The sequence below is a fragment of the Chloroflexus sp. MS-CIW-1 genome (assembly GCF_030444705.1).
In the GTDB taxonomy this organism is placed as follows: domain Bacteria; phylum Chloroflexota; class Chloroflexia; order Chloroflexales; family Chloroflexaceae; genus Chloroflexus.
The window spans coordinates 697,058-927,743 of the sequence record NZ_JAUBWR010000001.1 but is presented as its reverse complement, the minus strand read 5'-3'; the positions used below and the strand labels follow the sequence as shown (position 1 = coordinate 927,743).

Below are 230,686 nucleotides of genomic sequence, written 5' to 3'. Positions count from 1 at the left end.
TACCCAATCTTCAATGTGGAACGTCCAGGCAACCACTTCATAACCAAAAAGGAGTGTATCGAAACGTGAACCATAAGACTGACCACCATACGGCGGTCGAAACAAGCGTACACGATAGGGCAACAGTACCTGCTGCGTCTGCCACAATTCCTGCCAGCGCCGCCAGCGTTGGGTTTGTGGCATGCGGATGTGGGTGAACGTGTGATTGCCAATCGCGTGCCCCTCAGCTCCGATCCGCCTAACGATGTCGCGGTGCGCAACCGCATGTTTCCCAATCACGAAGAAGGTTGCCCGGGCTTGAGCAACGTTACATAGTTCAAGAATCTGCGATGTATAAACAGGGTGTGGCCCATCGTCAAAAGTCAGGGCAACCAGAGGTTCTGTCGTCTCAACTCGTACCAGTGTTCCGAACAACCGTCGTCCTATCGATGCCAGCAAGCGTCGGAATGACCAAATGCCGGGTGATATGTCCATTTGTGATCGAGATGTCAATGCTTCCTCTTTATCAACGTGGATCGGCAAGATTAAATGGCCAGCGGTGGGCAACGGTATTGCAGACTGCCCTGAAGTAATCCGATCAGCCATGCATTCATTCGTAACCATTCGGCAAACTGCTCACGCTGCCGTATCTTTGTCAGGCGTCCCAACTGACGCAGCCAGCGCCGTGCATATGAGAGCCAGGGCGAGAGTGAACGTTTGCTCTCACCCTGTTGTTGGCTGTAACGACGGGCTAACGCTACGTTGGCAATTGCCCGTTCACGAGTCTGCCGTAACATCCCACGCAGGGTATCGCGATAACGAACGTACACGAGCGCTTCAGGCACGAACGTCAGTGGTACCTGACATTGCAACTGAACACGGAAGCAGTAATCGGTATCCTCCAATCGCGGCAATGTCTCATCGAAACCACCAATCTGCTCGTGTAGCTTGCGTTCAATAGCCAACCCTGAACCACCAGCGTGGGGCAGGTACGGCGGATAACTCACGCGCTGTAAACTATCAGCCTGCGGATTGCGTCGCGTCCGGCTCAGCCATGAATGCTGGTTGAGCCGTTCAATATCGAACCGTGAAGCGACAAACGGGTACTGATCGAGGGCACGACCAATTGCGGCTACCCATCCGGGTGCAACCACATCATCCGCATCGACGAACGCCAGTGCTGTTCCACGGGCCTGCCGAGATCCCTCGTTGCGGGCAAATGCACTTCCTCGGCGAGCACCGGCATCGACGAGGCGCAGGTTGGGCATACGTGCCAGGAAATTGGCTGCTACTCGTCGTGAGTCATCACGAGAACCGTTATCGGCAACAATAACTTCCCAGGATCGCTCCCATGTTTGGTTCGCAAGTGCTGTCAACTGCTCTCCCAGGGTTGCCGCTGCATTATAGCAGGGAATGATAATACTAAGCCGAACCTCTCGCTGCACAGTCTCCTCCCCATCACTCATCGTTTGTTATCTGTTATGCCAACCCTGGGTGAATCTATGATGATTGGTCATACGGAATACAGGCTACAATACTGTAATCTTTGCTCGCAATTCACCCTGAATGTGGCGGGTTGCATTGCGAGTATCAACCACTGCCGGAGCCAGGGTTACAATTCGCTCGTAATCAAAAGTGCTGTGATTGGTGATAATGACTGCACAATCGCACTGTTGCAGCAACTCATCGCTCAGGGGTATTGTTTGCATCCGACGACCATCGTGCAATTCGAACTCTGTGATATGGGGATCGCAGGGAATGACCGTCGCGCCATCGGCTGTCAGCAGGTCATAGACTTTGAAAGCCGGAGACTCGCGGTAATCATTTACATCGGGCTTGTACGCAATCCCTAACAACAGGATTGTGCTGCCGTTCAGCGGTTTGCGGGCACGGTTGAGTGTCCGCACGACCAGATCGTGAACGTGACGGGGCATCTGGCTGTTAATCTCACCGGCCAGCTCGATAAATCGGGTCGTCAAATCATACGCACGTGCTTTCCAGGTCAGATAAAAAGGATCAATCGGAATGCAGTGCCCACCCAAGCCAGGGCCTGGAGTAAACTTCATAAAGCCGTAGGGTTTGGTTGCTGCGGCGTCGATGACCTCCCAAACGTTGATCCCCATTCGATCACAGAGCAGTGCTAATTCATTGACCAACGCAATATTCACGGCCCGAAAGATGTTCTCGAACAGTTTTGTCAACTCGGCTACATCGGGTGAACTTACCGGCACCACACGAGTCGTAATGTAGCCGTAGAAGGCACTGGCTAATTCAGTGCAGGCGGGTGTCACGCCACCCACAACTTTGGGGGTATTTTCGACACTATATCCTTTACTACTCGTCTGACCGGGATCAATCCGTTCTGGTGAAAAGGCCAGGAAAATTTGCTCACCGACGCGCAGTCCAGATCGCTCGATACGGGGCATGACCAGTTCGCGAGTCGTACCAGGATAGGTAGTACTCTCCAGAATGACCAGTTGACCAGGACGAATGCTGGCAGCAATATTCTCACTTGCCGCTTCGACATAACGTATATCCGGATCACGAGTCGCGTTGAGGGGCGTTGGTACGCAGATCACCAGCAGATCACACTCTTCCATGCGCTTGACATCGGTTGTTGCTTCGATACGACCCGACTGACGCAACGCCGCCAGGGCTGCGCTGGAAACATCGCCAATGTAGCTTTCGCCTCGGTTGACCTGTGCAACCCGCTCGGTGCTGACATCGAATCCCAAGACTCGAAAACCAACCCGACCGGCACGTTCAGCCAGCGGCAATCCAACATAGCCAAGCCCGATCACGCCGATGACTGCGGTGCGGTCATGGATGCGATTCATCAATTCGTGAAACATAACGTGTTATCTCCATCTCCGTGCTGCATCCAAAAACGTTGTTCGGTGGGCATTATACCCGAGCGCGACGCTTCCAGAGCCACCTACCTATCCCGGCCACCGCAATCCCTCCAATCAGACCAACACCAAAGGAAAGCCAGGCCAGTCGTGAACGTAACACCGTGTTTATGCGGTTGATCCATCCGCTATCAGCAGGAGGTGCCAATAGATAGTCAGCGACAATCGCTGCCTCTGCTGGTGTTACCCCGAGGTTCGGCATCTGCGATCCGCGATTATCCCAACGCGGTTCGACAATCTGGTTAATAATCCACTGCCGTACTGCTGCTTCACCTTCCAGGGCAAGTACTGCCGCTCGCGCCGAGCGAGTAGAAACCCATGGCTCTTCCTCAAGTTGATCCAAATCGGCCAGAAGCTGGCGGTACTGTTGATTGTTCAGCCGAGCCTGGACATTGGCGATCAGCAATTCTCGATTGAGTGGCGGGCCGGCTGCACCACCGAAACCGCCATCTCCTCTAATTTGATGACACCCGAGACAACCTCGTTCGCGAATAATCTGGCGGGGGTCTTCGACTTGCAGCGGACGGTAGGGATAGCTGTTGGTTGGGTCGGGAACAATCTTATACACCGATGTTTGATCGGCCTGATTCGCGTACAAGGGTGCAAAGTAAAGCCCATCAGGACCTATAGCCACCGCAACCACCATCTGCTCTTGTTTGCCGCGGAAGCGCAATGTTTGCCGCGGAAGCGCAAGAAGTAGTCGGGTACCGCCATCACCCGACTCTGCTCCATATCATAAGTAATTCGCACGATACCTGGCATTTTGCCACGTCGCACCGATCCGGCCATGCCGAGAAAGAACTTACCGGCGTTATCCGCACCAAGCAGCATGTTGTCAGGTGGAAGATATTGTAACGTCGTTGGCGCTAGGCTGGGTACCCATACATACGCTGCCCGTAAGTGAATGCTGTTTTCTTGACCATTCCAACCGTAATCCTCACCCCGCTGCACTTCGACAAAGCGATCGGTACCTACACCGTTGTCACCGACGAAGACCCGCCCATTTACGATTTGCATCGCGTAGGGATTACGGAAACCGCTAGCCCAAACGTAATTGCGTGCTTTCGTGACATCATCATCAATGTAAAAGGGATTATCAGGAAGCGGTTTGCCATCAAGGCTCATACGGTAGATTTTGCCAACCATTTGCTCAATATCACGCGCCAGATGCGGTTGCCAGGCTTCTCCTATACCGACAAATAGCTGATCATCAACGACCTGACAGGCGCCTATATGGTGCGCTAGTCCTGATTCGTAACCGGCGAAGACCTCGGTGAACGCGACGAAGCCTTCTGGTTGGAGGCTGAACGTGCCCGGTTTCGATTGATAGCGCACGATATTGTTGCGCATCCGACCATTTGCGTCGGTGTAGAGGAAGGTGACAAAGATGTAACCACGCGCTGGATCAAGACAGATGCCTCCCATGCCACCTTGTCCCTGACCCGACGGTAACTCCTCTGTCGGTTTGAATTGAAAAACGTTTTCGGCAAAGGTGAAGATGCTGCGATCATTGGTGACGACCTTGAGCGTTCCACGTAGTTCGGTCACAAAATAGAGCGGATCCTTCGGATCAGGACCGGGTTCCGGCACGAACGCTATCGCACTTGGAAAGTGGTAGCCCGTCGTATCCTCCACAATCGTGAACCCATCGGCAACCGCCCAGTCACTGCGCCAGTCAAACGTGGTTTGCGCCGAGACTACTGCTCCCAAGGAAAGAAACAGTACAGTACCGGTTAACAACATCTTTAGCCAGAGCTTCATTGTTACCTCTTTCTAGCCAGTGGTTGAGTGAGCCAGAAAAGCAGGAGAGTGCCTATCACAATACCGATCAGGTTTGTTATCAAGATACTGCTGGCGAGAGCGGAGGCTACCATGGATGCCGCCAGACTGACCCATACGCTGACCACGATCAACATCAACAACGGTCGGTACGTCCCCTGCCAGGGTACTCCAATCAGTCCAAATGGCAGGCTTAACATGAATGTCAACACAATGCTCCAGCCACCGATCTGATGTGTTTCCACCGGTAGCCAGCGGTTAAACAGTGCTTCGCCTGGGCCAAATGTGTATTGTTGCCGGTGTTGCTGTCCATCTACAAATAGACGGGCAACGGCGCCATCGTAACTGAGGATCAGGACCCGTGGTTGTGAGCTGGTGAAAACGTTGCTGAACCGTAATGGCGGTCGGTCATTGGCTGCCCGCGTTAGCGGTAAGCGCATGCGTACCAGAAGATCGGCGCCGGCCTGGATGAGACTCACATTGTGACCATCGATCCCGCGGCCATAGTTGATGATAAAGCCTTCCGTATGTCTGGTTGGTTCTCCCACTGCCACTCGTGCCACTAGCGTAAAAGCACCGGTCTGCGCAATTGCAGCAGCAACTCCTCGTAATGGCTCACGGCTCATCAACCAGCGCTCATAGCCTACTCGCATGCCTTCCTGAGTTAAAACTGGTTTCCCGTGAGCTACTAACGGTCGGCTAAATGGCCCATTCGGCATTGGTGGGAACTGATTGAGATCGTAAGCTAGCAACGGCTGTAGGGCGACTGCCTCTTGAAATGTGTTGACCTTATGCGCCTCACGTTCAGTAAATGCTTGATCATACAGCGCAACAAAGCTCACATATCCCGGCCAAAACCGCCGTCCATCATCAGCCGCCCCGATGTGTAACGTGTAGCGATCCGACCAGTTTGTCGGCAAGGTTGCTCGCTGCCAGTGCTGCAATAGCCATCCGGCACTACCGAGCCAGATGGTCAGTCCAATGACCACCACTGTGGCTGGTGTTTGTCGGATAAGATGCACCACCCGGCGCGCAATTTGGTCAACAATCGGTATCAATAGAGGTGCCAGCCACCGACTACCCAGCCCGGCACCGGCCGTATTCGCCATCACATCGAGGATGGCAGCAGTACGACCAGGGATGATAAGCTGAGCGATTTCAATGCCGAGTGCCAGCAGACCAGCTAGTATCATTGACCCAACAATTTGACCGCGTTGACGTATCCCATACCCTGCCAGGAACCAACGTAACGTCACCCCCAGCGGTATGAAGAGAATCACGTTCTGCATCAGATCAGTGCCGTGGCTGAGACCAGTCAGTAGCCGAAACCAGGGGTTCGTCGGCCAGGTCGGGATAAACGCAAAAGGGTATAACGTCAACACGCCGATCCAGCTCAGTATCGGTAGCGCCAATACGACGCCGTACCTTCGTACTGCATACGGCGATAAGCGACGATCAACCAATCGGCTCATAGACCGTTGACCAGGGCAGCAAGGGGCGGACAACGCCAGAAAGGTTGCCAGCCCAATCACCACGGGCCGTATCACCTTCCAGGCTATCAATGACTTGAAACGCTACTGCATCACGCTCGGCAAACTGCCCAATCGGCGGATTGAGTGTGGTCAGTGCTGCTTCTACGTACAACGAACCCTCGGCCAGAAAATTGCCGGGAATCGTCACCCGTGCAGTGTACCGTCCGGGCGGTCGCGGGCGTCCACGCCATTCCGGATCGAGGTCGAGTGTCGTGAATACGGCCACATTATCTTCGTTGTAGAGACGAAAATGTGGCATTAACACATAACCACCTTTGCTAACAACGAACTCCATTTCAAGCGTTACCGGTGTCCGAATATCAATCGTATCGGACACATCACCATCAACATCGCGAACCCGCACTGCTCGCAGATGCGCAACATCTTTACCGGGCGCCTTTTCGCGATCCGGCCAAACCCGTTCTGCAATCGAATGCGCGCCCTTGCCCAGGTAGACCCCTACCACCTGTTGAGCTGGGCCATCGGCAATCACCTGTCCCTGGTGTAGCAGAATTGCCCGCTGACACATTCGCAAAATCGACTGCATACTGTGCGAAACAAACAGTACTGTTCGTCCCTGTTGACCAACGTCTTGCATCTTATTGAGGCATTTCTTCTGGAAGCGAGCGTCGCCTACAGCCAGTACCTCATCGACGATCAAGATTTCTGGTTCCAGGTGTGCAGCAACAGCGAAAGCCAGACGGACATACATGCCCGACGAATAAAATTTCACCGGTGTATCAATAAATTTCTCAACCTCGGCAAAGTGCACAATGGCATCGAAATTACGGTCAATTTCGCGCTTACGCATACCGAGGATAGCGCCGTTGAGATAAATATTTTCGCGTCCGGTCAGCTCAGGATGAAAACCGGTACCAACTTCGAGTAATGATGCAACTCGTCCATACAGCTCGGCCCGTCCGCGCGTTGGCTCAGTAATTCGGGAGAGAACCTTCAGCAGGGTACTCTTCCCGGCGCCATTACGACCGATAATTCCGACGACCTCCCCTTGCTGGATGTCAAATGAAACCCCATTGAGCGCCCACAATTCGGTTGTCTCCGCCGACGGTTGACCACGAAACCGCTCGACAATTGCATCGCGCAAGGTGGCATATCCTGGACTGCGCTGCTTGATCGCTCCAATCCGGTACTGTTTTGCTAAATCACGGGCACGAATTGCGTATGGCATAGGCTAAATAATGTCGGCAAACTTACGTTCCACCGCCTGAAAGTAGAGCAAACCAGAACTAAACAGGGCTATTGCCGTTGTGACCGAAATGAACATCAGCAGGCTGGGCGGTTGGGTGCCCAGTAATGCCCAGCGAAACCCTTCGACAACACTGACCATCGGGTTAAGGGCATAAACAATCTGCCAGTGCCCTTCGATTAGGTTACTTGGATATACCACCGGTGTCGCGAAGAGCCAGAGCTGGATCAGGAATGGAGTGGCATGGCGCACATCACGGTAACGGGCGTTGATTGCCGAAAGCCAGAAGCCGACACCCAGCGCCGTGATCATTCCTAGGAGCATAAATAGCGGTAAGAGAAATACTGCCGGCGTGGGTGCCCATTGATACCAGAACATCAACGCTAGCAAGATCAAAAACGACAGGCCGAAATCTACTGTTCCGGCCAACACGCTGGCTGTTGGGATGGCAAGCCGCGGAAAGTAGACTTTACGGACAATACTGGCACTCCCAACTAGGCTGTTGGCCGCCTGGGCGACGGTGTTGGCAAAAAACTGCCACGGTAAGAGTCCGGCCAGATTGAAAAGCGGATACGGAATACCGTTGGTATTCACTCCGGCTAATCGCCCAAAGATGATCGTAAAGACAACCAGTTGCAGCGTCGGTTGGATAAGCGCCCAACTTGCACCAAGCAGTGTTTGCTTGTAGCGCACCTTAATGTCACGCCAAACCAGGAAGAAGAGTAACTCGCGATAGTCCCATAAGTCGCGCCAGTTGAAATGCCACCATCCCTTACGCGCCTCGATAATGATTGGTTCGTGTATGCTGTCTGGGACAGATGACACTGCACTGGCGTCGTTCACCGAGGTTGAAGGTTCAAGTATCGCCATAATGCTGGTGTTGTCCTTACATTCGGAAACGGTAACGTCTGTTGATACGTCAAATCAGTTAGTCTGACAAAGATCTCCCTTATGTAGCATAGTCGGTTCACGGCTATCGTGCAATTACAATTTCTTCAATTGCACGCCTAGCGACAACACCACCGTTGCCGATCAGATGTTTCAGCTACTCACGAACGGCGCAACGAATTCTGGTATCATATTCATAGTACGAGTGTTATCACACAGGGTTGACAAAAAAGAAAGGTAGTCGAACGATGGCTTATGCAGCCCTGATGGGTGCCGAAATTAAGCGCCGCGAGGATCCGCGTCTCGTGCGAGGGCAGGGCACGTATGTGAGCGATCTGCGTCTACCAGGCATGCTATACGTGGCAATAGCTCGCAGTCCCTATGCTCATGCCCAGATCGTTGCTATCGACAAAGCTGCGGCACTGGCTCATCCCGACGTGGTTGCAGTGTATACCGGCGCTGATCTGGTCGATTTCTGTCGGCCACTTCCCCTCGCGAGTTCTGGTGAAGGCGGCAGTGGTGCTCAACGTTATACGGGCCGCACGCGCTATGTCCTGGCCGTTGAGCGGGTTCGGCATGTCGGTGAAGCAGTTGCTGCAATTGTTGCCCGTACCCCAGAGGCAGCCCTCGATGCTGCACTTTCGCTTCCTATCGAATGGGAACCATTACCTGCTGTCATTGATCCATTGGCGGCTATCGCACCTGACGCACCGGTCATCTTCGATGGTCTGCCTGACAATATCGACCATCGCCGCCGCCGCCAAAAGGGGGATGTCGAAGCGGCGTTCGCTTCCGCTTATCGTATTATTCGCCAGCGTATGGTCAACCAACGTCTGCTCGGCTTCCCTATGGAAGGACGTGCGGTAGTGGCTGCACCTGATCCGGCCAGCGAAGGTATCACGCTTTGGACGAGCACCCAAACACCGCATCAGGTGCGTAGTGAAGTTGCCAACGTTGTTGGGCTGAACGAGAATCAGGTGCGCGTGATTGCTCCCGATGTCGGTGGTGGTTTTGGGGTTAAGATCGGTATCTATCCCGAAGAAGCTCTGCTCGCCGCCCTTGCCCGTCAGCTCAATGTCCCGCTGCGCTGGGTTGAGCATCGGCTTGAGCATGTTCAGGCTACTACCCATGGCCGTGGTCAGGTCTGCGATATTGAAGCTGCGGTAACCGCCGATGGTGAAGTGACTGCGTTGCGTATGCGAATTGTCGCCGATCTCGGTGCTTACCCGCTCGCTCCAGGTCTGCCCGATCTCACCACCGCGATGGCGGTTGGCGTGTATAAGATTCCGGCTGTCGATTTAGAGGCGATTTGTGTCTATACCAATACCACACCGGTCGCCGCCTATCGTGGCGCAGGTCGGCCCGAAGCTGCCTACTATATCGAACGACTGATGGATCTGGTCGCTGCTGAGTTGAACCTTGATCCGGCAGAAGTACGACGGCGCAATTTTATTCCGCCCGATGCTTTTCCGTACAAAACACCGACCGGTCTTACCTACGATAGTGGTGAGTATGATAAGGCGTTGAGCAAGGCGTTAACTCTGGCCAATTACGAGCAGCTCCGCACCGAGCAGGCGGCGCGTCGGGCTGCGGGTGATCGTATGTTACTCGGTATCGGGATTGCCTGTTATGTCGAGATGTGTGGGTTTGGCCCTTATGAAAGTGCGCAGATTAAAGTAGAGCCGAGTGGTAGCGTCACGGTCACAACCGGTATTTCACCTCACGGCCAGGGTACGGCAACAACTTTTGCCCAGATTGTGGCCGATCAGATCGGGGCAGATTTCGAGCGTATTGTTGTGAAGCATGGCGATACAGCTATTACCCCAATGGGCATCGGTACCATGGGGTCACGTTCGCTTGCCGTCGGTGGTGCGGCCCTGATGCGCGCCGCCACGAAGGTGCGTGAGAAGGTACGTCAGATTGCGGCTGCTATGCTTGAAGCGAACGTGGCCGATATAGAGCTGCATGAAGGTCGTTATCAGGTGCGTGGTGTGCCTGATCGAGCGCTGACCCTGGCCGAGATTGCTCGGCGGGCGTACAGCAATAAACTTCCTCCCGACATCGATCCTGGCCTCGAAGCAGTTGACTATTTCCGTCCTGCTGACCTAATTTATCCCTTCGGCACACATATTGCCGTGGTCGAGGTAGATAGCGAAACCGGCCAGGTATACATTCGCGCTTACTACTCAGTTGATGATTGTGGGCCACGAATAAGCCCACTGATTGTCACCGGTCAGATTCACGGCGGCTTAGCTCAGGGAATCGCTCAGGCGCTCCTCGAAGAGGTGGTATACGATGCTAATGGTCAGTTGCTCAGTGGGACGTTGATGGATTACGCCTTGCCACGCGCTGATCTCTTTCCACCTTTTACAGTTGACAAGACTGAAACTCCTACGCCGCTCAATCCACTCGGTGTAAAGGGCGTGGGAGAGGCGGCTACCATCGGCTCAACGCCAGCCATTGCAAATGCTGTCATCGATGCACTTCAACCGTTTGGGGTGCGACATATCGATATTCCGCTACGCCCAGAAAAGGTCTGGCGTGCGCTCAGCAACATACACTCTGCTAAAGGAGCATAATGTATGACTGATATGCTGCGCGAGTCTCCATACCCGATGGTTAGTATCGCTGAAGCAACAGCAGCGATTATGGCTCATGTTCAACCGTTGGGAAGTGAAGAGATTGATGCGTTGACTGCTCTCGGCCGTGTCCTGGCTAGTAATATTACGTCGCCTGAAGATATTCCCGACGTGCCAAAATCGGCGATGGATGGGTATGCTCTGCGCGCTGCCGATGGCCTCTCTCCTCGTCGTGTTGTTGGTGAATTGACGGCAGGTGGTAGGGCAGCAGTTACTCTTGCCCCCGGTGAGGCGACGCGCATTATGACCGGAGCGCCATTGCCAGACGGTGCCGATGCGATGATCCCGGTTGAGCTAACCGAAGAGCGCGACGGCATGCTCTATATTCAGCGCGAATTGAAGCCCGGTGACTATGTGCATGCGGTCGGTCAAGATGTTCGTCGTGGTCAGATGGTCTTGGCCGCCGGCACAACGCTTGGCGCTGCCGAGATCGGACTCCTGGCTACACTCGGTATTACTCGCATTTCAGCGTATCGCCAGCCACGAGTAGCGGTCCTGGCTACTGGTGATGAAGTGGTCGAACCGGGAAGTGAGCGACCTGGTGGGGCTGTGCGCGATAGCAATCGTTATGCGCTGATGGCGGCTATCCGCGAGGCCGGCTGCATTCCCATTTCGCTCGGTATCGCCCGTGATGATCTTGATGTCCAGCGTCAGGCCATCTTGCAAGGTCTTGATCAGGCTGATGTTCTGATCACGAGCGGCGGCGTGAGCATGGGGACGCGCGACCTGATCAAGCCGCTGTTAGCCGAGCTTGGCACGGTGCATTTCGGTAGGATTGCCTTTAAGCCAGGTAAACCAACCACCTTCGCTACCATTGGCGACAAGCTGGTCTTCGGTTTGCCGGGTTATCCGGTTTCCTCATTGGTCTCGTTTGAAGTCTTTGTTCGTCCGGCGCTACGTGCTTTGCAGGGTGATGCAACACCGTTCCGACCTCAGATCGATGTAACGCTGGACGAACCGGTTCGCCCTTCACCTGACCGGCCTGAATATCAGCGGATTATCGTGCGTTATCGAGAAGGTCGCCTGTTAGCGGTTACTACCGGCAGTCAGAGTAGCTCACGCTTGCTCTCGCTGCGCGGGGCAAATGGTCTCCTGCTGGTGCCGGCTGGCGAAACGGTTTATCCGGCCGGCAGTACCTTGCCGGCGCTACTTACCGGTCAATTGCTTTCGTGAAGGGTACTAGTTTGTGGAATCGCTCATACTGTTGCGTACCCTGCTCCAGGAACCTGAACCATGGCCCGGCCCATTAACGTACCTGGGTCTGGCCCTCTTGCTAGCTGCTGTGCTGATGACAATTATTAACCGCCGTCGTAAACCATAACCGAAGCTTATCATGACAACGACGCTCACCGTAACAACCAGCACAACCTCTTACCCCGTTATCGTTGGGGCTGGTGTGCTATCAACGCTCGCCGGGCATCTGGCTGCCCTCGAATTGCGCGGAACGCTCTGGCTGATTGCCGATGAGCATCTGATTGCTGTGGCTGAACACATTGCAGGGATGCTTAGTACAGCTGGCTTTCGGGTCCGTATTACAACCATCCCATCAGGTGAACAGAGTAAATCGTTTAACGAACTGCATCGTCTTTACGATTGGATGATCGAGAATGGTATCGAGCGGCGTGATGCAGTGTTGGCCCTAGGTGGGGGAGTGGTTGGTGATCTGGCCGGTTTTGCGGCTGCCACCATCTTACGTGGCGTAGCACTCGTGCAATTGCCGAGTACTCTCCTGGCAATGGTTGATGCTGCGGTTGGTGGTAAGACCGGTATTAACCATCCGCTGGGCAAAAATTTGATCGGTGCTTTTCACCAACCACGCCTGGTATTGGCTGATACCCACTTGCTGGCAACCCTACCGCCGCGCGAACTGCGTGCTGGTTGGGCTGAAGTGATCAAACATGGTATCATTCGTGATGCCGAACTCTTTTTTGCCCTGGAAGAGCTTGCGTCAAGTCAGGGCTGGCATGCAACTAATGCGGCGTACTGGGATGCGCAGAATATTGAACTTACGACAAAACTCACCGCCATCATCGCTCGTGCAGTCGCAGTGAAAGTTGAGGTTGTCTCACGCGATGAATTTGAACGTGGCGAACGAATAACGCTCAACTACGGTCATACCATTGGTCATGCAATCGAGCAATTGCTCGGCTATCGCCTGCTCCATGGTGAATGTGTTGCAATTGGCATGGATGCCGCTGCTCGGATTGCTGTTGCCCTCGGCTTGTGTCCACCCGCACTTGTTGAACGTCAGCGTAAGCTGCTTGCAGCGTATGGACTATCGACCGCCTTACCAACAGACCTCGACCGCGATGCCGTGCTGGCGCTCATTGGGCGCGACAAGAAAGTACAGGCCGGCAAAGTACGCTGGATTTTGCCAACAGCTATCGGTCAGGTCGTTGTGCGATCTGACGTGCCGTTCGATGTTGTTGAGGCAGTGCTAGCCAGCGATCAGGTTTGAACGATGGCATCTTGGTCATAATCTGTTTCACCACCGAAAGCACAGAGTACCAGGGCTTTTCAACGTTCGTTCCCTATTTTTAGGTTCGATCCGAAAAAATTCCTTTGCAGGAGATATTGGAACGTAGTGGTATGCCAATATGGCGTCCATTGCCCTCGTTGGTGGTCGCTGGCGGGAAGGGGCAATGTATAGCATGCCGACAATCATCGAAGCACATTCGTAGGGGCGCGGTGCCCCGCGCCCGCGCTCCCCTCCCAGAAAAACACCTACCGGCAATCCGGCTACCGTTCAATGAGTGGCAACATCACCTGGTATACCGTTACACGACTATCCACGCGAAAACGCATCCCGACGATCTCTGACTCATTCCCGTTACTGTCGATTGCCTGATAGCGCAAATGATACTCGCCATCAATCAGTGATCCAACTTCGATAACCGGTTCGGTTGTGCTCACCCACGTCTCACCGTCCCATGAATAGCGCAAGATAGTATGACCACCACCCAAATCTGCGGCACTCAGGCGTAATCCGCGTAGTGAACGGAAAAGCGGACCAATCATCTCACCCTGGGCCAGCCCCTCACGGACCAGCGTAAAATCGCTTGCTCCCGGTTCCTTCACCCGATACCCTACCGCTGCACTCCCGTCAAGTTCAAAATACTTGATTGCCAGCGTGTGGAGACCAGCCGGGAGCGTGATGGTACCGGTGACGGTTTGGAGAGGATGCACGCCAGCATTCGCGACGACCAGTTGATCGTTCACCCACAGCCATGCGCCGTCGTCACTCTGTAACTCGAAGGTATACTCGCCACTCACCGGTGCGATAAAAGTACGAACCTGTTCAATCAAAAAGTAGTCGTTACGGTTGACTATCGGGCCATCAGCCCCCCAATCACGCAGTTCACCGTACCAGACAAAGCTCCCCAGAAGCGAACCACGGCGTATCGAGAGCGGGTTTTGCGTTCGTGATAGGAGCCGTGCAGGGGTGTTCGCCAATTCGTAAACCATTGCCAATGGCTGAAGCAGCTCGTTGTAGCGGGTTACCTGCGGCGGTTGCCGTTCAGGTGTGATCGTAATCTGCTGCTCGGCCTGGTTGAGCGACACATATGCCACGTATTCGTGAATGGCGCCCGCTCGTACCGTTACTACCCCTGGCGAACGAAACCGCACGTAGCCGACAATCGTCTGGGTTTGTCCGGGATCAAGCCGACCACTGATACCCCAACGCCACGGATACCCACCGGTTTCACCGGCACAGGGAACCGTTCGGCCCTGCATTCCCAGCATCACCCGAAAACGACCTGCCTCTTTCGGAAAAGTCGGATAGTTCTGATCCGTTGCGCCGAGAAAACATTCACCTTCATCGTAAACATAACCCTCGCGCTCGAATTCGCTGCTACTCAGATCGAAGACACTGCCACCTAATGGGTCTTGGCCGTAAATCGGTTCGGCGCCTACATTCCGCACTGTAAAGCGGATCGGTAAAACCTCACCTGCTGCCAGTGTCGTTGTACCGTACTCGACAGCCACTAATTCCAGACGCTGACGGCTGCTATCCAATGCCTGCCATTGCACTGCATCGAAGAGCACCGCCCGTCGTTGGCTCAGCGGCTCGCCGGTGAGATCCGATAGGGATAGACTAGCGGTGTTGGGGGCAAAGTTGTAGGTACCAAGATCAACCCAACCGGCTTGCGTTGCCTGATTCACCACGCGCTCGACAATGCCGGTAGCCGTCGTAATCCGGTAACGGGCCTGTTGACTCGGATTGAGGCCAGGGCAGTTGTTGGGAACATACACTAACACACGGTACACGCCAGCAGCCGGGAGATTGGGACGCCATGTAGCCGCGTTCGTACTTTCGGCTGGTTTGTCGGTGGCAAAGGTGTAGAGGGCTGTGCCACCGTATCCACAGGTAGCCAGATACCAGTTGGCATTGCTGCGCGTAAATCCACTCTCATGTTCCTCAATGATCAGATCACCGTTATCGGGTTGACTCTCACCTGCCAGTCGGGCCTGCACACGCTGGCGAATGCTGGGTAGCAGATTGAAGAGGGCATCACCCGGACATGTCGTATGGCCAGGCGTTATTTGGCGATGACCACTGATATGGTCGATGACCGATCCGGGGTTAAACGGGGCACAAAAGCGTGAAATCGAACAGCCGTAGTAGAAGCTACGACCAAGTGGATCAATCCGTTTCTGATCAGCTTTCCATGCCAATAACGCAACCAACGAATCGAGTGCAGCCGTGGTGGGTGCAGCACTACTGTAGGTGCCAATCAGTGCTACACCCATCGAGCCGTAATTGGCAGTATCGTGAAAACCAACCGCATCATCACCACCGGCCCGCCCTTCGTAAATAACACCGTTCGGATCGATCAGGTAGTTATAGCCAATATCACCCCAGCCTCGTGAATAGGTGTGGAACGACCAGATAGCGCGCACCCGATCTGCCCAGGTTTGCCCTTCGGCCAGTGTATTGGCGTCAGCCGTGTGATGGATTACGAGGTGACGCACCGGATAATAGGCTGGTGGCGCCAGCGGACTTTGTTGACCATGCGGATTGCCCCAGGCTGTACGACTAACTACCGGTGGTCGGGCAATGGCTGCCGGAATTCCTGAGAGGGTTGCCGTCGGTGCAGCCGGACCAAACCGACTATCAACGGTGCTGACCTGGAGCGAGCGAAATCCGGTTGGATCGCCGGGCAACTCGACCCACACCTGATACCAGCGCTGGTCAGATCCGACATAGATCACGTCACTCCAGTGCAGATCGGGACCATCAGTCGGCTGCCACAGCTCCTCATCTTCATGGATAACAACCCACTCACTCCAAGCAATCCCATCACGACTGACCCGCAGCGATAGGAGTGGATCACGATCAGCCACAACCGACCAGCGTAAAAGCATGTGCGTAAATGGACGTGGTGCTGGCATCGGTGGTGTCAGGAAACCGTTGGCAGCAGTCAGGAGTGGGAATGCTCCTTCGGTGATAACCTGCTCGTTCACAAAAAGCTGTTCGTCAGGGCGACCATCAGCGGTGCGCTTCACATTCGCCGATGCTGACGTGAATGGCATGATGAGTGTCAAGAGGATGCTGAGACACGTGATAAGACGAAACCGGTAAGTCATTGCACACCTCGGCCAATAGTTCACTTCTCTGTCAGCAATTCTAACGATAGTGCGTCGTAAAACCGAGAGCAGCAGGTGACGAAATGATGACATCGCAACGATGACACCTCTGTAAGCCATCCGTCATCTGGTGTTGATTGCGATCTACGGCGACTTCTGCTACCATACATAAAGATTTCATTAACAAACGGCTGTGCCGTAAGCTGCTGATATATCTACCGGCGTCTATGAACGCAATTCGCTCAAGCATCCAGCTCAAAATTCTGCTACTGCTGCTCGGTCTAGCCCTACCACCGTTGATCGTCGTTGGATGGCTTGGACTGAGCAGTTTAGCTATTGCTCGCGAAACAACGGTTCAGGAAGGGGCGAATGCGCTGCGGCAACAGGCTACTGCCAGTCTACGCCAACGTGCTGCCGATAAAGCTCAGTTCTACGATGCTGCCTTAGTGGGAGTGCAACAACAGGTCGAAACAGTGGCCGGATATGCCCTGCAACAGTACAATGCACCGGTTGTCGCTTTCAGCAACGAGCGTGTGTGGATCGCACCACGACCTAATGAAGCACTCTTGAAGGCATACGCGGCGGAAGTGGCGTATGCGCGTCGCATTATTCCCCTCTTGCGGGAGATGGTCGCACATAACCCGCTGGTGAACATTGGCTATATTGCCTTAGAATCCGGCGGCGTCATCGCATTTGATAATGAAGCCGTTGTTGATCAGTTACTGACCCTTGATTCGTTTGATCCGCGAGTACGTCCCTGGTACGTCAAGGCCCGCAAAGCCGGTACAACTGTATGGACTGAACCGTATGTCGATGCAAATACCGGCTTACTGGCGACAACCTGTGCCCGACCGATCTATGATGCGCAGGGCGTATTTATTGGTGTTGTGGCCTTTGATCTCTTGCTTGACACTATCCAACAAGACCTGTTGACCGTCGATATAGGTTCAAGCGGCTATGCGCTGCTCATTAATGAGAGCGGTGATGTGGTGGTACGGCCGAATATGCAGGTCAACGGGCGTTGGGATCAACCGTACCGTACCGAAAATCTGCTGAATTCAGCCAATGCTGATCTACGGGCAGTGGCCGAACAAATGGTGGCCCGGCAGTCGGGTGTGCAACTGATTCAAGAAGGTGAGCAGGTAAGTTACGTTGCGTATGCCCCGATCACCACTGCTGGCTGGAGTATCGCGCTGGTGATTCCCGCCGACGAAATTGATGCTCCGGCCATCGCTACTGGTCAGCGTCTGAGCGAGAGCCAGAGCCAGTTGTGGAATCAGTTGGTGTCAGTCTTGTTAGTTATCATCGTTGTTATCAGTCTGCTAGGTCTCTTACTCTCGCTATCGTTCACGAATCGGATCAGTGTGATTCGGGAAGGCGTGCAGGCGGTTGCCAGCGGTGATCTTTCGCAGCGCTTGCCCGCGGCTGGTGTTGATGAAATCGGTCAACTGGTTGCGGCCTTTAATCACATGACTGATACGCTGCAGAGCAAGATTGCCGAACTGGAAGAAAACGCTCGTCAACTGGCAACGCTCAATGCCGTCTCGAATGAACTGAAGAGCATTCTATCGTGGCCCGTCTTGCTCGACACCATTCCCAAATTAGTTTGCGAGCGATTTGGCTTTGATCGATCAGTTCTCTATCTCGTTGATGGTGATGTGTTGCGTGCCGTCAGTGCATCGTTTGGGCCTGAAAATGAAGCCGAGACCCAACGGTTTCTCGCTGTGGCGAATGCGCATCCGTTGCGTATTAATGGGAGTAGCGTTGAAGCCGATGTTATTCGGAGCCGGAAGGCTATCATTGTCGATAATCCTGAACAGAATCCTTTCGTCAGTAAAGCTAAGCAAGCGGTCGCAGCCAGTCAATCGTATGTGCAGGTGCCAATCTTTGGCCGCAATGACGTCGTGATCGGGATTATCTCTGCTGACTACAAGTATAAGCAGCGTTCTGTTCAGGCACGCGATGCAGCTCAGTTGCTCACCTTTGCCAGTATGGTCGGGTTGACGATTGAGAATGTTCAACTCTACAATGACCTTGAACAACAAGTTGCGCGTCGCACTGAAGAGCTACGAGCGGCGCTCGAACGGGCGCAACTTGCCGACCGTCGTAAGAGCGATTTCCTTGCCAGTATCAGCCACGAACTGCGTACACCGCTGAATGCAATTATCGGCTTCTCAACTGTTTTGCTTGATGATGCCGAGCAACCACTAACACCAACGCAACGCGAGGATATTCAGAGTATTAATCGCAATGGTCGCTTCTTGCTCCATCTGATTAATGAGTTGCTCGATCTCGCCCGTATCGAAGCCGGCCATCTTAACCTCGATGTTGGGAGTGTTGATCTGTATCACATTGTTAGTGAGGTCTGTGACACAGTACAAACCCTCTTGCGTAACCGACCTGTATTGCTACGGAATGCTGTTCCGGCAACTTTGCCGGAGGTCTCTGCCGATAGTGACCGGTTGCGCCAGATTCTCTTTAATCTGCTCTCAAATGCAATCAAGTTCACTGAACGTGGTACTATTACCGTAAGCGCCCAGGTGTATGATGAGGTTAATGAAGAGGGTAAGGTTGGTCGCTTTGTGGCGGTGAGTGTTTCGGATACCGGTATCGGTATCCCTCTTGAGCGACAACACGAGATCTTTAGCGAATTTGTTCAAATTCACGGTCGGCGGTCGCGTCTTGGTGGAACCGGCCTTGGTCTGGCAATTACCCGTAAATTAGTCTTGGCCCAGGGTGGGCGTATCTGGGTCGATAGTACACCCGGTATCGGCTCAACCTTTACCTTTACTATACCGATAGCGCAACCCGTCTTGCTGGCAGCCCAGGTTGATACCAACGTTAGTACATCATGAACCAGTTGCCACAAATCCTGTATATCGAAGATAACCCTGATAATCAGCGTCTGGTACAACGGGTGCTGAGTGCGCGTGGTTATCAGGTTATGATCGCAGAGGATGGCCCAAACGGTTTAGCGTTGGCTCGTACCAGTCATCCGGCGCTGGTATTGGTTGATCTCGGTATCCCCGGCCTCGATGGCTACGAGACGACTACCCGTTTACGTTCACTGCCTCATATGCGCGATGTGCCAATTATTGCGCTGACCGCCGATGCTTCGCCAGGAGCACGTGAACGGGCATTAGTCGCCGGGTGTGATGGGTATCTGAGTAAACCAATCGATGCCCGTGCGTTGCCAGCACAGATCGCCGAGTTCATTGAAGGCCGACGTGAACGTCTGCCAGAGGTCATGGAGACGGAGTTACTGCGTTCATACAATCAAAAGTTGGTCGAACGGCTCGAAGCACGGGTTCGCGAACTGACACAAGCCAACGCCCAACTACAAGACCTCGACCGGATGAAGGATCAGTTCCTGGCTACCCTCTCGCACGAATTACGCACGCCGCTGACTTCGCTGCTTGGCTATCTCGAACTCTTCGAGCGTGGTATGCTTGGCCCACTAAGCCCGCAACAAGAAGAAGCGATACGGGTTATGCGGCGTAGCAGCGAAGTATTGGCGCGCCAGTTGAACAATCTGCTCTATTTTCAGGAGATACGGAGCCGTTCTCTTCATTTTGTACAACTTCAACCACTCGACATCCTGCGTCCACTGGTTGCTGCTGCCCGCGAACGTGCTGCTCAGGCTCAGTTGCAGTTTGAGGCCATCTTTTCAGAGATGCGACCGATCGAAGTCGATCGCTCCGCTTTTGAGCATCTCATCCGTAACTTGCTCGAAAATGCGTTCCAATACACCGAGCCAGGGGGACGAGTACGCCTGATTGTCCGTGATGAACCGACGCGCCTGATTATTCGGGTCGAAGATACCGGGATCGGAATTGCGCCGAGCGAGCACGAAAAGATATTCCTTCCTTTCTATCAAGTTGATCACTCGTTGGCGCGTGGTCATCCCGGCAGTGGGCTTGGCCTGGCAATCGTGCGCCATATCGTCGAATCACACGGCGGGCAAATTGCTCTACGCAGCGTTCCCGGCGAGGGGAGTGCGTTCACGGTTGCCCTGCCCCGTCGTTTGTAACCTCTGTGTAGAAATGAGTTTCTCTACCTTACCCTGTAGCGCGGGCCTGTAGCCCGCGACCTGACATCAGTCACGGACCTAGGTAGCGCGGGCCTGTAGCCCGCGTCTCCTGACATCAGCCGCGGCCCTAGGTAGCGCGGGCCTTGTAGCGCGGGCCTGTAGCCCGCGTCTCCTGACATCAGCCGCGGCCCTAGGTAGCGCGGGCCTTGTAGCGCGGGCCTGTAGCCCGCGTCTCCTGACATCAGCCGCGGCCCTAGGTAGCGCGGGCCTTGTAGCGCGGGCCTGTAGCCCGCGTCTCCTGACATCAGCCGCGGCCCTGGGGAGCGCGGGCCTTGTAGCGCGGGCCTGTAGCCCGCGTCTCCTGACATCAGCCGCGGCCCTGGGGAGCGCGGGCCCTGTAGCGCGGGCTTTCAGCCCGCGACCTGACAACAGCCGCGGCCCTAGGTAGCGCGGGCCTTGTAGCGCGGGCTTTCAGCCCGCGACCTGACAACAGCCGCGGCCCCTGGGAGCGCGGGCCTTGTAGCGCGGGCTTTCAGCCCGCGACCTGACAACAGCCGCGGCCCTGGGGAGCGCGGGCCTTGTAGCGCGGGCTTTCAGCCCGCGACCTGACAACAGCCGCGGCCCTGGGGAGCGCGGGCCTTGTAGCGCGGGCTTTCAGCCCGCGACCTGACAACAGCCGCGGCCCTGGGGAGCGCGGGCCTTGTAGCGCGGGCTTTCAGCCCGCGACCTGACAACAGCCGCGGCCCTAGGTAGCGCGGGCTTTCAGCCCGCGACCTGACAACAGCCGCGGCCCTGGGGAGCGCGGGCCTTGTAGCGCGGGCTTTCAGCCCGCGACCTGACAACAGCCGCGGCCCTAGGTAGCGCGGGCCTTGTAGCGCGGGCTTTCAGCCCGCGACCTGACAACAGCCGCGGCCCTGGGGAGCGCGGGCCTTGTAGCGCGGGCTTTCAGCCCGCGACCTGACAACAGCCGCGGCCCTAGGTAGCGCGGGCCTTGTAGCGCGGGCTTTCAGCCCGCGACCTGACAACAGCCGCGGCCCTAGGTAGCGCGGGCCTGTAGCCCGCGACCTGAGATCAGCCGCGGCCCTAGGTAGCGCGGGCTTTAGCCCGCGACCTGAGATCAGCCGCGGCCCTAGGTAGCGCGGGCCTGTAGCCCGCGACCTGAGATCAGCCGCGGCCCTAGGTAGCGCGGGCTTTCAGCCCGCGACCTGACAACAGCCGCGGCCCTAGGTAGCGCCGGCCTGTAGCCCGCGTCCTGAGAAAGTGTCTGAACATTCTATGAATAGACGTTGGCATAGATGTGGGCCAAACGTCTCACCATCATGTGAATCATGGCGGCATCCATGAGCGCTTCGCTCGTATCGGTGCGTGCGTCGTCGTCCTTACGCAAGCGACGATACGTTCCCAGCCAGGCAACCGTCCGTTCCACCACCTAGCGTCTCGGCAACACGTGGAAGCGCGATACCCCATCGGGACGCTTGCTGCTGGCCAGGGTCCAGCCACCAACGCGCTGCGCCCATTCCACCACCTGGCCGGCATCGCCCCCATCGGCTCACATCATCCGCAGGCGCGACTGCTTCCTATGGAGGTTGCCCACCACCAACCGTGCCCTGTCCCGGTCTTGGATATCGGCGGCATGCACCACCGTCACCACCACGCCCACGGGACCCACCAGTAGATGGCGTGTGCGTCCGTAGACGTTGTTGCCAGCATCAGCCCCGCGCGGCCCCCGTTTTCGGTCGTTGTGACCGACTGGCGGTCCAGAATCGCAGCGCTCGGTTCTGCCGCTCGCCCTGCGGCAACGCGCACGTCCGTGCGGAGGGCAGCATGGATACGCACCCAGGTTCCATCCCGTCGCTAGAGCCGAACGGAATGATACACGCTCTCCCAGAGGGGCACGTCGTGGGGACGCATCCGCCAGGCGCACCCACTGCGCAAGATAGAGAAGATAGCGTTCAGAATCTCCCGGTACGCATGGACGCGGTGTCGCCCTCGGGGTGACGTCCGTTCCGGCAGAGCGGGGGCAATCCGTTGCCATTCGGCATCCGTAAGGTCGGTAGGATAGGGTTTTCGTGTGTTTTGTTCGTTCATACCATCTAAGGATACATCAAAACCCTCGACCAGATACATTTCAGACACTCTCTCAGCGCACAAAGCACTGCTCCGTGCTCGCTGTGCTCTCGGTGGCGATCCCGACCGGTTACTGTACTGTTGGATGCCCACTGCTTCTCAACGAAACTCAGCACACAAAGCACTGCTCTACGCTCGCTGTGGTGTTCAACCCTAAACCATCGCTTACCCGGTCATCCCCGCAAACTGCAATTGATACAACCGGTAGTAGTAACCATGCCGCGCCAGCAACTCATCGTGCGTGCCATCTTCAACCACACGACCTTTGTGCAGTACGACAATTCGATCCACATGCCGGATGGTGCTTAACCGATGGGCAATAATGATGCTGGTACGACCACGCATCAGGCGTGTCAAAGCTGTTTGAATCAGAGCTTCGGTCTCGGTATCAACACTGCTGGTAGCTTCATCGAGGATGAGTAATACTTCGGGATTAAAGGCAATCACTCTGGCAAACGCCAACAACTGGCGTTGACCAATTGAGAGATTGGCGCCGCGCTCGCGCACTTCGTGATTGTACCCGCCTGGCAAGCGTTCGATAAATCGGTTGGCCCCTACCATTTCGGCAGCAGCACGTACCTGTTCATCACTGATCGCATCGTTATGCAGGCGAATGTTGCTGGCAATCGTACCGCTGAAACACACTGGGTCTTGTGGTACGGCGGCAATGTGACGGCGCAACTCGGCCTGTCTTAGCTCACGAATGTCGATCCCGTCGAGGGTGATACTCCCTTCCTGAACGTCGTAAAATCGGGCTAAGAGACCGACCAGTGAACTTTTCCCGGCGCCGGTTGCTCCTACGATTGCAACCGATTGTCCGGCTGGGATATGGAGGTTGATCCCACGCAATACCGGCTCATTTGGATGGTAGCCAAACACCACGTTACGCAGTTCGATCTCGCCACGTACCGGCGTCGGCAATGAGCGGGGGTGTACAGGATCGCGCACTTCAGCTTCGGTATCAAGCACAGCAAAAATCCGTTCTGCCGAGGCCATTGCCGATTGCAAGACTGTGTACCGCTCGGCCAGATTGCGGATCGGCTGAAAGGCACGTTCCAGATATTGGATGAACGCGACCAGCATACCAAGCGATGCCCAGTTGGCTAATACGCCATTGCCGCCACCCCAGAGTAGTGCCGCCGTACCAATTGCGGCCAGGAGATTAACCGACGGTATGAAGATCGCAAAGATGAGCACCGACCGAATATTGGCCTGCATATAATCATCGCTCAAACGCGCAAATGCCATTCGACTGCGTTGCTCAGCGTTGAAGAGTTGGGTGACCAGTATTCCACTGATCTGTTCGCTGAGAAATGCATTGATCCGAGCCAATCGCTGCCGTACCAACCGATAGGTAGATCGCATGAAGCGTTGGTAGATTGATACAATCAGTGCCAGCACGGGCAGCGTTGCCAGACTGATCAAGGCCAGTTGCCAGTTGAGCACGAACATTACTACGATAATCCCAACCAGGGTCAGCAGGTCGGCTACAATCATTACCACACCCTGGGTCAGAAATTCATTGAGTGCGTCAACATCATTCGTAATCCGTGTGATTAAACGTCCTACCGGATTGCGATTGAAGAAAGAGAGACTCAGGTACTGAATATGACGAAAGATCGCAACCCGTAAATCCTTCATCACCTGCTGACCAACACTGTTGATGAAATAAGAATGACTGTAGCGAAATCCAAAATTGATCAGCAGTGTACCAACGAAGGCAACAAAATAGGGCCAGATACCATCAATTGCACCAGCCCGAATCGGGCCATCAATGGCACGCTGGAACAACAATGGTGGGAGCAGATCAGACAGAATCGCCCCGAACAACAGTAAAATCGCCACACTGAATTGCCGCCAGTAAGGCATAACATATGTAGCCAACCGACGTACTAAGCGTCCATCGTAGGCTTTGCCGAGAATGGCGTCGTCATCAGCATGATGTACCACGTGAAACTCCTTATGTTCTGTAACACAGAGTTATACTTCGTCGTCGTTATTCTTCGCGCTCAAGCTCAGCCGCAAGCAGCTCTCGGCGATACATCGCCGCATAACGTCCGTTGCGTGCCAACAGCTCTTGATGCGAACCGCGTTCAACAATCTGACCATCTTCAAGCACGATGATCTGATCGGCATCACGTACCGTTGCGATCCGCTGCGCGATAATGATTGTTGTCCGTTCGTTCATTTCGGCCCGCAGACCGGCCAGGATTTGAGCGGCAGTGTGTGTGTCAACACTACTTAACGCATCGTCGAGGATCAAGATGCGAGGGTCGCGCATCAACGCACGGGCAATTGCTACTCGCTGTTTCTGACCGCCAGACAGTGTAACCCCGCGTTCGCCGACCATTGTCTCGATACCACCTGGAAATTGATCGAGGTCGTTGCTCAGTCGTGATACCTCGATGACACGCTCGAGGCGTACCGGATCAATTGTCTCTACTCCAAAACCGATATTTTCACGCAGCGGCATGCTGAACAGAAAACTCTCCTGGGGCACATACCCGATCATCCGACGCAGAGCTGCCAGGTCGAGTTCACGTACATCAATCCCATCCACCAGAACCTGACCTTCATCAGGATCACGCACTCTACCAAGCAAGTTAACCAGGGTCGTCTTGCCTGCGCCAGTAGCACCGACAATTGCCAGCACCTTCCCTGCTGGTACCTGAAACGACAAATTACGGAGCAACCACTGATCGCTATGATTGGTACGTACTCCAACCTTACGAAACTCGATTGATCCACGACCAGGCGGCAATCGTGGAGTTGATGGTGAAATGATTGCCGGTTGAAGACGCAAAATGTCATTCAAACGTTCGAGTGATGCAGTTGCTTGCTGAAATAAATTAACCATCCATCCCAAAATAATCATTGGAAATGCTAGCAGAGCCAGGTAGGCATTGAACTGTACCAGTTCACCGATAGTAAGGGTACCGGCAGCAACCCGCTGACCACCAACCAACAAAATCAGGGCGGCAATGAAGCCCAGACAGAAAGTCATTGCTGGCCATAACGCACCGGAAAGCAACACATAGTGTAGATTGAGTTTACGATAGCGCTCATTATCAGCGGCAAAGACGGCAATCTCGGCCTCTTCTTGCGCAAATGCCTTCACAGTCCGGATTCCGGCAAAGTTCTCTTGAGCGCGTGTCGAGAGGATACCAAACTGATCCTGCACGCGATGAAAGGCCTGTCGCATACGCCCACCGATTGCAACAAACACTATTGTCGCCATCGGTAACAGCAACACCACAATCAATGCCAGCACAGGATCGACCAGCATCATCAACACCGTCGCCGCCAGAAATGTGAGCACTGCCGTGGCTGCACCGTTTAGGCCAGGCCCGAGAAATTGCCGTACTGCGCTCAAATCGTTGGTAAGACGGGCCATTAGATCACCGGTATAGTGCTGTTTGTAAAACATTTGATCAAAGCTCAGCAGTCGGTCGAACAGATCGGCGCGCAGATCATTCTCGATCCGGTATGAGGTGACGGCAATCAACATCCGCTGGACAAACTTCATAGCACCGTCGATGATCGCCAAACCGATTAACGCACCACCAAACCAGAGCAGTTGGTGCGGATCAATAGCCCTATTCGCTAGGCTGTCAATGGCCAGTCGCAATACGAGCGGACTAAACGAACTGACTGCTGCGCCAAGTGCTGCCACCACAAGGCCGGCGATCAACCGATAACGGTAGCGGTAGATGTAAGGAAATAAGAGACGCAGGTGGTACATACCAACTCCTGACAAAGCAAATATCGCTAAAGCAGTATAAACCAAGTCGCACGAGATTGTTGTCAGTCGTAGGATGGAAAGAGGGCTTTTCAAGGTTTTTTTCCTGCCCGAAGGAGAGAGGTGAAGGAATAAGAGAGGCGCCCAAACCGTCCCCACTGTGTGCGGAGGCTCGTATTGTCCTGTTCTGACAATAGTCTGTGACCACGCTTCCGTGGTCTCGCCAACGATGCCTTGTCATTGCAGTGGGAGGAATGAATTCTAAACCCGACCGGAGCATCCCCTTCCTTGCTCAGTTTGGGAGAGGAAGGAAAATGGGGGAGAGGCATTTAACGCTTTCCCAGTCAGGCAGTAGCGATACGATAGAAAAGAGAATAAGCAATAAAAAACGCACTCGCGATAACTGCGAGTGCTGGTGGCGGGGAGAGAGGGATTCGAACCCTCGAGGGGGTTGCCCCCCTAGCGGTTTAGCAAACCGCCGCACTCAGCCACTATGCGACCTCCCCGTATCAGATTATGGAGGGGGCGGTGGGATTCGAACCCACGGGACGCATTGCTACGTCCTTCGGTTTTCAAGACCGACGCATTAAACCGGACTCTGCCACGCCCCCGACTGGCTGGCCGGCATAAAAATTGGCAGGCGGGACAGGACTTGAACCTGCAACCGGTGGATTTGGAGGCCACTGCTCTGCCAATTGAGCTACCCGCCTTCGCGCCTTATATACTACCATATCGGAGTAATTTTGGCAAGAGCGTTCAAGCATAGCAAAGCCTGGTAGCTTTACCCCTTTTTTCTACCTGACAGGGCGGCTCATCCGCAGGAATGAGGCGGTGACTTTCTTTTAGCGCCACCTTGCCCCGCCATACAACTCTGTCGTATCGTGATGTATGACGACGAGTTTTTCAGACAAGCACTTAGAATCCTTCCGGTGCTTTATAGCGTTCAAGATTTTGAAAGCGGGTCGTGCGCGACTCAAACCGCAATGGGATGACCCCAAGTGGGCCATTGCGATGTTTCGCGATATGAATCTCAGCGATCCCTTTCTTATCCGTGTCTTTGTCGTACAGTTCTTCACGGTAAATAAACATCACAATATCAGCGTCTTGCTCAATGGATCCCGACTCGCGCAAGTCGCTGAGCATTGGCACATGGTTTTGCCGTCCCTCAACCGCACGTGAGAGCTGAGAAAGGGCAATCACCGGTACGTTCAGTTCGCGGGCCAGTGCTTTCAGCCCACGACTGATGTCGCTAACCTCTTGCACTCGATTGTCGGTGCGTCGTCCCGACATCAATTGCAGGTAGTCGATCATCACTAGGGTAATGCCCACTTCACTGTGCAACCGACGGGCGCGAGCACGAACATCGGTGATACTCAGCCCTGGCGTGTCTTCAATGTAGATAGGGAGTTCGGAGAGGACACCAAGTCCTTCGATTGCTAAACTCAGCTCTTCACCGCGTAGATTACCGGTGCGTAAGCGTTGCATGTCAATACCGGTATGCATTGCCAGCATACGCTGAACCAGTTGTTCACGGCTCATCTCCAAGCTGAAGATAGCGACCGTGCCATTGGTCTGAAACGCCACATTGTAGGCCAGCGAGAGAGCGAGCGAGGTTTTCCCAACGCTAGGCCGAGCCGCGAGAATGATCAGGTCACTGGGTTGCAACCCACCGGTCAGTGCATCGAGGTCATGGTAACCGGTCGGCACCCCTATAACCTCACCACGCCGCTCCTGCATCGACTCGATCTGAGCGAAGAGCGTATTGACCACCCGACCAATATGGACAAAGTCTTGATTGTTGCGCCGCTGCGAGACCGCAAAGAGTTCTGCTTCCGCTCGATCAAGGGTCTCTTCGAGATCACTTGATTCGTCGTAGCCCATCGCTGCGATTCGACCGCCAGCCTCGATCAGGCGACGCAAGAGAGCCGTTCGTTCAACAATCCGAGCATAATATTCAATGTGCACTGCGGTTGGTACTTCGGTGACCAGCTCACTCAGCATGGTCAGGCCGCCAACCAATTCAAGCTGACCACGTCGGCGAAGTTCGGCGGCAACGGTAGCTAGATCCGCCGGTTCCCGCCGGTTGTAGCAGGCCAGCATCGCCTCGTAAATCAGGGCATGCTTTTCCAGGTAAAAGTATTCGGCAGGGAGCCAACCGGCGACAGCGATGATGGCGTCACGTTCAAGCAAGATTGAGCCAAGCGTTGCCCGCTCTGCCTGTAAATCAAAGGGAACACTACGTTCAATCCGATCTTCCCGCTTTTCCACCGTTTTTCCCCTGTTGCCCACCAGTTATCCACATCACTTCTATAAAACGCCAATGTGCCGCATATTGCGGCACATTGACGAAACCTAGTGGATATGACAATTGCGAATTATTCGCCCACGACCACTACCTTGAGGGTTGCAGTAATACCGCTGGCCAGTTCTACCGGTACCTCATATTCACCGGTACGCTTGATCGGATCTTCCAACATAATTTTACGCCGGTCAATCTCAATCCCGACCTCTTCACGCAGCTTGGCAGCGATGTCGGCATTGGTGACCGAACCGTAGAGCCGATCTTGTTCGCCAACTTTCGCCGTAAATGTTAACGTCAGCGCTGACAGTTTGGCTGCCAGTGCTTCAGCTTCTCTACGGGCCGCTTCCGCTCGCCGACGCTGAGCAGCTAGCCGTTCCTCGGCTTGCTTAATGTGGCTCTTGGTTGCCAAAACTGCAAACCCTTTTGGTAGCAGATAATTACGGCCAAAACCGCCGCTTACATCTTTGATTTCACCTGCTTTCCCCAGGTGCTCAACATCCCGGAGGAGCAATACTTTCATTTTCTTTGCGCTCACAGCGCTCTCCTTTACCTGTTCCGTTTACCGAGCAACGGCCCTTATCTTACCATAAACCCGTCCTGATCGTCAACGTTGCCAGGCCTGCGCGAGAGGTTTTTGCTTTGGGATACATTGGGGTACATTCGATGAGGTCTGTTCGACGATGGAGTGATAGCGACGAACCGCACGCATCTGCTACCGATCACCTGGGTACGCGGGCCTCCGGCCCGTATGTTAAAGCGGCACGCCGTTTGGGTCTTCGGCTGGTACCTGGGTACGCGGGCCTCCGGCCCGTATGTGGAAGCGGCGCGCCGTCTGGAGCTTCGGCTGGTACCTGGGTACGTGGGCCTCCGGCCCGCATGTTAAAGCGGCACGCCGTCTATGTCTCCGGCTGGTACCTGGGTACGCGGGCCTCCGGCCCGTATGTTAAAGCGGCACGCCGTCTGGGTCTTCGGCTGGTACCTGGGTACGTGGGCCTCCGGCCCGCATGTTGAATCGGCAAGCTGTCTAGGTCTTCGGCTGGTACCTGGGTACGCGGGCCTCCGGCCCGTATGCTAAAGCGGCACGCCGTTTGGGTCTGCGGCACGCCGTTTGGGTCTTCGGCTGGTACCTGGGTACGCGGGCCTCCGGCCCGTATGTTAAAGCGGCACGCCGTCTGGGTCTTCGGCTGGTACCTGGGTACGTGGGCCTCCGGCCCGCATGTGCGGTGTACGGAGGGGACTTCCTCCACCCTTTAGGGGCGGCAGGGGCGAGGGAATGAGGATGGAAGCGCACTGATGACGTGGGCTAGCTGCCACATGATCATCGAGATGCGTGACCAGAACCCATCGGTTGGCGTATCAGCACACTATTGACCCAAGCCCTAGCAGGCGGTCAGTAAGCGGTAGAACCCATTCCTCCCGACGTAGCAACAGGCATGATCGGCGAGTCGGCGGAAGCGTACCGTTGTTCCGTACATACCTTTCAGGATGCGGGCCGCTGGCCCACGTCGTGCGGTGTACGACTAGCAGCCATTGGCTAGCGTAATAGCACACCATCCCCCAGACCCTCCGCTTTCGTTGTCCCCCTCACTTGCGGGGGCCTGGGAGATGTTGAATCCACATCTACAATACGGTGATAGGTACAATCGGTGATACTACGTGTGTTGACCGCAAACGTTCCTCGGTTATGGGAATCTACACACCGCATGCGCACAGCGGATAGGCTGAGTCTCTCCATTCTCTCTTACTGCCAGGCAGGGTGAAAACGTTGAAAACCTCATAGCGTTCTGCCGACTGTCAAACATGCATAGCAAGACACGCAGCACATCCTATTCGTTTCGCCCCACTATCGGTACATAGAGACGGTATACCGTTGTCACTATTCGCAATGTGATCGGGATGCTCTTGCTTCCAGCGCTACCGGCATTTACATTGATTACGGTCGTGTAGTTGCCTGTTGATAAGCTGGTTGGATTGATACGATAACGTAGTTCGCTACGATACCCGTTCCCGCTGGTCGTTTCGAGCGTCAACCAGCTCGCACCACCGCTGGCGCTCCAGGCAATGTTAGCTGAACCGAGGTTCTGTACCATAAGCGTATACGTTGCTTCGGGATCGGTTGGCAGTGCGATCAGGGTCACTTCGCTTGGTGTTACCACGAGTTGGGCAGGTGTGTCCTGTCGGAGATAGACTGGTGTCTCGCTTAACGGAATCTGGACCTGGCCGTTCTGAATATTTAACGGGAGGGTATTCCCATCACGACTAATCAGTTGGGCAGTACGACCTGCCTCAAGCGGCACCGCACGTATCTCGGCAACACCGGTCGTCCATAGGAGATCAACAAGCGCGCCAGTACTGGTCTGAAAGCGCAGATGGTAACGTGCTGGTGGTGTTAAGGCATTGGGTTGAAATGAGTAATTGTGTAGTGGACCGAATCCGATAAACGTGGCTACTCCGAGTTGAGCTGTAAGTGTCGCGTAGGCATTGGCAGCCAATTTACGGCTATACCCCTGATTACGGTTCCGCAAGATCGCCGCATTGCCCCACAAATCACTGGTGGGGCTATCGAATTTATCTTCGAGTTGGAACCAGTTGATGTGCTGTACGCCTAGGGCCAGGGCAATCCCATGGCTACGTACCAGATAATTCGCCTGCTCATGCTCGGTCCGGCAAATCGGTGAGGACAGAGTACAGGTTGACCACCCTAGCTCGCTAATCCAGATCGGTACGTTTGGCCCACGCTTGGCATCGAGCCAGCCACGGGTATTGGCAATCCGCCCCCATAACGAGACCAGGCCATATAATCCAGCGCGATCAGGGGCAGTGTCAGGCATATATGGATGAATGGCTAACGCATCAAAGCTTGTCTGTGCTGCGGGAACGGTAGAAAAGGCTGCACCAAGAAATTCTAATCCGTCGCGGTTTCCGCCGATACGAGTGCCCCCATCGAAGACGTAGACGCCACCGGTGGCAACCAATGCCGTTGGATCGGCTGCTTTGGCAGCAGTGTAACCAGCAGCCAGTATCGCACCGTATTCATGCGCCTCACCTGGCCAGGTAGCCCAGTTGTTTGGTTCATTCCAGATTTGCCAGGCTGCTACTCGTGGCGAACCCGGTGCATCATTGATCCCATCACCATCGTAACGCTCGACCGCAGCCGCTACAAAATCGGCAAAGTCCTGCGGGTTGGCTGGTGGACACCAGTAGTTCAGGGAACCGCCATGGCGGGTGATTCGACTACTGCAATCGCTCACCCGTGCCCAGCCTGGTGTTGTCAGCAGCATCCCGATAATCCCAAAACCGGCCTGCGCTGCCTGAGTCAGTGCTGCGTCCATTAGTCCCCAGTTGAATACCCCTTTACCTGGTTCCAGATTGGCCCAACTGATCTCTTCACGGACCCAGCGTGCACCGAGATCGCGTGTCGCGTTGATTAATGCCCCAAGATCATCGTTCCGATTTTGCGGTAATCGTTCCAGACCACTGAAATAGGTGTTGAGGCCAAATGCACTCAGGCGAGTAGGCTGATTCGGCACTGCGCCAAGGGTTGTTGGCTGTACCAACAGGACGAGCGAAGTAACGATCCAGAGCACAAGCAGACTGTACGTATATCTCATAGCAGTTTCCGTAGTCGATTGTTAGTGGTCTTCCTGTATGCAACGTATTCGGAATATCGTTCAAGCGGTATCAGTATGCACGCTATGGTGGTCCGGTTGGGAAACTGCCTTTGTTGATGCGATGTGTGGCGGATTGCACACTGTGGGACCAGAAATTGTACTGTTGCTTGAACATGTTGTCTATCTCTCAATTCAATGACAAGCGAAATACTGAAGGTAGTTGTTGTCAGTCCTTTTCATCGATACACGCTTCAAGAACATAAACGTTAGCGATACTCTCAGCGTACCATACGGTGCGCTTACAAACGGAAAAAGATTCGACAGAAAATTGAGCCTCTTGTGTCATGTATACAGAGTTTCACCTGCTATCACCTCTTTTTCATCGAACGTACATCTCCGCTCGTTACGATAACAGCGTCCCGATCAACGACACCTGGAGACGACTATGTATCGCCGTTATGGAAAACGTCTGCTCGATCTCGTGATTGTTATACCAGCTCTTGTTGTTTTGGCTCCGGTGATGGCAGTGATCGCGTTGCTCGTTCGGATCAAGTTAGGTCCTGGTGTGATCTTCCGCCAACAGCGTCCTGGCCTTCATGGTCGTCCGTTTACGATGTTAAAGTTTCGGACGATGACCGATGCCCGTGATGAGCAGGGGCGTCTCTTACCCGATGCAGAGCGGTTGACACCATTTGGTCGCTTTTTGCGCAGCACCAGCCTCGATGAACTACCCGAACTCTTCTGCGTTCTTCGCGGTGAGATGAGTCTAGTGGGGCCACGCCCGCTGCTGATGCAGTACCTCGAGCGCTATACCCCTGAACAGCGGCGTCGTCATGAGGTGTTACCGGGCATTACCGGCCTAGCTCAGATCAACGGACGTAATGCTCTTTCGTGGGAGCAGAAATTTGCCTACGATGTGCAATACGTTGATCAGCTCTCGCTCTGGCTCGATCTGAAGATACTGCTGCTGACCCTGTGGAAAGTGGTGAAGCGCGAAGGTATTAGTCAGCCGGGTAGTGCGACCGCTGAAGAATTTTTAGGTTCACCACCATCTGCACCTGTGCCACCGCTGCAACCCGGCTCGGTTGGTACTGACTAGCCGAGCAGGAGGTGGATTCTCGTTTCTGTAACGGTGCAGAACCATATATACCAATTCACCGCATCGGTAAAGAGAGAACTCAGTATGACCCAACGAATTCTGATCATCGGTGCAGGTGGTCACGGACAGGTTGTAGCCGATATTCTGACGTGTGCTGCTGCAAGCGGTCAACCGTACCAGCCTATCGGCTATCTCGACGATGATCCACGCCGTCATGGGCAGCGGCTGGTAGGCGTACCGGTGTTAGGCGCCATCACTGCTCTGTCAACTATCCCGCACGATGGCGTCATTGTGGCAATTGGCGATAATCGGATTCGGTCACGTTTGTTTACCGAACTACAAGCGCGGGGCGAACGCTTGGTCCAGGCTATTCATCCTACGGCTATTATCGCCGCTGATGTGCCGATTGGTCCTGGAACCATGATCTGCGCTGGTGTGATTGTCAATCCTGGTAGTGTCATTGGCGCTAATGTCATTCTTAATACTGCCTGCACGGTCGATCATCACAATCACATTGGTGATCATGCCCATATCGCACCTGGTGTTCATACCGGCGGCGAAGTAGAGATTGGTAGTGGTGCCCTGATCGGCATTGGCGCCACTGTGATGCCACGGCGGCGCGTCGGGGCATGGAGCATTGTCGGAGCCGGTGCCCTCGTTCAACGCGATGTGCCATCTGAGACGGTTGTCGTCGGTGTCCCCGCACAACCACTCTACGTGCGGGCAGTTGGTGAATAAGAACGACGAAAACCTCTTGATCCATAAACTATTGTAGGGGGCGCTTGTGTCAATTCCAATGTCATCACCCGATATTACCGAAGCCGAGATTCAGGCTGTTCAGCAAGTATTACGTACCAATTATCTCAGCATCGGGCCGCAGATCAACGCTTTTGAACAGGCAATGGCCCGCTATGTTGGCTTACCAAACGCCATAGGCGTCAATTCAGGTACTAGTGGGTTACACCTCTGCTGTATTGCTACTACCGCTCGCGATGGTGATCTGGTCATTACAACGCCATTCTCGTTCATCGCTTCAGCCAACAGTATCCTGTACGAACGGGCTGTTCCAGTCTTCGTTGATGTCGATCCGATTACCGGGAATATCAATCCGCAGCTTGTAGCCGAGGCTGTAACCGATCTGATGCGCGGTGGTGTATCAGCGCGGCGATGGTTACCGCGTCAATACAACGCACGTGGTGCACTCAAGGCCATTATGCCGGTTTATGCCTTCGGTCAACCGGCTGATATGGATCCCATTAATGCTATAGCAGCCGAATATGGGTTATATGTGATCGAAGATGCGTGTGAAGCGATTGGATCTACCTACAAAGGGAAAATGGCAGGTACCCTGAGCGATGCAGCCGTTTTCGCCTTTTATCCCAATAAACAGATGACCACAGGTGAAGGTGGAATGATCGTCACACGCCACGACGATTGGGCACAGTTGTTTCGCTCCCTCCGTAATCAAGGGCGTGATGTTTTTGATGCCTGGCTCAACCATACTCGGCTCGGCTACAACTATCGGCTGGATGAAATGAGTGCAGCACTTGGTGTTGTTCAATTGCAGCGTATAGAAGAGTTGATTGCCCGCCGGGCACAAGTGGCTGCCTGGTATAACGAACAATTAGCCGATCTCGAGCTGGTTGAGCGCCCGCAACTTAGCCCATACACCACTCGCATGAGTTGGTTTGTTTATGTGGTACGCATTTTGCCGCCTGCCGACCGCAATACAGTGATGCATCGGCTGGCTGCTGCCGGTATTCCCAGTCGCCCGTACTTCACACCGATTCACTTGCAACCTTTTTACCGCAGACTGTTTGGGTATGAACCGGGTGATTTTCCGATCACCGAACGGCTTGGTGATCGCTCACTGGCGCTACCCTTCTCGAGTGTGATGCGCGAGGAGCAGGTTACTGAAGTTGTTCATCATCTGCGACTGGCTCTGTCTTGAAGCTCTTCATGTTAGAGCGCAGCGCTGCTGCACCCGTCTATCCATCAACGTGAGACGATTATTCGGATAAGCGTATCTGACAGTATTTTCATCGTTTATGGGTGCATACCACATTGATTGTTCACCTACCGTTCGTAGCATTGGTAGCAGAACCGGACACACATATCAGCAGCGTTATCTCTGCCAGCTTCTCTACCGCTTACGCTGCAAACAACTGTAGCATTCGGAAAGGAGCCTGGCTTGAAGCTTGCACCATTTCCCACCCGCAATCGTTATTTCTTTTTTCTCGATACTGTGCTCTTGCCGCTCATGGCGTTCCTGAGTTTCCTGGTACGGCTCGATGATTTACCCCAGGGGAATGCACTGCTCGGTTGGTTTATTCTAACGACCATTGCTACCCCAGTACATTTGATCGTCTTTCGTTGTTTTGGTATTTACTCGCGCTACTGGCGATATGCTTCTATCGACGAGTTGCTGTTGCTGATCTCGGCCATTTCGCTGGCGATGATTATCTCGACGCCGGTGGCGTTCATCGTTGCCGGTATGACGCCAATGGCTCTCTTACCAAGGTCGGTACCTGTTATCTTCTTCTGCTTTGGGCTGGCGGCTACGATCGCTCCTCGCCTACTTGCCCGCATTCGCTGGCATCAGGTCATCCGCAAACGGAAATTGCTGGCCGGGCAGAATGGTAAGGTGCAACGGGTGTTAATTATGGGTGCTGGTTCGGCCGGTACGATGATCGCCCGCGAACTGCGTGATAACCCGCAGCTTGGGATCGTTGCCGTCGGTTTTCTTGATGATGATCCGCTCAAGCAGGGAATGCAAATCTATGGCGTTCTAGTATTGGGAAACCGCTACGATATTCCACGTCTTGCCCGTGAACATAGAGTAGATTATGTGATAATCGCGATGCCTTCGGCATCTGGCAAAGACATTCGTAGCATTGTTGAACTGTGCGAACGCACTGGCGTGAAGACCAAGATTATCCCCGGTCTTTACGAGATGCTCGACGGCAAAGTCAGTGTGAGCCAGTTACGTAATGTCCAGATCGAAGATTTGCTCCGCCGTCCACCCGTACAAACTGACATTAGAGCCGTCCACAATCTCCTCCAGGGGAAGCGGGTCATGGTTACCGGCGGCGGTGGCTCCATTGGTTCGGAACTCTGTCGCCAGATTCTGCGCGCCCATCCGGCCGAGCTGATCATTCTTGGCCACGGCGAGAACTCGGTCTTCACTATCGAACAAGAACTCCGTCGGCTGCTTCCATCAGCAACCAAACTCTTAGTGGTGATTGCCGATATTCGCTTTGTAGAGCGGATCATGCATGTTTTTGAGCAATACCGACCGGAGATCGTTTTTCACGCCGCCGCACACAAGCATGTGCCACTGATGGAACTCCATCCTTCTGAAGCGGTTACCAACAATGTGTTAGGCACCCGTAACCTGTTAAGTGCAGCAATGCGAGTGGGCGTTCATCATTTCGTGATGATTTCGAGCGATAAAGCTGTTAATCCGACCAGTGTCATGGGTGCCACAAAACGGGTGGCCGAGCTCCTGGTACACGAGGCAGCGCGTCAGAGTGGTCGTGCCTACGTGGCTGTGCGCTTCGGGAACGTTCTGGGTTCACGCGGTTCGGTGGTGCTGACGTTTAAGCAACAGATCGCTATGGGTGGCCCCGTCACAGTGACCCATCCAGAGATGCGGCGCTTCTTTATGACTATTCCCGAAGCAGTGCAGTTGACGCTGCAAGCGGCAGTGCTGGGGAAGGGTGGCGAGGTATTTGTTCTCGATATGGGAGAACCGATCCGGATTGTTGACCTCGCCCGCGATATGATTGAATTATCCGGCTTGAAAGTCGGTCGTGACATCGATATTGTCTTTACCGGTTTACGTCCAGGCGAGAAACTCTACGAAGAGCTATTCGTTGAGGGCGAGGAATACGAACGCACCGATCATGCAAAGATCTTTATCGCTCGTAATGCCTCGCGCTTCGTGCCACGTGCGCTGGCCGAACAGATTCGTGTCCTCGAAACGGCGGCAATCAATGATAACAAAGAGGTCATACTCCACGTTCTGCATCGATTGGTACCCACCTTCAAACAGCCCATACCGGTTCCGATGGCTGAACCGAAACCACAAGAACAGGCGGTGGGCGAACCGTTGTGGCGTAGACAACTGGCCAGTGATTGATAGAACGTTCCTGACGAGGTAGTAGATACCGAAAAATTAAGGGTTGATCGTATGCCAGTTATCCGTCGTTTGTTGCTGATCGCGTTCGTGGTAACGATGGTCTGGGGCGGAATCGTTCGAGCTGAGTGGCCCCCGGTTGCCGCACAGTCGTCTCATACCGGCTTGATCGCGCACACAACAATCAGTGGTGACGTGAACATCACAATGCCCGGACGCTTTGCACTCACATTTACCCAAACCGGTATCACGACATGGCACGATCTACGCCGCGATCCGTCCGGCAATCGTAATCTGATCGCCGATGCCACACCGCTGGTTACGGCACGTCTCGCCAATAATCGCCTGTTGACAGCGCGGCCAGAGTTGGTACGTGCCTCTTCGTTGCGTGCCCTGGTCGTCTATGCCGATGCTGACCACACGATTAGCTACGAGGTTTGGGCCGGTGGACAAATTGCAATAACTGTTAATGGTGAACAGGTAAATCTCTCTGGTCCCTATCTGGCAGCTAATACCGGAACCGGTGCCGCACTCCAATTGGTGAAGCGCGTGCCGACACAGCAATACTGGCTGCTCTATCTCGATGCCTGGGCAGTCGATGAGTTGCCGAAAATGGTGACCGATCCTGGTCTGGCCGGTGTGACCACTACGAGCAGTGCAGGGTTAGCATCCACTAACGCGGTTGCCGTAAACCCGCCCGATGGCGTCGTTCGGGCGCCGCGCTTACGCATCAGCAACTGGTCAGGTGGAGCAAAAGTGACGGTTGAACGGGCTGGTGTTGTTCTCGCCCCGGGTATTGACTATCTCAGTGAGTACGATGATGAGAGCGGGGAACTGATTGTGCAGTATCTCCATCTGTTACCACCCGGCTCTGTGGCTGAACGTACTTTTTTAATCCGACCAGCCCAGGCCGAACCGGTGCTGACCCTGGCAATTCTTGATGCCAACGGTTCCCCACGCCCCCTTGATCCGGTAAGCGGTATGCTGATCGTTGATGCCGATTTGCCGGCCGGTCAATCGCCGGCTCCGGGGCCGTTAACAACGAAAGATGTCTTCCAAATTCCGTATATTCAAACCGAGCCAACCCTCCGTCTTCAGGCAACCGTTACCGATCCTCCGTCTGGGTTAAGTGGAGTGCGTTTCACGATCAACGGTCCCGGTTTTTCTCAGACTATTGATGATACAACAATCGATGATGGTTTCCGTGCGAGCGTTACTCTACCGCGTCGGGCGGAATATACCGTCACGGCAACCATTCTGATCGATGGTATACCAGGAACGGTTAGTCGTACTATCAACCCGGTGGGCTACGGACGAGTTTTGATCAGCATTGGCGACTCGATCACTGCCGGGAAATGGGCTTTCTACCGTTTGCCACCAGGATCAACACTTACCGGATCGAGTGATGGGTATCCGTTTACCAGTCCTCCTCCCTCCGACAGCGGTTATCCGCGTAGTAATGACGGCCGCAACTACCCGCAATCAGATAATACCCAGACCGATAGCGCCGGTTACCAGAATATTTATTATGCCGGTTATCAGATCGAGCTGAATGATCTCCTGACTACTTGCCTCAACAGCCCGGTCTTTATTCTCAACGACGGGTTGAGCGGTATTCGTACCGCACGCGATTTGTACGGGAACACCACTGGGTCAGACCGTATCGGAACGAGCGGCTACCTCAATGTGCTAGGTAAAGCGAACGTGTATCGTCAGCATGTTACCGATCTGGGTGCCGAACAGATTCTCTTGCAAGTGGGAACGAACGATGCAACTGCAACCTCCACGACGAATATATACAATAACTTGATGCCGGCCAGTGTCTACAAAGAGGACTTGCGGGCAGTGATCAATGCGCTCCGCCAGGATAAACCCAACCTTGCGCTATGGGTGGCCCGTCTGCCGTGGCGAAACGATGGTAGTGCTATCCAAGCTGCAACACGTCGTGCCACAACTCAGGCGTTTAACGCCAGTATCGTTGAACTGGTTGATGAACTCGATGATAGTGCACCTGTTCGATTAGGACCTGACTTCTACGCTCATTTTGAAACCAATCAAAGCCAGATTATTACGACAAATCCAACCAATGGTAATGCAGATAATATCCACCCCAACGCCGATGGTTTCAGTGCTATGGCGACGTTATGGGCTAACGTTCTCTGCGCCGATCTCCCGCGCGAGCCTGATCCACCTCTCACCCCAACCACCACTATCTATATTCCAACGGTCATCAGTACCTCAACACCTTCAACAACCAGTGTAACTACCAGCCCAACGGCGACAACCAGCCCAACGGCGACGGCCAGCCCAACGGCGACGGCCAGCCCAACGGCGACGATGACGCCAAGCCCAACCCAGAGGAATGCTCCTGAACAATCAACAAACTTTCCGATCTACATTCCGCTCGTCAATCGATAATTGAACACACACACCATATCAGGGCGCACCGCAACGCGCTCCGATACGGTGTGCAACAGTTTCAATTTCTCACTGCCAGACCGAGATTTACCAGAGTCATCACCGTTACCGCTGCAATCCTGGTATAATCTGCATACCACGCTCACCACCTTCCGGTGAAGCCTCTGTCAAGGGCAACGTTACCGCGAACATAACAGCATATGCAATTGTACGTCTCACAACTCAGTGCCGGGTATAATGCCCGCCTCATCCTACGCGGAATCAGCTTTGAACTCCACCGTGGTGAAGTATTGGTCGTCAGTGGGCCAAACGGCAGTGGTAAGAGTACTCTGTTACGCATCCTGGCTGGACTCCAGGTACCTGCTGGAGGTACCGTTTATTATACCGTTGGTCAACAGCAATTCGCGCCACGGAACGCCCGTCATCTTGTCGGATGGGTGGCTCCCGATCTATCGCTCTACCGCGAGCTAAGCGGGATCGAAAATTTACGCTTTTTCGCGCAAGTTCGCGGACTATCTGTGTCAGACACAGCGCTGTACGAGTTGCTTGATCTGGTTGGTTTGGGGCAGCGTGGTAACGACCGACTTGCCGCATATTCATCTGGCATGACGCAGCGCCTGCGTTACGCCTTTGCCCTGCTCCATCGGCCAGCAGTGCTTTTGCTGGATGAGCCGACGGTAACTCTCGACGAACGCGGAACGGCGTTTGTTGATCGAATCATTACGGCCCAGCGTCAGCGTGGCTTGACGGTGATTGCTACCAATGATCCACGTGAATTACGGTATGCAGATTTGCTGCTAAAACTGGCGATTGAATAGAGAACACAGGCCTATATGACGCAATCTGTTGATATAGACTCACCCGATACTGATATTCCGGCGTTACCGGCCAACGGTATTGCCACTACCTTGCGTGCTGCATGGGCAATCTTCCGCAAAGACATTGCCTGCGAATTGCGCACACGCTACGCGATCAACACGCTTTTACTCTTTGCCGTGAGTGCCACGACCGCGATCAGTCTTGGTGTTGGCTTTCTTGGCCTTCGTCGCACTCAAGAAGCTCTGCTTATCCAGTCGGCCCTCTTGTGGATTGCCCTGCTGTTTGCCGCACTCAATGGTCTGTCACGCAGTTTCGTCTACGAAGAAGAGACCAGAACGCTTACCGCGCTGCGATTGACGGCCTCACCGACTGCTGTCTTTTTAGGGAAATTTTGCTTCAACCTCACGCTGGTACTTACCCTCAATCTGGTGACGAGTCTACTCTTCATCGTCTTGCTGCGCGTTCGTGTGGTTAGTCCGTTCGCCTTTGGGGCTATGTTAACGATGGGTGGCTTAGCCCTGACCTCAGCGACCACCATTATCGCCGCTATCATATCTCGTGCCAGTTTCAAAGGTGCGTTGTTCGCCGTGCTTGCATTTCCTTTGCTGGTTGCGCCACTGATTGTTGCTATTCAGGGCACTGCCCAAACGCTGGAAAATGTCACCTTTGATGTTGTCTTTGGTTCGCTACGCTTCTTGTTTGCTTATGTGGTAGCGACCTTCACCGCGTCACTACTGCTGTTCCCATTTGTATGGGAGTCATAACTACCGGTCTACGACGCAACGTGTTTGAACATTCTCTTTCTCTTTCCGGCATCCGCACGTTCTAAGGCAGTCAAATAGCTCTGTTGTACGACTTATCAGCACACGCCAGGGAGCAGGTTGGGCACTCGCCCATACCCGTTCCTCTCTGATAATGAAGGGTATACCGGTGCGATCTCATTTTTCGCGTCGATTGTGCCATCACAATTCACAGTAGTCATGATACAATAGATTAGGCTTCCTTTAAGCCGATACGCGGTACACCCGTTAAATGATAGCAATATGCGCAATTGACACATATGACAAACGTCTCTTGTTTTTTTATACAATTCTGTTGTATGATGAGAATAGCAGAAAACCACTCCGCAGGCTAGAAAGTGAGTTGTCATGGTGCAGCGATTGGCACAGACGGCAAAAATTGGCATCGGGTTGTGGATGGCTGGCGTAGCAATTGCAACCTTTTTAGTTGTACCGCAGTATGAAGGCTTAGGTGATGCCGGTCGCATTGTTATCGTCCACGTTCCCACGGCCTGGGTCAGTGTTGTTGCCTTTACCATTTCGGCTATCTTTAGCGGTTTGTACTTGTGGCGACGCCGTGAACGCGATGACCACATTGCGGTAGCTGCGGCTGAGGCTGGCTTGCTCTTTACGCTACTAGCTACTATCACCGGAATGATCTTTTCACAGGTAGCGTGGGGCATTTTCTGGAATTGGGATCCGCGCCAGACCTCAATCTTTGTCCTCCTCCTCATTTATGCCGCGTTGTTCGCGCTGCGTGCTGCTATCGACGATATTGATCGGCGCCGCCAATTGAGTGCCGTCTACTCGTTGTTCGCGTTTGTCACGATGCCTTTCCTCTTCTTTATTGCTCCCCGTATCGCTGACAGTACCCTGCACCCAAATTGTGCTTTTATTCAAGGTAGTAATTGCGATGGTGTTGTCCTCGAAGTGGGCAAAGTCGGTCTGATCGGTGACCAAAAAGTGCAATTACTCGGTCTCGAGCGTAAAGGGAATCTGTTGGTTGCCGAAGTTAAGGTGAGTACACCGGGCCTGCAACAGGAGGCAATTCTCTATCCAAGCCTTGATCTGGTAGACGGCGGCATGGCTGATCGACCAGAGTTTCCCGGCTCACGCTTCCGATTGGGACTGGAAGAATACGATGAAGCGACCGGAGCAGTGCGGTTGAACATGGAAGCACCAGGCACAAATCTGTTAGAAAATCGGCGAACGCTCTATGTCTTCCTGGCTGCGAATATTGGCTTTACCGCACTCTTTTTCTGGATGTTGCAGGTTCGTTCGCTGGTACTTGACTTGCAGTGGGCAATTGCACAACGCGGGAGAGTAATGTATGGATAGCGCCGCAATTTTTGTCGCAACCGCCGCAGTGTTGTCGGTCTGGATCGCTATTTTTGTCTATCTCTGGCGGATCGACACAACAGCACGTATGTTGCAGCGCGAGCTGCAACGTGAGCGTGAGCAAGCAGAAACGGCTTTGCCGAAAGCCGAAGTGAATCGTGTGCGATCAACCGATGTGGCCGATGAGCCGGTTGAGCGCCGTTCATAATGTGAGGATAGGTATGGCAGTTGCAACTACTCCTGTTCGTCGTGGTCTGGCGATTAAGCCAATCCATGTTGCCGGCCTGGGCATTATTTTGCTGGCAATCGTGTACGGTTTGTTCGGTTTTCAAGAAGGGTTTCGAGCTTACACGACGAGCGTCGATGAGGCCATGCAAAGTACCCGCAGCGTGCAGTTGGCTGGCTTTCTGGGTAGTACTGGCGAGATCGATGAGCAAGGTCGGTTTACCTTTATGCTGCAAGATGAAAATGGTAAACTGATCAAGGTGATCTCTGATGATCCACGTCCGGCGAACTTCGAGCAGGCGATCAGTATTGTTGCGATTGGTCGTTATGACCCGAAGGAGCAGGCATTTATGGCCGATGACTTGCTGGTGAAATGCCCATCGAAGTACCAGGAACTTAATCAGGCTAAACCTTGAAATGGTTTCTAGATGCCCTGTCAGGCGTTGCTGAACTGGGCTAACGCCTGATAGGCACCGTGGCGTTCTGAGAAAATTGGGATCAAGTCATTCGCTGTAACAATCTAGCGACTGAACCTTTTTCACTCACTGGTACTTGTGCGTTTTGAGCGATTGACGTTCTGTACCGTATCAAGAGGGTGGGTTTGCGACCTGCCTTACTGTGGCATTGGTTCCTGAAGAAGTAAACGGCAGTACGGTATGAAAACGTTGTAATCACTAGAAAGTGTGACATATGTATCTTTTCGGTACATTCCTTCTTATGGCGAGCCTCGGCATGACTCTGCTGGCACTCATTAGTTATGGATTGGTGCTACGTGGTCAGCGAGTAGCACTCAGCTACGCCAGGTTTGGGGTCTATGCGGCGCTAGCTGGTGTTATCATGTCGTGGACATTGCTGATTACCGTTTTCCTGGCTCGTCGTTTTGATTTGGATTACGTGTACAACTACAGCTCACGTGATCTGGAGTTCTTCTTCACCATTGCTGCGACCTGGGCGGGTCAGCCGGGCAGCTTTATGATCTGGCTCCTCTGGGGTGCCATCGCCAGTGTGCTATTGGTTCGTCGTACAAAGCACTTTGAGCCGTATGTGCTGATGGTTGTGATGGCGATTCAGGCCGCAATTATTGGGTTCACGCTGGTGCTCAATCCCTTTCAGCCACTGGTTGATCCCAATACCGGCGTGGCTCTGAACCCTGGTGATGGGCGTGGCCTGAATCCCTTGCTGCATAACTTCTGGATGATCATTCACCCACCGATCCTCTTCGTCGGCTATGCACTATCAATGATTCCCTTTGCGTTCGCACTGGCAGCACTCTGGCGCCGCGATTACGATACGTGGGTTAAACGGGCACTGCCGTGGACACTGGCAGCCTGGGCATTTCTGGGGCTTGCGCTCTTGCTCGGCGGCTACTGGGCTTACGAGACCCTGGGCTGGGGTGGTTATTGGGGCTGGGATCCGGTAGAAAACTCCTCCCTGGTGCCCTGGCTCATTCTTACTGCTCTGATCCACGGTATGTTGGTGCAACGAACCCATGGCAGCCTCCGCAAGACAAACTTAGTGTTAGGTTTAGCAACCTATGTTACCGTCTTTTATGCCACCTTCATGACGCGCAGTGGCGTGTATGCCAACTTCTCCGTTCATTCGTTCGTTGCTGAAGGTATCTTCGAGGGGCTAGTCGGCTTTCAGATTTTCTTGCTGGCGGTTGCCGTCGTCTCGTTAGTCGTTCGCTGGAACGATATTCCCTCACGTCCGCTTAGTGATAAGTTCTTCTCGCGCGATAGTTTCTTCGTCTTGGGAATTATAACCATTGTGATGACGGCATTGGTGGTCGGTATCGGTACCTCTATGCCGGTCATTTCGGCTATCCCTGGCGTAGGCCATACGTTGCAAGAGTGGATGGGACGCTATTTTGAACTAGACGACGGCACCTTGATGAATCCGCAAGCCCAACCCTTCGCGGATGGTCGCTTCTCGTTAGCACCAACCTTCTATCAACGCACCGTACCGCCGCTCGGTGTGGTCGCAATTGTGTTGTTGATAGTGGGGCCACTGCTCGGTTGGCGCGACTCTAACCTGAGCCATCTGCTCCGTGCCCTCCGTTGGCCAGCAGTACTGGCAGTCGTGGCTGCGATCGTCGCAATCTTCATTAATGTACGCGATGTGCTGTCGTTACTCTACGTTGCGGGTGGTGCTTTTGCATTCGGAACCAATCTACTCATGATTATTCGCACATTGCGTGGTGGTTGGCTGCGGATTGGTGGCTATCTTGCTCACTTAGGCTTTACGGTAATGGCTATCGGGATGGTGGCCTCATCAGCCTATGCTACCCCTGATACCCGTTTGACACTTTCGCCTGGCGAATCTGCTCGTCTGTTTGGCTACGAATTCATCTTCAATGGCTATCAACTCGATGATCAGCAGCGCGGTGTGCTCGATGTAACGGTGAGCGATGGCTCGCGCACCTTTTCGGCCCGACCATACCTCTATTACAACCAACGAATGGGGGCGACGATGCAAACGCCCTCGATCCATAGCTATTTCTGGCACGATCTTTATATCTCGCCAGCCGGCTATGATCCCGAACGCGATCCGTCACGACCGGTCTTAGGTGTCGATCAAAGTGTCCAGATGGGGCCGTATACATTGACCTTCCGTGGCTTTAATATCGACCGCGAGGCAATGGTGCGCGGTGAGGCAAAAGTCGGCGCCCGAGTAGAGGTGATATACGAGGGACAGACGTTTGAGGTGGAGCCACGAGTTGAAATCGTGCCGAATCCGACCACTAATGAAGGAGAATTGCAGTTTATTCCAGTAACGCTTCCGGGTGGTCATACGTTACGTTTAGCCGAACTCGATCCAACGAATCGGATGGTACTCCTCGAGGGCAGAGGTCCTGGTCTTGATGAGTTACCGGTTGTACCGGCCAAGGCAGTGATTGCGGTCAGTGTTAAACCGCTGGTTGTTTTGGTCTGGACGGGTGTGATTATCATGGTAATCGGAGGCGCCATTGCCCTAATCCGGCGCTACCTTGAAGGTAATCTGGCGCTGGCCGGTGTCCGTGTTCGCTTGCCCAAGGCTCTGCCGGAACTGGTGGCACAAATGGGTTGGCGAGCTGCCGGGCGCTGAACGCCGTCCTCACCGGTTATCAGGTTCGTGAATACTCGATTCGGTCGGCGAGTGTCTGCATACGGTGCATAAACGTATTGCGCAAGTGAGGTAATAAGCCGTCATGTTGGTATGCTGACGGGATGTGGTGACAGATGAGGATGGAATAGTCGCGGTTGGTGGGTCGGCCCGATGGCCGCCAATCGCGACTATTGTTGTGAGCACTATGACTGACTACTACGAAATTTTACAAGTTCACCCAAAAGCTGATGCTGAGGCGATTCGCGCAGCCTATGAGCGGTTGCGGGAACGATATGCTCCGGAGCGACTTGAGGGAGCGGCTGAAGAGTTGGTTGATCTGGCGCGTCAGCGACGCGAAGCTATCGAGCGGGCATATGCTGTCTTGAGTGATCCGCAGCGGCGGGCTGAGTATGATCGGCAACTGCAAACGATCCTTCAACCAGCACCACCGCCGGTATCGGCGACCGCTCCAGCGGTTCCTGTCAGCGAGGATGATGACGATCTGATCGATTACCGGCCACTGCCACCCGCGCGGCGCCAGGAGCGCCCACCGGGCTTTAATCCACAGCCATACCTGAGTCGTAGCTCACGAACTGCATCGGTTCGGGGGCGCACTGTCCAGCGCCAGCAACCTGTGTGGCTGCTACCTTCACTGGTGGTGGCCGCAGCGACGTTTAGCATCGTGCTCGGCACACTGATCAGTACTGCGCTGGTTGCACAACCCGCAACTTCTGGTACCAATCCGGCAGCAACGGTTGTACCGCCAACGCCGACGTTCCGCGAGATTCTCGATCAGTTTGAAGGCCAGGTTATTGAAGCTCAACAGGTCACTCGGCAAGTCCCGGAAAACCCGAATGCCTGGATCAACCTTGGCAATGCCTTGTTCGATAGTGTGGTGTACGTGCGTGAACAGCTTACCAACAGTAATGCCGAGGCGCAGCAGATCTATCAAGAACGCCTGCCGCGCTGGTTAGAGGCTGTTGAAGCTTATCGTAAAGCACTTGAGCTACAGCCCGACAATAATGCTGTTCGGGCCGACATTGCTGCCAGTCTTTGTTACTATGGTATCGATACCAAGAATCCGCAGCGTGCCCAGGAAGGATTGGCAGAAGCAGAAAAAGCCCTTCAGGCTGCGCCACAAGATGCGCGAGTGTTGCTTTCGCATGGCATTTGCCTCGTTGCTGTCGATCCGCCACAAACCGAACGCGCCATTCAGCAGTGGCAGCTCGTGTTGTCTATTCCCGGCGTAAATCAGGGATTGCAATTGCAGGCGCAGATTCTGATCAATGAATATAGTCAATAAAAAGCGTTAGCTTTTGGTTAAAGGTATGCTACAATTGCATCTATGACTAGACAAAATTATTACAGCCTATTAGGTGTGACGCCAGAGGCCGATCAGGCAGACATTGATGCTGCCTACGAACAACAACGGCAACGATATGCACCGGAACGGCTCGGCGATCTCGCCGATGACCTGCGGGCAGTCGCTCAAGAGCGGTTGGCCGAGATTGAGCGAGCATATGCCGTACTCCGTGATCCAGAACGACGGCGCCAGTACGACATCAGTCAGGGTTTCATCCCGTCAACTCCTCGACCGGTGCGCCGTGAACCGGGTCGTCGTGAATTGTTGAGTGCTTTCGCCTTCGCCTTTGTTGCCGTAGCAATTGTTGTGGCAGTCTGGATGTTTACAAACCGTGAAACATTGAGCGGTCAGGCGATGGGTGAAGTGAATCGGCCGGCACCCTCGTTTACGGCTCCAGCATTACGTGGCGGCACTATCGATCTGACGCAGTACCGTGGCAATGTCGTTGTACTCAACTTCTGGGGAACGTGGTGCGAACCATGTAAACGAGAATTGCCAGCTTTACAGCGGGCATACGACGAGTTCGCCGGTCAGGGTCTGATGATCATTGGCGTGAACCTTACGGATGACGAACGGGTGCAAGGGCGAACCGTTGAAGATGTGGCAACATTCCTGAATCAGTATAACGTGACATATCCAATCGCGCTTGATGTTGACGGTACCATCACCGAGGCCTATCGAGTGTTTCCGCTTCCTACCAGTTTCTTCATTACACCTGACGGGCAGATTCGCTATGTTCACATCGGTGAACTCACCTTTGACGACATCGCCGTTCGATTCACCGAGTTACGAGCGAGTGGCGGTAGTCAATCACGGTGAGGCGAGGAAAGTCAGTCACAGCAAATGGAGAACTTTATGGAACAGACCAAGACCATTCTGGTTGTCGATGACGATAATCATTTGCAAGAGCTGGTGCGTGTGCGGCTTGAACAGGAAGGCTACACCGTTCTACAGACGAGTAGCGGCATAGAGGCAATGAAAATCATCCGTCAACAGCGGCCCGATCTGGTGATTCTTGATATTATGCTGCCTGATCTTGATGGCATGATGGTCTGCCAGAAAGTTCGAGAATTTGCTTCGCTACCGATCTTAATGCTTACTGCTAAGACTGAACCGCATGATGTAATCACGGGTCTTGATTACGGCGCTGATGATTATCTTGTCAAGCCCTTTAATTATGATGAATTACTGGCTCGGATTCGTGCTCTGCTCAGACGAGTACCGGCGGTAAATCGTCCGCTCGTCGTCGGCCAGAACTTGATTAGCATCGATCAGCGCAAGCATGAGGTGCGTGTGCGCGGTGAGCTGGTTGACCTGACGCCGACTGAGTATCAACTGCTGCTGGTACTGGCTGAACACGCTGGTGAGGTAGTTACCCACGAACAACTGTTACGTGCGGTTTGGGGGAGCGATCAGGTACGCGATAATGATTACCTGAAGGTTTATATCTGGCATCTGCGACGCAAAATCGAGCATGATCCGCGCCAGCCCCAGATTTTACTGACCGAATGGGGAGTTGGATATCGGCTTGAACCATGATTGACAGGTAATGCTGAGCGTGCTATACTTATATGCGCTAGCAAATGCGGGAGTAACTCAGTTGGTAGAGTGTGTGCTTCCCAAGCACAATGTCGCGGGTTCGAGTCCCGTCTCCCGCTCCAGTATCCTCTAACCGATCTGGTTAGAGGATTTTTTATTGCTCTTTCGCATTCATTCGCAATGATAGTCGTGTGCTGCCCGTTGTTCAGTCTGTAGCAATACCCCATGTCGGGCAAGATTGGCCTTTCTTCTCCGTTGATGACAGGAAAAGTGATCGAAGTACGGTGATAGTCTTACTACTCGTGTTTCACGCTCGTCCCAAACGAGCATGACGTTGATCGGTCAACGATGCGATTGGTCTGATAGCGCGTCCTACATAACGCAAGGCCAGCTCTATGCCGCTCTGAAGGGTTGCTCCAACTGTCATCTTGCTCAAATCAACCCCAAGCTGAACGATTGTCTGCGCAATTTCTGGGCCAATCCCAACCATAATGATGCGCGCACCGAGCAACTGAGCGGCCCGTACCGTCTGTAAAAGATAATTGGCGACTGCAGTATCGATCACAGGCACACCAGTGATGTCGATAATGACGATGTCGGATTGACGCTCAGCAATTGTGGTCAGTAGCTTTTCCATCATCTGACCAGCACGAAAACTGTCGATAGCGCCGACCAGTGGCATGACCAGAATCCCTTCGTACAGAGGGAGGATTGGCGTACCCAGCTCACGAATCGTCTGTTGCTGAGCGATAAGCTGCTCAGTCTGGTCACGCCATTGAAAGTGCAATTGATGGTAGGTCGTGTTAAAGCTGGTGACAAGGGCCTGCCGAAATTGCATCAGCATATCTTCAACTGTTCGTACTGTCTCAACGTTACAGTCTGGATGTTCAGCGGCAAACTCCTCGAGAGCTTTCCAGACCAGTACGCGAAAGACCTCCATAGCGGTTAGCACATCATCGAGAGCGAAACCGGTATGAACGCGCATTTCACCCAGCGCCTCGGCGTAAGCTAACAGGGGTAGCATGTCTCGTGTGCCAATTGCTTCGGCTAGTGTTTCAACCGTCATCCTCATCGACGGCAGTAATTCTGCGGTGTCAAGCCGGGCGTAGCTGGTGCTCTGTTGTTGCACCTGTTGACCCAATTTGAATACGATTTCGTCACATCGGGCAAGGAGAAAATCTTGCAGTTGAGTAAAAATGTCTGCTGCCATCGTGCGACCTCCTTGTCGCCAGTACGCTTTGTCAATGCGTCGGGTATTCTGGTATGCGAATATAAAAAGACCTTTCGCCTGCGCACGCCATTGTTAGCAGTACACCGTTTGCAGCGCAGCAGGTTAGACTATGATATTGGTCTGATAGCACGTCCTATCCGACTGAGAGCCAGCTCGATTCCGCTCTGCAAGGTAGACCCGACCTCAATACTGCTCACATCAACACCGAGCTGCACCATAGTCTGAGCGATTTCAGGTCCAATTCCGACCAGAATCACGTGTGCACCAATCAACTGAGCTGCGCGTGCGGTCTGTAAGAGGTAGTTAGCGACCGCGGTATCAATAACGGGCACGCCGGTGATGTCAAGGATGATAATATCCGCCTGCCGCTCGGCAATTGCAGTTAGCAGCCGTTCCATAATCTGACCGGCGCGAAAACTATCAATTGCCCCGACCAATGGCAAGACAAGGATGCCTTCGTAAAGTGGCAGAATCGGGGTACTCAGCTCGCGGATTGTTTGTTGCTGCGATTCGATTTGCAGGGCTTGATCACGAATCTGGAACTGCATCTGACGGTAAGCAATACTAAAGCTGGCTAATAGCTCTTGCCCAAAGGCATGGATCGCGTCTTCAAACCGCTTCGCATGAGCTACCGTGATCGTATGGTACTCGCGATCAAACGCTTCTATCAGCTCCCAGGCTACGTGCCGCAGCTCATTGAGCGCGGTAAACATATCGGCAGCGATAAAACCACTACTTGCTCGCGCTTGACCCACCGACCGGGCATGACGAAGGAATGGTTCCAGATCACCAGTTCCAATCGCTTGAATAAGCGTTTTCAAAGAAGTGGTAACTGCCTGCAGCAGAGCTGCGCGATCCATTGCCGCATAATTTGGCTGTTGGGCACGAAGGCTATCAGTAAACCGTTCAGCAGTATCAGACAGGTGTGCTTCACAGAAGGCAACGATGTTCGCGATGACCTGGGACATTACGACCTCGCCGGACGACAACTAGCGAATTGCATATCCTTGTTGCCGCAATGCCAGCTCGATACCAGCCTGGAGATTAGCGCCGATTTGAATCCCGTGCAGTTCTACGCCGAGCTGAACGATGGTCTGGGCAATTTCTGCACCGATACCGACCAGAATGACCTGAGCGCCAATCAACTGAGCCGCACGTGCGGTCTGTAAGAGGTAGTTAGCGACCGCGGTATCAATAACGGGTACGCCAGTGATGTCAAGAATCACAATATCTGCCTGCCGCTCGGCAATTGCGGTCAGCAGCCGTTCCATAATCTGACTGGCGCGAAAGCTGTCAATGGCACCGACCAGCGGTAAGATAAGGATACCCTCATAAAGCGGTAAAATTGGGGTACTCAGCTCACGGATCGTTTGTTGTTGAGCAGCAATCTGTTCAGCCTGATCGCGCAACTCTTGCTGGAGCGCAATCATCGCCTGACTGTAGCCAAGTAACAACAAACGACTGAATTCGCTGATCGCGTCTTCAAACCGCCGCACGTCACCAATCGCCAACCGATCACTCCCGAATTCGGTGAGTTCTTGCCAGCAAAACTCGCGAATCTTGGTAACTACCACCATCATATCATCAAGCGAAAGTCCCATTTCGGCCCGTCGCTTGCCGATCTGAGGAGCCCATTCGCTGATCGGTCCGTTGTCATTGTCACCGAAGAGCGTGCAAATAGTCGTCACTGAACGTTCCAGCGCCGGACGGAGCTCGGCAGGTGGAATACTGGCATAGCCACTACTATGTTCCTGAACAGAACGCAGTAATCGCTCGCTTGTTTGGGGCAACCGCTCGCGAATAAACGTGGCCAGATTCTTTAGTATGGTATCGATGCTCATATCTTCATCTTTCCTAGCCGAACGGGGCCAGCCACTAATAAGCTCGTGCAAAGATTACCTGGCGATCAGTTTCGCGACCAGTGTAGACACAACGTCCCACAACGCCCGGCTGTTCAAGTGGAATACAGCGGATCGTTGCCCGTGTTTCTTCCTGGATCCGTTTTTCATCCGCAGTATCACCAGCCCAGAATGCGCGGGCAAAACCACGTTCAACCTGCGCTTTCAGTTCATCGTAGGTGGAAACGTCAGCCGTATGCGCTTCTCGGAACGCGAGCGCACGTTGGAAGAGAGCCGTCTGCATTTCTGCCAGTAATGCCTCGATCCGTTCTGTCAAACCGGCCTGTGGTACAAAACTCTTCCCGGCTTTACCGGGCAGATCGCGACGTGCGAGCGCTACCGTCTCTTTAGCGACATCTTTTGGCCCAACCTCAATGCGAACCGGTACCCCTTTCAACTCCCATTCGTTAAACTTGTAGCCCGGACTGTAGTTATCGCGGTCATCAACCTTAAAGCGCAGGCGCCCTTTCCAGGGAGCGGTCATGCGTTCAATCGCCGCCATTACTGTACTGCGCTCTTCGTCGTTCTTGTAAATCGGCACCACGACTACCTGAATGGGAGCTAATTTCGGCGGTAACACCAGCCCTTCATCATCAGAGTGAGTCATGATCAACGCTCCGATCAGTCGAGTGCTCACTCCCCAGCTAGTTGTCCAGGCATATTGAATGGTGTTGTTTTGATCGGTGAACGTGATATTGAAGGCACGGGCAAAATTCTGACCGAGATTATGTGACGTACCGGCCTGTAAAGCTCGCCCATCCTGCATCATCGCCTCGATACAGTACGACCGCAGCGCACCGGGGAACTTCTCTTTTTCGGTTTTGAGACCACGGATCACCGGTACTGCCATCTCTTTCTCAACAAAATCGGCGTAGACTTCGTGCAGGATGCGCAACGTCTCTTCTTCTGCCTCAGCCTCGGTTGCGTGCGCCGTGTGCCCTTCTTGCCACCAAAACTCTGCCGTGCGCAGGAACGGACGAGTGCGCATTTCCCAGCGCATCACATTGGCCCACTGGTTGTAGAGCAACGGCAGATCGCGGTACGAGCGGATCCACTTGCTGTAGAAGTAGCCGATAATCGTCTCACTGGTTGGTCGAATAACATACGGTTCGGCCAGCTCTTCGCCGCCGGCACGGGTCACTTCAGCTACTTCTGGCGCAAATCCCTCGACATGCTCTGCTTCTTTCATAATGAAGCTTTTTGGAATGAGCAATGGGAATTGGACATTGGAGTGGCCGGTTGCCTTGATCCGCTCATCAAGCTCACGCTGCATAAGTTCCCAGATCGCCCAGCCGTGAGCTTTGACGACGATACAACCACGTACCACTTCTGCCACTTCAGCCAGATCGGCTTCACGGACAATATCGAGGTACCACTGGTTATAGTCTACACTGCGTGGAGTAATAACATCTTTTGGCATGCCGTTTCCTCGGGCTGATGGTCACATTTCCTTGGCAGGATACGCCACTGATTCTTCTTCGCTTATTATAGCTTACTTGCCGGAACTAGTTGCAAGCGACCGATTCCTTATTCAGAGAGGGCTGAAGCGTCTTTTTTTTGCCTAACAGTGGGATTGCGTGAAAAGGGAGAGGGATGGATGGGTTCTCAACCCATCCACATCAATGCGTAATGTGCGGTGACTACAAGGTGCGGGCCATCGTCCGGTATGCCCGATCAACATAAGACAGGTGAAGGATTTGCCTTCACCTGCCCGAACAAGCACAGTATCTTTGTGCAATTCCCGAACTCAGTAGGACACCTCTCGTATCCCGCTACTACTTCTTCAACTCCTGCTGAATAGTAGCCATGATACGATCAACGTCGAGACCTGCTTCCTTAGCCAACCGAATCTGCTCAAGTAAACGGGCCTGTGCTTCAGCCAATCGGCGTTGCTGATCAACCTTCTCTTGCTCACGGTCGGCTTTGGCCTGCTCTTCTGCCCATTGCCAGACCTGTTCCCAAAAGAAGCCTACTTCGCGGAACATCATCTCAAAGATGCCGCCACTGTCTTTCACAGCCATTGATCGCTCCTTCCCGCCGCTAGCCTGGCTGCGGACTGTCATCGCGGTTCTGAGAACATTTTATTACGCAAGAAGCAAAACGTCAATCCTGGTTCTACTTGCAGAAAGCGCTTGGAGATGCTATACTGACGGCAATTAATGTCATATATGAAAAGCGTGTTTGTCCGAATGTTCGGATGAACGCTGAGGAGCGTCTATGTCGGCGCCCTATTCACCCTCTGTAACCAATGAAGAGCATCGCCGGGCAGTCGATCTCAGCGGTGCCGCCGTTCATCTGTTTCGTTTCAATGGGCCGCTCGATCTGGCTTACGAGTATTTCTGTGACATACCTGCGGTCTTCAGTCTGCTACCCGATGTGATTGAAGTCTTTGCGTATGCCCCCAACCGCTACCGGCTGGTTGTAGGGGCAACTGATGGCCATGGTCACGCGATGGCCGGTTACTTTGATATTGCAGCGGTCTTTGAACCACACCGCCTGATTCGCATTGTACCGGTTGATGATGGACCACCGATTGACCTCTCTGGTTTTGTGTTTCCCGGTCAGCTCTTCGCGGAAGCGGTATTCTATCCTCATGCGCACATAACCGAGGTTGAATATGCTGTGGAATTGGCAATGACGATCCCGGTGCCGAGAGTTCTCTGGTTTATGCCCGGTCATGTCTTGCAGTCAATCGGTGAGCGGGCAATGGAACATAAGATGAACCATATGATCAGCGGTTTCTCACGAGCCATTGACGCTGACTTCCATTCCTGGATTAGAGGTGAAGGCTAGGAACGCGAATTGGATGCACCGGTGGTTTCCGATGCGGGGTAGGGTAAAGCAGTGCCCTAACATACGTACCGGGGGTATGGGCAGATACTGGCCCAGCCCTATTCCTGAGACCCGCACCTGATCTCAAAATCGTACTCGATGCCCTGCATCTTTCGCAACAGAATCTTTTGGATAGGCCTGCGGTGCCTGATCAAAACTCAGCTTTCTCCTTGGGCACGTCCCGTACCCGTGTGGCCATTGCGTGAGGAGGTGCCAACATGCTTTCCCGCCAGCAACGCTCCGTCTTCCCTTCCTTGCCTCGTGTGGAAGAGGAAAGGGGCTAAGGGGGAAGGTGAGGGGCACCAGGTGTGCGCCGCAGCACCAGCGCTGAACCCGGTGCTATCCATTTCTATCGCGGCGAAGAGACGCCTGCGTTGCTCGCCACCGTTCCCCGCACCAGGCTGGAGATGCTATGGTCGCGTCTCGGCAAAAGCCCAGATTGTTGCTGAGGCGCGTCGTTTCTCGCTCCTTCAGCCGACGCCCCACAGCACAACAGATGAAAAGTGACAATCAGCCTGATGCCGATGGAGTCGCCTGATGAGATAAGACGACGCCCTATCCTGCTGAGTGAACCGTGATGGATGGGTGCAGCGCCCTGCGCCTTGACACATGCATCCTGGCAGGCGAGGAACGGTACCGCCGTGCGCCGATGATCACCACAGCGTCATCAACATTGTGCTATACTATGCGCAAATCGTTTCGCTGCTAACTAACTCCAGGTGAAGACTATGAGACTCGCTGTCTTGCCCCGGCGCACCGTATCGGCAATCACGGTCATCTGGTTGCTCTGCTGGTTATTCATTCAGACTCCGGTGTTAGCGCAAACCACGCCTGATCCTAAAACCGTCACAATACCCGGTACCATCCAGAGTGTTCTGGGATGCCCTGGTGATTGGCAACCGTCGTGTAGTGTGACGTATTTGGCTTACGATCCGGCAACCGATGTGTGGAGTGCCCGCTTTGAGTTGCCTGCTGGCTCCTACGAATACAAGGTTGCTCTCAACGATAGTTGGGCCGAAAATTACGGCTTGAACGCCCGCCGTGATGGGCCTAACATTCCGTTACAGGTGCCGGCACCGACGACGGTACGCTTCATTTATGATCACAAGACGCATTGGGTTACCGACAGCATTAATACTCCAATCATCGTTGCGGTAGGTGATTTTCAGACTGCACTAGGGTGTCCGGTCGCCAACGATCCGACGTGTCTTGGGGCATGGCTGCAAGACCCCGACGGCGATGGTCTATTTACGTTTACAACCAATCGCATTCCGGCTGGTGAGTATCAATTGCGGCTGGCAATTGGTGAAACACTAACCGGCGCAATTGGTGAAGGGGGGCCTGATGGAGCGCCCTTTACGATCACTGTCGCCGAGGGTGGTGAGGTATACATTGGTTACAATGTTGGGAGTGGTGAAGTGACGATTTCAACGGCTGGCGCACCTAAAGGCGATATTTCCCGCGCCCGTGCATACTGGGTGAACGCCGACACTATCGTTTGGAATGTCATCGGTACGCCACGTTACCGCTATGCGTTGTTTAGTGACCCAACTGGTGCAATAAAACTGACCCCCGAAGGTGTAGTGGGCGGGCAGCGGATCGATCTCACATTTTCGCCAGCGGGGCCTGGGTCGGCGCTGAAACAATTCCCCCATCTAGCCGGATTCAGCGCGTTCAAGTTGCCTCCGCTCGACCGTGCTCGCTTGATTGGTCTGACGCGCGGTCAATTGGTGGTGGCAATGTATGACGAAAATGGTCAACCGCTCGATGCAACACGGGTGCAAATTCCCGGTGCACTCGATGCTCTCTTCCCTTACGATGGCCCGTTGGGGGTGACCTTTGAAGATGGTCTGCCAACCATTCGGGTTTGGGCGCCAACTGCTCGTCAGGTGCGTTTACACCGTTTTGCTGATGCCAATCCCGAAACTCGTGCGGTTGTCCTGCCGATGACACTCGATGCAGCGACCGGAGTCTGGAGTATTCGCGGTGAGGCAAGTTGGATTGGGCAATACTATCTGTTTGAAGTTGATGTCTATGTACCGAATGTTGGGCGCGTTGTGACAAATCTGGTGACCGATCCTTATTCGGTGGCCTTAAGCGCCAATAGTACGCGCAGCCAGATTATCGATCTGAATGATCCGGCTCTACAACCGCCCGGTTGGGACACGCTGCGTAAGCCACCACTTGCTGCACCGGAAGATGTTGTGCTCTACGAATTACATGTGCGCGACTTTAGTATTCTCGACGAGACTGTGCCGCCTGAACTGCGCGGAACGTTCCGGGCATTTACGGTTCGCGACAGCATTGGGATGCGCCATCTAGCCGATCTTGCCGAAGCTGGCGTGACGCACGTGCATCTCTTACCGGTATTTGATATTGCGACGATTGAAGAGATTCGTGAACGGCAAGTACCGCTCCCCTACGATCAGTTACGGGCACTTCCGCCCGACTCACCTGAACAACAAGCTATCATCGAACCGATCCGCGACCTCGATGGTTTCAATTGGGGGTATGATCCTTTCCATTACTCGGTGCCAGAGGGTAGCTACAGTACCAACCCCGATGGGCCACAACGCACTTTGGAATTTCGCGAGATGGTGCAAGCGCTCAACGAAACTGGCTTGCGCGTTGTCATGGATGTCGTCTACAACCATACCAACGCCAGCGGCCAACATCCGCGTTCGGTCCTGGATCGGATTGTACCGGGTTACTACCATCGGCTCGATGCTGATGGCAATGTCACTACCTCGACGTGCTGTCCCAATACTGCTACCGAGCACCGTATGATGGAGAAGTTAATGATCGACTCGGTCGTGCTCTGGGCAAAGTATTACAAGGTCGATGGTTTCCGCTTCGACTTGATGGGCCATCATATGAAAGACAATATGCTGGCCGTTCGGGCAGCTCTCGATGCACTGACTCTTGAGCACGATGGTGTAGACGGCAAATCTATCATCTTGTACGGTGAAGGTTGGAACTTCGGTGAAGTTGCGAACAATGCTCGTGGTATCAATGCGACCCAATTCAATATGGCCGGTACCGGCATCGGTACCTTCTCTGATCGGCTGCGTGATGCGGCCCGTGGTGGTGGCCCGTTCGATGATCCACGCTTACAGGGTTTCATTTCTGGTCTGGCGACCGATCCGAGCGATTTTCCGCAGGGTTCCCCTGATGTCCAACGGATCAAACTGCTGGCCGAAACCGATCTGATTAAGCTAGGGTTGGCTGGTAATCTCAAAACGTACCGCATGATCAACTACGAGGGACGCCTTGTAACGGGTGAGCAGATCAAGTACCGTGGTGCTGCTGGCGGTTACACCCTTGATCCGCAAGAGCAGATTGTTTACGTTTCAGCTCACGACAACGAGACTCTGTTCGATGCCGTGCAGCTCAAGGCTGCCGCTACGACCTCGATTACCGAGCGAGTGCGGATGGCCCAACTCGGCCTTTCGCTCACAGCACTGGCGCAGGGTATTCCCTTCTTCCACGCCGGAGATGAGTTCCTGCGCTCGAAATCGCTCGACCGCAATAGCTACAACTCCTCCGACTGGTTTAACCGAATTGACTGGAGCGGCCAGGAAAATACCTTCGGTTCAGGGTTGCCACCTGCCGGTGATAATCAGAGTAACTGGCCCATCATGGCACCGTTGCTAGCTAATCCTGAGTTAAAACCCGATGCTCGGCTGATGCAAGCTACCTACGAGCACTTCCGCGAGATGCTTCGCATCCGGCGCAGTACCCCTCTCTTCCGCCTACGCACGGCTGCTGAGGTCGAGCGTATGGTGTCGTTCTTCAATAACGGCCCTGATCAGATTCCCGGTCTAATTGTTATGAGTATTAGCGACAACGGCCCAAATCGGCTTGATCCGAATATTGGTCAGGTGGTTGTCTTGTTCAATGCACGGCCAGAAACGGTAACCATCACCATCCCCGAACTGGCTAACGGCGATCTGCGTCTGCACGATGTCCAGATCGCATCGAGCGATGAACGAGTCGCCCTATCACGCTACAATGCTGACGGGAGCTTCAGTGTGCCCGGACGGACAACAGCCGTCTTTGTCGGGCCACGGCCACTAGTAGCGGCTCCCCTGGTACCACCTACGGCGACGCCAACTGTCGCACCCGAGGCACCTGCTGTAACGCCTGAACCACAGCCGACGCCGAGTGGGAACACGGCTCCGGGTTGGCTGTGGATTGTTCTACTTGTCATTGCCCTGGTTGGCGCAGGATTGTTTGTTGCTCGCCGGAATAGGAGTAGATCGCAATGATCAAGGATGGGGCGTAGATCTGCTACGCCCTATTCCTGGTGTTACGCCATCGATTGCCCGATGCAGAAACGTGATCCCGGCCAGGTATCGTTCGCAGGAGAGAGCGTTCTCCGACAATTTGGGGTGATTCACTGCTTTGCCCTTACGAATGAACCCCAACGTGCAGGATTCGGTACTGCTTTACCCACTGATTACTGAATGGCCCGCGTTGATCGGTGTCCGAACGTGGTTCGGGATCGTAGGAGATGACGCTTGATAAAGGGTCAACATTTGATGACCTTCATCTCCCGCAACAGGATATTTCGGATAGGTTCTCATACTAGTCAAGCAGAACGGTGGATCAGCGAGGGGGCAGCACTCTCTGCTGTGGTTTACCGATGCACCAGCCTGGGTACGCGGGCCTCTGGCCCGCCGGTGCGGCGAATGGTTGGAACCGATTGGGAAGCGATCAGCGCCGTAATGGTTAGGGAAACGTTGGCGGGTAAGGTATGCGTCTCCGTGATGAGCTGGAAGAGGGTTGCACCGGTGTCAGCGTTGGTGCTGCGGCGCACGGCTGGCACGCCCTCACCTTCCCCCTGGCCCCCTTCCGCTCCCACACGGGGAGCGGAAGGGGGGACGTGGGGGGCTGGTGCGAACGCATGGTGGCCCGCGCACGCAATGGTCGGATATGCCCGGTACGAGCCTCATGCAACATCCGGGTTTTTGATCAGGCTCTTAGGTCTCCTACATACGGGGGATGGGGTGAACAAGTCTTATCGGCAAGCTAGCGGAACGTGCCTTCGTTCTTTCACTCAGGGTAGGATATGGGCCACAGGCCCGAGCACCAGGATATACGGTTTTCATGAATAAAGAAGTATGTCTGAAAAACTCTTGTGTTCCTAATCGTTCTCCCCTTTCCTCGCAATGTGGAAGGGGGAAGGAAATGGGGGCTGTGCCGTGAGCCGACCTGCACGATTACATCAGACAACCGTTTAGTTGGGGGGCTTAGCCTGTTCACATTAGGACGCGAGCCAGAGGCCCGTTCGCCCAGGTTACGAGGTCATAGGAGTGTTTTCAGACACTCTCTAAGCACTCTCATCAACCACAAACTGTACCAAATCACCGGGTCGTAATAAGGTTGGTGGATCTGCTGACGGATCAAACAAACGCACGTTGGTACGTCCAATGAGATGCCAGCCGCCCGGTAATGTTGTTGGATAGATACCGGTCATACCGGCGGCAATAGCTACTGAACCTGCCGGTACTGCCGGGCGAGGCGTTGCCCGTCGTGGCAGGTGAAGCACCGGCGGTAACCAGCCTAAATACGGATAGCCGGGAGCAAAGCCAATCATCAAGACCTGTTGTACAGTCGTCGTATGTAGTTCAATCACTTCAGACGGTGTCAGCCCTATTTGTTTCGCCACATCATTCAGATCCGGGCCATCATCACCACCGTAGCGCACTGGAATAGTTATCTTGCGCCCAGAGGATGTGATGCGTGGGGCAGGATTACGCACCAATTCTTCCAAACGGGCGAGCAGTTGGTTGCGATCAGTAACGAGTGGGTCAAAACAGACCAGCAGTGAATCAATTGCTGGGATCAGATCAAGCACGCCGAGCGGTGGATCGTGTTCTAAAGCAGCCATAGCCGCCAGCGGTGCACTACTAGCAGCCGATGATGATGACCATCGGATCAAAAACGCTGCTTCGCCAAAGGGATCAACTCGCCCGCTCATCGTTGTGGTGACCGTACTGCGATTCCGGCGGCTTCCAACCCACGGCGTAATGCCGCTGCTCGCGCTGCTGCCCCTGGAGTATCGCCGTGCAAACAAATGGTGTCGGCTTGTAATGGTACCGCTGTACCATCGACAGCGACCACCATCCGGTCACGAACGATCTGTAACGTCTGTGCCAGACACTGGGCTGGATCAATGATCAGCGCATCGGCATGACGCCGGTCGCGCAATCGTCCGTTAGCCTCGTAAGTTCGGTCGGCAAACGCTTCGGCCAGTACCGGTAGACCAAGCTCGTGACCAGCAGCGATCAGGGCTGAGCCGGCTAACCCAACCAGCGCTAACTCACGACTGAATGCAGCAACTGCCCGCGCAATTGCCATTGCTACCACCATATCCTGGGCAGCCACATTGTAGAGCGCGCCATGGGGTTTAACATGACATAACTCAACCTTTTCGGCGCATGTGATAGCAGCGAGAGCGCCAATTTGTGTCAGAACCCAGTTTTCAATCTCGTCGGAGGTCAGCGGCAAGACCCGCCGCCCAAAGCCGTGCAGATCAGGGTACGAAGGGTGAGCGCCGACTGCTACCCCCAATTCGCGACAACGCCGTACTGTCTGGCGCATAACCATCGGATCGCCAGCATGACCACCGCAGGCGACATTGGCTGAGCTAACGAATGGCAAAATGCCTTCGTCATCACCTACTCGAAAAGCACCGTAACTCTCACCACAATCGCAATTGAGATCAATAGTGAGCATTGTCTGCTATCCCACTGACATCTCAGCAACCGCTGGGTCGCGCTTCATCCCATAGCGGGCAACCAACAGCAGTAACAGCATACATCCAGCATCTACCACCACCATTATGGCCCCACTCACCGGACCAAACCATCCGATTAATTGACCAAACAAGGCTGGGAGAAATAGTCCCCCGCCGGTGCCAATAGTTAAGGCCACACTCAGGGCTGCTGGGCTACGTCCGGCAGCCTGCGTAATCAAGAGAATAGTTGTAGGAAAGATCGGACCACACGATAACCCCATGAATGCCACTGCTGCTAGTGCCAAACTGGCCTCGGTTGTACCTATCACCAACAAGAGACCTCCGAGACCAAGCCCGCTGACGCATAGCAACAACAGGCGGATCGGCCCTAACCGATCACCCCAAAAGACTGCTGCCATTCGACCAGCAGTCAACATACCCCAGAAGAGACTGCTCCCCAGTGCGGCAAGCGGGGCGATCATACCAACCCCTCGTTCGAGGATCAATGCAATCCAGCCACCGATCCCGATCTCGGTACCGATGTAGGTAAACATCAGAATGCCCAACGTGACGGCTGCCAACCAGCGCGGAGCCCCCGACATCTGCGCTGACGGTGCCTGTGTCGGTTCTTGCAGGCGCGATGCCGGCCAGACCAACCCTAGCATCAGCACTGCCCCCATCCAGATCGCAGCCTGTGGTTGATCAATCACGGCCAGCATCAATGCAACGAGGAGTGGTCCACCGATTGAGCCGACACTAAAGAACAGATTAAGCGCATTCAGAGCGCCAGCGGCACCGTGATACAGACGCGCAATCAGGAGATTGCCACCGGCCAACATCCCGCCATAGCCAAAGCCAGCCATACCGGCACCGATCAACATCCCGGCCAGCAGTGGGCTAAGCCCAAGTGCCAGCATACCGGCTCCCATACATGCTGAGCCGGCTGCAATTACAGTACGCAAACCCCAGCGCTGAATGGCAGCGCCGACACCTACTGATGCTAACACACCACCCAGCGAAAATGCGGTAAAAATGGCACCCAGATCGGTTACTTCATGACCTGCTTGCCTGGCGAGAGCGGGCAGACTCGGCCCGATGGCTGACAGCATCCAGCCCACACCCAGATACAGTGTGCCAACAATCAATAATGCCAGTGAAGGTTTCACGATACACGCACCAATCGTCGTGCCGACCAGAATGCCGCATTCGCTGTCGTTACATCTTCGTAGAGTGCAATGATCCGTCGGGCAATGGTCGGCCAGCTATATTCGGCTGCACGCTGTACCGCTGCCGAACGCAGGCGGGCAGCCAAGTCTTCGTCGGTCAGAACTCGTTCGATGTGTGCGGCCAGCGCAGCGTCGTTATCAGGTGGAAAGAGCAATCCGCTCCGTCGGTCTTCAATGGTCAGTGCCAGACCACCCACATTAGAAGCTACCACCACTGCACCACATGCCAAAGCTTCGAGCGCGGCTAGTCCAAATGATTCATAGTGTGACGGTGCGGCCACCACATCAGCAGCGACATAGTAGAGCGGTAACCGTTCTTGCGGTTGTGTGCCGACAAACTGTACCTGGGCCTGTACGCCGAGCGTCCGTCGTAGCTGATCAAGCCGACGCTGTTCACTATTCCATTGTGCAGGTTGCGTTTCGTCCTCGCCGCCCACCAAAACCACCTGTAATCGATCGCGCCATTCAGGATGGTGGTCAATGAGACGTGCCGCTGCCCGGATCAAGGCGTCCATACCTTTCAGCGGTTCCATGCGACCGACACAGACCAGCACGATCGCGTCATCTGCGATACTGAGTGCTGTGCGGGCAGCGTTGCGATCACCTGGTTGAAACCGTTGGAGATCAACTCCGCACGGAATAACCCGGATCCGTCCAGGATCAGCACCATAGTGCCAGACCATCTGGGCACGGTCAAGGGGTGTCGCGGCCACCACTGCATCTACTTCGTGCAGCAGCCGACGTTCAATTGCAATGCGGTGACTCGTCTCGACCTCCTCTGCTGAACGGGCAACACTATTTTTCATTGCACCGAGGGTGTGAAACATATGTACGACCGGCGCCTGCCACACCCGCCGCAAGGCCAGGGCAGCTTTACCCGACAACCAGTAATGGCTGTGGATAAGATCGTAACTCACATCTTCACCATCGGCAAAACAGCGCACCCGACTCACGAATTCGGGCAAATAGGTCAGAAGCTGATACTTATCGTAAGGCGCTGTCGGGCCAGCATGCAGATTGATCAGACGAACACCACGACTTAACGGAACAATGGTGGGCGCATCACGTTCTTGACTACGGGTAAAAATGTCAACCAGTATCCCGCGTTGCCCTAATTCACGGGCCAACTCACGCACATAGACATTCATTCCACCAGCTTCTTTACTTCCTAACCGGGCCAGTGGACTACTATGGACACTCAACATTGCGACGCGCATGGATGCCTCGTAGCGAACGAAAGGCGAGCGTATCGGTTCCCCGTTCACTCGCCTCTCAGCGAAATAGGTAGCAGGTACACAACCCGCCTTTCTTGAGTGTTGTATCACAAATTACTTGATTGCACAAGTATAGGTGACCTGCGGTTACCTCTGTGTGGGGGATTGCTTTTCACTCCTGTTCACCACCAGAATCGATACTTGAAGAGGGCAAAGATGGCGTAGATGCCTTGAATTGGTTTCATTTTCTTCCCCTCTTCATACGTGCGGCCAAGATAACTTACCGGCACTTCGTAAATCCGTTGACCGCGCCGTAATACCTTTGCGGCGATTTCTGGTTCGATCCGAAAATCGTTACTTTCAAGCTGCAAATCGCGCAGAATGTCAGTTCGTACCACTTTATAGCACGTCTCCATGTCTGAGATCCAGCAATTGAACAAAAAGTTGGTCAGGAATGTCAGAAACTTATTTCCAACGGCGTTCCAGAAATACATACCGGTATGTCGGCCGAGAAACCGGCTACCGAACACCACGTTCACCCGTCCTTCGACGATAGGTTTCACCAACTCATAATAATCCTGCGGATCATATTCCAGATCAGCATCTTGCACAATCGTAATTTCGCCACGGGCGTGAGCCAAACCACTGCGCACGGCTGCCCCCTTCCCCCGATTGTGCGGGTGCCGAATTACGGTAAGGTGCGGACGAGAGCAAGACAGTTCGGCCAACAGTGTCGGTGTCTCATCGGTCGAGTGATCATCGACAATGATGATTTCTTTATCGAGATCAACTGCTTCAACCTTGTTGAGAATGATGGGCAACGTTGCCGCTTCGTTGTAACAGGGTATGATAACCGAGAGCAGTGGGCGTTTTAATGATTCATCAAAGTTCATATGTTTGTCTAGTTCGAGGTGTCAATATCCGTTCGGGTACCGGGAAAACCGTTCAGCTCACGATTACCGGGCGTCTCCTATATGTATGCAAAGGGCAAATGTGACCAAATGCCATTATAGCATCAATGTATCGTCTCCTAGATGGGTGAACGATGTGCGTGGCGTCCATGATCCAGCCACCTTCCGCGCCTGCGAGAGCTACCGGAAGAGAAATGCAGACAGCGAGACATGAAAAGGGTGCTGTCTGGCGTACTCGCGAGTGTACACTGGGAGGCATCGGTCGCAACGGCATCCGTTGCATCGCTATCCACCGAGATGACGACCACGGGATGCGTCTGATTGATGGCGCGCTGCGGGGTGAGTAGCGTGAGCACGGTCGCTGCGCCGCCTCGCCCTTTTCCTCCGTCTTGGACGTGACGATATATTCGGATAGGCTCTACGTGATTGCGTGAGTCGGAGGCCATCGACAGCGGATGCCTCCGTTTCGTCGGTGTATCTTCACTATTTTATTGAAGATGCTGAACACCTCTCTAATCGTTTGGACTACTAACGTCATCCTTCATCAAGATGCGCAGGGAGTTCCTGGAAATGCTCATCTAGACAAACGAATACAGCCGTATGGAAGATGGTGAACGGAGGGGAACTGCTCACGACATTCACATTTTGCTTAACATTGGGATGAGATGTTGCAGGATTGAAACAAAAATCGCCCATCAATGGCGTCGAGACCTCTTGATTTGGTGTCAGGGATGTTCTAGCATACATAAGAAATAGCTCGTCAACCAACAGCGTGCCGCGTAAGCCTGAAGTGTATCTGTGGTAAGATACACGTTATTCACCGCTATCTAAAGTACGCGGCAAAATTATCAGCACGCACTCTGAGTCCTGAGCGAGGCAACGATGCCAGTTACGGTAGAACACGTCACGCACTTCCTAACTGCGGCGGCGGTAATTATCCATGAGCACCGCGATGAGCTTACCGCACTTGACGCTGCTATTGGCGACGCCGACCATGGAGCAAATCTTGATCGCGGGTTTTCGGCTGTACTTAACCGTCTGCCAACGGTTGCTGACAAAGATATCGGTACAGTTCTTAAAACAACTGGAATGACCATTGTCTCGACAGTTGGTGGTGCATCGGGACCGCTGTACGGTACTGCTTTTGTGCGGGCTGGTATGGCACTCGCTGATCGCCACGAAATGAGCGATGAAGATGTTGTTCTCGCGCTAGAAGCGGCGTTGGAGGGGATTATCGCACGTGGCAAAGCTCAACGTGGCGAAAAGACCATGGTTGACGCACTGGCCCCTGCAATTGAAGCCCTGCGCACAGCTCTGGCGGAAGGTCGATCATTAGGGCGTGCTTTGCAGCAGGCTGCGGCGGCAGCCGAAGCCGGTGCCAGAGCCACTATTCCAATGCTGGCGATGAAGGGACGCGCATCGTACCTTGGTGAGCGCAGCATCGGTCACCAGGACCCTGGCGCAACCTCGACGGCGTACCTGCTGCGAGCGCTGGCGATGACGTGTAGCCGAAATGAGGAGGTGGCATGATAGGTCTCTTAATCGTCTCGCATAGCGCACGACTGGCAGAAGGCGTACAAGAATTTGTCGGTCAGATCAGCGGTGGTCAGATACCGATTATCGCTGCTGGTGGCGCCAGCGATGGTTCTCTTGGTACCAGTGTTGAACGTATTTTGGCCGGCCTGGAGCAATTGCGTTCCACTGATGGCATTCTGGCCCTCGTAGATTTGGGGAGCGCTGTGATGAGTGTGGAAACCGCCTTGGAGCAATTTTCTGGTCCACCGGTGCACATCAGTAATGCTCCACTGGTAGAAGGGGCTTATCTGGCTGCGATTGAAGCGTCAAGCAGTACCGCAACTCTTGAACATGTCGCTGCCGCAGCATTGCAGGCCCGTGAGTTGATCAAAGTGTATGAGTAACAGTATGACAGAAGTAATATTGACAGTGACAAATCCGGTTGGTCTGCATGCACGTCCGGCTAAGCTCTTTGTTGAAACCGTTCGTGCGTACAAGAGTACGGTGACTATTCAGAATCTGAGTCGACCGCAAACGAAAGAGTTACCAGTGACTGCGTTCAATTTGTTGCAGATTGGTGTTCGCCAGGGTCATCAAATTCGCTTGCGGGCTAGTGGTGAAGATGAGGCTGAAGTGATTGCCGCCCTCACCAAACTGGTTGAAGAGAACTTTGGCGAGTAGCACGTGGAGTATGTATGAGCATGGTACTTCGTGGGACAGGTGGCGCTTCCGGTTTGGCTTTGGGTCCTGCCCACCACTGGAAACGGGCAGTGACAGTTGCCGATCCGCCTGACGAATCGGTAGAAGCAGCTCTGGCTCGTTTCCACGCTGCTCAACATGCAGCAGCCCACCGGTTACGATCATTGGCTGAACGACAACGCGCTGCCGGTTTGCGTGAAGCTGACCTGTTTGATGCCCAGGCCATGCTGGTTGAAGATGAGACATTAACCGAGGGCGTGACTACGCTGGTTTTGGAAGGACAGCCATTAACATCGGCGATCCAGGCTGTGGTGGCGCAAATGCAGGCTGCGATTGCCAATCTCGATGACGACTACCTGCGCGAACGTGCTGCTGATATTGCCGCCGTTGGTGTGGAACTCCTGCGCGCACTCACCGGTGAACAGACTCCGCTGTTTATTCCGCCTGGTGCCATTGTGATTGCCGATGATTTGACACCGGCAGAAACGGTTGATCTGCCGCTGCATGTTGCCGGATTCGCTACTGCCGGTGGTGGCCCAACCAGTCATACCGTTATTCTTGCTCGCTCGCGCGGGGTACCTGCTGTCGTCGGAATCGGTGATGCGATCTTGCGCATCCCCGCCGGTGTGAATGTGCTGCTTGATGGCGACGCTGCCACTGTTATGATTGATCCCGATGAAGATGCTCTACAGGCCGCACAAGACCGTATGGCAGCGTTACAGGCAATACGTCGCCGTCAGATGGCGCTGCGCGACCAACCCGGACGATTGCGTGATGGCCGTCATATCGCTTTGTGGGCGAACATTGGTCGTCCGGCTGAAGCGCGACTGGCACGCGAATACGGCGCCGAAGGGATTGGCCTGTTTCGTACCGAGTTTCTCTTTCTTGATCGAGAGACCCCGCCCGATGAAGAAGAACAGTATGTGGCCTATCGTGCGGTTATAACCGAATTCCCTGATCGCCCAATTGTGATTCGGACACTCGATGTTGGTGGTGATAAACCGCTGCCGTATCTTCCTATAGCTGCCGAGGCTAACCCGTTTCTTGGCATTCGAGGTATACGTCTCTCGATGCAACGACCTGATCTTTTTCAGGTACAAGTGCGAGCACTACTCCGAGCTGCTTTTCACGGCGACATCTGGATTATGTTACCGATGATCGCGACACCCTCTGAACTGGCCTGGGCGCGTGCTCAGATGCTGGATGCCGCCGCAGCATTGGCTGCTGCCGGTATTGATCATCGGCCAGATCCGCCGCTCGGGATAATGATCGAAACACCGGCAGCAGTCGTTATGGCCGATCAACTCGCCCGTGAAGCCGCATTTTTCAGCATCGGCAGTAATGATCTGGCGCAGTATACTCTGGCAGTTGATCGCGGCCATCCTACGTTAACTACTCACTACCGGACTGACGATCCGGCAGTCTGGCGTATGATTGACTTGGCTGCTCGCGCCGCTCGCCAGGCTAGTATCCCGATCGGTATCTGTGGCGAACTCGGTGGTGAACCAGAAGCGGCTGTTGCGCTGGCAGGGCTGGGCCTTGATGAGTTGAGTATGGCACCGGCACGTATTCCGGTCGTGAAAGAGCACCTGGCCCAAACCTCATGGGCCGAAGCTCAGGCTGCTGCCGCCCGCATGCTTGGGGAGAGTCAGCGTTCTTCGCAATGATGATGAGGAAACCGTAGAGGCGGGTGTCCAACCTGCCTCTCTTCCAGGCTTGCGAGGGCATCGCTCTTCGCAGCGTAGCACTGAAAACATCGAAAACTCCGACCGCATACTTTCACAATGCGCGACTTTAGATGTAGCTTCCAGTATAATATTTCGCAGACGTGCTCTTCCCGTAACAACAGACTCAGATGAAAGTCGAGAAAGAGTATGACCGATCGACCATGGATTGATCTGTTCCCCGGTGTTCAGCGTCGGCGGATCGCCTTGACCGAACGCATATACCAGATGGAAGTTCGTCTGGCGGCGGGGAGTCATGTGCCGTTACACAGCCATCCCGAAGATCAGGTGGCGTACATAGTGCGTGGTCGGTTACGTTTTCAGCTCGGTGACGAAATCATTGAAGCATCTGCAGGGAGTTCAGTCGCTATTCCCGGTGGTACCCTCCACGCAGTATGGACTCTCGAGGATACGCTCGCTATTGATACCTTTAGCCCACCGCGAGCTGATTATCTGCGCGTTGATGGTGATGTGTAGAGATGTTGCCGAGTGTGCCGGCAACATCTCTTCTCTCGTCACATCCCTGTTGACGGTGATCCCCGATCTGTGCGGTTTCCCTAAATACGTGGGTCGCTGGCTCACGTTGGGTAGTGGGTGACGGGAAGGTATTGGCTGAAGCATCAGTATCTCCTACGCGGAAAGAGAAGCGAGAAGAATAGATTCATTTTCCCCTTCCTCTCCCCTGCTGAGGAAGGAAAGTAGCTGGTCGGGAAGGTGCGGGTCATCCTTTCCTCTTCGCGCTCTGTGCGCAGCGCTACTTTGAGCCGACCGATGCCTCTTGATGTATGGGCGCAGCGCCGCTGCGTACCTCCCTCCTGCGATGTTGCTGATTTGGACAGGCCTTAACAGACCACTTGCCAGTCTGCCCGCAATCTGGTATAGTCCGCCCGACTATGGAAAAGAATGAATACACAACAATGGCAGCCGTTGAGCTGCAACACTGGTGGTATGGCGGTATGCGCGCCATCAACGCCGCGCTGCTGAAGCGAGTCGTTGCTGATAGGCGTCATCTGCGCATTCTCGATGCTGGCTGTGGTACTGGCGGTGATGCGCTTTTTTTACAGCGCTACGGGACGGTCGTTGGGCTTGATATAGCAACCGAAGCGCTGGCATTCGCCAGACAACGGATTCCGGGCTATCTGGTGCGCGGTTCAGTTGTACAGTTACCGTTTGCTGATCAGAGTTTTGATCTCGTGACATCATTTGACGTACTATACCATCGTGCGGTGATTGATGAACAACAGGCGTTGGTTGAAGTGCGTCGTGTCTTACGTCACGATGGCTGGCTGCTGATCCGCCTGCCGGCATACGAATGGCTACGCTCGCAGCACGACCGGCAGGTGCATACTCGTCACCGTTACACCGCCGAAGAAGTGCGTCGTCTCCTTGAAACAAACGGCTTTGTCATCGAACATCTGACTTACGCCCTCACCATTCTCTTTCCGCTATCGGCGACGGTACGCTTGCTCGAACGGGTTCTGCCGACGAAGCAACATGATTCGGCGATGACATTACCTTCCAGGCCGATAAACGCTTTGTTGCGTCTACCGATGATGGCTGAAGCAGCGTATCTTGCCCGTGGTGGTCATTTGCCGTTTGGTCTGTCAGTAGTGTGTCTCGCCCGATTATAATTCTGCTTATCAGTGACGGGTTTGGTTATGTTTAATATTCTGCTGAATCAACTAAGCGCTACACCTGAACTCTGGAATCGATTACGCTGGCTGGTCGAAGCCGGTTTCACCGGTGAACATCTGGCGATTGCCCGTGAGTTAAGACCGTGGTATGGCGATCATCGCCGTTTTCTTGATGTTGGCTGTGGTACTGGCGAGTTTGCCGTGAATTTTCCGCCTCACCGTTATGTAGGGGTTGATCCGTCGCTTACCTATCTTCGGTTTGCCGTGCGACGACGCCCGGGAACCTACATTGCTGCCGGTGGTGAAGCTTTGCCCTTTGCCGATCGAACGTTTGATGCCGGTCTGATTTTGGGTGTCTTGCACCACTTGCCCGATGCCAAAGCGGGTGCGGTGATGCAAGAGGTCTATCGGGTTATGCGGCCGGGAGCAACGATTTTAGTGATGGAAGATACTCCCCCACCGCCCGGTCAGAATCCGCTCGGTCATGTGATGCACGCCCTTGATCGAGGTGGGTATATCCGTCACGATGCCGATTACCGGGTAATGTTTGAGCAGGGCTTCGATATTGCCCGCAATTATCACATGCGTTCGGGTATTTGCGATTACGCCGTGTATGTTTTACGCCGACGACCATGAAACCGTTATCCGTCTATTCACCCAAATTACGCCCTATGTTGCTGGTTTTATCCCTCTTACTCACTGCCAGTGCGCTGACCGTTACCGGTGAAGTTTTATTGAAAATCGGTATCAATCACGTTACAACCCATGTGGGCGCTTTTACCCTCGATCCAAAGGTGCTGTGGGCTACTTTTACCGACTGGCGCGTCATTCTCGGGTTTGCGCTGGTCTTTGGAGGAGCTATCTTTTGGTTGGGGGTTATTTCGCGCGTCGATCTCTCGTTTGCCTATCCGCTCCTGGCCCTCAACTATGTGATCATTCTGATCCCCTCACGGATTCTGCTAAACGAATCGATCTCGCTCATGCGCCTGATCGGGGCGTTGATCATCGTTATCGGCGTGATCGTGATTACGTGGGGCAGCGGTAAATCGTAAGGTTATGCCAGCGCATGCCGTTTCTCTGGCAAATAGCTTGTGCCGTCAACTGCCAACGTTGGCGGTGTCAGTCATGCTGATATGGCTGGGTTGTGCGCTGGCGTATCAGGTGCCATTCTCCCTCCATCTGGCTGTGGGTGGCGATCCGCATACCTATCGCCGTGAAGACGATGCCCCGTTTTTACAGATGGTACATGCCGCTGAACCGGCATCGCCGATGGTTTCTGAGTGGTGGCAATTGCCCGGTGCCGATGATCCGTATCGCTGGACACAGCCAGAAAGTGTGTTGTACCTGCCCGGCATTGGTGGCGGTCGTTGGTTGGTGGCAGTGCGTGCACAGGGAGGGCGTCCTGATGGTGGTACGACGGTAACCGAATGGCAGTTCGGCCATCAACCGCCGATAACCATTGCCTTACCGGCTGCGCCGGCTCGTCGTTATACCCTGCTGGTTCCTGCCGATGGAACGGTGCATGTGCGCTTTCGGAGCGAACCGTTGCAAGCCGAAGGCGATCCACGGCTGCTGGGATTTGTCTTGCGTGACGTGCAGGTCTCCTCGACGTTCGATCTGCGTTCTCCTGATTGGGGCCAACTGGGCTGGATCGGGGTGACAATTGTGGCCCTGTGGCTGTGGGGCCAAAGTGTTGCCTTGCCCACACGATGGATAATTGGCCTGATTAGCATGGGGAGTGGTGTAGCTCTTGCTGCCCTGATTGTGGCACGTCTCGCCGTAACGCTGCTTATGCCGTTTCTAGCTGGAATGACCTTGGTAGCGGCTATCGTCAGTATCGGGTTGGTACTGCGCTGGCCGCAACACCTGGTCTGGTGGCAAGCAATGGCGCTGACCAAGCTGGCATTGATTGTGCGATTGGCCGGTTTGCTCCATCCACACGCCATCAGCAGTGATGTCGGGTTTCATGCCAACAATCTCTTGCGGCTCGGTTTGGGACAAGTCTTGCTTACCGCCGGTTTGCCTGCCGATTCTGGTGGTGGAATGGCACCGTATCCAGCCGGTTTTTACCTTGTTGTCTTACCATTTCAGCTCTTACTCAGTGATGATTTCGCGACCCGTCGTCTACTAGTTACGGTAATGGCGGCTGCGCTTGATAGTCTCTTTTGTCTGGCAATCTGGTGGTGGGTCAAACAGGCTGGTTTCAGTACACGGGCAGCGCTCCTGAGTGCTGCTTGCTACATTGGCTCAACCCAGGCCCTCGAAGCATTATCCATAGGCGAACTGGCGAATGTCGGTGGTCAGGCTCTCATACTACCAGCTCTGATAGGTTTGAGTCTCGGTGCAACCGGTCGGCAGAGCAGTTGGTTGTCCATATTCGTTATGGTGCTTGCGATTGCGGCTGGCTTGCTGGCCCATTCTGGAGTGACGCTGGGATTTGGGTTGCTGATTGCCTGGGCGTGGATTCTGGCGTGGCGACAGCCATCAGTACTGACCAGCCCACAGCGGTTGTTGATTGCTGCCGGTGGTGCGTTGCTGTTCGTGCTGATCATTGTTTACAGTGCGCCACCCTATCTCGAATTGATCGGTCAGCGTGGGGAACAGGGTGTAGCGGGTGGTCAATCGCCAGGCCAGATTCTGTTTGATACGTTACTAGCGCTCGCGGGCTTGCAACCGCCACAACGACGCAGCCTGCCTATTCCGTTTGCACTACTGCCCGCAACGCTGTGTGGGGTATGGCTGATCTGGCGTGCATCGCGAACCGATACCGCTGGTTTGCGCTGGTTACTTGGGATGTGGTGGGGGGGTGCCTTGAGCGGGCTAGCTCTGCTCCTGGTAGCTGATCAGGGCTTACGTTGGGCACTATTTCTCTACCCGGCACTCTGCATTCCGGTCGGTGTTGTGTTCGATCATCTTGCCACTCGTTCCACCTGGCAACGTTGGCTCGCGATAAGTTGGTTGGCCCTTATCCTTGGTCAGTCCATGAGTTTGTGGATCGGCCAAATCCGCGACTACTTACACTGATGTCTGGATGACGAACAAGAGGTTTCCAGCGCTGCTATTCAGATGCATGGACACCCATCGTTTGTAGCGAGATCAATGAACATAGCAGGGCGGATGCAAGGTCCGCCCTGTGCACGCATCATAGTCAATCGATAACGGGAGACGTTGCCTCAATCAGATCAAAACCCGATGAAAGATATGCGTCCCGATCAAACAAGGGTATACGCTGGTCGCTATCCTACTCATTAGCAATATCACGTACCACGTCTGTTACTGACAGCACACCAATTGGCCGCAACCCCTTCTCACCAGGCTCAACGACTATAACCCGATGGATACGACGTTCCATCATCAACCGGCTGGCATGTTGCAGAGTATCCTGCGGTGTGACCGATACAACGTCGGTGACCATAATGTGACCGGCTGTTAATCCACGCCAGTGTTTCCAGTACTGCTCGTAAAGCCGTGCATTGACCAGGTCAGTACGGGAAACTAATCCAACCATATATCCATCATCATCAACGACCACTAATGCACTCACATCTTGTTCTGACATCTGACGGGCAACATCCTGAATTGGGGTTTCACGCTTGCACGTGAGCACGCCGACGTGCATCACCTCACCAACTGTTCGCTCCATGACTCCTCCCTTCCTCGATCTGCGAAGTGTCAAATATCGATAGTTGTTTTAGTGTAATCAATCTAACACGGTGCGTCAATATCAGTTTTGGTCACTCTTGGTGTATTTTGTATCATAGCAACTGCGGTCACAATGAATGCAGTATCGGTTTGCACAGGGCACTTATTCATGCTAGAATCGTAGTACCTTCGATCAGCAGCGAATTGCTACCTTGTCGAGTGAATATATGTCTGAACCGACGACCAATCAACGTCAGCCGGCAATACCCGGTCTTGAAGTGGAAGCAACTGCCGTTGTAGGGATTGGCCTGGGCTTAACCGGGCTTGCCCTGGGTTTGCGACCACGATTGGCGCCGGTAGCATTGGCTCTCACAGCACTGACTGCCGCTCTCTTTCGTAATCCGCGCCGTGTTCCTCCCGACGAGCCGCGTACCATCTTCGCGGTAGCCGATGGTCAGGTGCAGGGAGTGCGCGAAGTGTACGAGCATCGCTTCGTCCACAGCGACTGTTTGCGTCTGACCACAGTCGTGGGTCCACTCGACGTACCGATTTGCCGCGCACCGACCGCGGGTCGTGTGGTGTACCTTGAACAACTGATGGGTGATCATCGTCCGTTACGTGATCCGCATGCTCCTGAACGTAATCAGCGTCTATACATCGGTCTCGAGACGGCATGGGGGCCGATCCTTCTCGCCATTATTGCTTCACCTTTAGGCCGCTGGCTGCGTTGTGAAACAACTCAGGGTGCGACGCTCAACGCTGGTGCGCGTATTGCCAGTATTCGCTTTGGCGGCCAGGTTGATCTCTATATTCAGCGCGATGTTCTCGATCCACTGGTAGCGCCTGGTGCGCGAACATTAGCCGGTCGTAGTCGGTTGGGTGCGGTGGTAGCCTAATCCTGCTCCATGATCGCTCCCTTTACGCTCTTGTTTGAAGAAGAGATAAACTCCGGCGCTGGTTTACCGGTAGAACTCCGCTCGATCTACAATGGTGACTGGCGTCTACCCGCTATCCCGACGCATCGCCCCGCAGTCTGGACGAACTTCGTGGTTTCGCACGATGGTCGGATTGCTTTCAATCAGCCTGGTTGGAATGGTGGGAATGCGATTAGTCGGCACAATCGGCATGATCATTGGCTCATGGAGCTAGTACGGGCCCGTGCCGATGCGATCCTGGTGGGCAATGGTACGCTGCGGGTTGCCCGGCGCCATCACTGGGTGCCGGGTGAAGTTTTCGCCTCACCGTCGTTCGCTGCGCTGCGTGCGGCTGAAGGGCGTCCTGCAATACCGGCACTGGTGATCCTCTCGGCCAGTGGTGAGTTGCCGCCTGCTGCTGCGCTGGATACGCCACGATCCCTCTTTTTGATCACCACTGCCCATGGTGCTGAGCGCGCTCGTGCACGCTATCCACAACTTGTCCCGCTAATCGGTACTGACGGTCAAATCGATCTCGCGTCTGCACTGAGGATCCTCCGCCAGCAATACAGTGTTCAGACATTGCTGAGTGAGGGTGGTGGGCGAACGTATGGCGCATTGCTGGGCGATCACCTGATCGATGAAGTCTTCCTCACGATCAGCCCAATTATTGTCGGGAATCCGGCGCCACCGCAGGCGTCACGTCCTGGTCTGGTCGAAGGGATTGCGTTCGCACCGCATCATCCGCCTCGTCTGCACCTGATCAGCTTGCGGCGAGTGACAGATTTTCTCTTTCAACGTGCCCGCATCGTTCCTGCTACTGGCGCAGAAACTGTATAATGTTTCCCAGGCCGGCCAAGAGAGACGGGCGATGGTATGGTGAATGAAGAGCAGCGACTGATCAGTGCAGCCCAGGCAGGAGATCTCGATTCGTTTAACCAGATCGTTCGGCTATACGAAACGCGGGTTTACAACCTCTGTTATCGGATGCTCGGCGATCCTGATGCCGCCGCTGATGCAACCCAGGATACATTTATCGCCGCTTTTCGTAGTTTAGCGAGCTTTCGGGGTGGTGTGCTGAAGTCGTGGCTCCTACGTATTGCCACCAATGCCTGCTACGATGTCCTACGCACGCGGAAGCGACGTCCATCAGTGTCGCTCGACATAATGGATCATGAAGAGGAGGGGCGTCGATCTGAACTGCCCGACCAGGGGGCAACGCTCGATGAAATGGTACTGCAACATGAACTAAGTGCTGCAATTCAACGTGGTCTGGCCGAATTACCAGAAGATCAGCGCATTGTCCTTATCCTTAGCGATATTCAAGGATTGGCCTACGAAGAAATTGCGCAAATTACCGGCATCCAGTTAGGAACAGTCAAATCGCGTTTGAGTCGGGCACGGGCCAAATTGCGCGATATTCTCCGCGCAGGGGAACTGTTACCGTTAAAATATCGTCTAGATGATGAGTCAAAGACATCGTGAAACACGCCAGATGGTCGTGCGAGTACGCAGATGATCCATTCGTCTTCTTCACCAACTGAATTACCTGAGCGTGACCGCGAGTTGCTCTCGGCGTATATCGATAATGAGCTGTCGCCAGACGAGCGTACTGCACTTGAACAGCGATTAGCAGTTGATCCGTTGTTGCGTCGTGAATTAGCCGAGCTGCGTGCAGTGCGCGACATCCTCCGTGAACAGCCATGGGTAACACCACCGCGCTCGTTTACACTCACACCTGAGATGGTTGGTGTGCGTCCTCGTCGCTTTGCGTTCTCGCGTTGGTGGCAGCCGTTCGGTGCGCTAGGCGCGCTGGTTCTGGTGATGTTGATCGGTTGGCAATTGCTCAATCTCAACCGTATGCCACTCCAGACGGCGGCGCCTGTGGCTGCAACGGCTGTTCCTGAAAACGTACCGGCACTCGCTGCCCAACCAGAGGCTCTTGCTCGACAGGAGCCAACTTCCGAACCGGAGATAAGTGCAATGGCCGAACAAGTGTCACCAGCAGCAGGGATCGCTGCGATCCAATCGGAGCCAACGAATGGCGCTGCTCGTGAACCTGCCGATGGCGGGCATGCCGGGTTGCCCGCTTCGCCCCAGCCAGCCCGCCCCAATCCGCCCCCGTTGCTAGTGGTTGTTGGTTTGGCCATCATTCTGTTCATCCTTGCCGGTATCTGGTTTTTGCGTCGGCGGGCAGAATAGATTCTTTGTTGAACCTGTAGTCGTTGAGTTGAGCCGATTCTGGTCAAACAATACCTCAGCCGAGGTGCAATGTGTTCAACCAACGCACGTTTGGTGTTCAGAGTGGCAAATTAGCCGTAACATCGACATCCCAGCCGTGCTGCACACCAGCATGAAAACGATAAAAGGCAGCCGCCGCTACCATAGCTGCGTTGTCGGTACAAAGGTCAAGTGCTGGCAAATGAACCGGCACATGGGCCCGTCGGATCAGCTCTTCGCGCAGACGGCGGTTGGCGGCGACACCGCCGGCCAACAGAATGGCCTGAGCTTTGTAACGCCGTGCGGCATCAACTGTCTTGGTGACCAGCACATCTACGACCGACTCTTGAAAAGCGTAAGCCATCTGAGCAACAAACGGTGCATCGAGTTGGGAAGGCTCCGCGACACCCTTACGCCCACTCAAACGAGAGATTTGCGCTAACCGATCCTGCACTCGATGCAAGACAGCCGTTTTCAGTCCGCTAAATGAGAAATCGTAACTGTCACGGAGCCAGGCTCGTGGTAGTACACCGCCAGGAGTAGCCTGCGCTGCCGCAGCCTGAATTGCCGGTCCACCTGGATAACCGAGTCCCAAAATGCGGGCTACCTTATCGAAGGCTTCACCGGCCGCATCATCGCGTGTCTGACCGAGCAGTTCGTACTGACCATGGTCACGCAGCAAGGCCAGCAACGTGTGTCCACCACTCACTAGCAAAGCGACAAGCGGAAACGGTGGTGGTGGCGTATCTCCTAACCAGCCGGCGTATAGGTGGGCTTCGAGATGATTAACCGCCACAAAAGGCAGACCGCGCTGCCAAGCCATTGCCTTAGCCGCATTAAGACCGGTAAGGAGCGCACCACTCAGACCCGGCCCGTGGGTTGCAGCTACGGCGTGCACATCAGCCCAGCCGTTGGGAAGAGCAGCGAGTGCTGCTCGCACCACCGGCACGAGACTAAGAATATGTTGGCGTGATGCGATCTCTGGCACGACCCCACCGTAACGCTCGTGAGTTGCCATCTGAGAAGCAACAATGTTGCTGATGACCGTCCGTCCACCACGAACAACGGCAGCGGCTGTCTCATCGCACGATGTTTCAAGAGCCAGAATCGTAAAATCGGCAGGAAGTTGACTCATTGCACAGTACCTTCTTATCCCTGGTCATAATGGCGCTCGCCGAAAATGGCCCGTCCGATCCGCACCATTGTCGCCCCTTCAGCAATCGCTGCGGTCAGATCATCACTCATCCCCATCGACAGTTCGCGCCAATCGGTGTTTGGATAGCGGCGGGCCAGATCGTCACGTAGCTCACGGAGTGCTGCAAAGTAGGGCCGTGCCTGATCGGGATGATCGACGATTGGCGCAATGGTCATCAGTCCACGCACTTCAAGCGCAGGCAGTTGCAAGATCGCCTCTACGTCGTGCAAAAATACCCGGTATGCTGGCTCGTTGTTGATCCCGCCGGTCAACGCGAACCCCTCTTTGCTCGTCTCACCACTGACATTCACTTGCAACAAAATCGGCAGCCGACGGTCGCGTTCACGCGCATAACGATCAAGCGTTTCGGCCAGTCGTAAGCTGTCAACTGAATGGATCAGATCGAAAAGTTCCACTGCAAGGCGCGCCTTATTGCGCTGGAGATGGCCAATCAGGTGCCAGCGTGGACGCGGGTGAAGATGGTGTAATGCGGCAATCTTTCGCTGCGCCTCCTGAACCCGATTCTCGCCAAAATCGCTGATACCCGCAGATGCTGCCTCAGCGATCACTTCTGGCGGATGGGTCTTACTAACCGCGATCAGTTGTATCTCGTGTACCTGACGACCCGCAGCGGCTGCCGCAGTAGCAATTTGGGCCTGTACCAATGCCAGACGTTCACGTAGCGTTTCGCTCATGGTTGCGTTTCCTGAATATCAATCAGCAGGCGTTGCTCGATTGGCGGATCAGGCGGGAGGTGCGTGATGAGTAAAAGCCCCCGTCCGTTCGGTAACGGTACACTCAGTTCAAGCGGTGTTGATCCACCAGGTGGTAGGTTGGCAATTGTTGTTCCCGGCGCTCGATAGCTCTCGCCACTACTGTCACGCAGTTCAAAAGCGCTAATCGGGACTGATAATTCAGTATTAGTAAGATTCGTAACCGTTCCCCTTATCCGTATTCCATTTGCGGTTGGTTCCAGCGCATCAATAATAACTCGTAGCCGTTGACTACTACCAACAGGATCAATCGGCTGTGAACGATTCCCGGCGCCGATCTGTCGCCAAAGGTTACGAGCCATTTCTTGTATCTCTGGTGACAGATTCTGTACTTCCAACTGCGGTAACGCAGGGAGTGGTAGTATTGGGGTTGGCTGACGCGCAAACTGATCGCTGAGAGCAACGGTACGAGTTTGTTGCATAAAGATACTGATCCCGATCAAAACAAATGCCCCCAATAAGCCGATCATCCAGAATGGTATGGGTGGTGCATCATCGTGCATACAATTTTATCCCTCATTTATCTCAAGAATACCTGGTGTTGTGTGTCCTATATTCTTCCTAAGCTCTGTGTGTATCTAATGACCCAGACTGCATCGGATGTAAGCGATCTGTGCGAAAGACAACCCTACTTTCACCGTGCACGGCTTCGCAGCATGCCCGATGCCCTTTATCTCTATTCTAGCCAGGGCTGGTCTGCTTGACAAACTGGCGTGAATAGCTTATATTCGACTACTGTCATCCACTGTGGTTAACCGTTCGCAACGCAATGATGCGCAGCGCTCGCTCAAAGCGCTTAGTCATGCATTGTGTTGCCTATGGCAACCCTTTGGAGACAGCAGATTGCCTGTTTGAGGAGGTAAGGAGAAGATGGTCATGAAACGTTCGATCAGTTTCTTGTTGCTGGTCGGTATGCTGGCCTCGCTGCTGGCAGCTTGTGGAGCGCCACAGGCCCAGCCGACGGCCACACCGCAACCGGCAACCCAGGCTACAGCGGCGCCTCAGCCAACTGCGGCTGCCGCACAAGTTATTAAGATTGCTACCCAAAGCCCATTGTCAGGTGGGCAGGCCGCGCTCGGTACCGGTATGAAGAATGCCGCCGAGTTGGCAGTTAAACAACTGTCTGGACCGCTTGCTGAATTGGGCTTCCGCGTCGAGCTTGCTCCGTTCGACGATCAGGCTCGGCCAGAGGTGGGGTCGGCGAACGCAAAGAATATCGTGTCGGATCAGGATATTCTCTGCGTGGTCGGGCACCTGAATTCAGGAGTGGCGCTAGCTGCTTTGCCGGATTACAAGAATGCCAGTCTGGCGATGGTCTCACCGGCGAACACGAACCCAAAGATTACCGAGGGTGGCTACGAAGTGGCCTTCCGCGTGGTGGGACGCGACGATGTGCAGGGTGCGGTGGCCGAGAAGTTTGCCCGCGAAGAGCTGAAGGTGAAGTCGGTCTACATCATTCACGACACGACGGCCTACGGGCAGGGGGTGGCCGAGTTCTTCCGTCGCAACGCTGAGGCCAACGGCCTGAAAGTGCTGGGCTTCGAGGGCACGGAAGAGCGCAGTGACTTTTCAGCGATCTTGACCCCAATCCTGGCTGCAAACCCCGACCTGATCTTCTTTGGTGGTATCTACGACCAGGCCGGGCCGTTCTTCCGCCAGGCGCGTGACCGGGGGATCACGGCCCAGTTTATGGGGCCTGACGGTCTTGAGTCGGAGGAACTGGTAACCCTTGCTGGTGATGCAGTCGATAAGATGTATTACACCACCGTCGCTGCACCGGTAAGCCAGTTCCCTGATGCGGCGAAGTATGCACAGGACTATCAAGCAGCCTACGGCGACTCCGCACCCGCGTTCTCGGCACAGGCCTATGACGCGACCGGTATCTGTCTTACTGCCATTACCAATGCGGCAAAGGCTGCTGGTGGGAAGCCGACGCGGGCTCAGGTTTTGGCCGAAATTAAGGCGCTCAAGTCGTACAAAGGTATCACCGGTACTTACACCTTCAACGCGAAGGGTGATCCTAATCCGGCAACCTACTTCGTGCTTCAGGTCAATGCTGCCAACTGGAATGAGAACAAGCTCGTAACCCGACTTGAGATTGCACCGCCTGGTGAGGCGGCAAGTGGTGGTACAACCGGAGGTGCCACTGGTGGTACTGGTGAGTTTGATCTGACTGCACTAGCAGCACAGCTTGGCAATGTTGCTGCCAAGATTGGCAAGATTAAGATCGCTACCCAGGGTCCGCTTTCGGGTGGGCAAGCCGCGCTCGGTACCGGTATGAAGAATGCTGCTGAACTGGCGGTCGAGCAACTTAATGCCCAGTTGGGAGCACTTGGGATTACTTTCGAGCTGGTGCCTTTCGACGATCAGGCTCGGCCAGAGGTGGGGTCGGCGAACGCAAAGAATATCGTGTCGGATCAGGATATTCTCTGCGTGGTCGGGCACCTGAATTCAGGAGTGGCGCTAGCTGCTTTGCCGGATTACAAGAATGCCAGTCTGGCGATGGTCTCACCGGCGAACACGAACCCAAAGATTACCGAGGGTGGCTACGAAGTGGCCTTCCGCGTGGTGGGACGCGACGATGTGCAGGGTGCGGTGGCCGAGAAGTTTGCCCGCGAAGAGCTGAAGGTGAAGTCGGTCTACATCATTCACGACACGACGGCCTACGGGCAGGGGGTGGCCGAGTTCTTCCGTCGCAACGCTGAGGCCAACGGCCTGAAAGTGCTGGGCTTCGAGGGCACGGAAGAGCGCAGTGACTTTTCAGCGATCTTGACCCCAATCCTGGCTGCAAACCCCGACCTGATCTTCTTTGGTGGTATCTACGACCAGGCCGGGCCGTTCTTCCGCCAGGCGCGTGACCGGGGGATCACGGCCCAGTTTATGGGGCCTGACGGTCTTGAGTCATCTGAGCTGGTTGATCTGGCTGGGAATGCGGTTGATGGTATGCACTATACGACTGTCGCCGCACCGGTAAGCCAGTTCCCGAAGGCGGCGAAGTACGCACAGGATTACCAGGCTGCGTATGGCGACGCTGCACCTGCGTTCTCGGCACAGGCCTACGATGCGACCAACATTTGTGCTGCCGGTATTCTGTCGGCGGCTATTGCAGCGGGTGGCAAGCCGACACGTGCGCAGGTGGTGCAGGCCATTCGTGGTTTGCCGCCCTTCCCAGGTATTACCGGTACCTATGACTTCAACGAGAAGGGTGATCCAACGGTTGCTACCTACTTTGTGTTGAAGGTCAATGCGGCGGATTGGAACAAGAACGAGCTGATTAGCCGTCTCGAGATCGCACCGCCAAAGTAAAGTGAGGATGTAAGGGAATGTGCAGTGCGCGGGAAACGCTATCCCGCGCACTTGCCTAATGATTAGTTCGGGAGTATTCATGGCTGTCGATGCAACGGTTGCATCCACGACTGCACGTCGGTCGCTGGGAGAAGTGGTAGGGGTTGTTCTGGGTCCGGTCGGTCAACTTCTGGCATTCATCGTTGGGAGTGCGGTTAGTCTGTCGTTGATCGTAGTGGTGCTTGCTCTCGTACTCTCACCCGGCCAACCCGATATTATGCAGCGGGTAGTGATTATTCTGCCCCAGGTTATTATCGACGGATTAGTCCGTGGGTTTCTCTTCGCTACCATCGCTCTCGGTTACACGATGGTTTATGGCGTTCTTGAATTCATCAATTTTGCCCACGGCGAGATTTTCATGATCGGCGGAGTGGTGGGGGCAACGGTGAGTTTGCTGCTGGTGAACTCCGGCACACTGGCAAGTATTCCGCCACTGGTCTTCGTTCTGTTGGTTGTGTTGATTGCAATGGCCTTCTGTGGGATGCTGGCTGTCACAGTTGAGCGAATCGCTTATCGACCGCTTCGTAATGCCCCACGTCTGGTACCACTTATCTCGGCAATTGGGATGTCACTGATCTTGCAAGACTTGGCTCGCCTGGTGATGACCAACAGTCCGCTGGGATTCAACGCACGGTACCAGACCCCTGATTTTGGTCAACCGCTTCGCTTATTTGAGATGCAGGTTGGCGAACGTAGCGTACCGGTCATTCTCAGTCCGCGTGATCTTATCTTTATCGTCGCGGCAACTATTATGTTGATTGTGCTGAATTACATCGTAAATGTGACAAAGCTCGGTAAAGCGATTCGAGCGACAGCACAAGATATGCCGACGGCGAGCTTAATGGGTGTTGATGTAAATCGGATCATTGCGCTAACCTTTTTGATCGGTGGAGCACTCGGTGGCGCCGCTGGTGCATTGTTCGGCTTGCGCATTGGTACCGTGAATCCATACATGGGGCTGATCCCTGGCCTGAAAGCGTTTACTGCTGCTGTGTTAGGTGGTATCGGCAATATTACCGGTGCCATGGTTGGTGGTATTGTACTGGGCTTTCTTGAAGCCTTTGTCGCTGCTTACCTGGCTATCTTCACGGGTGGTAATTTCTCAGGTGCAGCTTATGCCGATATTGCAGCGTTTAGTATCTTGATCTTGCTGTTGATCTTCCGGCCTTCCGGTCTGCTCGGTGAGGCGACAACGCAGAAGGTGTGAGCGATATGACCACAGGCACTTCTTCGCAGAGTCTATGGCAACGTGTAACAGCGCCTCTCAGTAGTGGACCTACCGCGTATGCGTTTCTAACGTTCTATGTGGTGGTTTGTTCTGTTCTTCTCTTGACCAACCCACGTACCGAACTGAGCACCGATATAGTGTTTGTGCTCTTTATGTTGTCGATGCTCGTAGCTTATCGGTCGCGGGTGTCAGCGTGGTTTAAGGTTGCGCTCGGAGCGATTGCGCTGGGCATTGTTTTACCCTACTTTGGGACGCTTAATCCTTTCTACATCGATGTGGCGACCCAGGCCGGTATCTTCACAGCATTAGCCCTCGGTTTGAATGTCGTTGTTGGGTTTGCCGGTCTGCTTGACCTTGGCTATGTGGCGTTTTTTGCTGTCGGTGCGTATGCCTGGGCAATCTTTAGCACTCCACAGATTACTGAGATCAATCCGGCCTGGAGTCCGGTTGACCCGATTATGTTCTATCCATTTCTGGTCATCGGTCTGATCCTGGGCCTGATCACTGGTGTGCTGTTAGGTTTGCCGGTATTGCGCTTGCGTGGTGATTATCTGGCAATCGTGACGCTAGGCTTTGGTGAAGTGATCCGGGTGGTTGCCAATAACCTTGATCGTCCGATTAACGTTACGAATGGTTCTCAGGGTATTCGGGATATTGAACGCCCGCCATTGATATTGGTCGATCTGGTGCGTAATCTGGGTGTGCAGGCTGATGACAATCGGCTTTACCAGCTCTTCTTTTACTACCTGGTGCTAATCATTTTGCTCCTGACCGTGATTGTTGTGGCCCGGCTGAAGAATTCGCGTATCGGTCGGGCATGGGAAGCGATTCGCGAAGATGAGGTGGCCGCGATTGCTCAGGGCATCCCGCGTGTGCGCATGAAGCTATTGGCCTTCGCGATTGGGGCCTCTTTTGCAGGTGTGATGGGCGTGGTGTTTGCCTCGAAACAGCTCTTCATCAACCCGCCGACGTTTGATCTATTACGCTCGATCAATATTCTGGTCATGGTGATTCTCGGTGGTATGGGTTCGATCCCCGGCGCGATGCTTGGCGCTATCATTGTCACGATGCTTGACTTGCAAATCCTACCTCGTATCGCAGCGGTGATCCGTGAAGCGCAAGCGGCTGGCTTACCCATTCCTCGCCAGTTCGATCCAACCCAGTATCAGCGGCTCTTTTTTGGGCTGTTGTTGGTCGTTATGATGATCTTCCGCCCCGAGGGACTCTGGCCTGACGAACGACGTCGTGAAGAGCAGCATGAGGTAGAAATTGGTGAAGAAGAGTTAGCGTCCGATAAGGCCGTTGCCCCAACCGGCGCCGATACGGGGAGATAGCTATGGCGCTTTTAGAAGCTGCACATATTACGAAAATCTTCGGTGGTCTAGTTGCAGTCAACGATGTGACCTTCACCGTTGAACCGGGAAGTATTGTCAGCGTGATCGGGCCGAACGGTGCCGGAAAGACCACGTTTTTCAATGTTTTGACCGGCATCTATAAGCCTGATAAAGGTCAGGTGATCTTTGCCGGTCAGGATATTACCGGCTGGCGACCCGACCAGATTGCTGCGCTGGGAATGCGGCGCACATTTCAGAATATCCGCCTATTTGGCAACATGACCGTGCTAGAGAATGTTCTGATCGGCATGCACGTGCATCTGAAAGCCTCGATCTGGAGCGTGATCTTCCGTGCGCGCAATATGGTGCGGGAAGAGGCGAAAGCTCGCAACAAGGCTATCGAATTGCTCGATTTCGTCGGTATTGCTGACAAGCGCAACGAGTTGGCGAAGAATTTACCTTACGGCGACCAGCGTCGGCTTGAGATCGCTCGTGCCCTGGCAGGCGATCCGAAGATCATTCTGCTTGATGAGCCAACCGCCGGTATGAACCCGCACGAGACGACAGAGGCTACCCAGTTGATTCGTCGTTTGCGCGATGAACGTGGGATCACTGTTATTTTGATCGAGCATGATATGCGGCTGGTGATGTCGATTTCTGAACGCATTACAGTGCTTGATTACGGTAGTAAGATTGCCGAAGGCGATGTGCAGGCTATCCGTACCAATCCGCGGGTGATTGAAGCCTACCTCGGTAGAGGCGCCGCTGGTCACGCTGCTTGATCTTTCATTGTGAATGTGTAGCCATGGCAACCAGATCAGTCGTTCAGAAGCTAGAGAAGATGGTTGAAACCTTTCTCCGCTCAGGACAGACAAATGTGATCGCGCACCAATGACTCCCCCTTGTGCCGTTTATAGGCTCGAATCGGGTTCTGGGTGACCATGGCTTAGGACAGAGGAAATTATGGCGCTGCTGGAATTGCAGAATGTACATACCTACTACGGAAAAATCCATGCCCTCAAAGGTATCTCGATGCGGGTTGAAGCCGGGGAGATCGTGACCCTGATCGGCTCGAACGGTGCTGGTAAGAGCACAACGCTACGTACTATTTCAGGGTTGTTGAAACCTCGCCATGGTCAGATTTTGTTTAAGGGGCAGCGGATTGATACCTTACCACCGCATGAGATTGTGAAGCTAGGGATTGCTCAGGCGCCCGAAGGCCGACGGATCTTTCCACGCCTGACCGTGCTGGAAAATCTTGAAATGGGTGCCTTCCTCTACAATACCCGCAGCCCTGAATATCAGGCCGACCTTGATCGGGTGTTGACCCTCTTCCCGCGTCTGCGCGAACGGGTGAGCCAGAAAGGGGGGACGCTGTCGGGTGGTGAACAGCAGATGCTCGCTATCGGTCGTGCATTGATGACCCGTCCCCAGGTGTTGTTGCTCGATGAACCATCGATGGGGCTAGCTCCAGTATTAGTCGAGCAGATTTTCGAGATTATTCAGACGATTAATCAGCAAGGTACAACCGTTCTGTTGGTGGAGCAGAACGCCTTGCAGGCTCTCTCAATTGCCCATCGTGGGTATGTGTTGCAGAGTGGTGAGATTGTGCTGGAAGATACTGCCACCAATCTGCGTAACAATGCGATGGTGCAGAAGGCATATTTGGGTTTGGAGTAGCGGGTAGCGGAACAGTTTTGGGAGGAACGGGGGGATGAGGGTACGATCCCGAAAAGCACCATCGCCGCAGTATCCGCCTGAAGGGATACGATTACAGCCAGCCGGGGGCCTATTTCATTACTCTCGTCGCGCAGGGGCGGGTGTGTATATTCAGCGATGTTGTCGATGGCGCGATATGCCGGAACGATACAAGACGTATCGTTGCCGAGGCGTGACAGTGGTTGGCCACACAGTACGCTTACGTGATGCTGGATGCCTGGGTCGTCATGCCCAACCACCTGCACGGGATTATGGTGATCACCGACCCCGGTGGGGATGCCGATCAGGGTAAGGGCGTTCACGAACCGCCCTCACCCGGCGCAAATCGGTCGGGCGGCTGGTGGGGGCATTTAGAACGGTGTCCACCAAACGCATCAACGAACAACGCGGTACGCCGGGCGCGGTGGTCTGGCAGCGATTATTATGAACATATCATCCGTGGTGTGGCGTTGCTGGTGTGGATTCGTCGGTATATCGCCACCAATCCAAATCCATCGTGTTGGTCTATGGATCGGGAGAATCGCAGTTACTAAGAGCCTATCCGAATAATTGTCTCACCGTACAGCGGATGAAACCTGATAGATGTACGGGCGCAGCGTCGCTGCACCCCAACCGATCTTCGTTTTGCGACAGGGTATTCCGGATAGGCTCTAAGCACAGGTAACATGTGCGATTTGCATAAATTCGCCATCCCTGACTGGCCGACGTCTGCCGCACTGCTGCCCAAACTCATCTCCGGCGCACTGCGGGTGAAATGCGGAACGGTTTTTGGCGGAGCGGGGAAGATGAGTAGCACCGTCACCCATGTCGGGCTTGCAGCCCATGTTGTGCATGCACAATCTTCGCACCACTTCTGCCCAACACTCCCTTTGTGCCGCCCGTTGCAATCGTAACTCGACTATGCTAGAATAATTCACGTCTACAAGCGGGGGATTTTCCACTGTTACCAGCGCTTCGCGCGAGCCTTGAGTCGCACGCCGCGCCGGCAAGTTCATCGGTTCGTGCATTCGTGCAACGAAGGAGTTGGGATCATGCAAGATCTGAATGCCGTCCAAAGTCTCGCAGTCTGGGTCGTTCTCGTTATCTCGCTGCTCGGTATCGGTTACGCCTTCTTCATTCGCAGTCAAATCCTTGCTCAGGATACGGGTACCCCAAAAATGCGTGAGGTCTGGGGCTTCATCAAGACCGGAGCGAACGCATATCTAAGCCAGCAATTCCGCACCATTTCTATCTTGATCGTTATCTTAACGTTTGTTCTAGCGGCAAGTGTGTTTATCATTCCCCCAACAACCGAAGCGGTTGAGCGCTTTGGCAGCAAAGAAGCGGCCACGCTTTGGGTCGCCATTGGGCGGGCCGTTGCCTTCCTGATGGGGTCACTCTTCAGCTATGCCGTTGGTTTTGTGGGCATGAATGTGGCCGTTGAGGGGAATGTTCGCGTGGCAGCGGCTGCACGCAAAGGGTATAACCCGGCGTTACAGGTGGCGTATAAGTCCGGTTCGGTAACCGGTATGCTGACCGTCGGCCTGGGGTTGCTGGGTGGAACCTTGATCTTTATGGTGTTTGGTATTGCTGCTCCTGATGCCTTGCTCGGTTTTGGCTTTGGCGGCTCGCTGATCGCACTCTTTATGCGTGTAGGCGGTGGTATCTACACCAAGGCGGCTGACGTAGGCGCCGATCTGGTCGGGAAAGTAGAAGCCGGTATCCCTGAAGACGATCCCCGCAACGCGGCAGTGATTGCCGACCTGGTTGGTGATAATGTTGGCGACTGTGCCGGTATGGCTGCCGACGTGTTTGAGAGCTTTGAAGTCACGCTCGTTTCAGCGTTGATTTTGGGTCTGGTGTTGGGCGATGCGGTCGTCGGTACAATCGGCGATGGTGACTATGATCTGCGCTTTATCATCTTCCCCCTGGTGTTGCGGGCCATTGGGGTTGTAGCGTCGGTTATCGGGAACCTGTTTGTAACTACCGATGAGCGCAAGCGTAACGCAATGGCGGCGATGAACCGCGGCTTCTACATTGCCGCTGGCCTGGCTATTGCCGCTAGCGCTGCGGCAACACCTGTCTTTATGGTGAGTGAGGCCACCGGCGTAGTGGACTGGCGGCCTTTCTTTGCGACGCTGTCGGGTGTGGTTCTGGCTATTGTGCTCGATAAGCTGACCGAGTATTTTACCAGTACCCACTATAGCCCGGTAAAAGAGACCTCCAAGGCTTCGCAGACCGGATCGGCGACGAATATCCTCTCTGGCCTGGCACTGGGTATGGAGAGTAGTGTCTGGGCGATTCTGGTGATCTCTGCCTCGATCTTTACCTCGGTGTTGATTTATTCAGGGGAACCGGCAGCAACTCAGTTTACCGCTATCCTGTACGGTGTGTCATTGACCGGTATCGGGATGTTACTACTCACCGGTAACACCATCTCGATGGATAGCTTCGGGCCGATCTCCGATAATGCCAATGGTATTGGTGAGATGGCCGGCCTCGATAAGAATGCCCGCAATGTAATGGATGATCTTGATGCAGTTGGTAATACAACCAAGGCCGTTACCAAGGGTATTGCGATCGGTTCGGCGGTCATTGCAGCAGTAGCGCTCTATGGTTCGTATTTCACGGATGTGAATAAGGTGTTGTTGCAGATGATCAACGAGGGTAAGGAAGGTATTGAACTACTCGCTTCGATTAACGTGGCGGCTCCACCGGTATTTATCGGTCTGTTGATCGGCGGTGCAGTACCGTTCCTCTTCTCGGCCCTGACTATTCGTGCAGTGTCACGGGCGGCTGCCCAGATCGTCAATGAGGTGCGGCGACAGTTCCGTATCCCTGGCTTGATGGAAGGTAAAGTACAGCCCGATTACGCTCGTGCGGTTCAAATTTCGACGACGGCAGCTCAGAAAGAGCTGATCAGTTTGGGTTTGATCGCGGTGATGGTGCCGATTATTGTTGGCTTTACATTAGGTGTCGAAGCGCTGGGTGGTTTCCTTGCCGGTATTATCCTTACTGGTCAATTGATGGCGGTGTTCCAGGCTAATGCCGGTGGCGCCTGGGATAACGCCAAGAAGTATATCGAAGAAGGCAACTTCGGCGGTAAGCATAGCGAGCCGCATAAGGCGGCAGTGGTTGGCGATACCGTTGGTGATCCGTTGAAGGATACAGCCGGGCCAGCGTTGAACCCAATGATCAAGGTCATTAACCTGGTAGCGCTCATTATTGCGCCTATTGTGGTGACGGTTGAACCAGGTAGCCCCGGCGTGATTATCGCCATGATCATCTGTGTTGCAGCGTTGATTTGGGCGATCTGGCAGAGCAAGCGCGAGAGTGAAGCGCTGAAGGAGATTGCTCAGGCGCCAGCTTCCGCTGATTAAATGTTTCTTGAAGGTGATACGTAGGGGTGGGTGATGAACCTACCCCTGAATTTGTTTCTGGCTATTTCCTCTCGACGATACCTCTTCCGCTATGGGAGAGAAAAGGGGTTATGGGAAAGGTAAACGGGAGTGCTATGCTTCTATGACGTGCACTAACTTCCAGGTGAACCTATCAGTTGGCACATCAGCACCCTATCATCCTCATTAGGTTCCTCACAGGCGGGGTCCGTACAGCGGTTGCGGGGATTACTGTCTGCAAGCATGCGATGTTCGTCAATGTCGCTCCGTGGTTGTGCAGTTCGGTGATCACATGCAACCCGAAGCTGAAATCATTAATAGCTCACTCATACCTCATTTTCGTTATCAGAACTTTACCCATCCTGACTGTTAACGGTTGGTAGTGAATTTTTTCCACAAAAACTGTTACTAGCAGGATAGGATCAAAGTAGCATTCGCTCATCAGTCTGGGAGAAGTGTGATGACGACACCCACGACCGATATTGCTACCGACCGCAATGTTCGCCCTGTTAGTGACAATCGCCGTAAGATTCTCGAAGCGACGATGAAACGCTTCCAGTATCAAGGCGATGCACTGATCGAGGTTCTCCACAAAGCCCAAGAGTTGTACGGCTTTCTGTCACCGGAGTTGTTGAGCGAAGTAGCTCAGCGGCTCAGGTTGCCGCCGAGCCGAGTCTACGGTGTGGCGACCTTTTACCACTTCTTTTCTCTCGTACCGCAGGGTGAACATAGTTGCACGGTCTGTCTGGGTACGGCCTGCTACGTGCGTGGTGCAGCACACCTATTGCACGATCTTGAAACACTTAGCGGTGTCAAGGCTGGTCACACCAGCAGCGATGGACGGTTTTCCCTACTCACAGCGCGCTGTCTAGGTGCCTGCGGCATTGCGCCAGCAGTCGTGCTTGATGGTGAGGTCATTGGTCACGCCGATTGCTCTGATCTGACAGCCCGTATTCAGAAACTGCTTGGCCGCGAGGAGTAGCGTATGGATCTCCACGAACTTGAGGCAATTGCTGAACGCGAGCAGGCTCAACGTCCTCATTTACGTATCCTCTGCTGTGCTGCGGCCGGTTGTCAGGCTTCAGGCGCATTAGAGATTAAGCGTCGGTTAGAGTTAGTCCTCTCCGCCGCCGGTAAGCTGGCTGAGGTCGAAGTGACGCCGGTTGGGTGCATGGGGCTGTGTGGTCATGGGCCACTGGTGCGCATTGAACCCGAGGGGACAGTGTTCGAGCGGGTGACTCCGGCAGATGCCGAAGAGATTGTAAGTGCGCTTGAGCAAGGCCCTTGTAATGTCTTGCACTGCGACCTGAACCATCCCTTCTTTACCCGCCAGCAACCGATTGTACTGCGGCACTGCGGTCGGATTAATCCTGAACGAATTGAGGATTATATTGCAGTCGGTGGCTATCGCACCCTCTACCATGTGATTCACGACCTGACTCCGGCTGAGGTCATCCAGATTATTGCGCGCAGTGGTCTGCGGGGACGGGGCGGTGCCGGGTATCCGACCGGATTAAAGTGGGCTACTGTTGCCAAAAGTCCCGGTGAACGGAAGTTTGTGATCTGTAATGCCGACGAGGGTGATCCAGGGGCATTTATGGATCGCAGCGTGCTCGAGAGCGATCCGCACCTGGTGCTCGAGGGTATGGCGATTGCAGCGTATGCAGTGGGCGCCGAACAAGGGTTTATTTACGTGCGCGGTGAATATCCGCTGGCAATTGAACGGTTACAGAAAGCGATTGTGCAGGCTCGTCGGCTGGGTTTGCTCGGTGCCCAGATTTTTGAGAGCGGTTTTAACTTTCGGGTTGATATTCGGGTTGGCGCCGGCGCTTTTGTCTGTGGTGAAGAGACAGCTCTGATCGCGTCAATTGAAGGACGGCGCGGTCAACCACGTCCGCGTCCGCCATATCCGGCAGAAAAGGGTCTCTGGGGCATGCCCACTCTGATCAACAATGTCGAGACCTTTGCCAACGTTACTGCCATTATTGAACATGGCCCAGAGTGGTTCCGTCAGATTGGAACTGAGAAGAGTAAAGGGACAAAGGTCTTTGCGTTGACCGGCAAGATTCGCAATACCGGTTTAATCGAAGTGCCGATGGGGATCACGCTACGCGAGATTGTCTACGAGATTGGAGATGGTACACCCGATGGCACGCCGGTAAAAGCCGTTCAAACAGGTGGCCCTTCAGGTGGGTGTATTCCGGCTGAGCTGTTTGATACGCCGGTTGATTACGAATCACTGGCTGCCGTCGGTTCAATTATGGGTTCCGGTGGGATGGTGGTCATGGACGAGCACACCAACATGGTTGATGTTGCTCGCTTTTATATCGAGTTCTGTAAAGACGAGTCTTGCGGCAAATGTATTCCCTGTCGGGTTGGTACAGTACAGCTCTTCAATCTGCTGACCAAATTACGGAACGGGCAGGCACAACCACGCGATCTCGATACTATAGAAGAGTTGTGCGAGTTAATGCGCGAAACAAGTCTTTGCGGGTTAGGGCAATCAGCACCAAATCCGGTGCTGAGTACGTTGCAATACTTCCGGCACGAGTATGAGCAACTGATTGGCGTGGAGGTTGATCATGGCAGCTAAAACACTCACAATTGATGATCACCTGGTTTCAGCCCGACCCGGCGAGACGCTGCTAGAGGCTATTCGCGAAGCGGGGATTGTTATTCCTACTCTTTGCCATCTCGACGGCCTATCGGATGTAGGCGCCTGTCGGCTCTGTCTGGTCGAGATCGAAGGTCAACGGCGGTTACAGCCGGCCTGTATGACTATGGTGAGTGAAGGGATGGTTGTGCGCACCTCTACACCAAGGTTACAAGCCTATCGACGTCAAATTGTTGAATTGCTTTTTGCTGAGCGCAACCATGTATGTGCCGTCTGTGTTGCCAGTGGCAACTGTGAATTGCAACGGCTGGCCGCAATGGTAGGTATGGATCACGTGCGCTACGACTATCTTTCACCTGATTGTTCGGTTGACATCTCGCATCCCCGGTTTGGCATTGATCACAACCGTTGCGTCCTCTGTACCCGTTGTGTTCGTGCCTGTGATGAAATTGAGGGTGTACATACCTGGGATGTTGCCGGTCGTGGCGTGCAGGCACGGGTGATTACCGATATGAACCAGCCGTGGGGAACATCAACCACGTGTACCAGTTGCGGCAAATGTCAACTGGCCTGTCCGACGGGGGCTATTTTCCCGCGTGGTGTAACGGTAGGTGAACGGCCACATGCCAGCGAGCGGATTGCGCTGATTATTGAGGCACGGAAGCAACGCTGGTAAGCAGAACATAATTGCCGTGTGAGATAGTGCTGGCGCAATGGTGAGCCACAGGTGAGAGGAAGCAACTTATGAGCCGCTTGCGTATTGCGACGATCTGGCTGGGTGGATGTTCGGGATGCCACATGTCGTTCCTCGATCTCGATGAGTGGCTAATCGAGCTGGCCGCTCGTGCCGATCTCGTTTATAGTCCTATTGCCGATGCGAAACATTTTCCAGCAGAGGTTGATCTGACCCTCATCGAAGGTGCGATTGCTAGCGACGAACATCGTGAGCTGGCAAAGACGGCACGCCGTCAGAGCAAATGTATCGTTTCCTTCGGTGATTGTGCGGTAACCGGTAATGTAACAGCGCTGCGCAACCCACTTGGCCCGGCCAGGAATGTGCTACAGCAGGTGTATGTCGAGCACAGTGACCCACGAGGGGTTATTCCTCACGAACCGGGAATTATCCCGCTTCTGCTCGATAAAGTCGTGCCGGTACACCAGGTCATTCCCGTAGATTATTACTTGTCGGGCTGTCCGCCCTCGGCGTCACGCATCCGGGCACTGCTAGAGGCGCTGCTGGAAGGGCGCGAACCACTGGTCGATATTCGCTACGGATAAGCAAGCGCTGGTGCTACAACTACGTTGAGCGAGGGAGTGAACAATGGGCCAACGTATTCTCATTGATCCGGTCACGCGCATTGAGGGTCATGCCAAGATCAGTATTCATCTTGATGAGGCCGGTAATGTCGCGGAAACACGGTTTCATGTCACCGAGTTTCGTGGCTTCGAGCGCTTTTGTGTTGGCAGACCCTTTTGGGAGATGCCTGGTATTACGGCACGCATCTGCGGTATCTGTCCGGTAAGCCACTTGCTTGCTTCGGCACGTGCCGGTGACGGCATTCTCGCTGTGATAATTCCTCCTGCTGCCGAGAAATTGCGTCGATTGATGAATCTGGGGCAGATCATTCAATCTCACGCGCTGAGTTTCTTTCACCTGAGTGGCCCTGATCTGATGCTTGGTTTTGATAGTGATCCGGCTCAGCGCAACATCTTTGGTCTGATTGCAGCCGATCCAGAGCTGGCACGCAATGGCATTCGGCTCCGTCAGTTTGGACAAGAGGTGATTGAACTGCTAGGCGGACGCAAGATTCATCCGGCCTGGGCTGTGCCAGGCGGTGTGCGCAGTGGCCTTAGCGAGCGGAGTCGCGATCACATCCGGGCAAAACTACCAGACATGCTGACCATTGCCTGTCAGGCCCTTGGTAGACTTAAGCAGCTCGGTGAAACGTATCAACGTGAAATTGAAACATTCGGTGTCTTCCCCAGTCTCTACCTAGGTATGGTTGGCCCTGGTGGACGATGGATGCACTATGGCGGGAAGCTCCGTGTGATCGATCACCGTGGCAACATTCTCGTTGATGAACTCGATCCCATCGACTATTGTGATGTTATTGGTGAGGCGGCTGAACCGTGGAGTTATCTGAAATTCCCGTACATTCGGGCTTTAGGCTATCCGCAAGGGATGTACCGGGTCGGGCCGCTGGCGCGGATCAACATCTGTACAACAATGGGTGCGCCGCGAGCCGACGCCGAATTACAGGAGCTACGTCAGGCAGTTGGGCCGGTCATTGAAGGGAGTTTCTACTACCACCACGCACGCCTCATCGAGATTATTGCTGCACTCGAGCGGATGGAAGTTTTGCTTGAAGATGACGACTTACTCTCGTCAGATTTACGTGCTGACGCTGGTGTCAATCGTCACGAGGCGGTAGGGGTAAGTGAAGCGCCACGGGGCACCCTCTTCCATCATTATCGAGTCGATGAAAAGGGGTTGATTACGCACGTCAATCTAATCATCGCTACTGGTCAAAACAATCTCGCTATAAACCGTACTGTTGCTCAGATTGCGCAGAGCTATATTCAGAACGGTCGGTTTGATGAAGGAATTCTCAACCGGATTGAAGCCGGTGTGCGTGCTTATGATCCATGTCTCAGTTGCTCAACCCATGCCGTTGGTCAAATGGCAATGGAGGTGGAGTTGTACGATGCTCGTGGTGAGCTGGTAGGTCGACTTTGTCGTTAGACGGCGAAGCATACCGTGCCTGGCAAACGGTCAGGCGAGCGAATATTTGAATGTCTATGCCTGAATCAAGTTGCCCATCGTGCAGAGAGCTAATCCGAACATTCGGCCTGGTGTCGGAGGAGGTGCGGTTCGCAAACCGCACCTCCAATACTGCGGGGTGGTGATTATCAGCGCACGGCGTACCGTCTCTTCCCGTCAGCGTGCATCTGTCGGGAGGTAGAATTACTGCGTCCGTCCGTCTCCGCCTTCGTCCGTCAGACTACCCCACCGTGCGCCACTAATCGGCATCAGGATGATTGCGCGTCGTGTTCTGAACATCACCTGGGTTCATCTGTTGTATCTTTTTGCGGTATAATTGTCTTACCGGTATCAGGGAACATCGTAGAAAGAGTTGGCTATGGGAAGCATTTGCCAGCGTCGATGTCCGGCAGTAGCGCCACGAGGAGTTGTCATCGGCTACGGCAGCCCACTGCGTGGGGATGATTATGCGGGACAGGCTGCGGCCGAGCGATTACGACAATGGCGCATCGTCGGGGCACATGTGATCACAAAGGCTCAACTCTCGCCTGAGTTAGCGTCCGTGATTGCGCAGGCTCGTCGCGTTATCTTTCTTGATGCAGTGGTAGATCGAACCGATGTTGACGTGCGTGTGGTAGAACCCGCGCCGTTACGGAATGTCAGCCATCAGAGTGAGCCGGCAGGGTTATTAGCTCTGGCACGTCTCCTTTATGGTCGTGTTCCTCGTGCTGTTCTAATAACCATTCCGGCCTATGACACGACGCTCAATCTGGCGCTCAGCCCGGCTACCGAACGAGCAGTTGCCCATGCAGCCCGGCTGGCACGGGCGTACCTGGGGCGACGCTACTGGGCGTTACAGGCTCGTGCCTGGGGTGAGTAAACTATTAAAAATATCCCCCGTAACGTAACCACCCCCAACCGTGAGGTTGGGGGTGGGCACCTGAACAGGCAAGCGTGATCACATCACGCCTCGTAGAAGAAGGAATGATGGGAGTGACTCCCTAGAAAGGAGGTGATCCAGCCGCACCTTCCGGTACGGCTACCTTGTTACGACTTCGTCCCAGTCGCGGCCCCTGCCCTCGGCCGCTGCCTCCCCGTTGGGGGGTTAGCACACGGACTTCAAGCATTGGCCACTCCCATGACGTGACGGGCGGTGTGTACAAGGCCCGGGAACGTATTCACCGCGCCATGGCTGATACGCGGTTACTAGCAACTCCGCCTTCACGGGGGCGAGTTGCAGCCCCCGATCTGCACTGAGACCACGTTTAAGCGATTAGCTCCGCCTTGCGGCTTGGCAACGCATTGTCGTGGCCATTGTAGCGTGTGTGTCGCCCTGGACGTAAGGGCCATGCTGACTTGACGTCATCCGCGCCTTCCTCCGCCGGTCACGGCGGCAGTCTCGGTAGACACGGGTAACTACCGACGCGGGTTGCGCTCGTTGCGGGACTGAACCCAACATCTCACGACACGAGCTGACGACAGCCATGCAGCACCTGTGACGCACCCTCGCAGGCGGCCGTCTTTCGACGGCGTGCAGCGTCATGTCAAGCCCAGGTAAGGTTCTTCGTGTTGCGTCGAATTAAACCACACGCTCCGCTGCTTGTGCGGGCCCCCGTCAATTCCTTTGAGTTTTAAGCTTGCGCTCGTAGTCCCCAGGCGGCCAGCTTATCGCGTGAGCTAAGGCACGCAGCGCACAACCGTGCGCCACACGCCGAGCTGGCATCGTTTACGGCGTGGACTACCCGGGTATCTAATCCGGTTTGCTCCCCACGCTGTCGCGCCGCAGCGTCAGGACGAGCCCAGGTGGCCGGCTTCCCCACTGGCGTTCCTCCGGATCTCTACGCATTTCACCGCTCCACCCGGAATTCCACCACCCTCTGCTCGCCTCAAGTCTGCGCGTATCGGCACGCCTCGCCCCGTTAAGCGGGGCGCTTTCAGCGCCGACGCCGCAGACCGCCTCCGCGCCCTTTACGCCCAGTAACTCCGGACAACGCTTGCCCCCTCTGTCTTACCGCGGCTGCTGGCACAGAGTTAGCCGGGGCTGCTTCTGGTGGTACCGTCGTGGTCGTCCCACCCGAAAGGAGTTTACAACCCGAAGGCCGTCGTCCTCCACGCGGCGTTGCTCCCTCAGGCTTCCGCCCATTGGGGAAAATTCCTTGCTGCTGCCTCCCGTAGGAGTCTGGGCCGTGTCGCAGTCCCAGTCTGCCCGGCCGTCCTCTCAGACCGGGTACCCGTCAGTGGCTTGGTGCGCCGTTACCACACCAACAACCTGATGGGCCGCAGGCCCCTCCCAGAGCGCCCGTAGGGGCTTTCCTCCGTAGAGCGTATGCGGGATTATCCCGTCTTTCGACGGGGTATCCCCCACTCTGGGGTAGGTTACCCACGTGTTCCTCAGCCGTTCGCCACGCAGCCAGCCGAAGCTGCTGCGTTCGACTTGCATGCATTAGGCACGCCGCCAGCGTTCGTCCTGAGCCAGGATCAAACTCTACATACTTGGACGAGGGCGTGAGTGATCACGCTTGGTTGTTCAGGTGCAGGCACCATCGGGGGAACAAAAAACTAGGTCACGGCTGTGACACTAGTTGGCGATGACGCGCCCGATGGGTTGTCAGGTCTACCGGCGAGGTGAGACCGTTGCACTAGCAACGTGGGGAAGTATACCGGAACTTGCGCGGTTTGTCAAGTGGTGTGGACGCGGGTGGTTTGTCGAGGATGCCGTGCGCAGCAGGCACGCCGGTGCCAAGCGAGAGAAGCGACGGGAGAGGCAAGGGGGTGAGCGGAACCTCCTGCTAGCCTCCCTGTGCTCTCTTCTGGTGGGCGAGTACTGTGTTGGGGGAAGGTGAGGTAGAGCTTATCCGGAATACCCTGTCGCAGAAGAAGATCGGTTGGGGCGCAGCGCCGCTGCGCCCGTACATCTGATAAGCTGAGTGTATCCTTGCGCTCTGTAGATGATTTGGGAAGCTGCTCCTCGCTAATACCTCAGCACCTGCCGCTACCGATACTCCAGAGCATGCTGTTACGTCATGGATTACGAAACAGTGGTAACTTCACTCCTGTCAATTCCAGGACTGTTTCGGCTCGTTGTCGCCACACGCTGGCCGGGGCCTGATCGGCGACGGCTTCAAGATGAGCGCGACCTTGATCTAAATCACCTTGCGCACTGAGGGTTAGGCCGTAGTAAAAACGGGCTTCGCTACCGGCACCGGCTTCGAGCGCGGCATCGGCAGCTTGCAGAGCTCCCGGCAGATCACCACAGTAGTACCGTGTTCCGGCCAAGATGGTGAGGGCATCGGGGTCGTTTGGGCTGATATTCACAGCCGCCTGTGCTGCCTGCAAACCACTGGTACAGCGCTCGAAGCCACTATCGAGGTGGAAACGAGCGGCTAATGTCAGGTAGTAAGACCGCTCGTTGGTTGGTGCAAGAATGACGGCCTGCTCGTAAGCATCGGCAGCAGCGACAAAATCGCGTTGTGCGAAGGCCAGTTTGGCTTGAATCAAGGCAATGGCCGGATCAGAGCGACCACTCGCCTGTATGCGCTGTAAGGAATTGACCGCTGCGTTCAGATCCCCAGTGTAGATATACGCTGCGGTTAGTAATGACCAGATGCGGACATCGTCGGGATGAGCGTCAGCCAGTTGTTTAAGCTGTTCAATACCCTCTTGTCGGTTACCGAGGCGCAGATGGGTATAGGCACGGTAGATCGCTGCTGCTAGCCCATGTTCGCCAGTTGGTTCAGCCTGATCGAAGAAAGCCAGCGCTAAACGCTCGTAACCCATATCGAGTGCCAACTGGCCAAAGAGTTGTTGCCGGGTCGCTGAATCGAGGGTAAGGACGTGGTTGAGCATATCTGAACCGATCATTGGCGGTAACAGGGGTTGGAGAAAGGGGTCTGCGAAGGTTGCTGATTGTGGAATTGGAGTGATTGATACGTTCGTTGGATTGAATAAGGTCGCAAATAGTGTCTGGCGTTCAACGGTGAGTTTGGCCCAATCAGAGGGTAGTTGCTCGATAGCGACTGACCGGTAGATATGGAAGGCTTGATCCAGTCTACCTTCCTTCAGATCGACATCGGCCAACAAAAGATCGCGCACTGTACAGAGTAAGGGCGTACAGTCGGTCAATGTCTGCCAGGTGCGGTATGCTGCTGCCGTGTCTCCCTCGCGCATCGCCAGATTACCTAAATAGAGTACAGCGAGCTGATATTCACGTGGCCGCAAACCAGCTTGAATGGCAGAGGCGAAGGCTCGTCGCGCCAGATCGGTTTCATTGCGCACCGTCAGGACGATGCCAAGCCGTAGGGAGGCATCGCTCAGGAGGTTTGTTAGCGAAGCGTAGGTAACGAGCGCTGCACGGTAATGACCGGCAACAAAGAGGGTGTCGGCCTGACGTAATGTATCGTAAGGGTCAGGACGGAGGGCAAGTGATAGTGCAACGACTGTAAGCAGGGTGTAAGCTGCCCAGATGATGCGCTGACGCCAACGGAGGTCAATCACTCTTCATCTAGCTCTGCTAGTTCTGCACGCGGCTCAGTGCGGCGACGCTGAGTCTCGCGACGGTTACGACACTTTGGGCAACGAGTCGGTTCATTGAGAAAGCCCTTATCGGCGTAGAACTCTTGCTCGCCAGCAGTAAAGATGAAGGTTGCTCCGCAACTGCGGCAGATTAACTCCATATCTCGATAAAAGATCATTGCCATAGGCACCTGCCAGTGCGTGTAACCTGATTCAGATTTCTCTTTATTGTACCACGTCGCACTGCCTGATGCTTGGGTGTCACGAGTGATACAGAGCTTTTCAACACCACGCCGGTGGTTTTGCCAAGCTCCTTGCTTATCATACTGAGTGGCCGACCACGACGCGGTTTTTACCAGCAGCTTTTGCTCGCAGTACAGCTTCGGTTGCGATGCGCAGGATAGTATCAGCGTCGCGAGTATGTTGGGGAATGGATGCAATTCCTATCGAGATAGTGACCGGAAAAGGCCAGAGCTGTGAACGCTCGATAATTCGTTGGCGTAATCGTTCAGCCAGTGCAGACGCACCACTGACGCCGGTTTGAGGCAGTATCGCCAGGAACTGATCGCCTGTCTCCCAACGGGCGAGAATATCACTTGGCCGCAATTGTTCACGCAATGTTGCTGCCAGATCACGGATTAGTTGATCGCCAGCGGCGTAACTTAGTTCATTGTAACGACGCAGATGGTCACCGTTGATCAACAATATGCTACACGGCTGATTTTGTTCAAGCGCAATTCGTATCAGATCGTCGAGACGTCTGCGGGCGATAAGGCTGTTGGGTAAGCCAGAGACTGGATCAACCTCAAACTGCCGTTGGTTATTAATGGTTGTGCCTAACGCTGCCAGTTGCGTGATCAAACGGTTGAGGAGTGCACCAGGGTCGGCGTTGTCGGGAGTGAGGTATTGCAGAATTGTTGCCGGATCGCTGTTGATAGGAATCGAATGGTACCGAATAACAGGTATGGTGTTGAGATCGAGTCGTTGCATTTGTCGCTGGAACAATGCTCGCAGACGCTCGATCTGCATCGTTTGCGCAGTGTGGTTACTGACAGGAGCAACAATCACAAATTGAGTGTTTCCTGGCTGGTAGAGTGTTCCTGCAAGTTCTTCGCGCAATAAAAGTGCGAGCCAGCGGAGGGTGGTTGGCGGCAGGGCAGGTGGTAGTTGCACATCGATCAGATGGCAGGGTAGCGTTGGTTGGGAGAGCCATTCGGCGAAGGCCAACAAATTGGCAGCGCCGGTATTGGGATCGCGACGCAGGATAACATTGGGGTTTGCCATAGTTGTTCCCGGCGTTGATAGATACTCATATTCGGCCACTGGTTAGTGGTCAAAATCCAGGACAGAATACAGTGCCGCTCTTGAAATCTATCTCATTATACGAGATATCGGCTGTCTATTTGCACAGCATGAGGCGGAACCACGCTTATCTTCGCGCACCGATGTACATAGCGGTGTTCCTGTGCTGGCTCGTGCTGCGACTCGACGGGGGTCTCGTTGCGCACTACACAATGCGGGCCAGAGGCCTGCGATCCCAGGGAGATTGCACGGATTGGCGATTGCCGGTAGTGGTTGCCTGATATTCGCCGGGTCCGAGCCATTGGTAAACCGTTCTATTATTGAATGGAACCCAAAGCTGAGAACTCCGAAAATATCTGGAAATCTACAAACGGTCGCATGGTCTGTTCAGGCCTGTGGTAAGATGAACAATGACACTGTTCCAGCAAAGGAAACACCATGATGTTCGAGATTGACACGATTTCTACACTCCGCATATTGGCCGCTGAGGTGATGCTGGTTAGCGCCACGGAAGAACTGACCAATGGTGATCAGCGGGCTGTCCGCTGTCGAGGACAGTTGCTCTTAGAGGCACAGGCTGCGCATGATGCAATTGTGGGTCGAGCAGAGCGATTGGGTTACACACCGCTTTTTCAGCATGATCCAGCCGGTGCGGCAATTCTGTTTATTCCTACACCGCCTAAAGCCCAGCCTTCACGTTTGTGGCTGGCAGTGTTGCTCTTTTTGCTTACTGTTGCCTCAACGATGCTGGTTGGCGGGCAAGAGTATATCGAAAGTACCGGTCAAGTTGTGTTCAACTGGGGTTATGCCCTGAGTTTCAGCGGTTCACTGCTGGCGATACTTCTCGCCCATGAATTAGGTCATTTTATTGTGGCTCGTCGTGAGCGCGTGGCGGTTAGCTACCCTTTTTTCATTCCAATGCCATTCTTTTTGCCGGGGACAATGGGGGCATTTATTGCGATAAAAGACCTGGTGCCAAACCGGCGGGCGCTGCTGGCAATCGGGATTGCCGGGCCATTGGCCGGTCTGTTCGTCGCCATACCGGTACTGACCATCGGATTGAGCATTTCGGAAGTAAAACAGGTCGTACCGTTGCCAGGCAGCTTTACCGAAGGCAATTCGTTGCTCTACGCGGCAATGAAGATATTGATTTTCGGGCGCTTTCTGCCGAGCGGCGGTGAAGATGTTTATCTGCACCCGATGGCACTTGCCGGTTGGGCAGGTCTGCTGGTGACCGGTCTTAATCTACTGCCGGCCGGTCAGCTTGACGGTGGGCACATTTTCTTTGCCCTGTTTGGCCCGCGTGCGGCCCGCCTGATGAGTGCGATTGTTGCAGTGGCACTCCTCGGCCTGGGATTTTTCTGGTCGGGCTGGTTCATCTGGGCAGTGATGATTGCTTTGATCGGTCAGCAGCGTAGTCCATTGCGGAACGAGATTTCTCCGCTCGAGGGCCCGTGGCGGTGGCTGGCATACATCGGTATCTTAACGTTTATCCTGGTTTTTACACCGATTCCGATTACGGTGAATACGCCGTGAAGGGATATATGGAGGACGTATGAAGTTCTTGACGTATCGGTATGATGGGGCTGAGCGTGTTGGTGCTCTACGCGGCGATGAGGTCATCGATCTGTCGCCGTTGGCGGCGTCGATGTTGGAACTGATCGATGGCGGGCCTGATCTGCTGGCTGAAGCGCGGAAACTGGTGGCAGCAGCAGAAGGGGGGCTGGCGTTGGCTGAGATTGAACTGCGGGCACCGATTCCACGTCCGCGTAAAAACATCATCTGCCTAGGCATGAATTATGCCGCGCACGCGATTGAGTCGCTGCGGGCGAAAGGTTTGCCGGAAAAACTGCCGGAATATCCGGTCTTCTTTAGTAAGATGCCGACAGCGGTAAATCACCCGAACGCACCGGTTCCGCTCATGCCCGATGTATCGGCCCAGCGTGACTGGGAGGTGGAATTAGCTGTCATTATTGGACGACGCGGAAGGGATATTCCGGCGAGTGCTGCGCTCGATTACGTCTTTGGCTATACCATCATGAATGATGTGAGTGCCCGTGATTTGCAGACGCGCCACCAGCAATTCTTCTACAGCAAGAGTCTCGATGGCAGCGCGCCGCTAGGGCCGTGGATTGTCACTGCCGACGAAATTCCCGATCCCCACGCGCTTGGTATTCGATTGCGGCTGAACGGTGAATTAGTTCAGAATTCGACCACTCGCGACATGATCTTTGATATTCCGACCTGTATTGCTACGTTCAGCCGCGGCATTACGCTTGAGCCTGGTGATATTATTGCGACCGGTACGCCAGCTGGGGTTGGAATGGGGATGACGCCACAGCGTTGGTTGAAAGCCGGTGACGTCATGGAAGCTGAGATTGATGGCATTGGAGTATTACGGAATACCGTCGAGTAGTTGTGCCGGGTGCTGTCGTTGTTGTACTGGGAGCCATTTGCCATAGTTCCTGGTACAACATGATATAATGCGCGCCGATGTTATTCGTTGCTTGCAACACTAAGGAGTGATCATGGATCGACGGGTGGTAGTGACCGGAATGGGGGCAATTAGCCCACTTGGCCTCAGCGTAGCCGAACTCTGGCAGGGGATCGTCGCAGCGCGGAGCGGCGTCGGTCCGATCACATTGTTCGATCCGACGGGTTTTGATACCCGCTTTGCCGCCGAGGTGAAAGGTTTCGATCCGATAAACTATATGGATCGCAAAGAGGCGCGACGCACCGACCGCTTTGTCCAGTTTGCAATTGCAGCAACGAAAGAGGCGTTGCGTGATGCCGAACTAGAGATTACACCGGCCAATCGTGATGAGATTGGGGTCTTTATTGCCAGTGGAATTGGTGGGATTGCAACACTCTCTGAGCAGCTAGAGGTGCTACGCAGTCGTGGGCCAGGACGGATAAGCCCCTTCTTGATTCCAGCGATGATTACGAACCTGGCTGCCGGTCAGGTTTCGATTGTCACTGGCGCCCGTGGGCCAAGCTACTGTGTGACATCGGCCTGTGCCAGTTCAGCGCATGCAATTGGTGAGGCCGCAGAGACCATTCGACGTGGCTGGGCGAAGGCGATGATTGTGGGTGGGAGTGAGGCCAGTATTACTCCGATTGGGGTGGCTGGGTTCAATGCGATGCGTGCCCTTTCCACCCGTAATGAAGATTATGACCACGCCTCACGTCCGTTTGATGCTGAGCGAGACGGTTTTGTGATGGGTGAGGGGGCAGCAGTGCTTATCCTCGAAGACCTCGAATTTGCTCTCGCTCGTGGGGCCCGTATTCTGGCTGAAGTGGTCGGTTATGGGGCAACGTCTGATGCGTATCATATCTCGAATCTGGCCGAAGATGGTGAGGGGGTGGCACGAGCGATCCGGCTGGCGTTGCAACGAGGTGGTCTAACGCCAGGCGATGTCGATTACATCAATGCCCACGCTACTTCGACGCCGTCCGGTGATCCGGTAGAAACCGCAGCTATCAAGCAGGTCTTCGGCGGTCGTGAACAGTCACCGCCGGTCAGTGCCAGCAAGTCGCAGTTCGGTCATCTTCTCGGTGCAGCGGGGGCCATCGAAGCGGTTGTCACCGTGTTGGCAATGCAAAACAATCTGTTACCGGCGACGATTAATCTCCAGCATCCCGATCCGGCATGTGATCTCGATTTTGTGCCGAACCATCCCCGTCCGGCCCAGATCGAAGTGGCTCTGAGTAACTCATTTGGTTTTGGTGGGCATAACGTCTGTCTTGCCTTCCGCAAATACCACGGATAGCGCGTATGTCCGAGCGATTAGCAGAGCTTGAGCGGGTGATTGGGATTACGTTTCAGGATCGTTCGTTATTACAGCGAGCATTTATGCACCGTTCGCTGTTTAACGAACAATCTCATCGATTGTCTCAGCCGACCGATTATGAGCGGTTGGAGTTTCTCGGCGACTCGGTGTTGCATTTCGTGACAACGACCTGGCTGTTTACGACCTTTCCTGAACAAGATGAGGCAACACTGACCCACTGGCGTGCTGAGCTGGTAAGCACGAAAGGACTGGCCGAATGTGCTGGTCAACTCAATTTGGGACAGTACGCCTATCTCTCACGTGGTGAGGACAATCCAGCGGGACGGAGTCGCAAAAAGTTGTTGGCCGATCTGTTTGAGGCATTGGTTGGTGCGATCTATCTTGATCAAGGTCTGGAAACAGTACGCACATTTATCTTGCGTTTCTGGCAAGAACGCATTGACCAGATCACCCGTCTCGATCTTGATCCAACAATGCGGCTGCAAGAATTGATGCAGGCGCGATTTAAGCAGCTTCCCGTCTATGAGATGGTCGAGGAGCGTGGCCCTGAACATTGTCGCGAGTATGTCATGGCGGTGAATGTTGTGGGCCACCAGTTTACCGGTTTTGGTGCGAGTAAGAAAGAGGCGAAGCGGGCTGCGGCGAGTAAAGCACTGGCAGCCTGGGGGGAACGTGGTCTCGATCCGTTAACGCCGATTGTTCCGAAATTAAAGTAAGCCTGGAACTGGTGCAAAAATTGTGGAATAACAGTAGGTTGCGGCAGTAGGGTGAACTTGCAGGTTGTTTCTCCTTATCTCATTCATAATGGGAGCAGAAGATAACCGCCAGGAAGGACATAGGTAGCGTTGAACACGCTCTTACGCTTGGCTGAGATCGCGGTCGCCGGTTCGCTTTCTGGTACGAGTGGGTGGTATCCGAATCTGAGCTGGTGACTGATAGTACTCTGTAATACCTGGTTGGCACACCCTGCAACCTTACCATTCTCCGCTCCTTCCGCATCCGAGAGCGGAAGAGGGCGGTGACAGACGGTCACCTGCGAAAAGAGCATATTCAGACCCATACGTAGCAGAACGGAAACGAGATGAATGCCGATTGTTATCTGATCACCGGTGGTACGGGGTATCTTGGTCGTGCATTGATCCGTCAGGCTGGTCATCGTGGCTTAAAGGTGGCAGCGACATTTCATACGCAACCGCAATCGCTAACATCAGATGTTGGCTGGTATCATCTCGATCTACGTGAACCGGCAGCGGTTATGTCGGTGATTCACGAAGTTCAGCCAACCGTCATTATTCACACTGCATTTCGACAGTACGATCCCGATCTCATGGCAGTTACTGGTGAAGGTGCTGGTTACGTCGCTGAGGCAGCAGCACGAGTAGGGGCACGCTTGATTCACATATCGAGCGATGTTATTTTCGACGGTGAGAAAGTTGGGGCTTATACCGAGGAAGATCCACCCAACCCGATCACCGATTATGGTCAGGCAAAGGCACGCGCTGAAGCGCTAGTACAGAGGTATCATCCAGCAGCAGCTATTGTGCGTACATCGCTCATTTATGGCTTCGAGCCAATTGATCGTCACAGTGCATTTGCTCTAGCGATAGCGCGTGGTGAACGGTCAGAACGACTCTTCCGTGATGAGCTTCGTTGTCCGGTGTTTGTAGAAGATTTGGCGACGGCATTGCTCGATCTGGCGCAGAGCGATTATTACGGTGTGATCAACTTTGCTGGCGCCGAGACACTCAGCCGTTACGAATGGGGGCGCCTGCTCGCGCAAGCGCATGGTCTTGATCCTGACCGGATCGTTGGTGGGTTTAGCGCCGAAAGTCCGACACCACGGCCGCGTAATTGTGCGCTTGACATCAGTCGTGCACGCCAATTGGGTTATCGCCTACGCGGCGTGCATGAGGTGCTACGGTCGTTAGGTCGACTCTCGGAGCCGGTTTGAAATTCCTCGCTTTCTATTTCATCCCTTCCACTCACAATCAAGCGCGGAAAGGGCCTGGATATGATGCTTGCAGGGCAATGAAAGTACAGGTACTTTCGCGCACGCATGTGACCAGACAGTCTTGATAGCCCTCCCATTAGCTCTGACGCTAAAACTCGGTAATTACCGTCACTCCAGCACCGCGAAAGCTATCGAGATCGACCAGCGCTTCTGGTGCTTCGTCCAGACGGATAGTGCGTCCGATCAGTCGTTGCGGATGTACTTTACCGGATTGTATCAGGTCGAGCATAGCATCATAACGATGCGCCTGCATGCCGTGGCTACCCATGATCGTTAACTCGCGGGCTACGACAATATCCATCGGCAGTGGCGGCATGCGTTGTTCGGCTAACAGTAATCCTACCTGGACATGCCGCCCGCGTTTGCGCAGACTGGCAATGGAATTGGCACATGTGGTTGGACTGCCCAGCGCATCTATAGAGAGATGCACGCCACCCCGACTGAGATCGCGCACGGCTTGAACGACATCGGTTTCGGTGGTTGCATCAACCACTGCCGTGGCGCCCAGCGTTTGGGCAAGTGCCAGTCGTTCCTGATTAATATCGATGCCGATCACCTGTCCACCGAGTGCAGCCGCCAGCATTATCGCCGACAGCCCAACACCACCGCAGCCATAGACTGCTACCCATTCACCGGCAGTGATTCTGCCCAGATCAACGACGGCACGAAAGGCGGTGGCAAAACGGCACCCAAGGCTGGCGGCGGTGGTAAAGTTCATATCATCGGGCAAGCGCACGAGGTTGAGATCGGCACGATCAATGGCAACATATTCGGCAAATGATCCCCAGTGGGTAAAACCTGGTTGAAACTGGTTATCGCACACCTGCTGCTGACCAGCCTGACACTGGGGGCAAAAACCACAGGCACAAACGAAAGGCACGGTTACCCGATCACCGATGTGCCAGCGTCGCACCTGTGCGCCTACAGCCACAATCTCACCGGCCAACTCATGCCCTGGTACGTGGGGTAACTTAATGTCTGGATCATGTCCCATCCAACCGTGCCAGTCGCTACGGCACAGACCAGTAGCACGTACCGCGAGCACAACCCCCTCGGCAGGTGGGGTTGGATCAGGGAGATTGGCGATCCAGGGCATCTGACCGAACGCTTCGTAGTAAACAGCTCGCATGGGAACCCCCTTGATGTGGAAGCAGAGGTTTTCTGGTGTGCTCCATCCTATCACATTGTAGCAGTCCAGTATGTGCTGTGTTGTAAGGAGATAGGAGGGAGAACAAAGAGTGGTACAGCATTGCTGTACCACTCCTGGATTGCAAAACGAGCAGGAGGCACCTACATCGACATAGCCCGTTCACGGGTACGCCGTCGAGTAGCCAAAGCGACCGGACGGGCTGGTTGGCGGAATGGGATGGGTATTGCAGTTGGTTGCGGTCGGTAGCCAAGTAACCGCATAATTGTCGCCTGGTCTTGCTGTGGCACTAAACGAGAGCTAAGGCGACCATTGCGCTCTTCGACAATGAAGCGCGCCGCTTCTGGGGTCAGACAGTGGTGTGCGCCACCCCGTCCGGAAATCATCTGCTGATATGCACCAATACCAAAGATAGCCAGTATCAGTCCGCCATCAGTTGCCGGTAGCCACAACGGTGGCCGATCAGGTCGCGGATAAATGTCGTCGCTATCACAGGTGCGACGACCGGCAAGCCGTACTGGACGTAGTGGACGATGCCAGTCGCTGAGTGGCAAGATTACGAATTCCTGTCCACTGACGAAGAGCGTATCGGGCAGCATCACCATCAGTGACCCATTAACCAGATACCAATCCGGTTGATCGGGTTGACCCTGCTTGACGGCGCCTACTTCAACCAGATAAGCACTGTGGGTTGCGACAGTATAGCGCCCAAACTCTCCGATTAACTCAGGAACAGGCACCTCATAATCGGCGCATATCTCCTGGATTGTCGTCATCAGCCGACTAAGAAAGCGTTGATAATCAAAGTGGAACTGCAATTGATAACCGGCCGTTGGCATGCCACCACCGAAATTGAAATAGCGTAACGTTGGCACACGACGGCGTAGACGACAGTAATTTTCAATCGAAGCACGGAGGGTATGTAAAAAATGTGCCTCATCTTCGATCTGACTACCGATCATCGCGTGATAAAGCACAAGACTGTGGTCAGTTTCCGAGATTAAGACAGCAGCCTGCTCAATTTCGGCCGTTGTCAGCCCAAAACGATCGTTCCCGGGATGACGTCCATCACGGTTGCCAGCAGCCCGTTCGCGCACACCGAATTGCAGCGGTGCGGGAGTGGTGATCAGATCACGCAATTCGGAGAGATCATCGAGCACGGGAATAACAGTCTCGCAACCGTCGAGGCGAAATTGACGGATTGCATCGCGGTAGGCTGGCTCCTTCGATCCATTGCAACAGATCAATCGATCAGGAGGTAAAACACCCTGACGCCAGAGACCATGAGCAATGATGAGATCGGCAGTTGCCGAGGTTTCGTAATGAGCGCCGGCAGCCAATGCCGTTTTCACTGCCTCGGCAGCAAAGTTTGCCTTTGTCGCGTAGGCGTAATGAAATGGCGCCGCGTATTCTGTAGCGATACGAGCCTGCGTAGCCCAATCGATCATTTGTTGAACTTGAGCAGTAATTTGCGGGGTATAAACAACTTCCAGAGGTGCGCCATATTGACGTACCAGCCGATTCAAGTTGAGACGATCGCCGAAGTAAAGCTCACCATCGTAGCGGCTCACGAAATCGGTCAGGCGGCCTTCACCGGCAAAGCCGGTCTGTTGTGCTATCAAATCGGCAAAGGTTAGCGTCTTCAACTGTACCACATCCCTCCATTTGTCTGCAAAGCGGGTGGTGACCCACGTAACGAAACCACGGCAAGACGAGGCCCTTCCCACCAGAAGCGGGCAAGATCACAAGCGTACAGTGGCTGTTGTTGTGACCGGCACAACAACGCCATGGCGATAGCGATTCAGCGTCAGGGGATTAAAAAAGGCCCTGCACCTGATGCAGTGGCCGGAGGAGCGAGAGCGTGCAGCGTCACTCGCGCACGTCTAGTAGAGCCATTCTACCGACGCACGGCGTACAGGTGTGCAGTTGGGTAAGCGCTGAATCGCGCGTAAATTGTATGCGCCGTCCATACTGCCTCACACTAGCCCACCCGACGCCGTCTCTACCCAGGGCAATCGACATTGCCGTGACGACGATTTCCGCTCGGCGTTCGGTGTTGCGTGTTACGAGTATCGGGTGCCTTCCCGAAACGCGAAACCCGTAACCCAAACGTAACGGGGGGCGCGAATGACATGGTTGATTGGCTCAACCGGAGATGCATTATACATCTGTTGCAGGGAGCCGTCAATAGGTTTATGACCCACTTAAGGCTGTTTAGAGTGCTCAGCTTCTGATACGACACTAATGACCGAACGGTTCAACAGCGGAGCGACACTGAAAACTATTACCCGCCCGCTGCTGATGACTCGCGACCTACGCAACTGCCTGGATGGGCAGGCGGCAACCCGCGTTATATTGCACCCCACCCCCTGACCATATTCAGCCTATGATTGGTGAGCCAACAGGAAGTCGGGCCGTTCATTTTGGGACGGAAAACTGTGCGTCTCTACACGTAGAGCGGACGGGTTAGGAATGTATCTATCTCTCTTCACTGCTCTTCCCTCTCATCTCATTCCACTGTCGGGTGAGGTGAAACCGTTGCATATCCGACATCATATTGGTCAAGGTTGTGTTATAATCGCTTGATGTTACGAGGGAGTGTTACAGGAAGCTCCCGTCAGTCTTTCTGTTTCGCCACCCAGTCGGAACGCGCTGCCGACTGCACGCTGAGCGAAACATCACCAGAGGAGGATTTTGTGCGCGATCGTCGTCGAAAGTACGAGCTTGTCATCATCATCAGTCCGTTGTACGCTAACGAAGAGGGCATTCCTGCCAACATCGACCGCATCAAGCAGACAGTTGAACAGCTTGGCGGGCAAGTCCACACCGTGAGCCAGTCGTCGCCGTGGGGGCGCCGTAAGCTGGCATACCCCATCCGTGAATATGTGACTGGCGAAGCAAGCCGGCGTAAGTTCACCGAAGGATACTACGTCTTTTTCACGCTTGAGTTGAGTGCGGCCAAAGTTGCTGAGCTTGATCGAGCGATCCGGTTGAACGACAACATTCTTCGCCATCTCCTGGTGTTGGTGGACGAAAAACCAATTCGTACTGAGCCGGTTGAAACCGTCGAATCGGCGGCCACGGAAACAACGGAAACACCGACTGAGGCGTAGCTGCCAGACCGGTGTGTAAACGGCAGCGCATGTGATAGATGGGGGAAACGCCATGGCACGTGATTTAAACAAGATTTTAATCATTGGTCGCCTTGGCGCCGACCCTGAACTTCGTCACACTGCTGCCGGCACGCCGGTCGCTACCTTTCGCGTTGCGGCTGGTCACCAATGGCGTGACCAGAATGGTAATTTGCACGAAGAGACCGAATGGTTTAATGTCGTTGCCTGGAATCGATTGGCTGAAATCTGTCACCAATATCTCAGTCGTGGTGCACGAGTCTATATCGAGGGACGTTTGCAAACGCGAACGTGGACAGATGCGCAGACCGGCCAAGCCCGTTCACGACTTGAGGTCGTGATGCAGGATATGATTTTGCTCGATCAACGCTCATCACGTATCGACGATCCATCACGTAGCCCTCATCGTGAACCGCCGCCGGACATTGGTGATGATGATATTCCGTTTTAGCCTATGTCACAAAAAACCAAACCGCCACGGAGCGCTCCGTCATCGGCGCAAACGCCCGCGCCGCGCCGTCCATCACGTCGTCGTTTAGAAGAAGAGCGTCGTCAACGGCTGATTGTCACTGTCACTGCCGCTGCCATCGCGATTGCGTTACTGGCTGTGGTGAGTGGTTTGGCCTACGAACAACTCTGGATCCCCAGCCGACCAGTAGCGCAGGTTGGTGCTGCTACCCTGACTCGTAGCGATTACTGGCGTGAACAGCGGATCGCCTATGCACGCCAGATTATTCAGAACTTTCAGTTGCTCGATCTTTTCGGCAGCAATCCGCAAATTTCCCAGCAATTTCAGGGGCGGAGTATTGTAATCGATCAACAAATTCGTACCTTACGCCGTGCCGAGATTGATCAGCAGGTAGTTTCAGAATGGATCGACCGTCAGCTCAAGCAACGGGCTGCCGGTGAATTTGGAATTGTGGTAAATGATGATGAGGTCGTGCAGAATATTGTGGCCGATCTTGGATTTATCTTTATTCCACCACTTCCTTCGCCTACACCAACGCCCGATCCAAATGTGACGCCAGAGCCAACTGTTGATCCAGCAGCGACGGCTACCACCGAACCGACCGCTATACCCTCGCCGACGCCCGGTGGTCCAACACCTACGCCAGAACCATCACCGACACCATTGCCAACCTTTACTCCTGAACCGACTCCGCTACCGGCTGAGGCACGAGTACAGTTTGACCAGATTATCGATGAAATCTACCGTCGTTACGAACTTGAACTGGTGGTGACTGAGAAGAAGCCTGAGCTGACCAAAGATGAGTTTCGACAGGCGCTGCTCGAACAATACCGTGAGCGCTTACTCAATGACCAGATTCAGGCGCGTCTGGTGCCTGAAGACGGGTTCACCTACAGCACCGAGCCGGAGCGGGTAAGAGCGCGTCAGATTCTGGTAGCGGTGACGCCGCCCGCTGAAGCAACGGCTGAGCAAATCGAGGCCGCGTTTGCCGCCGCATTACCTGCCGCGCAAGACATTGTAGCCCGGTTACGCGCCGGTGCTGATTTCGCAACCCTGGCTGCAGAACGTTCCGATGATATTGGATCGCGTGAGAATGGTGGTGATATTGGATCGTTTGATCGTAATGGTGTCGCCGATAATGGTGCCACCTATCCGCCCGAATTGGTGACAGCCGCCTTCATCCTGCCGGTCAATCAGATCAGTGACCCGATCCGCACGCAATTTGGTTGGCATATCCTGGAAGTCACCGACCAGACGATCCCATCCAAAGAGGATCAGTTGCGGAAGGCCCGTACCGAAGCCTTTGACCGTTGGATCGCCGAGCAGCGCGCCGCGGCCGATGTTCGGCGTTTCCCGGAGCCGACACCAACGTTAACGCCAGTGCCAACTCAGCCGATCCCAACGCCGGTGCCAACGTATCTTCCTGGTCCGCCTACGCCGTTTCCAACACCAACATTAGCGCCAACCGTGGAAGCAACTGTCGAGCCAACTGTGGAAGGAACACCAACCCCAACAACAACGACCGTTCCATAGTCTAGGGCGTGCCGAAGTTATGGCTTCGGCACGCATGATGCTTATGCAACGCTGGCGTCCGCTCCCATCATTACGAATCTGGATTGCCCTTGCTCTTGCCATTAGTAGCCTGGTAGGGGCAATTGGGCTGTTTGCCAACCTGTTTTCGCACGTGACTGCCGCTTCCCCTGCACAGTGGCCGATTGATGGCTGGTTTTTTGCTGAGGCGGTATTAGGCCTTGGTTTGCTTATTCTGACCGGCGCACTATGGTATCGCTTCGGGGCTACATTGACCCTACAGTACGGGCTTGACCGGAATGGACTCTACATCTACTGGTTGGGCAGTCGGGCTGTTATTCCACTACATCTGATAGAACGGATTGATCGCGGAGCCCGCGCTGTTGACAACTGGCAGACTGCTCTTGCCAGCATCGGTTACTACCATGGCCGAGTCAAAACCCTCGATGGTATAACCATTCATCGCTTTACAACCCGCTCCCTAGCGGAAGCGCTTGTCATTTACGTTGGTCAAGAGGCGTATGCGATCTCACCGGTTGATCAGGAGACCTTTGTGCAAGAACTGGAACAGCGACGCCGTTTAGGTGCTGTTCAGACTCTCACTCCAGGTATTCACGTTGCTCACTTCCTGGGGTACGACTTTTGGGCCGACGCGGTGGTTCGTCGCCTACTCCTGATCACGTTAACCTTGAACTTGCTCTTGTTTGGAGCGTTAGCCGTCATCTATCCTGCATTACCTACCGAAATTGAATGGCGCGGCGATCAGATTGGAGCGGCTGCTGAGCTAGTTCCCCGCGTGCGTATCTTTTTTCTGCCAATTGCTGCATTGCTTACATCGTTGGTTAATGTCCTCGGTGGCTTGATCGTCTATCAACGTAGCCCATTGGCTGCGCGTCTCTGGCAGGGATTTTCGGTAGGAGTACAGATATTCTTTATCATTGCTGCGGCAGCAGTGTTGCGAGCGCGTGTTTGAACGAAACGTGAAATGAGCAATGCAATCTCTGGCACGCGCTAGAGATGGGTTCAAAATCTACCCCTACCTCTTCTTCAATTCTTCCAATTGTATTCTTTGTCTTGACAAGAATCTGTGAAGCATGTTACGATCATTGCCACACACAGGCAATGGTTGTACACAGAAGTTTTCATCCTGCAACAGAGGAGAAAGGAGGTGCCTTATTGCACTGTCTGGCACTCTTCGTTTCCTGAGCTGAACGTTAACGACGAGAGCGTCTGGTGAAACATGATTCGATTGTTGGGTCTCCTCGTTGGTCAGATAATCTTTCGCTTCCCAGATACCCCAAGGAGTATAGCAATGAGTCTCCTACATTGGCGTCATCCATATGCCCTGGCTCTGCTATTTGGCATACTATTGCCCATTTTAGCGGCCTGCGGTGGCGGTTCAGCTCCTGCTACGCAGCCAACCACGGCACCGGCTGCCCAACCGACAGCGGCTCCGGTTGTTGGTACTGCTCAACCTGGTGTACTTCGCCTGGTTACCGGGTCTGAACCAGACAATATCGATCCGCAGAAGGCGAGCTTCGTCAATGAGATTCAGTTCATCATGATGGCTTATCAGGCTCTGATGACCTTCGATCTCAACATGAACCCTATTCCTGGCGCCGCCGAAAAGGTCGATGTTTCAGCAGATGGGAAGCTTTATACCTTTACGCTGCGGCGCGATGGCAAGTACAGTGACGGTACTCCACTCACTGCTTACAATTTTGAATATGCCTGGAAGCGGTTGGCCGATCCGGAAACAGCCGGTGAGTATCAGTCGCTGCCTTGTGGCATTATTAAGGGCTACAGTGAGTACAGTGCCGCCGCGTGTCAGGGTCTGTCGATGGAAGAGGTCATGAAGCTCGATCTTGAAAAGCTGCGTGATGAATTCGGCGTTAAAGCGCTCGACGATTACACACTCCAGATCGAGCTGGTTGCACCGGCACCTTACTTCCTCAGCATGGCCGCGCTCTGGATCGGCGCACCGGTTCGCGAAGAAGATGTGGCAAAGGGTGATGACTGGTGGTACTACCCCGAAAACTATGTTGGGAATGGGCCGTTCGTCCTCAAAGAGTGGGAGCACGATAGTAAGGCGGTATGGGAGCCGAATCCCTACTACGTTGGCCCACTCGGTCCGGTTAAACTCAAGCGTGTTGAGTACTACATGATCACCGATGGCCAGGTTGCTTTCCAGGCCTACCAGAACGGTGAGATCGACATGCTCGGTGTTGGTGCCGAAGACCTGGCAACGGTCAAGTCTGATCCGGTGTTGAGCAAGCAGACGATTGATGTACCTGGGTCGTGCACCTTCTACTTCGGTTTTAACCTTGCGAAACCACCGTTCGACAACAAACTGGTGCGGCAGGCCTTTGCACAGGCGCTCGACCGCGAAGCGTATGTACGTGATGTTTTCCAGGGTTTGGGTACGCCTACCTACAGCTTCATTCCACCCGGTTTCCCTGGCTACCAGCCTGATTTGAAGATGTGGGAGTTCAATCCAGAGAAGGCAAAACAGACTCTTGCCGAGGCTGGGTATCCCAATGGCCAGGGATTGCCGGAGATTCGCCTGACTTACTCAGGTACGGCACGCAATAATGCGCGCTTCGAGTGGGTAGCGAACCAGTTCAAGCAGAATCTGGGCATTGACGTTATCCTCGATCCAATTGATCCGACGGCTTTTGCTGCTGCGACTAAGGATAATCCACCGCAGATGTTCTCGCTCGGCTGGTGCGCCGACTATCCCGACCCGCAGAACTGGATTTCACTCTTCCAGACGAACGGCTTACTGAGTGCCCGTGTCAACTACTCGAATCCGAAACTCGATGAGTTGGTGCGTCAGGCCGATGTCGAGCAAGACCCGGTGCGTCGGGCTGAGCTGTACGCGCAGGCTCAGACCATTCTGGTTGAAGATGTGCCAGTCGTGTTTATGCTCAACAATGGTGGGCCGGTCTTGGTGAAGCCTTACGTTAAGGGTGTGACACCTGAAACCATTACACCTCTTGATTACTGGCTCGGTTTCTTCAACCTGCCTAATGTTGATGTGCAACCCTAGTGGCGTCGCTGACGCCCCATTGGTGGCGCGAGCACAAACTGCTCGCGCCACCCGGTAATTGCTATGACTGCCTATATTATTCGGCGTATTTTATGGAACATCCCGGTGTTGATTTTGGTCGGTTTTATTACTTTTGGCATTGCCAAGCTAACACCGGGGGGGGCCGTTTGACACCCAACCTGAACGTCGCCAACTTTCGCCACGAGTTGAAGCCATCTTGCGCGAACGTTTTGGCATGGATCTTCCGTTCTGGCGACAATTTACCCGCTATATGTTTTTTGATGTTATGCGTGACCCACGCAGTGGTGAATGGAAGATTCAGTGGGGCGCAATTGCTGGTAATTTGGGGCCAACTTACACTTCCCGTGGTGCGCGTACAGTGCAACAGGAACTGTTTGAGGGAACGCCATCGCGACCGAGTAAGTTTTACTACTCAGCACGGTTGGGCTTACAGGCGCTGGCCTTTGCCGTTGTGTTCGGTATTCCGCTGGGTGTGATGGCAGCGTTACGCCAGAATACCTGGCTCGATTACCTCCTCTCGCTGTCGTCAACGATCTTTGTGGCACTGGGTACGCTGATTACCAGTCTGATTCTGGTCATTGTATTTGCTGTGATCCTCAACTGGTTCACCGTAATCCCCGATTGGAGCGATCCTGTTAAACCGTGGGTCTTGCCAACGGTAGCCTTGGGATCGACCAGCATGGCGTTTATTGCCCGCCTCACCCGAGCCAGTGTGCTTGAAGTGAAGCGACAAGACTATATTCGTACTGCGCAGGCGAAAGGCCTGTCGGATCAGGTTGTTATCTGGCGTCACATGCTGAAAAATGCTTTGTTGCCGGTAGTGACGGTTCTGGGGCCAGCGTTAGCTGGTCTAATTACCGGCACGTTGTTTGTTGAGACCATCTTTCAAGTTCCTGGTATGGGAAGAACATTTGTTGATGCTATCGGCAAGCGTGACTATTCGATGATTATGGCTGGGTCACTGATTTATGTCTTCTTTCTGGGAATTGCCAATCTTCTGGTTGATATTGCCTATGGCGTGCTCGACCCGCGGATCAGTTATAAGTAGTGAGGAGCAGTCGTGACTTCATCAGCTAAGTCGCTGACTAACCCGATTGATCTCCAGACCCTGAACACGAAACCGCGCAGTTTGTGGTCAGATGCCCTGAGTCGTTTACTGCGTAATCGTGCGGCCGTTGTGGGGCTGATCGTCATTGTTTTCTACATTATCGTGGCTGTGGCCGCTCCATGGCTGGCGCCGTATAACCCGGTGCAGCAGATTCCGAACAATAGTTTGCGACCACCAGCCTGGGTTACCGATAACCCGGCTCGCATGGGTGTACCTGAGCATCTCTTGGGAACCGATACGCTAGGACGTGATGTGTTGTCGCGTCTGATTTATGCTATCCGGGTGTCGTTGATCGTTGGTGTTGTGCCACAGGTAGCCATTTTGTTCATCGGCGTTACCATTGGTCTGATCTCTGGATTTGCGGGTGGGTGGCTTGATAATTTGTTGATGCGGTTTACCGAGATCGTTGCTGCATTCCCTGATTTACTCTTTATCATCGCCTTATCAACCGCTTTTCGCGAGACCTGGCTCGGTCGCACATTTAATGGTCTGTTGCTCATTTTCGTTGCCGTTTCATTGGTGAGCTGGACCGGTATTGCACGTCTGGTCCGGGGTCAGGTGCTATCTCTCAAGGAAAAAGAGTTTGTTGAGGCAGCACGTACGATTGGTGTGCCGACGCTGGCTATTCTCTGGCGGCATATTTTGCCCAATACGTTAGCACCGATTATTGTCTCGACCTCGTTTAGTATTCCAGCATTAATCAGTACTGAAGCGGTATTGACGATCCTCGGCGTTGGTATGCGTCCCTCACTAGACCCCGACAATCCCTTCCCTACCAGTCTGGGGGTGATGCTCACCGAAGGCTACAATAATCTCTCGTCGGGACCATGGCTGCTTAGTTTTCCGGTCATTCTGATTGCCGGACTGATGCTGTCGTTCACCTTCCTGGGTGATGGGTTACGCGATGCGCTCGACCCGCGTGAACGGTAGACGAGGATGATAAGGGGGTGAATTCTGGCTTTGCCACTGTCAGGCTGATCGTCTATCGTGTTTGATCCATCGACGGGTTTCATCCTACAGGTGGCAAGGCAGGGGCAAGTTTGGGGCAAGGCACCGGCTTGCCCCTACGGTGATGAGAGTCTATCCCCCCTCCCCCAGCCGTCATCATGCACGTGAATCGTGGGCAAGGCATCGCCTTGCCCCTCCGATGATTGTGATGCCCACGGTGTCGGTGAGCAAGGTTGCGAAGTGTCAGGGATGTTCTTCGCTGATCTTTATCTCCAACGACTCGGATGCTTCGATGGGCACTTATCCCTCAATAAAGCCGAATCTTGTACCCGACCTGTTTGAGCAACTCACTGGCAATCACGTGCTTCTGAATTTCGTTCGTGCCCTCGAAGATACGGGTAACTCGTGCGTCACGGTACATCCGTTCGAGCGGTAGTTCGCGTGAGAAACCCATGCCGCCGTGAATCTGAATAGCTTCGTCAATAATCTGACTCGCCATTTCGGTGCAGTATAGCTTCACGATACTGCTTTCAAGCGTTGCCTGCTGACCGGCATCCACCCGACGGGCACAATCGTAAACGATCTGCTCCATCGTGTATAGTTTGACCGCCATCTCGGCCAGCTTAAACTGGAGGGCCTGAAATTCAGCAATAGGACGGCCAAACTGGTGACGTTCGATCATGTAGCGTCGGCTCATTTCAAAGGCTTCTTTCGCCGAGCCAATGCTACTGGCTCCCAGACCACAGCGGCCAATGTCAAGGGTACGCATTGCCAGGGGGAAGCCCATGCCAACCTGCCCAAGGACATTTTCGGCTGGAACGCGACAATTCTCGAAGTAGAGGCTTGCCGTATGCGAAGCACGCAACCCCATCTTGTCTTCGACCTTGCCAACACGGAAGCCAGGCATCGTCTTCTCGACAATGAAGGCAGTAATTCCACCGCGTGCCCCCAGACTCTTGTCGGTTGCAGCAAAGACCACGATAACATCGGCGAAGCTACCGTTCGTAATCCACATCTTCTGCCCATTGAGGACCCATTCGTCGCCGTGCCGCTCGGCAGTAGTCTGGATGTGTGCCGCGTCGGAGCCAGCGTTAGGTTCGGTCAAGGCCCACGCTCCCCACTTACGACCCTCGATCAATGCACGCAGGTATGTCTCCTTCTGCTGTTCAGTACCACCGAGATAGATACTCATTGCCGCCAATTGCGAATGAGCGCCGATGATAGTGGCGTGGCTGGCACAGACCCGATTGATCTCTTCCATGAGCACACAGTAACCGGTGATGCCCAGCTCAAGCCCACCATAACGTTCGGGGAAGGGGACGCCGAGTAATCCTAATTCGGCCGCTTTCTTCATCGTTTCAAAAGGTACCCGCTCTTCTTCATCGATAGCGCGGGCAATTGGCCGAATCTCCTTGTCTACGAACTCACGTACCGTCTGGCGGAACATTTTGATCTCTGCACTGTGCTCGTACTCCATTGTCGTAGCTCTCCTTTGCTGATACAGTACCTGACCTGAACTCAAAGAAACCATGTATTCCTACAGGAGCAGGGTGCGGTGCATGCCATCGTCCCCTACTATCTGGTAGGATCGTTATTCATCACCGGTAGGATAATGACCGAAGGATGGGCAGCATCGTGAAGCACACGTTGTTTGATAGGCGAACCACCGTACCCCTGCCCATAAGGGCTGCCATCACCTGGGTGCGGTCCCCAGCGAGGACTGCCACCCCCGGCAATCTGAACCCGTAAGCGATGACCGGCTCGGAACCGTTGCGCGGTTGCGGTGAGATCGATTTCGATACGGTAGGAGCCATCGGCCTGTTGCTCACCTACACCTGGTCGTACCCGCACTATTCCATCGCAGATATTGATACTGCGCCCGTCAGGATAGACATCGCAGAGTCTGCCAACCAGATCAAAGAATGGTCGATCACTACACACGTAAAGAATGAGACGCACCGGCCCGATGACGTCGAGATCGGTAGATAATGGTTGGCTAGTAAATGTCAAAACATTGGCACGAGTTTCCACCGATCGTTGATCACGTGGCCCACCCTGCGCGCTGAGCACTGCTCCCCCAATGGCCGGTGTTGGATCGGTGGGATCGTAAATGAACCAGCTCGATGGTACATCAGCAGGTGCTGGAGTACGATCAAGCCCACGATTCGGCTGGAGAAAATAGCGTGTCAGCGTTGCCGGTGGCGGCCAGAAATCCATCTCGTGCCATTCATGACTCCCCATCAACGCAATGCGAACCGGCCGGCGGGCCAATAATTCACGTTTCCCCTTGAGATGGGCATCAAACCACCACAATCCTTCACGCATGCCCTCAAAAACCAATGCCAGATCGGTATGTGCACGTGGTAAGACGGTGAGGTAAGGACGCTTCCCGGCGGCGACCAGCGTTGTATAATCGGCTAACTGACCAGGCAGGAAGATGTCGTACCAACCGGCTACCAGATGCACGGCTGCGTTGATACGATGCAACTGGCGATGCATGTCGACCTTTGACCAGTAATCACCCTGTGGATCGGGATCGTTAAGCCAGCGCTGAAAAAAGGGTACCGTGGCACCGGTTGCAATAACGTCGGCGTGGGCATACGGTTGGTAACGGAGCGCACGGGCCAGAATGCGCTCTCGCAAGACCAACAACCGCCAGAGCGCCGCCGGATCGAGTCGCTGTCGATGGCGGTTGGTTGCGTCGATCAGAAAAATCCAACGGAGCGTCGACTCGAATGCGAAAGCGCCACTGGGGTAGAACAGCTGTGAGAAGCGGGCGCTGGTTACAACTGGGACAATGGCCTTCAGATACGGTGGTCCATCAATTGCTGGCCCCCACTGCGTATACCCAACGTAGCTTGGTCCCCATAACCCCAGATTGCCGTCAAACCACGGTTGAGAAGCGATCCAGGCCACCGTGGCACGGCCGTCGGCAGCTTCATTTACAAATGGCTCAAATTCACCTTCCGAGCGGTAACGGCCACGAACACTCTGGACGATAACGTGGTAGCCACGTTCGGCAAAGAGCATACAACCGGTATGCTCAAAGATACCTAATGGTCCTAGCTCGCTGGGGCGCCCGTAAGGGGTGCGAATAAGGATTGTCGGGTGCCTTTCCCCAGAGCGGGGTGCATAGTGGTCGGCGTATAACACAACCCCATCGGGCATGCGCACAGGAATATCACGAGTCACGCTGACCTGATATTCGGCGGAGCGTAGGTCAAGTAGTCGTGCCAGGAACGGGCGACGAGCAGCAAAGATAGCTGCTGCCGTTATGCCAGCTCCGGCTAGAGACCAACCGATCCAGCGCATATGCCGCTCCGCTCCGCTTGGTTTATAACACACTGCGTCATTGATAATAGCACAGCATGACGGAGTGTGTCAATGGTGCACCGGTCAGAGAGTGGCAACGTTTTCAGCGCCCGCTGTGAAGTGTATCTGGTGCACACACCTTTGCCCTGATTCCCGTCCTCTCTCACGTGGTTGAAAGGACCGACGAGTGTGAGAGTGGCGCCATATACCCTTACAGGGAACAAAAGGGAGTTGCTCGGCGCTATCGTCTCGTGCGTGCAGCGCACGTGATAGGGCAATAGCGAACATCTTCACTCCTCTCCGTGTCTGGCTACCTGAATCACTATTGGCTCCTCATCACCACTGATTAGTAGTGCCCGGCCCGGTGGCTGGTCGCTGTTGCGCTGCTCGATGAGGGGTAAGCTCAAACCGAGTAGTCGAGTGCCTGATTCGTAGCGTCCCGGCCAGAGTATCAAACCGTTGCGCGCACCATCGAGTATGCGCATCAGTGGATCGTCGGCGTAACTAATGCTGGCCGCGATGAGCAGGTGGAACGGTTCATTGCCGGTCTGAGCGATTTCCACAAGGTGTTGGAAGAGATTCGGTGTTGCACTGTAGCTTTGGCTGAATTGATCACGCCAGCGTTCACGGCAGAGCTGGTAGTCGTCGATAACGATTAGATAACAGGTAGTTGGATCACGACGTAATCCAACTAATTCTGAACTTAACGTAACAATGCCTGATTCATCGGCGACATATCGTACTGTTTGCGGCAGTGTGCGCAAATGGTGCAAACTGCGACGCGGACCGTCAATCACCAGCAACCGTAACGACGGGAAGGCAGTAAGTGCACTCTGAGCCAGTGTCAACAGCGCAGTACTTTTGCCACTTCGCCGCAGACCAAACACAAGTGCGTGGGATGTCTCAGGAGTAAGGCATAGTCGTGCTGGACCAGGTGGTTCGGCGGCCAAACCACACACCAGACGTAACGTTGCATTGGCATAGTCTGATGGTGGTAGGTGAGTGGTAGACAATCGTTCTGGCAATAACGCCAGCGGTGGCGGCATCTGGTCGGTATGGTTTACCGTAGCCTTCAGTACCGCTACCTGTGCTCGTATGCCTTGCATCAGCTCACGCGAATCGCCACTTTCGCTACACCCTGTCGGTAGTGCAACCTGTATCTCAAGTAATCCTTCATCAGGATGCAGCCAATACCCGCGGCCAGGTGTCTGTGGTGGCAACTGATTGACCGGTCGTTGACCAAACACATCGGCATAATCGTTGAGATCGGCCATCCGCAATGCCAGTCGTTGTTCAAACAAGGCAGCCAGTCGATAAGGCATATCAGCAGGTCGGTCAGCACAAACAACAAAATGTACACCGAGGTCGCGTCCGGTACGTGCCAGGCGTACCAGATCGGACAGATCACTTTCGCCGTGGGTATCACGCAACTCATCACGCAGCACTGCCAGACGGTCGATCACAACGAGTAATGCTGGCCCTGGTGATTGACCGGCCAGGACTCTAGCCCGTCGTTCGCGCAATTGATGTTCGAGTTGCCGAAAAAGTGCCAAAAGCGCCTCGCGCTCAAATGGACGCACGAGCGCACCCGCATGTGGTAGATCGGCCAGTAGGCTCAATAGCCGACCATCACCGTCGATCAAATAACACCAGAGTGAGGAAGGTGATAACCGTTCGGCGAAATCGAGCACAATACGAGCCAGTAGCGTACTTTTGCCACTCGCAGGTCCGCCAAAGATCGCTACATGCCCTGAACGTAGATCAATAAGCAGTGGCGTCTGCCGACTTTGTTGGGGTATGTCGAGCAAGCCCACGACTGTTTGTGTATTGGTTGCCGGGAGTTGCATCGTTAAGCGGGGCGGAAGTGGCGGATGCCAGATTGGCAACGGTTGCCAGTCCAAAGCTTTGAGGTACACCTGACCGGCGCCTATCAGTCTTTGCCCGATCAGTTCGAGATCACTCTGACCGTTCGTTTGACCGGCCATCCGTGCCACCTGGAACAAACGCACATCACTCCCGCTACGGATATAGGCACGACCGGGGAGTTGTGATGGCAAGAATGCCGCATCAGGACGCTGAAGCATCTCGCGACTATCGTCGCTGCTTCCTAAGCGTAAAGCTATAAAATAGCTCAGTTGGCTACGAATTTCATCACTTACCACTCGTGCCGGTTGTTGGGTTGCGATCAGCAGATGCACGCCAAGCGAACGACCTTGCTTCACGACCCGTATCAGCGCACTGACAAAGTCGGGACAACTCCGTGTCATCTCGTCGAATTCATCGAGCACGATGAGCAAATTAGGCAGCGGTGGTAATGAGTATCGTCCGGCCAGTGCACGATAATCAGCAATATTTTCAAGATGAATACCGTAGTGTTCGGAAACGTGGCGTAAGGCCGCTTTGCGGCGGCGCAATTCACTGCTGATCGCGGCAATCGCACGCATCGCCAGCCGTCCGTCGAGATCGGTAACAAAACCGGTTGTGTGAGGCCAGTTAGCAAAGGGCGCCAGTGCAGCTCCACCTTTGAAGTCAATAAGCATCATATTCAGCCGATCAGGGCCGTGCATTACTGCAAGTGCAGTAATAATCGTCTGAAGCAAGACACTCTTCCCGGCGCCGGTTGCCCCCGCAATAATACCGTGAGGGCCGTGATGATGTTCGTTGAGATTGAGATAGCACCATTTTCCTTCACCCACCGCACCAATTGGTACATCATGATGCCAGGCAGTAGATGGCACCTGTTGCCAGTGTGAGGGAATACCTCCTTCATCGGGAAGCATTGCGGTGAGCAGATCGATCAGGCGCACCTGTCGCGGTAGGTGATGACCAGTACCAACTTCGGCCAGGCGGATCGTTGATAGGCGATGGGTTAGGCGTTCAATATCGCGACGCTCGAGTAAATCGGGCTGAAACGGAGCTACCGGCCATGCCTCACCGGCCCGCGTCCAACGTCCCATGCGTTGATCGACTTCGACTAGTGCGGCGCAATGTTCAGGCACATTTGCCCAATCATCGGTTAGCACCACCACAATGAAACGATGTGCCCCGCCATCACGCAGTATCTGACCGAGCGCGGTATGTACCGTTACCAGTGAAGCACTATCAACAATGATCACGAATGGAATCTGCTGGGCTGATGAACCTTCTCGACGCCGACTCAGTTCATCAAGAAGGAAGGTTAGCAGACGCTCTACAGCGGCTGGTTCGGTAGCAATCAGTGCCCGTCCGACCGGTGTTTCGTCGAGCGATTGACAATGCGGTAAACGCACGAACCACTGCCAATCAGCAGCAGTTGTTACGCTGGTGATTATGCCGATGCGCAATTCGGTGGGAGCATGCAACACCGCAGCCTGGGCAAGCATTGCGTAGATCAGCCCCAATACTGCCGGTCGTGGCCCGGCGATGCCGAGCGAGCCGAGTTGCAGCAACGGTAAACAAATTGGCACCTGATGTAGACTGGTATATTCGGCAATCAGTTGATCGATCCGCCGGTCGGTAGGTGCATCTGTGGGGGCAACTACCCGCACAGATGCCGGTAACGTACCACAGCCTAACCGCAGCTCGAGCGCATCATCATCACTCAGGCGACGCTCCCACAAGCGAGGCTCTGGCGTCCGTGGCCGTTCGTCAGCACCTGCAATCCGGAGTAATTCAGCAGGATCGGGCGCCAGATACCGACGAGCAGCCCGTTCCTCTTCGTGCAAGCGACGTAAGCGAGCTTTGACCGTCGCCAATCGATCGGCAAAGATTGCTTGCTGTTCGGCATACGTCTGGGCATGTCGTCGGGAAGCATCGTGTTCCTGGAATAGGGTGAAGCCACCGCTCAGCACTGCGAGCACAAGTGCCGGTAGCACCGCCCACCACGAGCCAAACCCGAACAGCGCACTTGCCCCAAACAAAAGTGCTGCGATGATCGGTAATAAGGCCTGCATCCATGCCGTGTTCGCTCGCGGTGCAGGAGGGACCGGAGATGCTGGCAGTTCTACCGTCTCAACACGCCAACGTGGACGTAGCCGAGGTGGCCGATTAAAATTACTGTCCGCCATAGGATGCTATCTGTTGTAATGTCGCTCGTTCACGGTTGATCCGATCTTGCTCGTCACGCGCTCGTGCGCTGGCCTGGGCAATTGCCTGCGCAGCCTGTAAACAGCGATCACGCAATTGAACGGCAGTGATCTGCAACGCAGCCTGGCGTAATGCCCATTCTTCCTGACGTGGCCCACGCCAATCGGCAAGGAGTTCGGTGGCAGCACGGGAGCGTTGTCTTTGCGCGGCATCTACGGCGTCTGCAACACGACGGAGGGCGCCAATGGCTGCATCGGATGCATTCCAATCCCACCAGACATCAGATCGGCCTGACATAATCGTCCTCCTTACAACTCATTCGGTAGAACCGAAACACGTATGAGACTTCCTGTACGCTTATGCAGCATACCGACTCAAGATTCAGCCGCCAGATCGACAGCATTAATCGTCGCTGGCGCGCCATCATTCGGCAGATTTGGTAGCCTGTTCTCGCGGTATAGTGCCAGTCATACGTCCACTACCCAGGAGCGCGTGAGCGTAGACTTCTGATCTCGGTCGTGACGCGCTCATAAGCGGAACCAGCTCTGAGCTGTGGTCTGATTCTGCTCGGTAACTCCTCACTTCTTTTCGCAATGGTGTAAGATGGGAAACCGATCCTCGTGCTCATTCTTCACTTCTTTATCTATCTATCCCCATCACCATTGTCAGGTGGGGAAAGAACTGGGCAAAGTTCTCACCGCGACGAGAAGAGGTTTGCCTCTTTTGGACCGACGCGCTCAAGCCCATAGCGGGTCGTGCACCCAATTCCAGTCATCAACTGGTGGTGTTGGTATCTCAATGAGCCTAAATTGGGTTGGATCGATAGTAAAGGGCAGAGTTTGCGCTACAACGGGCAATTGAGAATAATCGAGATCGTCATAGTCGCTGTGAACGTTAAAAGGTTGATCGATGCGGCCATTTTCCAGGGTATAGACGACATCGCGGTAACGTGCATCGCTGTGACCGGCTCCGACCGACAACGCTAGCTTGTCATCACTATCAACATAGTGACGGACGATCACCGATTGTCCGTTGATCACAGGTGGTACATCGTCCCATTCACCTTCTGGTCGTACTGCACCCAATGTCGTGACACTGGCCAACTGAATATTACGCTGCGCCAGGGCTGCCTGTACTTGTGGATCGTTACTCAAGAGAATACACATGCCACCCCCCATACTGTGACCGGTCAAATGCAGGGTACTGCCGGACGGCAATGTCTCGATCAGACGCAAGATTCGCTCGCGCACTGTCTGATAGTATTCGTTGTAGGCAATTCGTTCTTTGCCACTCGCTGTCTCAATCACCGACACCAGACCGTTGGTACTGTAAGCCATGTTGGTCAGGTTCAGTCCATTGATCCCAACCGCATACACTCCCTGTCCTATCTGTGCGGCCCGTACCTCCTCACCCAGGTACGAGCTGATCAAACCGTGGTTGTTAGCCTGTAATGCAGCCGGTGTCACCTGATATGGTTTGGTCGGATCGCACACGGTATCAGCCGGAGGAAAGACTACAGTTACTGCGGCCTGACCATTTGGTTCAGCATCTGGGCCTTCAGCAGGGCGGGTCAATAGACTCAGCGGTAGCCCTCTAAGGGCTACAGCACCGATTCGTTCTAGATTTGCGGCCAACGCCCGAATTTCGTCGTTCGATAAATAGTGAAAGGCATCGATCCAGAAACCACTCTCAATAATTGCCAGGGCCTCAGCAGGATATTGGACGATTTCGGGTAAACGCGGCGCGCTGACCAAGCCAACAAGGGCACTAATCTGCGCTCCAAACAAGAAAAACATGACGGTGGGAGGAACCCCTACTGTTGTCATACCGGTACTCATTACCAGGCTCTGGTTGAGGGTATGCCAGCACTGCTCGCGGTTGGGCAAAAGCAATATCCAGGGCAATAGCCAGTGCAATGTCTGCTGCTGCCAGTGTTGCCAGACGAGTTGGGCACCCTCTTGCCCGATAGTTTCTATCGAACTGCTTATCTGGTTCACCATCGCTACCACTGCTGGCGATGGTGAACCAAAAGAGGCGAGCGGTGAAAGTAGTGGCGTCATTGGCCCGAATATTCCAGGCACGAAACGCGCTAGCCAACCTACCGTTGTCAACGAGGTGACAACCGTATCCGCTGCCGATTGCAGGTGAGCGAGTACCTGCTGCATAGTCTGAATGTAGTACCCTATCCTGAGGGCAATCGGGAATGGCTGCCAGGGCAACACGACCGCCCACGCGAGTTGAACCTGCCAGTATGTTTGGGCTACGGCCACAGGCAGGTCAGGCCAAAGCAAACGAAGCCACCATCGTTGGTAGGGCGGAGCCACCTGTACAACCCAGCTTCGCATCAGCCAGGTAGCAGCTCGCAACCCGACAGCATTTCGCGTCAATGAGTATATCGGTCGGCGGAGCGTCCAGATCGTTTGCAAGGCGAATCGTGCTCCGATATTCAACCCTGACCAGGGTGACGGAAACCACCGTTGTGTGACTGCTAGCGTGGTCATTGTCATGGTCAGGGCATGATCAAAAGAAATTCTCTGAAGTGCTCCACGATCAGCAGCCTCGATACGGTCGGCTGTGCTACGAACCCACTCTACTAACTCGCCGATAGCACGACAATGAGCAAAAAGGTGATCGCTCAGGCCGTTGAGTTGCGGCACATCATACTCACGACAACGACCGGAAAAGTGTTGTAGCGTATGGCTCAGCCGACTTACTTCGGTGTGCAGATGATCTCTTTCAACGGCGACGGCAGCAGCGAAGCGCCGCAGATGATCGGGAATAGCAGCAACCGTGTTCATATCATGCAGCCTCGCAGATCCAGGCACCAAACTCACTCACTCTGGCGCGCATGCCACGGCCACCAATCGGCCACAGCGCCAGCAGATCAGAGCCTTCAGACTCCGGCGCAATCCACCAGCCTCCGTGTTGTCCGGCGATAACCATTGCACCACGGGCCACCGAATCCGGTTGGCGGAGCTTTCGGATCGCAACAAGCGCATGGCGCGTAGGCTGCGGGCCAACGGTCTTCACCACCATCCGGGCCATTTCCGACGGATGTCCTTGCTGCTCGATCAGCGATGCTGCCAGATTGAGATCATTGCGTTGGAGAGCGTTGAACGCTGCTAACAGTGCCTCGCCATTCAGTAACAGTGGTTGCTCAATCGCTGGTTCCGGTAGGATGACCGGCATCACCGTGGTCAGCAAGGTGTCGAGTACCTGCCCTGCACCGGGCAGTAACGCAAAGCGATGCACGTCAGGGATAGGACTGGTGTGCATCACAAGGTGCTCGTCGGCGCGACTGATGTGACAGAGGCGAGTCGGTGGTCCACTGGCAACAATCAACAGATGTTCGGCCAATGCAGATACACGTAGCACTGTCGCCAGTTCAGGGAGGGGTTGCGGTTGCTGATCGGGTTGTGTGGGCATTGTGAGCAAGTCACGAGCCGCCAGACTACCGGCAGCCGCACTCAGCACTCCTTCGAGCATTGGGCGCTCAGGCAACGCGCTCTGACCGAGTGCAAAGGGACGTGGTAGTTCAAGCAGACCGAGGAGTAAGAGCAGTTCGGCATGGCTGATCTGAAAGGTTCGGGTCATAACCTTCTCCGTGACTGGTGAGCAACTGATGCGAAGAGCAATCTGGCCGCCGAGAGACTGCATTTCGTTTTGTTCAAGACAGCCTCTCGGCGCCTTTTGGTCGAATTTTTACTGTCCGCCGGCCTGCATGATGTTCTGATTAATCTGGGCTACCTGTCGCCGTAGTTCTTCGAGCGCATCGCGAATTGCGAGCAACTTTTGATGGGTTTCTGCCCAATGGGCACGAAATTGGGCAGCCAATCGCCCATCCCAATTATTGGGGTCGGAGAGCACCTGCCCTTCACGGTTAAGATCGCTAATCTGTTGCAACAGCGGTCCTTGTACAATGCGCTGAAAACGCTCAATGGCTTCGCGGGCTGTAGCGGTCGAGAGTACGCGGTCGCTCATCTGAACCTCCTGTATGTGCTGAAAAAAGGCTTGCATAAGTAAAACGCAGCCGCATGCCAAAAGATTCGGTAAATTTGAGCACGAAATTGATCGTGTAGGTACTCTGCTCAACCTGAGCGTTTGTCTGAATGTTTGCTGCCCGTCAAGAGTTATCGAGGAGGGAGAGACGGCCATCATCTTCTCGTTCTGATTGAGAGGCAGGAGAGCATGAGGAGGCTTGAGCACCCACCTTTCCTACTCACTCCAAACACTTCTTTTCTATCCGGGCAGGGAAAATGGAGAAAACCACTGACTCGTAACAATTCAGGTGATAATTCGCGGCAATTGAAACGAACAATAAATGGAGCAGAATCGGGCAATACAACATTTCAGAGAAACAGGAAGGGCAGGTAGGGAAACCTGCCCTCTCTTTGCCGGTCAGCATGTTGATTTCAGAGAAACGTAAAGTCAATTCACCTGAAACTGCTCAAAAATAGCCGAAATCTGTTGGCTGTATTGAGGCCATACCCGCCGACCAACGAAACCCTCGATCAGATGCTCTAAACAGGCGCGGTTACTAAAAAAGGCTTCAAGACCATCGGTTGGACGAAAGATGCGACCACGCCACGTATGCGGATCATCGAAGCGAATATGTAACGTTTGATCAGCAATAAATAAGCGATATTCCACAGGGTTTTCACTTTCGCGTCGATATGTTACTATCTCCCGATCATCCATCGGACGATATGAAAAATCAGAGCATAGAAACATTGTTATCCCCCACCTAAAATGATAAAAACACCTAGCCTGTTCACAAAACTGACAGTCTCAGGTGTTATGCGTGGCGTCGGAGGTCAGCTCGACGCATCTATACAGTAGCATGACGTCGGCAATATTTACACCCACTCCAGGTGGATCAACGGGTGGAATCGAGGTTGGATCAGGCAATGTCATGTATCCACCCAGACGAGCGTGGTATAATGCGCCGCGGTAGGAAAAGGAGGGTTCTTGAAGTACCAATTGACGCTCCACCCGGTAGCTGGAGCCTGGCATAGCGAGCGCTTAACACTTATAGTACGCGGCGAACGTATCGTCGATGTCGACTATCGCCCTTCAGTAGGTGATGGTACATATGCGCGTCGGCTTGTTCAGGGTGGTCCTGAAGGAGCTTTGATCGCTGCCAGCCGCGTCTGTCCCTATTGCAGTGTGGCCCATACCTTAGCATTTTGTCTGGCAATTGAACAACTTGCCGGCGTAACGCCACCATTACGTGCTCAGGCTATACGTGTCTTGTTCGCCGAACTCGAGCGTGCTGCCTCTCACATCAACACGTTAGCCGCATTGGCGATGGCGCTTGGTCTAAATGATGCTGCACGTCTCAGTCGACTTGAGACCAGGCTGCGTTCGATGCTCGTTAGCCTGGCCGGTAACAGTAAGACTGCTTACATTCGTCCGGGTGGATTAGCCAATCCACCTGCCGATCACACGCTAAGCGAGATTACGCAGACGGTCAATGAGCTGCTACCGAAGATGATTACAGTCGCCGAGCAGAGTATTCCGCGGCGCTCGCTGCTGGCCCGAACGGTGGACATCGGAACCTTACACACCACCGCTGCCAGACAGTTTGGTTTGGCAGGACCATTGGCGCGGGCCAGTGGTGTCGAAACCGATCTCCGCATCCATGCACCCTACGCTGCGTACCATGTCTTGACACCAGAGCTGGTGGTAGAAGAGGGCGGTGATGTGCATGCGCGAGCAGTAGTCTTGTTGCTCGAAGCAATAGAATCGTTACGTCTGGTTTCGCGCTGGTTGCAGAATCTGCCAATCGGTGCGGTATATGAAGAGCTTGCGCTGCAAGCCGGTGAAGCCATCGTAACGGTTGAAGCCCCACGAGGACCGTTGCGTTATACTGTGTGCAGTGATGGCCGACAGTTGACTGAGGTCCAGATTGGGATTGGGCCGCAACTTGATCGGCTGCTAGCGCGAACGTTGTTGCAACAGGCTGCGATTGATGATGCACTGCTGATCGCGATTTCGACCGATCCATGTACCACATGTTGGCAGGCAGCCACATACCTGATCGGTCGCAGTTAGTTTGGTGTTGGTAAGCGTACAATTACGGCGTACATGATACTGAAACGCTAATGATTTGTACCATATCCGTCGCGCTCGGCGATTGCAGGATCGAGGACGCATGGGTCTTACCGTTAGTTTTATCAGCTTACTCACCGGAGCTGCGTTTTGCTTCAGTCTGGCGCAGATTGGCATCACGCGCCGATTAGCATTCCTGGCCGCGTTGGTTACCGGTCTGGCAACGCTAGGTGTTGTGCTCGACCCGGTGACAATAACCCCTGTGGAACCATTCTTCACTATCGGCGCAGTGCCAGTTGTACTACCAACGCCACCTGATCTCAGTGAACGAATATTTGCGATAGCACTTTTGTTCGCAGGGACGATTGGTTTCCTTGCCCTGGCACTGAGTGTCTCGGCAGACGCAGAAGGATTCGGTGCGCTTTTCGGGTGGTTGCTGCTCGCGCTGAGTGCGGCATTGCTTAGCCTGACGATCCCTCCGCTCAGTTTTCTAACACCGCTCAGTTGGGCAGTGGCCGTCATTGCTACGCATGGGGCGTTGGTAGCATCTGGGGTCGATCCGAAACCAAACCAATTACCGCCTCATTTAGTTGGTGGCGGAATAGCCTTCGTGACCGGTGCTGGTCTGGTGGTATCTACAGCACTCGTACCGGCCGACACCTTACCGCCAACTGTGTTGGTTGGATTAACCCTGCTTGGCGCCCTGGCGCTGGCGGGTGCACCACCGTTTCACGGGGCACGGCGAGCTTTTGTCACTGCTCCGGCTCTGATCGGTGCTCTTGGGGCTGGTCTGATCTTACCAACCATCGGCTTAGGATTTATTGTACGTGCCCTCCTCCAGTTACCGCCTTTACCGGCTTCCACCAGTCATATCCTGGTTACCATTGGCGCCTTTGGGGCACTGGGGGCTGCGTTTGGCGCACTTAACGCTGCCTCTGGGCGCGAACTGGTGCATTGGCAGGGCGCACTGCAAGCTGGGGTCATCATCTGCGCGGCTGCTCTTAACTACCCGTTAGCTAGTCTGGCGGCAGCGGCACTGTTTCCGGCCTTGCAATTACACGCAATTGCGGGTGGGCTTGTCGGAGCCGCTATCGAACGTCAACAAGGTTCTGATCTTCTCGACGGGACGCAACCTACTATACGGCTACCGCTGATCGGCTTCCTCTGGTTGGTCACGACGGCAATTGCGACCGGTCTCCCGTTTGTATGGAGCTTTTGGGGTTGGCGTTGGCTGATCGAAGCAGCAACCATCGATTATGGGTGGGTGATCGGCCCGTTACTTGCGGCTGCTGTCCTGGGGTTTGCCAGCGGATTACCGCTCCTCTTTCGTTGCTGGCAAGGTCGGCAGACAACGACCAGATTTTGGCCAGAAGGATGGTTAGGAACGCTCATCCTTGCGCCGTTGATCCTGATCGGCCTGGCGCCGTGGCTGGCGTGGCCCCTCTGGTTAAGCTGGGCGTCGTTTGCGCCACCTGCTCTCCCTGCCGAACCAGTTGCATGGCCGTTGATCGGGCTGACAGTGTTGTTGGGTGTGGTATGTTGGTTTTTGCTACGCCAAGACAATCCGTATCAGACGGCCCGTGTAGAAGACCCTGCCGTAACCCCAACCTGGCAGGGAATGGGAGAACTATTATACGGTCTGAGTGAGGTAGCTGACGCACGCACGACGCTGAGCCTAATCAGTCGAGGGCTTGACTGGATAGCCAGTCTGTTCCATACCGTCATGATCATCTTTGAGCAGCGATACTATCTCTTCGGCGTTATGGTTGCACTGCTGGCGATACTCATCCTGATGGCACAGTAGATCAAGGACTATCTTCTATGAGCATTGATCTTTGGATTATTCTGATCGCGATCTCGGCTGGTGGTATCTTACTATTGCGCGACTGGCGATCAACCGTCGGCTTGCTTATGCTGAATTATATTGCATTAGCATTTTTGCTCAATGAACAACCTTTCGTGCCCGCCGACATCGCGCAATTCAACTTTAGCTCGTTAGCATTAATCAAGATCATCATCGGCATCTGTACAGCGCTTATTCTCGGGGTAACCGCGTTAACCTTCTCGCGTGACTACGGCCTGGAAGGTCTTGACGAGTTTGGTCAGGCCGAACTTCGTCGCGCCCTGCGGGCGGCTGTTCGTCAACGTTCGGCAGAAACGTCACGGTTGAATGACTACATCTTGCCGTTTTGGTCGGGCATTGCCGGGCTGGTGGCGAGTCTAATGCTCCCGATCATTTATCCCATCGCTCCCAGTCCAGGTCTTGATTTTGCCTGGTACTGGCTGGTGCTCAGTGGTGTGCTGGCAATGGCGACTGCTGGTGATGTGTTAAAAATTGGGCTGGGCATGCTGCTCTGCATGAGCGGGATTGATCTCTTGTATAGTGCGGTGGTTAGTTCGCCAACGGCAAGTGGCTTAAAGATCATGCCGCTCTTATTGCTCAGTGTGGTGCAAATCTTGTTAGCTCTAGCCGTTGCCTATCTGGCCGGCTTAGTGTATGGGCGGTTAAAGACGCTCGCGATCAGTGAGCTATACCGCGGATAATTATGCTGTACCTGTTGCTCATCTTTTTTCCGATCAGCATGGCGTTTAGCATCTTTCTGCTACGTCGTTTACCGCGCATCGCCGTGAGCCTGGCGATCGGGACACTTGTCATTGAACTGTTCCTCGCCATGCAGGTGCGTGTCGATGATCCGATACGGGTGTTAGGGGTTACGCTCCTCCTCAGCCCGCTGCATCAAATTTTTCTGTTTCTCTTTCTGAGCATTGGGATTGTGACCCTGATCGCCGCCTTATTGTTTCCCCACGGCGAAAATTTTAGTGCCACCGGGTTACTGATCATTGCACAAACGGTTGCCATTCTCGTCATGCAAGACTCGTTTGTCACGGCTCTGGTGTTGGTGGCAATGGGGCTTACTGCGGTGCTGGCAATCGTTGATCTACCGGTTGGAGCTGGTGTACTGATCAGCCGACAGACATTAGTCGCGGCCTTAAAGTATCTGGTGTTGATGGTCATTGCCGGTATTCTGCTCTATGCGGCCTACGTCCTCACCGATATTTTTCGACCGGGCGAATTACCAGGTCGTATTTCACCGGCACGCTTCATTCTAGCCTTACTGGCAGCCGGTTTCGCTTTGCGGATGGCGCTGACTCCGTTTCATACCTGGCTGGTTGATCTGGTAGGATACGTCGGGTCACTGGCCGCAGTGTTAATTATTGCGCTTCCTATTCCCGCGAGCTTGCTGGTCTTTTTACTAACGCTCCAAAGTTTCCCCACCCTCATCTTCGAGGGGGGACAGGCCCTCGATGTGCTGCGAATTGGGGCCGCGGTAAGTGCGTTACTGGCTGCGGCGCTTGCCCTCACTGCATCCACGCTGCGACAACGGATTGCTTACCTGATCACTAGTCATTGCGGTATCATATTCTATAGCTTCGCCTCATTGTCGCTGGCGGGTCTGAGTGGGGCAATGTTCGGGGTGATCAATCTTGCGCTGGCCGTGACAACCGTTTTGATCAGTCTGGAAATGATTGAATATCCAACCGAGGGACCTTCTGAGCCAGCGCACACCGATTTACTCTGGCGTCGGCCAATCGCTAGCACCGGGTTATTGGGTGGCGGGCTGGCGCTCATCGGATGGCTACCATTGCCAGGTGGTACAAGTTATCTGCTAACGCTTCAGGCGGCAGCAAAAGCCGGTTGGGGTGAATTATTCGTTCTGCTCATCGCAATGATACTGGCAACCCTGGCGCTGGTTCAATTGACGGTGCAATACCTGATCGGACCACGTACCAGAACACCTGTTCCTGAATCGTTGCTGCTTGGCGAAACAGAGGTAGACCGCCCTCCCCCGATGCGGCTCCCTCGTGAACCATGGGGCGCAAGGTGGTTGATCGGGAGTTTACTGGTAACAATGCTGATAATCGGTATCTTCCCCAGCCTATTGTTGCCAACCATTGAAGCGGCGGTACGCAGTCTGGCAGTGATCAGCGCGATGTAATGTGAAGTGGCAGAGAGGATGTGCAACGGGCATGATAGTGGCGGGGTTAGTTGCATTTCTGGTATATCCGGGTGGATTACTTGCTATCGGGTTAAGCATGAGTTATCGCTTGCTCTCTAATCGGCTATTGCCGTTTCAGGACATTCTGCGATTCTCACCTGGCCTGATAGGTAGCCTCGTTTGGGCTTCGTTGGTGTTGGTTGCCGGCGGGCTAGCCTGTTTGCCGTGGCCATGGCACCCATGGCCGATACCGTTTGGTTGGTTAGGTGCATGGGTCTTACTCGAATTTGCCGCATGGTTGCCGTTTTTACCGGCGTTACTGGCAGGGGCACCTCATCTTGTACGGGCGGCTGTTCGTGAGGCGCAGATCAGTATGTTGGGCCGCACGATACTATGGGGGGCGGTTGCAACCGGTTTGGCAATTGCTGACGCGGTAAGTGGGTGGTCTGGCATTGGTCATGGGCTTATCTTGCTCAGCACATTGTTAAGCTTACCAGCCGCTATCAACTGGGGGCCATTTGGTCCTGAACCATCGCTGGGGCCACAAGGTATTACTACGGGACTGGCAACTCGTCTGGCGTGGGAACTTACATTTGCCCGCGACACCGTGGCTGCGGCGTTGATCGCTGCGGGCTGGTTGGGAAGTTTACCACTCGCATTGTTGCCACCCTGGCTCGGATTACTCGCCATCGTGGGGGGGAGTGCTGGAACCGCGCTCGTGTTACGCTGGTTACAAGGCCGTGTACCACGCCTGAGTGTCCCATCAGCCCTCCGCACGACGTTGCTTGGCGCCGGTAGCCTGGCGATACTGGCGCTGATCGTATCTGTGTTGGGCCAAAGATAACTGCTTCGAGCACGATGTTCTGGAGAGCCGCACCATGACCGATGTTATTTTAGTTGACAGACTTACCAAACGCTACGGTCATGTCTCGGTGTTGCGCGGGGTCAATCTGCGCGTAACTGCGGGTGAAGTCTATGGCTTGCTCGGCCCCAATGGTGCCGGGAAGTCAACGCTCATCCACTTATTGCTTGGCTTTCTCCACCCTGATAGCGGACGGATTCGCATCCTGGGCAGTGCCGATCTGGAAGCGCAGCGCCGTTTAATCGGCTATGTACCAGAACGTCGGCGTTATCACAGCTTCTGTACACCCCGTGAATATCTCACCTTCCTCGGTCGTTGTGATGGGATTCCCGAGGCACAATTACGGCAACGGATCGACGAGTTACTGAAGCTGACCGGATTAGCAGACGTTGCCCATCGGTATCTTCGTACCTTCTCAAGAGGAATGCTTCAGCGTCTGGGTATTGCACAGGCGCTCTTGACCGATCCTGATCTGTTGCTCATCGATGAACCGACAAGTGGATTAGACCTCGACGGTCAGCAAGAATTGCTTTTGCTCCTCAACGATGTCCGACAGCGTGGTCATACGGTCTTCCTCTGCACGCATCGGTTGGCCGAAGTTGAATATCTCTGTGACCGAGTAGGCATTTTAACCAATGGGCACATTGCACTAGAGGTCAACGTAGCCGAGGTGCGGCAAGTAGCCGGAAGTATCGCTGTGCGAACAGGACCGCTTGATTTACCGCTGCGGCAAAAGCTTGAGATGATTGGACAAGAAGTTACCTGTGATGAGCAGGTTGTCGTGATTAACCCACATACCCCTGAGTTACAGGCCAGGGTGTTGCAAGTACTGATCGAGGCCAACGTGCCAATTCATGCGTTAGAACCGCAAATGAGCCGCCTGGCCCAAATCTACATGCGAACAGTACGTGGTGAAGCGGTTGATAATCTGCTTGTGCCCAGAAAACCTCCGCTACAGGTATTATTGCGCGATATGCCTCCACCAACCCCAACCGACGAGGTTGATCCGCTTCTGAAGCGATTATTGCAACGTCAGGCTACCAACCCAACCGATCCGAAGGATGGCAACCAATGATCCAACGCAGTGAACAGGTGTCGTTGCTTAGCGGCTTTTTTCTGCTCGAGTATCTACGTTCGGGTCGCTTCTTGCTCGAGCTGGGAATGGTAATAGCCAGTTTTGTTGTCTTCTTTCGACCCACCGGAACACCAATCCGTGCCGATCATTTCTTCACTGTGTCGGGTCTCTTTGGGCCGGTATTAGCCGCACTGATAACCAGTGCCATTATCGGGATGGGAGATCGACCTCAAGCGTACATCATCCTCTCTCATAATGTCAGTCGTGGTGTATATCTAATCGGCCTATTTTGCTCTTCCTGTTCGGCAGTGCTGACCATGTACGGCATCCTCTGCCTGTTAGTCGCCCTGTTCAACCCTGTAGCCGAACTCGATCTAATCAAATGGGTCTTAGCGACATTACCACTCGTACTTAACATTAGTCTTGTATCGGCTCTCACGTTGCTTCTCTCACCACTTATTTTGAGTACTGGCTGGCGCCTTTTCGTACTCACCTTGATCGCATTGGCGTTATCGAGTAATGTTGTTGGTGGGCCGCTTCTCAATCAGATCGAGCAGATAAACCCTTTCTTGGTTACCATTTTGCGGGCACTTCAAACTCTGTTAAGTGGGCCACTCGTGCCAATCTTTTACGGGTATCAGCTTAGTATTATTGGCAACCTCGATCATGCTTCAGCCTGGGCCAACCTGTTGGCGCAAGGTTTGCTGTTGTTTGCCTTTCTCGGCCTGGCCTGTTACGCTTTCAACCGCCGTGATCTCATCTTTAGCGCGTCGTAGGGATGGATGTGGTGAGTAGGATGAAAGCAACCGCATCGGCCCAAATCCCACGTCGCCGATCACCGGCTGTCGTGCCGGTTGCCACCAGTGGCGATAGCGAGGGATCGAAGGTGAAGACACCCAAATCTACCCACCAGTTTCGTTCGGCCTCTAAATCTACGGTCACAATCGTTTCGCCGTCACGATGACGCACTAAAAACCTGGCTTCACGTGAGTCATCAAAGCCATTGAGAGCAAACGGGATATAAGCCAGCACCCGATACTGCCCAACAGCGGGGAGTTCTGGTTGCCAGAGAGCAATTTGTGGCGCGGCAAAATCACTGAAACGCCAGGGACGGGTGATGCTACTCGTCAGGTAAGACGGAGCAAACAGAGCGCTTCCGCCGTAGCCTGTATCTACCGTTTGCCAGTCGCCGCTGCGCCGAAAACCTGGATCACCGTTATCAACGATGACAACCCCCGGTGGTGGTGGCGCACAAGGGGAAGGCATATCAACCCACAGCCAGACGCTGATCTGACCAACCGGATTATTGGCCCACGGATCAGGATCGGCGCCACACCAACCGTAAGGATCAACGTCACGTCCCAGATATTGCACCTGAAAATGTAAATGAGCACCGCGGGCGCAGCCGGTATCACCGGCAATACCAATGACGGCACCGCGTTCAACAGTCCGACCAGCCGTCACATCCACGCGGGCCAGGTGCCAGTAGAGCGTGCGATAGCCATTGCCATGCTCGATAATCACTGCACCAGCCGGGGTCTTACAGCCATCATCAGAGTAGCCAGCGAAGACGACCAAACCGGGTGCAGCAGCCAGTACCCGATCTGGTGGTCCCATTGCATAATCCCAACCGGTATGACCATCGTAGGCAAAAGCCGGGTTGGTTTCGGCACGCCCCCAGAACGTATGCAGTGAGCCGTTAGGCCGCAGAAAAGGAGCGTCGTGATCGAAAAAAGAGGTCACCGGGAAGTTGCGTTCAAAAGGTCGGCTGAGAAAGGGTTCGGCCAGTGGCGGCCAGTCAGTTGGCGCCAGTCGTGGATCAAGATCAAATAATCGCTGATACGTCGGCGCCACTCCTGCCAGCAGCGCATCGAGACGATCAGGAGTCGTTGTCGGTGCTAACGCCCGACTCAGCACATAGCGACTGAGGTCAATCGTTGACGGTACAGCAAGTATACTCCCATTGACAAAATTCAACGGCGGGAGCGCAGTTCCATCGAGCAGAGCATAATCACGTAAGGCAGCCCGCAGTTCACGGGTCAACCAACGCAACTGAGCAAACAGGCCACGTCGACTCCCGTTATCGCCCTGAAATCCGGCAGCCCAGGCTAACTGCTCGCTGCTTGGGGTGGATGTGCTCAGAACGCCACTTTGCAGATCCATCAGGCTTAGCAATAAACGTGGACTGATACTGTAGAGATTACTTAATGAGACCAGCACATCGGTAAACGAATGACTACGATTGCCGATAGATATTCGGGCTGTCGCCAGAGGACTGTTACGCGCCTCTAGGAATGCCTGAATCTCAGGACCACTGAAGTTGTGGTCGTAGCTTAGCCGTTGTGGATCGAACAGTGGATGGACTGCGGGCAGCGGTGTTGCCGTTGGCATCAAGGTTGGTGTTGAGGTCGGAACAGGGGTTAATTCTGGCGTAGCCGTTGCGAGTGTCGGTATTGCATGAATGACTGTTGGCAAACGTGTTGGCTCTGGCGTAGGAGTCGACAACGGCGGTGGAGCCGTACAGCCACATAACGCGATGGCAATAACAAGCAACAGGTAACTCGTATAACGCATGGCGGTATTATACCAACAGTTGTGTAACACGTTGGCGTGGACACGTCAGGTGTTAAAAGGAAAGGATGGGTTTCAAACTCGTCTCAATCTTGTTCTTCCACAAGATGGGAGGAAGAGGGTTTCCAACGCGGGTGCCCCTGCGCGTTGGCGCTGCACCAGGGTAAACTGGACACCACGTCGTGCCCACGCTCCGCATCGTCCTCCGCAATTACCGCGTTTTTTCGTGTAACTTTTTGGCCGCTCAAACGCTTTCTTTATTGAGCACCATTTTGAGCCCTAGGAAGACACGATGAATGGAAACCATCACCACCCGCTGCCCGTTGCGCTGCCGCCGTTGCCCCTGCATCCTGCCCAGCGCTATGCTACAATACCGACAGACCCACCTACCACAGCAAGGAGGAACTGCGATGACCCATCCCACCGTCACCACACCGGTGCCGCCGCCTGCCGACGACCCCTTCCGCTACGGCTGGCGCTACGTCCGTCGGCCTACCCCCAACGATCCCGACCACCTCGAACCGGTGCCGCTCACCCTCGAGGACGTGTTGCACCCCGAAGTGGGAGACTTCATCGTGCACAGTGACCGCCACGAAACCGACCGGATGTACCTCACGGCGGTGCTGCGCGCTCGGCTCGAAGCAGAGGGGCGGGCCATTGTGCTGAGTGATGTGCGGGTGGCGTGGGACGTGCCCGACCTGCGGCCGCACGGGCCGGACGTGATGGTCATTCCAGGACTGCGCGAGCGGCGCGACTGGAGCACGTTTGACGTGGCGGAGGAGGGGGTACGACCGGCGTTGATGATTGAGATCACCTCGCCGGAGACGCGGGAGAACGATGTGGTGTGGAAGGTGGCGCACTACGCACGGGCGGGGGTGGCGCAGTATGTGATTGTGGACAACGTTGGACGGCGGGGGGAGCGGCAGCTCCGGTTACTCGATTACCGGCTGGTAGGGGACACCTACCGGCTGCAACCGCCGGACGAGCGGGGGTGGGTGTATCTGGAGCTGGCCGACCTGTGGGTGGGGGTGGAAGGCGACCACGTGGTGTGCTACGCCGACGACGGCACGGCGTTTGGCGACTATGCGGCGGTGGTGCAGCAGGCGGCGGAAGCTGAGGCGCGAGCGCGACAGGAAGCGGCAGCGCGGGCGGAGGCAGAAGCGCGAGCGCGACAGGAAGCGGCAGCACGGGCGGAGGCGGAAGCACGAGCGCGAGCAGCGGAAGAACAGGCCCAACGCGAAGCAACAGCGCGGGCGGAGGCGGAAGCGCTGGCACGTGCAGCAGCGGAACAGGCGCAGCGGGAAGCGGCCGTACGGGCCGAGGCAGAAGCACAGGCCCGGCGGGAAGCAGCCGCACGGGCCGAGGCGGAAGCGCTGGCGCGAGCGGCAGCAGAACAAGCGCAACGGGAAGCAGCCGCACGAGCGGAGCTTGCAGCCCGTCTGCGTGAGCTAGAGGCCGAGTTGCGGCGGTTGCGTGGATGAGAAGAAGCAGGTGTATTGCAAACTCCACTATCATCTGTGGTAAGTACAGTGAAGACACCCCTATCGTAATGGGCGATAGGGGTTTTCATCATTTCTGATTTTCGGCTGCTTATGATACGCTGACGAATGTCCGTTTGCCTGCCATCTCCACACGTTATGGTGTACGAGTACCTCAAGACTCACAAGTATTTCTCCGAGGTAGGTTGGGAACCCGCTGTATCACGTGCCGAAAGGAGCTATCGACTATTTATTCGTCGAAGACTGCCCATACTCACCAACCACCGTCTGCCAGGCCGCAGGTGTATCAACATCGGTCACTACTGCCGGATCGTCAACGTCTAGCCAGCAAATCTGATCGCTATAGCGCTCTAATACAGTGCGGGCGCCGCTGTCGCCGCTCAACTGATAGAGTTCATTGAATAGAGGAGCAGCGATAATTACCGGATTGCCACGCTGACCACGATAGCGTGGGATCACAGCCAGTACGTCAGGTCGAGATTGATAGGCGTTGATCAATTGTCGCATCAGTCGGGCAGTCACTAGCGGCTGATCAACAAGTAATATCATCGCCGCATCAGCAGTGGCGGGTAATGCGCGGAGGCCTGTTGCCAGTGAAGTACTTAAGCCTGCTGCAAAGTCTGGATTAGGAACGATGGTAACGGGGAGATCGCGGAGAGCGGCACGAACAGCATCTTCGGCTGCCCCAACAACAACCACCAGTCCGGTGAGCGGAACGGCGAGCGCTTCTGCGGCGATGTGAGCGACGAGCGGCTGTCCACGCCAGGAGAGAAGTTGTTTGGGTTGCCCCATCCGTACCGATTGACCAGCAGCCAACAAGAGACCGTAGATGTTCATCGCCAGACCTCGCGCAACACGTTGATGAGCACCGCATCCTCGGCAGGAAAGACACTGCGTAGATCGCACAGCACCTGCTCATCAACAATTCGGGCTACAACCGGAGGATCGGCCATACGCAAGCGATGAGCAAGTGCAGTAGCATTTTCAGTTGCAGGTGTAAGCAGAACACCTGCACTCGGTTGAGTGACTCCCGGTAACGAACCTCCTCCTACGGCACTGGCACAATCGGTAGCACGTGCCGGAATACCGACTGCGCTCAGCGCAGCAGCGATGACTTGCGCTCGTGCTAGCAGATCGCTTACTGGCGTACTAATCAGCTTCCAGACCGGAATCTCTTGTAGTGCTGTCCCACGCAGATAACTGTACAGTGTCGCCGCCAGGCCGGCAATGGTACTCTTATCGACCCGTAACGCACGGGCTAACGGATGGCGACGCAATTGCCCGATCAGATCGCGGCGTCCGACGATGATTCCGGCTTGTGGTCCACCGAGCAACTTATCACCGGAAAAGGTCACCAGATCGGCACCGGCAGCAACGCTCTCCTGTACCATCGGTTCGGGTGGTAGCCCAAACTGGCGCGTATCAATGAGCGTGCCACTACCTAAATCGTCGAGTAACGGCAAGCTATGCTGATGCGCGACGGTAGCCAGTTCGGCCAGGGATGGTTCATAGACAAAACCGATCAGGCGAAAATTGCTGGCGTGGACGCGCAAGATCAGAGCGGTACGTTCACTGATCGCAGCCACATAATCACGAGTGTAAGTACGATTGGTGGTGCCAACCTCAACCAGCGTTGCTCCACTGGCGCGTAAGACATCAGGGATACGGAACCCACCACCAATCTCTACCGCTTGCCCGCGTGAGACGATCACTTCACGACCAGCAGCCAGTGCAATCAGTGCCAGGTACACTGCGGCAGCGTTGTTGTTAACAACTAATGCCGACTCAGCTCCTGTCAACTGCGTTAGCAACGACTCCAGATGAACGTGGCGTGAACCTCGTTCACCCTGAGTAAGATCATACTCAAGGTTACTATAACCGGCGCCGATTGACTGCATTGCCGCCCGTGCAGCTTCGCTCAGTGGTGCACGCCCCAGATTAGTTTGAATAACCACGCCGGTAGCATTGATTAGTGGCCGCAGGCTTGGGGCAAAACTGGCCTTCAGGTGCGCATGAACTGCTGCTACCAATGCCGATACCTCTGGTGGTGGATGACCATTGCTGATCGCCGTGCGCGCCTCGGCCAATACCACCCGCGCCGCATCGCGGATTAATTCGTGCGGTAGCTCCGGCCAATCGGGCTGGACAGCACGGATCAACGTATCAACACTTGGCAACGAGCGAAATGACATCGTTCTCACCCCAAACCATCACGACTCGGCTGGGTTAGCTCAAACGCCTTACGCAGCACTTGCTCATAGGCGGGTGTCAGTTCACGTTTGCGACGTGCCATGACGATTCGCGCCACACTAATCATCGTATCAATTCGATACTCACGAAACACCTCGCCGCCCCAGGTAAAGTGAGGGACATTTTTGGGGGCACTGTGCATACCGAAGACATTGGAACCGGTACCGATCATCGTTCCACCGGTGAGATGAAGACCGATACCTAATTTTACGTGATCGGCCAGGAAACAACCTAACTTCAGAATACCGGTGTCAATTTGTCCAATACCTTCAAGCATTACTCGTACCGAACCGTAATTGTTTTTTAGATCGGAATTAGTTGTCATTGCACCGATATTTACCCATTCGCCGAGCCAGCTATGACCCAGGAATCCATCGTGATGTTTGTTTGAGTAGCCGTGAATAATCGACGCCTCGACCTCACCACCGACCCGGCAGACCGGCCCGATACAACTTTCTGCACGAATGCGGGCACTGGCGATGATTGTGCCAGGACCGATATAGGCGGGTCCCTGGATGTAACTAAACGGTTCGATGTGAGCCGCTTCGACAAAGATCGGCCCATCACGGCTATCAAACACCACTGGCCCAATCAGTTGCGCTGCCGGGTCAACGTAGACGCGCTTGCCGTGCGTAATGATATGAGGAGTGTCGGCAGAGAAGAGTGGGAGACGACGGGCCAGCAACGGTTCGTCGCGAATTAACTGCTCACCAGCCTCAGTGATGAGGTCCCATGGATACCTCAAGAGTGCTGCTGGGGGCTGTAGTTCAACTACACGCGCAAAACGGAGCAACTCGTCGCGGGCAGCTTCTGCCTGCTGCTCACGAAGATAATAGATGATCGCACTGGCAAGCGCCGGAGATACTCGTGCCCCAAGTAGTGTCTCTCCGGTGATATAAGCGGTGTTGATCGGTTCACAGGCAAGTGCAGTTAACCATTCAAGGTTGAGAGCCCGCCCGTTCACCAACAGAATGGGATCACTGCTCGCTAACAATGAGGCTAACCCGCCGGATGGCCCGAAGTACGCCATTAGATGGGGTCGCATCAATCCGTGGGCCGGTCGGCCAAGGATCGCCATAACACGCTCACGAGTCGAGAAGGCGCCACAACGTAGTTCAAAGACCGGACGAGCCTGAACTAATGTTGCAAAGTGGCGCCAGAGTTCATCTTCAAACAGGATGACGGTCATACCGTTTTGACTATTGCCCACATGCAGGGTTGCTGTTCGATCAAAAGCATAGCACAGATTACGCGCTTCGCAACTGGGGCTAAGGAAAGCAGATGAGTTCGATTGGCCTGAGTTGTCATCAATTTGTAATCCACCGTATCCCAAAAGTTATCCACATTTTCGTACAAGTTATCCACATTACGACAGGAGATCGTGGAGATGTTGGGGATAACTTGTTGACCCGCACCTGAAACACACCTTTACGCGAGTGCTACAATACCTCTCAAAGAGCGTCCATGCGAATGTTGATCGTCACTAATCTCTGAACTGATGCGTGAAGAGGGCTAACGATCATACGTGTGAAATCTGCACCAACGTTCAGCTACACACTGACGACCACCAGCGGAGAAGTTTTATGACCACGACCCTTGTTCGCGGCTGCTGCCCCCATGATTGCCCTGATACTTGTGCTACCATTACTGAAGTACGCGATGGACGTGCGGTTGCGTTTTATGCCAACCCCGAACATCCGATTACGCAAGGATGGCTCTGTGCGAAAGTACGGCCATACCTCGAACGAGTGTACAGCCCGGACCGTTTACTGTACCCGCTTCGTCGTACCGGTACGAAAGGTAGTGGATCGTGGAAACGGATTGACTGGGAAGAGGCTATCGCGACGATTAGCGAACGATGGAAGGCCATTATTGCCGAATATGGAGCTGCGGCCATTCTCCCCTATTCGTACAGTGGTACACTGGGGTTACTACAAACCGCGATTGTTGATGCGCGACTCTGGAATCGGATGGGCGCCAGCGCTCTTGATCGCACTATCTGCTGTGCTGCAGCGCACGCTGCTGTTTATGCCACACTCGGCGCACGGTACAGCCCGGATTACGATGATCTCTTGCACAGCCGATTGATCATTCTTTGGGGGCACAATCCGGCCAGCTCTGGCCCCCATGCGATGCCGTTTATCCGCCAGGCGCAACGGTCTGGGGCTTATGTGGTCGTGATCGATCCACGACGAACTGCTACTGCCCGCTCGGCCGATTTGCACCTGCCGATCAATCCGGCGACGGATGGCGCGTTAGCGCTTGGGATGATGCACGTTATTTTTGCCGAGCATTTGCACGATGAACCATGGCTTGAAGCACACACGGTAGGGTGGCGTGACCTACGAGCACGGGCGGCTGAGTATGATCCCGAACGAGTCGCAACCATTACTGGCTTGCCAGCGCAAACCATCATCGAGCTGGCGCGTCGCTACGCAACCACAAAACCGGCAATCATCAAAACGGCTGATGGTATTCAGCGCCATCAGAATGGTGGTCAAACTTTCCGTGCCCTGCTCTGCCTGCCGGCCGTTGTCGGTCAATACGGTGTGCGTGGTGGCGGTCTGGCTTATTCGACGGGCGGTTATGCCGTATGGGATAGTGAAGCCATCGGACACGCCTCGGAATGTCCATCGCCACCCCGTTCCATCAATATGAACCGTCTTGGTGCAGCGCTCACAGGTGAAGTAACCGATCCACCGATTATGTCGCTCTTCGTGTACTGTGCAAACCCGCTAGCTTCCTCTCCCAATGCTGGTCTGATCGAACAGGGATTACGACGAGAAGACCTGTTTACCGTCGTGCATGACCTCTTTATGACCGATACCGCTCGTTACGCCGATATTGTCTTACCTGCAACCAGCCAGCTTGAACATCTCGATCTGCATCGCGCCTATGGTCATCGCTATCTGACCCTCAATCAACCGGCCATTGCACCATTGGGTGAAGCAAAGAGTAATTGGGATGTAAGCCGTCTGCTGGCACGAGCGATGGGCTATACCGAACCGTGGTTGCACGAGAGCGCCGAGGATGCGATCCGTGGGGTTTTGGAAGCCTCACGGGCACGTAATCCATTTCTAGCCAACATCACCTTTGAACGCTTACAACGCGAGGGAACGGTACGACTGAACCTGTCACCGGAGGATGAAGTTCCCTTTGCCAACGGCCACTTTCCAACACCATCGGGCAAAGTGGAGCTGTGGAGTGCCACACTGGCTGCTCAGGGTCTCGATCCACTGCCCCGCTATGAGCCACCGACCGAGTATGTGACCCATCCGCTTGAAGACGGATGGCTAACCCTGATTTCTGCTGCGCCACACCATTTTGTCTCATCAAGCATGGCAAACCAGCCGAGTCTTCGTCGCAAAGAAGGAGAGCCACACGTCGAGATAAACCCAATCGATGCCGCTGCCCGTGACATTCGCGATGGCGATATGGTAGTTGTGAGCAACGAACGTGGGCAGTGTTGCCTGCGTGCGGTTATCAGCACTAATGTACCGGTAGGCGTGGTCGCTGCCACAAAAGGACACTGGGCAAGCCTTTCACCCGACGGTCGGAACGTCAATTGGACAACTCCCGACGCACTGGCCGATTTAGGTGGACAGAGCACATTTCATAGCAATCGAGTGCAGATCAGGGCGGCAAGGCCTTGAGAGTACTTCAACCTGCCCATCCGAATCGCTGCAACGAAAGGATGATGGTTTGTGAAACGCCTCTCATGGACTGGGAATGGTCAATCAATGACCGAAATCACAATTTTGCTCGGATTGGTGGCAGCAGTGGCGATAGCCAGTCTAACTCTTACCGGTGAAGGTACACGCGATGCACTCTGTCGGGCTGCCGGTGCTTTTGGCAGCAACTGTAGTGACTTGTTTGTTGATAATTTCGCTCATCTCGATAACTGGACGATCCAGAATGGGCGCTGGCAAGTTCGTGATGGTCGTCTTTGCATTGAGGGTACAGGCCGTATCTATCACTCACTTAACCGGAGTGATTACGTTATTGATATAAATCTGGCTCGTATTAGCCAGGGCAATGGTTATGGCATCTTCTTCCGCGATTCAGGTGGGCCGGCATTCAACGGTTATACGTTTCAATATGACCCAGGGTACGGGAAAGGTGCATTTATTTTTCGCAAGTGGATCAATGGCCGAGAATTGTCGGTACCGATTGCCCGCGTTGACGCACCAACCGGGTATAACTGGTATGGTAGCGACCGACAGGTGCGCGTAGAGGTACGCGGTGATACATTCACAGCCTTCATTGACGGTCAGTTGGTCGTTCAGGCTCGTGACACTACGTTCACTCAGGGCGGGATTGGGTTGCGTAGTTGGGATGCAACGAGTGTCTGTTTCGACGATCTTAGGATACGCAGGCCGTGAGCAGGGTGACTGTCAATCTACGCTAGCGTGTACCGCGATTGGCAGGGATAACTCGAGAAACGCGCAAGGGGCTAAGGAGGTAGCAATGAGTACGGGTGAGCAATTCGACCCCGATTACTACGTGAAATGGCGACCACCGCTTATTCCACCAGGGCAGGGACGGCAAGTAGTCCGCATTGCGATTTTCGTGCTCAGTGGAATACTGATAATCATGGCCGCAGTTGCACTCTGGCGAAGCAACTTGATCGCGTTGCCCGGTGGTCGTGGCACAATTGTCGGAAAAGTGATTGCGCCGAGTGAAGGGGCAGTTGTGTTTACACTGACAAACCCTACCGAAATCCCGGTTGGCGTAGATGGTCGTTTTACGCTACCTGATGTTCCTTCTGGACGACAGATGCTCTACGTTGGTTTTTCCGGCACTGCCTGGGAAGTAGAGGTTAATGTACCCAATCAGGGGATGGTTGACGTGGGGGTCATTACCGTTGAAACAACTGCCGAGGCGATCAGGGAGAGGTAAACAGTGTGAAGAGAGCGGTTAGCGTTTTCCCGGCGGTTGTTTGCTCCCCAGCTCCTTCCTCGTCCATGGTTTGAAAGGGGCGAAGAAGAGAATATTCGGGCATCAGGACAGATGAAGGTGTCTCACGGTACAGTGAATGAACCCTGATAGGTGGACGGGCGCAGCGTTGCTGCGCCCTGACCCTATCTCCTGCTGCAACAGGAGATGTCGGATTGGCGCTCTGTAACCATCGTCATGGACACATGTAGAGGCGAGGCGATGCCTCGCCTCTCATCGTGAACCGTCTCGCATCCATCGCCGAGGTTCATCTGTCGTGACATGATTATTCGGATAAACCCTTCGTGCCCATGGATCAGCCCCCAACGCAGATGCTACATCATCGGCTGAAGTGACGGCGTGACAGTGGATTCTTGGTCGATAACAGCCGACGTACACGACCGGACGATACACCGTGTGGTTCCGCATCGTTTGCATGCCGACTGCCACCGTCTACCGCATTATCACCGCCACTCTCAGAGACGTCCAGACGCATTAGCACACAATCCCTATGGATGGGCGTACATCTATACAATCACCGAATCTTGCTGATACACACCAAACACTTCACGCAGCACATCACACATCTCGCCAAGCGTGCAGTAAGCACGCACACATTCGAGGATTGCCGGCATCATATTTTCGGTACCTTGCGCAGCAGCACGTAATTCGGCCAGCCGACGCTTTACCAGTTCCTGATCACGATCGCGGCGCACCCGATTGAGGCGTTCGAGATGACGCTTCTCACCCTCTGGGTCCATTTGCAGAATTGGGATGGTTATCGGCTCATCGTCCTGGAAGGCATTTACACCGACAATGATGCGTTCACCGCGATCAATCTCTTGCTGGTAGCGATACGCAGCATCGGCGATTTCGCGGTGGAAGTAGCCGTTACGTATCGCAGCAATAACCCCACCTTGCGCATTGATGGCATCGAAGATGTGTTGTGCTTCGCGCTCCATGCGGTCGGTCAGGGCTTCCACGAAATAGCTCCCGCCGAGCGGATCAACCGTGTTGGCCACACCACTCTCATAGGCAATGATTTGCTGGGTGCGTAGGGCTATTGTCACCGCTTTTTCTGATGGCAAGGCCAGGGCTTCATCCATCGAATTGGTATGGAGGCTCTGAGTACCGCCGAGTACTGCGGCCAGGGCCTGAATGGCAGTACGCACAATATTAATTTCAGGCTGCTGAGCAGTTAATGAACAACCAGCAGTTTGGGTATGGAAGCGTAACCACCACGAACGTTCGTTCTTTGCTCCGTAGCGTTCGCGCATCGCCCGCGCCCAGATGCGGCGCGCAGCACGATATTTCGCAATCTCTTCAAAGAAGTCGTTGTGGGCGTTGAAGAAGAAACTAATTCGCGGTGCAAATTCGTCAATATCCAGACCGCGCTCTAGCGCTGCTTCAACATAAGCGAATCCATCGGCCAGCGTGAAAGCCAGTTCTTGTACGGCAGTGCTTCCGGCCTCGCGGATATGGTATCCACTCACGCTAATGGGATTCCACTGTGGTACATGTCGGGTAGCAAATTCGATAGTATCGACAACCAGGCGCATGCTCGGTTCAGGCGGGAAGATGTACTCGTTCTGGGCAATATACTCTTTCAGAATATCGTTCTGAATCGTACCGCGTAATTTGCTCCAGGGAATCCCGCGCTTTTCGGCAACTACCAGATACATCGCCCAGATCATCGCTGCTGGCGAGTTGATAGTCATTGAGGTGCTGACTTGATCGAGCGGCAGATCGGCCAGCAGAATCTCCATGTCGGCTAGCGAGGATACCGCCACACCGCATTTACCAAATTCCCCCTCGACCAACGGATGATCCGTATCACGTCCGTACAGTGTCGGCATGTCAAAGGCGATGGATAGGCCAGTCTGACCTTGCTCTAGCAGATACTTGAAACGGGCATTGGTCTCTTCAGCACTACCAAAACCGGCAAACATGCGCATTGTCCACAATTTGCCGCGGTAACCGGTTGGGTGAATGCCCCGTGTGAAAGGGTACTGACCAGGATAGCCAACATTCCGCAGAAAATGTTCTGTCGGCGAAATACCGTCGCGTGTCAGATCGAGTGGTGTGTAGAGCCGTTCAACTGGTGAGCTACTGGTAGTCATGAACGGGCCTGAGCGTTCGGGTGTCCGGCGCAGAGCTGGCCAGAGACACTGCTGTTCCCATTGCTCGTGGGCGGCAGTAAGCTGCTCAATGTCAGACATCATCGTCCCTCCTGACTGACGAATGGTTCACAGACGTATATCTCTATTGTACAACGGAGTCGCCAATTAACGAACGGGCTAATGCCACTGCACTGACAGATTGTGCGCCGGCACTACGCAACGCGGTTGCACATGCTGCGAGTGTGGCACCGGTGGTAAGCACATCGTCAACCAGGATGATACGGCACGGTGGTGGCGTGCGTTTTACCCAGACGAAAGCCCCAGCAACATTGGCTGCACGACTGCTTGCAGCCAGCCGAGCCTGCCGATTGGTGGCGCGCACCCGCACCAGGCCGTCGAGTAGTGGTGGTCCACCAGGACGACGGAGACGACTGGCGATCTCGGCTGCCTGATTAAAACCTCGTTCACGAAATCGGTCACGGTGCAGAGGAACCGCGATCAGAGCATCGGCGCTAAGTGGACCAACAGCAGTCGCCAACAGATCGCCTAAAGCGTAAGCTATCCGTCGTCGCCGACCGTACTTGAGTTGATGGATAGCTCTGATCAATTCGCCTTCATAACGAAAGGCAACCCATGCGCCATCGAGGCCAGGAGGTGGCGGAAAGGGCGGAAACGGTTGGAGCCGCTCGCGACAGGCAGCACAGAAGAGGTTGCCGGTCAGACGATGACAGCCAGCACAGCGCTCAGGAAACAGCCAGTTCAGGATATGTTCAAGCATACCACATCGCGTCCTGCTATCACGATAAAGCACGTACAATACCTGTAGAGCACTATTGTGACAATAGTGAACCTACTCTACAGATCAGAACGTTTTTCAGCGCAAAAGGATACGCAAATATGGCCCGTACAAAACAGACCAATGCCACTGAGTACACCCCGAAGCGCAAAGGTCAATTGCCAACCAAAATATGTGTGGTATGTCATCGCCCATTTGAATGGCGCAAAAAATGGGCTACCTGCTGGCAGGAAATACGTTACTGTTCAGAACGATGTCGGCGCGCCAGGAAGGGGCTGAGAGAGAGTGAACCTTAGCACATGATCAACAACCGAGGTTTTTGATGAGTCTCGACAATGATGCACAACTAGTGTTTCGGGGAATGGTGGCAGGTAACGCATGCGTCGCGGCGACGCGATGGTAAAGGGTTTTATGAGAATATCCTTAGTCTGGGGCGCAAAGGAGGCGTATCCCTGGCGTGATACCGTCGCCGAGGACGTCGCTGCGGGCTGGAGCGTCAGGGCTGGCCGACAGCCGCGATGGGATGCCCTTCGCAGGACAAGCCCGCTGCGTTCACTGGCTGCCCGGCGAGTACGTTCATCTGCGACGGCGCATCGCAGCGCCAGAACCCGAATCGGTTGGTGTCCCGCTCAGCCCGACATCCGTGCTCCAGACTTCTATGAGAAGCATAGCCTGAAAGCACAACGAGAATCAAGAACTATTCACCGCTACGTCACCCTCGACCTTCACAAGGAGTACGTCATGGTCGGGGTAATGAACGCTGCCCAGGAATGGGTCCTGCGACCGCGCAAGGTGGCGATGATGCGCTGCCGCACGTGGGCCGCCGCCAACCTGTGCCAGGGCGACACCGTCATCCTGGAGACGACCGGTACCGTCTGGGCGATCTCCGACAGTGTTGGTCCGCTCGTCACGCGGACGGTAGTCGCGCACGCCGGGGCAGTTCGGCAGATTGCCGACGTGCGGGGCAAGCCCCACACGGAAGACCTACAACACCTGTTCCGGCTGTTGATCGCCGCCATCGTGCCGGACGTGTGGGTGCAGCCTGCCCACGTGCGCGCGGTGCGCGGTCTGCGTTCGTCCCGCAACTGGCTAGGAACACCAGCAACGATGATTCGCAATCGTCTGCACCGCCTGCTGCACCGCCACAACCTGAAGGTGGGCGAGAACGGTCTCACGGATGCAGCGTGGTGGGACAGCCAGCCGCTCGGTGCGCCGGAGAACCTGCACAGGCGGCAGGCACTAGCCCTGCCATCTGCGTCCAACGGTTTGCGCTTCAGTCGCCCGACTGAGCCCAGCGGAGGCGGGTCGGCTGGAGCGAGTGGTTAGGCCGCCGCTACGGATAGTCCTTCCTCACCGCCGGAATGAACCCTTTACACGGCCCACCCACGCACACACTGACGTCATACGAACGCCAGCCCCGCTCGCTGAACCAGAAGTTGCCATAAGCAGAAGTCACGTAGATGTCGAAACGGATCGTGTAAGCCCCTGGGCCCCAGTTGGGGATGTTCTGGATGGTCAGGTTCACCATAGGAGAAGGGTCGCCTTTTGGCGTGCCACACACAGAGGCCCAACTGCTGCCCGTGACTTCCCCGTGACCGGCCTTGGCCCAGCGATAGCGGAGTTCGTAGCTGAAATGGGGATAACTACACGTCCAGTCAGCGACGCCTGTGTTTTGCACTTTCACAGCAATGGGATACGTGCCACCGTGATCCATGGTCGGCGGATGGTTGTCCGGCGTGCCCCAGTTGATCTGCAAAGGGTTCCAGCGGTAGGACGGGGTGAGCAAGGCATTATTGTTGGCTGCATCCCGGATATGGACGCCGGTGTAGTAGTGCACCAGGATCTGCTCGGCGCGTTCCCAGCGCACACTCCAGGCGCCCAGGTCCCGATTCATGTTGAAGCTCAGATTGCCTCGCGCCCAGCGGCCGGCTCCTTTCTGGCTCATGCCACGGCCATGCCCGTCTGGGACGATGTCCGGATGGGAACTGATGGGGTCATCTACAGCGATCAAGTAAGGCTGCCCACCATTGACCGTGCGGTTGCCAATATCGGCAAAGAATTCGCTGAAGGCCGGCAGGTCATCGTTGGGATAGGTGCCATAGGCGATGTAGTGACGCCGAGCAACGGCCCCGCACACAATCCGCTGATACCGGTTGAGGTTGCTGCTGGCACACGGGTCGCTCGGATTGTCCGGGAAGGTGGTCGACGAGAGGGCTTCAAAGGTGTAAGGAACGAAGACCTGAAACTGGTTCGAGTTATTGATGGCGCTCCCCTGGCGGATATGCCAGTAAGCGTAGGAACGGGCAGCGATGGCCTGCGCCTGGATGGCAGTGGGGTGGAAAGGATCAACAGGCATTTCCCTGGGCACTACGTCCAAAAGGTAGTCGGTCTCGATGGGGATAGTGATGGGATTGTTCGTATAGGGATAGGGACGACTGGAAATAGCCGTACAACCGTAGTATGTGTCATTGGATGAACAGAGATGATAGGTTCCGGTAGCAGGATTGACCCACAGAGCGCCACTTGACTCCAATCGATACACACGTAGGGTGATATGTGAAGGAGGATTAAAAGAGGCAAAAGCGCTTTGAGAACTGATCGCTCCTACGAGGAGTAAAGTCAGCGAAAGACGTTTAAAACGAATAGACATTATATCCCCCTTACGGCCATGTTACTTCTATAAGGCACAATGGACCATATAGGCAGGTTACAGCGAGGGAATCACCATTGAGGGACCAAGCCAAGTTCCATCCGAAATTCCCAGCCGGGAATACCATATGAGGCAGCAAATGCTTGTTTTGCCCAGTTGTGGCTTCAACCAAATAAAGACCCTCCCACGTTGTCCCGTCCCGATATTCTACAGTAGCCAATACGGACAGCATTTGGCTATTTGGCGCCCAAGCCATATCGGTCACATAATGCCGACCGGGTTCGATATCCGGCCCTGGCGATAGCATTCGGCGCTCTCCCGTTTCCATGTCCAGGATGGTCAACTCGGTGCGCCCAAAAGGCAGATCCAGATCGCCCGTCGTGATGAAAGCCAGATAGCGCCCATCCGGACTCCACTGCGCCTCCAGAGGCCACGGCGGAATGTCCATCGCTTCAGGGTTGTACTCCCCCAACGTCAGTTCGCACACCTGGGTGGTCTTCACGTCCAACAAAAACGTCCAGAACTGCGAATAGAGCACAACCCGGGTGCCATCGGGATGCCAAACCATAGTGAATTGCGGCGACCGATAGCGTATGGCCCACTCCAATTCCGGCTTCGGATACTTCCAGGCGGCAACGTTCCATGGCACCGTTTGAATGACCCGGCTTTCCCCATCGAAAACCTGCGGTCGGTCCGGCTCCGAGCGGGAGAAGTACCACAGTCGCTTCCCACCCGGTTCAACCGCCAACGCTCCCCTTATGTCTGACGTCAGGCGTTCTACCTGTTGGGGGTTGCCATAGCTGATCCACAATTCTGGATGGTAGACGATCGGCGGTTCCTGGCCCTTTTCCGCCACCAGGGTGATATAGGCCACGGCCCTTAAGGCCGGCAACCAGACCGGCTTGCCGCTGCTCCCGTCACGCTCGGCGTAAGTGTTCAACTCACCGGTGCGGACGTTGAAAAGGTCGATGCTACTGCGGTTAGTGTCGGGAATGTCCCGGGTGATGAGCAACTGTTGTCCATCCGGCAGCCACCCGGCGATGCCGATGGCCGAGGGATGGGTCAGCACCACCCGAGGTTCGGAAAACCGGTAAGCCTCGAAAGGCGGACCAGGCTCGGCAGGCACAGGCTGACCCGCAAATAGGCAAGGTGGCACCGGCATAGGAACGACCGTAGGTGTTGCTGGTGGAGGATAGGGTGGCAGTGTCGGCGTCTCGAGAGGGGATTGGAAGGCTTGAAATCCCGGTTGCGCTCCCTCCTGTAGCTGGTCAAGGGTCATGGCAAGAACCACTGCCAGGCCTACGAGCACCAGCAGGCCCAACAAACCTTCTGCGATGCTGAACATGCGTTTCATGTTGCACCTCTAATTTACTCATGTATGCACTCCGCTGCAAGTTCGATCATGCACACGCAGCAGCCTAACGGCACCGAGCTCAGCCGCTGCGACCGAGGCGAGTGAAGCGAGCGAGGTAGCAGTCGGCTGGAAGCGCGTGTTGGGCGGCCATTCTTGTGGCAATCCTACTTGCTCGCAACGACAAAGACACGCCCTTCCTTTTCAGGCTCATCAATGGCCGTCTTCAAGTCTTGAATCCTGGCAAAGTAGGTGTTCTTCCAACCAGCATCATGTAATAGATCGCTTACCTTTTTCATTTCAAAGACGGTGTTGAACACGATCTCTGCAAAGCGCTCATATAGTCCGTTGGGTAAGCGAACAAATCCACTTATTCTTGTCCACGCCTTATCGCCGGTACCATCGTACATGCCGTGCGTGATGATCACCGCATCTTCGTCGCTTTCGTCAACATAAACGTTGTTCCAACGTCTCAACCCGCTGCGTGTGTTGAGGTCAAAGATAAAGTAACCATCACAAACGGCGTAGACGCATTGAAAACATTTGTACAATGCCTTTTCGCTTTCGAGATGATTGAGCGCGTCATACGTAGAAACGACCAAACCAAAGCGTTCATCGAGCGTGAAGTTACTTGCATCACCCTGGACAAAAGCGGCCTGCCCCGAATCAATGTATTGACGCGCATTTTCACGAGCATATTCGAGCATGTGTTCCGAGAGATCAAGGCCAACGACGCGATACCCCTGCTCCAGAAAATAGACCGCAAGATGTCCAGTACCGCAACAGAGATCGAGGACGGTCTTATCCTTGTGTCCAATCGGCGTGGCGGCATAGAAATCGAGGATAAGCGGAGCAACTTGCCTGGCAAAACCAGACCATCTCAAATTATAGACTCGGGCGAAGCCCTGACTGTACGACTGCATCTGATTCACTCCTGCGACCATGAGGCCGCCCAACGGTTTGCGCTTCACCTGCGCCACGCAGCGCAGCGGTGTCAGGTGCAAGCGCATGTTAGCCAGCGTTTGTTCGGTTACCGCTACCACAACCGCGTGATACCATATGCATCAAATTCAGGGTCGCGGCTCACAATCGGCATCTGCTCGACAAGGGCCTGGGCAATTAGCAACCGATCAAAATGGATCACGATGGTGAAACGGTAAAATAGCCACTTGAGCCGTATGACTGATGGTGATACCCAGTATCCCGATACGATTCAAACTGATTTGCTGCGGAATAAAGGGCTCAAAGGGTTGTGCCAGTCGGAGCCTACCCAACCTGTTTTAATAGCCATCTCCCATAGGCTGGCAACACTCAAGAAGACGTCGTTGTTGACATTTTCACTCAACGTTCGCGCTGTTGAACTGAGACGTTCATCCCCGCCAATCAACCACAAAAAGCTGTGAGTGTCCAACAATAGTTTCATAGCATATAGGCGTTGAAATCGGCAAGTGGCGCATCAAAGTCCTCACTCATGACAATGAGTCCTTTGGCACTCCCAAATTGGCGACGTGCCTGTGGTATAGCAGGCACCAGTTGCACGGCTTCCTGGAGGTCTTTGAGAATAACGACCGTTTCGCCCTTGAGCGCTGCATTCACTAACTCGAGCAAACGTGATTTTGCTTCTTCTAGACTAACTTGCAGCATTTCGCCAACCTTTCTGGAAATATAAGGTGCCCTATGAACGCTGGCTAACGGTTGGTTTTCTTAGAATATCCTTAGTCTGGGGCGCAAAGGAGGCGTATCCCTGGCGTGATACCGTCGCCGAGGACGTCGCTGCGGGGTGGAGCGTCAGGGCTGGCCGACAGCCGCGATGGGATGCCCTGCGCAGGACAAGCCCGCTGCGTTCACTGGCTGCCCGGCGAATACGTTCATCTGCGACGGCGCATCGCAGCGCCAGAACCCGAATCGGTTGGTGTCCCGCTCAGCCCGACATCCGTGCCCCAGACTTCTATGAGAAGCATAGCATGAAAGCACAACGAGAATCAAGAACTATTCACCGCTACGTCACCCTCGACCTTCACAAGGAGTACGTCATGGTCGGGGTAATGAACGCTGCCCAGGAATAGGTCCTGCGACCGCACCAGGTGGCGATGATGCGCTGCCGCACGTGGGCCGCCGCCAACCTGTGCCAGGGCGACACCGTCATCCTGGAGACGACCGGTACCGTCTGGGCGATCTCCGACAGTGTTGGCCCGCTCGTCACAGGGACGGTAGTCGCGCACGCCGAGGCAGTTCGGCAGATTGCCGACGTACGGGGCAAGCCCGACACGGAAGACCTGCAACGCCTGTTCCGGCTGTTGATCGCCGCCATCGTGCCGGACGTGTGGGTGCAGCCTGCCCACGTGCGCGCGGTGCGCGGTCTGCGTTCGTCCCGCAACCGGCTAGGAACACCAGCAACAATGATTCGCAATCGTCTGCACCGCCTGCTGCACCGCCACAACCTGAAGGTGGGCGAGAACGGTCTCACGGATGCAGCGTGGTGGGACAGCCAGCCGCTCGGTGCGCCGGAGAACCTGCACAGGCGGCAGGCACTAGCCCTGCCATCTGCGTCCAACGGTTTGCGCTTCAGTCGCCCGACTGAGCCCAGCGGAGGCGGGTCGGCTGGAGCGAGTGGTTAGGCCGCCGCTACGGATAGTCCTTCCTCACCGCCGGAATGAACCCTTTACACGGCCCACCCACGCACACACTGACGTCATACGAACGCCAGCCCCGCTCGCTGAACCAGAAGTTGCCATAAGCAGAAGTCACGTAGATGTCGAAACGGATCGTGTAAGCCCCTGGGCCCCAGTTGGGGATGTTCTGGATGGTCAGGTTCACCATAGGAGAAGGGTCGCCTTTTGGCGTGCCACACACAGAGGCCCAACTGCTGCCCGTGACTTCCCCGTGACCGGCCTTGGCCCAGCGATAGCGGAGTTCGTAGCTGAAATGGGGATAACTACACGTCCAGTCAGCGACGCCTGTGTTTTGCACTTTCACAGCAATGGGATACGTGCCACCGTGATCCATGGTCGGCGGATGGTTGTCCGGCGTGCCCCAGTTGATCTGCAAAGGGTTCCAGCGGTAGGACGGGGTGAGCAAGGCATTATTGTTGGCTGCATCCCGGATATGGACGCCGGTGTAGTAGTGCACCAGGATCTGCTCGGCGCGTTCCCAGCGCACACTCCAGGCGCCCAGGTCCCGATTCATGTTGAAGCTCAGATTGCCTCGCGCCCAGCGGCCGGCTCCTTTCTGGCTCATGCCACGGCCATGCCCGTCTGGGACGATGTCCGGATGGGAACTGATGGGGTCATCTACAGCGATCAAGTAAGGCTGCCCACCATTGACCGTGCGGTTGCCAATATCGGCAAAGAATTCGCTGAAGGCCGGCAGGTCATCGTTGGGATAGGTGCCATAGGCGATGTAGTGACGCCGAGCAACGGCCCCGCACACAATCCGCTGATACCGGTTGAGGTTGCTGCTGGCACACGGGTCGCTCGGATTGTCCGGGAAGGTGGTCGACGAGAGGGCTTCAAAGGTGTAAGGAACGAAGACCTGAAACTGGTTCGAGTTATTGATGGCGCTCCCCTGGCGGATATGCCAGTAGGCGTAGGAGCGGGCAGCGATGGCCTGCGCCTGGATGGCCGTAGGATGGAAAGGATCAATAGGCATTTCCCTGGGCACTACGTCCAAAAGGTAGTCGGTCTCGATGGACACAGTGGCGGGATTGTTCGTATATGGATAGGGACGTACTTGGTCTGAGGGGTAGCGAAACTGATCGAACCAAGTACAGCCCCAATTTTTATCAGGTGGATTAAGTTGGCAGGCAATATTGGTGTTTCCTCCGCCCGGGTAAACCAATCTGTACATGGTTACAGTAATCGAATCCGGTGGAGTAAACGAAGATACGGGTGTAGCAGTTGCTGATCCCAGCACGGCTATTAGCAGAATGAGGGGAATCCCTGCGAACCTCAGAACCCAGCTCAAGATTCCTCGTCGCAAAGGAAGTTTTTCTTGGGCTTTCATCGCGTGACCTCCACCGAGACAATGCAGAGCCGACCTTCAATCATCAAATGTTCTTTCGGTTCCACCACTGGGCACGCTAATGCTATCGCCTGGCCGGTCGGTGACCATGCGATCCCCCACGCACCAATATTAACAAACTGGTGATCTGCCAGTATCTCTTTTGCATAACCTGTAGTGGCATTGATGAAATACAAGCCGTGAAGCTCCAGTCCGTTCTCACTGGTACCTTTTTTGGCGATAACCAGGAGGTCATGACTATTGGGAGCCCAGGCGATAGCATATAAGTATTGGAGCCCAAGATTGAGGTAGCGCCGTTCTCCGGTATTCATGTCTATCAGCGTCAGGTCAGTGAAATGGACAGGGGGATCCCCCACAGTGGTTAATGCAGCTATATAACGCCCATTTGGGCTCCATTGCACATGAAATGTCCACCGCTTGCCATATCTGGCTTCACTTTTCTCAAAGCCAAGGTCTAGTTCGCAAATTTGCCCTGAGGGTAAATCGGCTAAATAAAAACCTGTATCGTTGTAGAAAGCAATTTGGTCACCATTGGGATGCCAAGCAGCCCGATACGGCTCCGGTCCAAATTGTTGTCCTAAAGCGGACAACTCCTGCCACGGCGTCAATGGCAAAGTAAAGGGAAAGGTTTGCCGTTGAGCCTGGGCTACATCAAAGGCTTCAGGCCGATCCTGGGCGGTGAAAAAGACCACCCGTCGACCGTCAGAACTAACGGCCAGGTAAGGGGTTGCCAAGCCGGTAACCACCTCTTCCAGAGGTAACCCTTCTCCCCGACTGATAAGCAACACATTCTGTTTATTATGCGAAACATCGACAAAGGCCACTGCCTGTGCGGAAGCCAGCCAGACCGGTTTGGGATTAGAGACAATGCTGAAACCTTGCCACTCCCCGTAGCGCTGTAGTTCTCCCGTTTTTACATTGAATGTCTCAATGTATTCCCCGGACTGGTCAGGAGTCAACCGGGTGATCAAGAGGCGCTGACCATCCGGCAGCCACCCGGCGATGCCGATGGCCGAGGGGTGGGTCAGCACCACCCGGGGTTCGGAAAACCGGTAAGTCTCTAAAGGCGGACCAGGCTCGGCAGGCGCAGGCTGACCCGCAAATAGGCAAGGTGGCACCGGCTTGGGAACGGCCGTAGGTGTTTCTGGTAGAGGATAGGGTGGCAGTGTCGGCGTCTCGAGAGGGGATTGGAAGGCTTGAAATCCCGGTTGCGCTCCCTCCTGTAGCTGGTCAAGGGTCATGGCAAGAACCACTGCCAGGCCTACGAGCACCAGCAGGCCCAACAAACCTTCTGCGATGCTGAACATGCGTTTCATGTTGCACCTCTAATTTACTCATGTATGCACTCCGCTGCAAGTTCGATCATGCACACGCAGCAGCCTAACGGCACCGAGCTCAGCCGCTGCGACCGAGGCGAGTGAAGCGAGCGAGGTAGCAGTCGGCTGGAAGCGCGTGTTGGGCGGCCATTCTTGTGGCAATCCTACTTGCTCGCAACGACAAAGACACGCCCTTCCTTTTCAGGCTCATCAATGGCCGTCTTCAAGTCTTGAATCCTGGCAAAGTAGGTGTTCTTCCAACCAGCATCATGTAATAGATCGCTTACCTTTTTCATTTCAAAGACGGTGTTGAACACGATCTCTGCAAAGCGCTCATATAGTCCGTTGGGTAAGCGAACAAATCCACTTATTCTTGTCCACGCCTTATCGCCGGTACCATCGTACATGCCGTGCGTGATGATCACCGCATCTTCGTCGCTTTCGTCAACATAAACGTTGTTCCAACGTCTCAACCCGCTGCGTGTGTTGAGGTCAAAGATAAAGTAACCATCACAAACGGCGTAGACGCATTGAAAACATTTGTACAATGCCTTTTCGCTTTCGAGATGATTGAGCGCGTCATACGTAGAAACGACCAAACCAAAGCGTTCATCGAGCGTGAAGTTACTTGCATCACCCTGGACAAAAGCGGCCTGCCCCGAATCAATGTATTGACGCGCATTTTCACGAGCATATTCGAGCATGTGTTCCGAGAGATCAAGGCCAACGACGCGATACCCCTGCTCCAGAAAATAGACCGCAAGATGTCCAGTACCGCAACAGAGATCGAGGACGGTCTTATCCTTGTGTCCAATCGGCGTGGCGGCATAGAAATCGAGGATAAGCGGAGCAACTTGCCTGGCAAAACCAGACCATCTCAAATTATAGACTCGGGCGAAGCCCTGACTGTACGACTGCATCTGATTCACTCCTGCGACCATGAGGCCGCCCAACGGTTTGCGCTTCACCTGCGCCACGCAGCGCAGCGGTGTCAGGTGCAAGCGCATGTTAGCCAGCGTTTGTTCGGTTACCGCTACCACAACCGCGTGATACCATATGCATCAAATTCAGGGTCGCGGCTCACAATCGGCATCTGCTCGACAAGGGCCTGGGCAATTAGCAACCGATCAAAATGGATCACGATGGTGAAACGGTAAAATAGCCACTTGAGCCGTATGACTGATGGTGATACCCAGTATCCCGATACGATTCAAACTGATTTGCTGCGGAATAAAGGGCTCAAAGGGTTGTGCCAGTCGGAGCCTACCCAACCTGTTTTAATAGCCATCTCCCATAGGCTGGCAACACTCAAGAAGACGTCGTTGTTGACATTTTCACTCAACGTTCGCGCTGTTGAACTGAGACGTTCATCCCCGCCAATCAACCACAAAAAGCTGTGAGTGTCCAACAATAGTTTCATAGCATATAGGCGTTGAAATCGGCAAGTGGCGCATCAAAGTCCTCACTCATGACAATGAGTCCTTTGGCACTCCCAAATTGGCGACGTGCCTGTGGTATAGCAGGCACCAGTTGCACGGCTTCCTGGAGGTCTTTGAGAATAACGACCGTTTCGCCCTTGAGCGCTGCATTCACTAACTCGAGCAAACGTGATTTTGCTTCTTCTAGACTAACTTGCAGCATTTCGCCAACCTTTCTGGAAATATAAGGTGCCCTATGAACGCTGGCTAACGGTTGGTTTTCTTAGAATATCCTTAGTCTGGGGTGCAAAGGAGGTGTATCCCTGGCGTGATACCGTCGCCGAGGACGTCGCTGCGGGGTGGAGCGTCAGGGCTGGCCGACAGCTGCGATGGGTGCCCTTCGCAGGACAAGCCCGCTGCGTTCACTGGCTGCCCGGCGAATACGTTCATCTGCGACGGCGCATCGCAGCGCCAGAACCCGAATCGGTTGGTGTCCCGCTCAGCCCGACATCCGCGCCCCAGACTTCTATGAGAAGCATAGCATGAAAGCACAACGAGAATCAAGAACTATTCACCGCTACGTCGCCCTCGACCTTCACAAGGAGTACGTCATGGTCGGGGTAATGAACGCTGCCCAGGAATAGGTCCTGCGACCGCACCAGGTGGCGATGATGCGCTGCCACACGTGGGCCGCCGCCAACCTGTGCCAGGGCGACACCGTCATCCTGGAGACGACCGGTACCGTCTGGGCGATCTCCGACAGTGTTGGCCCGCTCGTCACAGGGACGGTAGTCGCGCACGCCGGGGCAGTTCGGCAGATTGCCGACGCGCGGGGCAAGCCCGACACGGAAGACCTGCAACGCCTGTTCCGGCTGTTGATCGCCGCCATCGTGCCGGACGTGTGGGTGCAGCCTGCCCACGTGCGCGCGGTGCGCGGTCTGCGTTCGTCCCGCAACCGGCTAGGAACACCAGCAACAATGATTCGCAATCGTCTGCACCGCCTGCTGCACCGCCACAACCTGAAGGTGGGCGAGAACGGTCTCACGGATGCAGCGTGGTGGGACAGCCAGCCGCTCGGTGCGCCGGAGAACCTGCACAGGCGGCAGGCACTAGCCCTGCCATCTGCGTCCAACGGTTTGCGCTTCAGTCGCCCGACTGAGCCCAGCGGAGGCGGGTCGGCTGGAGCGAGTGGTTAGGCCGCCGCTACGGATAGTCCTTCCTCACCGCCGGAATGAACCCTTTACACGGCCCACCCACGCACACACTGACGTCATACGAACGCCAGCCCCGCTCGCTGAACCAGAAGTTGCCATAAGCAGAAGTCACGTAGATGTCGAAACGGATCGTGTAAGCCCCTGGGCCCCAGTTGGGGATGTTCTGGATGGTCAGGTTCACCATAGGAGAAGGGTCGCCTTTTGGCGTGCCACACACAGAGGCCCAACTGCTGCCCGTGACTTCCCCGTGACCGGCCTTGGCCCAGCGATAGCGGAGTTCGTAGCTGAAATGGGGATAACTACACGTCCAGTCAGCGACGCCTGTGTTTTGCACTTTCACAGCAATGGGATACGTGCCACCGTGATCCATGGTCGGCGGATGGTTGTCCGGCGTGCCCCAGTTGATCTGCAAAGGGTTCCAGCGGTAGGACGGGGTGAGCAAGGCATTATTGTTGGCTGCATCCCGGATATGGACGCCGGTGTAGTAGTGCACCAGGATCTGCTCGGCGCGTTCCCAGCGCACACTCCAGGCGCCCAGGTCCCGATTCATGTTGAAGCTCAGATTGCCTCGCGCCCAGCGGCCGGCTCCTTTCTGGCTCATGCCACGGCCATGCCCGTCTGGGACGATGTCCGGATGGGAACTGATGGGGTCATCTACAGCGATCAAGTAAGGCTGCCCACCATTGACCGTGCGGTTGCCAATATCGGCAAAGAATTCGCTGAAGGCCGGCAGGTCATCGTTGGGATAGGTGCCATAGGCGATGTAGTGACGCCGAGCAACGGCCCCGCACACAATCCGCTGATACCGGTTGAGGTTGCTGCTGGCACACGGGTCGCTCGGATTGTCCGGGAAGGTGGTCGACGAGAGGGCTTCAAAGGTGTAAGGAACGAAGACCTGAAACTGGTTCGAGTTATTGATGGCGCTCCCCTGGCGGATATGCCAGTAGGCGTAGGAGCGGGCGGCGATGGCCTGCGCCTGGATGGCCGTGGGATGGAAAGGATCAACAGGCATTTCCCTGGGCACTACGTCCAAGAGATAGTCGGTCTCGATGGAGATGGTTGCAGGATTGGTAGAGTAAGGATAGGCACGAGTTTGACTACGTTCGCACGGGTAACCAGACTCATTACAGAAGGCAGTGCATCCCCATGTTGTATGGCCAGAAGCGCATAGAGTGTAAGGTTCTCTACGCGCACCACTGGCCGTAAGCCAATACAACCAAACGCTTATCTGAGAAGGCGGCGAGTAGGCCATAGGTGTTCGGGCTGTAGCTCGTGGAGCCAAGATAGCAAATATACACAGAAGAATAAAGCCTATTGTCCTCATGACCACCCCTCCTACCGTATGCTCTTAGATTCTACCGAGATGATGCATAGCCTTCCTTCCTCAAGAGTTGGACAGTTCACAGCCAATTGTGAGCCGGTGGAATCCCAGGCAAGCTGCGTAAACCATAGCCCGCCACCGAAATCGTGTTCAGGAAAAATCCGTTGGAATTCCCCTGTGCTTGCATCGACAATAAACACGCCTGCTTTTTCAGAACCCATTTCTGTCATCCTAACTATTCCTAAAACAGCCAAATAACGGCTATCAGGCGCCCAGGCGAGATCGGTCACATAGTGTCGGCCGGGTTCGATATCCGGCCCTGGTGAGAGCGTGCGGCGCTCCCCCGTGGCCATATCCAGGATGGTCAATTCGGTGCGCTCAAAAGGCAAATCCAGATGGCCCGTCGTGATAAATGCCAGATAGCGCCCATCCGGGCTCCACTGCGCCTCCAAAGGCCACGGCGGAATCTCCATCGCTTCGGTGTACTCCCCCAACGTCAGTTCGCACACCTGGTTGGTCTGCACGTCCAGCAAAAACGTCCAGAACTGCGAATAGAGCACAGCCTGGGTGCCATCGGGATGCCAAGCCATAATGAACTGCGGCGACCGATAGCGTATGGCCCACTCCAATTCCGGCTTCGGATACTTCCAGGCGGCAACGTTCCATGGCACCGTTTGAATGACCCGGCTTTCCCCATCGAAAACCTGCGGACGGTCCGGCTCCGAGCGGGAGAAGTACCACAGCCGCTTCCCACCCGGTTCAACCGCCAACGCCCCCGATATGTCTGATGTCAGGCGCTCCACCTGTTGGGGGTCGCCATAGCTGAGCCACAATTCCGGGTGATAGATGAGCGGCTGTTCCTGGTCCTTTTCCGCCATTAGGGTGATATAGGCCACGGCCTTTAGGGCTGGCAACCAGACTGGCTTGCCGCTGCCCCCCTCACGCTCGGCGTAAGTGTTCAACTCACCGGTGCGGACGTTGAAAGTCTCAATAAACTGGCGGTTGGTGCCGGGAATGTCCCGGGTGATGAGCAAGTGCTGACCATTTGGCAGCCAACTGGCGATTCCGATAGCTCCTGTATGGGTCAGAACCACCCGGGGTTCGGAAAACCGGTAAGCCTCCAAAGGCGGAGCGGGTTCAGCAGGCACAGGCTGACCCGCAAATAGGCAAGGTGGCACCGGCATAGGAACGACCGTAGGTGTTTCTGGTGGAGGATAGGGTGGCGGTGCCGGCGTCTCGATAGGAGATTGAAAGGCTTGAAATCCCGGTTGTGCTCCCTTCCGCAGTCCGCCAAAGGTCATGGCAAGAACCACTGCCAGGCCTACAAGCACCAGCAGGCCCAACAAACCTTCTGCGATGCTGAACATGCGTTTCATGTTGCACCTCTAATTTACTCATGTATGCACTCCGCTGCAAGTTCGATCATGCACACGCAGCAGCCTAACGGCACCGAGCTCAGCCGCTGCGACCGAGGCGAGTGAAGCGAGCGAGGTAGCAGTCGGCTGGAAGCGCGTGTTGGGCGGCCATTCTTGTGGCAATCCTACTTGCTCGCAACGACAAAGACACGCCCTTCCTTTTCAGGCTCATCAATGGCCGTCTTCAAGTCTTGAATCCTGGCAAAGTAGGTGTTCTTCCAACCAGCATCATGTAATAGATCGCTTACCTTTTTCATTTCAAAGACGGTGTTGAACACGATCTCTGCAAAGCGCTCATATAGTCCGTTGGGTAAGCGAACAAATCCACTTATTCTTGTCCACGCCTTATCGCCGGTACCATCGTACATGCCGTGCGTGATGATCACCGCATCTTCGTCGCTTTCGTCAACATAAACGTTGTTCCAACGTCTCAACCCGCTGCGTGTGTTGAGGTCAAAGATAAAGTAACCATCACAAACGGCGTAGACGCATTGAAAACATTTGTACAATGCCTTTTCGCTTTCGAGATGATTGAGCGCGTCATACGTAGAAACGACCAAACCAAAGCGTTCATCGAGCGTGAAGTTACTTGCATCACCCTGGACAAAAGCGGCCTGCCCCGAATCAATGTATTGACGCGCATTTTCACGAGCATATTCGAGCATGTGTTCCGAGAGATCAAGGCCAACGACGCGATACCCCTGCTCCAGAAAATAGACCGCAAGATGTCCAGTACCGCAACAGAGATCGAGGACGGTCTTATCCTTGTGTCCAATCGGCGTGGCGGCATAGAAATCGAGGATAAGCGGAGCAACTTGCCTGGCAAAACCAGACCATCTCAAATTATAGACTCGGGCGAAGCCCTGACTGTACGACTGCATCTGATTCACTCCTGCGACCATGAGGCCGCCCAACGGTTTGCGCTTCACCTGCGCCACGCAGCGCAGCGGTGTCAGGTGCAAGCGCATGTTAGCCAGCGTTTGTTCGGTTACCGCTACCACAACCGCGTGATACCATATGCATCAAATTCAGGGTCGCGGCTCACAATCGGCATCTGCTCGACAAGGGCCTGGGCAATTAGCAACCGATCAAAATGGATCACGATGGTGAAACGGTAAAATAGCCACTTGAGCCGTATGACTGATGGTGATACCCAGTATCCCGATACGATTCAAACTGATTTGCTGCGGAATAAAGGGCTCAAAGGGTTGTGCCAGTCGGAGCCTACCCAACCTGTTTTAATAGCCATCTCCCATAGGCTGGCAACACTCAAGAAGACGTCGTTGTTGACATTTTCACTCAACGTTCGCGCTGTTGAACTGAGACGTTCATCCCCGCCAATCAACCACAAAAAGCTGTGAGTGTCCAACAATAGTTTCATAGCATATAGGCGTTGAAATCGGCAAGTGGCGCATCAAAGTCCTCACTCATGACAATGAGTCCTTTGGCACTCCCAAATTGGCGACGTGCCTGTGGTATAGCAGGCACCAGTTGCACGGCTTCCTGGAGGTCTTTGAGAATAACGACCGTTTCGCCCTTGAGCGCTGCATTCACTAACTCGAGCAAACGTGATTTTGCTTCTTCTAGACTAACTTGCAGCATTTCGCCAACCTTTCTGGAAATATAAGGTGCCCTATGAACGCTGGCTAACGGTTGGTTTTCTTAGAATATCCTTAGTCTGGGGCGCAAAGGAGGCGTATCCCTGGCGTGATACCGTCGCCGAGGACGTCGCTGCGGGGTGGAGCGTCAGGGCTGGCCGACAGCCGCGATGGGATGCCCTGCGCAGGACAAGCCCGCTGCGTTCACTGGCTGCCCGGCGAATACGTTCATCTGCGACGGCGCATCGCAGCGCCAGAACCCGAATCGGTTGGTGTCCCGCTCAGCCCGACATCCGTGCCCCAGACTTCTATGAGAAGCATAGCATGAAAGCACAACGAGAATCAAGAACTATTCACCGCTACGTCACCCTCGACCTTCACAAGGAGTACGTCATGGTCGGGGTAATGAACGCTGCCCAGGAATGGGTCCTGCGACCGCGCAAGGTGGCGATGATGCGCTGCCACACGTGGGCCGCCGCCAACCTGTGCCAGGGCGACACCGTCATCCTGGAGACGACCGGTACCGTCTGGGCGATCTCCGATAGTGTTGGCCCGCTCGTCACGCGGACGGTAGTCGCGCACGCCGGGGCAGTTCGGCAGATTGCCGACGCACGGGGCAAGCCCGACACGGAAGACCTGCAACGCCTGTTCCAGCTGTTGATCGCCGCCATCGTGCCGGACGTGTGGTTGCAGCCTGCCCACGTGCGCACGGTGCGCGGTCTGCGTTCGTCCTGCAACCGGCTAGGAACACCAGCAACAATGATTCGCAATCGTCTGCCAAGCAATACGCTCAATACGCCTTGATGAAGGTGTGCGTCGAGACGGACATTACCCGCTACATGCGCAAGAACGTCCCGCGCCGGGTAGCCCTCAAAGATAAGGTCCTGGCACGGATGAAGGCACTGGGTTGCTCCCTTTCAGGGTCTGGGCTGCGGCGCACGCCTGGTGGCCCTCACCTTCCCCCTAGCCCCCTTCCTCTCCCCCGCTGGAGGAGAGGAAGGGGGGGATGGTAACCTCCGCACCTTCCCCCAACCTCCGCACCTTCCCTCTGGCCCCCCGCCCGGAAAGAGTGGGGCTGAGAGCAAGAACGCTGGAACCCCTCACGCAATGGTTGCACGGGTGCGGTATATGACCGATGAGAAATCCGGGTTTTTTGACGCAGCCCTGCCGCAGGCGCTTGCGCCAGGCCATGATCAGCGTTATATGACCGATGAGAAATCCGGATTTTTTGACTCTTATACAGAATGATAATTCTGAGCTGTCTCTACGCTTCCCAAAAGGGACGTGCCCAACCGCGGCGGGTGATTTCGCTGCGTAATTCGAGCATCGCGGTATACGTCGGCAGAATGGCAAGCGTTTCACCAGGTGGCAGGGCTGCCAGAGCGGTATCGAGTGCAGTCGGCAGATCATCGATTACAGTAATGGCTTCAGTCGCAACACCAGCATAATCGAGACGTAACGCCATATCGGCAGCACGAGTACCGCTGACGGTCACATGGGCTACCCGCTGAGCTAATGGCTCAAAATCGGCGTCCCATAGCCACGAGACATCGGTACCATCGGCAAAACGATCATTGATAGCGATCAAGAGATGGAGCGGCCTAGTCGTTGCTGTCGTGAACATTCGTACCGTCTCTGAAGCCCCGACTGGATTTTTGATCAGGGCGATCAGCATCGTTGGGCCATGACTACCGGCAGAGATACGCTCAATGCGCCCAAAGGCAGCCTGAATCTGACTCAGCGCTATGCAAATTGTTGATGTATCGATACCTAAAGCCAGTGCTGCCGCTGTAGCCGCAAGCGCATTTTGGGCGTTGTAGAGACCGGGTAATGGTACGTGAAACCGAATCTGCCCATTGGGATGGTCGATCTGGAGATCACTTCCCTCGAGTCCACGTGGCTCAAGAACGGTCAACGCAATGACTGGGTCGGGGCGCCGATGACCACACTGGGGACAAACGTAGTGACCGATGTGGGCATAGAAGATGCGCTGATACTGGTAGCGATGGCCGCAGGTATGGCAAAACTGTGAGTCGGCGATGTGGGTAGCAGCGCCGACTGCGTGACGTTCATCGGCCAGACCAAAGGCTACGGTGCGAACAGGAAGCTGATGCACAATATCGGCAATTGCCGGATCATCGGCATTGAACACAACCGTACTGGTTGCAGGAAGTTGCTGAAGCGCTTGACGCCAGTGGCGGGCAATGGTGTCAATTTCGCCGTAGCGGTCGAGTTGATCACGGAACAGGTTGAGCAGTACGACCAATCGGGGGTGCGTTTCGGCAATCGCCTGCGGTAACGCTGCTTCATCTGTCTCAAACAAAGCACAACTTGCTCGCGGCAGCCCGCGCCAGTCTGCGTTGTTGATTGCCACCGTTGTTAAGCCAGGGAGCAGATTAGCTCCGGCACGATTGTGCAAGAGAGACACACCTGCCTGTTCGAGGATAGCAGCCAGCATACGACTGGTGGTCGTTTTGCCGTTGGTGCCGGCGATCAGTATCACGCCCGCCGGCAAGGCATGGCAGAAGTTGGTAAGAATAGCCGGATCGATAGCCCGTGCAAGCTGACCGGGCAGGCTGGTACCACCGCCAAATCCAAGGCGACGTGAAAGGATACCGGCAGTACGGGCCAGGGTCAGAGCTGTGGTCGTGCGCAGTCGGCTCATAGGGTTCAGCGAAGACCCGCTTTGCGCAATGCAGCAGCCAGCGGGTTATCGTCGTCATCATCATCATCGCCGCTACTAGCGAAAAGCGACGCCGGTGGTGGCGGTTCGAGTTCGGAATCGTCGAACATATCGTCTTCTTCCCAGTTTAGCGCCAGATGTTCAGCACCGACCAGCGCGATAATATCGTCAACACTAAAGAGCAAGAGATTCACCTGATCGTCCGCTTCAGATCGAGCGTTCAAATCACTGATCAGCCGCAACTGTGGTAATGCAGCGAGCACTTCAGCGAGAGGTTCAGGGCGGCGTGGTGGTGGACGTTCACTCATCATCAAAGCATCGGCGGCGGCAGTATCCGCCGGAATACCGGTATCAACGAGCAGAATGGTCACCCCGACCCGATGGAAAAGCAAGTGCAGGATTTGGCGAGTCTCATTAAGCTGGGCAACGGCACGGCGCAGGGCGCTGGCAGTGCGACTGGCCTTGATCTCAAACACCCAGGCCACGTTATCAACAATCGCCAGCGCGTCAAGCTCACGGTACTTCATTTGCGCAGTACGGTTACGACGCTCTTCATATTCAAGAATCCGTCGCTCATCGAGTGGCAGACGGGCTGCCAACCAGTCGCGCAACGCAGCCTCTGCCTGTCCACCAAAAATATCGCGTTGGCGAGGTGGACGGATCGCTTTCTGATTTTTGCGTTGCAGCTTGAAGGTCTCAACGTAAGCCCGGTAGCGACGGTCGTCTTCGGTGGTTAACCGTGCTCGTGCATAGCTGACAGCCATCTATCCTTGCCTTCCCAATTCCACTGATCGCCGATAAGCTGCCCAAATTGCATCGGCTAATACCGTGCGCAGACCACCGCGTTCAAGCTCGCTGAGGGCCGCAGCGCTGGTACCGCCGGGTGAAGTGACTGCATTCCGCAACTGGGCCGGATGCAGTCCGCTCTGGATTGCGTACTGAACTGAACCCAACATTGTCTGCTGCACCAGTTCTTCGGCAATCCGACGCGATAAACCGAGATGAACGCCAGCATCGATCATCGCTTCCATCATGAGAAAGACATACGCCGGCCCGGTGCCGTTGATTGCAGTGGCCATGTCGAGATAAGTTTCGTTATCAACAAATAATTCGCGACCAAGTGCACCCAAAACGGTCGCCGCCCAACTCCGCTGACGTTCAGTTACGGCCGGCGCTGCCGTCCAAACGGTCATGCCACAACCGATCTGAGCGGGGGTGTTTGGCATACTGCGCACAACAGCCTGATGATCAAGGGCTTCGGCAAAAGAGGCTATCGTAGCACCGGCAATGACCGAAATTGCCAGATCATCGTCGCGCAGTGCTCCGCGCAGTGGCGGCAAGACGCGCCGGAGTTGTTGCGGCTTCACGGCGAAGATAACCACGCGGCCCCATTGCGCAGCCGTCAGGTTATCGTGAGTAGTGCGAATACCGTAATGATGAGCAAGTTCACGTCGGCGATCTTCACGGGGGTGGCTGGCGAGAATCTGCTCGGCGGCAACCAGTTCGTTGCGCAAGAGTCCACCGATAATCGCTTCCCCCATCGCGCCGGCGCCAATAATCGCAATTGGTAAGTCGGCAAGCATAGTTGTTGGTTACCTGTGACTATGTTCTGTGACCTGTTCGGGTTGCACCCGCTGATGCAATCCGTTCTGCGCGTTATGATACCATGAATAAGGTGAAAAAGAGACATTGATATTATCGTGTCCGGGATACCGGACATGCAGCCAGCTAACGAGACAGGATTTGTCAGTGAGAGATGGCTGTGTGTGCACCGACGCTCGCATTTAGAGAGGATAATGATGGAGATCAAGGAAGAAACAATCATCTTGCGGCCAACAGTATTGCCAGAGGTGCGTCCAACGTTGTTAGCGGTTTTTGCACATCCAGATGATGAAAGTTTTGGCCCAGGTGGTACGCTTGCCCGTTATGCCTGGTCTGGCGTAGCGGTACACCTGATCTGTGCAACCGGTGGTGAAGAGGGAACGGTTGATGCTGAATTGTTGCGCGGATACGATTCGGTCGCAGCGTTGCGACGAACCGAGCTGCTGCGTGCGGCTGAGGCGTTGGGTCTGAGTAGTGTTACCCTGTTGGGGTATCGCGATTCCGGCATGCCCGGCACAGAAGCCAATCGACATCCGGCAGCACTGATTAACCAGCCACGTGAACGAGTAGTCGGGCAGTTGGTTCGTCTCATGCGCCAATTACGGCCACAGGTTGTCATCACGTTTGATCCCATTGGAGGTTATCGTCATCCTGATCACATTGCGATTCACGAAGCCACCGTCGCCGCGTTTCACGCGGCTGGCGATCCGACTGCCTTCCCAGAAGCTGGATCAGCGTATGCGCCACAAAAACTCTACTACACAACCTTCTCACGGCGCTTACTGCGGCTATTGGTTAAACTCATGCCACTCTTCGGGCGTGATCCGCGGGCATTTGGGCGCAACCGCGATATTGATCTGATGCAACTGGTTGCCGTGGATTTTCCCACCCATGCCCGGATCGACACGACTGCGGTGCAGGCGCAGGCGCATGCTGCCGCGCTGGCCCATGTGAGTCAGAGTGCAGGCAATCCCTTGATCCGCAGCTTATTAGGAAAAGTTGCAAACCTGTTGGGTCGATCCGATACCTTTATGCGAGCATACCCACCGGCAACCTCTAATGTACGAGAGGATGATCTGTTTACCGGTGTGCAGTGGTAATGTTACGTCACGGTAATTTTGGGGCGGGGCAGCCAATGCTCAGCGACCGGACGAAAACCAGTATCGTTTTGATCGAAGCGTAAATGCTGGACACGTGCTCCGTCAGGCTCAATCGTAATCAGATTGCAGGTATTCGCGCCACGCTCGTCGCCGTAACCACGTCGTGAAGTGGTTGTCCCGCTTTGCACGATATACGTTCCATGCTGTAGATCAAGGAAAAAGTCACGGGTATTTCCTACGAAGCTCAAGTGAAGATGACCACAGAGCAACATATCAACGGCAAACTCGTCGAGAAGACGTATTGCTTGAAGTGCATTGGTTACGAGCGGCCGTCTGCGATGATAATTGGGTGGAAACCCTACCGGATGGTGCCAGACCACAATTTTATAGGTGGTGGGGTCGAGTGCAGCCAGACGATGACGAAGTACGATCATCTGGTCGCGACTAAGCTTTCCGCCATCGATGGTCCAGCCGTGTGCGGTACACGCACCAATGACTGCAATACCTGCCGTGGTGAACACCGGATTGAGTTCGGGAGTAATGTAGCGGCGATAACGACGTAACGGCGCCAGGAGACGTTCAGGCAAATGAAAGAGTGGCACATCGTGGTTGCCAGCAACGACCAGTTGTGGTTGTGGCAGACGTTCGCGTAGTGCACGGGCTGCTTGCCACTGACGAACAAAATCGGCGCGCTGGACGAAATCGCCAGAGATAACTACCAAATCGGGCGCCAGTTGATGAGCATCGATGATCAATCGTTCAGCAGCAACAGGGTTAAAGGGTGGTCCGGTATGGATGTCAGAAATGTGGAGGATGCGGAATGGCATATCACTGCTCTCCCTTGGTTGGTACCGGTGCATCGGTGGCTTGGGCCTTCTCGCGAGCAAGGCTAAAAATGGCCCGTCCGATGATAATCAGCTCAATAACCACTGCCAGTACGAAGCCATACTTGAGGATGGTTGGAACAAGCTCCATAGCGTTTTCCTTTCTATCAGAGCACTGAATCTCTTCGTCTGCGGGTCGCTTCTCCCTGCCATTGCCGAAATAACGGCTCGTCTCCCGACGAGTATCTAAACAAGCTCCTCTTATCGTACTTCCCAACGGCTACCGAGTGATGTCTTGCGTATTTCGATGATTGCCGGGAAGCGATCTTTCAACTCATCAATATGCGTGATCACAATAATACGGGCGAAATCTTGTTGAATGGCAGTAATGGCCTCGACCATCCGTTCACGACCATCAGCGTCGAGCGTACCGAATCCTTCATCGATCACCAGCGTTTCAAGCCGTGCACCGGCGCGATGCGCGAGCAATCGTGAAAGCGCAATGCGAATAGCGAAGTTAACCCGCATCGCTTCACCACCACTAAACGCGGCATAATCACGTGTCCCCAGCGCATCGGCGATTCGGATGTCGAGTGTCTCGACGGTATCCCCTTTTTTCGTGTCACGCTGCATCTCGAACCGGAGGTGCATTTGCCCGTCGCTCAGACGCGAAAGCACTCGGTTCGCCTCGTCTTCAAGCTGAGGAATGGCCGTTTCGATCAACATCGCCTGCACCCCTTTTTTGCCGAAGGCTTCAGCCAATTCGCCAAAGAGAGCTGTTCGTTCCTGGAGCTGACGTTCCTGGTCTTGAAGAATGTCGACTTCGGCAGCGGCGGCTTCTGCCTGCTTCAGGTAGGCTTGTTTCTCGACCAGATCGTGCTCAACGATCCGCAGCTCACTGTCAGTATCGCTGAGTTGCTGCTTGAGCCTGGCAACGTCAGCTTCAGCAGAGGGTAATGCGCTCACCTGCTGAGCCAGAACATCGGCTTCAGTCTGCACCATCCGTCGTTCATGTTCTGCGTCATGGCGCAGCTGTTGGGTCCGTTCACGCACCACAATATCGGTTGCGTAGCGCTGCTCGGCCAGCAATACCTCACGTTCGGCCTGTTCCCAACGGGTGAGGGATCGAACGGTCGTGCGCATGGCCTCAAGGTCTTCGGGCCGGTAGTTCAATGCCTCTAGTTCGGCAACGACCTGTCGGCCGGCGATCCGAATATCGTGGGCAAAGTCGTTTTCGGCAATCTGCCGCTGTAATTCAGCATATTCGGCCTCAGCCTCGGGTAATTCGTTCATCAGCTCTGCAAGCCGGGCAATATCGCGCTGGCACGTGTCTAGTTCGCCTTCCAGGCGACTCTGCTCGCGCAGGTACTGCTCGAAGGTGTTCAACTCGTCAGTGATCATGCGCAGATCGCGCTGCAAGCCTTCAATATCACCAAGTGCACGAAGTTGGTTGTTCACCGCCACCAATTCAGCCTGAAGCGCTGGGTCGATCGTATCGGTGGTAAGTTGTTCAGTCAACGTTGCCAGGCGGAGCTTCAGTGCCTCACGTTCGGTTTCGCGCCGAGCAGCCTGATTCAGACGGTGGATAAGCGAATCAATGGTCGCCGCTTGCTGGCGCAGGTTGGCTAATTCCTGTTCGACAGTAGCGATGGTCTCACGCAATGCAGTCAGTTCACGTTCGGCAGCTTGGGCCGTTGCCAGGGCCTCAGCTTCCTGAGCCTGAAGGTCGGCCAGTTTCTGATCGTAGTGTGCCGCAACGTGTTCAGCGTCGGTGGCGGGTAACGAGCGACGGCAAACCGGACACGTTCCATTGCCGGTAGCCAGCAGCTCACGATTCTTCTGGAGCGTCGCTCGTTCGCGGCGGGTCTGTTCGACGAGCGCACGAGCTGCGCTCAAATGATCAACGACCGTCTGTTCGTACTGGCGACGTGCCGCCTGCTCTTCCGCCAGGGCCTGCGCCTGTACCTGCGCCACTTCAGCGGCACGCAGGGCGGTACGCCAGGTTTCAACATCACGTAACTCCTGATCGAGACGGTCAAGTTCCTGTTGACACCGATCCCGTTCCACGGTGATCGCATTGCGACGTTGTTCAAGCGAGGTTTGCAGCATCTGTTGCCGCATCATCAGCTCACGGATGTACGCCAGTTGCTGTTCGAGCGCAGTGCGTTGCATCTGACATTGCCGTACCTGCTCTTGCATTGGCGCCAGTTCACGGAGCCGTTGCTGGATGGTTTCCGCTCGTTGCTGCACATCGGCGAGGCGTTTGACCTCTGCACGAAGACGTTTACAGCGTTCTTCAGCCCGTGACAACCGCTCCTTCATCAGCTCAATAGCAGCCTTCAGCTCTTGCTGCAACTCGCGTTTCCGCGCCATCAGCTCGGTATACCGCTCATGCACCTGCTCCAGGCGCTCAAGTTCGCACCGTGCAGTGTGTAGTTCGGCCAGGCCAGCTTCTATCTGAGGACGTTGGGCGATCATCCGTTCGGCCTGGGTGATACGCTCGTTTACCTCTTGTAGCTCGCGCAGGTAGCGCTGAAGGGTATCGTTCAATGTAGCGATACGTTGTTGCAGCTCACGATAGCGACGGGCGCGTTCTTCGAGGATCCGCAGGTATTCGGTGGCGCGAGTGTATTCACGTTCCAGGGTGGCACGGCGCTGCTGAAGCTGGGCACGACGTTGTTCACTCTCAGCGACGGCTTGTTGCCAAAACTGAACCTTGGCCGCAGTCGGTTGCAGCCCTTCCAGCCGACCACGAACCCTCACCAGTTCCGCTTCCAAGAGGCGCACCCGTTCACGAGCACGTTGTTCGAGGCTGGCATATTCGGCCAGGTCGAGAATTTCGGCTAATACCTCTTTGCGTTCGGATGGTGTACTGGCGGTAAACGCATCCGCTCTACCCTGTAGCAAGAACGAGGCATTCGTGAAGGTTTTATACGACATCCGCAACAAGTCATTGATCTTGCGCTGGGTTTCGCGAATCGCGGTTTCGCCGATAGGGCGCCAGTTCGTCCCATCAAAACTCTGCAAATCGAGCCAGGTCTTGCCGTTACCGCTTCCACGACCGCTACTGCGTCCCCGCTGGCGCTGGCGTATCACCCGATACTTCCGACCATCGAGCGCAAAGATAAACTCAACCATCATCTCGGTCTCACCCAGGGTAATAAGTTCATCGTCTGGACGGCGCGCTTCCCCCCAGAGCGCCCATGTGATCGCGTCAAGGATGGTAGATTTGCCGGCGCCATTTTCGCCCGAGAGACACAAGACATGCAGACCATCGAGGTCGAGTCGCAGTGGATCGCCGTTTTCATCGGCGCGGTAACACATAAAATTGCGCAGCGCAAGGTGTAATGGAATCATAGCGAATGCTGATAGAGAACAATAGCGAGAACTTCACTCAGCGCACCGATTGCTTTTCTTGAATCATCTGTGGCTCGACATGCAGTGCGGCGGCAATGCGACGAATGTCACGATCGCTAAAGCTGACCAGGTAGAACGGTGCCAGCGGGAGCCGCTCTCCTGAACGCAGTGCGAGCAGAAGCCGATATTGTGACCGGCGCAAGATACGCACTTCTAACCCTTTCACGTCGCTCAAAGAGCGCTCGTGCCGGGTGCGTCCTTGCAGGCCATAGGCGGTTACGGTAATCACATTGCGTTGATGATCGATCTGGCAAATCCCTAACTGACCGCCGATGATCAAGGTGAAGAGCACCATCCCAACAAGGAGGGCAACCGAGAGTGCGATCCCGCCAGTCAACGATTGGGTACCGGCAATAACTGGCTGCAAGATGGTGAACAGACCGTACCCCACCAGACCGGCAAAGCTCCAGGTCAGCCAGGGGATAAAGTGTATAGTTACGCGATCAGGATAGCTTTGTATGAATTGAAGTGTCATAGCCTTTGCCTGCCTCTGGTCATCAACACTATCCATTATACCAATGCAACACGAGGGTAGAGTAAGAGCATGATCAAAAACCTGGGCTGTTGATGCATCTCAACTATGACAGCGCCTCATGGTCCAGGGAAACAGTGATGGGCAACGCTTGCGTCTCCGAGAGTACTAGCCCGTCACCCCATTGTAGGGCCGGATACTCTTCTTTGTTCCGCATAACCAGCCCGCAGGAATGGCCGTCGCCAACACATTATGCATCGGTCGGCATTCATTCCTGTTCCCGGCAATGGTAGGGGCGGGTTCCTAACCTGCAAGCAGGAGGAGCTGGGGGACGGGGACCTGGTAGGTGATGGTTGCTGATGCGTCAGCCGATAGTTTCCCTCTGGACATCGCACATGCGGGCCGGAGGCCCGCGCACCCAGGTGCGCACCCAGGCGCGCACCTAGGTACGGATGCCTGAAGCTGTGTTCCGCGGTCGGCATTCATTCGTGTTCCCGGCAATGGTAGGGGCGGGTTCCTAAGAGCCTGATCAAAAACCCGGATGTTGCATGAGGCTCGTACCGTGCATCTCCGATCATTGCGTGCGCGGGCCAACAGGCTTTCGCGCCAGCCCCCCACGTCCCCCCTTCCGCTCCCCGTGTGGGAGCGGAAGGGGGCCAGGGGGAAGGTGAGGGCGCGCCAGCCGTGCGCCGCAGCACCGGGACGGAAGACGTTGCACACCCCTCCCATCGCGGAAGGGCGACGCAGACCCTGCCGGCCAACGGTTCTCATCCGCAACGATCCGGTACCTATCGTTTGGAATGCCATTGCAGAACCGCATCAACCATCCAGGTTTTTGATCATACTCTGAGAAAACAGCACGGCTCGAGATTGCTGTCGGCAAGTGCATGACGTTCGTCGCTGTTTCATTGCTCGTAATCCAAAGCTGAAAACGTTGCAGGCCCATACCACGCCTGGTCACACATTGACCGTCTTCCCGCCAGATGCTACCATAAATGCCACAAATCCGTCTATGTAGCAAATAGAGAATAATGTATGGAGACGATCTTCTCAGTCGAAAATCTGCTGGCATTAGTGACGCTGACCGTCATGGAGATTGTATTAGGGGTAGACAACATCATCTTTTTTATTTATCAGTATTCTCGCCGGTAAACTGCCATTGCATCAGCAACGACCGGCGCGACAAATTGGCTTATCACTTGCCCTGATCACGCGCCTGCTCTTGTTGCTGTCGATCAGTTGGATTGCCGGTCTGACGCAGCCGCTGTTTGAGCTTGGGCCATGGCATGTAACGGGGCGTAGCCTGATTCTGCTTGGTGGTGGCTTGTTCTTGATCTACAAGGCAACTACTGAGATTCATCAAAAGCTGGAAGGTGCTGAACATACGGAAAAAGCGGTGGCCGTCACAACCATGCAGGCGGTGATTATGCAGATTATCTTGATCGATATTGTCTTTTCGCTTGATTCGGTCATCACGGCTGTTGGCATGGCCAATACGTTATGGGTCATGATGACGGCGGTCGTTCTCGCAGTGGGGGTGATGCTCTTTCTCGCGGAAGGGATTGCAAAATTTGTCGGCGATCACCCTACTATCAAGATGCTGGCACTCAGCTTTCTCTTGTTGATCGGCTTTTCGCTCGTCGCCGAAGGTTTTGAGTTGCATATTCCCAAAGGGTATATCTACTTTGCGATGGGCTTCTCAGTTATGGTCGAGATGCTCAATTTGCGGGTAGCAGCGAAAGCACGGCAGCCGGTGAAACTTCATCAGCGCTACGATACAACAAAATAGGATCATTGAGGCGCTATGCTCAATACCGTCTATTTGCAGACCTTTCTCACCGTGGTAGAGACTGGTTCCTTTTCGGCAGCGGCAAAACGGCTTCATATGTCGCAACCGGCGGTAAGTCAACACATCCGTGCGCTTGAGGAACAAGTCGGTGGTGTGCGGTTATTCCGGCGTAGCGGCCAACACATGGTATTGACCCTTGCCGGTGAACAATTGCTAGGGAGTGCTCGTGAATTGGTTGCATTGGCTGAGCGTACTGTGCAAGCCGTGAGTGCGCTACGCGGTCAGATCGGTGGTCGAGTGGTCATTGGTTGCCTGGCCGGCAGTGCCGAGGCGTTTTTGCCCCACCTGCTGGCGATCATCCAGCGTCAGTATCCGGCAGTAACGGTTGATATTGAATTTCATGGGTCTGATGAGTTGTTTGAAGGTCTGGCTGAACGACGCCTTGATCTTGCGATCCTGAGTGATGCGCCGCGACGACGTGGCTTTGAGATGCGTGTGCTGGCCGGTGAACGATTGGTTCTGACGGCTGTGAACGGACATCCTCTCTTGCACGGCGAACAGACACCGGTTGGGGTTTTACGTGATTATCCTCTGGCGTTGCCCAGGGTAGGGCACCCGTTACGCCGATCTATCGAAGACGGCCTGCGCCGACGGGGTGTCGTTATCAGTGATTTGCGCATTGTGTGTGAAGCAGATAGTCCATTATTGCTGCGCTCGGCAGTCGAATCCGGGCAAGCGTTAGCCTTCTTGCCGGTGAGTGTCCTTCCCTCACGATTAGATCGGATCGGCGTCGTGACATTGGTCGGCCAGCCATTTGTACAGGAATGGTACTTAATCCGGCTACGAGAGCGCACGGTGAATCGCATCGTTGATATTGTGGTTGAAGGATTGTTGGGTGAAGAGGCAAGGACAACGCTGCTTAGCCTGGGGCTAACGGCATAACGAGTTGACCTTCCGCCGTGCTCCTTCTGCCATCGTCTGACAGGTTGAAAGGTATTTGTATGTATGACGTGATTGTGATCGGCGCGGGCATTGCCGGATTAGCCGCTGGGCATACGCTTCAGGCAGCCGGCTGTCAGGTGTTGGTGCTCGAAGCGCGGCAACGGATCGGGGGGCGAATCTGGACTGATACGCGCTATGGGCCGGTCGAGTTTGGCGCCGAGTTTATTCATGGTCATCGCGCAGCTTCCTGGGAGCTAGTACAACAGGCCGGTTTACCAACCTCGCGTTGGGGACGCGACCGTCGCTTCGCCATCGGTGGTCGGATGTTGACAGCCGATGACCCAATTGGGGCAGCGGTACTACAACTCTATCAGCAGATTTGTCATTATCGTGGCCCTGAAGTAAGCGTTGCCGAACTGATCGAACAATCAACTGCCTTGCCGGTAGTGAAGCAATTGGTTGGGCGCTGGCTAGCTAATCTTGAAGGCGCTGATCTGAGCAAATTAAGTGCCACCGCATTAGCCCGCGAGCGTCGGTTGAGTACAATTGGTGAGGACAATTTTCATATCGATTATGGGTATCAGCGACTACTTGAACCGCTCAGCGCCAATCTAACAATTGAGCTTGGGGCAGTGGTCACACTCATCCGTTGGAACGCTGATTGGGTTGACGTTGTATTAGCCGACGGACGGCAGTGGCGCGCACATCGTGTAGTTGTCACCGTTCCGGTTTCACTATTGCAGGCCGGATTGCCAGCCTTTGAACCACCGCTACCGGCCGACAAACAAATGGCAATAGCGGTAATTCCAATGGGTTACGTGACCAAATTAGTGCTCTGGTTTGCAGAGCAGTTCTGGTCAGATTTTACGGTCCTTAGCACCAATGGTGTAATTGCTACGTGGTGGCCGGTGTCCAGTACCCGAACGCCAACGCTCATGGGTTACACGGGTGGGCAGCAGGCGCTTAAGGTGGCTGACCTGGGTGAAAGCGAGGCCATTGCAGTCGCGTTGCGCGAGCTACAAACCCTGTTTGCAGTTGATGTAAAACCATACTTCCTAGACGGGCGTCTAATTGACTGGTCGCGAGACCCGTGGAGTCGAGGGGCATACACGTATAGCTCTGCTGGTACCCTGGCGGACCGTGTAACGCTGGCAACACCACTCGGCCCGATCCATTTTGCCGGTGAAGCAACAGTAACCGGTGCTGAGATTGCTACGGTGCATGGGGCCTTCGAGAGCGGACGACGTGCGGCACGGGCAATCTTGCTGTCGCGGTCGGGCTGAAGATAACGCTTCTCCAGCGTTGACCACTCTAAAATGCGGCACTAAGAGCCTATCCGAATCATTGTCTCACCCTACAGCGGATGAAACCTGATAGGGATGTACGGGCGTAGCGGCGTTGCGCCCCAACCGATCTTCTTCTGCGACAAGGTATTCCGGATAGGATCTAAGCAGAGGCAGTTTCTCTTCTATTCAATCAGACCCGAATATTGTGCTGAATACTTGTTCAAGATGGTAGGCGCGAAAGATACATCCCGCAAGTGGGCTAGATTCAAACACACCTCTAACATACCGCTAGTGTATCGTTGGTAGAAAACGGGTAAACTACACACAGAGATAAATGCCCGCAGGGGATACAACAACATTGCAACGGGAGGCTAGAAATATGGGCAAGATTGTAGGAATTGACTTGGGCACGACAAACTCGTGCATCGCAGTGATGGAAGGTGGTGACGTGGTTGTCATTCCGAACGCCGAAGGCAACCGCACGACACCATCGATGGTTGCCTTCGCTAAGAATGGTGAGCGATTAGTCGGTTTGACCGCTAAGCGTCAGGCAACCATCAATCCTGAAAATACACTTTATTCAGTCAAGCGCTTTATTGGCCGTTCTTTCGACGAGGTGAAGGAAGAGCGAGAGCGAGTGCCTTTTAAAGTTGTCAAAGGGCCGCGCAACGATGTGCGCATTTATGTCCCGCAGACCGGCAAGGAATATGCACCGCAGGAGATCTCGGCTATGGTTTTGCAGAAGCTCAAAGCTGATGCCGAGGCCTTCCTGGGTGAGCCGGTGACACAGGCTGTCATTACTGTACCGGCTTACTTCAACGACAGCCAGCGTCAGGCAACCAAAGACGCCGGTAAGATTGCCGGTTTGGAGGTACTACGAATCATCAACGAGCCGACGGCTGCGGCACTCGCTTATGGGTTAGACAAGAAGAAGGACGAGACCATTCTGGTCTTCGACCTGGGTGGTGGTACCTTCGACGTTAGCATCCTTGAGGTTGGTGATGGCGTCATCGAAGTGAAGGCGACCAGTGGTGATACTCACCTTGGTGGCGATGACTACGATGCCGCAATCGTTAACTGGATCATCGAGGAGTTCCGCAAAGATCAGGGTATCGATCTGAGCAAAGACCGCCAGGCATTACAACGCTTAAAAGAGGCGGCGGAAAAGGCCAAGATGGAGCTCAGCTCGATGATGGAGACAGAGATTAACCTACCCTTCATCACGGCTGATGCCAGCGGGCCGAAACACCTGGCCATGAAGCTAACCCGCGCCAAGTTCGAGCAATTAACAGCGCATCTGACCGAGCGGCTCCGCGATCCGGTGTTGCGGGCGCTTAAGGATGCCGGTTTGCAGCCAAGCCAGATCGATGAAGTCGTGCTGGTTGGTGGTTCAACCCGGATGCCGGTCGTTCAGGAGCTGGTACGCAAAATGCTCGGCAAAGAGCCGAACAAGAGCGTAAACCCCGACGAAGTGGTCGCTGTTGGCGCAGCGATCCAGGCCGGTGTGTTGGGCGGTGAAGTGAAAGATGTGCTCTTGCTCGACGTAACGCCGCTCTCGCTCGGTGTGGAAACGCTCGGTGGGGTGATGACCAAACTGATCGAACGGAATACGACCATCCCCACCCGTAAGACCGAGATCTTCTCGACGGCGGCTGATGGTCAGACGGCGGTTGATATTCACATCTTGCAGGGCGAGCGTGAGATGGCTGCCGACAACATCTCACTGGGTCGTTTCCGCCTCGAAGGGATTCCACCGGCGCCGCGTGGTGTGCCACAAATCGAGGTGACGTTCGATATCGATGCGAACGGTATCCTGAACGTAAGCGCACGTGACAAAGCAACCGGCAAAGAGCAGCGGATCACCATTACCGCCAGCACCAACCTCTCGAAAGAAGAGGTGGAGCGGATGGTGCGTGAAGCCCAACTGCACGCCGCCGAAGATAAGGCTCGCCGCGAGCTGGTCGAGATGAAGAACCAGGCCGATAGCCTGGCTTACCAGGCCGAGAAGTCGCTGAAGGAGCTGGGTGATAAAGTTGACAGCATTGAGCGCAGTCGGATCGAGGGCTTGATTAAGGATCTGCGCGAGGCGATTGCGCAAGAGAATCGCAGCCGCATCCAGCAACTCTCGAGCGACTTGCAGCAAGCGCTGTTCAAGGTCTCGCAGGCCGCCTACGGTGATGGCGCAGCACCAGGCGCTAGCAGCAGTGGCCGGAAAGATGACGGCGTCGTTGAGGGTGAGTACACGGTGAACTAAGAGGGCATCCGAAGAGGCTATTGTGGCCTGGCGCGGGCCGCTAGCCCGTGTCTATTCGGAAGCACGTATGAGGGCGGGTTGAGAACCCGCCCTCACTGCTGTGATGGCAGACAGCATCCTGATCGCAGATCGTCGTAACCTTGCTTCTCCCACTGCCGGAGAGGGAAAAACGTTACCAAACCTCAATACCCGACCTTACTGCTTTCTGCTCCCCTATTTCCGCTTCTCTTTCCAAAACGCGAGCGGGAACACCAGGCCAACCTGCCAGCGCACAAATCGTGCCATCCAGCGTTGTCGCCAGGAAAGTGGCATGGTCGTCAGGGCTTCATAACTGCGGAGCAGATAAATAGCCAGTGGTGGTTCGCTGTCGATTTGTTGCAGAGCCTGTACCGCCAATTCGTGTGCCTGATGTGTTTCACCCCTGAGCAATGCAATCCGCGCCGCCAGCGTAGTATGCCAGATTTGATCGGCACGACTGATCCGACTCGCATCGGTGAAGAGATTGCTGGCAGTCTGCCATTCGGTAATCGCCGCTGCCGTGTCGCCGATTGCCAGGTATAACTCAACAGCACTCAGATGCCCCCCAATTTGAACCTGCTGATCGCGGCTCCGTTCACCACGGGCAACAATTTCGGCTATCTCGGTCATGGCCGCATCAACGTTCCCTAGCCGCACTTGCAACATCACCAGCATAGCACGACATTCGATCCAGCGCCGCGTTTCACCCGTTTGCTGAGCGATAGAACTCCCGAATTCCAGTGCTGCCTGGGCACGGCGCCACTCACCCCGTCCCAATGCGGCCAAGCCCTGCATCTGGGCAACCCAGGCGGTGGTTGAAGGATCGTTCAAAACACTGGTCAGCCGCATTGTTTTACGGCGGTACAGACGGGCAAGGGGAGGGAAACGATTCAACGCAAGTTCCATACAAGCGTAAGCGCGTGCCTTCATTGCCGGTATGTGTGCGGTTTCGGCCAGGTTGAGGGCGAACAGCAGGCTGTGAATGGTTCTTAACAGATCGTGCTGGTAGAAATTGATCTGAATGAGCACATTTGCCGCCTGAGCAAGCTCAACCAGATGGTCGTTGATCGACGGTTTCTTCCTACCGAGCCTGAGCAGCGTCAGAAGATAACGGCCAAGTTCAGCCAGGATGAGCCAGGGAAGAGTGCGGCGCTCAGTCGGAAGCGGAAGCCCAAAACGGGTAAACGCACGTTGCAAAAAGTGATAACTCTCAGTGAGTCGTCCCTGACCATAATAGGCTGCTGCCAGTAAACGCTCTCGGTGGCCAACAGTTGTTGCCGGCTCATCGTCGCCGATTTGATGCGCCTGTTCTAGCAGATCAATCGCACCAGCGTAATCACCGTTATGCAGCGCCAGTTCACCGGCCCGATCAAGGTATGGTCGGGCGCGGATTAACTCACCGGCTGCTTTCCAGTGATGAGCAATGGTCATCGCCCGCTGTGGATCATGACCATAATGTTGTTCAAGATAGTTGGCAAATTGGGCGTGTAATTGCCGGCGCTGGGCAAAACTCATCAGATTGTAGATAGCCTCTGCGATAGCCGCCGGTCGGAACGTGTATCTGATCGTTGGCCCAGAACGTTCAAGGGCGATCAAGCCACTCTGCTGTATTGCAAAGAGTTGAGCAGTTAATTGCTCTTCAGGAATGTGATCTGGATGAATGGCCTGCAATGTCGCCGTATCAAACTCAACCCCGATAACACTCGCTACTTTCAGCGTTAATTGCTGGTCAAGCGTCAGTTGATCAAAGCGGCTAGTGATCAGGCCTTGCACGGTAGAGGGGAGACGCACCATGTGAAGCGCACGTCTGGCTGCTCCGGGCACAAAGCGGCAGATATGTTGTTGCCGCATCAGCAGCCCGGCGTCGCGCAGCGCCTTGACCAGCTCAATGCTAAAGAAGGGGTGTCCCTGCGTCTGCTCCGCTATCAGTCGCCAGATAGCTTCATCGACTTGCTTCACGTCAAGATAGCGTGCGAGCAAGTCGTGAATTTCCGGTGGACTTAGCCCGTGGAGTTTGATCTGATCAAGCAACCGGTGGTGAAGCAGGCGCTGACGTTCTTCCGTGATGGAGAGCGGTGGCCGACCGGTCAGGATAATCAGGACTGGCGCATCCTGATCAAGCAGATCGGCTAACAGGGTCCAGGTTGGGTCATCGAGCCACTGCACATCTTCAATGGCGACCAGAAGGGGGGCATGCTCAGCAACTCGGCTAAGCACTGCAATCAATCCGTCATGGAGCCGCTGGGTATGAATCTGCGGCAACGTATGCGCGGAAAGGCCCTGACTTCCCCGATTGGTCGGCCACAACTCGCCAGCAAGACTGTAGATGCTATCGCTGAGTGTCGCCAGCCGTCCATCGTTCAGCAATACCGGCAATCCACTGCGGAGCGCAGAGTATGGACTGCGCTCGATAAATCGTGCCGTGCTATGCAGGACGATGGTTCCATGCGCACGAGCCTGAGCGAGAAAGGTCTGGATCAGATGCGATTTGCCAATACCGGCCTCGCCAAGGATTAACACACCACCGCTCTGACCACGCTGAAGACGCTCTAAACGATCGCGCAGCAGTGCCAGCTCGCTGGCTCGTCCAATCAGTGCCTCGCCATCACGATCAATGTGAATCCGTTGTACGCTGAGGGTATTGGCAGGATCGAAGATTGGTTGGAAAACAGTAACTGGGTCAGCGATGCCACGCAACTGGAGCGGGGGGAGTGCACTGAAACTGACCCGGTCGCGACAGGCGGCTGCGATTTCACTATCACACAAAATCGCAACATCAGTTTGCTGTGCCGCCTGCATCAGCCGCGCTGCGCGGTTAACGACTGATCCCATCATCGTGTATTCACGCCGATCCTGGCCGCCGACCGAGCTACACAGCGCCATTCCACTGGCTACGCCAATCGTACAGCTAAAACCGAGATTCGAGAGCGTATTCACAATATCGTGCGCCGTCAGCACACCCCGCAAGGCATCATCTTCATGGGCAAACGGCGGCAAGCCAAAGGCAGCGAGCAACGTTGGCCCTTTGTTATCCGTGCCAAGCCGACTGATACTCCCTTCATACCGGTAGAGACATGTTTGCAGCGCACGGATTGCAGCCTGAGCTGCTGGTAATGGTGTCTCGGCAGTCAGATCACCAAGATGTGCAAAGAGGACGGTGACATAACGCTGCTCGGCCAGCCATGCCGTTTGACCAGCATCGATATGGCTCAAGATTGCCTTCGGTACATACGAGCGTAAGAAGTCAATCTGACTCTGGTCAATAGCTGGTGTGGCAAAAGCCCGCAACGGTACGTCGTCGAGCAGGGCTGTCAGTTGCCAGCGTCCATCCGAAAGCTGTACCGCCTCACACCACGGCTGTACCAACCTCCAGGCCGTTTCCGTCAAGACAACTTCACCGGGCGGGGCAGCAGCTTCGGCGGCACCAGTATCACGAACTGCATCACCGACAATCAGCAACTCCCACCGTTCAAAGACACCTCCCAGATGCATCAATGTAACGTCACCGGCGCCAATTCCTACCCGTACCCGCAATGAACGAGCCTTCACATCAATGGCCTCAGTGCTCCAGATTGCTGGCGACATCATCATCTGGATCGCCAGTCCACATTGAACAGCACGGCGCGTAAGAAGGGCTAAGTCTTCGGCGCCGTACCAGAGAGCAATTAAACCATCACCGGCGAACTTTATCACATCGCCACCGTGTGAAGTGACAATCCGCACCAGATGACCAAAATAGAGGTCTAGAATCTGGGTAAGTTCTTCGGCGCCTGTAGGACTGGTGTGGGTTAAATACTCTGTAAGAGCCGTAAAGCCGGAAAGGTCTGCCGAGAGTATTGCCGCCGGAAATGTCTCTTTTGCCGGTTCGAGCCGACCATCAGGATTGATGTTATTCAAACGTTGTCGAATAATTCCTGGCAGATAACACGCCAGTTCAGCATTGGCGAGCATCATGGCGGCCATCCATCAGACGCGATGCGGCGAAAGCCGGAGAGAGCGATGATCACTGCGCGTCGAGCAAAGAGTTGAATCGGAAACCTATTTGATTATTGATCAGTTATCAGGGTTGCGCAAGAGGTGAAAGGGCGATAGGGTTTTACAAAGTTTTCAGGTTTTGGCACTGTTCGCCAAAGAACGATTTCCCTACCCGCTTGACATTCCCGATCTACGCGGTTGCTGGGGCTTGTGGACATCCGACCCGCATACCGAATGACGGCAGGAATCGGATTTATCCTGAGCGGCTAAGTGACGTTTCTCGTGCGTACCAATCGGTGTATTTTCACTACTAATTACACTGCATGCATCGTCAACGCATCGTTAGCAGGGGCAAGGAGGGAACGCGCCAGAGGAAGATAGGCCGCCGCCCGTCGCACGTAATCACGAGCGGTTGGATTATTCCGAATGGCAACCGGATCAACAATACCCTGGTTATGCCAGGCGGCAAGTGTTCGCCAAGAAATTGGTTGACCCTCGATAACTGCCCGCCAGACGCCACGTTCAAGATTTGCTGCCAGATAGTTGATTGCCAGCTCGTCGTCACTGATTTCAGCCGTGAGTGCCGCAAACAAGGCCCGTTGATCGTTGAAAGTGGTTGGGTCAATCTGGCTTCCATCCACCCGCAGCGGCACATGCAGCACACGGCCATCGGCCAGCGGTACCTTACCGGCCAGTATTTCAGCCGCAACCGACGGTCGCAGATTCGCCGGCCAGACACTAAAATTTGTCCCCAGTCCGTGCAAATTGACCTGCTGCTGAGCAGACTGGTATACCGGCGTTACCATCCGCAACGGCGGAATCAGCTCTTCCGCCCAGCCAAAGTTTTCGTTGTAGAGAATTGTAGCTATTACTACAGCAAATTCGTAATCACTCATCCCCGACAACTGCGGATGGTTATGCTGCGCTGCCGCTTTCAAGATAGTAGCGCGTAAACGGTGCATTCGCGCCGCAAACTCAGGTCGTACAAACACCTCAATCGTGGGACCAGGACGGGAGGGTGGCGCCGAGCGGCTCTGCTGTCGGGTATGGTAAGAGTAGGCTGGCTGTATCTGTCCCAACAATCCCGCTTGATCCACGCCGATGAGGCATACTATGAAGAGTATCAGCAGTAAGCGTCGCATAGACACCTCCCTTGCCTGTATGATACCTGGCGTGACAATAGTGTCGGTAACAGTCCCCAGACCGATCCTGGTTCGGTTGGCCGAGAGAAGGTGGTCGGGTTGCGACGGTGCTGCACATCCAGCACTTGATCAAAAACCCAGCCGTCGCATCGGGCACGTACCGTACCCACGCAATCATTGCGTGAGGGGCCTGCCCTCACCCCCGGCCCCTCTCCCGCGCTGCGGGAGAGGGGAGTAGCGCAGAAGCGCCCTGCGCCGCACCCCCCTTCCTCGCCCCGTGTGGGAGTTGTAAGCGACACGAACGCAGCGAGAGCGTCAAGCATCATCTCCCCCCTTCCTCTTCCCCAGCGCGGGAGTTGTAAGCGACACGAACGCAGCGAGAGCGTCAAGCATCATCTCCCCCCCTTCCTCTCCCCCGGCGTGGGAATTGTAAGCGACACGAACGCAGCGAGAGCGTCAAGTATCATCTCCCCCTTCCTCTCCCACAGCGTGGGAGAGGAAGGGGGGCTAGGGGGGATGGTGAGGGCCAGGGGGGATGCAACACGTCACAGACACGCCTGCATTACCTCATCGTTATGGCCATGTGACAGTAATTGTCGCATTTAATCGCTCAAGTGCAATACTGGCATAGCGGCTGATACCAATCCGCTCAATCGTTGGGGTGACGACCACGCCATCTACCGTCATTGTCACCTCTTCACCGACAGCTTCTGGCAAGAGCAGACGTACAGAGGCCGTTTGGCCACTACCGGTTATGTATAGTTGTATTCCCCGTTCGTTACGTTGCCAGCGGTACGCGAGGTAGCCATCGGATGCCGGGTAGCGTACTACCACCTCAGCCCTGGTAATAGAAGGTTCTACCGGCCAGCGTGGACTGACGATAGTATCCTCGTAACGACTGGAGTCATCAACGATTCCGGCCAGACCCTCGAAGAGTGCGCCCAACATCGCACTGGCTCCCCAGCCATCGGTAGGAATAGTATCAGGCCCCGAGATGCCAGGCCGACCGTCAGGATAGTACCAGAGGTAGGAAGCGTTGGTCAGACGCAGGAGATTGGCATAGCGGCGTAAAATGTCGAGTCCATACGGCTCGAAGCCAAATGTGAAGGCGCCACGAGCCAGTTCACCACCAACCAGCGGCATGATCCCACCATTGACATACTCGCCGGGCTGTTCACCTTTACCGCCTGCCATCCCAAAGCTCCCTGCTGGAAAAGGCGGGTCAATGCTGTACCACTCGGCAAAGGCGCGGTTGAAATCGCGACGGGCGTAGTAGGTTTCAATAATGGCCTGTGCCTGCCCTACAGAAAGTACACGACGGTTAAGCGCATACGCATTCGAGAGGCTGAGCTGGGTAGACGGATCAACACCGGTTGGAGTGAACGTAGGGTCTTCAGGAATAAAATGGGTAAAACAGCGGCCATTCCACGCCAACTCGTTTAAGCGCTGCATGATAGCATCAGAGAGTTCGTAATACTGCTGCGCTCGCTTTGGATCGCCAACCCGATTCTCAATTCGTGCCAGAAGAAAAAGGGCGTAAGCAAGCCCGGTGTTGTCACCGTGAAAGGTTCCCCAGACGGTATCAGGTTCGATCCAGTGGCGTGGCGCCGGTTTACCGTCAGGGCTGATGGTGGTCGGGCCATAGGCAAAATCCCACATATCGATGGTATACGGTCGTCGTACTAATCCCCGGTCGGCATTCCAGCGCAATGGATTAGTCGTGATGTAGGTAGCCGCCCGCCGCAGTGCTGGTAGATGGCTCTGTAACCATTTGTCGTCACCGGTCATCTGCCAGGCCTCGTAGACCCCCTGAATGTAGAGGAATTCGACGTCAGATTCGACCTCTTTCCGAAATGCTTTCACATAGCGCTCAGGGTAATCGATTACGTCGGGTAAACTTCCGTCCGGTTGTTGGGCATCACGGAACGCATCGAGTAAACTGGTTACATCATGCTCGAAATAGCGAAAGCCGCGCCCCTGATACACGTGATCGCGCAGCCAAAGCAGGGGATTATCGGGTGAACGGTAGCCGCTAATCAGCCGTCCATTCAGTTCGTAGCTTACCCGTGCCTCTGCCATGAGTCCTTTGATACGAGGGTAGAGTGAGTCGATATCACTCTGCCCACTGATCAGGCTGGTCTGGGCATCGAGGATCACGATCTGACTACGAGCACCCGCTAGCCGACCATCGATCAGTGCTACTGCCCATTGTGGCCCCAATGCGCCGCCTGCTGGTAGAACAATCTCCCCCGTTCCATCGGTGACAACTGTTGTACCTTGGGCAGTCAACCGTCCACGGGCATCATAGAGCTGTACTTCAACCGAACCACGATATGCAGGAATCTGCACCACAATCGGGAGAGATTGCAGCGGCTGGACAACGTTCATCGGTCTGGCAAGGGTGAGTGATGCTCGTTGAGTCGCTGGCGGCAATGTAATCACCGCTGCTGGAGTCTGGTCGCGCCAGTGTTCTGGTAAGCGTTCAGCAACGGCACTTCCGTTTGCCAGAGCAACAATCTTCACCGTTGCAAAGTATTGTGCCAGTGCGTCATCGATCCAACGTGGTTCGCTTAACGGTGGCCCAATCTGCATTCCACCGGCGGCTTGCCAGGCACTACGGAATGGTTCATATACCTGATCAGCGGTTTGCTGCGCAGGTGAATGACAACTAACCAGAAGGATAACAACGATAAACCAGTGCGTTATCCGTTTCATAGAGCGCTATGATAGTAGAAAAAACCGAAGTGATCGCCGAACGAGCGCAAGGATCAGCGCACTTGCATGGCAAGCCTCTCATACCCAATAAAGATGTTCAACGTTGCCGATGTTCGGTCGCGTTCGCCGATAAACGTTATCCACATACACTTCCAGGCCGCATCGAGCGGTGCGTGACTGGAAACCATTTTGCATCAGTATACCGAAGATCGCCGATCTGTTGGGCATCGTACAGAAAACAACGACAACCCGGCACGCTGTATCCATCCGCGCACGGTACAGACGGGTTGAAGGCTCAATACCACTACCCATTCATTATCATTGAACAATTAGGAAAGAAAAGTTCTGTCAATATACACTGCCCGCTTGCAGAGAGCTTTGCGCTGAAGTATACTGCCTGTATACCCGACCTTTAAATTGCGCTACCATTATCCAATACTACCCGCGCGTCGTAGCATCAGCAAGGAGCGCCTATGTCTCGCCTACCCGTGATCTTCATTCCCGGATTCACCGGTTCGTTCAATCTCCCAGTCTTGCTCGATTGGCGCGGTCCAACATTGAATGGGTGGAATTTTCCGCCATTTGTCGATTACGGCAAAACGTTGCTGCAAACGTTCACTCAAGCCGGCTATCGTCGCAATCGCGATCTCTTTGTCGCCTTTTACGACTGGCGGAAGCCGGTCGAGGAAAGTGCCCGTAACTACCTTGTTCCCTGGATCGACCGCGCAAAGAAGGCTGCCGGAGCTGATAAGGTGATCCTGATTGGTCACAGCATGGGTGGCCTGGTTGCACGCAGTTATATTCAGTCGTCCGCATATCGCAACGATGTTGACAGACTGATAACGCTTGGCACGCCCCATCGTGGTTCGGCGGAAGCCTACACTGCCTGGGCCGGCGCCGAACCGCATGCAGACGAGACGCTGCGCACCATCTTCGCCGTCTACCTGTGGTATTTGCGTCATGCTCACCCACTGCAAACTGAGCTTGATCCTGTTAAGACAATCCACACTCAGGTCCCAGGGGTACGTGATCTGCTACCGATTGATGACTACCTGTTAGCCGGAAATCCTCCGCAGTTGAAACCGGTAACCAGTATGGTAAGCCGGAATCTGTGGGGTGAGATGGTTAATCAACCGGCATCAGTTGCAACATTGACCAAACGAGTACCGGTGACAACGATTACCGGCGTTGGTTTTAATACGTTGAGCACGATCCTCGTTGGGCCACCGCCAACCGATCATCCCCTCCGTTATGCGGATGGTGTACCGCTCACGCGCCAGTATGATAGCCAGGGTGACGGAACCGTCCTCCAGCGGATGGCGATTGTGCCGCAGGCGAACAATCTCCCATCAATTCCGGTGAGTCACGGCGCATTGCCCGATAGTCCGCAGGCGTTGGCGCTTGTGTTCAGCGAGGTTGGCGTAGCTCCTCCGGTATTGGGCGCCGTCCCAGCAGCCGCACTGCCATCGCCTACACCCCGCCTGGTAATCATGACAGCATCACCGCTTACGGTAGAGGTTGAAGTTCCGTCCGGGCCACCGCTGCCCCCGGCTGGAGTATTAGGGGCTAGCGTGACACGAGCCGCACGACGCCGACGACGGATTCGGGGACGAAATTATGGTCATGCGGGAAAGGCACTGAATCTCGTTGTCATTGACCATCCGACTGCCGGTGATTACCGACTAGTTTTGCACGGCACCGATTCGGGCCATTTTGCGGTTGGGGCAATGCTGATTGGCGCCGGTGAACCACCAATTCTGGGGGGTGAGGGGGCAGCGGGGGCAACCGCGCCAACGATCACGACCATCGAGGGTGAAATCGCACGCGATGCCGATCTGTTTTACACCTGTACGTTGCCGACTACTGTCGATGCGCCTCAGCTCAGATTTGATGTTCAGAGTACTATGCGTGCTGCAATGGCGCAACTCGGTGCTGCGCTGAGCGAGCGTGGTGGCGTATTAGGAGCAGCACCGATTGATGATGATCGGTTACGCAACGTATTAAGCGGTGATTCGATGGCCATTGAGTCTCTGATGGCATTGCCACCGCTTGCACGTCGCCAGGCAATTGATCAACTCATCGATCTGTGTCAAACGCTGGTCGGCGATGAATACGAACGAGCGATGGCCGTCATCACGATGCTCATGCAGGTGCGTGATGCAATTGCCGGCGCGTGATTATTTCCTCTTCCGCCAAAGGATGGGTTTCAAACCTGTTAATGGTTTGCGTTCCCCGTGCAGGAAAAGAAGGAGGGGGAAGGTGAGAGAATGGCACCTTCCCTCCCTTTCTCAGCATGAGCGCAAACAAAGGCTGGAGGAAGGTGCGGATCATCCGATATGACGTTTCACCATAATATACTCGTACCACCGGTCGGCAACCCGCAGTGCGAGATACACCAGCGTCAGAACTACTGCTGTACGACCGATCCACCACTGCTTCCAAAGCCACTCTAATGCCAGCGCCATACACAGCGCTGCTAGCGGCAGCATAAAGAAGACCTGCTTGAGGATCATATCGGCAATGTTCCAGCTCACGAGCGAGTAGAGCACGAGCACTGCCCACCAGCCGAAGAGCAATCCATGCGCACGGCGCGCAGCCGACCATGCCAGAATTGCTCCACCGACAATCAGCACAATACCCGGCCAGGTCAGATGGTTAAGCATATACGCCCCATCAATAGCCGGTGTGGGCAGCGGCGATGCTTCGGCGCGCACCACTCGTTGACTGAGGGCGGAGCTGATAGCCGGCAATGTCTCGGTGACGATCACCGGTACATACCACACGTGATAGATAACAAATGCTATCCCCTCGGCGATAGCCAGACCCAACAGCAACAGCTTACCCCGTTGTATTGCTTTCGTCTCACGCCGGATCAGCTCAAACAGAGCGTAGATACCCATCATTGTAAACGCCATGATTCCCACTACCGTATATGTAAGCATTGCCAGCGCTGCGGCGGCTGCAACGCCCCACAATGCCCGTCGCTCGCCGGGCTGATCGTCGTAGGCCAGAACAACTGCAATCAGTACCAGCGTGCCCCAAAGTCCTAGTTGAGTGGGCCAGTTTCCCCACGAAATCAGAAAATATGGTATCAGCAAGAGATGATAGCAACCGGCTGCTGCTACCGCCAGTCCCGGTCGTCCGAACAGACGGAGGGCGATGTACGCAATGAACAGACTGCGTGAAACGTCGAGTGCTGTATTTAACACATTCGACGCCAGACCCAGATCGATGCCAATCAAGCCAAATGGGGCCGTAATGAGGTACCAGAGCGGCGAGTAGGGAAAATGTCCACCCTCGAAGCCGACCGTCTCGCCAAGCAAGGTGACTCTACTCGGTACAACAAGCTCCATGAAGCGTCCGTCAAGAACTAACTGCGTGCGCGGTACATGCCAGCGTTCATCGTAGACAATGGTCTGGGGATAGATGACACCACCAATCTTGATCAACGCTGCCAGCAATACAATGCGCCAGAGCCACATTTCATGCCACTGCGGCAACGTTTCGCCACCACGGGCAAATGCAAAACGGGTGAAGCTCCGCAATGGACCTAAACAGACGTGGAATCCCAACAACAATCCCCACAGCATTGGCGTAAAGATAGCCCACCAGATACGGAAAGTGGCCAATAACCCCCCCAGAGTGATCAGGACGGTTACCACGATCACACTTGCCAGTGCGCGCTCGACAGCTAGGCGTCGTAATAGCCAGTAACCCAGACCACCAATCAGCGCCAGATGAATGGCTTGCCAGAATGGCCAGCCATATTCCAACTGATACGCCGCGATCCAATCGATAACCACGCCTAATTGCCGGGGATCATTAGGAGTGGTAAACGTTGAGCTGGTAAGATGGATGTTCAGATCATCATCACCGGGCGGCAAGAGAATGTAGTAACGAGCAATATCACTGCGTAGGCTTACCTTTATCGGTTCAATCTCTTGGGTGTCGATCACCAACTCAGCCGATGACACACCTTCTGGTCGGTATCCGCTAGCTTTTATGAGCAGTGTTGTCCAACTCGATCCAATACCGGGGAACGAGACACGAGCCTCAGCTTTGGTAAACGAGTAGGAGAATTGTTGATTCCGTTCTAACCCATGAAAACCCTCGATGTACGGCAGTGCATATGTGGTACCAATATCGATCTGTCCAGCAGGTGATGCTAAGCCTGCCAGACCAGCACAAACCATCCCCACTAGCATCACGCCAATGATGAACCAAACATCGTGCGATAAGTGTCGAAGCCGCTGTCTCATAATTGCTCCCGTAGTGGTAGTTCCCGATAAGCGCCAAAGTGAATATCAATGAGTCGTGCGGAGACCATCCACGCATACCTGAAATGCAACCCAAGGCGTAGAGACGAGCGTGGCCTCTGCGACAATGTCCACCCGTTCAGGCCTGGTGCCTCTTACACAAATCATACACTCTTCCCCTGTTTTGACATTGTTCCTGTGCTATACTACCAAAGCAGATCAATGTTGTGATCTGCACACCCGCCATCCGGCGGACAACATAGAGGGACTGCAATGAGACTGGAGCGATTTACCGAAAAAGCGCAAAACGCCTTCCATATTGCGCAAGAGATTATGCAGGAGCATCAGCATTCGCAGCTCGATGTCGAGCATCTTTTTCTGGCGATGCTCCGTCAGCGCGACGGTCTGGCGGTTCGAGCTTTGACACGACTCAACGTCGATCCACAAGAGGTTGCCCGTCGTGTCGAGCGTGAGCTAGAAAAGTTGCCTAAAATTCTTAGCCCTTATGGAACGGGCACGCAGGTGTACATTACACCGCGTACCCAACGGTTGGTAAAGCGAGCCGAGGAAGAGGCCAATCGCTTGGGTGATCAGTATGTTGGCCTTGACCATCTGCTGATTGCGCTAACCAACGAACGCGATGGCCCATCGGCAAGGATTTTGCAGAGTTATCAGATTGATCAGGAGCGGATTTACCAGGTGTTGATGGATATTCGTGGTAATCAGCGCAGCGATGATCCGTCAGCAGAGAACCGCTACGAGATACTAACGAAATATAGCGTCGATTTGACCGAGCTGGCTCGTGAAGACAAGCTCGATCCGGTTATTGGCCGGGAAGCTGAGATCGCACGGGTCATCCGCATTTTGTCGCGTCGTACCAAGAATAATCCGGTACTGGTCGGTGAGACCGGTGTTGGCAAGACGGCGATTGTTGAGGGCCTGGCACAACGTATCGCACGTGGTGATGTGCCTCCAACGCTACGCGACCGTAAGCTACTGGCGCTCGATCTGGCCGGAATGGTGGCCGGTTCTAAGTTCCGCGGCGAGTTCGAGGAACGTCTCAAGGCTGTCATGGACGAGGTGCGCAATGCGAAGGGGCGCATCATTCTCTTCATCGATGAGCTGCACACCGTCGTCGGAGCTGGTGCAGCCACTGGCAGCATTGATGCCTCGAATATGCTAAAACCGGCTCTCTCGCGTGGTGAAATTCAGGTGATCGGTGCTACTACTATCGACGAGTACCGCAAACACGTTGAGAAGGATGCTGCGCTTGAACGGCGCTTCTCACCGGTCTTCGTGGAAGAACCGGATCCAGAGACAACCATCGAAATGTTACGCGGTTTGCGTAAGCGGTATGAAGAGCATCACCAGTTGACCATCAGCGATGAAGCGCTGAAAGCGGCGGTGCAGCTATCGAATCGTTATATTAATGATCGCTTCTTGCCCGATAAGGCTATCGATTTGATCGATGAAGCCAGCGCCAAGCTCCGCATCGACATCTTCTCGATGCCGCCCGAACTAAGAGCAAAGGAAGAAGAGCTGAAGCGCTTACAGGCTGAAGAGGAAGAGGCTGGCGCTCGCCGTGACTACGAGCGAGCCGCTCTCTTACGTGCTCGCTATCTCGCCCTGCAAAGCCAGTTTGAAGCAGAACGTAGTGAATGGCTGGCGCGTAACAATCTTGATGAGGTTGTTGATGAAGAGGACGTGGCCCAAATCGTTTCGAGTTGGACGGGCGTGCCGGTAAGTCGAATGCTCGAGACCGAACGTGAGAAGCTGATCCACATGGAGGAACGGCTGCACGAACGGGTTATCGGGCAACATGAGGCTATTGTTGCGCTCAGCGATGCGATCCGTCGGGCACGTTCAGGTCTGCGCGACCCGCGTCGTCCCATTGGTTCATTCCTCTTCGTTGGTCCTACCGGTGTCGGTAAGACCGAGTTAGCGCGAGCCCTCGCCGAATTTATGTTCGATAGCGAAGAGGCAATGACCCGCATCGACATGAGCGAATACCAAGAGCGTCACACTGTGAGTCGCTTGATCGGTGCCCCACCTGGTTATGTCGGTTATGACGAAGGTGGTCAGTTGACCGAGAGCATCCGTCGCCGTCCCTATCAGGTGGTACTCTTCGATGAGATCGAAAAAGCTCATCGTGATGTGTTTAATGCACTGTTACAGGTGCTCGAAGATGGTCGGCTGACCGACGGTCAGGGGCGAACGGTCGATTTCCGCAATACAATCATTATCATGACCAGCAACGCTGGTACTGAGCATTTGCAGGGTGGCGGGATCGGCTTCAGTGTCGGTAGCCGAGGCGCAAAAGTCTTCGATATGCGCGAGGCGCGGAAGAAGGTTGATGAGGCGCTTAGACAGACATTCCGGCCCGAATTTCTCAACCGAATCGATGAGATTATTCTCTTCCATCCGCTCTCAATGGATGATCTGACCAAGATCGTTGAGTTGCAGGTTGCCGAACTGGTCGAGCGTTTGCGCGAACAACAGATCGGCCTTACCCTGACCCAGGCTGCCAAAGAGTACCTGGTTCAGGAAGGATACAACCCGGTCTTTGGTGCGCGACCACTCCGCCGCACAATTCAGCGATTGCTCGAAACCCCTATCTCGCGTGAGTTGCTGAAAGGGAACTTCCGACCAGGCGATCTGATTGAGGTGGATGTCGAGAACGGCCAGCTTGTCTTCCATCGCGGTGGTGTCCTCACCATCGAGGAACCCCGCCCTGCTGAACCACTTGATGCGTGAACTGTAATCTACGATGCCGGGTTTGTCATCTTTATTTATCCGGCATCGTGGTATGATCGTAATTGATACGCAGCAGGTGTTTGTTCTCAGATCAGGAGTGGCCGTGACAACATCTGATATTGCAACTCAACTCGTTACTGCTCAGCGCCGGGCTGCTCGTCTGCGCAACGCATTAATGACGGTAGGCGCTTTTTTCACAACTGCTCGCCAATCCGATCCTTTGCCAATGCTTCGCGATCTGTGTGGCGAATGGCTGTTGGCCGATAAGGTCGATATTGTTGTGCCTGCTGGTACCGGCAGCTTGCGTTCGCACGCGCCGACCATGCTGGTTGGCCCAATCACTATCGGGCGCCGTGTTGTCGGTCGCATCGAAGTGACGCGCGCTAACCCACCGTTTGATAGCGATGATCGCGAACTGCTCACCGCGCTTGGGCAAGTTGTCGGTGCTGTTCTTGAACAATCATCGCTACAAGGACAGCTCGATCAGTATCTCAACCAGGCTCGTGCGCACGCTGATACTCTCGACCAACTGTTGCATTTTGGTCGTCTGGTCATCAGTGCTACTGCCGATCCACTCCATCTCGGTCTACAGCTCGCCACGCAGGTACCTGCGATGGTTGGTGGTGAACGGGCATCACTGTTGTTGATCCCGCTTGATAACGAGGAAACACCGCTGCTGATCCTCAGTAATGGTCACATAGCGACCCCTGAGCGTGCCCGCGAAGTGCGCGATCAGGGGTTTGCCGGTCTGGTATTGCGCGAAGGGCAACCGCTGATCATCGATGAAACTGAAGCTGATCGACGCTGGCTATCATTACGTACACACGAGATCGATGCACCGACGCGGTGTGCAATGGCTGCGCCGCTACGCTGGGGATCGCGCTTACTTGGTGCTATCACCGTCACTACAACCCGTAGCCGTCGTTTCGACAGCTCGCATCTCAATCTGCTTGAACTGGTTGCCTGCCATATTTCGCTTGCCATCTATGCTGCCGATCTCGAAGTGCGTCGTAAACGTAGTGTCAAACACTTGAATGCGATTCAAGATCATATCAATGCCGCTCTCACGGCGGCTCGTGCTGGCGATCTCAAAGCTCTGGATCAGATTGAAGCACAGCTTCAGGATATGCAAGTCGCACTTCGCACACTGTCGCTCAATGTCTCGGTTCTCCCTAACGACTACGAACAAGCAGATGAAACCTGAGATACCATGTATCGCTACGCCAGAAAATAGATGTAGCACACCTGAGTGTGGAACGACCGTCTTACCTCGTTATCGTTACGATACATACGTCAGACAGCTCATCGCTGAAAGTCATAACAGGCCCCCTGTGACTCGTTGTAATATCGGGGTAAGCAATAGAGGAAGCAGGCAGAGCTACATACCGTGTATTGCCTAATCTCTTTCGTCTCTCGAAAACAATATCGAGAATGAGTTTGAATATTTTCTTGCCAGTACTGCATCTCCTGCATCTCTAGCTATTCGGCTCCTTGTCAAGTTCCCTCTCTTTATCGCCACAATGTCTGATTGTGGTACGTACCTACGCCAACCCCTGCAACCGTCGCAACTCGGCCTCTAACTCACGCAGACGGACTTCAAGCTCGACCCGCGCTGCTGCTTCCCGCTGAGCCTGTTCCTCCGCCTCCGCCCGCGCTGTTGCTTCGCGTTGGGCCTGTTCTTCCGCTGCTCGCGCTCGTGCTTCCGCCTCTGCCCGCGCTGCCGCTTCCTGTCGCGCTCGCGCTTCCGCCTCCGCCCGCGCTGCCGCTTCCTGTCGCGCTCGCGCTTCCGCCTCCGCCCGCGCTGCCGCTTCCTGTCGCGCTCGCGCCTCAGCTTCCGCCGCCTGCTGCACCACTGTCGCGTAGTCGCCAAACGCCGTGCCGTCGTCGGCGTAGCACACCACGTGGTCGCCTTCCACCCCCACCCACAGGTCGGCCAGCTCCAGATACACCCACCCCCGCTCGTCCGGCGGTTGCAGCCGGTAGGTGTCCCCTACCAGCCGGTAATCGAGTAACCGGAGCTGCCGCTCCCCCGCCGTCCAACGTTGTCCACAATCACATACTGCGCCACCCCCGCCCGTGCGTAGTGCGCCACCTTCCACACCACATCGTTCTCCCGCGTCTCCGGCGAGGTGATCTCAATCATCAACGCCGGTCGTACCCCCGCTTCCGCCACGTCAAACGTGCTCCAGTCGCGCCGCTCGCGCAGTCCCGGAATGACCATCACGTCCGGTCCGTGCGGCCGCAGGTCGGGCACGTCCCACGCCACCCGCACATCACTCAGCACGATGGCCCGCCCGTGCGCTTCGAGCCGGGCGCGCAACACCGCGGTGAGGTACATCCGGTCGGTTTCGTGGCGGTCACTGTGCACGATGAAGTCTCCCACTTCGGGGTGCAACACGTCCTCGAGGGTGAGCGGCACCGGTTCGAGGTGGTCGGGGTCGTCGGGGTGGGCCGACGGACGTAGCGCCAGCCGTAGCGGAAGGGGTCTTCTTCGGGGAGCGGTGCAGGTGCGGTGGCAGTAGGATGGGTCATCGCAGTTCCTCCTTGCTGTGGTAGGTGGGTCTGCCGGTATTGTAGCACAGCGCTGGGCAGGATGCAGGGGCAACGGCGGCAGCGCAACGGGCAGCGGTGGTGGTGTTTTCCATTCATTGTGTCTTCCTGGTGCTCAAAATGGTGCTCAATAAAGAAAGCGTTTGAGCGGCCAAAAAGTTACACGAAAAACACGGTAATGCTGAACCTACCCGAAACGGTCGGTTACAGGACGAGTCCACCCGCTCACCTCACAACGCGACGGCGCACGAGAACAAGAGAGTTCTGAGCGCCTATCCGAATAATCCCCTATGACATCACGACGGATGAACCTCGGCGATGGAGGCAACGCGATTGATGAGCTGCACGAGGCAGGGCGAGATGTCGCCTCGCCCCTACAGGTATCCACGACGATGGTCACGGCGCACCTATTCAACCTCTCCTGTTGTAGCAGCCGCTCGGTCGGGGCGCAGCAACGCTGCGCCGGTACATCCATCGACGGCTTTCATCCGTTCCACCGTGAGACGGTGATTCGGATCGGCACGTAGAGCCTGATCAAAAACCCAGATGTCTCGTTGGGTACGTCCTGTACCCGCGCAACCATTGCGTGCGGGCAGCCCTCACCCCGGCCCCTCTTCCGCGCTGCGGGAGAGCTGGTGCGTGAACGCGGTAGCGTTGCCAGACGCAGGAACCCTTCTGCTCCGCTCATCTCCCTTCCTCGTCCGTAGCGTGGGAGAAATACACAAATGAGCCTGCAGGATGTCTCGATTCGTCAGGTAGCATCTCCCCTTCCTCGCCCACAGCGTGGGAGCGGAAGGGCTGGGGAAGGTGAGGGCAGCCCTCACTCCCGGCCCCTCTCCCGCGCTGGGGGAGAGGGGGAGCTGGTGCGTGAACGCGGTAGCGTTGACAGACGCAGGAACCCTTCTGCTCCGCTCATCTCCCTTCCTCGTCCGTAGCGTGAGAATTCCAGTGGCAGTAGGATGGGTCATCGCAGTTCCTCCTTGCTGTGGTAGGTGAGTCTGCCGGTATTGTAGCACAGCGCTGGGCAGGATGCAGGGGCGAGGGTGGCAGCGCAACGGGCAGCGGGTGGTGGTGTTTTCCATTCATCGTGTCTTCCTGGTGCTCAAAACGGTGCTCAATAAAGAAACCGTTTGAGCGACCAAAAAGTTACACGAAAAAACGCGGTAATGCTGAACCTACCCGAAACGGTCGGTTACAGGACGAGTCTCACCCGCTCACCTCACAACGCGACGGCGCACGAGAACAAGAGAGTTCTGAGCGCCTATCCGAATGATCCCCTATGACATCACGACGGATGAACCTCGGCGATGGAGGCAACGCGATTGATGAGCTGCACGAGGCAGGGCGAGGCGCCGCCTCGCCCCTACAGGTATCCACGACGATGGTCACGGCGCACCTATTCAACCTCTCCTGTTGTAGCAGCCGCTCGGTCGGGGCGCAGCAACGCTGCGCCGGTACATCCATTGACGGCTTTCATCCGTTCCACCGTGAGACGGTGATTGGGATCGGCACGTAGAGCCTGCAAAAACCCAGATGTCTCATTGGGTACGTCCTGTACCCGCGCAACCATTGCGTGCAGGGGCAGCCCTCACTCCCGGCCCCTCTCCCGCGCTGGGGGAGAGGGGGGAGCTGGTGCGTGAACGCAGTAGCGTTGCCAGACGCAGGAACCCCTCTGCTCCGCTCATCCCCCCTTCCTCGTCCGTAGCGTGGGAGAAATACACAAATGAGTTTGCGGGATGTCTCGATTCGTCAGGTAGCATCTCCCCCCTTCCTCGCCCACAGCGTGGGAGCGGAAGGGGGCTGGGGGGAAGGTGAGGGCGGCCAAAGGGATGGTGAGGGTCCCCAGGCACGCTCCTCGTTATCAAGACCACGAGTTTCTAATCAGGCACTTAGACCTCAACGCCATCCCTCGCGGCGTAGTCGTGCTACAAATTCACTAAGTAGCAGCGCAGTGGCTCCCCATACCTTATACCCATTCAGGGCGAAGAACGGTACCCGCATCGGTGTCCCATTACGCTCCCAAATCTCTTCTTGCACGGTTGCCGTATCGAACAGGGTGGGTAGTGCGACGGTAAATACGCTTTCTACCTCTTCAGGATCGTGTACCGGTTCAAATGCGACCGGGTAGAAACCAACAATCGGAGTCAGATAGTTGTTGCTCGGTGGAATATAAAACGTCGTGAGTTGCCCGAGCACGGTAACTTGCCCTGCATCAATGCCAATCTCCTCTTGAGCTTCACGCAGCGCTGCGCCAATCGCACCGTTGTCAGTGGGATCAATGCCACCGCCCGGTAGCGAAACTTCGCCCCGATGGGTAGTGACTCGACTCGACCGCACTGTTAACGGAATATACAGGGTGTCTTCTTGGGGAAAGAGAAGCAGGAGCGCTGCCGATGCTCTTGGTGTGACACCAGGTGGTGGGTGAAACGGACGCAGTGGTGTGCCGTCGAGTCGGCGTAACACAAGGAGTTCACCTAATGATGGTGGTGGTGTTGCTAATGCTCGACGAATGATCTCAATTTGTTTGTTCCAGTCCATACGTGCTCCGTGGTTTTATATGTCTGATTGAATATTGTATGCTTCCTCTACCTATAGATGAAGGCTTTTCTTGATTTTTAAGCGATTTTCAACGTTCTCAGGCTTAGCGAAGCGATACCGGTAAACCCAACACACGCCGTTACGTATCCTCTAGAAAGCGGTGAAAGGCAGACCCATCTCAAGCTATCACCCCTTGCTCATCTGAGGATAGAGGAATCTGCCCTACCATACGGCGAAGAATCGGCGCGAGAATGGAGGCCGTAGACGCTTGTCGAGAGAGGAAGCTGCCGCTTCTGTCTGCGCTGCTTCACTCGTTCCTCTCCTCGCTCACAGCACTGCTACCGGTTAGGGTGAAAACGTTGAAATGCCCTGAACCCAGATGCCGATAGCTTGCCGTCACTGCACTTCTCCGCTACAATCGAATTATCAGCACCAACTGTTCAGCAAGGAGGAGCGCGTGTACAACCTGCAAGAGCAGATTCAAGCCGATTACGACCATGTCATCCATCCTCTGACCCATCCAACGGCACATCAAAACCCGAAAATCTGGGTTGCTGGCCGCGGGTCGATTGTGATCGACGCTGAAGGCCGTGAGTATATTGACGGACTCAGCGGTTTGTGGAACGTGAACGTTGGCCACGGCCGTGAAGAGTTAGCCGAAGCGGCTTGCAACCAGATGAAGCAACTCGCCTACTATTCATCCTATGTTGGCTCAACGAATCTGCCGGCAATTGAATTAGGACGTAAGCTGAGTCAACTCTTTTATCCGAGCATCAATCACTTCTTTTTTACCTCAGGCGGCGCCGAAAGCACCGAAAGCTCATTTAAGACAGCCCGTTTCTATTGGAAAGCCGTCGGTAAGCCCGAAAAGGTGAAGTTCATTTCACGTATGAAAGGGTACCACGGTGTCACAATGGCTGCGATGAGTGCAACTGGTCTGCCCGCGTATTGGCCGATGTTTGAGCCACGAGTACCCGGTTTTATTCACATCGAGTCACCCTATCCGTACCGCTTCGTCAATCCAACCCCACACCTGAGTGATGGTGTTGCCGCTGCGAATTTGCTCGAAGAGGCAATCTTACGCGAAGGCCCAGAAACAGTTGCCGCGTTCATCGCCGAACCGGTGCAGGGTGCCGGTGGTGTTATTCCTCCACAAGATGACTATTTCAAGCGCATTCGTGAGATTTGTGATTACTACGAGGTGCTGCTTATCAGCGATGAAGTGATCACCGGTTTTGGCCGCACCGGGCGCTGGTTTGGATTGGAGCATTACGGGATCGAGCCTGATATTGTCCAGTTTGCCAAGGGCATCACTTCAGGCTATATTCCGCTCGGTGGCATTGGCGTGAGTGACCGCATCTATGAGGCTATGGTATCGGTGCCACCTGAACAACGCTGGATGCATGCCTTTACCTATTCGGGCCATCCGACGGCTTGTGCTGTGGCGTTAGCCAATATTGCCATCATTGAACGGGAAGGGCTGGTGCAGCGAGCGGCTGAAGTCGGCGACTATATGTTGCGTCGGTTGGAGGAGTTATATGCGCTGCCTCACGTTGGCAATGTACGCGGTAAGGGCATGATGGCGGGGATTGAGTTGGTAGCCGACACTGCGACGAAAGCGCCCTTCCCGGCCAGCGCTAATGTCGGTACCCGCGTTCAGAAAGAGATGACAGCACGCGGTCTTTTTACCCGTGTCGTGGGTGACACAATTTGTCTGGCGCCGCCGCTCGTCACCACTTACGAGCAGATTGATCAAATTGTGCAGATTATTGCCGATTCAATTGCAGCAACCATCGCTACTCTGAAGTAAGGCTGTTCAGCGTTTTCGGCTTCAGGTTGTATGCAAAGACCGAGCTTTGCAACAACGGAACAGCACTGACGCATGGTCACGCACCCGCTGACGGCGATCCCCGCTTTACCTGGTCGCCTGAGAGCACAGGCCAGAGGCCCGCATGTGCGGTGATACAGGTGACTACAACACTCGTTTCATCACAGGTGTCTGGTGGAGCGTCACCCCGTCCGAGCACCTCCTTCCTCACCCCTTGTAGAAGAGGAAGAGAGGCCAAGGGGAAGTGAAGAGAGCACCCTCCCCCCTTCCTCACCCCGTGTGGGAGAGGAAGGGGGCTAGGGGAAGGTGAGGGGCCATGAGGTACGTTTATGCTTTCCCTTCCAACAGCCAGTTATCGATCAATCGTACCTGATCAAACCGTACCGCCATCGAGAGCAAAGCCCCTTCCGGCCCAATCTGATCCAACTCGCGCAAGGTGATCGGATGCGCAACGCTCACATACTCTGCTTTTGCCAGCGGTTCAGCCGCAATAATCCGCTGCATGAGCGACCGTAACGTATCTGCATTGCGTTCACCAGCTTCATAACATTCGGCAGCCGCTCGTAAGGCCCGGTACAACACCGGCGCCGCAGCACGCTGTTCCGCCGTCAAATAGACGTTACGGCTGCTCATCGCCAGACCATCGGCTTCGCGAACCGTTGGCACAATCACGATCTCAACCGGTATGTTGAGATCACGTACCATCTGGCGTACCACCACGGTCTGTTGAGCATCTTTCTGTCCAAAATAGCTCTTTGTCGGTTGCACAATGTTGAACAGCTTACAAACAACCGTTGCTACGCCGCGAAAATGACCAGGTCTAGCCGCGCCTTCCAGCACCTCATCGGCAGCAGGCTGAACAACGTAAGTGCCGAAGCCAGGCGGATACATCTCCTCCACAGAGGGTATAAAGACAAGATCGACGCCGGCTTTTTCGAGGAGAGCCAGATCGCGTGCTGTGTCACGTGGATAGCGAGCGTAATCTTCGTGAGGGCCAAACTGGGTCGGATTGACGAAGATACTCACTGCGACTGCCGGACATTCGCGGCGGGCCTGTTCCACCAGCGCCAGATGCCCTTGGTGTAGATACCCCATGGTTGGCACGAATCCGAGTGTGCTGAATGCCGATCGCGCCCGACGAAACTCAGCGATTGTATGTAAGACTTCCATATCGGTGTTCCTCGTTGATCGGATCGTCGTTGATCAAGATGTTCTACCATATGCTTGTACGGTATTCGTTAATCCTGCTCGCTCATCCCAACTTCGTTTGATAAGGGTGAGGAACGAGCAGCGAATTGCAAAGAACCGACCGCGAGTGCTTCACGTCGCCTGATCGATGTTCGATAGCGCTGCTGCCAGTTCTGCCGGGTCTATCCGACTGCTATGCTCAGGGCCGGGGAATAGCCCATTTCGTACATCATGCACATATTGACTCAGCGCATCTGCGATCGTTTTGGCCAGTTCAGCGTAGCGACGGGCGTGGCGAGGAAGAAAATCGCTGTACAGACCGAGCAAATCATGCCAGACCTGCACCTGGCCACTACAGCCAGCCCCAGCGCCGATGCCAATGGTTGGGATCCGTAACCGTTCGGTGATCGCCTGTGCCAGCTCTGCCGGCACCAGTTCGAGTACGAGCGCAAATGCGCCAGCTTCCTGAACTGCCAGCGCATCGGCAATCAATTGTTGGGCCTCGTTCGCTCGCTTTCCCTGTACCCGTAGCCCGATCTGATTGACCGATTGCGGTGTGAAGCCGATATGCCCCATCACCGGAATTCCTAACGCGACCAGTCGGGCAATAATCGGTGCGACATGCACACCACCTTCCAACTTCACCGCCTGAGCGCCAGCCTCTTGCAGCATTCGCCCTGCACTCTGGATGGCCTGCTCTGGTGAAGTGTAAGTAAGAAATGGTAAATCACCGACGACTAGCGCCTTCTGCGTGCCTCGTACCACAGCCCGTGTGTGATGGATCATCTCGTCGAGGGTCACTGGTACTGTAGATTGGTGCCCCAATACCACCATGCCGAGCGAGTCTCCTACCAGGATTATTGGGATACCGGCGCGATCGGCAATCTGGGCAGACGTGTAATCATACGCAGTGATCATCGGAATCCGCTCGCCGCGATCGCGCATCATTTGAATATCACGAATAGTTGTGCGCATGGTCGGCTCCTCTCCTCCGTTGCGTGCTGTCGGTCATTCCGAGCTGCTCGATTGTAGCACGGAATGGTTAAGTGCGCAGAGTGGTGAGGGGAGGAATTAGGTCATGGGCACTGAGGAATGAGCAAGGCTCACCAATGATGATCATCACCGAATCGGTCGATCGAGTGCCAAACCTACCCTCCTAGCCCCCTACACTCACCGGGTAAGAGTGAAAGAGGGTTGGGGGGAGTGCAGGGTGAAGATGCACTTCGCAGCATAGGCACTGACAGATTTATCGTTAAATAACAGAGTCATTTCATCACAGGAATGTTTGACAAAACAATTTGCTTATCTTAATATCGAATGCGTTCGTTACTCATAGGTGCGCCATGAAGCGAAAACCCACCATGGACATTCCTGCTGCCCTGGTTCCGTATGCTCGTAGGGTTGCGCTGCGCAATACAGAAATCTTCTACTACGATGCTGGAGCGGATCATCATCCAACGCTTCTTCTTTTGCATGGGTTAGGTGACGAAGCTGATACGTGGCGCTCGATTATTCCGTCGTTATCGCGTGAATATCGGGTCATTGCACCTGATTTACCCGGCTTTGGTCGTAGTTCCGGTCCTCGTGGCGCCTATAGCCTGACCTTCTTTGCCCGCACGATTGCCGAATTTGTAGCTGTCCTGCAACTGAGCCACATCACGCTAGTTGGTCATTCGTTAGGGGCCATGATCGCTCAGCGTCTGAGTATCGGACTTCCTGGCCTTATCGAACAGCAGATTCTGATCAGCGGTTGTCTGCCGGTAAAGCGCCGTCTGCCGAAATCAAAGCAATGGCTGCTGTTGATCCCTGGTCTTGGCGAATTGATGCTGGCCATCATGCGTCGTTCACAGGAGCTGGCCTTTTTTAGTTTACAACCGTTCTATTACAGCCTGTATGACCTACCAGCCCGTGAGCGGCGGTTCCTCCGGAAGCGGGTTTGGGTTCGTCTCCACCATCCACAACAACGGCGGGCAACACTTTCAGCACTCCGTTGGTTGGCGATTGACACCTTCTTCCGTGCCAATCAATATCTTGATCTGGTCAGTAAATGTCGAATACCGACGGTACTGATCATTGGCGATCACGATGTCATTGTTGATGGTGAACTTATAGAAGCCATGCACGTCTTGCTCAACGAACAAGCTCAGTGTATTTACCTGGAACGGTGTGGTCATATGCCGCAGCAGGAACGGCCCGATATGATTTGTGAGCTACTGAGCGGGCTACATCCTGCTGCACAAACTGCTGATCAAGACCGTCAGGGCGAACATTCTAGCCAATTATGATGAGGCGGCATGTTCGCTACTTTCGAGGATTCGGGCCCGTATCAGAGAGGCGATAATTGACACGCTAATGATGGTTGCTACCACACCCAGCGAAGCTGCCGTCGGTATCTTCCAGCTTACACCAATCAGTGCGGCACTGAGATCAGGTAAGAGCATCTTGATACCAACAAAACTCAGCACCACTGACAAGCCGAGCTTGAGATAGTGGAAGAGATGAACCACGCCAGCCAGTACGAAGTAGAGTGCTCGTAGACCCAGAATGGCGAAGACATTGGATGTGTAGACGATGAACGGATCTTGCGTTACGGCAAAGATGGCCGGTATTGAGTCGACGGCAAAAATGAGATCGGTCGTCTCTACCATGACCAGCACTAGCAAGAGGGGGGTTGCCATAAGCATACCGTTTTGGCGGGTGAGAAATTTCTGGCCGTCGTAGCGATCACTGATCGGCATAAAACGGCGGAACAGGCGGATCACCGGATTTTTCTCTGGCTCGACTTGCTCCTCTTGTGACATTGCCATCCGAATTCCGGTAAAGATCAGGAATACACCGAACACCCAGATGATCCAGTGAAACTGCTTGATCAGCGCTGCTCCAGCGGCAATCATTGAACCGCGCATGACAAGGGCACCGAGAATCCCCCAAAAGAGTACCCGATGCTGGTATTTCGCCGGAACTGCAAAATATGAGAAGATCAATACGAAGACGAAAATATTATCAACACTTAGTGCCTTTTCTATGAGATAACCGGTCAAAAACGCTAGACCAGCGTCACTCGCACTGAGATCGCTATTGGGCATGATCTGATCCCAAAACAGATACAAAGCCACATTGAAGGTCATTGCCAGTGCAATCCAGACCACGCTCCAGATGGCGGCTTCACGTAACGATACTTCATGGGCTTCACGGTGAAATACCCCCAGGTCAAGCGCGAGGAGTGTCAATACCAGTAGGTTAAACCCAACCCAGACCCATACCGTATCTACCATACAATCTTTTCTCCCTGCTTTGCAACGACTTGTCCGGCAATAAAAAGGCGAGCCGAACACAGCTCACTGCTGTGTCGGTCTCGCCAGTATGGTAAACCAATACGCGATGCCACCGGGAAGGTAATCTTCCGTCTTGACGGCAACATCGACCCGCTACGAGCGGACGGCTACTCCCCAACGTTTTACAATATACCGTATTTTCCTCATTAGCGATAGGGAAAAATTCCCTATCACTTCTACGTCTGAATGGGTATTTAATGGCGAAGATTTGCCCTCACTAGCTATCGTTGAGTTGGATATACTACTTAAATGTGTGATGCAGACTACAGGAGTAGACATAGATGAATCTATTTGTATTCGGTTTAATGTTCGGTGGTCTTATCTTCCTTGCCACTGGCGGTGAGCTCCTAGTACGTGGCGCCAGCCGCCTGGCAGCGCTGGCTGGCATCTCTCCGCTTGTGATTGGTCTGACAGTTGTATCGTTTGGAACCAGTTCACCAGAGCTGGCAGTGAGCATTCAAGCCAGCTTGGCAGGCAAAAGTGACATTGCAGTCGGCAATGTGGTGGGGAGTAATATCTTCAACATTCTCTTCATTCTGGGTGCGTGTGCGCTGGTCAGCCCACTGGTTGTAGCCGTACAGCTTATCCGCCGTGAAGTACCGTTTATGATCGCTGTTTCGCTATTACTTATCGGTCAGGCATTCGATGGAGCCATAAGCTGGTTTGATGGCTTCATCCTGTTTAGCCTACTAATCGGATATATCATCTGGTCAATATACGCTAGTCGGCAGGAACGAGAAGAAGTGATAGCAGAGTATGCGCAGGAATTTGGTTCCACAAAACTGCCCGCTCAGCAGAGAGGAATGGTCTTGCTGCTGAATATCGGCTTGATCGTAGTTGGGCTGGTATTACTGGCGATTGGATCAGACTGGCTGGTTGAAGGTGCAACTTCACTGGCGCGTGCGTTTGGAGTCAGCGATGTAGTCATCGGTCTCACAATTGTGGCTGCCGGTACATCACTCCCAGAAGTGGTTGCTTCAATTGTTGCCACGCTCAAGCGCGAGCGGGACATTGCTATTGGAAATGCTATTGGCAGCAATATCTTCAACATCCTCGGTATCCTTGGATTATCTGCACTCGTAACACCGGGTGGTCTTACCGTTGCTCCATCGGTTGTGGCATTCGATCTGCCAGTGATGATTGCAGTAGCTTTTGCAGCTCTACCAATCTTTATCTCCGGTCTCAGCATCAATCGCTGGGAAGGCTTACTCTTTCTTGCTTATTACGTTGCGTACACGGCGTATCTGATACTGGCTGCAACTCAACATGATGCTCTGCCGTTCTTCAGTAGCGTGATGGTACTCTTTGTATTACCGATAACAGCAGTGACCCTCTCTATTCTTCTGATCCACGCGCTGCGCCGAAGAGATTGGGTTAAAGCATAGTCATGACCAGAACACCTATACAAGATTTCTGTCAGGGAAGAATAACCAACACTCCCTGTTGGGCTTCATGACCAGGAATGCGGCAGTAGAAACGGTATTCACCGGGCGCTGGCGCCCGGAATGTTAGTACCGCATCGACCCCTGGATCGGCCGAAACGGTGCGGTCACCGGTAGGTAGCTCGATAGTCAGGCTGTGTGCAATCTGGCCGCGATTGCGAAGGTGGAGAAAAACTTGCTCTCCGGTGCGCACTTCGATCCGATCTGGATCGAACCGCATTTCGGTGGCAGTTACTTCAATCGTGCGTTCGCGCAGTGGTTCACCACAGGCGTTTAGCAGAATGACGGCAAGTATGCAAAGAGCATAACAATAACGACAAAACCAGAGATGATTCATAGTACGCCTAACTGTACTCGTAGGATACGCTTGTTCCTGCATCATACCTGTACTGTACCAGAAAATGCCCACTGTGCTAGCAGGAAGTCACGTTGTGACAGGGTTCCAATTTTACGGTACAATAGCAGCAAACCCATGATCACGTGATCTTATTCCGATTAAGCAGCATAGTTCCATGTCAGCACGTGCTGTTGGCGTCAATATTCCAGGCAACATTTGTGCCGTTGCTTCACCGACATTTTGATATTTGAATGCCAGACTATGATCAGGTTGGCAAAGTTTTTCTCATATTGCGTGTCAGTAGACACAGTTAGTTTCCAATCGAGGTGAGCATGCTCTATCCGATTGTGTTCATTGCATTGGTCGCGTCACCACTAGCGCTCATTGCCCGCTTGCCGGCGCGCAGTCTTATCGCCTGGGGTCTCGCATTTATCCCGCTAACACTCTTTGGACTAACGCTGACTCAAGCTGGTCCTGTGTTGGCGGGTGAGCAGGTGGTGGAGGAGATCTCCTGGGTACCAGCGCTGGGTCTCAATCTTACCTTTACGCTTGACGGTTTAAGCCTTCTGTTTGCCTTGATTATTACCGGCATTGGGACGTTGATTGTCGGTTACGCCGGCCATTATCTCGGTGCTGACAGTGGTCTCGGTCGTTTCTTGGCTTACCTGATGCTTTTTATGGGGGCAATGCTGGGGGTCGTACTGGCCGGTAACGTATTGACCATGTTCGTGTTTTGGGAATTAACATCGGTTACGTCGTATTTGCTTATTGGCTACAAGCACGATTACCCTGATGCACGGCGTGGTGCATTACATTCGCTGCTGGTAACCGGTGGTGGTGGGTTGGCCTTGCTGGTTGGCCTGCTGTTACTAGGACAGATGGTTGGCAGCTATGAGTTCCGGGATATTTTGGCCGCTGGTGATCAATTGCGCGCTCATTCACTCTACCCGGCAGCCGTGATACTGATCTTGCTTGGTTGCTTTACGAAATCAGCTCAGATACCCTTTCATTTCTGGCTACCAGGGGCTATGCAGGCGCCAACCCCGGCAAGTGCCTTTCTCCATTCGGCCACAATGGTCAAGGCTGGTATCTACCTAATGGCGCGCCTCAGTCCTGCTCTTGGCGGTACTGCTTTATGGGATGTTACGCTAGCCGTCGTTGGCGGTGCAACGATGACCTTTGCCGCGATTGTGGCGATGCGCCAGTTTGATCTGAAGGCGATGCTGGCGTATACGACCATCAGTATGCTGGGTGCGCTGACGATGCAGATCGGGTTGGGTGGTAAGTATGGTGCTGAGGGGGTGGTAACTAATATTTTAGCCCATGCGCTGTATAAGTCGGCACTGTTTATGCTGGCTGGTGTGATCGATCACGAGTGCGGTACGCGCGATTTGCGCCGGTTGGGCGGGTTGCGAAGATATATGCCACAGACGATGGTCATTACCGCTCTGGCATTACTATCGTTCGGCGGTATTCCGATCATGTTTGGCTTCGTTGCCAAAGAATTGATGTTGGAAGCAGCGCTTGAGACTGATCTTGGAACAACGTTTAGTACACTTGCAGTTGCTGCAATTGCTATCACGGCCATTGCTTACCTGATAACTGGCTGGCGACTGTTTAGCAATACGTTCCTCGGTCAGCGTAGTACGGCGGCGATGCAGCAGCATGTTGCTGATCCCACACCTGGAATGCTGATTGGACCTGGAGTGCCGGCCATTCTGTCACTCTTCATACCCCTGGTTCTGTTAGCCCCCGTTAGTACGCTCATCGCAGCCGCAAGTGCAGCGATCTACGGTAGGCCGCTAGAGGTGGAACTGGCGCTTTGGCATGGTGTTAACCCGGCATTACTGGTAAGCCTGAGCGCCATTGTGATTGGCGTAGCAATGTTCCGTTTTGCCGAGCAGTTGGCAAATATGCGTGGTTGGCCAACCTGGTTGCGTGGTGATATGATCTTCGACCGGCTGATCGAGCGAACCCTCACTGGTGCGACGGTGTTAACCCGTACCCTTCAGGAGGGAAGGCTACGCCGCTATATCCTGATAACAGCGTTGACCATGCTGATCTTTGTGGGGATACCGTTTATCAGCTTCGGGCTAGGTACAATTCGGTTTGATCTTGATCCACAGTTGCAGTTTTACGAAATACTGGCCGCGGCATTGATCCCAATTGGTGTTATCGCGACCATCAAAGCGCGCACCAGACTCGGCGCGATTATTGCAGTTGGTGTCGTTGGCGCAATGGTCGCGCTCCTCTTTGTGATCTTCTCAGCACCCGATCTGGCACTAACCCAATTACTGATTGAAGTACTTTCAACCGTCTTCTTACTCCTTGTCTTTTCGGTGTTGCCGGTACGCTTCGAGAGCTTCTCATCAGTCTGGGTGCGACAACGTGATGCGATTGTCGCCACTGCGATGGGAATTTTAATGGGTGGACTGGTACTGGCAACCGCTACGAATGATAGCTTTGCACCGTTAGCCCCCTTCTTCCTAGAAAACAGTCTGGACAAAGGCAAAGGGGCTAATGTCGTTAATGTCATCTTGGTTGACTTCCGCGGGTTCGATACCCTAGGCGAGATTACAGTATTGTTTATCGCGCTGCTCGGTATTTACGGATTGTTACGGTTACGACAGGGGAAAGATGATGTTACACCGGAACGAGTCGAGACAACTGCCACCGAACCGCTCAGCGAGCCAGTTGATACCCAGAGATAGTGCTCTGTACGATTCGCTCATCTTACGCACAATCAGTCGGCTGATGTTGCCACTGTTGTTGATGTTATCGATTTTTATGTTGTTTCGCGGGCACAATCTACCGGGTGGCGGTTTTATTGGTGGTTTGCTGGCTTCCAGTGCAATTATTCTGCAAATGGTCGCCTTTGGCCCAAAGGTAGCACGATGGATTTTGCCGGTTAATTATTTGATAGTGGCGGCTTTTGGCGTCTTTTTTGGCGCTCTGTGGGGATTACCAGCCCTCTTCGCCGGTTTACCGTACATGCAGGCATTCTGGTTGCCCGAACCGATCCCTGGAGTAGGCAAGATCGGCACACCGGTCCTGTTTGATATTGGTGTCTACTTTACAGTTATCGGGGTCACGACCAAAATCGCACTGCTGCTGGTCGAAGAGCCGATTCTCTTCCCGTTGCCGGAAATGAAGTCGGTTCCGGTTGATCATCAGGAGGAGGTAGCATGATCATTCTCCTGGCAATCGCGATTGGCTCGCTCTTTGGCGGTGCGACATATCTCATCCTGCGGCGCTCGGTTGTGAAGTTGATCCTGGGCCTGATCATGCTCAGCCATGGGGTAAACTTGCTCATCTTTACGATGGGTGATGGAGTACGGCGTGGGGCGCCACCGCTGGTGGATGCTAGCGGTCAGCCTCCGGCAGGTTCGGCTGATCCGCTAGTGCAGGCCCTAATTCTGACGGCCATTGTGATTAGCTTCGGATTCACTGCGTTTGTCCTGGCGCTGGCGTATCGTTCCAATCAGGCAGCAGGGAGTGACGATCTTGACGATCTTTCAACCACCGACCGTCTGTAGTGTGATGTTTTAGATCGGGAAACTCATATGACGTTTCACCTGTTTGTTCCCATCGTTTCACCGTTGATCGGTGCGGCATTGGCTGTTTTACTCCATCGCCAATGGGTGGTGGTGCGGGCGCTAACGCTCATCAGTGTGCTGATCAATCTGGGGTATGGCCTCTGGCTAATGAGTGTAGTACCGCAGAGTGGGCCATTAGTGGCGCAGGCCTCAGGCTGGTTAGCTCCGTTTGGTATCTCACTGGTGGCCGATGGTATGAGTGCGCTGATGGTGATGTTGGCAGCGCTGCTCATGCTGACGACGGTTGTGTACAGCTTTTACTCTGTTGATCGCGAACGTGAAGCACATTTCTACTACCCGTTGCTCTTGCTCTTGCTATTAGGGGTTAGTGGTGCATTCCTCACCGGTGATCTCTTCAATCTGTACGTCTGGTTTGAAGTGTTGCTCGTAGCATCCTTTGGCCTGATTACGCTCGGTGGGAGCCGTGAGCAGCTTGAGGGTGGCTTGAAATATGTTGTGCTTAATCTGTTGGGAAGTACCGCCTTCTTGTTTGGTTGTGGATTGATGTACGGATTTGCCGGTACTCTCAATATGGCGCATATTGCCGAGCGGATGGCAACGCTAGCGGACCCCGGTTTGCAAACGGTATTAGCCGGGGTATTTTTGTTTGCCTTCGGTAGCAAAGCGGCAATTGTGCCTCTCTTTTTCTGGTTGCCTTCCAGTTATCATACACCACCGGTGGCAGTAACGGCCATCTTCAGCGGCTTGATGACGAAAGTTGGGGTCTATTCGCTCTATCGAGTCTTTGGTTTGTTGTTGCAGAACGAACTGGCAATCTATGCACCGTGGATTACCCTGATCGCCGGTTTGACGATGGTTATTGGGGTGCTGGGCGCAGTAGCCCAAATGAATGTGCGTCGCATCCTGAGTTTTCACATTATCAGTCAGATTGGGTATAGCGTGATGGGACTAGGTCTGGCCAGCGCTGCCGGTTTGGCTGCTGGCCTGGTCTTTACCGCCCATGTCATGATTGTCAAGATGGCACTCTTTTTTATCGGTGGGGCAGCCGAACAGATCAACGGTACCGGCGATTTGAAGAAGATGGGTGGCTTGGCCCGTCGCGAGCCGTTGCTAGCCCTGTTCTGGTTTTTAGGTATTCTGTCGCTGGCCGGTATTCCTCCGCTAAGCGGTTTTATCGGAAAATTGATCTTATTGCAGGTGGGTGTGAGCCAGCAGGCCTACCTTATTACCGCCGTGGCTGCCGGTACCAGTATCCTGACCTTCTTCTCGATGTTAAAGATTTGGAATGAAGTGTTCTGGAAGAAATCGTATGAGGATGTGAACCGCTTACCGCGGGTCCGTTTTGGTTTACTGGCACCGGGGGCAGCGTTGGTGATCCTTAGTGTCGCTTTGGGATTGGTAGCCGGGCCACTGGTAGAATACAATACGATTGCCAGTCAGCAGCTTTTTGATCGTGCTGCCTACATTACCGCTGTCTGTGGTGCTGATGGCTGTGAGGCGGTTTATCGCGCAGCAGTGAAATAGAGGTTGGTATGATTGCGCTGATTCTCCTGATTCTCGTTTTGACCATGACCTGGATGGCGTTGCAAAGTAGCTTTACATTAGCCGACTTGATTGTTGGGCTACTTGTGAGTTCAGCCATTGTGGCAATGGCTAGAAACTTTCTCAGCATACCATTTGTAAATACGGATTTACACCCTCAGCAGCGTGATCGCACCTTCATTCGCCTGGCTCTAAAGTGGGTCGCATTTATCGGCTTTGCACTGTGGAGTATTCTCAAGGCTAATATCGATATGGCCCGGATAGTGCTCTTTCGGCGGGTTGACGACATTCGTCCGGGCATTATCGCTATTCCGCTCGATGTGAAAAGTGATGCCGGCATTACTGTACTGGCGAATCTGATCACCTTAACGCCGGGAACCGTCTCGCTCGATGTTGCTACTGATCGTCGAACTATTTACATTCATTGCATTGATGTACACGATGCCGACGCCATTCGTAATGATATTAAGCAACAGTTCGAGCGGCGGGTCATGGAATTGTTACCGTAGAGGTAGGTCTGATGACATTGTTTAGTATTCTGATCGCCACGTTGATGGGTGTGGTTGCCATTTCGATGACGCTCTGCACGGCTCGTTTGTTGATGGGGCCGAGTATTCCCGATCGGGCAATGGCGTTTGATACGTTGATGCTCCACGTTGTAGCATTGGTTGCCCTCTATGTGGTGATTACTGACCAACTGAGTTTGATCGATGCAATCCTGGTTGTTGCCGTCCTGGGCTTTTTGGGCACTGTCGCTATTTCGCGCTACATCGAGGAGGGACGTCAATAATGAGTCTGAGCGAGATTATCACGCTGGTGCTAGCAACGATTGGGGTAGTATTCATGCTCCTAGCCGCAATCGGCATGCTCAAGTTGCCCGATCTCTACACACGGGTTCATGCCACCGGCAAAGCCGGCACGCTAGGGATTGCAGGAGTATTACTGGCAGTAGCCGTTCATCACGGTGATCTGGTTGTGGCAGCAAAGATGATCGCCCTAATCGCCTTCTTCTTTCTGACAGCGCCGGTAGCCGCTCATATGCTTGATCGAGCAGCCTATTTAACCGGTGTTAAGCGTGCACCGCAAACCGTTCAAGATGATCTGGCCGGTAAGTATGACATGGAACAGGGTCGGCTACGGTAACACGATGCACCTAGACGCTTTATTCATTATGTGCGATCCATTGTTGCGTTTGTATCAGTACTAGTGGGTTGGTTCGCACGGCTTGCTGCGGCGACAATCTGTTGCAGGTAGTGTTGCCAGTGTTGCTGATTAGCGCGTGTTAAACGGCGCACTGTGTCAATATCACCCGCTTCTCCGGCTTCGACGGCTGCGGCCAGCGATTCCTGAAAGGCTCGGGCCAGATCGGCTACGGCACGGCGTAATTCGGCGTTTAGTGCTCGCTGACGTTCAAGCTGTTCGTACAACCACTCGTTCAGGCGTAATTGCTCTTCTAATTGCTCACGCAATCGCTGCTCAACTGCGGACATAGTCACCTCAAAAATCGCTGCGCCCAACCTAGTTATAGGTCGGGCGCTTTCGTGTTGGCGGGGAGAGTGAGATTCGAACTCACGAGGGCTTATTAGGCCCTACCCGTTTTCGAGACGGGCACGTTCAACCACTCCGTCATCTCCCCGTCTCGTACCAATGCTCATTATAACGAGGTAGTCGGTTCTGTGCAAGTGCCATAACGTTTTCAGTCGTGTGTGATCCGCTTATGGCTCACTGAGATGAAGAGGAGGGCGGCCACAGATTGAGAACCCGCCCCTGCCTCGTGACAAAGAACGTTGAACATCTTTACAGGGATGGAATTACGGCAATTCCGCGTGATGCGTTGCATTCGTTATGTGCGCTTAATCACCACAATTGTCATATCATCCGATTGGGCAGTGTCACCGACAAATTCACCGACCGCAGCGAGCACCGCGGTCACGATTTCATTTGGTGCACGGTGACTATTGGCTCGCAGCACTGTCGCCAATCGTTCATCGCCGAACAGCTCACGTTGTGCGTTCATCGCTTCGGTGATTCCGTCGGTGTAGAAGAGGAGAATGTCACCGGGGGCAAGAGTGATCTCACCCGGTACAAAGTGTGGATCAGGGATGATTCCCAACACGATCCCCTGCGCCACCAGGGGCGTCACTTCATCAGTAGCCCGCCGGTACAGGAGAGGGTAATTATGACCGCCGTTGGCGTACACAACAAGCCCACTCATCGGATCGATCAAAGCGTAAAAACAAGTCACGAAGAGACCGGCTCGTGAATCGGCGAGGATCAGATGATTGGCCCGTTCTAATACGGCAACCGGCGAACGCCCATCAATGGCACTGGCACGTAAGAGGGTGCGCGAGAGGGCCATGAACAGAGCTGCCGGAACACCCTTGTCGGTGACGTCGGCAATGATAACCCCAAGCCGTTTGGGGCCATTAGTTACAGTCGCCGGTACCTCAATAAAGTCGTAAAAATCGCCGCCTACTTGTCGTGCAGCGCGGTAAAAGGCGTGAATCTGTAAACCAGGAACGATTGGGCAGCAATCGGGCAAGAAACTGGCTTGAATCTCACTGGCCAAATCGAGTTCGCGTTCAAGGCGCTGACGGACAAGCGCCTCTTGATACAGTCGTTCACGGTCGATCATCTGTGCTAACTGACTAGCGAGCAGCCCGAGCAATTCCGCTTCGTTGTCGAGGAAGTGACGTGGATGAATGGTATTGACCAGCAACAAGCCAATCTGTTCACCGCTGAGCATCACTGGCGTAGCGAGATGGCCTTGAAAGCTCTGCTGGCGGAGCAATGGTGGCAACGGGATCAGTGAATCGTCTGGTAATTTGATGCTTCGTTCTGGTAAATACCACAAATGTGGATGAACATCATCAAGTACCAGTGGCCATGCACTGGCGGCGGGCAGTGCCCAACCGTAACAAACCCGGAGCAACGCACGCGCACCGTCTTCATCAGCCTCAATAAAGGCACAAGCATCGGCTTCTAAGAGACGAGCACCGACACGAACTAACCGCTGCAATGTTGGTTCGAGATCGTCATTCACCAACAGTTCTTGTGAAAGCGACAAGAGCGCACGCCGTTCCTGGACACGCCGCACACTAAACTCTTCGTAGAGATATACTCGGGCAATCGCTGTTCCTAACAGATCAGCAATTGCGGCTATAAGATGCTGATCTGCCGCCGTCAATCGTGCCCAACGTGTCGCTGCCAGATTGAGGATGCCGATTGTGCGGTTTCCATCGCGTAGGGCCATCGAGACGTGGTGTGACAAACCGCGCTTATCGCCAGCGGCACCGTGCAGACGTGAACAAGGCATCAACGACGGTTCAAGGTTGATCTGACCGCTGCGACAGACTTCCTGGCAGGCGCATTCACCTTGCCAGACCGTGCCGGGGTAATTGAGTACCGGGGGCAAACGTTGGCGGGCAGCGAGAATGAATTGATCGTTCTCATTACGCAGATAAATCCAACCAGCCTCCTGACCGGTCAGTTCAAGAATATGACCAAGTGCCGTATCGAGGGCTACACGGAGATCAAACGACTGATTGAGCGTTTGGGCTAACGACCGAAGTGCAGACCATTCAGCAATTCGGTGTTGCCGTTCCGAAGACGGCATAATTATTCACTCCAGAAGTAGACATGATGGTGTCGCGCAAACGTCATCCTGTTTTGAACGTGCGTCGTGCGGTTAGGCCATTAAGACAAGGAACGTGCCGATCGCTGTTTCTGGATAGCGCGAAGGAACGGAAAAATCGCTGAGCGCTGATACAACGATCGGCATCGCCTTTGATGAGATAAGAGTTCTGTCTTAATCAGAACCGTTTATTCCCACATTCGACGTTTACACATTGTGGATTGTTTCCTGCATCTCCTGCACCTGAGCACTAACGTTTCTTGCGGCTGATTGATACACCATCACGCAGCGGAATAATAACCGACTCAAGTTGGGGATGGCTCATAATTGCCCGGTTAAAGCGTTGAATCCCCCGCACGAGTGGCGAAGCATCCTCTTCAAGAACCTGTGCGCTACAAAGCACATTATCTGCAATTAAGACACCACCGGGGCTAAGGAGCGACACACACAGCTCAAGCGCTTGCAGTGCCTGTTCATCGTTTGACGAACTACGTAGAACATCGAGAAAGATCAGATCGAATTCTTGCCTGAGAGATGGTAACAGCTCGCGCCATTCTCCCAGGTGGATAGTGATCAAATCACGCATGCCGGCCGCTTCGATCACTTCGCTGGCCAGCTTAACGCGCTCAGGATTACGTTCGATAGCCGTCATCCTACCGCCGGTCTGGCGAAGTGCTTTCATAATGTAAATAGCGGCATAGCCGGTCGTAATACCAACTTCCAGTGCATGACGAGCATTCATCATCAGCGCCTGTAAGTAGAGAAACTGCCCCTGCACCGGACCAACGAGCGACAACCCCTGCTGCCTGGCGCGTGCTTCAAGGTTCGCCAGTACTTCATCGCGTGGTGGCATGAGATCGTGCAGATAGTCTTCAATTGCAATATTCGTGATGTCGTAGCGCATCACGCCCTCCTCACTCCGCACGTAACGGCGGTGTGTATAGCTGGCGCACAAATGGCGTCAGTTGCATACGCAAATACTCGTTATTCATCTAAATTGTATCACACTATGGGGCATCTTGTGGTATGATCTTAAGCATCGCTTTACGAGTAGCATTCAGCGGGAGGCAGCCGTGGCCGCGATTCGTATCCTGATTGCCGAGGATAATGATCTGGTGTCGCTCACGTTAGAGGAGCAATTGAAGGGACTGGGTTACGAGGTGGTGGGTATTGCACGTACCGGTGCCGAGGCGGTAATGCTGGCCGCTCGTTTAAAGCCGGACCTGGTGATTATGGATATTCGGATGCCTGAGATGGATGGCACTGAGGCGACGGCGAAGATTCGCGATCAAACAGGGATTCCGGTTGTGATGCTGACCGCTTTCGCCGATAAAGAAACGATCCGCCGCGCTGAAACAGCGGGAGCATTAGCGTACCTGGTCAAGCCGGTGAATGAACAGGAATTACCGCCAGCAATTTCGATTGCCCTGGCTCGTCATCGCGAGATGCAGGCTTTGCGCAGTGAAAACCTCGAGTTGCAAGAGGCGCTCGAAGCCCGCAAACTGATCGAGCGAGCGAAGGGTATTTTAATGCAACGGCTTGGCCTGAGTGAACGCGATGCCTATGAACGGCTACGTCAACGTGCGCGTGACAAACGGACGAAGATGAAAGATATTGCGCAGGCCATCATTGAAGCAGAAGAGCTATTGGGTTCGTAAGTTACTTGACGGATCATGGCTGCTATGGTATAGTTGCATCGTCGAAGCGAGTAGTGCAGTCAGGTAAGCGATCGTATGGCCGGTTCGCGCTTTTACACCTACTTTTACTACTTTACCAGCCGAAAACCGGACTGGTCGCTTCGCATTTCCTGAACGAGACACGATAGGACAGAGCAATTACGTAAGGGGCGCGAGGCGAACAAACCTCGCGCCCCTTCTGTTGTTGCCGGGGAGGAGAGTCAATGGAAGTCCGGTGCCGTGGAGTACGAGGAGCGACAACCTGTGATGAAAACACGCGCGAAGCCATTCTGGCTGCCACCCACGAGTTACTTACGTTGTTGATCGAGGCTAATGGGATTCACCCGGAGGACATTGCCAGTGCTATTTTTACCACCACTCCCGATCTTAATGCCGAATTCCCCGCAGTGGCGGCACGGGCAATTGGCTGGATAGACACCGCCCTTCTCTGCGGTCATGAAATGGCCGTTCCCGGTAGTTTGCCACGTTGTATTCGCGTCTTGATCCACTGGAATACCACCAAGCGAGCCGATGAAATTGTGCATGTTTACATTCGAGGGGCGCGTGGCCTCCGACCGGAACGGGCTGCCTTGATGAATGCGTTCCGCGTAGCAACTCCACTGCCGCCCGAGGAGTTGCTATGAGCAGCCGTCACGCTACTGATCAGCACGGAGATTTGTACATCACTTCTGTTGTGTCTTTGGATATTTGTACTCCTGAGGAGGAGCGTTCTATGATTGTTGTGATGCAAACCGACTCGACCCCAAGCCAGATTGAAGCAGTATTGGAGCGGCTCCGTGAGCACAATCTGCGTGGTCATTTGACCGTTGGTGAAGAGCGCACGGTCATTGCAGTGGTCGGTGCAGCGATTCCACCGACCTTACGAGAAGAATTAGAGCATTTTGCCGGAGTGAAAGAGACGTTACGGATCACCCAACCGTACAAATTGGTGTCGCGCGAGGTAAAGCCGACTGATACCGTAGTAACGGTTGGTGACGTGAAGGTGGGAGGTGGTGATCTGGCGATTATTGCTGGCCCCTGTTCGGTGGAAAGCGAAGAGCAGATTATGGCAACAGCACGGGCAGTGCGCGAAGCTGGAGCGAATATGTTGCGTGGTGGGGCCTTCAAGCCGCGTACATCGCCGTACAGTTTTCGCGGCTTAGGTGAAGTTGGTTTGCAGTTGCTGGCGCAGGCCCGGGCTGAGACCGGTTTGCCGATTGTGACCGAGGTTATGACACCGGCTGATGTGGAGCTGGTTTCCCGTTATGCCGATGTCTTGCAGATCGGTGCGCGGAACATGCAAAATTATCAATTGCTGGAAGAGGCGGGGCGCAGTGGTATGCCGGTGTTGCTGAAACGTGGCTTATCAGCCACGATTGAAGAGTGGTTGCTATCGGCTGAATACATCATTGCCCAAGGCAATCCAAATGTTATTCTGTGTGAGCGGGGTATTCGCACCTTTGAGACGGCAACGCGCAATACGCTTGACCTCAATGCAGTAGCGGTTGCCAAGAAACGTTCGCATCTGCCGGTCATTGTTGATCCCAGCCACGGTACAGGTAAGTGGTATCTGGTGCCGCCACTGACACTGGCATCCATCGCCGCCGGTGCCGATGGGGTCATTATTGAAGTGCATCCTGATCCCGATCGGGCGAAATCGGACGGTGGACAATCACTTAATCCCGAGAATTTTATGGCGCTGATGCCAAAATTACGTGCGGTTGCCAGGGCAGTGGGGCGGTGTTAGACGGACCCGTATCTAGGGCAGTTTGAGAGTCTATCCCTGTCTCTCACTCTTCACGTCTTCTGTAAGGAGAGGAAACAGGAAGGGATCAGGTGAAGGCACCTACCGCACAGTAAGCCGACCGCACTGTCAGTACAGTCGGACAACCGCTTGAACAGATCACAACGTAGTTAGCCGATCATACATCTAGGCTGTTAAATTATGGGGGGCACGGCAGCGTCGTGCCCCTCCTTCGCTTCGCGGGTTGTGATGATCGTCAGTGGTAATCCATTGTTGAACCGTTTAGTTATCGAATAGAACCCAAAGTTGAGAACACTGAAAACCTCTAAACTTGTTGACAACGGTATTGCACGACACATTGCGATTTGCTATCATCATGAGCATATACGCCACAGGCCATCTTTCCCGGTGTTCGCTATTTGACAGAAAGGGACTCTATGAGTGATCCTCGCCGCCCGGAAGAGTATGGTGGTTATCAGCCCGATCAGCAATCGTACCCTCCCCTGAATCAGCCCTATCAGATTCAGTATCAGCAAGGGTATCAGACCGCTGACACTAAACCAGGCGAGATCTTGGCTATTGGCATTATGGCAATCGTTGATGCAGGTATCAGTGGATTGAGCGGTTTGGTATGGTTGCTAACAATATGCGGTATTCCACTTGCGATCTATTCGATCATCGTGGCAGTTATGGCGGGCATGTACGCTTATAAGCTGCTGAGCAGCCCACCTCAACCGCTACAACCAAACAAGACGCTGGCGATTATGCAAATTGTCAACATTATTACTGGCAATATCTTTTCGTTGGCGTTTGGGATTGTCAGTCTGGTGCTGTATAACCAACCAAAGGTTCAAGCTTATTTCGCCTATCGAAACAGTCAATCTCTGCCACCGCATCAGTATCAGCCACCGCCGTTTTAGGGAAGGGGTAGTATTCATTCAATATCTTACCCGCAGTAGATGAGGCTTCCCCTCCCTCTTTGTTGATAATCGAGGTTTTCAGCTCTCTCTACGAAGAGCGGGTTTCCAATCCGCCTCAGTATCCCCTTCCTCTCTTGCATCGGGAGAAGAAGGGGATGAGGAAAGAGGAGGGAACGTGGTGGGCGATGTTTCTATCTTTTAGGATGCGGGCCAGAGGCCCGCGTTCCCAGGCAACAGGCATCCGAAGACGTTGAAAGGCCTCCTAGGCTGACAACATGGTGATTGTCAGTTTCGCTTAACGTGCAATATCACGATGTACTTCCTGCCACACCTGCGCACCGGTTGCCGGGAGACTGCTGATGTCTAATCTCCCATCATAAACCACTGTTTCGACGCCGGTTAGTATTTCTCTCATCCGTGTACCGTCAGCCAGACCAGCGTGTCTGATTGGCAATGTCCGTTGTCCATCATCGCTGCGGCGTGCCACAATGATTAAACGCTGCTCAGGCGCTTCGCGTTGAAACGCAATGGTCTCGCCATTGGCGTAGAGTTGCTGAAACCCACCCCAGCGTAATGCCGGCGCGCTGCGTCGCAACCGTACCAGTTGTTGCACAAAGGTGCGCAAGTCGTGATCCCATGCCGATTCGTCCCACGGCATAGGGCGCCGACAATCGGGATCGCCACTACCGGTCAGACCGATCTCATCACCGTAGTAGATGCACGGCACCCCCGGATAGCAGAACAGGAGGGTCATTGCAACTCGTACTCGCGCCAGATCATTCCCAACGATGGTACGTATGCGTGGTGTATCGTGACTGCCGAGCAGGTTGAATTGCTGGCTGGCTATTTGCCAGGGAATTGCTGCCCGAAATGCAGTCCACTGGTCGGCGACTGTTTCGGTAGCTATCGGGCGTGGATCGGCTTCGGGCCGCTGGGGGTTGAATTCAAATCCGCCCAGCCAACGCCAGATGGGAAAGGTGAAACCCTGGTAGTTCATCGTCGCATCAAGCTCTTCACCTTGCAGATGCGGCGTACCATCGAAGAAGTGCTCTCCGAGAAGGTAAGCGTCAGGTTGTTCAGCTTTTACGGCACGGCGAATACCTCGTCCGATTTTATGCCCCAGGTTATCTGGTCCCAGACGTCCCAGCATATTGGCGACATCAATCCGCCATCCATCAATCCGGTAGGGTGGACGTAGCCAGTGCCTCATAATAGCATCGTGACCGGCGTACATTATTTCGCGGAGTCGCACACTGCGATAATTGAGCTTGGGCAAGGTTTTTACTCCTAGCCAACTCTCGTATTCGTGCGGATGTCGGCGGAAGATGAAGAACTCCGATGTCGGTGCGTGCGGATCGCGTTGGGCAGCTACGAACCAGGGATGTGTCACCCCGCAATGGTTCGGTACAATATCGAGCACGAGCCGCATCTGGTGATCGTCAAGAGCCTGTCGGAGCATCAGCAGACCAGTTTCGCCACCCAGGTGTGGATCGATGCTGGTATAGTCTTCCACATCGTATTTGTGGTTCGACGGTGCCCGAAAAATGGGGTTGAGATAGAGCGCCGAAATACCCAAATCGGTCAGATAGTCGAGTCGTTGGGCGATACCCTGCAAATCACCGCCGTAAAACTCAAACGGGCCGGTTGCACGGTTGGGGTGTTCGTCCCAACGTCGGGCAATTACCGGGTGTCCATGGTACAGATAGGCGCCACTCTGCACGTTGTTGGTCGGATCCCCATCGGCAAAGCGATCGGGAAAGATCTGGTAGAAGACCGTATCACGCACCCATGCTGGTGCATGGTAGTTGGCCAGTACTACAAAATCATTGGCGTCGGTTGGGTAGTAGCGAGTCATGCCACCTGCACTGTACCAACGTGTTCCGTCATCAGCCCGGATCAGAAAGCGATAGTTGGTACGCAACATCCGAATGGGAAGTGTACCTTCCCACCACCGAGATACTCCCCGTATCCCTTTATCCTGGAGTGGCGTGATCTGTTGTTCACCATCTGGACAGGTGCGGAGAAAGACACCATGCACCGGCGCATCGGCAGCCATACGCAGCCGAAAGACTGCCGTATCACCCAGACGTCCACTGAAGCGTAGATAGAGTGGCGAGCCGTCGTGATGCACACTGACTTCCCAGGGTAGCAACTTCATAGCATTTGCTCCAATGCAGCAATGGCAGCGTTCAACCGCGACAGGCTGCGTTCACGTCCGATGCCGGCCAGGGTGTCGAACAACGGCGGTGCAACGCTCCGTCCGGTTACTGCAACCCGGATTGCACCGAACAGTGGGCCAGGTTTGACCTGAAGTTGCTCGCAAAGGGCACGCAAGGTTGTCTCAAGGGCAGGCGGCGTCCAATCTGTGATCTGACTCAATGCCTCGTGGGCTGCCCGCAATAAGGTGATAGTCTGCCCGGCATCGTGTTTTTTCGGAATCAGATCGGCAGGATTGTATGTCTCGCCGGGTATCACATCTCGATAGAAGAACATCAGCAATTCAGGTGCTTCTTGCAGTTCTTCCAACCGTTCGTGAATCAGCGGAATTAACGAGATCAGATATGACCACTCTTCTTCACTTGCTGGCTCACCAATAAGACCGGCCCGTTGCATAAACGGTAACACGCGCTCGGCCAACTGCTCAGTAGTAAGTTTACGGATGTAGATCCCGTTCATATCCCGCAACTTCTCAGGATTCCAGCGGGCAGGTGACGGCTGAATCCGTTCGAGGGTAAAACGTGCAATCAGCTCATCACGTGTCATGATTTCGGTAACGCCATCGTAGCTCCAGCCCTGTAAAGCGAGGTAGTTGAAAATAGTTTCCGGCAAATAGCCACGCTCACGGAAGCGGTGGGTCGCAACATCATCCTTCCGTTTCGACAACTTGCCACGGCCATCTTGACGTAAAATTGCCGGTAGATGAGCAAACACCGGTCGCGGCCAGCCGAAGAAGTCGTACAGCAAGACGTGGTACGGCGTGCTCGGCACCCACTCCTCGCCCCGCATAACATGGGTGATCTTCATCAGATGATCATCGACGAGATGGGCAAAGTGATATACTGGCATCCCGGTTGATTTAATCAAAACAATATCTTGAAGTTGATCGTTGTGCACGACAATCTCATCACCACCACGAATCAGATCGCGAAAGCGGGTTTCGCCCTCTAGTGGTGTCTTGAGGCGAATGGTGTATGGTTTACCGGTTGCAGCTACTTCACGCTGTTTCGCCAGGGGCCAATCACGTTCGGGGCCACGGAAACGAAACGCTTTGATCCCAGCAGCTTCGGCGGCTGCGCGCATCTGAGCCAGCTCCTCTTCAGTAGTAAATGACATGTACGCCAGGCCAGCCTCGAGTAATTGCTCGATGAACGGTTGGTAGATACCCTGCTCAAATCGTTGTGATTGGACGTAAGGACCGTATGGTCCACCAATATCGGGGCCTTCATCCCAATCGATCCCGACCCAGCGCAGTGATGCACTGATGTCATCGGCTGCACCCGGCACAAAACGCTTCTCATCGGTGTCCTCAATGCGCAAAATAAACTGACCACCGTAGTGGCGGGCGCAGAGCCAGTTGAAGAGGGCGGTACGTACACCGCCAATGTGGAGACTACCCGTGGGGCTGGGAGCGAACCGTACCCGCACCGGCCCTTCGATTGCACTCATAAAACGCTCCTTAAGCTGTTTGTCCGTTGTATTGCATTGTCGCGCTTGCAGACATCACGCCAATAACCGCTTCTCATTGATGGGGCGACCCGGTTGTTATCCGGTCAATACAACCATGTCGTCGCGATGAACAACCTCTGGACCGTAATCGTACCCCAAAACGCCAACGATTTGTGATGAGCGAAGACCGGCAATCAAGTGAAGATCGCTTGATCGATATTGAGTAAGACCACGTGCGATCTCGCGGCCATCCTGGGTAAAGATGCGTACCGTCTGACCGCGTTCAAATTCGCCGCCAATATCACGAATACCGGCGGCAAGCAGGCTTTTCCCATGGTGAACGAGAGCTGTTGCTGCTCCCTCATCAACGACAATCCGTGAATGGCGAACGGTTTCGGCTAAAATCCAGCGCTGTCGAGCATCGGGATGGCTAGTTGTAGCCGGGAAGAAGGTGCCAATTCGTTCACCACTGGCGACGCGCACGATAACATCAGGTTCATGCCCGGCTGCAATGACCACAGCTACGCCAGATCGCGTTGCCAGCTCGGCGGCCTGAATCTTGGTCTGCATTCCTCCCGTCCCGCGGTGCGTGCCACTCCCGCCTGCCATCGCCCAGACTCGTTCGTCGATCACCGGTACTTCACGTAACAATTCGGCATGCGGATCGCTGCGTGGATCGGCGCTGTACAAGCCGGCAATATCGGTCAGAATCAAGAGCAGGTCGGCATCTATTAAACCGGCGACAAGCGCCGAGAGATTATCA

Annotated in this window: 180 protein-coding genes, 5 tRNA genes, 1 rRNA gene and 3 pseudogenes (2 of these 189 cut by a window edge); 99 read left to right on the top strand and 90 right to left on the bottom strand. The window is 54.6% G+C overall.

Features of this window, described 5'->3' with window-relative positions:
- From QTO31_RS03715 to QTO31_RS03680, 8 genes are all read right to left on the bottom strand, one after another.
- Positions 1-585: the 5' portion of a polysaccharide deacetylase family protein gene (locus tag QTO31_RS03715; protein ID WP_301428135.1), read on the bottom strand. 243 nt of this gene lie to the left of the window's left edge; only the first 585 of its 828 coding nucleotides appear in the window; the start codon lies at positions 583-585; its stop codon lies beyond the left edge, outside the window.
- Positions 525-1,424 carry a glycosyltransferase gene (locus tag QTO31_RS03710; RefSeq protein WP_301428134.1) on the bottom strand — a complete coding sequence of 300 codons (900 nt, stop codon included), beginning with the start codon at positions 1,422-1,424 and terminating at the stop codon, positions 525-527. Before QTO31_RS03710 ends, QTO31_RS03715 begins: the two co-directional genes overlap by 61 nt.
- 84 nt (positions 1,425-1,508) lie before the next feature.
- Positions 1,509-2,831 carry a nucleotide sugar dehydrogenase gene (locus QTO31_RS03705; RefSeq protein WP_301428133.1) on the bottom strand — a complete coding sequence of 441 codons (1,323 nt, stop codon included), beginning with the start codon at positions 2,829-2,831 and terminating at the stop codon, positions 1,509-1,511.
- Positions 2,832-2,883: 52 nt separating this feature from the next.
- Complete coding sequence (locus QTO31_RS03700; RefSeq protein ID WP_301428132.1) at positions 2,884-3,522, bottom strand: hypothetical protein; 639 nt, start codon at positions 3,520-3,522, stop codon at positions 2,884-2,886.
- The gene (locus QTO31_RS03695) at positions 3,513-4,649 is read right to left on the bottom strand and encodes a PQQ-dependent sugar dehydrogenase (protein WP_301428131.1); all 1,137 of its coding nucleotides are present in this window, start codon (positions 4,647-4,649) and stop codon (positions 3,513-3,515) included. Before QTO31_RS03695 ends, QTO31_RS03700 begins: the two co-directional genes overlap by 10 nt.
- Positions 4,650-4,651: 2 nt before the next feature.
- Positions 4,652-6,139 carry a VanZ family protein gene (locus QTO31_RS03690; protein ID WP_301428130.1) on the bottom strand — a complete coding sequence of 496 codons (1,488 nt, stop codon included), beginning with the start codon at positions 6,137-6,139 and terminating at the stop codon, positions 4,652-4,654.
- A complete protein-coding gene (locus QTO31_RS03685) occupies positions 6,123-7,388 on the bottom strand; it encodes an ABC transporter ATP-binding protein (protein ID WP_031460696.1) in 1,266 nt (421 codons plus the stop codon). Before QTO31_RS03685 ends, QTO31_RS03690 begins: the two co-directional genes overlap by 17 nt.
- Positions 7,389-7,391: 3 nt before the next feature.
- Positions 7,392-8,276 (bottom strand): ABC transporter permease, encoded by an 885-nt coding sequence (locus tag QTO31_RS03680; RefSeq protein WP_031460695.1) that lies wholly within the window; start codon positions 8,274-8,276, stop codon positions 7,392-7,394.
- Between the two features lie 266 nt (positions 8,277-8,542).
- Between QTO31_RS03680 and QTO31_RS03675 the strand changes: the two genes are divergently transcribed.
- The 4 genes from QTO31_RS03675 to aroB are packed head-to-tail and all read left to right on the top strand — an operon-like array spanning position 8,543 to position 13,391.
- Entirely contained in the window at positions 8,543-10,873 is a 2,331-nt protein-coding gene (locus tag QTO31_RS03675; RefSeq protein ID WP_301428129.1) for a xanthine dehydrogenase family protein molybdopterin-binding subunit, read from the top strand.
- Positions 10,874-10,876: 3 nt separating this feature from the next.
- Positions 10,877-12,106 carry a gephyrin-like molybdotransferase Glp gene (gene glp, locus QTO31_RS03670; protein WP_301428128.1) on the top strand — a complete coding sequence of 410 codons (1,230 nt, stop codon included), beginning with the start codon at positions 10,877-10,879 and terminating at the stop codon, positions 12,104-12,106.
- Between the two features lie 13 nt (positions 12,107-12,119).
- A complete protein-coding gene (locus QTO31_RS03665) occupies positions 12,120-12,254 on the top strand; it encodes a hypothetical protein (protein WP_255346761.1) in 135 nt (44 codons plus the stop codon).
- 12 nt (positions 12,255-12,266) lie between these two features.
- Entirely contained in the window at positions 12,267-13,391 is a 1,125-nt protein-coding gene (gene aroB, locus QTO31_RS03660) for a 3-dehydroquinate synthase (protein ID WP_301428127.1), read from the top strand.
- A gap of 281 nt (positions 13,392-13,672) precedes the next feature.
- Here aroB and QTO31_RS03655 read toward each other — a convergent pair whose 3' ends face one another.
- Entirely contained in the window at positions 13,673-16,522 is a 2,850-nt protein-coding gene (locus tag QTO31_RS03655; RefSeq protein ID WP_301428126.1) for an N-acetylmuramoyl-L-alanine amidase, read from the bottom strand.
- A 227-nt stretch (positions 16,523-16,749) separates the two neighbouring features.
- Here QTO31_RS03655 and QTO31_RS03650 point away from each other — a divergent pair, with 227 nt between their 5' ends.
- Positions 16,750-19,377 carry an ATP-binding protein gene (locus QTO31_RS03650; RefSeq protein WP_301428125.1) on the top strand — a complete coding sequence of 876 codons (2,628 nt, stop codon included), beginning with the start codon at positions 16,750-16,752 and terminating at the stop codon, positions 19,375-19,377.
- Positions 19,374-20,552, top strand: coding sequence for a hybrid sensor histidine kinase/response regulator (locus QTO31_RS03645; protein ID WP_301428124.1), 1,179 nt, complete (start codon positions 19,374-19,376; stop codon positions 20,550-20,552). Before QTO31_RS03650 ends, QTO31_RS03645 begins: the two co-directional genes overlap by 4 nt.
- A gap of 1,273 nt (positions 20,553-21,825) precedes the next feature.
- Here the strand turns inward: QTO31_RS03645 and QTO31_RS03640 are convergent.
- The 9 genes and pseudogenes from QTO31_RS03640 to QTO31_RS03600 all read right to left on the bottom strand — a co-directional run bounded on the left by QTO31_RS03640 (position 21,826) and on the right by QTO31_RS03600 (position 32,331).
- Positions 21,826-22,640, bottom strand: a pseudogene (locus QTO31_RS03640) (IS5 family transposase).
- A 204-nt stretch (positions 22,641-22,844) separates the two neighbouring features.
- Positions 22,845-24,629, bottom strand: a complete 1,785-nt coding sequence (locus QTO31_RS03635; RefSeq protein ID WP_301428123.1) for an ABC transporter ATP-binding protein — start codon at positions 24,627-24,629, stop codon at positions 22,845-22,847.
- A 46-nt stretch (positions 24,630-24,675) separates the two neighbouring features.
- A complete protein-coding gene (locus tag QTO31_RS03630) occupies positions 24,676-26,421 on the bottom strand; it encodes an ABC transporter ATP-binding protein (protein ID WP_301428122.1) in 1,746 nt (581 codons plus the stop codon).
- Positions 26,422-26,834: 413 nt separating this feature from the next.
- A tRNA-Ser gene (locus QTO31_RS03625) sits at positions 26,835-26,924 on the bottom strand.
- A gap of 11 nt (positions 26,925-26,935) precedes the next feature.
- Positions 26,936-27,029: transfer RNA gene (locus QTO31_RS03620), tRNA-Ser, on the bottom strand.
- 23 nt (positions 27,030-27,052) lie between these two features.
- Positions 27,053-27,128 (bottom strand) — tRNA-Trp (locus QTO31_RS03615).
- Positions 27,129-27,333: 205 nt separating this feature from the next.
- A complete protein-coding gene (dnaB, locus tag QTO31_RS03610; protein ID WP_028457958.1) occupies positions 27,334-28,686 on the bottom strand; it encodes a replicative DNA helicase in 1,353 nt (450 codons plus the stop codon).
- 107 nt (positions 28,687-28,793) lie between these two features.
- Positions 28,794-29,240 (bottom strand): 50S ribosomal protein L9, encoded by a 447-nt coding sequence (gene rplI, locus QTO31_RS03605; RefSeq protein ID WP_028457957.1) that lies wholly within the window; start codon positions 29,238-29,240, stop codon positions 28,794-28,796.
- Between the two features lie 1,306 nt (positions 29,241-30,546).
- On the bottom strand, positions 30,547-32,331 hold the full coding sequence (locus tag QTO31_RS03600) for a BACON domain-containing protein (protein WP_301428121.1): 1,785 nt from the start codon (positions 32,329-32,331) through the stop codon (positions 30,547-30,549).
- A 445-nt stretch (positions 32,332-32,776) separates the two neighbouring features.
- Between QTO31_RS03600 and QTO31_RS03595 the strand changes: the two genes are divergently transcribed.
- The 15 genes from QTO31_RS03595 (at position 32,777) to QTO31_RS03525 (ending at position 49,255) form a co-directional block, all read left to right on the top strand.
- The gene (locus QTO31_RS03595) at positions 32,777-33,430 is read left to right on the top strand and encodes a sugar transferase (RefSeq protein WP_301428120.1); all 654 of its coding nucleotides are present in this window, start codon (positions 32,777-32,779) and stop codon (positions 33,428-33,430) included.
- Positions 33,431-33,514: 84 nt separating this feature from the next.
- Positions 33,515-34,168: an acetyltransferase gene (locus QTO31_RS03590; protein ID WP_301428119.1), complete on the top strand. Its 654-nt coding sequence runs from the start codon at positions 33,515-33,517 to the stop codon at positions 34,166-34,168.
- 46 nt (positions 34,169-34,214) lie between these two features.
- A complete protein-coding gene (locus QTO31_RS03585; protein ID WP_301428118.1) occupies positions 34,215-35,381 on the top strand; it encodes a DegT/DnrJ/EryC1/StrS family aminotransferase in 1,167 nt (388 codons plus the stop codon).
- Between the two features lie 240 nt (positions 35,382-35,621).
- A complete protein-coding gene (locus QTO31_RS03580; protein WP_301428117.1) occupies positions 35,622-37,571 on the top strand; it encodes a polysaccharide biosynthesis protein in 1,950 nt (649 codons plus the stop codon).
- A gap of 51 nt (positions 37,572-37,622) precedes the next feature.
- On the top strand, positions 37,623-39,986 hold the full coding sequence (locus QTO31_RS03575) for an SGNH/GDSL hydrolase family protein (protein ID WP_301428116.1): 2,364 nt from the start codon (positions 37,623-37,625) through the stop codon (positions 39,984-39,986).
- 200 nt (positions 39,987-40,186) lie between these two features.
- Positions 40,187-40,804, top strand: a complete 618-nt coding sequence (locus QTO31_RS03570; protein WP_031459210.1) for an ABC transporter ATP-binding protein — start codon at positions 40,187-40,189, stop codon at positions 40,802-40,804.
- A 15-nt stretch (positions 40,805-40,819) separates the two neighbouring features.
- Entirely contained in the window at positions 40,820-41,569 is a 750-nt protein-coding gene (locus QTO31_RS03565) for a heme exporter protein CcmB (protein WP_301428115.1), read from the top strand.
- A 384-nt stretch (positions 41,570-41,953) separates the two neighbouring features.
- Complete coding sequence (locus QTO31_RS03560; RefSeq protein WP_301428114.1) at positions 41,954-42,922, top strand: cytochrome c biogenesis protein; 969 nt, start codon at positions 41,954-41,956, stop codon at positions 42,920-42,922.
- Complete coding sequence (locus QTO31_RS03555; RefSeq protein ID WP_301428113.1) at positions 42,915-43,130, top strand: CcmD family protein; 216 nt, start codon at positions 42,915-42,917, stop codon at positions 43,128-43,130. Before QTO31_RS03560 ends, QTO31_RS03555 begins: the two co-directional genes overlap by 8 nt.
- Positions 43,131-43,143: 13 nt before the next feature.
- The gene (locus tag QTO31_RS03550; protein WP_301428112.1) at positions 43,144-43,563 is read left to right on the top strand and encodes a cytochrome c maturation protein CcmE; all 420 of its coding nucleotides are present in this window, start codon (positions 43,144-43,146) and stop codon (positions 43,561-43,563) included.
- Positions 43,564-43,837: 274 nt separating this feature from the next.
- Complete coding sequence (gene ccsA, locus QTO31_RS03545) at positions 43,838-46,231, top strand: cytochrome c biogenesis protein CcsA (RefSeq protein ID WP_301428111.1); 2,394 nt, start codon at positions 43,838-43,840, stop codon at positions 46,229-46,231.
- Between the two features lie 124 nt (positions 46,232-46,355).
- Entirely contained in the window at positions 46,356-47,534 is a 1,179-nt protein-coding gene (locus QTO31_RS03540) for a DnaJ domain-containing protein (RefSeq protein WP_301428110.1), read from the top strand.
- 42 nt (positions 47,535-47,576) lie between these two features.
- Complete coding sequence (locus QTO31_RS03535; RefSeq protein ID WP_301428109.1) at positions 47,577-48,413, top strand: redoxin domain-containing protein; 837 nt, start codon at positions 47,577-47,579, stop codon at positions 48,411-48,413.
- 36 nt (positions 48,414-48,449) lie between these two features.
- The gene (locus QTO31_RS03530) at positions 48,450-49,133 is read left to right on the top strand and encodes a response regulator transcription factor (RefSeq protein WP_301428108.1); all 684 of its coding nucleotides are present in this window, start codon (positions 48,450-48,452) and stop codon (positions 49,131-49,133) included.
- Positions 49,134-49,179: 46 nt separating this feature from the next.
- Positions 49,180-49,255: transfer RNA gene (locus QTO31_RS03525), tRNA-Gly, on the top strand.
- Positions 49,256-49,440: 185 nt separating this feature from the next.
- Here the strand turns inward: QTO31_RS03525 and QTO31_RS03520 are convergent.
- The 5 genes from QTO31_RS03520 to QTO31_RS03500 all read right to left on the bottom strand — a co-directional run bounded on the left by QTO31_RS03520 (position 49,441) and on the right by QTO31_RS03500 (position 54,283).
- Complete coding sequence (locus tag QTO31_RS03520) at positions 49,441-50,343, bottom strand: STAS domain-containing protein (protein WP_301428107.1); 903 nt, start codon at positions 50,341-50,343, stop codon at positions 49,441-49,443.
- Positions 50,344-50,471: 128 nt separating this feature from the next.
- Entirely contained in the window at positions 50,472-51,332 is an 861-nt protein-coding gene (locus tag QTO31_RS03515) for an STAS domain-containing protein (RefSeq protein WP_301428106.1), read from the bottom strand.
- 21 nt (positions 51,333-51,353) lie between these two features.
- Entirely contained in the window at positions 51,354-52,205 is an 852-nt protein-coding gene (locus tag QTO31_RS03510) for an STAS domain-containing protein (protein ID WP_301428105.1), read from the bottom strand.
- 34 nt (positions 52,206-52,239) lie between these two features.
- The gene (gene proS / locus QTO31_RS03505; protein WP_301428104.1) at positions 52,240-53,682 is read right to left on the bottom strand and encodes a proline--tRNA ligase; all 1,443 of its coding nucleotides are present in this window, start codon (positions 53,680-53,682) and stop codon (positions 52,240-52,242) included.
- Between the two features lie 355 nt (positions 53,683-54,037).
- A complete protein-coding gene (locus QTO31_RS03500) occupies positions 54,038-54,283 on the bottom strand; it encodes a hypothetical protein (RefSeq protein WP_031459221.1) in 246 nt (81 codons plus the stop codon).
- A gap of 196 nt (positions 54,284-54,479) precedes the next feature.
- On the opposite strand from QTO31_RS03500, the gene QTO31_RS03495 reads away from it, so the two are divergent.
- Both QTO31_RS03495 and pulA read left to right on the top strand, forming a co-directional pair.
- Complete coding sequence (locus QTO31_RS03495; protein WP_301428103.1) at positions 54,480-55,055, top strand: DUF1997 domain-containing protein; 576 nt, start codon at positions 54,480-54,482, stop codon at positions 55,053-55,055.
- A 767-nt stretch (positions 55,056-55,822) separates the two neighbouring features.
- A complete protein-coding gene (gene pulA, locus QTO31_RS03490; protein WP_301428102.1) occupies positions 55,823-59,362 on the top strand; it encodes a pullulanase-type alpha-1,6-glucosidase in 3,540 nt (1,179 codons plus the stop codon).
- Positions 59,363-59,733: 371 nt separating this feature from the next.
- Here pulA and QTO31_RS03485 read toward each other — a convergent pair whose 3' ends face one another.
- The 6 genes from QTO31_RS03485 to QTO31_RS03460 form a co-directional block, all read right to left on the bottom strand.
- On the bottom strand, positions 59,734-59,922 hold the full coding sequence (locus QTO31_RS03485; RefSeq protein WP_301428101.1) for a hypothetical protein: 189 nt from the start codon (positions 59,920-59,922) through the stop codon (positions 59,734-59,736).
- A 504-nt stretch (positions 59,923-60,426) separates the two neighbouring features.
- Positions 60,427-61,077: a 5-oxoprolinase subunit PxpB gene (gene pxpB, locus QTO31_RS03480; RefSeq protein ID WP_031459225.1), complete on the bottom strand. Its 651-nt coding sequence runs from the start codon at positions 61,075-61,077 to the stop codon at positions 60,427-60,429.
- The gene (locus QTO31_RS03475) at positions 61,074-61,835 is read right to left on the bottom strand and encodes a LamB/YcsF family protein (RefSeq protein WP_031459226.1); all 762 of its coding nucleotides are present in this window, start codon (positions 61,833-61,835) and stop codon (positions 61,074-61,076) included. Before QTO31_RS03475 ends, pxpB begins: the two co-directional genes overlap by 4 nt.
- A gap of 6 nt (positions 61,836-61,841) precedes the next feature.
- Positions 61,842-63,002 (bottom strand): MFS transporter, encoded by a 1,161-nt coding sequence (locus tag QTO31_RS03470; RefSeq protein WP_301428100.1) that lies wholly within the window; start codon positions 63,000-63,002, stop codon positions 61,842-61,844.
- Complete coding sequence (locus QTO31_RS03465) at positions 62,999-64,279, bottom strand: glycosyltransferase (RefSeq protein ID WP_031459228.1); 1,281 nt, start codon at positions 64,277-64,279, stop codon at positions 62,999-63,001. Before QTO31_RS03465 ends, QTO31_RS03470 begins: the two co-directional genes overlap by 4 nt.
- Before the next feature lie 179 nt (positions 64,280-64,458).
- Positions 64,459-65,169, bottom strand: coding sequence for a glycosyltransferase family 2 protein (locus QTO31_RS03460; protein WP_301428099.1), 711 nt, complete (start codon positions 65,167-65,169; stop codon positions 64,459-64,461).
- 900 nt (positions 65,170-66,069) lie between these two features.
- Between QTO31_RS03460 and dhaL the strand changes: the two genes are divergently transcribed.
- The 9 genes from dhaL to QTO31_RS03415 all read left to right on the top strand — a co-directional run bounded on the left by dhaL (position 66,070) and on the right by QTO31_RS03415 (position 73,783).
- Positions 66,070-66,717, top strand: coding sequence for a dihydroxyacetone kinase subunit DhaL (dhaL, locus tag QTO31_RS03455; protein WP_301428098.1), 648 nt, complete (start codon positions 66,070-66,072; stop codon positions 66,715-66,717).
- Positions 66,714-67,106, top strand: a complete 393-nt coding sequence (gene dhaM / locus QTO31_RS03450) for a dihydroxyacetone kinase phosphoryl donor subunit DhaM (protein ID WP_031459231.1) — start codon at positions 66,714-66,716, stop codon at positions 67,104-67,106. The genes dhaL and dhaM overlap by 4 nt, the downstream gene beginning before the upstream one ends.
- 4 nt (positions 67,107-67,110) lie before the next feature.
- Positions 67,111-67,383, top strand: coding sequence for an HPr family phosphocarrier protein (locus tag QTO31_RS03445; RefSeq protein WP_012660651.1), 273 nt, complete (start codon positions 67,111-67,113; stop codon positions 67,381-67,383).
- A gap of 14 nt (positions 67,384-67,397) precedes the next feature.
- Positions 67,398-69,068: a phosphoenolpyruvate--protein phosphotransferase gene (gene ptsP, locus QTO31_RS03440; RefSeq protein ID WP_031459232.1), complete on the top strand. Its 1,671-nt coding sequence runs from the start codon at positions 67,398-67,400 to the stop codon at positions 69,066-69,068.
- Between the two features lie 207 nt (positions 69,069-69,275).
- Positions 69,276-69,602, top strand: coding sequence for a cupin domain-containing protein (locus QTO31_RS03435; protein WP_301428097.1), 327 nt, complete (start codon positions 69,276-69,278; stop codon positions 69,600-69,602).
- A gap of 416 nt (positions 69,603-70,018) precedes the next feature.
- Positions 70,019-70,756, top strand: a complete 738-nt coding sequence (locus tag QTO31_RS03430) for a class I SAM-dependent methyltransferase (RefSeq protein WP_031459234.1) — start codon at positions 70,019-70,021, stop codon at positions 70,754-70,756.
- Between the two features lie 27 nt (positions 70,757-70,783).
- On the top strand, positions 70,784-71,395 hold the full coding sequence (locus QTO31_RS03425) for a class I SAM-dependent methyltransferase (RefSeq protein ID WP_031459235.1): 612 nt from the start codon (positions 70,784-70,786) through the stop codon (positions 71,393-71,395).
- The gene (locus tag QTO31_RS03420) at positions 71,392-71,811 is read left to right on the top strand and encodes an EamA family transporter (RefSeq protein WP_031459236.1); all 420 of its coding nucleotides are present in this window, start codon (positions 71,392-71,394) and stop codon (positions 71,809-71,811) included. Before QTO31_RS03425 ends, QTO31_RS03420 begins: the two co-directional genes overlap by 4 nt.
- Before the next feature lie 73 nt (positions 71,812-71,884).
- Entirely contained in the window at positions 71,885-73,783 is a 1,899-nt protein-coding gene (locus QTO31_RS03415) for a hypothetical protein (RefSeq protein ID WP_301428096.1), read from the top strand.
- Between the two features lie 217 nt (positions 73,784-74,000).
- Here the strand turns inward: QTO31_RS03415 and QTO31_RS03410 are convergent, their stop codons facing one another.
- The gene (locus QTO31_RS03410) at positions 74,001-74,402 is read right to left on the bottom strand and encodes a cyclic nucleotide-binding/CBS domain-containing protein (RefSeq protein ID WP_301428095.1); all 402 of its coding nucleotides are present in this window, start codon (positions 74,400-74,402) and stop codon (positions 74,001-74,003) included.
- Between the two features lie 226 nt (positions 74,403-74,628).
- On the opposite strand from QTO31_RS03410, the gene QTO31_RS03405 reads away from it, so the two are divergent.
- The 4 genes from QTO31_RS03405 to QTO31_RS03390 are packed head-to-tail and all read left to right on the top strand — an operon-like array spanning position 74,629 to position 77,517.
- Complete coding sequence (locus QTO31_RS03405) at positions 74,629-75,297, top strand: phosphatidylserine decarboxylase (protein WP_301428094.1); 669 nt, start codon at positions 74,629-74,631, stop codon at positions 75,295-75,297.
- A 9-nt stretch (positions 75,298-75,306) separates the two neighbouring features.
- Positions 75,307-76,155, top strand: a complete 849-nt coding sequence (locus tag QTO31_RS03400) for a RibD family protein (RefSeq protein WP_301428093.1) — start codon at positions 75,307-75,309, stop codon at positions 76,153-76,155.
- Between the two features lie 36 nt (positions 76,156-76,191).
- Positions 76,192-76,800, top strand: coding sequence for a sigma-70 family RNA polymerase sigma factor (locus QTO31_RS03395; protein WP_031459240.1), 609 nt, complete (start codon positions 76,192-76,194; stop codon positions 76,798-76,800).
- Between the two features lie 30 nt (positions 76,801-76,830).
- On the top strand, positions 76,831-77,517 hold the full coding sequence (locus tag QTO31_RS03390) for an anti-sigma factor family protein (protein ID WP_031459241.1): 687 nt from the start codon (positions 76,831-76,833) through the stop codon (positions 77,515-77,517).
- Between the two features lie 97 nt (positions 77,518-77,614).
- On the opposite strand, the gene tsaD is transcribed toward QTO31_RS03390, so the two are convergent.
- The 3 genes from tsaD to QTO31_RS03375 are packed head-to-tail and all read right to left on the bottom strand — an operon-like array spanning position 77,615 to position 80,006.
- Complete coding sequence (tsaD, locus tag QTO31_RS03385) at positions 77,615-78,670, bottom strand: tRNA (adenosine(37)-N6)-threonylcarbamoyltransferase complex transferase subunit TsaD (protein ID WP_031459242.1); 1,056 nt, start codon at positions 78,668-78,670, stop codon at positions 77,615-77,617.
- A gap of 14 nt (positions 78,671-78,684) precedes the next feature.
- Positions 78,685-79,425, bottom strand: a complete 741-nt coding sequence (locus tag QTO31_RS03380) for a YggS family pyridoxal phosphate-dependent enzyme (protein WP_031459243.1) — start codon at positions 79,423-79,425, stop codon at positions 78,685-78,687.
- Positions 79,422-80,006: a hypothetical protein gene (locus QTO31_RS03375; protein WP_031459244.1), complete on the bottom strand. Its 585-nt coding sequence runs from the start codon at positions 80,004-80,006 to the stop codon at positions 79,422-79,424. The genes QTO31_RS03380 and QTO31_RS03375 overlap by 4 nt, the downstream gene beginning before the upstream one ends.
- Positions 80,007-80,379: 373 nt before the next feature.
- Between QTO31_RS03375 and QTO31_RS03370 the strand changes: the two genes are divergently transcribed.
- The 13 genes from QTO31_RS03370 (at position 80,380) to QTO31_RS03310 (ending at position 96,761) form a co-directional block, all read left to right on the top strand.
- The gene (locus QTO31_RS03370) at positions 80,380-82,809 is read left to right on the top strand and encodes a branched-chain amino acid ABC transporter substrate-binding protein (protein WP_301428092.1); all 2,430 of its coding nucleotides are present in this window, start codon (positions 80,380-80,382) and stop codon (positions 82,807-82,809) included.
- Positions 82,810-82,888: 79 nt separating this feature from the next.
- A complete protein-coding gene (locus QTO31_RS03365; RefSeq protein WP_031460757.1) occupies positions 82,889-84,055 on the top strand; it encodes a branched-chain amino acid ABC transporter permease in 1,167 nt (388 codons plus the stop codon).
- Between the two features lie 5 nt (positions 84,056-84,060).
- The gene (locus QTO31_RS03360; RefSeq protein WP_031460758.1) at positions 84,061-85,410 is read left to right on the top strand and encodes a branched-chain amino acid ABC transporter permease; all 1,350 of its coding nucleotides are present in this window, start codon (positions 84,061-84,063) and stop codon (positions 85,408-85,410) included.
- A gap of 2 nt (positions 85,411-85,412) precedes the next feature.
- Positions 85,413-86,192, top strand: a complete 780-nt coding sequence (locus QTO31_RS03355; RefSeq protein ID WP_031460759.1) for an ABC transporter ATP-binding protein — start codon at positions 85,413-85,415, stop codon at positions 86,190-86,192.
- A gap of 181 nt (positions 86,193-86,373) precedes the next feature.
- Entirely contained in the window at positions 86,374-87,090 is a 717-nt protein-coding gene (locus QTO31_RS03350; protein WP_031460760.1) for an ABC transporter ATP-binding protein, read from the top strand.
- A 221-nt stretch (positions 87,091-87,311) separates the two neighbouring features.
- Positions 87,312-87,662, top strand: coding sequence for a hypothetical protein (locus QTO31_RS03345; protein WP_301428091.1), 351 nt, complete (start codon positions 87,312-87,314; stop codon positions 87,660-87,662).
- 498 nt (positions 87,663-88,160) lie between these two features.
- Positions 88,161-90,488, top strand: a complete 2,328-nt coding sequence (locus tag QTO31_RS03340) for a sodium-translocating pyrophosphatase (RefSeq protein ID WP_301428090.1) — start codon at positions 88,161-88,163, stop codon at positions 90,486-90,488.
- A gap of 478 nt (positions 90,489-90,966) precedes the next feature.
- Positions 90,967-91,488, top strand: coding sequence for a bidirectional hydrogenase complex protein HoxE (gene hoxE / locus QTO31_RS03335; protein ID WP_031460763.1), 522 nt, complete (start codon positions 90,967-90,969; stop codon positions 91,486-91,488).
- 3 nt (positions 91,489-91,491) lie between these two features.
- Positions 91,492-93,099 carry a NuoF family protein gene (locus QTO31_RS03330; protein ID WP_301428089.1) on the top strand — a complete coding sequence of 536 codons (1,608 nt, stop codon included), beginning with the start codon at positions 91,492-91,494 and terminating at the stop codon, positions 93,097-93,099.
- Positions 93,089-93,796 carry a bidirectional hydrogenase complex protein HoxU gene (hoxU, locus tag QTO31_RS03325; RefSeq protein WP_031460765.1) on the top strand — a complete coding sequence of 236 codons (708 nt, stop codon included), beginning with the start codon at positions 93,089-93,091 and terminating at the stop codon, positions 93,794-93,796. The genes QTO31_RS03330 and hoxU overlap by 11 nt, the downstream gene beginning before the upstream one ends.
- Before the next feature lie 68 nt (positions 93,797-93,864).
- Positions 93,865-94,398 carry an oxidoreductase gene (locus QTO31_RS03320; RefSeq protein WP_031460766.1) on the top strand — a complete coding sequence of 178 codons (534 nt, stop codon included), beginning with the start codon at positions 93,865-93,867 and terminating at the stop codon, positions 94,396-94,398.
- Positions 94,399-94,441: 43 nt separating this feature from the next.
- Positions 94,442-95,863, top strand: a complete 1,422-nt coding sequence (locus QTO31_RS03315) for a Ni/Fe hydrogenase subunit alpha (RefSeq protein ID WP_031460767.1) — start codon at positions 94,442-94,444, stop codon at positions 95,861-95,863.
- A gap of 397 nt (positions 95,864-96,260) precedes the next feature.
- A complete protein-coding gene (locus QTO31_RS03310; protein WP_301428088.1) occupies positions 96,261-96,761 on the top strand; it encodes a hydrogenase maturation protease in 501 nt (166 codons plus the stop codon).
- Between the two features lie 125 nt (positions 96,762-96,886).
- Here the strand turns inward: QTO31_RS03310 and QTO31_RS03305 are convergent.
- From QTO31_RS03305 to QTO31_RS03290, 4 genes are all read right to left on the bottom strand, one after another.
- Positions 96,887-98,375: ribosomal RNA gene (locus QTO31_RS03305) — 16S ribosomal RNA — on the bottom strand.
- 527 nt (positions 98,376-98,902) lie between these two features.
- The gene (locus QTO31_RS03300) at positions 98,903-100,375 is read right to left on the bottom strand and encodes a tetratricopeptide repeat protein (RefSeq protein WP_301428087.1); all 1,473 of its coding nucleotides are present in this window, start codon (positions 100,373-100,375) and stop codon (positions 98,903-98,905) included.
- The gene (locus QTO31_RS03295) at positions 100,372-100,578 is read right to left on the bottom strand and encodes a zinc-ribbon domain-containing protein (RefSeq protein ID WP_031461214.1); all 207 of its coding nucleotides are present in this window, start codon (positions 100,576-100,578) and stop codon (positions 100,372-100,374) included. The genes QTO31_RS03300 and QTO31_RS03295 overlap by 4 nt, the downstream gene beginning before the upstream one ends.
- A gap of 136 nt (positions 100,579-100,714) precedes the next feature.
- Entirely contained in the window at positions 100,715-101,677 is a 963-nt protein-coding gene (locus QTO31_RS03290) for a GGDEF domain-containing protein (protein ID WP_031461215.1), read from the bottom strand.
- Between the two features lie 456 nt (positions 101,678-102,133).
- On the opposite strand from QTO31_RS03290, the gene QTO31_RS03285 reads away from it, so the two are divergent.
- The 5 genes from QTO31_RS03285 to QTO31_RS03265 all read left to right on the top strand — a co-directional run bounded on the left by QTO31_RS03285 (position 102,134) and on the right by QTO31_RS03265 (position 107,437).
- Positions 102,134-103,231 carry a site-2 protease family protein gene (locus QTO31_RS03285; RefSeq protein WP_301428086.1) on the top strand — a complete coding sequence of 366 codons (1,098 nt, stop codon included), beginning with the start codon at positions 102,134-102,136 and terminating at the stop codon, positions 103,229-103,231.
- A 19-nt stretch (positions 103,232-103,250) separates the two neighbouring features.
- Complete coding sequence (locus QTO31_RS03280; protein WP_031461217.1) at positions 103,251-104,111, top strand: fumarylacetoacetate hydrolase family protein; 861 nt, start codon at positions 103,251-103,253, stop codon at positions 104,109-104,111.
- Positions 104,112-104,223: 112 nt separating this feature from the next.
- Positions 104,224-105,465: a beta-ketoacyl-ACP synthase II gene (fabF, locus tag QTO31_RS03275; RefSeq protein WP_031461218.1), complete on the top strand. Its 1,242-nt coding sequence runs from the start codon at positions 104,224-104,226 to the stop codon at positions 105,463-105,465.
- Between the two features lie 5 nt (positions 105,466-105,470).
- Positions 105,471-106,202: a ribonuclease III gene (gene rnc, locus QTO31_RS03270; protein WP_301428085.1), complete on the top strand. Its 732-nt coding sequence runs from the start codon at positions 105,471-105,473 to the stop codon at positions 106,200-106,202.
- Positions 106,203-106,567: 365 nt separating this feature from the next.
- Complete coding sequence (locus QTO31_RS03265) at positions 106,568-107,437, top strand: SDR family oxidoreductase (RefSeq protein WP_301428084.1); 870 nt, start codon at positions 106,568-106,570, stop codon at positions 107,435-107,437.
- A 148-nt stretch (positions 107,438-107,585) separates the two neighbouring features.
- Here the strand turns inward: QTO31_RS03265 and QTO31_RS03260 are convergent, their stop codons facing one another.
- Together QTO31_RS03260 and QTO31_RS03255 are read right to left on the bottom strand one after the other, a co-directional pair.
- Positions 107,586-108,626, bottom strand: a complete 1,041-nt coding sequence (locus QTO31_RS03260) for a zinc-dependent alcohol dehydrogenase family protein (RefSeq protein ID WP_031460200.1) — start codon at positions 108,624-108,626, stop codon at positions 107,586-107,588.
- 161 nt (positions 108,627-108,787) lie between these two features.
- Entirely contained in the window at positions 108,788-110,299 is a 1,512-nt protein-coding gene (locus QTO31_RS03255) for an arginine decarboxylase (RefSeq protein WP_301428083.1), read from the bottom strand.
- 1,041 nt (positions 110,300-111,340) lie between these two features.
- On the opposite strand from QTO31_RS03255, the gene rpsF reads away from it, so the two are divergent.
- The 7 genes from rpsF to QTO31_RS03220 all read left to right on the top strand — a co-directional run bounded on the left by rpsF (position 111,341) and on the right by QTO31_RS03220 (position 118,882).
- On the top strand, positions 111,341-111,757 hold the full coding sequence (gene rpsF, locus QTO31_RS03250) for a 30S ribosomal protein S6 (protein WP_301428082.1): 417 nt from the start codon (positions 111,341-111,343) through the stop codon (positions 111,755-111,757).
- Positions 111,758-111,809: 52 nt separating this feature from the next.
- Positions 111,810-112,226, top strand: coding sequence for a single-stranded DNA-binding protein (locus QTO31_RS03245; protein WP_031460203.1), 417 nt, complete (start codon positions 111,810-111,812; stop codon positions 112,224-112,226).
- Positions 112,227-112,229: 3 nt separating this feature from the next.
- Positions 112,230-113,777: a peptidylprolyl isomerase gene (locus tag QTO31_RS03240; protein ID WP_301428081.1), complete on the top strand. Its 1,548-nt coding sequence runs from the start codon at positions 112,230-112,232 to the stop codon at positions 113,775-113,777.
- Positions 113,778-113,796: 19 nt separating this feature from the next.
- Positions 113,797-114,747, top strand: coding sequence for a PH domain-containing protein (locus QTO31_RS03235; protein WP_301428080.1), 951 nt, complete (start codon positions 113,797-113,799; stop codon positions 114,745-114,747).
- 339 nt (positions 114,748-115,086) lie between these two features.
- Complete coding sequence (locus tag QTO31_RS03230) at positions 115,087-116,823, top strand: peptide ABC transporter substrate-binding protein (protein WP_301428079.1); 1,737 nt, start codon at positions 115,087-115,089, stop codon at positions 116,821-116,823.
- A 235-nt stretch (positions 116,824-117,058) separates the two neighbouring features.
- On the top strand, positions 117,059-117,892 hold the full coding sequence (locus QTO31_RS03225; RefSeq protein ID WP_301428078.1) for an ABC transporter permease: 834 nt from the start codon (positions 117,059-117,061) through the stop codon (positions 117,890-117,892).
- Between the two features lie 12 nt (positions 117,893-117,904).
- Positions 117,905-118,882, top strand: coding sequence for an ABC transporter permease (locus tag QTO31_RS03220; protein WP_031460208.1), 978 nt, complete (start codon positions 117,905-117,907; stop codon positions 118,880-118,882).
- Between the two features lie 325 nt (positions 118,883-119,207).
- Here QTO31_RS03220 and QTO31_RS03215 read toward each other — a convergent pair whose 3' ends face one another.
- The 8 genes from QTO31_RS03215 to QTO31_RS03180 all read right to left on the bottom strand — a co-directional run bounded on the left by QTO31_RS03215 (position 119,208) and on the right by QTO31_RS03180 (position 130,927).
- Entirely contained in the window at positions 119,208-120,377 is a 1,170-nt protein-coding gene (locus QTO31_RS03215; protein WP_028457883.1) for an acyl-CoA dehydrogenase family protein, read from the bottom strand.
- A gap of 98 nt (positions 120,378-120,475) precedes the next feature.
- Positions 120,476-122,212 carry a CocE/NonD family hydrolase gene (locus QTO31_RS03210; protein ID WP_301428077.1) on the bottom strand — a complete coding sequence of 579 codons (1,737 nt, stop codon included), beginning with the start codon at positions 122,210-122,212 and terminating at the stop codon, positions 120,476-120,478.
- Between the two features lie 290 nt (positions 122,213-122,502).
- A complete protein-coding gene (locus QTO31_RS03205) occupies positions 122,503-126,258 on the bottom strand; it encodes an FtsK/SpoIIIE domain-containing protein (RefSeq protein ID WP_301428076.1) in 3,756 nt (1,251 codons plus the stop codon).
- Positions 126,245-126,574 carry a hypothetical protein gene (locus QTO31_RS03200; RefSeq protein WP_031460211.1) on the bottom strand — a complete coding sequence of 110 codons (330 nt, stop codon included), beginning with the start codon at positions 126,572-126,574 and terminating at the stop codon, positions 126,245-126,247. Before QTO31_RS03200 ends, QTO31_RS03205 begins: the two co-directional genes overlap by 14 nt.
- Before the next feature lie 440 nt (positions 126,575-127,014).
- Positions 127,015-129,075 (bottom strand): lipase family protein, encoded by a 2,061-nt coding sequence (locus QTO31_RS03195; protein WP_301428075.1) that lies wholly within the window; start codon positions 129,073-129,075, stop codon positions 127,015-127,017.
- A gap of 1 nt (position 129,076) precedes the next feature.
- Positions 129,077-129,871, bottom strand: coding sequence for a hypothetical protein (locus QTO31_RS03190; RefSeq protein ID WP_031460213.1), 795 nt, complete (start codon positions 129,869-129,871; stop codon positions 129,077-129,079).
- Between the two features lie 108 nt (positions 129,872-129,979).
- On the bottom strand, positions 129,980-130,258 hold the full coding sequence (locus QTO31_RS03185; RefSeq protein ID WP_028457589.1) for a WXG100 family type VII secretion target: 279 nt from the start codon (positions 130,256-130,258) through the stop codon (positions 129,980-129,982).
- A gap of 447 nt (positions 130,259-130,705) precedes the next feature.
- Complete coding sequence (locus tag QTO31_RS03180; protein ID WP_301428074.1) at positions 130,706-130,927, bottom strand: hypothetical protein; 222 nt, start codon at positions 130,925-130,927, stop codon at positions 130,706-130,708.
- 318 nt (positions 130,928-131,245) lie between these two features.
- Here QTO31_RS03180 and QTO31_RS03175 point away from each other — a divergent pair, with 318 nt between their 5' ends.
- The 7 genes from QTO31_RS03175 to QTO31_RS03145 all read left to right on the top strand — a co-directional run bounded on the left by QTO31_RS03175 (position 131,246) and on the right by QTO31_RS03145 (position 139,039).
- Positions 131,246-132,331 carry a hypothetical protein gene (locus QTO31_RS03175; protein ID WP_301428073.1) on the top strand — a complete coding sequence of 362 codons (1,086 nt, stop codon included), beginning with the start codon at positions 131,246-131,248 and terminating at the stop codon, positions 132,329-132,331.
- Positions 132,332-132,431: 100 nt separating this feature from the next.
- Positions 132,432-134,132, top strand: coding sequence for a hypothetical protein (locus QTO31_RS03170; RefSeq protein WP_301428072.1), 1,701 nt, complete (start codon positions 132,432-132,434; stop codon positions 134,130-134,132).
- A 17-nt stretch (positions 134,133-134,149) separates the two neighbouring features.
- Positions 134,150-134,872 carry a hypothetical protein gene (locus QTO31_RS03165; RefSeq protein WP_031461075.1) on the top strand — a complete coding sequence of 241 codons (723 nt, stop codon included), beginning with the start codon at positions 134,150-134,152 and terminating at the stop codon, positions 134,870-134,872.
- Positions 134,873-134,874: 2 nt separating this feature from the next.
- A complete protein-coding gene (locus tag QTO31_RS03160; RefSeq protein ID WP_301428071.1) occupies positions 134,875-136,326 on the top strand; it encodes a proton-conducting transporter membrane subunit in 1,452 nt (483 codons plus the stop codon).
- Positions 136,327-136,357: 31 nt separating this feature from the next.
- Positions 136,358-137,170, top strand: a complete 813-nt coding sequence (locus tag QTO31_RS03155) for a hypothetical protein (protein ID WP_031461073.1) — start codon at positions 136,358-136,360, stop codon at positions 137,168-137,170.
- A 34-nt stretch (positions 137,171-137,204) separates the two neighbouring features.
- Positions 137,205-138,263 carry an ABC transporter ATP-binding protein gene (locus tag QTO31_RS03150; RefSeq protein ID WP_301428070.1) on the top strand — a complete coding sequence of 353 codons (1,059 nt, stop codon included), beginning with the start codon at positions 137,205-137,207 and terminating at the stop codon, positions 138,261-138,263.
- A complete protein-coding gene (locus QTO31_RS03145) occupies positions 138,260-139,039 on the top strand; it encodes a hypothetical protein (protein WP_301428069.1) in 780 nt (259 codons plus the stop codon). The genes QTO31_RS03150 and QTO31_RS03145 overlap by 4 nt, the downstream gene beginning before the upstream one ends.
- Here the strand turns inward: QTO31_RS03145 and QTO31_RS03140 are convergent.
- Positions 139,026-140,837, bottom strand: a complete 1,812-nt coding sequence (locus QTO31_RS03140) for a peptidoglycan DD-metalloendopeptidase family protein (protein ID WP_301428068.1) — start codon at positions 140,835-140,837, stop codon at positions 139,026-139,028. The genes QTO31_RS03145 and QTO31_RS03140 overlap by 14 nt on opposite strands.
- 407 nt (positions 140,838-141,244) lie before the next feature.
- Between QTO31_RS03140 and QTO31_RS03135 the strand changes: the two genes are divergently transcribed.
- Positions 141,245-142,315 carry a Uma2 family endonuclease gene (locus QTO31_RS03135; RefSeq protein ID WP_301428067.1) on the top strand — a complete coding sequence of 357 codons (1,071 nt, stop codon included), beginning with the start codon at positions 141,245-141,247 and terminating at the stop codon, positions 142,313-142,315.
- Between the two features lie 243 nt (positions 142,316-142,558).
- On the opposite strand, the gene QTO31_RS03130 is transcribed toward QTO31_RS03135, so the two are convergent.
- Genes QTO31_RS03130 through QTO31_RS03120 form a run of 3 tightly spaced genes read right to left on the bottom strand, consistent with a single transcriptional unit; the run spans position 142,559 to position 145,793 of the window.
- The gene (locus QTO31_RS03130; RefSeq protein ID WP_301428066.1) at positions 142,559-143,170 is read right to left on the bottom strand and encodes a nucleotidyltransferase family protein; all 612 of its coding nucleotides are present in this window, start codon (positions 143,168-143,170) and stop codon (positions 142,559-142,561) included.
- The gene (gene selA / locus QTO31_RS03125; protein ID WP_031460889.1) at positions 143,167-144,525 is read right to left on the bottom strand and encodes an L-seryl-tRNA(Sec) selenium transferase; all 1,359 of its coding nucleotides are present in this window, start codon (positions 144,523-144,525) and stop codon (positions 143,167-143,169) included. The genes QTO31_RS03130 and selA overlap by 4 nt, the downstream gene beginning before the upstream one ends.
- A 5-nt stretch (positions 144,526-144,530) precedes the next feature.
- On the bottom strand, positions 144,531-145,793 hold the full coding sequence (locus QTO31_RS03120; protein WP_301428065.1) for a putative sugar nucleotidyl transferase: 1,263 nt from the start codon (positions 145,791-145,793) through the stop codon (positions 144,531-144,533).
- A gap of 373 nt (positions 145,794-146,166) precedes the next feature.
- Between QTO31_RS03120 and QTO31_RS03115 the strand changes: the two genes are divergently transcribed.
- From QTO31_RS03115 to QTO31_RS03105, 3 genes are all read left to right on the top strand, one after another.
- The gene (locus QTO31_RS03115) at positions 146,167-148,236 is read left to right on the top strand and encodes a molybdopterin-dependent oxidoreductase (RefSeq protein ID WP_301428064.1); all 2,070 of its coding nucleotides are present in this window, start codon (positions 146,167-146,169) and stop codon (positions 148,234-148,236) included.
- A gap of 51 nt (positions 148,237-148,287) precedes the next feature.
- A complete protein-coding gene (locus tag QTO31_RS03110) occupies positions 148,288-148,965 on the top strand; it encodes a family 16 glycoside hydrolase (RefSeq protein ID WP_031460886.1) in 678 nt (225 codons plus the stop codon).
- Between the two features lie 85 nt (positions 148,966-149,050).
- Positions 149,051-149,482: a hypothetical protein gene (locus QTO31_RS03105; protein WP_301428063.1), complete on the top strand. Its 432-nt coding sequence runs from the start codon at positions 149,051-149,053 to the stop codon at positions 149,480-149,482.
- A 563-nt stretch (positions 149,483-150,045) separates the two neighbouring features.
- Here QTO31_RS03105 and QTO31_RS03100 read toward each other — a convergent pair.
- Together QTO31_RS03100 and QTO31_RS03095 are read right to left on the bottom strand one after the other, a co-directional pair.
- Complete coding sequence (locus tag QTO31_RS03100; RefSeq protein ID WP_301428062.1) at positions 150,046-151,740, bottom strand: methylmalonyl-CoA mutase family protein; 1,695 nt, start codon at positions 151,738-151,740, stop codon at positions 150,046-150,048.
- Positions 151,741-151,780: 40 nt separating this feature from the next.
- Positions 151,781-152,416: a ComF family protein gene (locus tag QTO31_RS03095; protein WP_301428061.1), complete on the bottom strand. Its 636-nt coding sequence runs from the start codon at positions 152,414-152,416 to the stop codon at positions 151,781-151,783.
- Between the two features lie 119 nt (positions 152,417-152,535).
- Here QTO31_RS03095 and QTO31_RS03090 point away from each other — a divergent pair, with 119 nt between their 5' ends.
- Together QTO31_RS03090 and QTO31_RS03085 are read left to right on the top strand one after the other, a co-directional pair.
- Positions 152,536-152,730 carry a DUF2256 domain-containing protein gene (locus QTO31_RS03090; protein ID WP_081910061.1) on the top strand — a complete coding sequence of 65 codons (195 nt, stop codon included), beginning with the start codon at positions 152,536-152,538 and terminating at the stop codon, positions 152,728-152,730.
- 445 nt (positions 152,731-153,175) lie between these two features.
- Positions 153,176-153,760 (top strand): hypothetical protein, encoded by a 585-nt coding sequence (locus QTO31_RS03085; protein WP_301428060.1) that lies wholly within the window; start codon positions 153,176-153,178, stop codon positions 153,758-153,760.
- A 7-nt stretch (positions 153,761-153,767) separates the two neighbouring features.
- Here the strand turns inward: QTO31_RS03085 and QTO31_RS03080 are convergent, their stop codons facing one another.
- From QTO31_RS03080 to QTO31_RS03065, 4 genes are all read right to left on the bottom strand, one after another.
- A complete protein-coding gene (locus QTO31_RS03080) occupies positions 153,768-155,084 on the bottom strand; it encodes a SpoIID/LytB domain-containing protein (RefSeq protein ID WP_301428059.1) in 1,317 nt (438 codons plus the stop codon).
- Positions 155,085-155,094: 10 nt separating this feature from the next.
- Positions 155,095-156,438 carry a hypothetical protein gene (locus QTO31_RS03075; RefSeq protein WP_301428058.1) on the bottom strand — a complete coding sequence of 448 codons (1,344 nt, stop codon included), beginning with the start codon at positions 156,436-156,438 and terminating at the stop codon, positions 155,095-155,097.
- A 164-nt stretch (positions 156,439-156,602) separates the two neighbouring features.
- Complete coding sequence (locus tag QTO31_RS03070; RefSeq protein ID WP_301428051.1) at positions 156,603-157,445, bottom strand: class I SAM-dependent DNA methyltransferase; 843 nt, start codon at positions 157,443-157,445, stop codon at positions 156,603-156,605.
- Positions 157,446-157,854: 409 nt separating this feature from the next.
- Complete coding sequence (locus tag QTO31_RS03065) at positions 157,855-158,079, bottom strand: type II toxin-antitoxin system Phd/YefM family antitoxin (RefSeq protein ID WP_031460261.1); 225 nt, start codon at positions 158,077-158,079, stop codon at positions 157,855-157,857.
- Between the two features lie 446 nt (positions 158,080-158,525).
- Here QTO31_RS03065 and QTO31_RS03060 point away from each other — a divergent pair, with 446 nt between their 5' ends.
- Complete coding sequence (locus QTO31_RS03060; RefSeq protein WP_301428057.1) at positions 158,526-159,053, top strand: hypothetical protein; 528 nt, start codon at positions 158,526-158,528, stop codon at positions 159,051-159,053.
- Between the two features lie 7 nt (positions 159,054-159,060).
- Here QTO31_RS03060 and QTO31_RS03055 read toward each other — a convergent pair whose 3' ends face one another.
- From QTO31_RS03055 to QTO31_RS03040, 4 genes are all read right to left on the bottom strand, one after another.
- Positions 159,061-160,437: a SpoIID/LytB domain-containing protein gene (locus tag QTO31_RS03055; RefSeq protein WP_301428056.1), complete on the bottom strand. Its 1,377-nt coding sequence runs from the start codon at positions 160,435-160,437 to the stop codon at positions 159,061-159,063.
- Positions 160,434-161,771, bottom strand: a complete 1,338-nt coding sequence (locus tag QTO31_RS03050) for a hypothetical protein (RefSeq protein ID WP_301428055.1) — start codon at positions 161,769-161,771, stop codon at positions 160,434-160,436. Before QTO31_RS03050 ends, QTO31_RS03055 begins: the two co-directional genes overlap by 4 nt.
- A gap of 164 nt (positions 161,772-161,935) precedes the next feature.
- Entirely contained in the window at positions 161,936-162,778 is an 843-nt protein-coding gene (locus tag QTO31_RS03045; protein WP_301428051.1) for a class I SAM-dependent DNA methyltransferase, read from the bottom strand.
- A 409-nt stretch (positions 162,779-163,187) separates the two neighbouring features.
- A complete protein-coding gene (locus QTO31_RS03040) occupies positions 163,188-163,412 on the bottom strand; it encodes a type II toxin-antitoxin system Phd/YefM family antitoxin (protein ID WP_031460261.1) in 225 nt (74 codons plus the stop codon).
- A gap of 445 nt (positions 163,413-163,857) precedes the next feature.
- Here QTO31_RS03040 and QTO31_RS03035 point away from each other — a divergent pair, with 445 nt between their 5' ends.
- Positions 163,858-164,385 (top strand): hypothetical protein, encoded by a 528-nt coding sequence (locus tag QTO31_RS03035; RefSeq protein WP_301428054.1) that lies wholly within the window; start codon positions 163,858-163,860, stop codon positions 164,383-164,385.
- A 7-nt stretch (positions 164,386-164,392) separates the two neighbouring features.
- Here the strand turns inward: QTO31_RS03035 and QTO31_RS03030 are convergent, their stop codons facing one another.
- The 4 genes from QTO31_RS03030 to QTO31_RS03015 form a co-directional block, all read right to left on the bottom strand.
- Entirely contained in the window at positions 164,393-165,655 is a 1,263-nt protein-coding gene (locus tag QTO31_RS03030) for a SpoIID/LytB domain-containing protein (RefSeq protein WP_301428053.1), read from the bottom strand.
- 83 nt (positions 165,656-165,738) lie between these two features.
- Complete coding sequence (locus QTO31_RS03025) at positions 165,739-167,100, bottom strand: hypothetical protein (protein ID WP_301428052.1); 1,362 nt, start codon at positions 167,098-167,100, stop codon at positions 165,739-165,741.
- 164 nt (positions 167,101-167,264) lie between these two features.
- On the bottom strand, positions 167,265-168,107 hold the full coding sequence (locus QTO31_RS03020; RefSeq protein ID WP_301428051.1) for a class I SAM-dependent DNA methyltransferase: 843 nt from the start codon (positions 168,105-168,107) through the stop codon (positions 167,265-167,267).
- Between the two features lie 409 nt (positions 168,108-168,516).
- Complete coding sequence (locus QTO31_RS03015) at positions 168,517-168,741, bottom strand: type II toxin-antitoxin system Phd/YefM family antitoxin (protein ID WP_031460261.1); 225 nt, start codon at positions 168,739-168,741, stop codon at positions 168,517-168,519.
- A gap of 320 nt (positions 168,742-169,061) precedes the next feature.
- On the opposite strand from QTO31_RS03015, the gene QTO31_RS03010 reads away from it, so the two are divergent.
- Positions 169,062-169,541 (top strand): hypothetical protein, encoded by a 480-nt coding sequence (locus tag QTO31_RS03010; protein ID WP_301428050.1) that lies wholly within the window; start codon positions 169,062-169,064, stop codon positions 169,539-169,541.
- Between the two features lie 460 nt (positions 169,542-170,001).
- On the opposite strand, the gene QTO31_RS03005 is transcribed toward QTO31_RS03010, so the two are convergent.
- From QTO31_RS03005 to proC, 3 genes are read right to left on the bottom strand one after another with little or no spacing between them, the layout of a single operon-like run.
- On the bottom strand, positions 170,002-171,402 hold the full coding sequence (locus QTO31_RS03005) for a Mur ligase family protein (protein ID WP_031460264.1): 1,401 nt from the start codon (positions 171,400-171,402) through the stop codon (positions 170,002-170,004).
- 5 nt (positions 171,403-171,407) lie between these two features.
- On the bottom strand, positions 171,408-172,184 hold the full coding sequence (locus tag QTO31_RS03000; RefSeq protein WP_031460265.1) for a hypothetical protein: 777 nt from the start codon (positions 172,182-172,184) through the stop codon (positions 171,408-171,410).
- Positions 172,185-173,003, bottom strand: a complete 819-nt coding sequence (gene proC, locus QTO31_RS02995; RefSeq protein WP_028457620.1) for a pyrroline-5-carboxylate reductase — start codon at positions 173,001-173,003, stop codon at positions 172,185-172,187. It lies immediately after the preceding gene.
- A gap of 213 nt (positions 173,004-173,216) precedes the next feature.
- Here proC and QTO31_RS02990 point away from each other — a divergent pair, with 213 nt between their 5' ends.
- On the top strand, positions 173,217-174,122 hold the full coding sequence (locus tag QTO31_RS02990) for a PIG-L deacetylase family protein (protein WP_301428049.1): 906 nt from the start codon (positions 173,217-173,219) through the stop codon (positions 174,120-174,122).
- A 2-nt stretch (positions 174,123-174,124) separates the two neighbouring features.
- On the opposite strand, the gene QTO31_RS02985 is transcribed toward QTO31_RS02990, so the two are convergent.
- From QTO31_RS02985 to QTO31_RS02970, 4 genes are all read right to left on the bottom strand, one after another.
- Positions 174,125-174,949 (bottom strand): metallophosphoesterase family protein, encoded by an 825-nt coding sequence (locus QTO31_RS02985; RefSeq protein WP_301428048.1) that lies wholly within the window; start codon positions 174,947-174,949, stop codon positions 174,125-174,127.
- 1 nt (position 174,950) lies between these two features.
- On the bottom strand, positions 174,951-175,097 hold the full coding sequence (locus QTO31_RS02980; RefSeq protein WP_173424563.1) for a hypothetical protein: 147 nt from the start codon (positions 175,095-175,097) through the stop codon (positions 174,951-174,953).
- 110 nt (positions 175,098-175,207) lie between these two features.
- Positions 175,208-178,303, bottom strand: a complete 3,096-nt coding sequence (locus QTO31_RS02975) for an AAA family ATPase (protein ID WP_301428047.1) — start codon at positions 178,301-178,303, stop codon at positions 175,208-175,210.
- Between the two features lie 37 nt (positions 178,304-178,340).
- Positions 178,341-178,838 (bottom strand): hypothetical protein, encoded by a 498-nt coding sequence (locus tag QTO31_RS02970; protein WP_301428046.1) that lies wholly within the window; start codon positions 178,836-178,838, stop codon positions 178,341-178,343.
- A gap of 1,032 nt (positions 178,839-179,870) precedes the next feature.
- Between QTO31_RS02970 and QTO31_RS02965 the strand changes: the two are divergent.
- The 4 genes and pseudogenes from QTO31_RS02965 to dnaK all read left to right on the top strand — a co-directional run bounded on the left by QTO31_RS02965 (position 179,871) and on the right by dnaK (position 185,106).
- A pseudogene (locus QTO31_RS02965) lies at positions 179,871-180,624 on the top strand (TerC family protein).
- 15 nt (positions 180,625-180,639) lie between these two features.
- Positions 180,640-181,566, top strand: a complete 927-nt coding sequence (locus QTO31_RS02960; protein ID WP_301428044.1) for a LysR family transcriptional regulator — start codon at positions 180,640-180,642, stop codon at positions 181,564-181,566.
- Positions 181,567-181,583: 17 nt separating this feature from the next.
- On the top strand, positions 181,584-182,849 hold the full coding sequence (locus QTO31_RS02955; protein WP_301428043.1) for a flavin monoamine oxidase family protein: 1,266 nt from the start codon (positions 181,584-181,586) through the stop codon (positions 182,847-182,849).
- A 382-nt stretch (positions 182,850-183,231) separates the two neighbouring features.
- A complete protein-coding gene (gene dnaK / locus QTO31_RS02950) occupies positions 183,232-185,106 on the top strand; it encodes a molecular chaperone DnaK (RefSeq protein WP_031460273.1) in 1,875 nt (624 codons plus the stop codon).
- Between the two features lie 213 nt (positions 185,107-185,319).
- On the opposite strand, the gene QTO31_RS02945 is transcribed toward dnaK, so the two are convergent.
- The 3 genes from QTO31_RS02945 to QTO31_RS02935 form a co-directional block, all read right to left on the bottom strand.
- Positions 185,320-189,078 (bottom strand): AAA family ATPase, encoded by a 3,759-nt coding sequence (locus QTO31_RS02945; protein ID WP_031460274.1) that lies wholly within the window; start codon positions 189,076-189,078, stop codon positions 185,320-185,322.
- 335 nt (positions 189,079-189,413) lie between these two features.
- The gene (locus QTO31_RS02940) at positions 189,414-190,241 is read right to left on the bottom strand and encodes a hypothetical protein (RefSeq protein WP_031460275.1); all 828 of its coding nucleotides are present in this window, start codon (positions 190,239-190,241) and stop codon (positions 189,414-189,416) included.
- Between the two features lie 573 nt (positions 190,242-190,814).
- Positions 190,815-192,956 (bottom strand): hypothetical protein, encoded by a 2,142-nt coding sequence (locus QTO31_RS02935; RefSeq protein WP_301428042.1) that lies wholly within the window; start codon positions 192,954-192,956, stop codon positions 190,815-190,817.
- Between the two features lie 473 nt (positions 192,957-193,429).
- Between QTO31_RS02935 and QTO31_RS02930 the strand changes: the two genes are divergently transcribed.
- Positions 193,430-195,133: a lipase family alpha/beta hydrolase gene (locus tag QTO31_RS02930; RefSeq protein WP_301428041.1), complete on the top strand. Its 1,704-nt coding sequence runs from the start codon at positions 193,430-193,432 to the stop codon at positions 195,131-195,133.
- A gap of 150 nt (positions 195,134-195,283) precedes the next feature.
- Here QTO31_RS02930 and QTO31_RS02925 read toward each other — a convergent pair whose 3' ends face one another.
- Positions 195,284-197,215 carry a hypothetical protein gene (locus QTO31_RS02925; protein ID WP_301428040.1) on the bottom strand — a complete coding sequence of 644 codons (1,932 nt, stop codon included), beginning with the start codon at positions 197,213-197,215 and terminating at the stop codon, positions 195,284-195,286.
- A 270-nt stretch (positions 197,216-197,485) separates the two neighbouring features.
- Here QTO31_RS02925 and QTO31_RS02920 point away from each other — a divergent pair, with 270 nt between their 5' ends.
- On the top strand, positions 197,486-199,966 hold the full coding sequence (locus QTO31_RS02920) for an ATP-dependent Clp protease ATP-binding subunit (protein WP_031461029.1): 2,481 nt from the start codon (positions 197,486-197,488) through the stop codon (positions 199,964-199,966).
- 103 nt (positions 199,967-200,069) lie between these two features.
- On the top strand, positions 200,070-201,170 hold the full coding sequence (locus QTO31_RS02915; protein ID WP_301428039.1) for a GAF domain-containing protein: 1,101 nt from the start codon (positions 200,070-200,072) through the stop codon (positions 201,168-201,170).
- A gap of 337 nt (positions 201,171-201,507) precedes the next feature.
- Here the strand turns inward: QTO31_RS02915 and QTO31_RS02910 are convergent.
- From QTO31_RS02910 to QTO31_RS02900, 3 genes and pseudogenes are all read right to left on the bottom strand, one after another.
- Positions 201,508-202,498 (bottom strand): annotated as a pseudogene (locus QTO31_RS02910) (Uma2 family endonuclease).
- A 1,414-nt stretch (positions 202,499-203,912) separates the two neighbouring features.
- A complete protein-coding gene (locus tag QTO31_RS02905) occupies positions 203,913-204,041 on the bottom strand; it encodes a hypothetical protein (RefSeq protein ID WP_301428038.1) in 129 nt (42 codons plus the stop codon).
- A gap of 371 nt (positions 204,042-204,412) precedes the next feature.
- Positions 204,413-205,054: an NUDIX hydrolase gene (locus tag QTO31_RS02900; protein WP_031459399.1), complete on the bottom strand. Its 642-nt coding sequence runs from the start codon at positions 205,052-205,054 to the stop codon at positions 204,413-204,415.
- Between the two features lie 457 nt (positions 205,055-205,511).
- On the opposite strand from QTO31_RS02900, the gene QTO31_RS02895 reads away from it, so the two are divergent.
- Complete coding sequence (locus QTO31_RS02895) at positions 205,512-206,864, top strand: aspartate aminotransferase family protein (protein ID WP_301428037.1); 1,353 nt, start codon at positions 205,512-205,514, stop codon at positions 206,862-206,864.
- 345 nt (positions 206,865-207,209) lie between these two features.
- Here QTO31_RS02895 and panC read toward each other — a convergent pair whose 3' ends face one another.
- Positions 207,210-208,052, bottom strand: a complete 843-nt coding sequence (gene panC / locus QTO31_RS02890) for a pantoate--beta-alanine ligase (protein ID WP_031459397.1) — start codon at positions 208,050-208,052, stop codon at positions 207,210-207,212.
- 150 nt (positions 208,053-208,202) lie between these two features.
- Positions 208,203-209,045 (bottom strand): 3-methyl-2-oxobutanoate hydroxymethyltransferase, encoded by an 843-nt coding sequence (gene panB, locus QTO31_RS02885; protein WP_301428036.1) that lies wholly within the window; start codon positions 209,043-209,045, stop codon positions 208,203-208,205.
- A gap of 368 nt (positions 209,046-209,413) precedes the next feature.
- Between panB and QTO31_RS02880 the strand changes: the two genes are divergently transcribed.
- Complete coding sequence (locus QTO31_RS02880; protein WP_301428035.1) at positions 209,414-210,355, top strand: alpha/beta fold hydrolase; 942 nt, start codon at positions 209,414-209,416, stop codon at positions 210,353-210,355.
- Here the strand turns inward: QTO31_RS02880 and QTO31_RS02875 are convergent.
- The gene (locus QTO31_RS02875) at positions 210,350-211,345 is read right to left on the bottom strand and encodes a TerC family protein (protein WP_301428034.1); all 996 of its coding nucleotides are present in this window, start codon (positions 211,343-211,345) and stop codon (positions 210,350-210,352) included. The genes QTO31_RS02880 and QTO31_RS02875 overlap by 6 nt on opposite strands.
- Before the next feature lie 341 nt (positions 211,346-211,686).
- On the opposite strand from QTO31_RS02875, the gene QTO31_RS02870 reads away from it, so the two are divergent.
- A complete protein-coding gene (locus QTO31_RS02870) occupies positions 211,687-212,790 on the top strand; it encodes a calcium/sodium antiporter (RefSeq protein ID WP_301428033.1) in 1,104 nt (367 codons plus the stop codon).
- A 31-nt stretch (positions 212,791-212,821) separates the two neighbouring features.
- On the opposite strand, the gene QTO31_RS02865 is transcribed toward QTO31_RS02870, so the two are convergent.
- Entirely contained in the window at positions 212,822-213,184 is a 363-nt protein-coding gene (locus QTO31_RS02865) for a cupredoxin domain-containing protein (RefSeq protein WP_301428032.1), read from the bottom strand.
- Between the two features lie 332 nt (positions 213,185-213,516).
- Here QTO31_RS02865 and mbhE point away from each other — a divergent pair, with 332 nt between their 5' ends.
- The 7 genes from mbhE to mnhG are packed head-to-tail and all read left to right on the top strand — an operon-like array spanning position 213,517 to position 219,426.
- Positions 213,517-215,895, top strand: coding sequence for a hydrogen gas-evolving membrane-bound hydrogenase subunit E (gene mbhE, locus QTO31_RS02860; protein ID WP_301428031.1), 2,379 nt, complete (start codon positions 213,517-213,519; stop codon positions 215,893-215,895).
- On the top strand, positions 215,879-216,373 hold the full coding sequence (locus QTO31_RS02855) for a Na+/H+ antiporter subunit B (protein WP_301428030.1): 495 nt from the start codon (positions 215,879-215,881) through the stop codon (positions 216,371-216,373). Before mbhE ends, QTO31_RS02855 begins: the two co-directional genes overlap by 17 nt.
- Positions 216,370-216,720 carry a sodium:proton antiporter gene (locus tag QTO31_RS02850; RefSeq protein ID WP_301428029.1) on the top strand — a complete coding sequence of 117 codons (351 nt, stop codon included), beginning with the start codon at positions 216,370-216,372 and terminating at the stop codon, positions 216,718-216,720. Before QTO31_RS02855 ends, QTO31_RS02850 begins: the two co-directional genes overlap by 4 nt.
- A gap of 27 nt (positions 216,721-216,747) precedes the next feature.
- Positions 216,748-218,265 carry a proton-conducting transporter membrane subunit gene (locus tag QTO31_RS02845; RefSeq protein ID WP_301428028.1) on the top strand — a complete coding sequence of 506 codons (1,518 nt, stop codon included), beginning with the start codon at positions 216,748-216,750 and terminating at the stop codon, positions 218,263-218,265.
- 8 nt (positions 218,266-218,273) lie between these two features.
- Positions 218,274-218,792 (top strand): Na+/H+ antiporter subunit E, encoded by a 519-nt coding sequence (locus QTO31_RS02840; RefSeq protein WP_301428027.1) that lies wholly within the window; start codon positions 218,274-218,276, stop codon positions 218,790-218,792.
- Between the two features lie 11 nt (positions 218,793-218,803).
- Positions 218,804-219,073 carry a monovalent cation/H+ antiporter complex subunit F gene (locus tag QTO31_RS02835; RefSeq protein WP_028457643.1) on the top strand — a complete coding sequence of 90 codons (270 nt, stop codon included), beginning with the start codon at positions 218,804-218,806 and terminating at the stop codon, positions 219,071-219,073.
- Entirely contained in the window at positions 219,073-219,426 is a 354-nt protein-coding gene (mnhG, locus tag QTO31_RS02830; protein ID WP_301428026.1) for a monovalent cation/H(+) antiporter subunit G, read from the top strand. Before QTO31_RS02835 ends, mnhG begins: the two co-directional genes overlap by 1 nt.
- Before the next feature lie 26 nt (positions 219,427-219,452).
- Here mnhG and QTO31_RS02825 read toward each other — a convergent pair whose 3' ends face one another.
- From QTO31_RS02825 to QTO31_RS02810, 4 genes are all read right to left on the bottom strand, one after another.
- Positions 219,453-219,773, bottom strand: a complete 321-nt coding sequence (locus QTO31_RS02825) for a hypothetical protein (protein WP_051871110.1) — start codon at positions 219,771-219,773, stop codon at positions 219,453-219,455.
- 55 nt (positions 219,774-219,828) lie between these two features.
- Positions 219,829-219,919: transfer RNA gene (locus tag QTO31_RS02820), tRNA-Ser, on the bottom strand.
- A 207-nt stretch (positions 219,920-220,126) separates the two neighbouring features.
- Complete coding sequence (locus tag QTO31_RS02815; RefSeq protein WP_301428025.1) at positions 220,127-221,899, bottom strand: GAF domain-containing SpoIIE family protein phosphatase; 1,773 nt, start codon at positions 221,897-221,899, stop codon at positions 220,127-220,129.
- Positions 221,900-222,167: 268 nt separating this feature from the next.
- Positions 222,168-222,821: an O-methyltransferase gene (locus tag QTO31_RS02810; RefSeq protein WP_028457646.1), complete on the bottom strand. Its 654-nt coding sequence runs from the start codon at positions 222,819-222,821 to the stop codon at positions 222,168-222,170.
- Positions 222,822-222,990: 169 nt separating this feature from the next.
- Here QTO31_RS02810 and QTO31_RS02805 point away from each other — a divergent pair, with 169 nt between their 5' ends.
- The 4 genes from QTO31_RS02805 to QTO31_RS02790 all read left to right on the top strand — a co-directional run bounded on the left by QTO31_RS02805 (position 222,991) and on the right by QTO31_RS02790 (position 226,257).
- Positions 222,991-223,575, top strand: a complete 585-nt coding sequence (locus tag QTO31_RS02805) for an ANTAR domain-containing response regulator (RefSeq protein ID WP_031459383.1) — start codon at positions 222,991-222,993, stop codon at positions 223,573-223,575.
- 242 nt (positions 223,576-223,817) lie between these two features.
- Positions 223,818-224,237, top strand: coding sequence for a chorismate mutase (aroH, locus tag QTO31_RS02800; protein WP_301428024.1), 420 nt, complete (start codon positions 223,818-223,820; stop codon positions 224,235-224,237).
- An 89-nt stretch (positions 224,238-224,326) separates the two neighbouring features.
- Complete coding sequence (gene aroF / locus QTO31_RS02795) at positions 224,327-225,340, top strand: 3-deoxy-7-phosphoheptulonate synthase (protein ID WP_301428023.1); 1,014 nt, start codon at positions 224,327-224,329, stop codon at positions 225,338-225,340.
- A 434-nt stretch (positions 225,341-225,774) separates the two neighbouring features.
- A complete protein-coding gene (locus QTO31_RS02790; RefSeq protein WP_301428022.1) occupies positions 225,775-226,257 on the top strand; it encodes a hypothetical protein in 483 nt (160 codons plus the stop codon).
- Between the two features lie 295 nt (positions 226,258-226,552).
- On the opposite strand, the gene malZ is transcribed toward QTO31_RS02790, so the two are convergent.
- The 3 genes from malZ to proB form a co-directional block, all read right to left on the bottom strand.
- On the bottom strand, positions 226,553-228,415 hold the full coding sequence (gene malZ, locus QTO31_RS02785; protein WP_301428021.1) for a maltodextrin glucosidase: 1,863 nt from the start codon (positions 228,413-228,415) through the stop codon (positions 226,553-226,555).
- On the bottom strand, positions 228,412-229,923 hold the full coding sequence (gene gltX, locus QTO31_RS02780) for a glutamate--tRNA ligase (protein ID WP_301428020.1): 1,512 nt from the start codon (positions 229,921-229,923) through the stop codon (positions 228,412-228,414). The genes malZ and gltX overlap by 4 nt, the downstream gene beginning before the upstream one ends.
- A gap of 96 nt (positions 229,924-230,019) precedes the next feature.
- On the bottom strand, positions 230,020-230,686 hold the 3' portion of the coding sequence (proB, locus tag QTO31_RS02775; RefSeq protein ID WP_031459375.1) for a glutamate 5-kinase. 440 nt of this gene lie beyond the right edge of the window; 667 of the gene's 1,107 nt are visible here — the last part of the coding sequence; its start codon lies off the right edge, out of view — the gene reads right to left on this strand; its stop codon occupies positions 230,020-230,022.

Bases quoted from the DNA above. Each gene is read 5' to 3' on its own strand.
- tsaD (WP_031459242.1), bottom strand. From the start codon at position 78,670: ATGAGTCAACTTCCTGCCGATTTTACGATTCTGGCTCTTGAAACATCG.
- QTO31_RS03000 (WP_031460265.1), bottom strand. From the start codon at position 172,184: ATGGCTGTCAGCTATGCACGAGCACGGTTAACCACCGAAGACGACCGT.
- QTO31_RS03035 (WP_301428054.1), top strand. From the start codon at position 163,858: ATGATGCGCTGCCACACGTGGGCCGCCGCCAACCTGTGCCAGGGCGAC.
- QTO31_RS03295 (WP_031461214.1), bottom strand. From the start codon at position 100,578: ATGGCAATGATCTTTTATCGAGATATGGAGTTAATCTGCCGCAGTTGC.
- QTO31_RS03365 (WP_031460757.1), top strand. From the start codon at position 82,889: ATGGCTGTCGATGCAACGGTTGCATCCACGACTGCACGTCGGTCGCTG.
- QTO31_RS03650 (WP_301428125.1), top strand. From the start codon at position 16,750: ATGAACGCAATTCGCTCAAGCATCCAGCTCAAAATTCTGCTACTGCTG.
- QTO31_RS03115 (WP_301428064.1), top strand. From the start codon at position 146,167: ATGACCACGACCCTTGTTCGCGGCTGCTGCCCCCATGATTGCCCTGAT.
- panC (WP_031459397.1), bottom strand. From the start codon at position 208,052: ATGGAAGTCTTACATACAATCGCTGAGTTTCGTCGGGCGCGATCGGCA.
- QTO31_RS03045 (WP_301428051.1), bottom strand. From the start codon at position 162,778: ATGCGCTTGCACCTGACACCGCTGCGCTGCGTGGCGCAGGTGAAGCGC.
- fabF (WP_031461218.1), top strand. From the start codon at position 104,224: ATGGATCGACGGGTGGTAGTGACCGGAATGGGGGCAATTAGCCCACTT.
- QTO31_RS03565 (WP_301428115.1), top strand. From the start codon at position 40,820: ATGACGCAATCTGTTGATATAGACTCACCCGATACTGATATTCCGGCG.
- QTO31_RS03695 (WP_301428131.1), bottom strand. From the start codon at position 4,649: ATGAAGCTCTGGCTAAAGATGTTGTTAACCGGTACTGTACTGTTTCTT.
- QTO31_RS03090 (WP_081910061.1), top strand. From the start codon at position 152,536: ATGGCCCGTACAAAACAGACCAATGCCACTGAGTACACCCCGAAGCGC.
- QTO31_RS03685 (WP_031460696.1), bottom strand. From the start codon at position 7,388: ATGCCATACGCAATTCGTGCCCGTGATTTAGCAAAACAGTACCGGATT.
- QTO31_RS03430 (WP_031459234.1), top strand. From the start codon at position 70,019: ATGGAAAAGAATGAATACACAACAATGGCAGCCGTTGAGCTGCAACAC.
- QTO31_RS03465 (WP_031459228.1), bottom strand. From the start codon at position 64,279: ATGCGCGTCGCAATGTTGAGTGTCCATAGTAGTCCACTGGCCCGGTTA.
- QTO31_RS03475 (WP_031459226.1), bottom strand. From the start codon at position 61,835: ATGCTCACTATTGATCTCAATTGCGATTGTGGTGAGAGTTACGGTGCT.
- gltX (WP_301428020.1), bottom strand. From the start codon at position 229,923: ATGAGTGCAATCGAAGGGCCGGTGCGGGTACGGTTCGCTCCCAGCCCC.
- QTO31_RS03515 (WP_301428106.1), bottom strand. From the start codon at position 51,332: ATGTCCCAGGTCATCGCGAACATCGTTGCCTTCTGTGAAGCACACCTG.
- QTO31_RS03240 (WP_301428081.1), top strand. From the start codon at position 112,230: ATGTCACAAAAAACCAAACCGCCACGGAGCGCTCCGTCATCGGCGCAA.
- QTO31_RS03025 (WP_301428052.1), bottom strand. From the start codon at position 167,100: ATGAAACGCATGTTCAGCATCGCAGAAGGTTTGTTGGGCCTGCTGGTG.
- proC (WP_028457620.1), bottom strand. From the start codon at position 173,003: ATGCTTGCCGACTTACCAATTGCGATTATTGGCGCCGGCGCGATGGGG.
- QTO31_RS03070 (WP_301428051.1), bottom strand. From the start codon at position 157,445: ATGCGCTTGCACCTGACACCGCTGCGCTGCGTGGCGCAGGTGAAGCGC.
- glp (WP_301428128.1), top strand. From the start codon at position 10,877: ATGACTGATATGCTGCGCGAGTCTCCATACCCGATGGTTAGTATCGCT.
- QTO31_RS03415 (WP_301428096.1), top strand. From the start codon at position 71,885: ATGCTGATATGGCTGGGTTGTGCGCTGGCGTATCAGGTGCCATTCTCC.
- aroB (WP_301428127.1), top strand. From the start codon at position 12,267: ATGACAACGACGCTCACCGTAACAACCAGCACAACCTCTTACCCCGTT.
- QTO31_RS03210 (WP_301428077.1), bottom strand. From the start codon at position 122,212: ATGCGCTGGATCGGTTGGTCTCTAGCCGGAGCTGGCATAACGGCAGCA.
- rplI (WP_028457957.1), bottom strand. From the start codon at position 29,240: ATGAAAGTATTGCTCCTCCGGGATGTTGAGCACCTGGGGAAAGCAGGT.
- dhaM (WP_031459231.1), top strand. From the start codon at position 66,714: ATGATAGGTCTCTTAATCGTCTCGCATAGCGCACGACTGGCAGAAGGC.
- QTO31_RS02840 (WP_301428027.1), top strand. From the start codon at position 218,274: ATGATTGCGCTGATTCTCCTGATTCTCGTTTTGACCATGACCTGGATG.
- QTO31_RS03445 (WP_012660651.1), top strand. From the start codon at position 67,111: ATGACAGAAGTAATATTGACAGTGACAAATCCGGTTGGTCTGCATGCA.
- QTO31_RS03570 (WP_031459210.1), top strand. From the start codon at position 40,187: ATGCAATTGTACGTCTCACAACTCAGTGCCGGGTATAATGCCCGCCTC.
- QTO31_RS03500 (WP_031459221.1), bottom strand. From the start codon at position 54,283: ATGGCTGTGAAAGACAGTGGCGGCATCTTTGAGATGATGTTCCGCGAA.
- QTO31_RS03075 (WP_301428058.1), bottom strand. From the start codon at position 156,438: ATGAAACGCATGTTCAGCATCGCAGAAGGTTTGTTGGGCCTGCTGGTG.
- QTO31_RS03290 (WP_031461215.1), bottom strand. From the start codon at position 101,677: ATGGCAAACCCCAATGTTATCCTGCGTCGCGATCCCAATACCGGCGCT.
- QTO31_RS03080 (WP_301428059.1), bottom strand. From the start codon at position 155,084: ATGTCTATTCGTTTTAAACGTCTTTCGCTGACTTTACTCCTCGTAGGA.
- aroH (WP_301428024.1), top strand. From the start codon at position 223,818: ATGGAAGTCCGGTGCCGTGGAGTACGAGGAGCGACAACCTGTGATGAA.
- QTO31_RS03645 (WP_301428124.1), top strand. From the start codon at position 19,374: ATGAACCAGTTGCCACAAATCCTGTATATCGAAGATAACCCTGATAAT.
- QTO31_RS03150 (WP_301428070.1), top strand. From the start codon at position 137,205: ATGACCGATGTTATTTTAGTTGACAGACTTACCAAACGCTACGGTCAT.
- QTO31_RS03510 (WP_301428105.1), bottom strand. From the start codon at position 52,205: ATGAGCATCGATACCATACTAAAGAATCTGGCCACGTTTATTCGCGAG.
- QTO31_RS03055 (WP_301428056.1), bottom strand. From the start codon at position 160,437: ATGAAAGCCCAAGAAAAACTTCCTTTGCGACGAGGAATCTTGAGCTGG.
- QTO31_RS03360 (WP_031460758.1), top strand. From the start codon at position 84,061: ATGACCACAGGCACTTCTTCGCAGAGTCTATGGCAACGTGTAACAGCG.
- QTO31_RS03235 (WP_301428080.1), top strand. From the start codon at position 113,797: ATGGCTTCGGCACGCATGATGCTTATGCAACGCTGGCGTCCGCTCCCA.
- QTO31_RS02835 (WP_028457643.1), top strand. From the start codon at position 218,804: ATGACATTGTTTAGTATTCTGATCGCCACGTTGATGGGTGTGGTTGCC.
- QTO31_RS02900 (WP_031459399.1), bottom strand. From the start codon at position 205,054: ATGGACTGGAACAAACAAATTGAGATCATTCGTCGAGCATTAGCAACA.
- QTO31_RS03425 (WP_031459235.1), top strand. From the start codon at position 70,784: ATGTTTAATATTCTGCTGAATCAACTAAGCGCTACACCTGAACTCTGG.
- QTO31_RS03380 (WP_031459243.1), bottom strand. From the start codon at position 79,425: ATGAGCGAAACGCTACGTGAACGTCTGGCATTGGTACAGGCCCAAATT.
- QTO31_RS03040 (WP_031460261.1), bottom strand. From the start codon at position 163,412: ATGCTGCAAGTTAGTCTAGAAGAAGCAAAATCACGTTTGCTCGAGTTA.
- QTO31_RS03575 (WP_301428116.1), top strand. From the start codon at position 37,623: ATGCCAGTTATCCGTCGTTTGTTGCTGATCGCGTTCGTGGTAACGATG.
- QTO31_RS03350 (WP_031460760.1), top strand. From the start codon at position 86,374: ATGGCGCTGCTGGAATTGCAGAATGTACATACCTACTACGGAAAAATC.
- QTO31_RS03190 (WP_031460213.1), bottom strand. From the start codon at position 129,871: ATGACCCGAACCTTTCAGATCAGCCATGCCGAACTGCTCTTACTCCTC.
- QTO31_RS03165 (WP_031461075.1), top strand. From the start codon at position 134,150: ATGAGCATTGATCTTTGGATTATTCTGATCGCGATCTCGGCTGGTGGT.
- QTO31_RS02850 (WP_301428029.1), top strand. From the start codon at position 216,370: ATGATCATTCTCCTGGCAATCGCGATTGGCTCGCTCTTTGGCGGTGCG.
- QTO31_RS03230 (WP_301428079.1), top strand. From the start codon at position 115,087: ATGAGTCTCCTACATTGGCGTCATCCATATGCCCTGGCTCTGCTATTT.
- QTO31_RS02815 (WP_301428025.1), bottom strand. From the start codon at position 221,899: ATGCCGTCTTCGGAACGGCAACACCGAATTGCTGAATGGTCTGCACTT.
- QTO31_RS02925 (WP_301428040.1), bottom strand. From the start codon at position 197,215: ATGAGACAGCGGCTTCGACACTTATCGCACGATGTTTGGTTCATCATT.
- QTO31_RS03225 (WP_301428078.1), top strand. From the start codon at position 117,059: ATGGATCTTCCGTTCTGGCGACAATTTACCCGCTATATGTTTTTTGAT.
- QTO31_RS02845 (WP_301428028.1), top strand. From the start codon at position 216,748: ATGACGTTTCACCTGTTTGTTCCCATCGTTTCACCGTTGATCGGTGCG.
- QTO31_RS03555 (WP_301428113.1), top strand. From the start codon at position 42,915: ATGGATAGCGCCGCAATTTTTGTCGCAACCGCCGCAGTGTTGTCGGTC.
- pxpB (WP_031459225.1), bottom strand. From the start codon at position 61,077: ATGAGCGGGCGAGTTGATCCCTTTGGCGAAGCAGCGTTTTTGATCCGA.
- mbhE (WP_301428031.1), top strand. From the start codon at position 213,517: ATGCTCTATCCGATTGTGTTCATTGCATTGGTCGCGTCACCACTAGCG.
- QTO31_RS02865 (WP_301428032.1), bottom strand. From the start codon at position 213,184: ATGAATCATCTCTGGTTTTGTCGTTATTGTTATGCTCTTTGCATACTT.
- QTO31_RS03495 (WP_301428103.1), top strand. From the start codon at position 54,480: ATGTCGGCGCCCTATTCACCCTCTGTAACCAATGAAGAGCATCGCCGG.
- QTO31_RS03420 (WP_031459236.1), top strand. From the start codon at position 71,392: ATGAAACCGTTATCCGTCTATTCACCCAAATTACGCCCTATGTTGCTG.
- aroF (WP_301428023.1), top strand. From the start codon at position 224,327: ATGATTGTTGTGATGCAAACCGACTCGACCCCAAGCCAGATTGAAGCA.
- QTO31_RS03390 (WP_031459241.1), top strand. From the start codon at position 76,831: ATGATCCATTCGTCTTCTTCACCAACTGAATTACCTGAGCGTGACCGC.
- QTO31_RS02980 (WP_173424563.1), bottom strand. From the start codon at position 175,097: ATGGAGCTTGTTCCAACCATCCTCAAGTATGGCTTCGTACTGGCAGTG.
- QTO31_RS03375 (WP_031459244.1), bottom strand. From the start codon at position 80,006: ATGCACGATGATGCACCACCCATACCATTCTGGATGATCGGCTTATTG.
- QTO31_RS03410 (WP_301428095.1), bottom strand. From the start codon at position 74,402: ATGGAGCGAACAGTTGGTGAGGTGATGCACGTCGGCGTGCTCACGTGC.
- ccsA (WP_301428111.1), top strand. From the start codon at position 43,838: ATGTATCTTTTCGGTACATTCCTTCTTATGGCGAGCCTCGGCATGACT.
- QTO31_RS02825 (WP_051871110.1), bottom strand. From the start codon at position 219,773: ATGTCCGCAGTTGAGCAGCGATTGCGTGAGCAATTAGAAGAGCAATTA.
- QTO31_RS03675 (WP_301428129.1), top strand. From the start codon at position 8,543: ATGGCTTATGCAGCCCTGATGGGTGCCGAAATTAAGCGCCGCGAGGAT.
- QTO31_RS03060 (WP_301428057.1), top strand. From the start codon at position 158,526: ATGATGCGCTGCCGCACGTGGGCCGCCGCCAACCTGTGCCAGGGCGAC.
- QTO31_RS03010 (WP_301428050.1), top strand. From the start codon at position 169,062: ATGAAAGCACAACGAGAATCAAGAACTATTCACCGCTACGTCACCCTC.
- QTO31_RS03280 (WP_031461217.1), top strand. From the start codon at position 103,251: ATGAAGTTCTTGACGTATCGGTATGATGGGGCTGAGCGTGTTGGTGCT.
- QTO31_RS03520 (WP_301428107.1), bottom strand. From the start codon at position 50,343: ATGGCAGCAGACATTTTTACTCAACTGCAAGATTTTCTCCTTGCCCGA.
- malZ (WP_301428021.1), bottom strand. From the start codon at position 228,415: ATGAAGTTGCTACCCTGGGAAGTCAGTGTGCATCACGACGGCTCGCCA.
- QTO31_RS03195 (WP_301428075.1), bottom strand. From the start codon at position 129,075: ATGAACACGGTTGCTGCTATTCCCGATCATCTGCGGCGCTTCGCTGCT.
- panB (WP_301428036.1), bottom strand. From the start codon at position 209,045: ATGCGCACAACTATTCGTGATATTCAAATGATGCGCGATCGCGGCGAG.
- QTO31_RS02970 (WP_301428046.1), bottom strand. From the start codon at position 178,838: ATGACACTTCAATTCATACAAAGCTATCCTGATCGCGTAACTATACAC.
- QTO31_RS03435 (WP_301428097.1), top strand. From the start codon at position 69,276: ATGACCGATCGACCATGGATTGATCTGTTCCCCGGTGTTCAGCGTCGG.
- QTO31_RS03130 (WP_301428066.1), bottom strand. From the start codon at position 143,170: ATGAACATCTACGGTCTCTTGTTGGCTGCTGGTCAATCGGTACGGATG.
- QTO31_RS03395 (WP_031459240.1), top strand. From the start codon at position 76,192: ATGGTGAATGAAGAGCAGCGACTGATCAGTGCAGCCCAGGCAGGAGAT.
- QTO31_RS03185 (WP_028457589.1), bottom strand. From the start codon at position 130,258: ATGAGCGACCGCGTACTCTCGACCGCTACAGCCCGCGAAGCCATTGAG.
- QTO31_RS03370 (WP_301428092.1), top strand. From the start codon at position 80,380: ATGAAACGTTCGATCAGTTTCTTGTTGCTGGTCGGTATGCTGGCCTCG.
- QTO31_RS02990 (WP_301428049.1), top strand. From the start codon at position 173,217: ATGATGGAGATCAAGGAAGAAACAATCATCTTGCGGCCAACAGTATTG.
- QTO31_RS03400 (WP_301428093.1), top strand. From the start codon at position 75,307: ATGATCGCTCCCTTTACGCTCTTGTTTGAAGAAGAGATAAACTCCGGC.
- QTO31_RS03135 (WP_301428067.1), top strand. From the start codon at position 141,245: ATGACCCATCCCACCGTCACCACACCGGTGCCGCCGCCTGCCGACGAC.
- QTO31_RS03215 (WP_028457883.1), bottom strand. From the start codon at position 120,377: ATGGAGTACGAGCACAGTGCAGAGATCAAAATGTTCCGCCAGACGGTA.
- QTO31_RS03145 (WP_301428069.1), top strand. From the start codon at position 138,260: ATGATCCAACGCAGTGAACAGGTGTCGTTGCTTAGCGGCTTTTTTCTG.
- QTO31_RS03005 (WP_031460264.1), bottom strand. From the start codon at position 171,402: ATGAGCCGACTGCGCACGACCACAGCTCTGACCCTGGCCCGTACTGCC.
- QTO31_RS02880 (WP_301428035.1), top strand. From the start codon at position 209,414: ATGAAGCGAAAACCCACCATGGACATTCCTGCTGCCCTGGTTCCGTAT.
- QTO31_RS02875 (WP_301428034.1), bottom strand. From the start codon at position 211,345: ATGGTAGATACGGTATGGGTCTGGGTTGGGTTTAACCTACTGGTATTG.
- QTO31_RS03310 (WP_301428088.1), top strand. From the start codon at position 96,261: ATGGGAAGCATTTGCCAGCGTCGATGTCCGGCAGTAGCGCCACGAGGA.
- QTO31_RS03015 (WP_031460261.1), bottom strand. From the start codon at position 168,741: ATGCTGCAAGTTAGTCTAGAAGAAGCAAAATCACGTTTGCTCGAGTTA.
- QTO31_RS03530 (WP_301428108.1), top strand. From the start codon at position 48,450: ATGGAACAGACCAAGACCATTCTGGTTGTCGATGACGATAATCATTTG.
- QTO31_RS03355 (WP_031460759.1), top strand. From the start codon at position 85,413: ATGGCGCTTTTAGAAGCTGCACATATTACGAAAATCTTCGGTGGTCTA.
- QTO31_RS03630 (WP_301428122.1), bottom strand. From the start codon at position 26,421: ATGTACCACCTGCGTCTCTTATTTCCTTACATCTACCGCTACCGTTAT.
- QTO31_RS03655 (WP_301428126.1), bottom strand. From the start codon at position 16,522: ATGACTTACCGGTTTCGTCTTATCACGTGTCTCAGCATCCTCTTGACA.
- QTO31_RS03600 (WP_301428121.1), bottom strand. From the start codon at position 32,331: ATGAGATATACGTACAGTCTGCTTGTGCTCTGGATCGTTACTTCGCTC.
- QTO31_RS03085 (WP_301428060.1), top strand. From the start codon at position 153,176: ATGGTCGGGGTAATGAACGCTGCCCAGGAATGGGTCCTGCGACCGCGC.
- QTO31_RS03160 (WP_301428071.1), top strand. From the start codon at position 134,875: ATGCTGTACCTGTTGCTCATCTTTTTTCCGATCAGCATGGCGTTTAGC.
- QTO31_RS03260 (WP_031460200.1), bottom strand. From the start codon at position 108,626: ATGCGAGCTGTTTACTACGAAGCGTTCGGTCAGATGCCCTGGATCGCC.
- QTO31_RS02935 (WP_301428042.1), bottom strand. From the start codon at position 192,956: ATGAAACGGATAACGCACTGGTTTATCGTTGTTATCCTTCTGGTTAGT.
- QTO31_RS02975 (WP_301428047.1), bottom strand. From the start codon at position 178,303: ATGATTCCATTACACCTTGCGCTGCGCAATTTTATGTGTTACCGCGCC.
- QTO31_RS02870 (WP_301428033.1), top strand. From the start codon at position 211,687: ATGAATCTATTTGTATTCGGTTTAATGTTCGGTGGTCTTATCTTCCTT.
- QTO31_RS03245 (WP_031460203.1), top strand. From the start codon at position 111,810: ATGGCACGTGATTTAAACAAGATTTTAATCATTGGTCGCCTTGGCGCC.
- QTO31_RS02810 (WP_028457646.1), bottom strand. From the start codon at position 222,821: ATGCGCTACGACATCACGAATATTGCAATTGAAGACTATCTGCACGAT.
- QTO31_RS03560 (WP_301428114.1), top strand. From the start codon at position 41,954: ATGGTGCAGCGATTGGCACAGACGGCAAAAATTGGCATCGGGTTGTGG.
- pulA (WP_301428102.1), top strand. From the start codon at position 55,823: ATGAGACTCGCTGTCTTGCCCCGGCGCACCGTATCGGCAATCACGGTC.
- QTO31_RS03265 (WP_301428084.1), top strand. From the start codon at position 106,568: ATGAATGCCGATTGTTATCTGATCACCGGTGGTACGGGGTATCTTGGT.
- mnhG (WP_301428026.1), top strand. From the start codon at position 219,073: ATGAGTCTGAGCGAGATTATCACGCTGGTGCTAGCAACGATTGGGGTA.
- QTO31_RS03340 (WP_301428090.1), top strand. From the start codon at position 88,161: ATGCAAGATCTGAATGCCGTCCAAAGTCTCGCAGTCTGGGTCGTTCTC.
- QTO31_RS03690 (WP_301428130.1), bottom strand. From the start codon at position 6,139: ATGAGCCGATTGGTTGATCGTCGCTTATCGCCGTATGCAGTACGAAGG.
- QTO31_RS03595 (WP_301428120.1), top strand. From the start codon at position 32,777: ATGTATCGCCGTTATGGAAAACGTCTGCTCGATCTCGTGATTGTTATA.
- QTO31_RS03705 (WP_301428133.1), bottom strand. From the start codon at position 2,831: ATGTTTCACGAATTGATGAATCGCATCCATGACCGCACCGCAGTCATC.
- QTO31_RS02960 (WP_301428044.1), top strand. From the start codon at position 180,640: ATGCTCAATACCGTCTATTTGCAGACCTTTCTCACCGTGGTAGAGACT.
- dnaK (WP_031460273.1), top strand. From the start codon at position 183,232: ATGGGCAAGATTGTAGGAATTGACTTGGGCACGACAAACTCGTGCATC.
- QTO31_RS03590 (WP_301428119.1), top strand. From the start codon at position 33,515: ATGACCCAACGAATTCTGATCATCGGTGCAGGTGGTCACGGACAGGTT.
- QTO31_RS03065 (WP_031460261.1), bottom strand. From the start codon at position 158,079: ATGCTGCAAGTTAGTCTAGAAGAAGCAAAATCACGTTTGCTCGAGTTA.
- QTO31_RS03550 (WP_301428112.1), top strand. From the start codon at position 43,144: ATGGCAGTTGCAACTACTCCTGTTCGTCGTGGTCTGGCGATTAAGCCA.
- QTO31_RS03140 (WP_301428068.1), bottom strand. From the start codon at position 140,837: ATGCGTTATACGAGTTACCTGTTGCTTGTTATTGCCATCGCGTTATGT.
- QTO31_RS03100 (WP_301428062.1), bottom strand. From the start codon at position 151,740: ATGATGTCTGACATTGAGCAGCTTACTGCCGCCCACGAGCAATGGGAA.
- QTO31_RS02920 (WP_031461029.1), top strand. From the start codon at position 197,486: ATGAGACTGGAGCGATTTACCGAAAAAGCGCAAAACGCCTTCCATATT.
- proS (WP_301428104.1), bottom strand. From the start codon at position 53,682: ATGCCAAAAGATGTTATTACTCCACGCAGTGTAGACTATAACCAGTGG.
- QTO31_RS03200 (WP_031460211.1), bottom strand. From the start codon at position 126,574: ATGTCAGGCCGATCTGATGTCTGGTGGGATTGGAATGCATCCGATGCA.
- QTO31_RS03205 (WP_301428076.1), bottom strand. From the start codon at position 126,258: ATGGCGGACAGTAATTTTAATCGGCCACCTCGGCTACGTCCACGTTGG.
- QTO31_RS03155 (WP_031461073.1), top strand. From the start codon at position 136,358: ATGATAGTGGCGGGGTTAGTTGCATTTCTGGTATATCCGGGTGGATTA.
- QTO31_RS02940 (WP_031460275.1), bottom strand. From the start codon at position 190,241: ATGCGACGCTTACTGCTGATACTCTTCATAGTATGCCTCATCGGCGTG.
- QTO31_RS03535 (WP_301428109.1), top strand. From the start codon at position 47,577: ATGACTAGACAAAATTATTACAGCCTATTAGGTGTGACGCCAGAGGCC.
- QTO31_RS03320 (WP_031460766.1), top strand. From the start codon at position 93,865: ATGAGCCGCTTGCGTATTGCGACGATCTGGCTGGGTGGATGTTCGGGA.
- QTO31_RS02930 (WP_301428041.1), top strand. From the start codon at position 193,430: ATGTCTCGCCTACCCGTGATCTTCATTCCCGGATTCACCGGTTCGTTC.
- dhaL (WP_301428098.1), top strand. From the start codon at position 66,070: ATGCCAGTTACGGTAGAACACGTCACGCACTTCCTAACTGCGGCGGCG.
- QTO31_RS03460 (WP_301428099.1), bottom strand. From the start codon at position 65,169: ATGAACTTTGATGAATCATTAAAACGCCCACTGCTCTCGGTTATCATA.
- QTO31_RS02985 (WP_301428048.1), bottom strand. From the start codon at position 174,949: ATGCCATTCCGCATCCTCCACATTTCTGACATCCATACCGGACCACCC.
- QTO31_RS03330 (WP_301428089.1), top strand. From the start codon at position 91,492: ATGGATCTCCACGAACTTGAGGCAATTGCTGAACGCGAGCAGGCTCAA.
- hoxE (WP_031460763.1), top strand. From the start codon at position 90,967: ATGACGACACCCACGACCGATATTGCTACCGACCGCAATGTTCGCCCT.
- QTO31_RS03680 (WP_031460695.1), bottom strand. From the start codon at position 8,276: ATGGCGATACTTGAACCTTCAACCTCGGTGAACGACGCCAGTGCAGTG.
- QTO31_RS03105 (WP_301428063.1), top strand. From the start codon at position 149,051: ATGAGTACGGGTGAGCAATTCGACCCCGATTACTACGTGAAATGGCGA.
- ptsP (WP_031459232.1), top strand. From the start codon at position 67,398: ATGAGCATGGTACTTCGTGGGACAGGTGGCGCTTCCGGTTTGGCTTTG.
- QTO31_RS03030 (WP_301428053.1), bottom strand. From the start codon at position 165,655: ATGGCCTACTCGCCGCCTTCTCAGATAAGCGTTTGGTTGTATTGGCTT.
- QTO31_RS02945 (WP_031460274.1), bottom strand. From the start codon at position 189,078: ATGATGCTCGCCAATGCTGAACTGGCGTGTTATCTGCCAGGAATTATT.
- QTO31_RS03315 (WP_031460767.1), top strand. From the start codon at position 94,442: ATGGGCCAACGTATTCTCATTGATCCGGTCACGCGCATTGAGGGTCAT.
- QTO31_RS03095 (WP_301428061.1), bottom strand. From the start codon at position 152,416: ATGCTTGAACATATCCTGAACTGGCTGTTTCCTGAGCGCTGTGCTGGC.
- QTO31_RS03170 (WP_301428072.1), top strand. From the start codon at position 132,432: ATGGGTCTTACCGTTAGTTTTATCAGCTTACTCACCGGAGCTGCGTTT.
- hoxU (WP_031460765.1), top strand. From the start codon at position 93,089: ATGGCAGCTAAAACACTCACAATTGATGATCACCTGGTTTCAGCCCGA.
- QTO31_RS03020 (WP_301428051.1), bottom strand. From the start codon at position 168,107: ATGCGCTTGCACCTGACACCGCTGCGCTGCGTGGCGCAGGTGAAGCGC.
- QTO31_RS03285 (WP_301428086.1), top strand. From the start codon at position 102,134: ATGATGTTCGAGATTGACACGATTTCTACACTCCGCATATTGGCCGCT.
- QTO31_RS02790 (WP_301428022.1), top strand. From the start codon at position 225,775: ATGAGTGATCCTCGCCGCCCGGAAGAGTATGGTGGTTATCAGCCCGAT.
- rnc (WP_301428085.1), top strand. From the start codon at position 105,471: ATGTCCGAGCGATTAGCAGAGCTTGAGCGGGTGATTGGGATTACGTTT.
- selA (WP_031460889.1), bottom strand. From the start codon at position 144,525: ATGTCATTTCGCTCGTTGCCAAGTGTTGATACGTTGATCCGTGCTGTC.
- QTO31_RS03405 (WP_301428094.1), top strand. From the start codon at position 74,629: ATGTCTGAACCGACGACCAATCAACGTCAGCCGGCAATACCCGGTCTT.
- QTO31_RS03050 (WP_301428055.1), bottom strand. From the start codon at position 161,771: ATGAAACGCATGTTCAGCATCGCAGAAGGTTTGTTGGGCCTGCTGGTG.